At 52.3% G+C, this 230,686-nt stretch carries 212 protein-coding genes and 5 pseudogenes (2 of these 217 only partly in view); 83 read left to right on the top strand and 134 right to left on the bottom strand.

Going from position 1 to position 230,686, the window contains the following annotated elements; translation table 11 throughout:
- The 3 genes in view from fdnG to fdnI are tightly spaced (at most 11 nt apart) and all read left to right on the top strand, a layout consistent with a single transcriptional unit that may run on beyond the window.
- Window positions 1-2,441 carry the 3' portion of a formate dehydrogenase-N subunit alpha gene (fdnG, locus tag I6L74_RS18960; protein ID WP_096759525.1) on the top strand. 607 nt of this gene lie to the left of the window's left edge, so only the last 2,441 of its 3,048 coding nucleotides appear in the window; its start codon lies off the left edge, out of view; its stop codon occupies window positions 2,439-2,441.
- Between the two features lie 11 nt (window positions 2,442-2,452).
- Window positions 2,453-3,337, top strand: a complete 885-nt coding sequence (fdxH, locus tag I6L74_RS18955; protein ID WP_059178953.1) for a formate dehydrogenase subunit beta — start codon at window positions 2,453-2,455, stop codon at window positions 3,335-3,337.
- Window positions 3,330-3,986 carry a formate dehydrogenase-N subunit gamma gene (fdnI, locus tag I6L74_RS18950; protein WP_059178952.1) on the top strand — a complete coding sequence of 219 codons (657 nt, stop codon included), beginning with the start codon at window positions 3,330-3,332 and terminating at the stop codon, window positions 3,984-3,986. The genes fdxH and fdnI overlap by 8 nt, the downstream gene beginning before the upstream one ends.
- 94 nt (window positions 3,987-4,080) lie before the next feature.
- Here the strand turns inward: fdnI and ppk2 are convergent, their stop codons facing one another.
- Window positions 4,081-4,902, bottom strand: coding sequence for a polyphosphate kinase 2 (gene ppk2 / locus I6L74_RS18945; protein ID WP_059178951.1), 822 nt, complete (start codon window positions 4,900-4,902; stop codon window positions 4,081-4,083).
- A gap of 202 nt (window positions 4,903-5,104) precedes the next feature.
- Between ppk2 and araJ the strand changes: the two genes are divergently transcribed.
- Together araJ and I6L74_RS18935 are read left to right on the top strand one after the other, a co-directional pair.
- Entirely contained in the window at window positions 5,105-6,280 is a 1,176-nt protein-coding gene (araJ, locus tag I6L74_RS18940) for an MFS transporter AraJ (RefSeq protein WP_059179136.1), read from the top strand.
- 117 nt (window positions 6,281-6,397) lie between these two features.
- Window positions 6,398-6,997 carry an inorganic diphosphatase gene (locus I6L74_RS18935; protein WP_059178950.1) on the top strand — a complete coding sequence of 200 codons (600 nt, stop codon included), beginning with the start codon at window positions 6,398-6,400 and terminating at the stop codon, window positions 6,995-6,997.
- A 34-nt stretch (window positions 6,998-7,031) separates the two neighbouring features.
- Here I6L74_RS18935 and I6L74_RS18930 read toward each other — a convergent pair whose 3' ends face one another.
- The 6 genes from I6L74_RS18930 to I6L74_RS18905 all read right to left on the bottom strand — a co-directional run bounded on the left by I6L74_RS18930 (window position 7,032) and on the right by I6L74_RS18905 (window position 12,954).
- Window positions 7,032-8,741, bottom strand: a complete 1,710-nt coding sequence (locus I6L74_RS18930; protein ID WP_059178949.1) for an ABC-F family ATP-binding cassette domain-containing protein — start codon at window positions 8,739-8,741, stop codon at window positions 7,032-7,034.
- 341 nt (window positions 8,742-9,082) lie between these two features.
- Window positions 9,083-10,780 carry an NAD-dependent malic enzyme gene (locus tag I6L74_RS18925; protein WP_059178948.1) on the bottom strand — a complete coding sequence of 566 codons (1,698 nt, stop codon included), beginning with the start codon at window positions 10,778-10,780 and terminating at the stop codon, window positions 9,083-9,085.
- A 177-nt stretch (window positions 10,781-10,957) separates the two neighbouring features.
- Window positions 10,958-11,095, bottom strand: coding sequence for a stationary-phase-induced ribosome-associated protein (gene sra / locus I6L74_RS18920; protein ID WP_059178947.1), 138 nt, complete (start codon window positions 11,093-11,095; stop codon window positions 10,958-10,960).
- Window positions 11,096-11,167: 72 nt separating this feature from the next.
- Window positions 11,168-11,386, bottom strand: coding sequence for a biofilm-dependent modulation protein (bdm, locus tag I6L74_RS18915; RefSeq protein ID WP_059178946.1), 219 nt, complete (start codon window positions 11,384-11,386; stop codon window positions 11,168-11,170).
- Window positions 11,387-11,530: 144 nt separating this feature from the next.
- On the bottom strand, window positions 11,531-12,052 hold the full coding sequence (locus I6L74_RS18910) for a VOC family protein (RefSeq protein ID WP_059178945.1): 522 nt from the start codon (window positions 12,050-12,052) through the stop codon (window positions 11,531-11,533).
- Between the two features lie 50 nt (window positions 12,053-12,102).
- Window positions 12,103-12,954, bottom strand: coding sequence for a Vmh family MBL fold metallo-hydrolase (locus I6L74_RS18905; RefSeq protein WP_059178944.1), 852 nt, complete (start codon window positions 12,952-12,954; stop codon window positions 12,103-12,105).
- 112 nt (window positions 12,955-13,066) lie between these two features.
- Here I6L74_RS18905 and I6L74_RS18900 point away from each other — a divergent pair, with 112 nt between their 5' ends.
- Both I6L74_RS18900 and I6L74_RS18895 read left to right on the top strand, forming a co-directional pair.
- Window positions 13,067-13,960 (top strand): LysR family transcriptional regulator, encoded by an 894-nt coding sequence (locus I6L74_RS18900; protein ID WP_059178943.1) that lies wholly within the window; start codon window positions 13,067-13,069, stop codon window positions 13,958-13,960.
- Window positions 13,961-14,035: 75 nt separating this feature from the next.
- Window positions 14,036-14,464, top strand: coding sequence for an OsmC family protein (locus tag I6L74_RS18895; RefSeq protein ID WP_059178942.1), 429 nt, complete (start codon window positions 14,036-14,038; stop codon window positions 14,462-14,464).
- A gap of 60 nt (window positions 14,465-14,524) precedes the next feature.
- Here the strand turns inward: I6L74_RS18895 and I6L74_RS18890 are convergent, their stop codons facing one another.
- Window positions 14,525-15,430: a LysR family transcriptional regulator gene (locus I6L74_RS18890; protein ID WP_059178941.1), complete on the bottom strand. Its 906-nt coding sequence runs from the start codon at window positions 15,428-15,430 to the stop codon at window positions 14,525-14,527.
- A gap of 144 nt (window positions 15,431-15,574) precedes the next feature.
- Between I6L74_RS18890 and I6L74_RS18885 the strand changes: the two genes are divergently transcribed.
- Complete coding sequence (locus tag I6L74_RS18885) at window positions 15,575-16,324, top strand: SDR family NAD(P)-dependent oxidoreductase (RefSeq protein ID WP_059178940.1); 750 nt, start codon at window positions 15,575-15,577, stop codon at window positions 16,322-16,324.
- Here I6L74_RS18885 and I6L74_RS18880 read toward each other — a convergent pair.
- The gene (locus I6L74_RS18880) at window positions 16,321-17,283 is read right to left on the bottom strand and encodes a mannuronate-specific alginate lyase (protein ID WP_059178939.1); all 963 of its coding nucleotides are present in this window, start codon (window positions 17,281-17,283) and stop codon (window positions 16,321-16,323) included. The genes I6L74_RS18885 and I6L74_RS18880 overlap by 4 nt on opposite strands.
- 151 nt (window positions 17,284-17,434) lie before the next feature.
- Between I6L74_RS18880 and I6L74_RS18875 the strand changes: the two genes are divergently transcribed.
- Entirely contained in the window at window positions 17,435-18,952 is a 1,518-nt protein-coding gene (locus I6L74_RS18875) for an alpha/beta hydrolase (RefSeq protein ID WP_059178938.1), read from the top strand.
- Here I6L74_RS18875 and I6L74_RS18870 read toward each other — a convergent pair.
- Window positions 18,885-20,093 carry an MFS transporter gene (locus tag I6L74_RS18870; RefSeq protein WP_059178937.1) on the bottom strand — a complete coding sequence of 403 codons (1,209 nt, stop codon included), beginning with the start codon at window positions 20,091-20,093 and terminating at the stop codon, window positions 18,885-18,887. The two genes, I6L74_RS18875 and I6L74_RS18870, sit on opposite strands and share 68 nt — an antisense overlap.
- A 93-nt stretch (window positions 20,094-20,186) precedes the next feature.
- Here I6L74_RS18870 and I6L74_RS18865 point away from each other — a divergent pair, with 93 nt between their 5' ends.
- From I6L74_RS18865 to dsbG, 5 genes are all read left to right on the top strand, one after another.
- Entirely contained in the window at window positions 20,187-20,651 is a 465-nt protein-coding gene (locus tag I6L74_RS18865; protein ID WP_059178936.1) for a winged helix-turn-helix transcriptional regulator, read from the top strand.
- Between the two features lie 87 nt (window positions 20,652-20,738).
- Complete coding sequence (locus I6L74_RS18860; RefSeq protein ID WP_012017425.1) at window positions 20,739-20,990, top strand: helix-turn-helix domain-containing protein; 252 nt, start codon at window positions 20,739-20,741, stop codon at window positions 20,988-20,990.
- Complete coding sequence (locus I6L74_RS18855; protein ID WP_059178935.1) at window positions 20,991-22,298, top strand: type II toxin-antitoxin system HipA family toxin; 1,308 nt, start codon at window positions 20,991-20,993, stop codon at window positions 22,296-22,298.
- Between the two features lie 140 nt (window positions 22,299-22,438).
- Window positions 22,439-23,659, top strand: coding sequence for a diguanylate phosphodiesterase (locus tag I6L74_RS18850; protein ID WP_059178934.1), 1,221 nt, complete (start codon window positions 22,439-22,441; stop codon window positions 23,657-23,659).
- Window positions 23,660-23,701: 42 nt separating this feature from the next.
- Window positions 23,702-24,463: a thiol:disulfide interchange protein DsbG gene (gene dsbG, locus I6L74_RS18845; RefSeq protein WP_059178933.1), complete on the top strand. Its 762-nt coding sequence runs from the start codon at window positions 23,702-23,704 to the stop codon at window positions 24,461-24,463.
- A 12-nt stretch (window positions 24,464-24,475) separates the two neighbouring features.
- Here the strand turns inward: dsbG and I6L74_RS18840 are convergent, their stop codons facing one another.
- From I6L74_RS18840 to I6L74_RS18820, 5 genes are all read right to left on the bottom strand, one after another.
- Window positions 24,476-25,783, bottom strand: a complete 1,308-nt coding sequence (locus I6L74_RS18840; protein ID WP_174521007.1) for a glycoside hydrolase family 10-like protein — start codon at window positions 25,781-25,783, stop codon at window positions 24,476-24,478.
- 7 nt (window positions 25,784-25,790) lie between these two features.
- Complete coding sequence (locus I6L74_RS18835) at window positions 25,791-26,078, bottom strand: VF530 family protein (RefSeq protein WP_059178932.1); 288 nt, start codon at window positions 26,076-26,078, stop codon at window positions 25,791-25,793.
- A gap of 363 nt (window positions 26,079-26,441) precedes the next feature.
- A complete protein-coding gene (locus I6L74_RS18830) occupies window positions 26,442-26,885 on the bottom strand; it encodes a cyclophilin-like fold protein (RefSeq protein WP_059178931.1) in 444 nt (147 codons plus the stop codon).
- A 52-nt stretch (window positions 26,886-26,937) separates the two neighbouring features.
- On the bottom strand, window positions 26,938-27,966 hold the full coding sequence (locus I6L74_RS18825; protein WP_059178930.1) for an alpha/beta hydrolase: 1,029 nt from the start codon (window positions 27,964-27,966) through the stop codon (window positions 26,938-26,940).
- A 12-nt stretch (window positions 27,967-27,978) separates the two neighbouring features.
- Window positions 27,979-29,175: an MFS transporter gene (locus I6L74_RS18820; protein WP_059178929.1), complete on the bottom strand. Its 1,197-nt coding sequence runs from the start codon at window positions 29,173-29,175 to the stop codon at window positions 27,979-27,981.
- 233 nt (window positions 29,176-29,408) lie between these two features.
- On the opposite strand from I6L74_RS18820, the gene I6L74_RS18815 reads away from it, so the two are divergent.
- Window positions 29,409-30,332: a LysR family transcriptional regulator gene (locus I6L74_RS18815; RefSeq protein ID WP_059178928.1), complete on the top strand. Its 924-nt coding sequence runs from the start codon at window positions 29,409-29,411 to the stop codon at window positions 30,330-30,332.
- A 92-nt stretch (window positions 30,333-30,424) separates the two neighbouring features.
- On the opposite strand, the gene I6L74_RS18810 is transcribed toward I6L74_RS18815, so the two are convergent.
- From I6L74_RS18810 to I6L74_RS18785, 6 genes are all read right to left on the bottom strand, one after another.
- Window positions 30,425-31,381: a PfkB family carbohydrate kinase gene (locus I6L74_RS18810; RefSeq protein WP_059178927.1), complete on the bottom strand. Its 957-nt coding sequence runs from the start codon at window positions 31,379-31,381 to the stop codon at window positions 30,425-30,427.
- A 118-nt stretch (window positions 31,382-31,499) separates the two neighbouring features.
- Window positions 31,500-32,513, bottom strand: a complete 1,014-nt coding sequence (locus I6L74_RS18805) for an OmpG porin family protein (protein ID WP_059178926.1) — start codon at window positions 32,511-32,513, stop codon at window positions 31,500-31,502.
- 12 nt (window positions 32,514-32,525) lie between these two features.
- Window positions 32,526-34,019, bottom strand: coding sequence for a glycoside hydrolase family 32 protein (locus tag I6L74_RS18800; RefSeq protein ID WP_059178925.1), 1,494 nt, complete (start codon window positions 34,017-34,019; stop codon window positions 32,526-32,528).
- Between the two features lie 15 nt (window positions 34,020-34,034).
- Window positions 34,035-35,234 carry an OmpG porin family protein gene (locus I6L74_RS18795; protein WP_243398839.1) on the bottom strand — a complete coding sequence of 400 codons (1,200 nt, stop codon included), beginning with the start codon at window positions 35,232-35,234 and terminating at the stop codon, window positions 34,035-34,037.
- A gap of 167 nt (window positions 35,235-35,401) precedes the next feature.
- The gene (locus I6L74_RS18790) at window positions 35,402-36,838 is read right to left on the bottom strand and encodes a glycoside hydrolase family 32 protein (RefSeq protein WP_059178923.1); all 1,437 of its coding nucleotides are present in this window, start codon (window positions 36,836-36,838) and stop codon (window positions 35,402-35,404) included.
- Window positions 36,839-36,857: 19 nt separating this feature from the next.
- Complete coding sequence (locus I6L74_RS18785) at window positions 36,858-38,096, bottom strand: MFS transporter (protein ID WP_059178922.1); 1,239 nt, start codon at window positions 38,094-38,096, stop codon at window positions 36,858-36,860.
- Window positions 38,097-38,361: 265 nt separating this feature from the next.
- Between I6L74_RS18785 and I6L74_RS18780 the strand changes: the two genes are divergently transcribed.
- On the top strand, window positions 38,362-39,357 hold the full coding sequence (locus I6L74_RS18780) for a LacI family DNA-binding transcriptional regulator (RefSeq protein ID WP_059178921.1): 996 nt from the start codon (window positions 38,362-38,364) through the stop codon (window positions 39,355-39,357).
- 38 nt (window positions 39,358-39,395) lie between these two features.
- Here the strand turns inward: I6L74_RS18780 and I6L74_RS18775 are convergent, their stop codons facing one another.
- Window positions 39,396-40,121 carry an SDR family oxidoreductase gene (locus I6L74_RS18775; RefSeq protein ID WP_059178920.1) on the bottom strand — a complete coding sequence of 242 codons (726 nt, stop codon included), beginning with the start codon at window positions 40,119-40,121 and terminating at the stop codon, window positions 39,396-39,398.
- 99 nt (window positions 40,122-40,220) lie between these two features.
- On the opposite strand from I6L74_RS18775, the gene I6L74_RS18770 reads away from it, so the two are divergent.
- The gene (locus I6L74_RS18770; RefSeq protein WP_059178919.1) at window positions 40,221-41,105 is read left to right on the top strand and encodes a LysR family transcriptional regulator; all 885 of its coding nucleotides are present in this window, start codon (window positions 40,221-40,223) and stop codon (window positions 41,103-41,105) included.
- 160 nt (window positions 41,106-41,265) lie between these two features.
- On the opposite strand, the gene I6L74_RS18765 is transcribed toward I6L74_RS18770, so the two are convergent.
- Window positions 41,266-42,147, bottom strand: coding sequence for a LysR substrate-binding domain-containing protein (locus tag I6L74_RS18765; protein ID WP_059178918.1), 882 nt, complete (start codon window positions 42,145-42,147; stop codon window positions 41,266-41,268).
- Between the two features lie 105 nt (window positions 42,148-42,252).
- On the opposite strand from I6L74_RS18765, the gene budA reads away from it, so the two are divergent.
- The 3 genes from budA to I6L74_RS18750 are packed head-to-tail and all read left to right on the top strand — an operon-like array spanning window position 42,253 to window position 45,516.
- Complete coding sequence (gene budA / locus I6L74_RS18760) at window positions 42,253-43,032, top strand: acetolactate decarboxylase (protein ID WP_096759523.1); 780 nt, start codon at window positions 42,253-42,255, stop codon at window positions 43,030-43,032.
- Window positions 43,033-43,045: 13 nt separating this feature from the next.
- Entirely contained in the window at window positions 43,046-44,725 is a 1,680-nt protein-coding gene (gene alsS, locus I6L74_RS18755; RefSeq protein WP_059178916.1) for an acetolactate synthase AlsS, read from the top strand.
- Between the two features lie 20 nt (window positions 44,726-44,745).
- Window positions 44,746-45,516, top strand: coding sequence for a (S)-acetoin forming diacetyl reductase (locus I6L74_RS18750; protein ID WP_059178915.1), 771 nt, complete (start codon window positions 44,746-44,748; stop codon window positions 45,514-45,516).
- Between the two features lie 147 nt (window positions 45,517-45,663).
- Here the strand turns inward: I6L74_RS18750 and I6L74_RS18745 are convergent, their stop codons facing one another.
- Window positions 45,664-45,993 (bottom strand): helix-turn-helix domain-containing protein, encoded by a 330-nt coding sequence (locus tag I6L74_RS18745; protein ID WP_059178914.1) that lies wholly within the window; start codon window positions 45,991-45,993, stop codon window positions 45,664-45,666.
- A gap of 333 nt (window positions 45,994-46,326) precedes the next feature.
- Here I6L74_RS18745 and oqxA point away from each other — a divergent pair, with 333 nt between their 5' ends.
- Together oqxA and oqxB are read left to right on the top strand one after the other, a co-directional pair.
- Window positions 46,327-47,502, top strand: coding sequence for a multidrug efflux RND transporter periplasmic adaptor subunit OqxA (gene oqxA / locus I6L74_RS18740; RefSeq protein ID WP_059178913.1), 1,176 nt, complete (start codon window positions 46,327-46,329; stop codon window positions 47,500-47,502).
- A gap of 23 nt (window positions 47,503-47,525) precedes the next feature.
- On the top strand, window positions 47,526-50,678 hold the full coding sequence (gene oqxB / locus I6L74_RS18735) for a multidrug efflux RND transporter permease subunit OqxB (RefSeq protein WP_059178912.1): 3,153 nt from the start codon (window positions 47,526-47,528) through the stop codon (window positions 50,676-50,678).
- Between the two features lie 68 nt (window positions 50,679-50,746).
- Here the strand turns inward: oqxB and oqxR are convergent, their stop codons facing one another.
- From oqxR to I6L74_RS18720, 3 genes are all read right to left on the bottom strand, one after another.
- On the bottom strand, window positions 50,747-51,223 hold the full coding sequence (gene oqxR, locus I6L74_RS18730; RefSeq protein WP_059178911.1) for an efflux pump transcriptional repressor OqxR: 477 nt from the start codon (window positions 51,221-51,223) through the stop codon (window positions 50,747-50,749).
- Between the two features lies 1 nt (window position 51,224).
- Window positions 51,225-51,536 (bottom strand): hypothetical protein, encoded by a 312-nt coding sequence (locus I6L74_RS18725; RefSeq protein ID WP_059178910.1) that lies wholly within the window; start codon window positions 51,534-51,536, stop codon window positions 51,225-51,227.
- A 1,325-nt stretch (window positions 51,537-52,861) separates the two neighbouring features.
- Window positions 52,862-53,050 carry a hypothetical protein gene (locus tag I6L74_RS18720; RefSeq protein WP_128131042.1) on the bottom strand — a complete coding sequence of 63 codons (189 nt, stop codon included), beginning with the start codon at window positions 53,048-53,050 and terminating at the stop codon, window positions 52,862-52,864.
- Between the two features lie 398 nt (window positions 53,051-53,448).
- Between I6L74_RS18720 and I6L74_RS18715 the strand changes: the two genes are divergently transcribed.
- The 3 genes from I6L74_RS18715 (at window position 53,449) to I6L74_RS18705 (ending at window position 57,181) form a co-directional block, all read left to right on the top strand.
- Complete coding sequence (locus I6L74_RS18715; protein WP_082691920.1) at window positions 53,449-56,151, top strand: autotransporter outer membrane beta-barrel domain-containing protein; 2,703 nt, start codon at window positions 53,449-53,451, stop codon at window positions 56,149-56,151.
- Window positions 56,152-56,359: 208 nt separating this feature from the next.
- A complete protein-coding gene (locus I6L74_RS18710; RefSeq protein WP_059178907.1) occupies window positions 56,360-56,608 on the top strand; it encodes a helix-turn-helix transcriptional regulator in 249 nt (82 codons plus the stop codon).
- Between the two features lie 75 nt (window positions 56,609-56,683).
- Window positions 56,684-57,181 (top strand): hypothetical protein, encoded by a 498-nt coding sequence (locus I6L74_RS18705; protein WP_128131041.1) that lies wholly within the window; start codon window positions 56,684-56,686, stop codon window positions 57,179-57,181.
- A gap of 367 nt (window positions 57,182-57,548) precedes the next feature.
- On the opposite strand, the pseudogene I6L74_RS21650 reads toward I6L74_RS18705, so the two are convergent.
- From I6L74_RS21650 to cscK, 18 genes and pseudogenes are all read right to left on the bottom strand, one after another.
- Window positions 57,549-57,740 (bottom strand): annotated as a pseudogene (locus I6L74_RS21650) (site-specific integrase); the annotation flags it as partial.
- An 881-nt stretch (window positions 57,741-58,621) separates the two neighbouring features.
- Window positions 58,622-59,620, bottom strand: coding sequence for an HAD family hydrolase (locus I6L74_RS18700; protein WP_059178905.1), 999 nt, complete (start codon window positions 59,618-59,620; stop codon window positions 58,622-58,624).
- Window positions 59,617-60,633 (bottom strand): BatD family protein, encoded by a 1,017-nt coding sequence (locus tag I6L74_RS18695; RefSeq protein ID WP_059178904.1) that lies wholly within the window; start codon window positions 60,631-60,633, stop codon window positions 59,617-59,619. The genes I6L74_RS18700 and I6L74_RS18695 overlap by 4 nt, the downstream gene beginning before the upstream one ends.
- Window positions 60,630-62,156, bottom strand: a complete 1,527-nt coding sequence (locus I6L74_RS18690; protein ID WP_059178903.1) for a vWA domain-containing protein — start codon at window positions 62,154-62,156, stop codon at window positions 60,630-60,632. Before I6L74_RS18690 ends, I6L74_RS18695 begins: the two co-directional genes overlap by 4 nt.
- A complete protein-coding gene (locus I6L74_RS18685) occupies window positions 62,153-63,130 on the bottom strand; it encodes a VWA domain-containing protein (RefSeq protein ID WP_059178902.1) in 978 nt (325 codons plus the stop codon). The genes I6L74_RS18690 and I6L74_RS18685 overlap by 4 nt, the downstream gene beginning before the upstream one ends.
- Complete coding sequence (locus I6L74_RS18680) at window positions 63,123-63,563, bottom strand: DUF4381 family protein (RefSeq protein WP_059178901.1); 441 nt, start codon at window positions 63,561-63,563, stop codon at window positions 63,123-63,125. The genes I6L74_RS18685 and I6L74_RS18680 overlap by 8 nt, the downstream gene beginning before the upstream one ends.
- Entirely contained in the window at window positions 63,564-64,469 is a 906-nt protein-coding gene (locus I6L74_RS18675; RefSeq protein WP_059179134.1) for a DUF58 domain-containing protein, read from the bottom strand. It abuts the gene before it with no gap.
- Complete coding sequence (locus I6L74_RS18670) at window positions 64,469-65,467, bottom strand: AAA family ATPase (RefSeq protein WP_059178900.1); 999 nt, start codon at window positions 65,465-65,467, stop codon at window positions 64,469-64,471. Before I6L74_RS18670 ends, I6L74_RS18675 begins: the two co-directional genes overlap by 1 nt.
- A complete protein-coding gene (locus I6L74_RS18665) occupies window positions 65,464-66,759 on the bottom strand; it encodes an anaerobic sulfatase maturase (RefSeq protein ID WP_059178899.1) in 1,296 nt (431 codons plus the stop codon). Before I6L74_RS18665 ends, I6L74_RS18670 begins: the two co-directional genes overlap by 4 nt.
- A 109-nt stretch (window positions 66,760-66,868) precedes the next feature.
- On the bottom strand, window positions 66,869-68,458 hold the full coding sequence (locus tag I6L74_RS18660) for an arylsulfatase (protein ID WP_059178898.1): 1,590 nt from the start codon (window positions 68,456-68,458) through the stop codon (window positions 66,869-66,871).
- A gap of 56 nt (window positions 68,459-68,514) precedes the next feature.
- Window positions 68,515-68,655 (bottom strand): hypothetical protein, encoded by a 141-nt coding sequence (locus I6L74_RS18655; RefSeq protein ID WP_156421716.1) that lies wholly within the window; start codon window positions 68,653-68,655, stop codon window positions 68,515-68,517.
- 360 nt (window positions 68,656-69,015) lie between these two features.
- Window positions 69,016-70,203, bottom strand: a complete 1,188-nt coding sequence (locus I6L74_RS18650; protein ID WP_059178897.1) for an OmpP1/FadL family transporter — start codon at window positions 70,201-70,203, stop codon at window positions 69,016-69,018.
- A gap of 75 nt (window positions 70,204-70,278) precedes the next feature.
- Window positions 70,279-71,892 carry a mechanosensitive ion channel family protein gene (locus I6L74_RS18645; RefSeq protein WP_059179133.1) on the bottom strand — a complete coding sequence of 538 codons (1,614 nt, stop codon included), beginning with the start codon at window positions 71,890-71,892 and terminating at the stop codon, window positions 70,279-70,281.
- A 397-nt stretch (window positions 71,893-72,289) separates the two neighbouring features.
- On the bottom strand, window positions 72,290-73,306 hold the full coding sequence (locus I6L74_RS18640) for a LacI family DNA-binding transcriptional regulator (RefSeq protein ID WP_059178896.1): 1,017 nt from the start codon (window positions 73,304-73,306) through the stop codon (window positions 72,290-72,292).
- 28 nt (window positions 73,307-73,334) lie between these two features.
- A complete protein-coding gene (locus tag I6L74_RS18635) occupies window positions 73,335-74,744 on the bottom strand; it encodes a sucrose-6-phosphate hydrolase (protein WP_059178895.1) in 1,410 nt (469 codons plus the stop codon).
- The gene (locus I6L74_RS18630) at window positions 74,744-76,114 is read right to left on the bottom strand and encodes a sucrose-specific PTS transporter subunit IIBC (protein WP_059178894.1); all 1,371 of its coding nucleotides are present in this window, start codon (window positions 76,112-76,114) and stop codon (window positions 74,744-74,746) included. Before I6L74_RS18630 ends, I6L74_RS18635 begins: the two co-directional genes overlap by 1 nt.
- A gap of 67 nt (window positions 76,115-76,181) precedes the next feature.
- Complete coding sequence (locus tag I6L74_RS18625) at window positions 76,182-77,699, bottom strand: carbohydrate porin (RefSeq protein WP_059178893.1); 1,518 nt, start codon at window positions 77,697-77,699, stop codon at window positions 76,182-76,184.
- Between the two features lie 170 nt (window positions 77,700-77,869).
- On the bottom strand, window positions 77,870-78,766 hold the full coding sequence (gene cscK / locus I6L74_RS18620) for a fructokinase (RefSeq protein ID WP_059178892.1): 897 nt from the start codon (window positions 78,764-78,766) through the stop codon (window positions 77,870-77,872).
- Between the two features lie 224 nt (window positions 78,767-78,990).
- Between cscK and tam the strand changes: the two genes are divergently transcribed.
- A complete protein-coding gene (tam, locus tag I6L74_RS18615) occupies window positions 78,991-79,749 on the top strand; it encodes a trans-aconitate 2-methyltransferase (protein WP_059178891.1) in 759 nt (252 codons plus the stop codon).
- Window positions 79,750-79,805: 56 nt separating this feature from the next.
- On the opposite strand, the gene I6L74_RS18610 is transcribed toward tam, so the two are convergent.
- Together I6L74_RS18610 and I6L74_RS18605 are read right to left on the bottom strand one after the other, a co-directional pair.
- Window positions 79,806-80,246 carry a GNAT family N-acetyltransferase gene (locus I6L74_RS18610; protein ID WP_059178890.1) on the bottom strand — a complete coding sequence of 147 codons (441 nt, stop codon included), beginning with the start codon at window positions 80,244-80,246 and terminating at the stop codon, window positions 79,806-79,808.
- A 13-nt stretch (window positions 80,247-80,259) separates the two neighbouring features.
- Window positions 80,260-80,730 (bottom strand): GNAT family N-acetyltransferase, encoded by a 471-nt coding sequence (locus I6L74_RS18605; RefSeq protein ID WP_059178889.1) that lies wholly within the window; start codon window positions 80,728-80,730, stop codon window positions 80,260-80,262.
- Between the two features lie 95 nt (window positions 80,731-80,825).
- Here I6L74_RS18605 and I6L74_RS18600 point away from each other — a divergent pair, with 95 nt between their 5' ends.
- Entirely contained in the window at window positions 80,826-81,374 is a 549-nt protein-coding gene (locus I6L74_RS18600; protein ID WP_059178888.1) for a GNAT family N-acetyltransferase, read from the top strand.
- Between the two features lie 7 nt (window positions 81,375-81,381).
- On the opposite strand, the gene I6L74_RS18595 is transcribed toward I6L74_RS18600, so the two are convergent.
- The 10 genes from I6L74_RS18595 to sad form a co-directional block, all read right to left on the bottom strand.
- Complete coding sequence (locus I6L74_RS18595) at window positions 81,382-82,296, bottom strand: bestrophin family protein (RefSeq protein WP_059178887.1); 915 nt, start codon at window positions 82,294-82,296, stop codon at window positions 81,382-81,384.
- 202 nt (window positions 82,297-82,498) lie between these two features.
- Complete coding sequence (locus tag I6L74_RS18590) at window positions 82,499-83,950, bottom strand: tagaturonate reductase (protein ID WP_059178886.1); 1,452 nt, start codon at window positions 83,948-83,950, stop codon at window positions 82,499-82,501.
- Window positions 83,951-84,067: 117 nt separating this feature from the next.
- Window positions 84,068-84,595, bottom strand: coding sequence for a GNAT family N-acetyltransferase (locus I6L74_RS18585; RefSeq protein ID WP_059178885.1), 528 nt, complete (start codon window positions 84,593-84,595; stop codon window positions 84,068-84,070).
- An 83-nt stretch (window positions 84,596-84,678) separates the two neighbouring features.
- The gene (locus I6L74_RS18580) at window positions 84,679-85,644 is read right to left on the bottom strand and encodes a sensor domain-containing diguanylate cyclase (RefSeq protein WP_059178884.1); all 966 of its coding nucleotides are present in this window, start codon (window positions 85,642-85,644) and stop codon (window positions 84,679-84,681) included.
- 52 nt (window positions 85,645-85,696) lie between these two features.
- The gene (locus I6L74_RS18575; RefSeq protein WP_059179132.1) at window positions 85,697-86,689 is read right to left on the bottom strand and encodes a diguanylate cyclase; all 993 of its coding nucleotides are present in this window, start codon (window positions 86,687-86,689) and stop codon (window positions 85,697-85,699) included.
- A 180-nt stretch (window positions 86,690-86,869) separates the two neighbouring features.
- Window positions 86,870-88,318, bottom strand: coding sequence for a GGDEF domain-containing protein (locus I6L74_RS18570; RefSeq protein WP_059178883.1), 1,449 nt, complete (start codon window positions 88,316-88,318; stop codon window positions 86,870-86,872).
- Between the two features lie 109 nt (window positions 88,319-88,427).
- Entirely contained in the window at window positions 88,428-88,790 is a 363-nt protein-coding gene (locus I6L74_RS18565) for a DUF4186 domain-containing protein (RefSeq protein WP_059178882.1), read from the bottom strand.
- A complete protein-coding gene (gene glsB / locus I6L74_RS18560) occupies window positions 88,790-89,716 on the bottom strand; it encodes a glutaminase B (protein ID WP_059178881.1) in 927 nt (308 codons plus the stop codon). The genes I6L74_RS18565 and glsB overlap by 1 nt, the downstream gene beginning before the upstream one ends.
- 63 nt (window positions 89,717-89,779) lie before the next feature.
- The gene (locus I6L74_RS18555) at window positions 89,780-91,369 is read right to left on the bottom strand and encodes a methyl-accepting chemotaxis protein (protein WP_059178880.1); all 1,590 of its coding nucleotides are present in this window, start codon (window positions 91,367-91,369) and stop codon (window positions 89,780-89,782) included.
- 123 nt (window positions 91,370-91,492) lie between these two features.
- Window positions 91,493-92,881: a succinate-semialdehyde dehydrogenase gene (gene sad, locus I6L74_RS18550; RefSeq protein ID WP_059178879.1), complete on the bottom strand. Its 1,389-nt coding sequence runs from the start codon at window positions 92,879-92,881 to the stop codon at window positions 91,493-91,495.
- A gap of 99 nt (window positions 92,882-92,980) precedes the next feature.
- Here sad and ptrR point away from each other — a divergent pair, with 99 nt between their 5' ends.
- A complete protein-coding gene (gene ptrR, locus I6L74_RS18545) occupies window positions 92,981-93,859 on the top strand; it encodes a putrescine utilization regulator PtrR (protein WP_059178878.1) in 879 nt (292 codons plus the stop codon).
- Here ptrR and I6L74_RS18540 read toward each other — a convergent pair.
- Entirely contained in the window at window positions 93,813-94,295 is a 483-nt protein-coding gene (locus I6L74_RS18540) for a GNAT family N-acetyltransferase (protein ID WP_059178877.1), read from the bottom strand. The two genes, ptrR and I6L74_RS18540, sit on opposite strands and share 47 nt — an antisense overlap.
- Before the next feature lie 151 nt (window positions 94,296-94,446).
- Here I6L74_RS18540 and I6L74_RS18535 point away from each other — a divergent pair, with 151 nt between their 5' ends.
- The gene (locus I6L74_RS18535; protein WP_059178876.1) at window positions 94,447-95,391 is read left to right on the top strand and encodes an L-lactate dehydrogenase; all 945 of its coding nucleotides are present in this window, start codon (window positions 94,447-94,449) and stop codon (window positions 95,389-95,391) included.
- On the opposite strand, the gene I6L74_RS18530 is transcribed toward I6L74_RS18535, so the two are convergent.
- The gene (locus I6L74_RS18530) at window positions 95,383-96,192 is read right to left on the bottom strand and encodes a PhzF family phenazine biosynthesis protein (protein WP_059178875.1); all 810 of its coding nucleotides are present in this window, start codon (window positions 96,190-96,192) and stop codon (window positions 95,383-95,385) included. The genes I6L74_RS18535 and I6L74_RS18530 overlap by 9 nt on opposite strands.
- Window positions 96,193-96,367: 175 nt before the next feature.
- Here I6L74_RS18530 and I6L74_RS18525 point away from each other — a divergent pair, with 175 nt between their 5' ends.
- Complete coding sequence (locus I6L74_RS18525; RefSeq protein ID WP_059178874.1) at window positions 96,368-97,564, top strand: sugar transporter; 1,197 nt, start codon at window positions 96,368-96,370, stop codon at window positions 97,562-97,564.
- Between the two features lie 29 nt (window positions 97,565-97,593).
- On the opposite strand, the gene I6L74_RS18520 is transcribed toward I6L74_RS18525, so the two are convergent.
- A complete protein-coding gene (locus tag I6L74_RS18520) occupies window positions 97,594-98,259 on the bottom strand; it encodes a MarC family NAAT transporter (protein WP_059178873.1) in 666 nt (221 codons plus the stop codon).
- A gap of 256 nt (window positions 98,260-98,515) precedes the next feature.
- On the opposite strand from I6L74_RS18520, the gene marR reads away from it, so the two are divergent.
- The 3 genes from marR (at window position 98,516) to marB (ending at window position 99,743) form a co-directional block, all read left to right on the top strand.
- Window positions 98,516-98,950 carry a multiple antibiotic resistance transcriptional regulator MarR gene (marR, locus tag I6L74_RS18515; RefSeq protein ID WP_059178872.1) on the top strand — a complete coding sequence of 145 codons (435 nt, stop codon included), beginning with the start codon at window positions 98,516-98,518 and terminating at the stop codon, window positions 98,948-98,950.
- Window positions 98,951-98,968: 18 nt separating this feature from the next.
- Entirely contained in the window at window positions 98,969-99,352 is a 384-nt protein-coding gene (gene marA / locus I6L74_RS18510) for an MDR efflux pump AcrAB transcriptional activator MarA (RefSeq protein WP_012017388.1), read from the top strand.
- A gap of 178 nt (window positions 99,353-99,530) precedes the next feature.
- Window positions 99,531-99,743, top strand: a complete 213-nt coding sequence (gene marB / locus I6L74_RS18505) for a multiple antibiotic resistance protein MarB (protein ID WP_012017387.1) — start codon at window positions 99,531-99,533, stop codon at window positions 99,741-99,743.
- Between the two features lie 42 nt (window positions 99,744-99,785).
- Here the strand turns inward: marB and eamA are convergent, their stop codons facing one another.
- Window positions 99,786-100,685, bottom strand: a complete 900-nt coding sequence (gene eamA / locus I6L74_RS18500; RefSeq protein ID WP_059178871.1) for an O-acetylserine/cysteine exporter — start codon at window positions 100,683-100,685, stop codon at window positions 99,786-99,788.
- A gap of 193 nt (window positions 100,686-100,878) precedes the next feature.
- Between eamA and ydeE the strand changes: the two genes are divergently transcribed.
- Window positions 100,879-102,072 (top strand): efflux MFS transporter YdeE, encoded by a 1,194-nt coding sequence (ydeE, locus tag I6L74_RS18495; protein WP_059178870.1) that lies wholly within the window; start codon window positions 100,879-100,881, stop codon window positions 102,070-102,072.
- A gap of 34 nt (window positions 102,073-102,106) precedes the next feature.
- Here ydeE and zinT read toward each other — a convergent pair whose 3' ends face one another.
- From zinT to I6L74_RS18455, 8 genes are all read right to left on the bottom strand, one after another.
- Window positions 102,107-102,748 carry a metal-binding protein ZinT gene (gene zinT / locus I6L74_RS18490; RefSeq protein WP_059178869.1) on the bottom strand — a complete coding sequence of 214 codons (642 nt, stop codon included), beginning with the start codon at window positions 102,746-102,748 and terminating at the stop codon, window positions 102,107-102,109.
- A gap of 68 nt (window positions 102,749-102,816) precedes the next feature.
- Window positions 102,817-103,515 (bottom strand): urea ABC transporter ATP-binding subunit UrtE, encoded by a 699-nt coding sequence (gene urtE, locus I6L74_RS18485; protein WP_059178868.1) that lies wholly within the window; start codon window positions 103,513-103,515, stop codon window positions 102,817-102,819.
- A gap of 9 nt (window positions 103,516-103,524) precedes the next feature.
- Window positions 103,525-104,322 (bottom strand): urea ABC transporter ATP-binding protein UrtD, encoded by a 798-nt coding sequence (urtD, locus tag I6L74_RS18480; RefSeq protein WP_059178867.1) that lies wholly within the window; start codon window positions 104,320-104,322, stop codon window positions 103,525-103,527.
- Window positions 104,322-105,395 carry an urea ABC transporter permease subunit UrtC gene (urtC, locus tag I6L74_RS18475; protein WP_059178866.1) on the bottom strand — a complete coding sequence of 358 codons (1,074 nt, stop codon included), beginning with the start codon at window positions 105,393-105,395 and terminating at the stop codon, window positions 104,322-104,324. The genes urtD and urtC overlap by 1 nt, the downstream gene beginning before the upstream one ends.
- Window positions 105,395-106,969: an urea ABC transporter permease subunit UrtB gene (gene urtB / locus I6L74_RS18470; protein WP_059178865.1), complete on the bottom strand. Its 1,575-nt coding sequence runs from the start codon at window positions 106,967-106,969 to the stop codon at window positions 105,395-105,397. The genes urtC and urtB overlap by 1 nt, the downstream gene beginning before the upstream one ends.
- A gap of 21 nt (window positions 106,970-106,990) precedes the next feature.
- Window positions 106,991-108,262 carry an urea ABC transporter substrate-binding protein gene (gene urtA / locus I6L74_RS18465; protein WP_059178864.1) on the bottom strand — a complete coding sequence of 424 codons (1,272 nt, stop codon included), beginning with the start codon at window positions 108,260-108,262 and terminating at the stop codon, window positions 106,991-106,993.
- A 247-nt stretch (window positions 108,263-108,509) separates the two neighbouring features.
- Window positions 108,510-109,613 carry a cobalamin-independent methionine synthase II family protein gene (locus tag I6L74_RS18460; RefSeq protein WP_059178863.1) on the bottom strand — a complete coding sequence of 368 codons (1,104 nt, stop codon included), beginning with the start codon at window positions 109,611-109,613 and terminating at the stop codon, window positions 108,510-108,512.
- 144 nt (window positions 109,614-109,757) lie between these two features.
- Complete coding sequence (locus I6L74_RS18455; RefSeq protein ID WP_059178862.1) at window positions 109,758-110,171, bottom strand: rhodanese-like domain-containing protein; 414 nt, start codon at window positions 110,169-110,171, stop codon at window positions 109,758-109,760.
- A 73-nt stretch (window positions 110,172-110,244) separates the two neighbouring features.
- Here I6L74_RS18455 and ftrA point away from each other — a divergent pair, with 73 nt between their 5' ends.
- Window positions 110,245-111,243, top strand: a complete 999-nt coding sequence (gene ftrA / locus I6L74_RS18450; RefSeq protein WP_059179131.1) for a transcriptional regulator FtrA — start codon at window positions 110,245-110,247, stop codon at window positions 111,241-111,243.
- A gap of 193 nt (window positions 111,244-111,436) precedes the next feature.
- On the opposite strand, the gene I6L74_RS18445 is transcribed toward ftrA, so the two are convergent.
- Window positions 111,437-111,814: a hypothetical protein gene (locus I6L74_RS18445; protein WP_059178861.1), complete on the bottom strand. Its 378-nt coding sequence runs from the start codon at window positions 111,812-111,814 to the stop codon at window positions 111,437-111,439.
- Window positions 111,815-112,179: 365 nt separating this feature from the next.
- Between I6L74_RS18445 and I6L74_RS18440 the strand changes: the two genes are divergently transcribed.
- Window positions 112,180-112,410 carry a DUF2554 family protein gene (locus I6L74_RS18440; protein ID WP_059178860.1) on the top strand — a complete coding sequence of 77 codons (231 nt, stop codon included), beginning with the start codon at window positions 112,180-112,182 and terminating at the stop codon, window positions 112,408-112,410.
- On the opposite strand, the gene I6L74_RS18435 is transcribed toward I6L74_RS18440, so the two are convergent.
- Together I6L74_RS18435 and I6L74_RS18430 are read right to left on the bottom strand one after the other, a co-directional pair.
- Complete coding sequence (locus tag I6L74_RS18435; protein ID WP_059178859.1) at window positions 112,411-114,375, bottom strand: peptidase U32 family protein; 1,965 nt, start codon at window positions 114,373-114,375, stop codon at window positions 112,411-112,413.
- An 80-nt stretch (window positions 114,376-114,455) separates the two neighbouring features.
- Window positions 114,456-114,983 (bottom strand): helix-turn-helix domain-containing protein, encoded by a 528-nt coding sequence (locus I6L74_RS18430; RefSeq protein ID WP_059178858.1) that lies wholly within the window; start codon window positions 114,981-114,983, stop codon window positions 114,456-114,458.
- A gap of 71 nt (window positions 114,984-115,054) precedes the next feature.
- Here I6L74_RS18430 and I6L74_RS18425 point away from each other — a divergent pair, with 71 nt between their 5' ends.
- Window positions 115,055-116,242 carry a benzoate/H(+) symporter BenE family transporter gene (locus I6L74_RS18425; protein ID WP_436970142.1) on the top strand — a complete coding sequence of 396 codons (1,188 nt, stop codon included), beginning with the start codon at window positions 115,055-115,057 and terminating at the stop codon, window positions 116,240-116,242.
- Here the strand turns inward: I6L74_RS18425 and I6L74_RS18420 are convergent.
- Window positions 116,222-117,094 (bottom strand): helix-turn-helix domain-containing protein, encoded by an 873-nt coding sequence (locus I6L74_RS18420; protein WP_059179130.1) that lies wholly within the window; start codon window positions 117,092-117,094, stop codon window positions 116,222-116,224. The two genes, I6L74_RS18425 and I6L74_RS18420, sit on opposite strands and share 21 nt — an antisense overlap.
- A 174-nt stretch (window positions 117,095-117,268) precedes the next feature.
- Here I6L74_RS18420 and I6L74_RS18415 point away from each other — a divergent pair, with 174 nt between their 5' ends.
- Window positions 117,269-118,165: a DMT family transporter gene (locus I6L74_RS18415; protein ID WP_059178856.1), complete on the top strand. Its 897-nt coding sequence runs from the start codon at window positions 117,269-117,271 to the stop codon at window positions 118,163-118,165.
- A gap of 42 nt (window positions 118,166-118,207) precedes the next feature.
- Here I6L74_RS18415 and I6L74_RS18410 read toward each other — a convergent pair whose 3' ends face one another.
- Window positions 118,208-118,879 carry a DUF3313 domain-containing protein gene (locus I6L74_RS18410; protein WP_059178855.1) on the bottom strand — a complete coding sequence of 224 codons (672 nt, stop codon included), beginning with the start codon at window positions 118,877-118,879 and terminating at the stop codon, window positions 118,208-118,210.
- 132 nt (window positions 118,880-119,011) lie between these two features.
- Window positions 119,012-120,610 (bottom strand): ABC transporter substrate-binding protein, encoded by a 1,599-nt coding sequence (locus tag I6L74_RS18405; protein ID WP_059178854.1) that lies wholly within the window; start codon window positions 120,608-120,610, stop codon window positions 119,012-119,014.
- A gap of 112 nt (window positions 120,611-120,722) precedes the next feature.
- Here I6L74_RS18405 and pepT point away from each other — a divergent pair, with 112 nt between their 5' ends.
- Window positions 120,723-121,952, top strand: coding sequence for a peptidase T (pepT, locus tag I6L74_RS18400; protein ID WP_059178853.1), 1,230 nt, complete (start codon window positions 120,723-120,725; stop codon window positions 121,950-121,952).
- On the opposite strand, the gene tehB is transcribed toward pepT, so the two are convergent.
- Window positions 121,949-122,545, bottom strand: coding sequence for a tellurite resistance methyltransferase TehB (gene tehB / locus I6L74_RS18395; RefSeq protein WP_059178852.1), 597 nt, complete (start codon window positions 122,543-122,545; stop codon window positions 121,949-121,951). The genes pepT and tehB overlap by 4 nt on opposite strands.
- A complete protein-coding gene (tehA, locus tag I6L74_RS18390; RefSeq protein ID WP_059178851.1) occupies window positions 122,542-123,546 on the bottom strand; it encodes a dicarboxylate transporter/tellurite-resistance protein TehA in 1,005 nt (334 codons plus the stop codon). The genes tehB and tehA overlap by 4 nt, the downstream gene beginning before the upstream one ends.
- A gap of 121 nt (window positions 123,547-123,667) precedes the next feature.
- Here tehA and ydcK point away from each other — a divergent pair, with 121 nt between their 5' ends.
- The gene (ydcK, locus tag I6L74_RS18385) at window positions 123,668-124,648 is read left to right on the top strand and encodes a YdcK family protein (RefSeq protein WP_059178850.1); all 981 of its coding nucleotides are present in this window, start codon (window positions 123,668-123,670) and stop codon (window positions 124,646-124,648) included.
- Here ydcK and rimL read toward each other — a convergent pair.
- The 4 genes from rimL to I6L74_RS18365 form a co-directional block, all read right to left on the bottom strand.
- Window positions 124,631-125,191 (bottom strand): 50S ribosomal protein L7/L12-serine acetyltransferase, encoded by a 561-nt coding sequence (gene rimL / locus I6L74_RS18380; protein WP_072241836.1) that lies wholly within the window; start codon window positions 125,189-125,191, stop codon window positions 124,631-124,633. The genes ydcK and rimL overlap by 18 nt on opposite strands.
- Before the next feature lie 47 nt (window positions 125,192-125,238).
- Window positions 125,239-126,894: a glucan biosynthesis protein D gene (locus tag I6L74_RS18375; RefSeq protein WP_059178849.1), complete on the bottom strand. Its 1,656-nt coding sequence runs from the start codon at window positions 126,892-126,894 to the stop codon at window positions 125,239-125,241.
- 258 nt (window positions 126,895-127,152) lie between these two features.
- Window positions 127,153-127,926: an ABC transporter substrate-binding protein gene (locus I6L74_RS18370; protein WP_059178848.1), complete on the bottom strand. Its 774-nt coding sequence runs from the start codon at window positions 127,924-127,926 to the stop codon at window positions 127,153-127,155.
- A gap of 11 nt (window positions 127,927-127,937) precedes the next feature.
- Complete coding sequence (locus I6L74_RS18365) at window positions 127,938-129,107, bottom strand: pyridoxal phosphate-dependent aminotransferase (protein ID WP_059178847.1); 1,170 nt, start codon at window positions 129,105-129,107, stop codon at window positions 127,938-127,940.
- Between I6L74_RS18365 and I6L74_RS18360 the strand changes: the two genes are divergently transcribed.
- The 3 genes from I6L74_RS18360 to I6L74_RS18350 all read left to right on the top strand — a co-directional run bounded on the left by I6L74_RS18360 (window position 129,101) and on the right by I6L74_RS18350 (window position 131,713).
- Window positions 129,101-129,295, top strand: a complete 195-nt coding sequence (locus tag I6L74_RS18360) for a hypothetical protein (RefSeq protein WP_059178846.1) — start codon at window positions 129,101-129,103, stop codon at window positions 129,293-129,295. The two genes, I6L74_RS18365 and I6L74_RS18360, sit on opposite strands and share 7 nt — an antisense overlap.
- Before the next feature lie 314 nt (window positions 129,296-129,609).
- Window positions 129,610-130,746: a porin OmpC gene (ompC, locus tag I6L74_RS18355; RefSeq protein ID WP_059178845.1), complete on the top strand. Its 1,137-nt coding sequence runs from the start codon at window positions 129,610-129,612 to the stop codon at window positions 130,744-130,746.
- A 109-nt stretch (window positions 130,747-130,855) separates the two neighbouring features.
- Window positions 130,856-131,713, top strand: a complete 858-nt coding sequence (locus tag I6L74_RS18350; RefSeq protein ID WP_059178844.1) for a LysR family transcriptional regulator — start codon at window positions 130,856-130,858, stop codon at window positions 131,711-131,713.
- Here the strand turns inward: I6L74_RS18350 and I6L74_RS18345 are convergent.
- Both I6L74_RS18345 and hglS read right to left on the bottom strand, forming a co-directional pair.
- Window positions 131,685-133,193, bottom strand: a complete 1,509-nt coding sequence (locus tag I6L74_RS18345) for a carboxylesterase/lipase family protein (protein WP_059178843.1) — start codon at window positions 133,191-133,193, stop codon at window positions 131,685-131,687. The genes I6L74_RS18350 and I6L74_RS18345 overlap by 29 nt on opposite strands.
- 42 nt (window positions 133,194-133,235) lie before the next feature.
- Entirely contained in the window at window positions 133,236-134,579 is a 1,344-nt protein-coding gene (gene hglS / locus I6L74_RS18340; protein WP_059178842.1) for a 2-oxoadipate dioxygenase/decarboxylase HglS, read from the bottom strand.
- A 279-nt stretch (window positions 134,580-134,858) separates the two neighbouring features.
- Here hglS and I6L74_RS18335 point away from each other — a divergent pair, with 279 nt between their 5' ends.
- Together I6L74_RS18335 and I6L74_RS18330 are read left to right on the top strand one after the other, a co-directional pair.
- Window positions 134,859-135,782: a LysR substrate-binding domain-containing protein gene (locus I6L74_RS18335; protein ID WP_059178841.1), complete on the top strand. Its 924-nt coding sequence runs from the start codon at window positions 134,859-134,861 to the stop codon at window positions 135,780-135,782.
- Between the two features lie 285 nt (window positions 135,783-136,067).
- A complete protein-coding gene (locus tag I6L74_RS18330) occupies window positions 136,068-138,452 on the top strand; it encodes a glucose/quinate/shikimate family membrane-bound PQQ-dependent dehydrogenase (RefSeq protein ID WP_059178840.1) in 2,385 nt (794 codons plus the stop codon).
- Window positions 138,453-138,501: 49 nt separating this feature from the next.
- On the opposite strand, the gene I6L74_RS18325 is transcribed toward I6L74_RS18330, so the two are convergent.
- From I6L74_RS18325 to I6L74_RS18310, 4 genes are all read right to left on the bottom strand, one after another.
- Window positions 138,502-138,951: an energy transducer TonB gene (locus tag I6L74_RS18325; protein ID WP_133115696.1), complete on the bottom strand. Its 450-nt coding sequence runs from the start codon at window positions 138,949-138,951 to the stop codon at window positions 138,502-138,504.
- Between the two features lie 83 nt (window positions 138,952-139,034).
- Window positions 139,035-140,726 carry a methyl-accepting chemotaxis protein gene (locus I6L74_RS18320; RefSeq protein WP_059178838.1) on the bottom strand — a complete coding sequence of 564 codons (1,692 nt, stop codon included), beginning with the start codon at window positions 140,724-140,726 and terminating at the stop codon, window positions 139,035-139,037.
- A 161-nt stretch (window positions 140,727-140,887) separates the two neighbouring features.
- Window positions 140,888-142,006 (bottom strand): S-(hydroxymethyl)glutathione dehydrogenase/class III alcohol dehydrogenase, encoded by a 1,119-nt coding sequence (locus I6L74_RS18315; RefSeq protein ID WP_012017351.1) that lies wholly within the window; start codon window positions 142,004-142,006, stop codon window positions 140,888-140,890.
- Window positions 142,007-142,035: 29 nt separating this feature from the next.
- Entirely contained in the window at window positions 142,036-142,311 is a 276-nt protein-coding gene (locus I6L74_RS18310; RefSeq protein WP_012017350.1) for a metal/formaldehyde-sensitive transcriptional repressor, read from the bottom strand.
- Between the two features lie 385 nt (window positions 142,312-142,696).
- Between I6L74_RS18310 and I6L74_RS18305 the strand changes: the two genes are divergently transcribed.
- Both I6L74_RS18305 and I6L74_RS18300 read left to right on the top strand, forming a co-directional pair.
- Window positions 142,697-143,146 (top strand): STM2901 family protein, encoded by a 450-nt coding sequence (locus I6L74_RS18305; protein ID WP_059178837.1) that lies wholly within the window; start codon window positions 142,697-142,699, stop codon window positions 143,144-143,146.
- Window positions 143,131-143,481, top strand: coding sequence for a DUF1493 family protein (locus tag I6L74_RS18300; protein ID WP_059178836.1), 351 nt, complete (start codon window positions 143,131-143,133; stop codon window positions 143,479-143,481). The genes I6L74_RS18305 and I6L74_RS18300 overlap by 16 nt, the downstream gene beginning before the upstream one ends.
- 271 nt (window positions 143,482-143,752) lie before the next feature.
- On the opposite strand, the gene I6L74_RS18295 is transcribed toward I6L74_RS18300, so the two are convergent.
- The 3 genes from I6L74_RS18295 to cybB form a co-directional block, all read right to left on the bottom strand.
- Window positions 143,753-145,078: an MFS transporter gene (locus I6L74_RS18295; protein ID WP_059178835.1), complete on the bottom strand. Its 1,326-nt coding sequence runs from the start codon at window positions 145,076-145,078 to the stop codon at window positions 143,753-143,755.
- Entirely contained in the window at window positions 145,075-146,076 is a 1,002-nt protein-coding gene (locus I6L74_RS18290; protein WP_059178834.1) for an NAD-dependent epimerase/dehydratase family protein, read from the bottom strand. The genes I6L74_RS18295 and I6L74_RS18290 overlap by 4 nt, the downstream gene beginning before the upstream one ends.
- Window positions 146,077-146,249: 173 nt before the next feature.
- On the bottom strand, window positions 146,250-146,780 hold the full coding sequence (cybB, locus tag I6L74_RS18285) for a cytochrome b561 (RefSeq protein ID WP_059178833.1): 531 nt from the start codon (window positions 146,778-146,780) through the stop codon (window positions 146,250-146,252).
- A 192-nt stretch (window positions 146,781-146,972) separates the two neighbouring features.
- On the opposite strand from cybB, the gene gap reads away from it, so the two are divergent.
- Window positions 146,973-147,974, top strand: coding sequence for a type I glyceraldehyde-3-phosphate dehydrogenase (gene gap, locus I6L74_RS18280; protein ID WP_059178832.1), 1,002 nt, complete (start codon window positions 146,973-146,975; stop codon window positions 147,972-147,974).
- A 105-nt stretch (window positions 147,975-148,079) separates the two neighbouring features.
- A complete protein-coding gene (locus I6L74_RS18275; protein ID WP_059178831.1) occupies window positions 148,080-149,006 on the top strand; it encodes an alpha/beta hydrolase in 927 nt (308 codons plus the stop codon).
- A gap of 404 nt (window positions 149,007-149,410) precedes the next feature.
- Here the strand turns inward: I6L74_RS18275 and aldA are convergent, their stop codons facing one another.
- Both aldA and I6L74_RS18265 read right to left on the bottom strand, forming a co-directional pair.
- Entirely contained in the window at window positions 149,411-150,850 is a 1,440-nt protein-coding gene (gene aldA, locus I6L74_RS18270) for an aldehyde dehydrogenase (RefSeq protein WP_059178830.1), read from the bottom strand.
- Between the two features lie 197 nt (window positions 150,851-151,047).
- Window positions 151,048-151,842 carry a YdcF family protein gene (locus I6L74_RS18265; protein WP_059178829.1) on the bottom strand — a complete coding sequence of 265 codons (795 nt, stop codon included), beginning with the start codon at window positions 151,840-151,842 and terminating at the stop codon, window positions 151,048-151,050.
- A gap of 211 nt (window positions 151,843-152,053) precedes the next feature.
- Here I6L74_RS18265 and I6L74_RS18260 point away from each other — a divergent pair, with 211 nt between their 5' ends.
- Genes I6L74_RS18260 through I6L74_RS18245 form a run of 4 tightly spaced genes read left to right on the top strand, consistent with a single transcriptional unit; the run spans window position 152,054 to window position 156,885 of the window.
- Complete coding sequence (locus I6L74_RS18260) at window positions 152,054-153,706, top strand: MFS transporter (protein ID WP_059178828.1); 1,653 nt, start codon at window positions 152,054-152,056, stop codon at window positions 153,704-153,706.
- Window positions 153,707-153,752: 46 nt separating this feature from the next.
- Complete coding sequence (locus I6L74_RS18255) at window positions 153,753-154,832, top strand: HlyD family secretion protein (protein ID WP_059178827.1); 1,080 nt, start codon at window positions 153,753-153,755, stop codon at window positions 154,830-154,832.
- The gene (locus tag I6L74_RS18250; RefSeq protein ID WP_059178826.1) at window positions 154,832-156,214 is read left to right on the top strand and encodes an efflux transporter outer membrane subunit; all 1,383 of its coding nucleotides are present in this window, start codon (window positions 154,832-154,834) and stop codon (window positions 156,212-156,214) included. The genes I6L74_RS18255 and I6L74_RS18250 overlap by 1 nt, the downstream gene beginning before the upstream one ends.
- A gap of 11 nt (window positions 156,215-156,225) precedes the next feature.
- Window positions 156,226-156,885, top strand: coding sequence for an O-methyltransferase (locus tag I6L74_RS18245; protein WP_059178825.1), 660 nt, complete (start codon window positions 156,226-156,228; stop codon window positions 156,883-156,885).
- 98 nt (window positions 156,886-156,983) lie between these two features.
- Here the strand turns inward: I6L74_RS18245 and hrpA are convergent, their stop codons facing one another.
- Entirely contained in the window at window positions 156,984-160,886 is a 3,903-nt protein-coding gene (gene hrpA / locus I6L74_RS18240) for an ATP-dependent RNA helicase HrpA (RefSeq protein WP_059178824.1), read from the bottom strand.
- Between the two features lie 203 nt (window positions 160,887-161,089).
- On the opposite strand from hrpA, the gene azoR reads away from it, so the two are divergent.
- Together azoR and I6L74_RS18230 are read left to right on the top strand one after the other, a co-directional pair.
- Window positions 161,090-161,695, top strand: coding sequence for an FMN-dependent NADH-azoreductase (gene azoR / locus I6L74_RS18235; RefSeq protein WP_059178823.1), 606 nt, complete (start codon window positions 161,090-161,092; stop codon window positions 161,693-161,695).
- Between the two features lie 284 nt (window positions 161,696-161,979).
- Entirely contained in the window at window positions 161,980-163,086 is a 1,107-nt protein-coding gene (locus tag I6L74_RS18230; RefSeq protein WP_059178822.1) for a GGDEF domain-containing protein, read from the top strand.
- Window positions 163,087-163,371: 285 nt separating this feature from the next.
- On the opposite strand, the gene I6L74_RS18225 is transcribed toward I6L74_RS18230, so the two are convergent.
- From I6L74_RS18225 to I6L74_RS18215, 3 genes are read right to left on the bottom strand one after another with little or no spacing between them, the layout of a single operon-like run.
- Window positions 163,372-163,692: a YdbL family probable chaperone protein gene (locus tag I6L74_RS18225; protein WP_059178821.1), complete on the bottom strand. Its 321-nt coding sequence runs from the start codon at window positions 163,690-163,692 to the stop codon at window positions 163,372-163,374.
- Between the two features lie 7 nt (window positions 163,693-163,699).
- The gene (locus I6L74_RS18220) at window positions 163,700-163,891 is read right to left on the bottom strand and encodes a YnbE family lipoprotein (RefSeq protein ID WP_059178820.1); all 192 of its coding nucleotides are present in this window, start codon (window positions 163,889-163,891) and stop codon (window positions 163,700-163,702) included.
- Entirely contained in the window at window positions 163,888-166,527 is a 2,640-nt protein-coding gene (locus I6L74_RS18215) for a YdbH family protein (RefSeq protein WP_059178819.1), read from the bottom strand. Before I6L74_RS18215 ends, I6L74_RS18220 begins: the two co-directional genes overlap by 4 nt.
- 452 nt (window positions 166,528-166,979) lie before the next feature.
- Between I6L74_RS18215 and I6L74_RS18210 the strand changes: the two genes are divergently transcribed.
- Window positions 166,980-167,435 carry a hypothetical protein gene (locus I6L74_RS18210; RefSeq protein ID WP_059178818.1) on the top strand — a complete coding sequence of 152 codons (456 nt, stop codon included), beginning with the start codon at window positions 166,980-166,982 and terminating at the stop codon, window positions 167,433-167,435.
- 374 nt (window positions 167,436-167,809) lie between these two features.
- Here the strand turns inward: I6L74_RS18210 and I6L74_RS18205 are convergent, their stop codons facing one another.
- Window positions 167,810-169,783: a putative bifunctional diguanylate cyclase/phosphodiesterase gene (locus I6L74_RS18205; protein WP_059178817.1), complete on the bottom strand. Its 1,974-nt coding sequence runs from the start codon at window positions 169,781-169,783 to the stop codon at window positions 167,810-167,812.
- Between the two features lie 16 nt (window positions 169,784-169,799).
- A complete protein-coding gene (locus tag I6L74_RS18200) occupies window positions 169,800-170,294 on the bottom strand; it encodes a putative pterin-binding protein (RefSeq protein ID WP_059178816.1) in 495 nt (164 codons plus the stop codon).
- Window positions 170,295-171,007: 713 nt separating this feature from the next.
- Here I6L74_RS18200 and catA point away from each other — a divergent pair.
- Both catA and I6L74_RS18190 read left to right on the top strand, forming a co-directional pair.
- A complete protein-coding gene (gene catA, locus I6L74_RS18195) occupies window positions 171,008-171,685 on the top strand; it encodes a type A chloramphenicol O-acetyltransferase (protein ID WP_059178815.1) in 678 nt (225 codons plus the stop codon).
- A 499-nt stretch (window positions 171,686-172,184) separates the two neighbouring features.
- A complete protein-coding gene (locus I6L74_RS18190; RefSeq protein WP_059178814.1) occupies window positions 172,185-173,174 on the top strand; it encodes a 2-hydroxyacid dehydrogenase in 990 nt (329 codons plus the stop codon).
- A gap of 44 nt (window positions 173,175-173,218) precedes the next feature.
- On the opposite strand, the pseudogene I6L74_RS21495 reads toward I6L74_RS18190, so the two are convergent.
- From I6L74_RS21495 to dcp, 5 genes and pseudogenes are all read right to left on the bottom strand, one after another.
- Window positions 173,219-173,417: pseudogene (locus I6L74_RS21495) on the bottom strand (hypothetical protein); the annotation flags it as partial.
- 325 nt (window positions 173,418-173,742) lie between these two features.
- Complete coding sequence (locus I6L74_RS18185; RefSeq protein WP_059178813.1) at window positions 173,743-175,017, bottom strand: DUF2254 domain-containing protein; 1,275 nt, start codon at window positions 175,015-175,017, stop codon at window positions 173,743-173,745.
- A gap of 65 nt (window positions 175,018-175,082) precedes the next feature.
- Complete coding sequence (locus tag I6L74_RS18180) at window positions 175,083-177,080, bottom strand: BCCT family transporter (RefSeq protein WP_059178812.1); 1,998 nt, start codon at window positions 177,078-177,080, stop codon at window positions 175,083-175,085.
- A 107-nt stretch (window positions 177,081-177,187) separates the two neighbouring features.
- Window positions 177,188-177,456, bottom strand: a pseudogene (locus I6L74_RS21720) (hypothetical protein); the annotation flags it as partial.
- Window positions 177,457-177,603: 147 nt separating this feature from the next.
- Window positions 177,604-179,643 carry a peptidyl-dipeptidase Dcp gene (gene dcp / locus I6L74_RS18175; RefSeq protein ID WP_059178811.1) on the bottom strand — a complete coding sequence of 680 codons (2,040 nt, stop codon included), beginning with the start codon at window positions 179,641-179,643 and terminating at the stop codon, window positions 177,604-177,606.
- Window positions 179,644-179,796: 153 nt separating this feature from the next.
- Here dcp and ydfG point away from each other — a divergent pair, with 153 nt between their 5' ends.
- Both ydfG and I6L74_RS18165 read left to right on the top strand, forming a co-directional pair.
- A complete protein-coding gene (gene ydfG / locus I6L74_RS18170; RefSeq protein WP_059178810.1) occupies window positions 179,797-180,543 on the top strand; it encodes a bifunctional NADP-dependent 3-hydroxy acid dehydrogenase/3-hydroxypropionate dehydrogenase YdfG in 747 nt (248 codons plus the stop codon).
- A gap of 91 nt (window positions 180,544-180,634) precedes the next feature.
- Window positions 180,635-181,321 (top strand): GntR family transcriptional regulator, encoded by a 687-nt coding sequence (locus I6L74_RS18165; protein ID WP_059178809.1) that lies wholly within the window; start codon window positions 180,635-180,637, stop codon window positions 181,319-181,321.
- 43 nt (window positions 181,322-181,364) lie between these two features.
- Here the strand turns inward: I6L74_RS18165 and I6L74_RS18160 are convergent, their stop codons facing one another.
- A complete protein-coding gene (locus tag I6L74_RS18160) occupies window positions 181,365-181,796 on the bottom strand; it encodes a universal stress protein (protein WP_059178808.1) in 432 nt (143 codons plus the stop codon).
- A gap of 294 nt (window positions 181,797-182,090) precedes the next feature.
- Between I6L74_RS18160 and ydfZ the strand changes: the two genes are divergently transcribed.
- Window positions 182,091-182,294, top strand: coding sequence for a putative selenium delivery protein YdfZ (gene ydfZ / locus I6L74_RS18155; RefSeq protein ID WP_059178807.1), 204 nt, complete (start codon window positions 182,091-182,093; stop codon window positions 182,292-182,294).
- Window positions 182,295-182,338: 44 nt separating this feature from the next.
- Here the strand turns inward: ydfZ and I6L74_RS18150 are convergent, their stop codons facing one another.
- The 6 genes from I6L74_RS18150 to I6L74_RS18125 all read right to left on the bottom strand — a co-directional run bounded on the left by I6L74_RS18150 (window position 182,339) and on the right by I6L74_RS18125 (window position 189,488).
- Window positions 182,339-183,802 carry a mannitol dehydrogenase family protein gene (locus I6L74_RS18150; RefSeq protein WP_059178806.1) on the bottom strand — a complete coding sequence of 488 codons (1,464 nt, stop codon included), beginning with the start codon at window positions 183,800-183,802 and terminating at the stop codon, window positions 182,339-182,341.
- A 224-nt stretch (window positions 183,803-184,026) separates the two neighbouring features.
- A complete protein-coding gene (locus I6L74_RS18145; RefSeq protein ID WP_059179128.1) occupies window positions 184,027-185,412 on the bottom strand; it encodes an MFS transporter in 1,386 nt (461 codons plus the stop codon).
- Window positions 185,413-185,463: 51 nt separating this feature from the next.
- The gene (locus I6L74_RS18140; RefSeq protein WP_059178805.1) at window positions 185,464-186,483 is read right to left on the bottom strand and encodes a Zn-dependent oxidoreductase; all 1,020 of its coding nucleotides are present in this window, start codon (window positions 186,481-186,483) and stop codon (window positions 185,464-185,466) included.
- Between the two features lie 50 nt (window positions 186,484-186,533).
- The gene (locus tag I6L74_RS18135; RefSeq protein WP_059178804.1) at window positions 186,534-187,817 is read right to left on the bottom strand and encodes an MFS transporter; all 1,284 of its coding nucleotides are present in this window, start codon (window positions 187,815-187,817) and stop codon (window positions 186,534-186,536) included.
- A gap of 19 nt (window positions 187,818-187,836) precedes the next feature.
- A complete protein-coding gene (manD, locus tag I6L74_RS18130; RefSeq protein WP_059178803.1) occupies window positions 187,837-189,051 on the bottom strand; it encodes a D-mannonate dehydratase ManD in 1,215 nt (404 codons plus the stop codon).
- 110 nt (window positions 189,052-189,161) lie between these two features.
- Window positions 189,162-189,488 carry a YnfA family protein gene (locus tag I6L74_RS18125; protein WP_059178802.1) on the bottom strand — a complete coding sequence of 109 codons (327 nt, stop codon included), beginning with the start codon at window positions 189,486-189,488 and terminating at the stop codon, window positions 189,162-189,164.
- A gap of 152 nt (window positions 189,489-189,640) precedes the next feature.
- Here I6L74_RS18125 and I6L74_RS18120 point away from each other — a divergent pair, with 152 nt between their 5' ends.
- Window positions 189,641-189,979, top strand: a complete 339-nt coding sequence (locus I6L74_RS18120; protein WP_059178801.1) for a DUF1283 family protein — start codon at window positions 189,641-189,643, stop codon at window positions 189,977-189,979.
- Window positions 189,980-190,003: 24 nt separating this feature from the next.
- Window positions 190,004-190,564, top strand: a complete 561-nt coding sequence (gene speG, locus I6L74_RS18115; RefSeq protein WP_059178800.1) for a spermidine N1-acetyltransferase — start codon at window positions 190,004-190,006, stop codon at window positions 190,562-190,564.
- A 22-nt stretch (window positions 190,565-190,586) separates the two neighbouring features.
- Here the strand turns inward: speG and I6L74_RS18110 are convergent, their stop codons facing one another.
- Together I6L74_RS18110 and I6L74_RS18105 are read right to left on the bottom strand one after the other, a co-directional pair.
- Window positions 190,587-191,297 carry a YnfC family lipoprotein gene (locus tag I6L74_RS18110; RefSeq protein WP_072241835.1) on the bottom strand — a complete coding sequence of 237 codons (711 nt, stop codon included), beginning with the start codon at window positions 191,295-191,297 and terminating at the stop codon, window positions 190,587-190,589.
- A 130-nt stretch (window positions 191,298-191,427) separates the two neighbouring features.
- Window positions 191,428-192,459: a methyltransferase gene (locus tag I6L74_RS18105; protein WP_059178798.1), complete on the bottom strand. Its 1,032-nt coding sequence runs from the start codon at window positions 192,457-192,459 to the stop codon at window positions 191,428-191,430.
- Window positions 192,460-192,769: 310 nt separating this feature from the next.
- On the opposite strand from I6L74_RS18105, the gene I6L74_RS18100 reads away from it, so the two are divergent.
- The 6 genes from I6L74_RS18100 to osmV all read left to right on the top strand — a co-directional run bounded on the left by I6L74_RS18100 (window position 192,770) and on the right by osmV (window position 197,541).
- Window positions 192,770-193,075, top strand: a complete 306-nt coding sequence (locus I6L74_RS18100; RefSeq protein WP_059178797.1) for a DUF1161 domain-containing protein — start codon at window positions 192,770-192,772, stop codon at window positions 193,073-193,075.
- Window positions 193,076-193,204: 129 nt separating this feature from the next.
- On the top strand, window positions 193,205-193,819 hold the full coding sequence (gene dmsD / locus I6L74_RS18095; protein WP_059178796.1) for a Tat proofreading chaperone DmsD: 615 nt from the start codon (window positions 193,205-193,207) through the stop codon (window positions 193,817-193,819).
- 289 nt (window positions 193,820-194,108) lie between these two features.
- Window positions 194,109-194,822, top strand: a complete 714-nt coding sequence (gene osmY / locus I6L74_RS18090) for an osmoprotectant ABC transporter permease OsmY (RefSeq protein ID WP_059178795.1) — start codon at window positions 194,109-194,111, stop codon at window positions 194,820-194,822.
- A gap of 18 nt (window positions 194,823-194,840) precedes the next feature.
- Complete coding sequence (gene osmX, locus I6L74_RS18085) at window positions 194,841-195,737, top strand: osmoprotectant ABC transporter substrate-binding protein OsmX (RefSeq protein WP_059178794.1); 897 nt, start codon at window positions 194,841-194,843, stop codon at window positions 195,735-195,737.
- An 8-nt stretch (window positions 195,738-195,745) separates the two neighbouring features.
- Window positions 195,746-196,393, top strand: coding sequence for an osmoprotectant ABC transporter permease OsmW (gene osmW, locus I6L74_RS18080; RefSeq protein ID WP_059178793.1), 648 nt, complete (start codon window positions 195,746-195,748; stop codon window positions 196,391-196,393).
- On the top strand, window positions 196,393-197,541 hold the full coding sequence (gene osmV, locus I6L74_RS18075; protein ID WP_059178792.1) for an osmoprotectant ABC transporter ATP-binding protein OsmV: 1,149 nt from the start codon (window positions 196,393-196,395) through the stop codon (window positions 197,539-197,541). Before osmW ends, osmV begins: the two co-directional genes overlap by 1 nt.
- Before the next feature lie 69 nt (window positions 197,542-197,610).
- Here the strand turns inward: osmV and bioD are convergent, their stop codons facing one another.
- The 3 genes from bioD to ynfL all read right to left on the bottom strand — a co-directional run bounded on the left by bioD (window position 197,611) and on the right by ynfL (window position 200,683).
- On the bottom strand, window positions 197,611-198,306 hold the full coding sequence (gene bioD, locus I6L74_RS18070) for a dethiobiotin synthase (RefSeq protein ID WP_059178791.1): 696 nt from the start codon (window positions 198,304-198,306) through the stop codon (window positions 197,611-197,613).
- A 126-nt stretch (window positions 198,307-198,432) separates the two neighbouring features.
- Window positions 198,433-199,656 carry a sugar metabolism global transcriptional regulator Mlc gene (gene mlc / locus I6L74_RS18065; protein WP_059178790.1) on the bottom strand — a complete coding sequence of 408 codons (1,224 nt, stop codon included), beginning with the start codon at window positions 199,654-199,656 and terminating at the stop codon, window positions 198,433-198,435.
- Between the two features lie 133 nt (window positions 199,657-199,789).
- Entirely contained in the window at window positions 199,790-200,683 is an 894-nt protein-coding gene (gene ynfL, locus I6L74_RS18060) for a multidrug efflux transcriptional activator YnfL/SxtR(Kp) (RefSeq protein ID WP_059178789.1), read from the bottom strand.
- A gap of 121 nt (window positions 200,684-200,804) precedes the next feature.
- On the opposite strand from ynfL, the gene ynfM reads away from it, so the two are divergent.
- The 5 genes from ynfM to I6L74_RS18035 all read left to right on the top strand — a co-directional run bounded on the left by ynfM (window position 200,805) and on the right by I6L74_RS18035 (window position 205,259).
- Window positions 200,805-202,058, top strand: a complete 1,254-nt coding sequence (ynfM, locus tag I6L74_RS18055; RefSeq protein WP_059178788.1) for a multidrug efflux MFS transporter YnfM/SxtP(Kp) — start codon at window positions 200,805-200,807, stop codon at window positions 202,056-202,058.
- A gap of 73 nt (window positions 202,059-202,131) precedes the next feature.
- Entirely contained in the window at window positions 202,132-203,616 is a 1,485-nt protein-coding gene (locus I6L74_RS18050; protein WP_059178787.1) for a carboxypeptidase M32, read from the top strand.
- Between the two features lie 149 nt (window positions 203,617-203,765).
- A complete protein-coding gene (gene asr / locus I6L74_RS18045; RefSeq protein WP_059178786.1) occupies window positions 203,766-204,161 on the top strand; it encodes an acid resistance repetitive basic protein Asr in 396 nt (131 codons plus the stop codon).
- A gap of 91 nt (window positions 204,162-204,252) precedes the next feature.
- Window positions 204,253-204,336: a small membrane protein YdgU gene (ydgU, locus tag I6L74_RS18040; RefSeq protein WP_106379807.1), complete on the top strand. Its 84-nt coding sequence runs from the start codon at window positions 204,253-204,255 to the stop codon at window positions 204,334-204,336.
- Window positions 204,337-204,437: 101 nt separating this feature from the next.
- The gene (locus I6L74_RS18035) at window positions 204,438-205,259 is read left to right on the top strand and encodes a trypsin-like serine peptidase (RefSeq protein ID WP_059178785.1); all 822 of its coding nucleotides are present in this window, start codon (window positions 204,438-204,440) and stop codon (window positions 205,257-205,259) included.
- A 1-nt stretch (window position 205,260) separates the two neighbouring features.
- Here the strand turns inward: I6L74_RS18035 and I6L74_RS18030 are convergent, their stop codons facing one another.
- The 4 genes from I6L74_RS18030 to I6L74_RS21715 all read right to left on the bottom strand — a co-directional run bounded on the left by I6L74_RS18030 (window position 205,261) and on the right by I6L74_RS21715 (window position 208,473).
- Window positions 205,261-207,423 (bottom strand): bifunctional diguanylate cyclase/phosphodiesterase, encoded by a 2,163-nt coding sequence (locus tag I6L74_RS18030; RefSeq protein ID WP_059178784.1) that lies wholly within the window; start codon window positions 207,421-207,423, stop codon window positions 205,261-205,263.
- A gap of 83 nt (window positions 207,424-207,506) precedes the next feature.
- Window positions 207,507-207,836, bottom strand: coding sequence for a multidrug/spermidine efflux SMR transporter subunit MdtI (gene mdtI / locus I6L74_RS18025; protein ID WP_059178783.1), 330 nt, complete (start codon window positions 207,834-207,836; stop codon window positions 207,507-207,509).
- A complete protein-coding gene (mdtJ, locus tag I6L74_RS18020) occupies window positions 207,823-208,185 on the bottom strand; it encodes a multidrug/spermidine efflux SMR transporter subunit MdtJ (RefSeq protein ID WP_059178782.1) in 363 nt (120 codons plus the stop codon). Before mdtJ ends, mdtI begins: the two co-directional genes overlap by 14 nt.
- A gap of 117 nt (window positions 208,186-208,302) precedes the next feature.
- The gene (locus I6L74_RS21715) at window positions 208,303-208,473 is read right to left on the bottom strand and encodes a protein YdgV (RefSeq protein ID WP_096759521.1); all 171 of its coding nucleotides are present in this window, start codon (window positions 208,471-208,473) and stop codon (window positions 208,303-208,305) included.
- 133 nt (window positions 208,474-208,606) lie between these two features.
- Between I6L74_RS21715 and I6L74_RS18015 the strand changes: the two genes are divergently transcribed.
- Window positions 208,607-209,641 carry an AI-2E family transporter gene (locus I6L74_RS18015; RefSeq protein WP_059178781.1) on the top strand — a complete coding sequence of 345 codons (1,035 nt, stop codon included), beginning with the start codon at window positions 208,607-208,609 and terminating at the stop codon, window positions 209,639-209,641.
- Window positions 209,642-209,662: 21 nt separating this feature from the next.
- Here the strand turns inward: I6L74_RS18015 and I6L74_RS18010 are convergent, their stop codons facing one another.
- Both I6L74_RS18010 and I6L74_RS18005 read right to left on the bottom strand, forming a co-directional pair.
- Window positions 209,663-210,613, bottom strand: a complete 951-nt coding sequence (locus tag I6L74_RS18010; RefSeq protein WP_059178780.1) for a zinc-dependent alcohol dehydrogenase family protein — start codon at window positions 210,611-210,613, stop codon at window positions 209,663-209,665.
- 62 nt (window positions 210,614-210,675) lie between these two features.
- A pseudogene (locus I6L74_RS18005) lies at window positions 210,676-210,996 on the bottom strand (DUF4113 domain-containing protein); the annotation flags it as partial.
- 119 nt (window positions 210,997-211,115) lie between these two features.
- On the opposite strand from I6L74_RS18005, the gene umuD (I6L74_RS18000) reads away from it, so the two are divergent.
- On the top strand, window positions 211,116-211,550 hold the full coding sequence (gene umuD / locus I6L74_RS18000) for a translesion error-prone DNA polymerase V autoproteolytic subunit (RefSeq protein ID WP_072241833.1): 435 nt from the start codon (window positions 211,116-211,118) through the stop codon (window positions 211,548-211,550).
- The gene (gene umuC, locus I6L74_RS17995) at window positions 211,534-212,796 is read left to right on the top strand and encodes a translesion error-prone DNA polymerase V subunit UmuC (RefSeq protein WP_059178777.1); all 1,263 of its coding nucleotides are present in this window, start codon (window positions 211,534-211,536) and stop codon (window positions 212,794-212,796) included. Before umuD (I6L74_RS18000) ends, umuC begins: the two co-directional genes overlap by 17 nt.
- A gap of 125 nt (window positions 212,797-212,921) precedes the next feature.
- Here the strand turns inward: umuC and I6L74_RS17990 are convergent, their stop codons facing one another.
- From I6L74_RS17990 to I6L74_RS17965, 6 genes are all read right to left on the bottom strand, one after another.
- Window positions 212,922-213,302, bottom strand: coding sequence for a hypothetical protein (locus tag I6L74_RS17990; RefSeq protein ID WP_128131039.1), 381 nt, complete (start codon window positions 213,300-213,302; stop codon window positions 212,922-212,924).
- Between the two features lie 50 nt (window positions 213,303-213,352).
- On the bottom strand, window positions 213,353-213,793 hold the full coding sequence (locus tag I6L74_RS17985; protein ID WP_059178776.1) for a hypothetical protein: 441 nt from the start codon (window positions 213,791-213,793) through the stop codon (window positions 213,353-213,355).
- A 188-nt stretch (window positions 213,794-213,981) separates the two neighbouring features.
- Window positions 213,982-215,178 carry a fimbrial protein gene (locus I6L74_RS17980; RefSeq protein ID WP_164841575.1) on the bottom strand — a complete coding sequence of 399 codons (1,197 nt, stop codon included), beginning with the start codon at window positions 215,176-215,178 and terminating at the stop codon, window positions 213,982-213,984.
- 8 nt (window positions 215,179-215,186) lie between these two features.
- Window positions 215,187-217,760, bottom strand: a complete 2,574-nt coding sequence (locus tag I6L74_RS17975; RefSeq protein ID WP_059178774.1) for a fimbria/pilus outer membrane usher protein — start codon at window positions 217,758-217,760, stop codon at window positions 215,187-215,189.
- Window positions 217,761-217,775: 15 nt separating this feature from the next.
- Complete coding sequence (locus I6L74_RS17970; RefSeq protein ID WP_059178773.1) at window positions 217,776-218,498, bottom strand: fimbria/pilus periplasmic chaperone; 723 nt, start codon at window positions 218,496-218,498, stop codon at window positions 217,776-217,778.
- A 45-nt stretch (window positions 218,499-218,543) separates the two neighbouring features.
- Window positions 218,544-219,122 carry a fimbrial protein gene (locus I6L74_RS17965; RefSeq protein ID WP_059178772.1) on the bottom strand — a complete coding sequence of 193 codons (579 nt, stop codon included), beginning with the start codon at window positions 219,120-219,122 and terminating at the stop codon, window positions 218,544-218,546.
- A 1,007-nt stretch (window positions 219,123-220,129) separates the two neighbouring features.
- Here I6L74_RS17965 and I6L74_RS17960 point away from each other — a divergent pair.
- Window positions 220,130-220,363 carry a helix-turn-helix domain-containing protein gene (locus I6L74_RS17960; RefSeq protein WP_059178770.1) on the top strand — a complete coding sequence of 78 codons (234 nt, stop codon included), beginning with the start codon at window positions 220,130-220,132 and terminating at the stop codon, window positions 220,361-220,363.
- Between the two features lie 239 nt (window positions 220,364-220,602).
- On the opposite strand, the pseudogene I6L74_RS17955 reads toward I6L74_RS17960, so the two are convergent.
- From I6L74_RS17955 to I6L74_RS17945, 3 genes and pseudogenes are all read right to left on the bottom strand, one after another.
- Window positions 220,603-220,761: pseudogene (locus tag I6L74_RS17955) on the bottom strand (Y-family DNA polymerase); the annotation flags it as partial.
- Entirely contained in the window at window positions 220,745-221,179 is a 435-nt protein-coding gene (umuD, locus tag I6L74_RS17950; protein WP_059178769.1) for a translesion error-prone DNA polymerase V autoproteolytic subunit, read from the bottom strand. The pseudogene I6L74_RS17955 and the gene umuD (I6L74_RS17950), both read right to left, overlap by 17 nt.
- 391 nt (window positions 221,180-221,570) lie before the next feature.
- A complete protein-coding gene (locus I6L74_RS17945; RefSeq protein WP_059178768.1) occupies window positions 221,571-222,359 on the bottom strand; it encodes an enhanced serine sensitivity protein SseB C-terminal domain-containing protein in 789 nt (262 codons plus the stop codon).
- A gap of 373 nt (window positions 222,360-222,732) precedes the next feature.
- On the opposite strand from I6L74_RS17945, the gene I6L74_RS17940 reads away from it, so the two are divergent.
- Both I6L74_RS17940 and I6L74_RS17935 read left to right on the top strand, forming a co-directional pair.
- Window positions 222,733-224,145, top strand: a complete 1,413-nt coding sequence (locus I6L74_RS17940) for a hypothetical protein (protein ID WP_059178767.1) — start codon at window positions 222,733-222,735, stop codon at window positions 224,143-224,145.
- A 433-nt stretch (window positions 224,146-224,578) separates the two neighbouring features.
- Window positions 224,579-225,136, top strand: coding sequence for a hypothetical protein (locus tag I6L74_RS17935; RefSeq protein ID WP_138108106.1), 558 nt, complete (start codon window positions 224,579-224,581; stop codon window positions 225,134-225,136).
- 260 nt (window positions 225,137-225,396) lie between these two features.
- Here I6L74_RS17935 and I6L74_RS17930 read toward each other — a convergent pair whose 3' ends face one another.
- Window positions 225,397-225,696, bottom strand: coding sequence for a hypothetical protein (locus tag I6L74_RS17930; protein WP_059178765.1), 300 nt, complete (start codon window positions 225,694-225,696; stop codon window positions 225,397-225,399).
- 254 nt (window positions 225,697-225,950) lie between these two features.
- Here I6L74_RS17930 and I6L74_RS17925 point away from each other — a divergent pair, with 254 nt between their 5' ends.
- Window positions 225,951-226,469, top strand: coding sequence for a DinB family protein (locus I6L74_RS17925; RefSeq protein ID WP_243398840.1), 519 nt, complete (start codon window positions 225,951-225,953; stop codon window positions 226,467-226,469).
- Between the two features lie 143 nt (window positions 226,470-226,612).
- On the opposite strand, the gene I6L74_RS17920 is transcribed toward I6L74_RS17925, so the two are convergent.
- Window positions 226,613-227,065 (bottom strand): GNAT family N-acetyltransferase, encoded by a 453-nt coding sequence (locus I6L74_RS17920; RefSeq protein WP_059178763.1) that lies wholly within the window; start codon window positions 227,063-227,065, stop codon window positions 226,613-226,615.
- A 59-nt stretch (window positions 227,066-227,124) separates the two neighbouring features.
- Window positions 227,125-228,027 (bottom strand): LysR family transcriptional regulator, encoded by a 903-nt coding sequence (locus I6L74_RS17915; protein WP_059178762.1) that lies wholly within the window; start codon window positions 228,025-228,027, stop codon window positions 227,125-227,127.
- A 137-nt stretch (window positions 228,028-228,164) separates the two neighbouring features.
- On the opposite strand from I6L74_RS17915, the gene I6L74_RS17910 reads away from it, so the two are divergent.
- Together I6L74_RS17910 and I6L74_RS17905 are read left to right on the top strand one after the other, a co-directional pair.
- On the top strand, window positions 228,165-228,911 hold the full coding sequence (locus I6L74_RS17910; RefSeq protein ID WP_059178761.1) for an SDR family oxidoreductase: 747 nt from the start codon (window positions 228,165-228,167) through the stop codon (window positions 228,909-228,911).
- 80 nt (window positions 228,912-228,991) lie between these two features.
- Window positions 228,992-229,666 carry a glutathione S-transferase family protein gene (locus I6L74_RS17905; RefSeq protein WP_059178760.1) on the top strand — a complete coding sequence of 225 codons (675 nt, stop codon included), beginning with the start codon at window positions 228,992-228,994 and terminating at the stop codon, window positions 229,664-229,666.
- Window positions 229,667-230,005: 339 nt separating this feature from the next.
- Here I6L74_RS17905 and I6L74_RS17900 read toward each other — a convergent pair whose 3' ends face one another.
- Window positions 230,006-230,686: the 3' portion of a YncE family protein gene (locus I6L74_RS17900; RefSeq protein ID WP_059178759.1), read on the bottom strand. It continues 681 nt past the right edge of the window; the window shows 681 of its 1,362 coding nt (coding positions 682-1,362); its start codon lies beyond the right edge, outside the window; it ends in the stop codon at window positions 230,006-230,008.

Raw genomic sequence — 230,686 nt, 5'->3', positions numbered from 1 at the left:
GTCTTGCTCCAACATTTGGTCGCGGTGCGATGACCAACCACTGGGTTGATATCAAAAACGCAAACGTCGTGATGGTGATGGGCGGTAACGCTGCCGAAGCCCATCCAGTGGGATTCCGCTGGGCGATGGAAGCGAAAAACAATAACGATGCGACGCTGATCGTCGTCGATCCACGCTTCACGCGTACGGCCTCGGTAGCCGATATTTATGCGCCTATTCGTTCCGGTACGGACATTACGTTCCTGTCTGGCGTGCTGCTGTATCTGATCGAAAACAACAAAATCAACGCCGAATATGTCAAACACTACACCAACGCCAATCTGCTGGTGCGGGAAGACTTTGCCTTTGATGACGGCCTGTTCAGCGGCTATGACGCTGAAAAACGGCAGTACGACAAATCGTCCTGGAACTATCAGTTCGACGAAAATGGTTTTGCTAAACGCGATGAAACCCTGACCGATCCGCGCTGCGTATGGAACTTGCTGAAACAGCACGTTTCCCGTTATACGCCAGATGTGGTGGAAAATATCTGCGGTACGCCGAAAGCCGATTTCCTGAAAATCTGTGAAGTGCTCGCGTCCACCAGCGCGGCTAACCGAACTACAACGTTCCTGTATGCGCTCGGCTGGACACAGCATACGGTTGGCGCACAGAACATCCGCACCATGGCGATGATTCAGCTGCTGCTGGGGAATATGGGCATGGCCGGCGGCGGCGTAAATGCCCTGCGCGGACACTCCAATATTCAGGGGTTAACCGATCTCGGTTTGCTGTCCACCAGCCTGTCCGGGTATCTGAGCCTGCCGTCCGATAAGCACGCCGATCTGCAAACCTATCTCACCGCGAATACGCCGAAAGCGACGCTTGCCGATCAGGTGAATTACTGGGGTAACTATCCGAAGTTCTTCGTGAGCCTGATGAAATCGTTTTATGGCGATGCAGCGCAGAAAGAGAACGACTGGGGCTTTGACTGGCTACCAAAATGGGATCAGGCCTACGACGTCATCAAGTATTTCAACATGATGGATAAAGGCAACGTGACGGGCTATATCTGCCAGGGCTTTAACCCCGTCGCGTCGTTCCCGGACAAAAACAAAGTGGTGCGCAGCTTAAGCAAGCTGAAATACATGGTGGTTATCGATCCGCTGGTCACTGAAACGTCGAACTTCTGGCAGAACCACGGCGAGATGAACGATGTGGATACGGCGTCGATTCAGACCGAAGTGTTCCGTCTGCCGTCGACCTGCTTTGCAGAAGAAGACGGCTCGATTGCCAACTCCGGGCGCTGGTTACAGTGGCACTGGAAAGGCCAGGATGCGCCGGGTGAAGCGCGGAACGACGGCGAAATTCTGGCCGGGATTTACCACCGTCTGCGCGAAATGTATCGCACAGAAGGCGGTAAAGGCGTCGAACCGCTGCTGAAGATGAGCTGGAACTATAAGCAGCCGGATCATCCTGAATCGGAAGAGGTGGCGAAAGAGAACAACGGCGTGGCGCTGGCGGATCTCTATGACGCCAACGGTGTTCTGCTGGCGAAAAAAGGGCAGTTGCTGAACAGCTTTGCGCTGCTGCGCGATGACGGTTCAACCGCATCGTCGTGTTGGATCTACGCCGGAAGCTGGACGGAACAGGGCAACCAGATGGCCAACCGCGATAATGCCGATCCGTCGGGTCTCGGCAATACGCTCGGTTGGGCGTGGGCGTGGCCGCTCAACCGTCGCGTGCTGTACAACCGTGCCTCGGCGGATATCAACGGTAAGCCGTGGGATCCTAAACGGATGCTGATTGAATGGAACGGCACGAAGTGGGCAGGTAACGATATTCCTGACTACAACACTGCCGCGCCAGGCAGCGCAACCGGGCCGTTTATCATGCAGCCGGAAGGGCTTGGGCGGCTGTTTGCGCTCGATAAGCTCGCCGAAGGGCCATTCCCGGAACATTACGAGCCGATGGAAACGCCGCTCGGCACCAACCCGCTGCACCCGAACGTGGTTTCAAGCCCGGTCGTTCGCCTGTATGAAGACGACGCACTGCGCCTCGGCAAGAAAGATAAGTTCCCGTACGTCGGGACCACGTATCGCCTGACCGAGCATTTCCACACCTGGACCAAACACGCGCGGCTTAACGCGATCGCGCAGCCGGAACAGTTTGTGGAAATCAGCGAAACGCTGGCGAAAGCGAAGGGGATCGCTAACGGCGATCGCGTCACGGTGAGCAGCAAGCGCGGCTTTATTCGCGCGGTCGCGGTCGTAACGCGCCGTCTGCAAACGTTACAGGTTAACGGTCAGCAGGTGGAAACCGTGGGTATTCCGCTGCATTGGGGCTTTGAAGGGGTGGCGCAGAAGGGCTATATCGCCAATACCCTGACGCCAAACGTCGGCGATGCCAACTCGCAAACGCCGGAATATAAGGCGTTTCTGGTTAACATCGAGAAAGTGTAAGGAGCGATTAAATGGCAATGGAAACACAAGACATTATTAAACGCTCCGCGACCAACCCGATGACGCCCGCGCCTCGTGCGCGGGATTTTAAGGCGGAAGTGGCCAAGCTTATCGATGTCTCCTCCTGTGTGGGCTGCAAAGCCTGTCAGGTGGCCTGTTCAGAGTGGAATGACATTCGCGATGAGGTTGGGCACTGCGTGGGCGTTTACGATAATCCCGCGGATTTGAGCGCCAAATCCTGGACGGTGATGCGCTTTAGCGAAACGGACCAAAACGGCAAGCTGGAGTGGCTGATCCGCAAAGACGGCTGTATGCATTGCGAGGATCCGGGGTGCCTGAAAGCGTGTCCGTCGGCGGGGGCCATTATTCAGTACGCCAATGGTATCGTCGATTTCCAGCAGGATAACTGCATTGGCTGCGGCTACTGCATCGCAGGTTGTCCGTTCAACGTTCCGCGGCTGAACAAAGACGATAACCGGGTATACAAATGCACGCTGTGCGTGGATCGCGTGAGCGTGGGTCAGGAGCCGGCCTGCGTGAAAACCTGTCCAACCGGTGCGATCCATTTTGGTACCAAAAAAGAGATGCTGGATGTGGCGCAGGAGCGGGTCGATAAGCTGAAAGCACGCGGCTATGCGAATGCGGGAATTTACAATCCGCAGGGAGTCGGTGGAACGCACGTCATGTACGTGTTGCACCACAACGATCGGCCGGAGCTTTATCATAATCTGCCGAAAGAGCCCGCAATTGATACCTCCATTAGTCTGTGGAAAGGCGCGTTGAAACCGCTGGCCGCGGCCGGTTTTGTTGCCACCTTTGCCGGGCTGATTTATCACTACATCGGTATCGGGCCAAACAAAGAGGTGGATGATGAGGAGGAAGATCGTCATGAGTAAGTCAAAGATGATCGTGCGCACGAAGTTTATCGACCGCGCCTGTCACTGGACGGTGGTGATCTGTTTCTTCCTGGTGGCCGTGTCGGGAATTTCGTTTTTCTTCCCGACGCTGCAATGGCTCACCGAAACCTTCGGCACGCCGCAGATGGGGCGCATTCTGCATCCGTTCTTTGGCGTGCTGATCTTCGTGGTGCTGATGTTTATGTTCGTGCGTTTTGTGCATCACAACATCCCTGATAAGCAGGATATTCCGTGGGTGAAGGGGATTGTCGAAGTCCTGAAAGGCAACGAGCATAAAGTCGCGAAAGTGGGCAAATACAACGCCGGTCAAAAGATGATGTTCTGGACCATCATGAGCATGATTTTTGTGCTGCTGGTGACGGGGGTGATCATCTGGCGTCCGTATTTTGCGCACTACTTCCCGATCCAGGTGATTCGCTACAGTCTGCTGATCCATGCGACGTCCGCCATTATTTTGATCCACGCCATCCTTATTCATATGTATATGGCGTTCTGGGTGAAAGGGTCGATTAAAGGCATGATCGAAGGCAAGGTCAGCCGCCGCTGGGCGCAAAAACACCATCCGCGCTGGTATCGTGACGTCGAAAGACTGGAAGCTAAAAAAGAGAGTACGGAAGGGATAAAGTAAACCCTTTTCTGTGTCGATAAACCCGCATCGGATAACCGTTCGGTGCGGGTTTTTTATGTCGATGACGGATAACTACACGGAGATTAAAACACGCTTAAAATCGCTCAGAAATATACCGGAACGGATAATCGGTCGGTTTAATCTTGCCAATTTTTCGACGCTTTGGCAGTTTGACCGTCTCAGCGGGCAGTGATTTGTAAGGGATCTGCGAAAGCAGGTGCGAGATAATATTCAGCCGGACGCGTTTTTTATCTTCAGATCGCGCAACGTACCACGGTGCCCAGGCGGTATCGGTCGCGGCAAACATGGCATCGCGCGCTTCGGTGTATTCATCCCAACGGTTGAACGACTTAATGTCCATTGGCGACAGCTTCCAGGTCTTGCGCCCATCGTCAATACGATCGCGCAGGCGGCGTTCCTGCTCTTTTGGCGTCACTTCGAGCCAATATTTGATCAGGATAATGCCTGCATCCACCATCGCGCGCTCAATAATCGGCGCGCCATCCAGAAACTTTTCGACCTGTTCCGGCGTGCAAAATCCCATGACGCGTTCAACGCCTGCGCGGTTGTACCAGCTGCGGTCAAAAATCACGATTTCACCGGCAGAGGGCAGATGCGGCACGTAGCGCTGAAAATAGAGCTGACTTTTTTCTTTGTCGGTCGGCGCGGGGAGGGCAATCACCCGGAAAACGCGGGGACTGACCCGCTCGGTAATAGCCTTAATGGTTCCTCCTTTTCCTGCGCCGTCGCGCCCTTCAAACACGATACATACTTTAAGGCCCTTAGCCACAACCCATTGCTGGAGTTTCACCAGTTCCACATGCAGACGACGCAGTTCTTTTTCGTAATCTTTGGTTTTGAGGGGCGCACGTTTAACGGTTTCAGCAATGACCTTTGTCACTTTCTTATTCGCCATGATTACCGTCCTGTTACGGATTCAGTGAGGAGGATCGGGAGGTCTCTCTGTGAAGTGTAATCGTGGCCTGACAAGTCAGCGTAAAATATTCACAGCCTATCCGAAATAATGGATAGATCGGTCAGAAGGCCGATTGGAACTGGCTCACATCCCGCGTTTAATGAATAATGACTGTTGCAAAATTTTAACAAATGGCTGTGGTATGAAAAAAACCGTTTTCTCGTTAGCACTGGGCACTTTTGGTCTGGGAATGGCCGAATTTGGTATCATGGGCGTGCTAACTGAGCTGGCTCGCGACACCGGCATCACGATCCCTTCCGCCGGGAGCATGATTTCGTATTACGCGTTCGGTGTTGTCATTGGTGCGCCTGTCATTGCGCTGTTTTCTGGCAAGTTCTCGCTAAAAACGATTCTGCTTTTTCTGGTTGCTTTGTGCGTCGTCGGAAATGTGATCTTTACGCTTTCCACCTCCTATCTCTGGCTGGCAATAGGCCGACTGGTATCCGGATTTCCCCACGGTGCATTCTTCGGCGTTGGGGCGATCATCCTGTCTAAAATTGCACCGCCGGGCAAAGTGACCTTAGCCGTAGCCGGGATGATTGCCGGCATGACGGTCGCAAATCTGGTTGGGGTTCCGCTAGGCACCTGGCTTGGGCACGAATACAACTGGCGCTACACCTTTTCACTGATCGCTGCTTTTGATGCGCTGGTGATCCTGTCGATTATTTTCTGGGTTCCCACGCTGTATGACAAATCGGATTCCAGACTGATCGAGCAGTTCCACTTTTTGAAAAAGCCGGAACCCTGGTTAATTTTTGCTGCGACGATGTTTGGCAATGCGGGCGTGTTCGCGTGGTTTAGCTTTGTGAAGCCGTTTATGGTGAATGTTTCCGGTTTTTCGGAAGCCTTCATGACCGTCATCATGATGCTGATGGGCCTGGGGATGGTGTTAGGGAATATGCTGAGCGGCAAATTATCCGGACGCTACAGCCCGCTGCGCATTGCCGCTACCACCGATCTGGTGATCGTCCTGTCGCTGGTGGCGCTCTTTGCCTTTGGTGAGCACAAATCGGCCTCGCTGCTGATGGGCTTTATCTGCTGTGCTGGCCTTTTTGCACTCTCTGCGCCACTGCAAATTCTGTTACTGCAGAATGCGAAAGGGGGAGAATTGCTGGGTGCGGCAGGAGGGCAGGTAGCATTTAACCTCGGCAGCGCCATCGGTGCCTATTTCGGTGGGATGATGATTACGCTTGGCTACAGCTGGAGCTACGTCACACTACCCGCAGCCATTCTGTCGTTCGCGGCCATGTCTTCGTTACTGATGTACGGTTATAAAAAAGGAAAACGGAATCAGGCGAACGACAACGCGCTTGCGTGATCATTACCGAATAGAATCTTACGTGAGCGCCTGATTTTCTGTCATGCAGGCGTCATGGTTCTGTCATCTGCTAAACGTAACGTGTTGTCTTCTCAATAACCGAAGAGTTAAAAGACAATGCATCTGGTTAAAAAAATCATCGCCGTCAGCGTTCTCCTTTCCGCCTCCGTACAGGCGCAAAACATTCTGGAATTCCCGCAGCCAGAAAATAATCCCGAAGAATTCTATGCCGTTACCGAGATCCCGGCGGGCGGCATTATCAAATACGAAACTGACGCCAAAACCGGTTTTATTATTGCCGATCGTTTCCAGTCGATGCCGGTGGCCTATCCGGCTAACTATGGCTCGCTGACCCAGTCTCTGGCGGGGGATGGCGATCCGCTCGACGTTATTTTCTATACGCGTGCGCCTTTGGCGCCGGGGACGCTCATTAAACTGCGCGCGATTGGCGTGCTGAAAATGGTCGATGGCGGTGAGAAAGACGACAAAATCGTCGCCGTTCCGGCAAGCAAAATCGACCCAACGTACGACGACATTAAAGAGCTCAGCGACCTGCCGAAAATCGAAGTGCAGCGCCTGGAAGCTTTTTTCCGCGTCTATAAAGACTTGCCAGAAGGGCGCAAGAAAGTGGAGCTGAGCGGTTTTAATGATGCCGCTACCGCGAAGCAGGAAATTAAGCAGGCATGGGATGCCTGGAAAGAGAAAAAACCGCAATAAAAAATGGCCCGGCGTTTAACCCCCGGGCGCAGATTTACATCTGGGCTTCCAGAATTTTAATCTCCTTTCGCCACTGTTCCTGAAGCTGAGGTTTTTGATGCTTCGGCTTACGCGCCAAATCCTCCGCCAGCAACGATTCGAGCGTCACCAGCCGTTCAAGCAGATCGTCGCATTCCGGCAGGCGATCCTCTTCAACAGATCGCGACGTGGCGATCGGTTTCAGGCCGCTGCTTTCGCGCAGCCGTTCAAAGACCGCGTCGGCATCGTGCCATTCGCTCAGTTTTCCATCCTCGACCAGCCAGAATCGATTACAGCTTTGACGGATTAACTGCCGGTCATGACTCACCAGCAGCACGCCGCCCTCAAACTGTTGCAGCGTGTCGGCCAGCGCCTCTTTACCTTCCATATCCAGGTGGTTGGTCGGCTCGTCAAGCATCAGCAGGCTGTAGTGGGCAAGCGTGAGTCCGACAAACAGCAGACGTGAACGTTCGCCACCGCTGAGCGTTGAGACTTTTTGCTCGTGTCGCGCCCACGGAAAACCTGCGCTAATCAGCGCCATTTTGCGGACCTGCGGATCGGGCGCGAACGGTTCAAGTGCGTCCAGCAGCAGCGCGTCATCCGGCAGCTGATGCAGCGTCTGGTCGTAATACCCCAGCGTGACACGCGGGTGGATTTTCAGCTCATCCGTGTCTTGCCCGGCGGTAAATTGTCGCCAGATAAGCTTCATCAGCGAAGATTTACCGCAGCCATTGCGCCCCATAATCGCGATGCGATCGCCGCTTTTTAGCCGGGCAATGTCAACGTTAAACAGAGGCGTTAACCCAGGCGCAGGTGGAACGGCAAGATGTTGCATCTCCAGCAAGCGATCCGCGCGCAGCGCATCACCTCTGAGCGTGAGCGTCCACGGGCTGCCCACGGTGAGATCGGTCTGACTCTCCTTTAAGCGCTCGACCTGTTTTTCCATCTGTTTGGCTTTGCGGGCCAGATCTTCGTTGTCGTAGACCTTGCCCCAGGTCGCCAGCCGTTTTGCGCTCGCCGCAACACGATCAATCTCCTTTTGCTCCGCTTTATGCCGCAGGGCGTCGCTTTCGTCTCGTTCCGCCAGCGCCTGACGTGCCGCAGTGCAGGGCAGCGCGAAGGCGTGCAGCGTTTTATCGCGCAAAATCCAGCTTCCGTTGGTGACGGCATCAAGCAATTGCCTGTCGTGGGAAACCAGCACGAAGCTACCGGACCAGTTCTGCAAAAACTGCTCCAGCCACAGCATGGTGGGGAGATCAAGGTGATTGCTCGGTTCATCCAATAACAGCAGATCGGGATCGCTAATTAGCGCGCGAGCCAGCAGCAGACGCGTATGTTGTCCGCCGCTTAACGTCGCGGAGTGCAGCGCCATATCGGGCGCAGTGAAACCCATTGTCGCCAGCAGCGTTTCTGCCTTCCAGCGCAGGCTATCGCGCTCAATCGCCGGGAGTTGCGCCAGCACGGCATCGATCATCGTCAGGGAATAAATTGCCTCCGGCAGATGCTGCTCGACGCGCGACATCAGGCAGTGTCCGGCGAGTGCGACTGTGCCGACAGCCGGAGAATCAGTGCCGTCGAGAATTTTCAGCAGGGTACTTTTGCCGCAGCCGTTATCACCCAGCAAACCAATGCGGTCGCCTTTTTTCAGGGTAAAGGAGAGCGAGTCGAAGAGCGTCGTGAACGCGGTATCAACACGTAAAGATTGTGCAGTTAGTAATGTGCTCATTGTTGCTTACTCAAGTGTTACAGGCATGAAAATGCCTCGTCAAACGTCGCTGACGATAACTCAGTAAGCCCGAGAGAAGGGATTCAGTAGAGGGTGTCTTCGCTCAAGCAGAAGTTATCGCAACATGAAGTCGATAACGCTTGAGCTAGTGCGATCACCTAAAGTATGTGAAAAATTGAAAATTTCACAGTACAGCATAATTGGCCTCCTTATATATTCATCAAGTTAATGGATAAAAGGAGTGTAACGGGGTCGGCGGGATTTTGCTAGTCGGGCAAGAAGACGTTGCGAATCAGTGCCTGACCCTCTCCTGCGTAGAGAGGACCAGTTGGGCATCGGGTTTAAATCGAGGTACGACGATAGCTGCGGTATTCCGGCATCCAGAAGTTTTCGTCGATCGCTTGCTGCAACGCATCGGCAGAGGTCTTCACCGCCACGCCCTGCTGCTGCGCCATTTTGCCGACGGCAAAGGCAATGGCTCGCGACACGATGTGAATATCTTTGAGTTCCGGCAGAACCAGTCCTTCACCATTTTTCACCAGCGGTGAGTGCTGCGCCAGCGTTTCGCTTGCCGACATCAGCATCTCATCGGTGATGCGCGACGCGCCGGAGGCAATCACCCCCAGGCCAATACCCGGGAAGATGTAGGAGTTGTTGCACTGAGCGATGGGGTAGAGTTTGTCTTTCCAGATGACCGGGTCAAACGGGCTGCCGGTGGCGACCAGCGCGTTGCCTTCGGTCCAGGCGATAATGTCCTGCGGCGTGGCTTCGACACGCGACGTCGGGTTAGACAGCGGCATCACGATCGGACGCGCGCAGTGCTTGTGCATTTCGCGAATGATTTCTTCGGTGAATAATCCGGTCTGGCCGGACACGCCAATCAGGATATCGGGCTTGACGTTACGCACGACGTCCAGAAGGGAGAGCACCTCATTATCGGTGTCCCAGTTTTTCAGGTTTTCGCGCTTTTGCACCAGTTTGGTCTGGAACGGCAACAGGTTCGGCATGGCATCCGTCAGCAGGCCAAAACGGTCAACCATAAAGACGCGTGAACGCGCCAGCTCTTCGCTTAACCCCTCGCGCTGAGTCTGGGCGATGATCTGCTCTGCAATACCACATCCCGCAGAACCCGCACCGAGGAAGACAATTTTTTGATAGCTCAGCTGGCTGCCCGCCGCGCGGCTGGCGGCGATCAGCGTCCCGGCGGTAACCGCCGCGGTACCCTGAATATCGTCGTTGAACGAGCAAATTTCATCGCGATAGCGGTTGAGCAGCGGCATCGCGTTTTTCTGCGCAAAATCTTCGAACTGCAACAGAACATCCGGCCAGCGATGTTTAACCGCCTGGATGAAATCATCGACGAACTGGTAATACTCGTCGTCCGTTACGCGCGGGTGACGCCAGCCCATATACAGCGGGTCGGTCAGCAGTTGCTGGTTGTTCGTACCGACATCCAGTACGACCGGTAGCGTGTACGCCGGGCTGATGCCACCACAGGCGGTATACAGAGAGAGTTTACCGATTGGAATACCCATCCCGCCGATACCCTGATCGCCGAGACCCAAAATACGTTCGCCATCCGTCACTACGATCACTTTGATGTTGTGGTTTGGCACGTTTTGCAGAATGTCATCCATGTTATGGCGATTCTCGTAAGAGATAAACACGCCGCGCGAGCGACGATAAATCTCGGAGAAACGCTCGCACGCCGCACCGACGGTGGGGGTGTAGATCACCGGCATCATCTCTTCGAGATGATTTTGCACCAGCCGATAGAAGAGGGTTTCATTAGTATCCTGAATGTTTCGCAGGTAAATGTGCTTATCGATTTCGGTTTTGAAACCCTGATACTGGATCCAGGCGCGCTCGGCCTGCTCTTCGATGGTTTCGACCACTTCCGGCAATAAGCCCAGCAGGTTGAAGCTGCTGCGCTCTTCGGCGCTAAACGCGCTCCCTTTGTTCAGCAGGGGAAACTCCAGCAGAACCGGTCCCGCATAGGGAATATAAAGGGAACGATGTTTTTTTGCTTTATTGTCCATGTCACTCACTCGATTTTTTAAATATCCGTCCCTGGCACTGTAGGTTGTCATCTTTCTGGCTTGCTGGGAGGGCTGCGGTCGGATAGTAGTATAAAGGAGCTGAATGTTAATTACTCGTTGCGCACATACAAAAACACCATCGGTTTTGCCGATGGTGTTATCAGTCTGACGGGAATTTTATTTATCTGCGTGACGTTTTCTGCCGGACGCATGGGTGACTACCGTTTCGTTGCTGCCCTCGATCACCACTTTACGTTTGTTGGAGAGCTTGTAGTTCAGTCCCAGAATATGACGTGCCTGACGGTTCGATTTCATGTGTACTCCTCAATTCTGTTGCGAGTTTTGAAGGATACGCTTGCTTGCGCAAACGAAATGTCACCCTTTGGGTTATGACAAGGTTGCGTGCTGACCACTCACGACGTAGTTAATGGTCTGCTGATAAATATCACTGAGGATGTCATTGTCCGCGGCTTCGACCCAACGGGTCAGTTCCATTAAAATGTCATCTTCAGTGACCGCGCCGTGTTCGGCGCGCAGGGCTTGTTCAATGGCGTGAACGAGGTCCGGTTGTGCGGATTGCGTATTTGCTGAGTAATGAGTAAACATGCTGCCTGCCTCCATGTCGTTATCTGTTTAATGCTTCGGCTCGCACTTCGTAATTCACATTCAGAATGGCAAATATTTTTACCGCTGTGGTTCAGATTCATCCTGGAAATAAAAATATCATAATCAACACCTTTTTAACGTGTATTACGGTTTCCAGCGACGTAACGGGATATATTTTTCGTAGGGCATCGGAGAGGGCCAGGAAATTAATTCTATCACGCAGCCCCAGGGCGTTTTTCCGTAGCAAAACGCATTGCCTTCACCGCGCTCATCGGGAAACGTCAGCGGTTTGGGTTCGGTAAACATTTCTCCGCCTGCCGCCGTAAATCGGGCGATAGCCTGCGCAAAATCATCAACATACACGGCAAAGTGCTGAAGGCCGAAATCACTCGGACGCGCGGCTGGCTGCTGTTCCGGACCGTGCATTTCGAACAGTTCAATACCGGGGCCGTTGGGCAGCGCCAGCATACGAATAGCGCGGATTCGCGTGCCGGGAAATAAGCGCAGCGTTTTCTCTTGTGATGCGTTATCGATATTATCGTCCCCGGGCTCTACGGAGCGATAAAGAACCTGAGCACCCAACGCTATTTCAAAAAATAGCGTGGCCTGCTCAATATCCGGAACCGTAATACCGATATGATCAATTCCTCTGACGGTAGATGGCATATTTTTCTCCTGCTATAAAAAAGTCACTATAGCAGGAGAATATTATCGTGTTACCACTTCATTTCGCCGGTATTCACCTTCGCGCTCAGTTCCAGTGAGCTGTCTTCTGCAAGCGTTGGCCACTGTTTTTTCATGGTGGCAATCACGGCTGCAGAATCCTTATGCGCCGTTAACGCTTGCTCAAATTGCTGCAGATAAGTGTGGGTAAAATGGATGGCTTCTGACCCCGCAGGCGGCGTTCCGAGGTAATGACCCGGGATCACACGCGTTGGTTTACGCGCGGCCATTTCGGTAAGCGTATCTTGCCACTGCTGGCGGCTCGCTTTGCTTTGAGTATCCGCCGTCCAGACGTGAATGCCCCAGGACACGCCGGTGCCGCCGAGAATCGCTTTAGCAGAAGGGATCCACACATAGGCGGCGTAGCTGTCCGGCTGTTCGATATCAATCTTCTCGCCGTCAACCATAAACGTCGTGGACGCGATCACCTGCGGAACAATGAGCTCAGACGGCGCGCCGTCTTTCATTTGCGGTCCCCAGAAGGCCAGCTTGGCATCTTTGGTTTCCTTGATGTGATCGACCACTTTTTGCGTGGCGACCACTTTTGCATTCGGGAATGCTTTCACCAGCGGCTGCAGGCCGAAGTAGAAATCGGGATCGCCTGACGTGATCACGATTTTGCTGAGCGTTTTGCCGCTGCGACGAATTTTCTCGACCAGCGCTTCACCATCTTTCACGCTGAATTGGGCGTCAAACAGCACCGCTTCTTTTGGCCCGGATACCAGCGTAGAGGAGACAGCAAAAATACCTTTCTCCTGCGGATTGTACGTGTCCAGCGTCAACGGCGCGGCAAACACGGCAGGTGTAAACAGGGTGCAGAGCAGGGCAAGGCGGTTCAGTTTCATGATGTTGTCTCAATAGGGTCAGAAGTCTCTATTGTACGGATATCTTCATTTGCCAGAATTCCTGAAACAAGACATGCTTAGTTTCATAAATCGAGCAGATGGAGTCATTAAAATGGATCGCGTAATCGCCGCCCAGGTCTATAACCGAATTTGTGAGCTCGGGAGTCTGAGTGCCGCTGCGCGCGCACTGGGTATTTCGCGGCCTATGGTGAGCCGTTATCTGGAGCAGATGGAAAAGTGGGCGGGCACGCGGCTCGTTCACCGCTCGACGCGCAAGCTGACGCTTACACCTGCCGGTGAAAAGGTATTGCTGAAAGTGCGCAATATCATTCAACTGGCGCAGGACATCGAAGATCAATCGGCTAAGGATGTCCCCGCCGGTACGCTACGCGTGGCCTGCGCGCATTTTACGGCGATGCAAATCGTCGCACCGATGCTGCCGGATTTCCTCTCTCGCTATCCGCAGCTGCGCGTGGAGATGGATGTTAATAACCATCCGGTAAGTCTGGTGGGCGAACGCATTGATGTGGCGATCCGCATTACTGATAATCCGGAGCCAGGCATGATTGCACGTCGTCTTGGAGAGTGCCGGTCCGTGCTTTGCGCTTCTCCAGACTATCTTGCGCAGAAGGGGCATCCACAGTCGATTGACGACCTGGCGGAGCATAACTGTCTTCATTACAGTTTTTTTGCCGGGCAATCCTGGAGCCTTGTTAGCGCTGAAGGGGACGTGATGACTGCCGCCGTCAGCGGAAATTTGAGCGCCAGTATCTCGTCATTGCTGATGGAAGCGGCGATCAACCATTGCGGTATCGCTATGCTGCCCGAACTGGAGGCGCAAGCGGCGCTGAAGAGCGGGGCGCTTGTGCCGGTGTTACCGGCGTTTACGCCAAAACCGATTGCGATTTATGGTATCTATCTGTCGCGGGATTATCAGCCCGCCGCGTTACGCGCTTTTCTCGATGCGCTGTCCGATTGTCTGCTGCAAATATGCGCTCCGGCCTAAGACTCGTCTGGCTTCCTCTCGGAACGGAATCAATGTCCTATACTTAACCCTTTGTAAGCCAAAAGGAGAGCATCAATGACGATTCATAAGCACGGTTCAGCACACTGGTCTGGCGACATTAAGCGCGGCAAAGGTACGGTTTCAACGGAAAGCGGCGTTTTGAATCAGCAGCCCTACGGCTTTAATACCCGTTTTGAGGGTGAAAAAGGGACGAACCCGGAAGAGTTGATTGGCGCGGCACACGCGGCCTGTTTCTCGATGGCGCTTTCGCTGATGCTCGGTGAATCAGGGTATACCGCAGATTCCATCGATACCACAGCGGATGTTTCCCTCGACAAAACCGACAGCGGATTTGCCATCAGCAAAATTGCGTTGCAAAGCAAAGTGACGGTTCCAGGCATTGATCCGAAACAGTTTGACGGCATTATCCAGAAAGCCAAGGCGGGATGCCCGGTTTCTCAGGTACTGAAAGCGGAAATCACGCTGGATTACAAACTGAACTAAGCACCATGCAAGAAGCCGGGCGACAGCCCGGCTCATTTCTGCCGCGTTAATTCAGAGGCGCTAACCGCGCAGTGCCGAAGGGAATATCTCGGCAAGCCAGTCGATAAAAACCCGTAGCCGATGCGTCATGTGCCGGTTCTGCGGATAAACGACATGAAAAGGGTAGCTCGCGGGCCGCCATGCCTGCAGGATCTCAACCAACGTACCGTCTTTCAGCGCCTCTTTTGCCGCATAGCAAAAGGTCTGAATAATCCCCATCCCGGCCACGGCCGCCGCCAAATGCGCATTGCTTTCGTTCACACCAATATGATGCTGCATTTTCAATTCCCGCATTTCACCCTCAATGATAAAGCGAAAGGGGAATGCTCTGCCCGTTAGTGGCGATAAATAACTCACCAGCTTGTGCCCGTTTCGTAATTCATCCGGATAGGCAGGCACACCCGCGGCCTTCAGATATCCCGGTGTCGCGCAGGTTACCATCGTCGCATCACCGATATGACGCGCAATCAGCGATGAGTCATCGAGTGGACCACCACGGATCACACAATCCACGTTACCGCTAATCAGATCCACCGGCCGATCGGACACGCCTAAATCGATTTTGATTTCCGGATAGCGCTGTAAAAAATCCGGTAACGCCGGGATCAGCACTTCGCGCGCGGTAGACCCGCCGATATCAATGCGCAGATAGCCTTTCGGCCTGCGCTGGGACGCGCTAAACGCGGTGTCGATCTCCTCGATATCAATGAGCACTCGCGAGGCTTTTTCGTAATAGTCCTGTCCCTCAGGAGTGGCAACGACGCGGCGGGTGGTGCGATGTAGAAGACGCACGCCCAGATGGGCTTCGAGAGATTTCACCAGCTTGCTTAACGTGGCATTTGGCAGGTTCAGCGAGTCCGCAGCCCGCGTAAAATTGCCGGTTTCCACCACCCGCGTAAACGCGCGCATAGCCATTAATTGATCCACGATGTCTTTCTCCGTGAGAGCTGATTATTCACCTGTGGAAAGAGTATTTTCTATTTTTGCCAATTTTTCATTAATTCTTCTCCGACTACAGTGTGTTCACCGGCTGACTGACAGCCCATTCGAAACAGCGTCGAGGAGATTAAAATGAATCAACCACTTTCAGATAAAATTGCACTGGTCACGGGCGGAAGCACGGGCATCGGTCTTGCCACCGCCCAGGAACTGGCGGCACAAGGGGCCAAAGTCTACCTCACCGGACGTCGCCAGCAGGAGCTGGACGAGGCTGTCGCGCGAGTTGGCGCGTCGGCAACGGGTATTCGGGCTGATGCCTCTCGTCTTGACGACCTGGATAAGGTCTACGCGCAGATCGCAGCGGAGTCGGGGCGTCTGGATATTCTGTTTGCAAATGCCGGGGGCGGAGACATGCTGCCGCTGGGAGCCATCACCGAAGAGCATTTTGACAGGATATTCGGGACTAACGTTCGCGGCGTACTGTTCACCGTCCAGAAGGCGTTACCGCTTCTGAGCGTCGGGTCGTCCATCATCCTGACCGCGTCTACCGTTTCGGTAAAAGGTACGGCCAATTTTAGCGTGTATAGCGCCAGTAAGGCCGCAGTAAGAAACTTTGCGCGCTCATGGGCGCTGGATTTGCAGGGGCGTGGCATTCGGGTGAATGTGGTGAGTCCGGGTCCGGTTAAAACACCTGGATTGGGCGGATTGGTTCCTGAGGCGCAGCGTCAGGGTCTTTATGATGCCCTGGCGGCGCAGGTTCCGCTGGGTCGGATTGGTGAGCCGGCGGAAGTCGGTAAAGCCGTTGCGTTTCTGGCCTCCGACGCCGCCAGCTTTATCAATGCCGTTGAACTGTTTGTCGACGGCGGTATGGCCCAGATTTAAGGCTGATACAACGCCGTCAAATCTCCCCCCAGACGGCGGTTTTTCAAGGGACGGCTGGCGTCCCGCAGCGTTAACGTCGCATCGTCACAGTGCGATAACGTACAATACGGCTCCAGCCATTCCAGATGGGTATTATCTTCTCGCAAAACATAGCTCGCCAGCCGCGCCAGCGCACCGTGATTTTCCTGTGTGACATCCACCTGATTCGCCTTTGCAAAGCTTGCGATCATCACCAGTGGTTGAAGGGCGTAATTGTGATACGCCACCGCACGCGCACCGCGTTTTTGTTCGTTGGGCAACTGTCCGTTCTCATCAACCTGATGAGCCGCAATGCGGTACTCTTTGAGCGACCAGTCAAACAGATCCTGACGATTCAGCGCCACTGATGCGGCCATTACCGACCACGCTGCCCAGTAGCTGTGATTATTGGTTTTTTCCAGCGGCAGTCCGTCCCAGTCTTTCACCACCCGATCGGCCAGTTGCGACAGCCAGCGTTCGGGTGCTGTGTTTTTTTGCGGGATATCCAGCTCCAGCCAGCTCGTGGCAAGCGTTGCCAGCGCCCATTTGCGCATCGAACGCCCGGTATGATTGGCGGTGGTAGACATCAGCGCATTCGCGTCAGCCCAGCGGCGGTACCCGTCCAGAATGCAGCTGAGGGTTTTCGGGTCGCCACCGCGTTTATAGCGCCAGACCATTTCCGAGATGCCCCGCTCGAAATCGGTAATGGATTTGGTCTGCTGGCGAAAGGCCTTTTCTGCTTCAGGATTTAACGTTGCACGGGCGCTGTCCGACCCTTCGTATTTACTGCGGAAATCCAGATTATCGGTATACGGCGCGGGCAGAGGGACGCATTTCCCTTTTGCCGTCTGCGGGAGTGACCGGGTAAAACCGGGCGGCGGCACTAGCTGAGCCGCGCAAGCTGAACCGGAAATAAAGAGTAGAACGATAAGTAGGCGCATCAGGTGACTTTACGTCAGCAGTGTATCGCTCGTCTATCCGCTATTCTGTTAACATTTACGTTGTATCCCAAAGACTTTGCGTCGCAGGACAGCCAGCGCACCTGCAACGCGAAAGATGAGGGGAGAGACAAAATTAACGAAAGGGCATCCAATGACTCACCTGCCGCAGTGGATACGAACGCGTTTGTGGGCTGTACTTATAAATGGCGCAAAGGCGTTGGGCATTGTGGTCATTGTGCTTTTAGCCTTCAGGATCTATAAGTCGCAAACCGGTCCTGCACTGCAGCCGTGGCATACATGGACGGCGGATGAGATGTCGGCACGCGAGGTTGATCGGGCCACCTTTACTGATTATCTGGCGCGTGAAACGGCGATTTTCCATGATTTGCAGACCGACGTGACTGACACGTTACAGGGTAACGAAAAGACGCCGCTCAATCGTTACTATCGTAATAGCCCGGTATGGTCGGGCCGTTTTCCTGATGAGGGCAATCGCTCGTTTGTATTAATGCCGGGTGCAAAGCCGAAAGGCGTGGTGGTGTTGCTGCACGGTCTGACGGACTCGCCTTACAGCGTGAAAAGCCTTGCCAGTGACTATCAACAGCAGGGTTTTATCGCGATCGCGCCGCGTCTGCCAGGTCACGGCACCGCGCCGGGTGCACTCACCGACGTGGACTGGCAAGACTGGATGGCGGTCACTCGTCTGGCCGTGCGTGAAGCAACCCGTCTGGCAGGCAAGGATGTGCCTTTGCATCTGGTGGGATATTCCAACGGCGGTGCGCTGGCGATGAAATACGCCCTCGATGCGCTCGACGATCCGCAGCTGCGCCAACCGCAGCAGCTGATTCTGCTGTCGCCGATGATCCGCGTGAATGCGTTTGCCCGTTTCGCCGGCCTGGCAGGATTACCGGCGTTGTTACCGCCGTTCGCCAAAGCGGCCTGGCTTAGCGTACTGCCGGAATATAATCCTTTTAAATACAATTCGTTTCCGGTTAACGCGGCGCGTCAGTCCTGGCTGTTGACGCAGGCATTACAGAAACAGCTCAGTAATGATGCGAAAAGTGGAAAGCTTGCAGCCCTAGCGCCGGTTCTGGCTTTCCAGTCTGTTATGGATTCAACCGTCAGTACCCGCGGCGTAGTGGATTCTCTGTTTAACCTGTTACCGGCAAACGGTAGCGCGCTGGTTCTTTTCGATATAAACCAGGCCGCAACGCTGCGGCCGCTGTTCCGGCCGGGTGCGTATGTGGCCGCGGAATCGTTGTTACCCCTCGCGCCGCGCCGCTTCACGACCACGGTGGTGACTAACGCCTCGGCCCAGAGTTTAGCGATTGTCGCCAGAACGACGCGGGCGGGTGAACGGGATGAAAACGTCCAGCCGCTGGCGATGTCTTATCCGCGCGATCTCTATTCGCTTTCGCATGTCGCGATTCCGTTCCCGCCTGACGACGATCTCTACGGCAGTCAGCCCACCGATCCGCAGCGTTACGGGATCAATCTGGGCAACGTCTCCCTGCGCGGAGAAACCTCGACGCTGGTCGTCGGAATGGACTCGCTGATGCGTGTTACCTCGAACCCGTTTTATAACTATATGGTGGAGCGGATTAATCAGCTCTCTGGCTGTGCCGAATCCTGTCAATCAGCAGCCAGTAAAGCAGCGCCAGCGCGCTAATCGTCGCGCCAAGAAGACACACGCCCGTCCAGCCGAACAGGCTCCAGACGCGGGTGGCGAGCAGGGCACCGAGGGCGCTGCCGACAGAGTAGAAGAACATATAGGCGGCCACCAGTCTGCTGGTGGCGTGCGGTCTTGTTGCAAAAATCATGCTCTGGCTGGTGACGTGAACCGCCTGTACCGCAAAATCCAGCAGAATGATGCCTGCCGTCAGCGCGAACAGCGATGATCCGCCCCATGCCATCACAAGCCAGGAGAGCAACAGCAACATCAGCGCGAACCCGGTGACGCGTTGTCCGTGGCCACGATCGGCCAGCGTTCCGGCTTGTCTTGCCGCCAGTGCCCCAGCAATGCCAGCCAGACCGAACAGGCCAATTTGTGCAGTGGTCAGACTAAACGGCGCATGGCTGAGCGGGAAAACCAGGGATGTCCATAGCACGCTAAAATTCATAAATATCAACAATGCCAGAATGCCGCGAGACCGCAGCGCAGGGATTTCTCGCCACAGAGAAAACACCGACAGCATCAGTTGCCTGTACGAGGGTGAAATCTCTCTTTTAGGTTCATTCGGCGCAGTACGGATGAACAGCAACGCCATCAGGAACATCGCACCGGCCGAAACCATAATCGCGACTCTCCAGCCCGCCCACTGCGCCAGAAAGCCCGAGACCAGTCGCGCGAGCAGAATGCCAATCACTACACCGCTGGTGACAATGCCTGTAACCTGGCCGCGCTTTTCCGGGGCCGACAGACTGGCTGCGAACGCCACGATGATTTGCACGACCACCGCCATCGCGCCCACCAGACAGAGCATGCCGCTTAACCAGTAAAGAGAAGGCGCCACGGAAGCGGCGAGTAACAACCCGCTACTTGCCAGTAGCATGAGCGTGACCAGCCGTTTGCGGTTAATCAGGTCGCCAAGGGGAACCAGCAGCATCAGCCCCAGCGCGTAACCCGATTGTGTCGCGGTGATGATCATGCCCATTCGGGATTCATTCTCGCCGAGCGAGAGGGCGATTTGGTCCAGCAGCGGCTGTGTCATGTAAACGTTCGCCACTGCAAAGGCGCAGAGTGTCGCAAAGAGTAAAATCAGGCGAGACGATAGCGGTGCTGTCGCATCAGGGTAAGCCGTACAGGTCATTTGCATTATCCTTAAAACTGGTTTTAAATAAAAACCAGTCGATCATTATCCATTCTGGTTTTTATTTGCAACTAGATTTTATGAGTATTTGCTATGACGCATGACAAAACGTTTGTCACCACAACCTGTCCGGTGGCGCGCACTGTCGATTTACTGGGCGATCGCTGGATGCTGATGATTATTCGCGATGCTTTCGATGGCATGAGCCGGTTTAGTGATTTCCAAAAAAGCACCGGCGTTGCGAAAAATGTTCTGGCGGCGCGCTTAAAAATCCTGCTTGAGGCGGGCATATTCTCGCAGGCTCCGGCAAATGAAGGCGGGGCATATAAGGCCTATCACCTGACTGAGAAGGGTAAATCGTTGCTTCCCCTGATTGTCACCCTGCGCCAGTGGGGGGAAGAACATCTGTTCCAGGAAGGCGAATCGGTATCGCGCCTGGTGGACGCGTCGCATCAACCTCTCGCCAAACTGCGCGTCACGGATCGTAATGGCAACGTACTGACGCCCGACCAGATTCACCGCGTCAGCGGGATATCCTCTGGCGAGGATAAATCGTAAATATCCCCTTGCGGGTATAATTTGCTTTTATCCCCGCAAGGGGATATTTTTGTTTTACCCGCGATCGGGGATAAAAAGGGGGCGTGAATGAAAATTACCACATCAACCATGCTGGCCAATGCCATGCGAGATCAGCGCAAAGCGCTGGAACTGACTCAAGCAGAAGCCGCCGAACGCGTGGGGATGAAGCAAACCACGGTATCAGGCTTTGAACAAAATCCGGATACCAGCAAGCTGGAAACGCTATTTCGTCTGCTTTCAGCACTGGATTTAGAACTGCACGTTGTGCCCCGGGGCCAGGCGTCAGAAAAGGACAGCGGCTGGACGCAGGAGTGGTAAATGAAAACCAGTAAGCTGACCGTTGCGATGAACGGTACGGTTGTCGGCACGCTGTATCGTAATGGAAAAGGGGCAATGTCCTGGCAATATGCGCAGACATGGCTCGACACGCCGGGCGCGCGCGTGATTTCACAGTCGCTACCGTTAACGCCGCGTCGTCAGGAAGGCGAGGTGGTGTATAACTTCTTTAGTAATTTGCTGCCTGACTCGCAGGCGATTATCTCGCGTATGCAAACGCGCTTTAAAATCCCCACGGATCATCCCTTCGATTTGCTGGCAAGCGTTGGCCGCGACTGTGTTGGGGCAATCCAGCTCTACCCGGAAAACAGTGAAATACCCCCTGTGACGCACATGCAGGCCACGCCGCTTTCCGATAACGAGATTGCGGCACTGCTGGAAGGGTATCGTAATGCGCCATTGGGGATGAATGACGACCAGGATTTCAGGATTTCCATTGCAGGTGCGCAGGAAAAAACGGCACTGCTCTGGCATCAGAACCGCTGGCAACGCCCCAACGGCAGCACGCCCACCAGCCATATTTTCAAACTGCCCATCGGTAAAATTGAGCAGAACAATATCGATCTGAGTGAAAGCTGCGAGAACGAATGGCTGTGTCTGCGCCTTGCCCGTGAATTCGGTTTTTCGGTCGCCGAGGCAACGTTAGCAACCTATGCCGACAAAAAAGTGCTGATTGTTGAGCGTTTTGATCGTAAATGGTCACGAGACGGAAAGTGGCTGATGCGACTCCCGCAAGAAGATATGTGTCAGGCTCTCGGGTATTCACCGGCGCTGAAATATGAATCTCACGGCGGCCCCGGCATCGCCGAAATCATGACCTTGCTGTTGGGATCGCGCCGCTCAAACCAGGATCGCGAAACGTTTTTCCGCACTCAGATATTTTACTGGCTGACAGGCGCGATCGATGGCCACGCAAAAAATTACAGTGTGTTTATCGAACCCGATTCGGCGTACGTTATGACGCCGCTATACGATATTTTGTCAGCCTATCCGGTCTTCGGGCCAAAAGGAATTTCCGCACAAAAAGCGAAAATGGCCATGGCGTTGCAGGGCAAAAACCGGCAATACCACTGGGCTCAGATTCAACCACGCCATTTCCCGGCTACGGCTGAACGCGTTGGTTTTTCAGCTATACGCGCAAAAAAGATGATGATCGAAATGGGAAATGCGACAAATGAGATTATCGAGCGGGTACGTCAGTCGTTACCGATTGATTTCCCGACACATATCAGCGAAGCGATTTTTAACGGGATGGCGAAGCAAGCTGAAAGGCTAATACGTTTAGAATAAGATACTGTATACATTTTCGTAACTTATATAACCACGGGAAATCTGAAAAAGTCACATTCCGGTAATATTATTAGTCCTGGACTATAAATTATGATAAACAATCGCTTAAAAGCGCAATTATCAAAACGGGACATATTACTGTGCTGACTACACTCATTTATCGGAGCCAGTTAAATTCATCCTGTGAACCATTCTCGCTGACGTCACTTGTCGAGGAGGCAAAGCTCCGCAATGCGGGACTGAATATCACCGGCATGTTGCTGTTTAACGGCGTGGACTTTCTGCAGCTCCTCGAAGGAACTGAAGAGAGTGTCGTTAAACTGTTTCATAAAATTCGTGGAGATAAACGGCATCAGTGCGTCGTTGAGCTTCTGCGCGATTATGGGCCAAGAAGACGGTTTGATAACGTCGGCATGGTGTTATTCGATCTCCAGGACGAAAGTCAGCAATCTGTACTGGCGTCGGTGTTGCGCTTTAGCAAACTCGACAGTTATCTGACTTCAGACGATCGGGTGTTTAAATTCATTCGGACCTTTATTACTCAAGGTAAAAAATCGGGAAGCAGAAAAGTTTATTGCCCCAATAACTGGAAGCTTGAACGCGAACACGCGCCCTTTGGTGACGGCATTGATGGTCTGATAAGCAGCCAAATTTGCCAGTTTGCCTTCCAGCCGATTGTCGATCCTTCTGAAGGTAAAATCACATCGCTCGAAGCCCTGATCCGTGGCAACGATGGCGGTAGTCCTGAGCATTTTTTTAACGCCCTGGACCCGGACAGAATTTACGAAATCGACCTGCAAACGAAAGCCTATGCCTTTGCGCTGGCAGAGAAAATCGGTATAGGCGATCATAAAATCGCCATTAATTTACTGCCGATGTCGCTGGTCAATGTACCCGGTGCGGTAGAATTTTTAGTTGAAAGCATCGCAAAATACCAGCTTTTGCCAGAACAGGTTGTGGTCGAAGTTACTGAAAATGAGATGATTTCTGGATTCAACCAGTTCAATAGTGCTATCAAACAGCTCCGTGCTGCGGGAATAGGCCTGGCGATTGATGACTTTGGTTCGGGTTATGCTGGATTATCGCTTCTGACTAAATTCCAACCGGACAAGATTAAAATCGATCGCGAGATTATCACAAATATCCATCGCAGCGGTCCAAAGCAGGCAATTGTGAAATCCATTATCAGCTGTTGTACCGATCTGGAAATTACGCTGGTGGCGGAAGGGATTGAACAAATTGACGAGTGGTGTTGGCTGGAATCTGCCGGAATAAAACGCTTCCAGGGATTTTTATTCGCCCGACCGCAATTAAATGGTGTTGGCGATATTTACTGGCCGCAATTAATCGACGCACATTAATTCTGTTGCCATGCCTATCCCACACATTACCCGGAATTAAAAATGAAACGTTGTCTTTATCTCGCTGCACTGTTTTTACCTACATTGTCCTTCGCTGCCGGGGAGATCCCTGCGGTCGTGAAGCATTTTGGCGAACAGCAGGATATTAAAAATATTAAAGAAATAGATGCGCCCGGTGGTATCAAAAGCTGGATAGGTCAATATCAGGATATGGGCGTCACGCTGTTTCTCACACCAGACGGTAAACATGTGATCTCCGGTTATCTCTATGATGAAAAAGGGAAAAACATTAGCGAGGAATATTTTCAGAAAGAGATTTATATTCCGCTGGGGCAACAGATGTGGGAGAGACTGAATAAGACGCAGCCGTTGAAAGAGGGCGCAGATACTGCCTCGAAAAAGGTGTTTGTCTTTGCCGATCCATTTTGTCCTTACTGTAAGAAATTTTGGTTGGAAGCACAGCCGTGGGTGAAAGCAGGTAAGGTACAATTAAATACGCTGCTGGTGGCTTTTTTGAATCCTAAGAGTGGTCCCCACGCGACGGCAATATTGAATGCTGCCGACCCCGTTGCCGCCTGGAAAGAATACGAATTATCGGGGGGCAAAACACTGCCGAAATATGAGGGCGGCACGTCGAGAGAGACGTTTAATCAGCTTCAGCAACATCAGACGTTGATGGATGATTTGGGCGCCAGTGCGACGCCAGCTATATATTATATGAATGATAAAAACGAGCTTCAGCAGGTGGTTGGCATGCCCGATCAGAAACAGCTTCTGGATATGTTCGGACCAAAACCGGAATAGCCGTTTTATTCTTCACGAGCCCCAGCGCGTTCTCAGGTAATTCACCGCGTCCTGCGCCTGGGGCTGGTTCAGATAATCCTCTCTGAACAAAATCGTTCCATCAATGTGCGGTACTGATTCATTCAAATCGAGCTGTTTTTTCAGCTCAGGCACGCCGCCATTGACGGTCCAGTCTGGCTCATTCTTTGACGATTCACCCACTTTATAAAGTGCGACACCAATATACAGGCGCGTGTTGGTCGGTTTTACAACGTCAGCCCACCATTTTGCCAACACATCGTAGCGGGCCGCTTTGCGAGAAAAGGGCCAGTAAATCTGAGGGGCGATATAATCCAGCAATCCTTTTTGTACCCAGAGACGGGTATCAGCAAAGGCTTCATCGTAGGCCGCCGCTCCGGACGTCTCCGATCCTAACGGATCATGTGAACGATTCCGCCAGACGCCAGCAGGGCTAACACCAAATTCAACGTTAGGGTTTAACTGCTTAATTGTGCGCGAAACCTGTTCGATAAGCTGTTGGGTGTTGTTCCGTCGCCAGTCCGCTTTTGTACTGAATCCGCTGCCATATTTCTGGTAGGTGAGGCTGTCGTTAAGCGTTGAGCCCGGGGTCTCAGCGTAGAAATAGTCATCAAACTGCACGCCGTCTACGGGATAACGCGAGACGACTTCGGCCACAATACTGGTGATCCAGTCTCTGGCTTCTGGAATGCCAGGGTCGAGAACGAAACGATCGCTTGCCGTACGAATCCAGTCGCGATGAAGGACATACACGCTGGCTGGATTGAGTGAAATAGAGCGATTCAGTTCTGCAACCGTTCCGGGTTTGGTATTAACCGTTACGCGATAAGGATTAAACCAGGCGTGAACTTTCATGCCGCGCTTGTGCGCTTCGTCCAACATAAATTGCAGCGGATCGTAGCCGGGGTCTTGCCCCATTTTTCCGGTCAATGTGTCTGACCACGGCAATATTTGCGATGGCCACAACGCAGACCCGTCCGGTTTAATCTGGAAAAACACAGTGTTAATTCCCAGGCTCTGCAATTTATCGAGCTTATCGGTCAGCGCTTTTTTTTGCACAAGGTTGCGGGTGGTCGGATTGCTGATATTGACGGATGACACGGGCGGCCAGTCGAGACGAGAAACGGTTGCAAGCCAAACGCCGCGCATAGGTCCTGAATCTTTGGATGACTTCACCGTCAGCGGATGTTTTGCCACCGGCGGAAGAGGCGTCACTAAAGAGACGGGCGGTTTGGACGAACAGCTGGCAAGCAACAGCGCAACGGCGATGAGCGCGCCGGCACGTTTCACGTTTTTCGGCATTTTCGGCTTAGCTCTTTTTCATTCGACTATTGGCCCAGGGGTCATCGTTGTGATTGTCATCGTCAGTAGATGAAAAATCTTCCCGGGAATCGAGATACAGCGCTTCAACTTCAGCGCGCGCCCAGGGCGTGCGGCGCAGAAACTTCAAACTGGATTTGACGCTAGGGTCACTTTTAAAACAATTAATGTTGACCAGTTTGCCGAGCTTATCCCAGCCGTAATGTGCAACGAGTGCGTTGATTTGCATTTCAAGCGTGATGCCATGCAACGGGTCTTTAGAAAGATGATCGGCCATATGAATCCAGTTGTTGCTGATTGTGGTGATTGAAGTGCAAAGGAAGGGTACAAGAAAGCAGGCCCATCAGCAAATTATCCCTCTATTTATGGTTTGGCTGCGTGAATTCTGGCTTATCTATGTACAGGAGAAATCGCAGAATTCACGTAGCGCAAGCATTATTGGGTTTAATTATTTAAATCATCAAGTTAGGCTGGTGCGTTGATGTTGAAGTCGGTGTCAGGTTCGATAGTTCCAGTATAGATAGGCTATTTCACTGTTCTGGGTGTAATGAATGTACACGGCACTGATAAGAGCCGTCATTATTCATTGCAGCCATCAGGCTCAATATCTGAATGAGCCTATAAACTAAAGATCGCTGATTTAATTGTTATCAAACTCAACCCATAATTTCTTTTTATCCATTACAGCGGAGAGGCTCTCTGGGTTAATAACTTTCCCAATCGGTGTATAGCGATATGAGGATTCAAAGGATGTATAGAACAAAACCAACGTTTTTTTACCGTACAGCATGAGATCGCCCGCCTGAATGGTACCCGGGCGCACCGGGCTGGAAGGCAACGCATGCGGAAGGTCAGCGAACTTTTCATTACCATTCAGCTCATCCATTGAAAGTTGCAAAGGTAAAGCTTCAACAAATGCTTTAGCCGCAGGGTTGTCATTAAGTCTGACATAAAATTGCTGGCCGTTAATGTTCATTTTCACTGTCATTGTGCTTACCTTTAAAGGCAGGGGCGAGGTATCGGCATGGCCCGCAACGGTACTTGCCATAAGCAGGAAATAGATTAAGGCATACAGATATTTCATTGATGACCCTCGCGAAAATGAGTCGCACCCTACAGGATGCGACTTCAGACCATTATTTGAGGTTAGCTTTAAAGAATGATGTCAGCTTAGCAAACGGAATGAGATCGGTACGGTCATACAGATCGACATGGCCTGCGCCTGGCACGATGTACAACTCTTTCGGCTGTCCGGCACGTTTGTAAGCATCTTCGCTAAATTCTTTCGAATGCGCCTGATCGCCTGTGATGAACAACATCGGACGTGGTGAAATGGTGTCGATATCGTTGAACGGATAGAAGTTCATAAACTTTCCAATACTGCTCAACATCGGCTTTGTAGTCAGCTCCTCTTTCTCACCCTGTGGGGTATAACCTCCACGGGGAGTACGGTAGAAATCGAAGAACTCCCGCTGTATCGCTGGCGTTGCGTCATCAAGCTTGTTAACCGTACCTGGGATATAGGCAATTTCGCCACCTTTGAACTCAACAAGTCGTTGTTCTGTTGCAGATTTAATAAACGCTTTGCGTTGTTCAGGCGTAACTGAGTGATGAAGTCCGTTCCGGAAAGCCGACCCCATGTCATACATGCTGACTGTGGCAATGGCCTTCATTCTCGGGTCAATTTTGGCAGCACTGATAACAAAACTCCCGCTCCCACAAATACCCAGCACGCCAATGTTTTCCGGATCAACATAAGGCTGAGTACTCAAATAATCGACTGCGGCACTGAAATCATCTGAATAAATCTCCGGTGAAATCAGATGTCCGGGCTTTCCTTCACTTTCTCCCCAGAAGGAAAGGTCAATCGCCAGCGTTACAAACCCTTGTTCCGCCAGTTTTTGTGCATACAGGTTTGAGCTTTGCTCTTTTACAGCTCCCATTGGGTGGCCAATGACAATTGCCGGTGTTTTAGCGTTCTGATCCATTCCTTCAGGCATAAACAGATTGCCGACTACAGTCATCTGATATTGGTTCTTAAAAGTCACCTTTTTCTGAGTGACCTTATCGCTTTTGTAAAAATTATCAGCGCCGTTAGACATATCGGCTCCTGTGGCAGCAAATGAACTGATTAACAGTCCTAACAGCATGGTAAATATTCTCATCAGGGAATTACCTCATCGGGTGTGGTGGAAATCTTTACGTGACGTCAATAATGCTAAGACAGCCGCTATCACTAATAAGAGGCCGCTCAGGGTAAAAGTGCTTTGATAGCCGCTGTGGTCAAATGCAAATCCGCCGATTGTGGAGCCCAGTGCGATGGACAACTGCACTACGGCAACCATCAGACCACCGCCAGCCTCCGCATCTTCCGGCAAGGTTCTGGCGATCCATGTCCACCAACCGGTAGGCGCAGCAGTGGCGATTAATCCCCATAAGCCAAGCAAGGGTGCAACAATCCAAATGCTGTGACCAAAAGCGATCAGGGCGACGGCGATGACCGCCATCAGGAAAGGGATAGCAATAAGCGTGGAATAAAAGTCGTATTTCAAAAATATGCCAATTACCAGGGTACCCATAAAGCCCGCGATACCGATGGTTAGTAAGGTGAACGACAACGTTGCGATATCCACCTGTGTAACTGTCTCAAGGAATGGACGCAGGTACGTGAACAAAGAAAACTGCCCCATAAAGAACAATCCGCAGGCGGCAAGGCCAACGGCCACAACAGGGTTAGCAAAAAGGCGAAAAACAGTGCCGGTACGTTTTTCTTCTTTATCCGCTGGCATTGTTGGCAAGCTGAACCACTGCCAGACAAAAGCAATTACCGCGACCGGAACGATACAAAAAAATGCACCCCGCCAGCCGATGACGGACCCCAGATAACTCCCCAGCGGTGCGGCTATAACCGTTGCCAGCGCGTTGCCCCCGTTAAAAATAGCCAGTGCGCGAGGAACCTGATGCTGAGGAACCAGTCGAATAGCCGTGGCGGCAGACAGCGACCAGAATCCACCAATCACAATACCGATCAGGGCACGACCTACCATGTAAATCAGATAATTGGGCGCTAACGCGACGATAGCGCCGGAAATCGCCATCAATGCCGTCATGCTCAACAGCAATATCTTGCGATTGATTCCCCCGGCCAGTGTCGATATAGAGAGACTCGTCATCACCGCAAACACGCCGGAAATGGCGATCCCCTGGCCAACCCATCCTTCACTGACGCCTAACTCTCTTGATATAGGCGTCAGCAGGCTGACAGGCATAAATTCCGAAGCGATTAGCGCAAAGACGCATAATGTCATTGCGAATACGCCGCTCCAGTACGCGCGGTCTTTGTGAAGAGATGAGTCTCTCAACGATGTGGACATAAATTGCTGACTCCGAATCCCCCGGCAGTTTTCAGGTAAGCCGGGGCCGGACGCTATTCACAGGAATAACGTCAGAAGATAAAAGGTGAATGACGATGAAAAAGGGTAATGGCATTAATTAACCATTACTTACTCATCTATTGTTGGAAATTTTACACGCAGGGGGCATCATTACTAGCTAATGAATACTTAATAGCTTTATAAGTGATGCTAATTAATGAGGGCTGTACTTGATGAAACGCAACCTGAACGACCTTCTTTATTTTGTCACCGTCGCCCGTGAACGCAGTTTTACCCGCGCCGCTGCACAGTTGGGTGTCACTCAATCCGCTATTAGCCAGGCGATTTCCGCACTTGAAGAGCGTATGCAAATTCGCCTTCTGACGCGAACCACCCGCAGCGTATCGCCGACATCTGCGGGAGAGCGACTGCTGTTGGCGATAGGGAGTCGTATTGATGAAATTGCAGCCGAGCTGGATATTTTGACCGAACTGCGTGATAAACCGGCAGGAACAGTGCGCATCACCTGTGGACCAAATGTTTTGCACAGCACGCTGCTGCCAAAACTGACACCTCTGCTACATGAATATCCGGATATTAATATTGAGTTCGATGCCAACCACGGTTTTCGCGACATTGTGGCAGACCGTTTTGATGCAGGCGTTCGACTGGGTGACACCATTGATAAAGACATGATAGCGGTCCCCATTGGTCCTAAATTGCGTATGGCCGCAGTCGCATCTCCGGATTATTTTTCGAGGTATCCAGTCCCTGATACACCCCATGAGCTGACGCAACATAAATGTATAAATCAACGAATGATCCGCTCAGGCGGGCTGTATGTCTGGGATTTTGATCAGGATGGGGGAGATCTTAACGTGCGCGTCAGCGGACAGCTCATTTTTAATACCTCTGAACATATTGTCGATGCTGCGCTTGCGGGACTCGGGATTGCTTTTTTGCCAGAAGAAGAATTTAAAACTCATATTGAAGACGGTAGGCTGGTTCGCGTCCTTGAGCAATGGTGCAAACCCTTTCCTGGCTACTACTTATATTATCCCAGCAGAAAACAACCCTCTCCGGCATTCTCACTGGTCGTTGATGCGCTGCGGGTAAGTCGAAAACGCGAACCTACTGGCAAGTCAGAGGTCGTGTAGCGTTTCCAAAGATGAGCAAAACCGCCATAAGGCGGTTTTTTAGCGGTAAGTTAACGTTTCTGGCAAATTCGGGTTGCTCATGCTGACCGGAATCAGAGCTGCAAAGGTCTTGTTTCGTATTCCAGCAATGCATTCTGGCGAATAAATGCATCGAGCGTATGGCGATCCGGCAAGGCAGTCAGTGCACCTTTAAGCGTTGTTGCCAGTGCTCCGCAGGCGCTGGCCTGAGTGAGGGCATTTCTTACATGTTCAAGGGTCTGCGGGAGACCGTCGTGGGCAATATAAGCAAGTAAGCCCGCCAGAAAAGCATCTCCAGCACCGGTGGTATCGACACTGTTAACCGTATAGCCATTGAAATGGATAACCTTATCTTCCCAGGTAACCATGGATCCCTGCGCACCATAGGTCACCACCTTCAGGCGACCTGGCAACGTCTTAAGAAACTCCAGCGCTTTGTTAAAATCATGCGTTTCTGCCATCCAGTACCACTCTTCTTCTGATAACTTGAGAATGTCGGCCTGCTGCGCGAAATGGTGCACATAATCGCGCATCTTCTGTTTATCGCTCCACATCTGCTCACGCAAATTCACGTCAAAACTCAGTAATCCACCACGCTGTTTGATGGTCGCAATGGCTGTCGCTAAGGTATTACGACAGGATTCACCGACCAGGGCCAGGGAGCAAAAGTGGAGAATATCGTCCCGAAAGTCGGGAAGGGTATCTGCTGTTAAAAACTGATCGGCAGAAGGGTTAGTCAAAAACGTAAACCCACGTTCCCCGCAATTGCTGAGCGACACCAGTACCGTGCTGGTTCTGTGCTGCTTATCCTCTTGAAGACTCTGAACGATGACACCTTCCGTGCGCAATGTTTCCTTTAAAAAATGACCAAAGTCATCGTCGCCCACTCGCCCAATAAAACCACTCTGACAATTCAAACGCGCCGTTCCCACCGCAACGTTAAAGGGCGCGCCCCCCGCGCAGGCCTGATATTGCATATCGGATAACGGTAAGAGATCGACCACTGCATCGCCAAGCGTCCAAATGTTCATAAAATTGCCTCACATAATAATCAGAAATTCATACTCTGAAGTCACCAGCGGCGGAGGCGGCACTCGCGGTCAAACGATATCCGCTTCCCTCCCGACGCTAATAATCAACCGCGTATTTTTAAAAGTTATAATCCAGCATCAACTTATAGTTGGTGGTGATCGCATCGCCATTCGTGACCCAGCTTCCGCTTTGGTTATTCAGAGAACCTGTTACTTCTCCGGATAGCGTAAAACGAGAGGTCAGGGGGTAATTTGCTGACACTTTGAGGAAGCGACTGCGCGTATTCTGGAAGACTTCGCCATCCTCTTTCTGGGCATTTTTCTTCGTATAATGACCATATCCGCCGCTGAGTGTGGTTGATAATTTCCCCCAGTTACGCCAGACCCCGATAGAGGTCATCCAGCTTTTATCATCAATATCTCCCCATTGCTCCCTGTCTAAAATGGCGGAGGCAAATTGCTGGCGAAGCCAGACGCCGGTGGTGTTGTTGATAATATATTGGACGCCAGGTTCGATTTTAAAAGAACGGACGTCACGGTCGTTTTGAGCCCCTCCGCTGCGGCGATGATCGATCTGCTGATACAGATAATTGAAAAAGGAAAAACTGTCCGTTAAACGCAAATCGGAGAAGAATTTCACGCGCGCCTGCCAGCGATCATCCACTGACGCACTTCCGCCCATAACGTCCCAGCCGTAGCGCAGACGTTTATAGACGTATTCGTGACCAACAATAAGTTGCGTCCATTGATTCTGGTTGAGGTAAGTCTGGTTATCCCAAGTACCGTTATAATTTGTGGTTCTGCCTTCAGAAAATGCCAGATACCATCCGGGTAAACTGTCGTGGCGCATAACACCCTGCACGAAAGTCAGAGAATCAGAGCCGTTGTGGAAATGGCTATTTCGCCAGTTATTATCCTCAATGGCATATTTCATTTTAAGCTGACCGTGAACGCGACCGCCTGCTGGATTAGAGGAGCGGGTTGACGTCCACATAACCTCCTCATCCAGATACGACCATGGATCAACGGCAACGACCTTTCCGGATAAATCTTTCATGAGACTCATGCTTGCATTTGAAAATGTCGGAAGCATCAGCGTAAAAATAAGCGCCAGGGCGTGTTGTTTGTTCATCATAATATCCCGTCAGATCATTTCTTTTATTTTCAACGTAGCGTGAAAACTATCGTGTTGAGGCAGGCTGATACTCCATGGCTTTTCCGGCATGGAATACATGCGGGTACTGAATGCCGCTTTGTTATTAATGTAAAAGACGGCAATAGAATCCTGTATCAGCACACGTAATTCGACTTGTTCACCTAAGGGGACATCAATCCATGACTCAGCATTGTGCTGATTAATGGTCTCCAGAGGGGAATTAAAGAAATAGACTTTCCCTTTGCTTTTATTAAATACAACGTTAAGCGTTGCCTTACTTACGTTATCGTCATTAAGACCAAAACTCATGACCATACCGGAAGAGGGTATATTCACCGTGGCGACCAGCTCTCCCTTTGACGGCAGCGGAGGGTAGAGGGCCGACTGCAGAGGCGCAAATTGCGTTGCTGTTTGCATCGTCTTAACTGGCGTTAAGGTGTGAACCGGGCCAGGGTTATCATGAATGACAGCCTGAAGCTCCTGCGGGATAAGGCTGCTGAGTTCCCCGTTAGCATCTGCGGCGAGTTCATGACCCACCAGATTTCCGGCCCAGTCTATGCTTGCGTTGTCGCTGTTGCCTGCTTTAGTCGGGATCCAGCCGAAGACAAATAAGCGGTCATCTTTAATGGTCAGTTTACCGGCATAAAAGCCAGAACCATCCACAACATAATTATCCAGCTTTCGCCACGGCCCTTCTGGGTTATCTGCAACGCGGTATTGCGTCAGGCGCAGCGGCCATTGATCGCTGAAGCTCAGATACCAGCGTCCATTGAAGAAAACAAGCGTCGGACATTCAAGATTTGCATTACTGGTGATGGTGTCATTATCAAAAAAGACGCCCCGATCGTGCCAGTTCTTTAAGTCCGTTGAGCTGTAGCGCGCGATGATCCCCCGGCCGTTGCTGCGGGTAGTAATTAACATCCAGTATTCTTTCTTCTCTTCAACCCAGACGACATGAGGATCGCGAAAATCGTTGCCGCGATAGTTGTCTCCGGGCAGAAGCGTGTCCTGAGGATGTTTAACCCAGTGCACCCGATCTTTGCTGGTGGCATGCATGACCGACTCAACCGGAAAGACATTTTCATTATGGGCGGTGTACCAGGCATGCCAGGTATCACCCACTTTAATAATGGAGCCCGTACCCAAAAGCAGCTCAGGATCGTTCACATCATTAACGTAAGGAATGACTTCCGACTGGTTCTGATAGTGATACAAGTTTGCGCTGGAGAGCAGATGAATCGCATGTACGCCTAAATCACTGCCACCCCGCACGTCATTCAGGTAAAAAATATTAAAAAGGCCATCTGCGTAAACTGGCATGGGATCGCCCACAAAAGAACCCTCCACCCGTGGGAAAAAGGCGTCAACCTGGGTAATACTTTTATTTTGCTGTGTTTCTTTCGACAAAGGTGATGACGCGAGTACATTACCTGTAGCCAGCACCAGCAGAGCGATAAGAACCGCTGAAGTTATTTTTTTCATGCTATCCCTTGGGTATCAGAAGTTATACGTCACGCCAACGACGGTGAACGGGTTCCACGAATGGCCGGTAACGGTCCAGAGTCCTGATTCTTTCGTAAAGGACGCTTTAAATTCGCCATAAAGACGGACTTCGCCAAAAACGGGATAGCTCAGAGTGCCGCCAATAAACTTATAACGTCCGTCGTAAAAGACTTCATTGGCGTTACTGGCATTCTCAATTTTGTCCTGTCCGATACCGATATACATTGACGTTAATAATGGGAACCAGTTTCGCCAGAGTCCGGCGGTCACTTTCCATTCCTGCTCAACAATATCGCCCCAGCTTTCCCGCACCTGTCTGTTGTAATAATAATAAGGACGCAAATACAGACCTAGATCGGGGTTAACGCGATACTGAATTGCCGGTTCCGTTTCAAAAATAACCTGTTCCAGATCGCCATTTCCGGGTTGATTACCCTGGGGTTGGTATTCGCCATAGGTATAACCGGCAATACTCCATTTACTCGACAACCGTAAGTCCTGCCAGATTTTAAAGCGACTCTTCCAGCGTTTTGTCGCCGTCTCAGAACCGACCATGACTTCTGTACCGATATTCCCGCGCCATGTTTCAAAAATATGCCCGACAAAGAGTTCATTGATTGTATTGGTGCCTTTATAGTCCTGGTTACTGAATTGCCCTTTATAGCTGTCCTCGCGGGCATTCCAGAAACCAAAGTACCAGTTAGGCAGTTCATCATGTCTTAAAAAAGCCTGAATCGTGGCCAGTTTGAATTTTCCACTATTATTATTTTTGTTTTTCCAGCGGACATCATCAATTTCAATCTGACTGCCGATGTTTCCATGCAGGCCACCGGCTTCCATGTTGCGACCGATACTGTCCCAGTGCACCGGCGGGGCTTCCTGCCTCAGGCGTAAAAGGCTTACGTCATCGGGATCATCAGCTACAACGCTATGCTCTTGCGCAGTCGAAGCCTGTCCGATCGCAGCAGAAGAGGACGGAGACGTTTGACTGCTTACCGGGCTGTTGGCAGCAGAAGACGAAGGCACGCGTACGGCTGAGCGCGGGCTACCACGTTTAATGGATGAAGGTCGAGGTTGCTGAGCATCGTCCTCGTCATGAAAATAGCTTTGATAATTTCCTGTATAATTCTCCGATAATGCTGTTCCTTTTTCCGCGAAGGCAGGGCAAATAACACATGACAAAAGCAGAGCCACTGTTTTATTCCTGCCGGGTAATTTTATTCTATTTAGAGGTATATAATGATGATGCGTTAATCTCTCATCCATTTTTTCTATCTCGTGATTTTAGACAATATAATGCCAGCCAGAGACTGGCAGTAATAAAAACGCACACTTTAAAATTAAGATGATAGTGGCCTGATTTATCTATCCAGAGACCAGTATCCGGCTTCCTTTAACGCCGCCGTTCCACTATTTGCAAATAACATAATATCGCGCTGTCCTGGCTGCGGATAAATCCGACTGCTTAAGCAAGCTTCACCGTCATTGACAAATACTTCGACGGATGAACGGTCGATGAAAATACGCAATGAAAGTGAATCGCCCTCTGCAAGGGCAATGCTGCGCGTTCCTGTTAACGCGCAATCAGGACCTGAGCGTTCTAACACCAGGCGCTGAGACTGGTTATCGACGTAAATACGCAACCCATTTCCCATCACAATGCCAAATTGTTCTGCCGGTGAAGCGATACGATCCCATTCCAGACATAACTCCACCGCGTCGGCATCCGCTGCGACAAGTAACCGCTGATTGGTCAGGCAGTGAGCCGGTACGGGGAAATAGCTGCCTCGCAGGGCTGTGACCTCTGCTGCGGGCTTCATCAGCAGGCGATTGCTGTCATCCAAACTCAATTCACGTGGCAGTGAGAGCATGCCTGCCCAACCATCCTGCTGCTCTGGCATCGGTGATTCCCACATAGCTAACCAGCCCATAACGATGCGGCGACCATCCGGGCTCAGGAAGCTTTGTGGGGCATAAAAATCATGACCGCTATCCATCTCAATAAACTGGCCGTTATGAACAAACGCCTCACCGGGCTGCCATTCTCCGAGCAAATATCCGCTCTGGAAAAGATTACGTTTTTCATAACCTTCTGCAGCCATACCCTGTGGAGAGAACATCAGCACGCGCTTTCCATCCAGGGTAAAGAAATCAGGGCACTCCCACATGTAGCCCATTCCTGGTTCAGCTTCGGCAAGAATGCCCTCGTCATGCCAGTTGCGAAGGTCGCTCGAACGGTACAGGCGTACCTGACCAGTATTGTCAACGCGCGCGCCAACCACCATGTACCACGCATTGCCTTCGCGCCAGACTTTCGGATCGCGGAAATGATGCAAGCCGGGCGGCGTATCAATCACCATCCCCTGGCGCTCAAAGTGAATACCATCACGGCTAGTGGCCAGGCATTGCACCTGATAAAGATTGTCATCGGTGTCGGCCGAACCGTGGAATTTATGTCCGGTATAAATGAGTGCCAGCGTATCGCCGTCCACAACCGCAGAGCCGGAAAAACATCCCTCTTTATCTTCGGGACCTTCCGGGGCCAGGGCGACGGGGAGATGTTCCCAATGGACTAAATCCTGGCTACGCGCATGCCCCCAGTGCATCGGCCCCCATTTTGTCGAATAGGGATGATGTTGATAAAAGGCATGATACCAGCCGTCAAACCACACCAGCCCATTTGGATCGTTCATCCAGCCCGCACGTGCGGCAAGATGATAGCGTGGATACCAGCGAGGGTTTATTTCGGCCTGCATTTTTTCAAGTCTTTCTTCAGCCTGTTTTAATAAGTTTGTCATTAAATTTTCTCCCGTTTAATTACACAGCACCAGACTGTAAAAAAGATTTTTCAGTGGTGGGTTTATTCGAACGTAAAAGGAAAATGGAAATAAACGTGGTGAAGAACACCATAATCCCCATAATCAGATAAGACTGAGCAAAGCCAAATTTTTCATAGCTGAAGCCTGCCAGTGGCGATAATACGGTGCCGATCACTGAACTCGTGCAGGCAAAGCCCACCAGATAAATTGTGGAAGACAAACGTTTATCGAAGTTGAGGCTGTTATATTTAAAAATTGCCACCAGCAGCACCGGTAATTCGAGGGCATGCAGCAGTTTAGTGATTGAAATGAGCAGGGGGCCCTCAACCAGGCCTGAGGCAATCATGCGCAGCGCCATCACCATACCCGCGAAAATAAGACCATTTTTAGCGCCCATCCGGTTTACCAGCCACGGCGCACAGAACATGCCAGCGGCCTCAAGGAAAACCTGGAAAGAATTGAGATAGCCAAACATCGCGTTTCCTTCACGCAAGGTAGGAAACTGCGAAGAGAAATAAACCGGGAATTGTTGGTCGTAAACGCCGTAAATACAGGTGCCAATCACAAAGAAGATCAGTGCCCAGAAATGCGGTAAGGTGAGCAGCCTCAAGGCATCTTCGAGGGAGACCTTTTTAGCCCCAATCTCCAGTTTCTCCATACCTGCCGGTGCCGCGACTTTTAAGCGAAGCAGCAGGCAGAAAAAGACCAGTCCAGAGCATGACGCCACCAGAAAATTAAGATCAGGATTGATATTAAATAACAGGCCAGCAAAGAACGTGGCAACAGCCCAACCTAATGAGCCCCACATGCGCGCCCGGCCAAATTCAAAGGTACTTTGACGCGCTACGCGTTCGGTATAAGATTCCAGCACCCCTATACCGCCGTTAAAGGTTAGCCCTATAAACAGGCCACCAAAAATACTCCCCAGCAGAATATTCAGGCTGAGCAAATAACTAAAAAATAGATAAGCTGGACCAGAAAGGATCAGCAGGGCGGTGATAAACCACAGCAGGTTTTTACGCAGACCGAGCCGATCCTGAATAAAACCGTAGAACACCTGAGCGAAAAGGGCAGAGACCGATAAAACGGAAAAAATAATGCCCGTCTCTGATGCTTTTAACCCTAATTCCTGATGTAACCAGATTGAAAGCAGTGAACTGGACGAAGACCAGGTGACAAAGAAAAAGAACAGCAATGCGCTGAGCAGAAAGTAGCTACCTGAAGGCCTTATTTTCATCTGAGTAATCTCATGGAAGGATATATGCAGTTATGGTAACGTTAACATTGTCCGCTCTCATTCGTTTTTGGAGTAATACACGATGTTAATCACAAAAGTTAACGTTAACATTGGTAGATTGAGATCTACATCATATTTTGGTTTCAAACTCACTCAATCAGCCGCGCAATACATACAATAAGGGCTTGGTATTCCGGGATAATCTTGATTGCAGGGAACCACTACGCAACAAGGATCGTGTCATATTTTTGCTGAACGGAAGGTTATGGCGTCTTTAAAAGATGTGGCCAGAATGGCCAATGTATCGTTAATGACAGTTTCGCGGGCGCTGAACAGCCCTGAACGTGTAAAGGCAGATACGCTTGCACGCGTACAGGAAGCGATTCTGCATCTTAACTATGTCCCTGATTTATCTGCAAAACAGATTCGCAGTGTCGGCACTAAAAATAAAACGATTGGTGTACTGGCGCTGGATACGGTCACCACGCCGTTTTCCGTTGAAATCACGCTGTCTATAGAGGAAACCGCCCGGGCCCACGGCTGGAATAGCTTCGTGGTGAACATGTTTTCTGATGATAATCCGGACGACATTGTTGATTTGCTCCTTGCTCACCGGCCCGGCGGAATTATCTTTACCACCATGGGCCTGCGAGAAGTACATGTTCCGCCAAAGTTGTTGACACACCCTTGTGTGCTGGCAAATTGTGAGAATAAAGGCGAGCCCGTAGCCTGTTATATCCCTAATGACGAGCAGGGGCAGTATCAGGCGGTACAGGCCTTACTGGCGGCAGGTTACCGTCGGCCTATCTGCCTGCATCTACCGGTTAACCACCTGGCGACGTCCCGCCGACGCAAAGGGCTTGAGCGGGCATGCCGCGAGGCCGGCATCGATCCCGATACGCTTGAACATAGCCATATGCAGCTCGGCGATGAACATTACCGGGACATTCCTGACATTCTGTTGGCGCATATCCATCAGGGAATACCGCAGTTTGACTCGGTGATTTGCGGTAATGACCGTATTGCCTTTATGGTGTATCAGACACTGTTAGCTAACGGTATACGTATTCCTCAGGATATTGCAGTGCTTGGGTACGACAATCTCGTGGGGATTGGTAATCTGTTTTTACCGCCTCTTTCTACGGTTCAATTGCCGCATTATGAAATTGGTCGTCTGAGTACCTTACACATCATTAACGGCGATAACAGCAAGGAGAGGGTGCTGGTAGAGAGCCCCTGGCTGTCTCGTTCGTCGGTATGAATCAATAAACGGCCTGTCGGGCAGACCGTTTTCTTGATTTACGCCGTGGTACGCGTCGGTCTAACCACAATCTCATTCACATCGACATCATCGGGCTGCTCAATAGCGTAACGAACCGCCCGGCCAATCGCGTCGGGTTGCAGGGCAATCGCCCGGTAGCTTTTCATCGCTCTAGCGGCAGTGGGGTCCGTTATCGTGCCTGCCAGTTCACTTTCCACCACGCCGGGATGAATACAGGTCACGCGCAGCTGGCTGTTCTCCTGACGCAGACCTTCGGAAATCGCCCGCACCGCAAATTTGGTTGCGCAGTAGACCGCCGCGGTGGGTGATACCGCCAGCGCACCAATCGAGGCGATATTAATGACATGCCCCGATTTCCGCGCCAGCATCGACGGCAGGACCGCGGCGATGCCATACAGCACGCCCTTGATATTCACATCCACCATCTGCTCCCACTCGTCCACCTTCAGCGAGGCCATCGGCGACAGTGGCATAATGCCTGCGTTATTCACGATCGCATCAATGCGATTCCATTTTTCCAGTGCGAAGGCGGCAAACGCCTCCACGGATCGACGATCGGTCACGTCCAGTTGTTTAACTGCCACCTCAGCACCGTTAAAACGTAGCTCGTCCGCCAGCGCGGCGAGGCGATCTTCGCGTCGTGCCCCCAACAGCAAAACTGCATCAGTTTTCGCCAGTTCGCGCGCAATGCCTGCACCAATGCCGCTGGATGCGCCGGTAATTAAGATCACTTTGTTTGTCATGGGTCTTCTCCTGTTCGGTTTGCACTGGTGATCTTACGCTCGACGTACTATAAAGATAATCCGCTCATTTCTTACCGGACTGGTAACAGTGGCTAACCAATGACAATAGATAAAAATGCGCTTGAAGTGTTCGTTATGGTGGCGCAGACACGTAATTTTCGCCTTGCGGCGGAGCGGCTGGGCGTGACGCGTCCGGCGATCAGCCAGACGTTGCGGCGGCTGGAAGACCGTCTGAACACCACCCTGATGCATCGCACCACGCGCAGTATCAACCTCACCGAGGCGGGGAAACGACTGTATGCCGAGATAGCCCCTGCGATGGAACAACTTAACAGTGCGGTCACCGATATTGCCGATCAACTGGCGGAGCCGCGCGGTCAGCTGCGTCTGGCGATTTCATCCATTGCCGAACGCATTATTGACGGCAGAATGCTGGCGTCCTTTATCACGGCGTACCCGCATGTTGAGCTGGACATTACCATCACCGACGAGGCATTTGACATTGTGGAGCAGGGGTTTGATGCGGGCGTGCAGCTGGGAGAGGTCATCGCGAAAGATATGATCGCGGTGCCAGTGTCCACCCTGCAGCGGCAAATCGCCGTCGCATCACCGACCTATCTTGCGCGCTACGGGGTACCGACGCATCCGCAGGATTTGCTTCAGCATCGTTGTATCGGCTGGCGAAAATCCCCCGGCGTGTCGCCGTATCGCTGGGAGTTTGCCGAGCAGGGCAGCGAATTTGACGTGGACGTTAAACCCCAACTGACCACCAACGATATGGGGGTCATGATCCGTACCGTGTGCGCCGGGGGCGGGATCAGTTTTGGTATGGAAGAGACCTACGCGCCTTATATCGCTCGGGGTGAGCTGGTGACGCTATTAGATGAATGGCTGCCGACGTTCCCGGGCTTTTATCTCTACTTTTCCAGCAGAAAGCATATGCCACCGCGCCTGAGAGCTTTTATTGATCATGTGAGGATGTGAGGGGCGTCGCCGATAGGAAATGTGCCCTGGTGCATTAACGTGCCGCTATTTGCTTACTGTCGTTTTGTGCCAGAAGCGCCAGCCCCTATGGGTATCTTATGCATGAAGCCACCTGGGCTCGAAAGAGCCCGCAGCGCCTCAGGGCATTATCGCTCTGACTTCACTCCTCACTGAAAATTTTCAAAAACCGTTTCACCGTCCGCGAACGTTCAAAACGCCGCCAGCAGAGCGCGATATCGGTACTGAGCGCCGGGGAGATCAACGAATGATAAGTGACACTCGGCGGAGAGATAGCCGCCATTGACTGCGGTACCAGGGCGAACCCAGCGCCGGCGGCCACCATACTCAGAGAAGACGATAGCTGCGAGGATTGCTGCGTGTGCTGCATATCAATTCCCGCCCGTTCGCAACAGCCGTAAACGCGATCGTACAGCCCCGGCGCAACCTCCTGCGGGAACAGAATCACCGGTGTGTCCCGAAGCTGCTCTAATCTCAGAGCATCACTTTGCGCAAGAGGGTGGCTGCTGTGCAACGCCACCACCATCGGCTCGCGGTCAAGAATTTTCAGATCAAACGCCTTGCTGCTCTCGCACGGCAGTCGCACAAAGGCGATGTCCAGTTCACCCTCCGTCAGCATCGTCATCAGCGACGACATATTGGCCTCCACCTGATGTACTCTCACCGCCATATTCTGTACCTGAAACTGGCGAATAAGCGCAAAGATTTTGGGATGGAAAGCGTCTGAACTGGTGATCCCTATCGACAGGCTACCATTCAGCCCGCGCGCAATGCCCCGGGCTTTCTCCAGCGCGGCATCGCTCATCGCCAGGATCTGGCAGGCATCCTCATAGAAGGCTTCTCCTGCTTCGGTCAATTCCACGCCCCGCGTCAGGCGTCTGAACAGCGGCGTACCCACTTCTTCCTCAAGCCGTTTTATCTGCTGACTCAGAGGAGGCTGCGAAATACCCAGCGCTTTAGCCGCTTTGGTGAAGTGCCGCTCGCGTGCAACCGCGACAAAATACCGCAGATAACGAAGTTCCATATCTAAAACGTCTCAAACCAGCATGGATTCTATATTGGAACTCTACGCTGAATCGGGTCAACATTTATTTAACCTTTATAAATAAAGTTGAAGAGGACGAGCATGATGGTGCATTCATCTGCATGCGACTGTGAGGCCAGTTTGTGCGAGACCCTGCGTGGGTTTTCTGCCCAGCATCCTGACAGCGTGATTTATCAAACATCGCTAATGAGCGCGCTGCTAAGCGGCGTGTATGAAGGGGAGACCACCATCGCCGATCTGCTTGCGCATGGCGATTTTGGTCTGGGGACGTTTAACGAGCTGGACGGCGAAATGATTGCGTTCAGCAGTCATGTGTACCAGCTGCGTGCGGACGGCAGCGCCCGTGCCGCGAAGCCGGAGCAAAAAACGCCATTCGCGGTGATGACCTGGTTCCAGCCGCAATACCGCAAAACCTTTGACAGTCCGGTCAGCCGTCAGCAGGTACACGACGCGATCGACCAGCAAATCCCCTCCGATAACCTGTTCTGCGCGTTACGCATCGACGGTCATTTCCGTCACGCTCACACCCGGACCGTTCCTCGTCAAACGCCGCCATACCGCGCGATGACCGACGTGCTGGACGACCAGCCCGTGTTTCGCTTTAACCAGCGCAAGGGGGTGCTGGTCGGGTTCCGTACACCTCAGCATATGCAAGGCATTAACGTAGCGGGCTATCACGAACATTTCATTACCGACGACCGGCACGGCGGCGGCCATTTGCTCGACTATCAGCTGGAAAACGGGGTGCTAACGTTTGGTGAAATTCACAAGCTGATGATTGACCTGCCTGCCGACAGCGCGTTTTTACAGGCCAACCTTCACCCCAGCAATCTTGATGCAGCGATCCGTTCCGTCGAAAACTAACAGGAGAACCACCGTGAACAGTGATAAACAGGCACGTCAGTGGGCACATGGCGCGGATATGGTCGTCGGCCAGCTGGAAGCGCAGGGCGTGAAGCAGGTTTTCGGTATCCCAGGCGCGAAAATCGACAAGGTTTTTGACTCTCTTCTGGACTCTTCTATCGAGATTATTCCCGTGCGCCACGAGGCAAACGCGGCGTTTATGGCGGCGGCGGTAGGGCGGCTGACCGGCAAAGCGGGGGTTGCCCTCGTCACCTCGGGGCCGGGCTGTTCGAATTTGATCACCGGTATTGCTACCGCCAACAGCGAGGGTGACCCGGTGGTCGCGCTGGGCGGCGCCGTGAAGCGGGCAGATAAAGCGAAGCTTGTGCATCAGAGCATGGACACGGTCGCCATGTTCAGCCCGGTGACAAAATATGCTGTGGAGGTCAACTCACCGGACGCGATTGCGGAAGTGGTATCGAACGCTTTCCGTGCCGCTGAGCAGGGCAGACCGGGTGGCGCGTTTGTCAGCCTGCCGCAGGATATTGTCGACCAGCCTGTCACCGGGGCGATTTTGCCCGCCAGCACCGCAGCACTGATGGGACCCGCGCCGGAATCGGCTATCAACGACGTGGCGACGCTTATCGACAACGCTAAAAATCCGGTCATTCTTCTCGGTCTGATGGCCAGCCAGCCTGCCAACAGTGACGCGCTGCACAAGCTGCTGGAAAAAAGCCGTATACCGGTCACCAGCACCTATCAGGCCGCAGGGGCCGTCAACCAGGCGCATTTCACTCGCTTTGCCGGACGCGTCGGCCTGTTTAACAACCAGGCGGGTGACCGGCTGCTGCATCTGGCTGACCTGATTATCTGCATTGGTTACAGCCCGGTGGAATACGAACCGTCGATGTGGAACAGCGGCAACGCTACGCTGGTGCACATTGACGTGCTGCCCGCCTATGAAGAACGTAACTATGTGCCTGACCTCGAACTGGTGGGGGATATTGCCGAAACGCTGAATCTGCTCGCCGGTCGGATCACACACAAGCTGGAGCTCAGCATCCGCGCGTCAGAAATTCTTGTCGATCGTCAGCATCAGCGGGATCTGCTCGACCGCCGTGGGGCCTCGCTTAACCAGTTTGCCTTGCATCCGCTGCGTATCGTGCGCGCCATGCAGGACATCGTTAATAGCGACGTCACGCTCACCGTTGATATGGGCAGCTTCCACATCTGGATTGCCCGCTATCTCTACAGCTTCCGTGCACGTCAGGTGATGATTTCAAACGGTCAGCAGACCATGGGCGTTGCGCTGCCGTGGGCGATTGGCGCGTGGCTGGTCAATCCGGGCCGCAAGGTAGTCTCGGTCTCCGGTGACGGCGGCTTTCTGCAGTCCAGCATGGAACTGGAAACCGCCGTGCGTCTCAAGGCTAACGTGTTGCACATCATCTGGGTGGATAACGCCTACAACATGGTGGCGATCCAGGAGGAGAAAAAATACCAGCGTCTTTCCGGCGTGGAATTCGGGCCGGTCGATTTCAAAGCCTATGCCGATGCCTTTGGCGCGAAAGGCTTTGCCGTCGAGAGCGCGGATGCGCTGGAGCCTACGCTGCGTGCGGCAATGGATGTCGATGGTCCGGCCGTGGTCGCCATTCCCGTCGACTATAGCGATAACCCGCTGCTGATGGGTCAGCTCCATCTCAGCCAAATTTTGTGAATCACTATAAGGACAGAAAAATGCAAAAAGTTGCTCTCGTCACTGGCTCAGGCCAGGGGATTGGCAAAGCGATTGCGCTTCGCCTGGTAAAAGATGGCTTTGCTGTCGCCATTGCAGATTACAACGAAGAGACGGCGAAAGCCGTTGTCGATGAGATCACCCGTAAGGGGGGGAAAGCCATCGCCGTGAAGGTGGATGTGTCCAACCACGAGCAGGTGTTCGCGGCGGTTGAAAAAGCCCGCACCGCGCTGGGCGGTTTCAACGTGATTGTCAACAATGCCGGGATCGCGCCTTCCACGCCCATTGAGTCGATCACGCCGGAAATTGTCGATAAAGTTTACAATATCAACGTGAAAGGGGTGATCTGGGGTATTCAGGCTGCGATTGACGCGTTTCGTAAAGAGGGACACGGCGGCAAGATCATCAACGCCTGTTCCCAGGCGGGCCATACCGGCAATCCGGAACTGGCGGTGTACAGCTCCAGCAAGTTCGCGGTACGTGGATTAACCCAGACCGCTGCACGCGATCTCGCCCCGCAGGGGATCACCGTTAACGCGTATTGCCCGGGTATCGTCAAAACGCCGATGTGGGCGGAAATCGACCGTCAGGTGTCCGAGGCAGCAGGTAAACCGCTCGGCTACGGCACCGAAACCTTTGCCAAACGCATCACGCTTGGCAGATTGTCCGAACCGGAAGATGTGGCCGCCTGCGTCTCTTACCTCGCAGGACCCGATTCCGACTATATGACCGGTCAGTCGCTGCTGATTGATGGGGGGATGGTCTTCAACTAAATACGCATCAGCGCTGACACGCGTTTTATTCTGACGCCAAAAGTTGGACACAATCAACGAGACTTAAGAGAAAGAGCCCATTCATCGATGGGCTCTTTTATGTTTATGGACATGCCAGATCGCCTTGCGCAGTCACATTACTCAGCGTTACGAGAGGGTACTGCGCCGCCATGCGCCGGGCGCCTGACCATACTGACGCTTAAAGCTGCGGTTGAAGGACTGCTGGGAGTCAAATCCCAACGCGATCGCCACGTTCAGAATCGGTTCATCGCTATGGGTTAAGCGTTCAACTGATTTTTGCAGCTTTTGCGCACGAATATACTCGCCGAGTGGATAACCCGTATGTTCCTTGAACATCCGCTGGAGGTGCCATTTCGAGTAGCCGGCACGCCGGGAAACGGTGTTAATGTCCAGGCGGTTTTCAAGGTTGTTATCGATCCAGACGAGCAGATCGTGAATAAATGCGTCAGTGTTCATGGTGCTCTCCCACGCCGCGTCTTAAAAAGCATCTTTGTCTGTTGCATTTAAAGATGACGCGCACGTGCATTAAATGCAAGTTTTATTGTTGCATTTAATTCCTTGCCGAAAACGCGCCTTTTTTCCCTGACTCAAATAGCACATAAAGTGTATCAATTATTCTTGCACTTAATTTAGCGCCTTCCTACAATCGCCGCGATAGTGTATTCGCAACTGTTACAGTTTTGTGGCGATGAACGACACAAATAGCCTCAAGCCAGTTCGGACAAAGGAAGTGGCGCGGCGTCTCCCGCTGCGTCTTGTTCGGCGGCTACCATAACCGGAATAAAAATAATGAGCCTGCAAAAAACCTGGGTTAACGTTCATCTGACTGCACTGGGAGCGATGTTCCTCTCCGTGCTGCTTGTCGGATGCGATGACGGTGTTGCACAAAACGCCGTCCCACAAGCGCCCGCGGTGAGCGCCGCCAACGTGGTAGTGAAATCCATCAGTCAGTGGGATAGCTTTAACGGCCGAATTGAAGCGGTGGAAAGCGTTCAGCTACGACCTCGCGTCTCCGGCTACATCGATAAAGTGAATTACACCGACGGCCAGGAAGTGAAAAAGGGCGAGGTGCTGTTCACTATCGATGACAGAACCTATCGCGCGGAGCTGGAGCAGGCGCAGGCCTCGTTGGCGAGAGCCAAAACGCAGGCCAGCCTGGCGCGAAGTGAGGCTAACCGTACCGATAAACTCGTCAATACCAACGTCGTGTCGCGTGAAGAGTGGGAGCAACGCCGTTCGGCCGCTACCCAGGCGCAGGCCGACATTCGCGCCGCGCAGGCGGCAGTTGACGCCGCGCAACTTAACCTGGATTTCACTAAAGTGACCGCGCCTATAGAGGGCCGTGCCAGCCGGGCATTGATCACCAGCGGTAATCTGGTCACTGCGGGTGACAGTGCCAGCGTTCTCACCACGCTGGTCTCCCTGAAGACGGTTTACGTCTACTTTGACGTGGATGAAGCGACGTATTTGCACTATCAAAACCTCGCCCGCAGCGGGCAGGGCGCGTCCAGCAATCACCTCGCGCTCCCGGTAGAAATTGGCCTGGTTGACGAAGAAGGCTATCCCCATCAGGGCAAAGTGGATTTTCTTGATAATCAGTTAACGCCGAGTACCGGCACCATCCGTATGCGCGCGCTGCTGGATAACGCGCAGCGTCAGTTCACGCCGGGGCTGTTTGCCCGCGTACGCCTGCCGGGCAGCGCAGAATTCAACGCCACGCTTATCGACGACAAAGCGGTGCTGACCGATCAGGATCGCAAATACGTTTATATCGTTGATAAAGAAGGTAAAGCGCAGCGCCGCGATATCACTCAGGGACGTTTGGCCGCCGGTTTACGTATCGTGCAGCAGGGGCTGAACCCGGGCGATAAAGTCATTATCGACGGGTTACAAAAAGTGTTTATGCCGGGTATGCCGGTTAACGCAAAAACCGTTCCTATGACCGCCAGCGCCACGCTTAACTGATCCCTTACCCGAGAATCCGACACATGGACTTTTCCCGCTTTTTTATCGACAGGCCGATTTTTGCCGCAGTGCTGTCGATTCTGATTTTCATCACAGGATTAATCGCTATCCCGCTGTTGCCGGTCAGCGAATATCCTGACGTCGTACCGCCAAGCGTGCAGGTGCGCGCGGAGTATCCGGGTGCCAACCCGAAAGTGATTGCTGAAACCGTGGCCACGCCGTTGGAAGAAGCCATCAACGGCGTTGAAAACATGATGTACATGAAATCCGTTGCAGGCTCTGACGGCGTGCTGGTGACCACCGTGACGTTCCGCCCGGGTACCGATCCGGATCAGGCGCAGGTTCAGGTGCAAAACCGCGTCTCACAGGCCGAAGCGCGTCTACCGGAAGATGTACGGCGTCTGGGCATTACCACCCAGAAACAATCACCGACCCTGACGCTGGTAGTGCATCTGTTTTCACCGGGCGGTAAGTACGATTCACTGTATATGCGTAACTACGCCACGCTAAAAGTGAAGGACGAACTGGCGCGTCTGCCTGGCGTGGGTCAGATTCAGATTTTTGGCTCTGGCGAATACGCGATGCGCATCTGGCTTGATCCCGCTAAGGTGGCGGCGCGAGGGCTGACGGCCTCCGATGTGGTGACGGCGATGCAGGAGCAAAACGTACAGGTTTCCGCCGGGCAGCTTGGCGCTGAGCCGCTGCCGAAAGAGAGCGATTTCCTGATCTCCATTAATGCCCAGGGGCGTCTGCACACAGAAGAAGAGTTTGGCAATATTATTCTGAAAACGGCACAAGACGGCTCGCTGGTACGCCTGCGCGATGTGGCGCGGATTGAAATGGGTTCTGGCAGCTATGCGCTGCGTTCTCAGCTCAACAATAAAGACGCGGTCGGGATTGGTATCTTCCAGTCCCCGGGCGCGAACGCCATCGATTTGTCTAACGCCGTGCGGGCGAAAATGGACGAACTGGCTACGCGTTTCCCGGAAGATATGAAGTGGGCAGCGCCGTACGACCCGACGGTGTTCGTACGCGACTCCATTCATGCGGTCGTGCAAACCCTGCTGGAAGCGGTGGCGCTGGTTGTACTGGTGGTGATTCTGTTTCTGCAGACCTGGCGCGCGTCGATTATTCCGCTGATCGCGGTGCCGGTATCGATCGTGGGAACGTTCAGCATTCTCTACCTGCTTGGCTTTTCGCTCAATACCCTGAGTTTGTTCGGGCTGGTACTGGCTATCGGTATCGTCGTGGATGACGCCATCGTGGTAGTGGAAAACGTTGAGCGAAATATCGAAGAGGGGCTTTCTCCGCTTCAGGCGGCGCATCAGGCGATGCGTGAAGTGTCCGGACCGATTATCGCGATTGCGCTGGTGCTGTGCGCGGTGTTTGTCCCGATGGCATTTCTCTCTGGGGTAACCGGCCAGTTCTACAAACAGTTTGCGGTGACGATCGCGATTTCAACGGTGATTTCCGCCATCAACTCGCTGACTCTCTCGCCGGCGCTGGCGGCTCTGCTGTTAAAACCGCACGGCGCACCAAAAGACTTCCCGACCCGGATTATCGATCGTCTGTTCGGATGGCTGTTCCGTCCATTTAACCGCTTTTTCCAGCGTAGCTCGAACGGTTATCAGGGGCTGGTTGGCAAAACGCTCGGACGACGCGGCGCGGTGTTTGTCGTTTATGTGCTGCTGCTCTGTGCGGCGGGCGTCATGTTTAAAGCGGTACCGGGCGGGTTTATACCAACCCAGGATAAACTGTATTTAATTGGCGGCGTGAAAATGCCGGAAGGCTCTTCGCTGGCCCGCACCGATGCGGTGATCCGCAAAATGAGCGAAATCGGGATGAGTACCGAAGGCGTGGATTATGCGGTCGCGTTTCCTGGGCTGAATGCGCTGCAATTCACCAATACGCCGAATACCGGGACGGTCTTCTTTGGCCTGAAACCGTTCGATCAGCGTAAACATTCTGCGGCGGAAATTAACGCTGAGATCAATGCAAAAATCGCGCAAATCCAGCAGGGCTTTGGCTTCTCCATTTTGCCGCCGCCGATTTTAGGGCTGGGGCAGGGGTCGGGCTATTCGCTGTACATCCAGGATCGCGGTGGTTTGGGTTATGGCGCATTGCAGAATGCGGTGAACACGATGTCTGGTGCGATTATGCAGACGCCGGGGATGCATTTCCCTATCTCAACCTACCAGGCTAACGTTCCGCAGCTGGATGTGCAGGTCGATCGTGATAAGGCGAAAGCGCAGGGCGTGTCGCTGACCGACCTTTTCGGTACGCTGCAAACCTATCTGGGATCGTCTTATGTGAACGATTTTAACCAGTTCGGGCGTACCTGGCGCGTGATGGCACAGGCCGACGGGCCGTTCCGCGACAGCGTGGAAGATATTGCTAATTTGCGCACCCGCAATAATCAGGGCGAAATGGTGCCGATCGGCAGCATGGTGAATATCAGCACCACCTACGGGCCGGACCCGGTAATTCGCTACAACGGTTATCCGGCGGCGGATCTGATTGGCGATGCCGATCCGCGCATTCTCTCTTCCGCGCAGGCGATGGCGCAACTGGACGGGATGTCTAAGCAAATTCTGCCGAACGGGATGAATATTGAATGGACGGATCTGAGCTTCCAACAGGCCACACAAGGCAATACGGCGCTGATCGTCTTCCCGGTCGCGGTGCTGCTGGCCTTCCTGGTGCTGGCCGCGCTATATGAGAGCTGGACGCTGCCGCTGGCGGTGATTCTGATTGTCCCAATGACGATGCTGTCCGCACTGTTTGGCGTCTGGCTGACCGGTGGCGATAACAACGTTTTCGTGCAGGTGGGGCTGGTCGTACTCATGGGGCTGGCATGTAAAAACGCGATTCTGATTGTTGAGTTTGCTCGCGAGCTGGAGATCCAGGGCAAAGGGATCATGGAAGCGGCGCTGGAAGCTTGCCGCCTGCGTTTACGCCCGATTGTGATGACCTCCATCGCCTTTATTGCCGGGACAATTCCGCTGATCCTCGGCCACGGCGCGGGTGCAGAAGTGCGCGGCGTCACCGGGATCACGGTCTTCTCCGGTATGCTGGGCGTGACGCTGTTTGGTCTGTTCCTGACGCCGGTGTTTTACGTGACGCTGCGTAAATTCGTTACGCGCGACAAACCGGTCAAAGACGTTTTACCTGCGTAAGTTTTGCAGGGCACAAAAAAACCGCCTTAACGAGAAGGCGGTTTTTTTTCGTATCTGAAAGGTCATGACTACGCTTTTTTGTGCAAACCATCCATTTCAGGCACCGGATCGCATCCGCTGGTATCCGCTTTTTTGACCTTTTCCAGCGCGCTTGCCACGGTATGCTGAGCCAAAACCGCTAGCGAGGCCTGTTCTGCTTCATCGGCGATAGATTTGAAGTACCAGCACGCGTTGGCGCTGACGACGCAGCGAGCCGGTACGTCAGGACGCGACGCCCACAGCTTTTTATCTTCTATAACAGAAACATAGATATCGCGCAGGGTGATAGTTTCCGCCGGGCGACCAAGATGAATAGACCCGTTGCGGCCAAGGGTTGAGACGATAATGCCGTCACGCGTGAGCGGAACCATTAACTTGCGGATAAAGCTCGGGTTTGCTTCCAGTCCGTAGGCCAGAATCGCACTCGTCGAACGTTCACCCGATTGCTCCGCCATCGCTACGCTGAGAACCATCTGCAAAGCTGTCGGGAAGCGGTAATCTAACATTTCATTGTCCTGGGTTGCGGTGAATCTTGTTCTTTTTGGCACCGCAGAGGTGAATAATCAGTAAGTAACAATATAACAAATACGGCAATTTTTTTGTAGCAGACAATGCTTGACCTGGCCCGTAAAACGAGAATGTCAGTCGTGCTTTATTTCCTCCATTCATAAGCTGACTTTCCTTGCGCCTTTGAAACCAGTAAAGACAAAGTGTCTTTTTAGGCGCATAAATCACGCTGTCGGGGGTGAAGGCCGCTTTCGATGTCATGGTGATTTGAGCACCGATGACAAAATCAACACTCAAAATGACGCATGTCATTGGTGTCCCTAAGTTAGATTGGCGAAAATGTGGCCTTACAGTCTATAGGATGATCTCTTTTAAGGATGTAAAAAATGGCGGTACTACCAACGATGCCAGCAAAAGGCACGTGGTTAATTGACGCAAACATGCGAGAGTGATGGTGTGGCCCATGCCCATTATCAGCATGACTGCAAATGGCGTGCGCTAACGGCGGTCAATAGAGATGTGCATTAACCTACAACAGACGTTCTCGACCCGGCAACCGCGCCGGTTTTTTTATGCCCATAGCAAACGAAACGCACGTGAAAAGGGGCAGGGTCGCTCGCCTTGATGTGATATTTGTAGCTGAAATATAATCCGGTTTGAGAAGTGGACAAGAAGTCAGAGCCTTGCAACAACGCCTTAAAACGCGTCGTGCCGCCTGAATTTGTACACCCATGATCAATTTAACTTATGTTGGGCAAGAATTTAGTTCATAAGACATAATCATCAATATGATACTGTTTTAAATTAATATTTAAATTGAAAACTCTGCTGGCTACTTAGATGACTTCATGAACTGACCTACCCCAGAATCAGGTAAACCTTCAATTATTCATATCGTTAATTTTTCTTCATATTCTCCGTTTCGCCAGTCATTAATCGTTTTCCTTGTATGAACTCTATCGCTAAACCAGTGCACGTTCATGCGCTCATCTCTAAATTGTCCACAAAACTCTCATGTCCAGACCGCTTATAAGTACTATGTACTTATAAGCGGTCATGAGTAACTGTTTGTTATCTGCATGTTAGTGATCTGAGATAAATGAGACAAAATCAGGATTGCGCTTACATAACCTCTCATAATTAGATTTTTGGATACTACAGAGTGATCGATGAAATTATCTATATATCAATTCTGCGGCGACATCTATGTTCATACCCAGAACAGATTTTTATATTATGGTGTTGAACAACTTTTCAGGCGTATGTCCGTTCACTGTGCAGTCCACTTTATTAGTGTGGGAAATTCGAAGTTCGTACTCAAAGAGAGTGATAGTGACAGAGGCATTCATATAACCGACTCAGAAACAGATGCCGTGGTGAAACTACTGAGCATGACCGGAGATATGCGTGTGATAATCTCAAGTAGGGAACTCGTAAAATTCTTGTCAGACAGAAGAACACTACTTCGTAAAGCTAAACCCGTAAAGTTTACAAAGAATCAGCTCAATTTTCTTAATAAAATGGCAATTACTGAACGTGTCAATCTTGAGATTTACTTTCCAGAAAGGAGCGTAAAAACAGTCAGTCACTATAAACGATTGCTAATGAGAGAAATTGGACTCCGGTCTGATATGGCATTATTTAACGCCCTGCGCCAGTGGCGGCAGGTCCGCTGACACTTTTGGTGGTAAGAGGCTTGACAGCAGGTTGATGGGCGTATCTTTCTCACAGACTATCAGGTGGTCGCCAGAACGGAAGTTAACATTCACCGCCAATGCCGGCGCAGAAGCCCTTACCATAACAACGCACGGCGGAGCGAGTTTCATGACTTTTCCGTGCTATAGCGCGGGAGCGAAACAGGCAGAATGGTAAAGCCCTCAACTGCGTGCTGCAAAATTGCACAGCGATAAACTACTAACAACCTCACCTTTAAAAAATTACATTAACACATAAACGTTAACATTTAAGGGTGAATAGGTCATTTCCCTGTGTGCTTTTTCTTCCTGTATTACGATTAACAGCGATGCAGTAACTGATTTCATTTTTTACGCAGATTAATTTTCGGCTATCTAATATATCTCATGCATAAACATGCAAAATTTCAGCGCGAGGATATAAAGACTGCATATTTTGTTTTTCGAATTTAGTCTATAGCTGAAACAATCGCAAAATAATCCTTTGTGAGAAAGCTAAATCTGCAGGTCGCAGTGAGTCGTGTCGACTGATGAAATCAAAAATGCCATGCGATATATATTCGTATCAGTGTGGTTTTCCGATTTTATTTATCACTTTTAAAGGTAATCAAGTGTCACCGATTCTTAAGAAAAAATTTCGGCTATCTGTCCTCTCCAGAGTGATTCTGTGCAGTCTGGCCACACCGGCGGTGTTCGCTGCTGATTATGTTATTAATGAAGGCGAAGCAGTGCTCCAACTGGAGGCTGGCAGTCCTATGAGATACGATAGTTTTACGGTTTCGAACGCTGCCGGAGGAACTGCCGCCCTCACCATCAACGGTACCGGCAATCCCGGGGATGAAGACCGAGGAAAACTGAGTGTCGATGCTATTCGCGTCGGCAATGGCACGATAACCGTGGACAACGGGGCATCCGTTACTGCTTACGTTATTTACGTCGGCAACGACTACGGCACTACTGGCACTGGCATTGGCACAATGACCGTGGACAACGGGGCATCCGTAACTGCTGACGATATTCTCGTCGGCTACGCCTACGGCTCCAACTACGACTACAGCACTGGCACTGGCACAATGACCGTGGACAACGGGGCATCCGTTACTGCTCACGATATTTACGCCGGCTACGGCAACGGCTACGACAGCGTTGCTCACGTTGGCGCTGGGACAATGACCGTGGACAACGGGGCATCCGTTACTGCTGACTATATTCTCGTCGGCTACGGCGAAACCAACGGCACTGGCACTGGCACGATGACCGTGGACAACGGGGCTTCTGTGAATACAGAGGAGGCTATTTTGGTTGGCCACAGCGAAGATAGAGGCTCATCCTATGGAACTGTTACTGTCAGCCGTGATGCCCGTCTGGAGGCCGACAAAATTGGACTCTATAACGGCATCCTGACCATCGGGAGTGACGTCAGGTCTGATGCTTTACCGGTTGCTGCAGGTAACGTTACCACGAACAATGTTATTCTTGCTTCGAATGCAGAGAACAATACCGCCGGTCAGATTAACTTCAACCACTCTAATGACGACTACGTCTTCAACCCTTCTGTCACCGGAACGGGCTTTGTCAGCGTCTTCAGCGGCACCACCACTCTGGACGGAACTAACACCTACGCGGGTGACACCATAATCCGGGGCGGGACCCTGCGTGCCGGCAGTGACAGCGCCTTCAGCGCCAGCTCCGATTTCCACATGACTCAGGCCGGCGCGCTCGACCTGAACGGCATCAGCCAGACCGTCGGCTCTCTCAGTAGTTCCGGAACCACATATTTTAACCAGAAGGGCGATACCGCCGGGACGGTGCTCACCGTTAACGGGGACTATCACGGCTCCGGTGGCACCCTGGTGTTCAACTCCGTGCTCGGGGTCGATGACTCTGTCACCGATGCCCTGCACGTGAAGGGTAATGCCGACGGCGGCACCAACGTGAAGGTCAACAACCTCGGGGGTATGGGCTCTCGGACCGTGGAAGGTATTAAGCTTATCTCCGTGGACGGCAACGTCGCAGAGGGAACAGAGTTCCGCCAGAACGGTCGTATCGTGGCCGGCGCCTATGACTACAGCCTGGCGCAGCGCGGCAATAACTGGTACCTCACCAGCGAGGCTTCCCCACTGCCACCGGTGGTGCCGGGGCCTCTTCCGGTTGACCCTGTGGACCCGACAGATCCGATTAAGCCGGTTGACCCGACCCTTCCTGTGCCGCCGGCGCCACCCGTTGTCCCTGAGACTCCGGCGCCACCTGTTGGACCGGGCAAGGGAACGAGCATCAGCCGTCCGGAGGCGGGCAGCTACATTGCGAACCAGGCGGCGTCAGAGATGTTCTTCACCCGCCTGGAAGACCGCGGTCGTGAGCATATCTACACCGACGTCATTACCGGCGAGAAAAAGCAGACCAGCATGTGGCTGCGTTCCGAAGGGCGTCACCTGGACAGCAACGACAGCAGCGGCCAGCTCTCCACCCGCGAGAACCGCTATGCCATTCAGATGGGCGGAGACGTGACCGGTGGCAGCTTCACCGGTACCGACAGCTGGCGCCTGGGCGTGATGGCCGGCTACGGTAACAGCCACAGCAACACCCGCTCAGACATCACGGGCTACCAGTCAAAAGGTGATGCAGACGGTTACACCATGGGCCTGTACGGCACCTGGTTTGAGAATGCCGACCGCCGCAGCGGAGCCTGGGTGGACACCTGGCTGCAGTACGCATGGTTCAGCAACAGCGTACAGGGTGAAGGACTGGCAAAAGAGAAGTACAACGCCGGCGGCCTGCAGGCGTCGGTGGAAAGCGGGTATGCCTTCGTGGTGCCGGGCGGAAAGAACCTGGACTACATCATTGAGCCGCAGGCACAGGCCATCTGGAACGGGGTGAAGGCGGATGAGTTCCGCGAGAGCAACGGGACGGTGGTGAAGAGTGAAGGCACCGGTAACGTGCACACCCGTCTGGGTGTGAAGGGGTCGCTGGATATCCGCAGCGGGGATAAGTCAGGGGCGTCCTGGAAGCCTTATATGGCGGTGAACTGGCACCATAACACGAAGGAGTACGGCGTGAAGATGGATGACGTGAGCCTGTCGGTGTCAGGTGCGAAGGACACGGTGGAGCTGAAGGCGGGCGTGGAAGGCCAGCTGACGGAGAAGCTGAGCGTGTGGGGCGGGGTGAGCGGCCAGGCGGGTTCGGATAGCTACCGTGACGCGGGCGGGTTCCTGGGCGTGCACTACGCTTTTTGAGTGCTGATGTAGTGCGCTGAACTGAAACACTCTGGTCCTGAGGATATGTCATTGCCTGCGGACCAGAGAAAGAACACTGCTTAACTAACCCACAAGATTATGTGCGGCTGATAAAGATAAATCACGCTACGTTATAAACGTGCACCAGATTTGTTTAAGGAAGGCTAGTATAAGCAGATGCGTGTGGCGTACGTAAAGGGAATCCGAAATGAAAGAATCTGATGTTGAATTTTCCAGAACTGTGTTTGACTCAGTCATTGAGTATATAAACAAGAAAAGCCCCGGCAATATCGAAATGTCTGAACTTGAGGGGCATTCAGGTTACACAAGAAGGCACCTTGCAAGGCTGTTCTCCAGATTTATGGGGCTTAGTCCAACGGAATACATAAAAAAAATTCAGGTGTACCGTGTATATCTGGAACTAAAGTTCACTACCGCATCACTTGAGCAAATATGAAAAAAATATAACATCAGGGATTCCAGAAACCTTGAAATAAAACTGAAACGGATCGCAGGAACTGATATTGGATTGGTGAAAACAAAAGCAGAATTAAATTTCAGTGATTTTATAAAAACACATAAGGTCAAAACACCCAGAACCATTCTGTCCTGTTCGTTCATTAGCCTGTATGATTATGAGGTAAAGGCTAAAGGTATTATGCACAAGCTTATTCGTCCAATAAGTGACATACTGACAACAAATTATCCTTTCGTTGAAAGCGTTCTCGATGAATTTTGCAATACTTATAATCTCGAAAGAAATAATGTCTGGGCCTGTGCCCAATTCAGTGCTTATGATGATGTTAGCTATGAATTTGCATTAATGACCTGCGTGCTGTCAAAAGCTGCAGAATTTCCTGGCTGCGAGCCTGTTTCTTTGCAGGGGGATTATTTACGTTTTACCTGGGTAGGTGAACCGAAAGACACGTTCCCGGAAATAAAAAGTATCTATGATGCACTATTTTTAAGATATGGCATTATTCGCAGGAAAGGATTTGACATGTTGAGAAGAAAAAAATTGAAGGCGTAAGCAATTATTATGTTTACATATATCATATACCGGTCATCCTGAATGAATCAATTTCTTCTGTCGTGGAAAATTTCATTAGTACATAAAACAGTGATACTAACCGCCAGTAGATTCAGTATCCCAGCCTAAAAGGTGATGCGCCAATCAGTGACAACGCACTGACGTAGCGAAATGAATTTCTTTTGTTATACTGCATTACACTATTGATGTTAGGGAGAGAGCAGTGTGAAACTTAAAACTAATGTAATCCCCGTGACGTGTGCCTTAAGCTTTTCAATCCCTGCATTTACATCCGTTGCAAGTATCACAGGTGAGGGCGTATTTATTTATGATCATAATAATATCCGCATTGGTGATGGAAACTACGCATACCGTCTGAAATGGTGATAAGTTCATCAACTTCTTTTTTGACGCACTCAAGTACAGCCTGATGGTTACCGTCCGTAAAAGGGCGATAATACAGACAACCATAACAACAACACACTTCGCTGAACGGGCATTTACTACTGCTCCTGGAGCAGCCACCAATTTTGTCATGTAACTCGTCGCCAACCAGTCCTGCTAAAGGATGGCCTTTCGTTTTGCATACAGATCAGGCAGTTGACTAGTCGGGCTCCATCCTCCCATCAGCCGTAGCTCATCTTTTGCTTCTTCCATGACTCCTGTGAGGGAAGGGGCTCCAGCAACAAAGTGTGTCTTGTTTAGCTGATTTCTCAAATATTTTGAATGCCATATTCTTTGTATTGTCAAAAAGGCCCAAGTATGTCGGGTTGTATGTGGTGTCAATCGTTGCAACGAATCAGAGTACAAGGGCGATTTGTACTAGAATTCGTAAAAAAACTTCACAGACTGAAGTGAAGCTGACTGCGTGGACAATGAGCGGTAAGCCAAATGGTCAATGTGGTACCTGAGGGGATACAGCAGCGGCAGAGAGGTTTCCATGTCCATCAAGATCCATCGCCGTTTGCAGCCCTAGATAACCAACTGGTTTAGTGAATATTATCATTGTATTTCATTTAACATAATATACATTATGCGTACCTAGGTGGCGTTAGACAGAATCCGGCGTTTCGTGGGCACGTTGGGCCTGGTTGCGTATGGCCTTTGAAAGCGGCTCTTCAAACGCCGAAACCATCACGCTGGCCATTTTATAGGATGAGGAGTTTTATCTGACGCCGGAATGATTAATATCGCTATTAGACATTTTTAGCGAGCTCTGGCAAATCACACAATGCCTTTCCTTATTCCAGTAGTCATAAAATGGCATTGCGAAAATATTGTTAGTTTCTGGCACAACGCTGCCTGAAGATGCCGCTCGGTTTTGAAGCGACACGCGGCAATATCGTTAAATAGGGTAAATCCATAACCCTTAACAACGATAAAGCCAGCGTATTCAGATTCAATAATAAACACGTCACCACAGGTCCAGGTGAAACCTCATTACCCCTTAGCAGGACAGAGTTCAGGATCGAAAACGGTTTTCCAGTCGTGCTGCATATCCACCACAGTCCAGCCTTTCGCCCTCGCCTCTTTCAACCCCTCAATCAGTTTTCCACTGGCCGGAGGATGGCTGTCATAAGCGTATTCTCTCTTCGCATCGGTGTGATGGACAATCAGCCCAAATGTTTTATAGGCTTGATTGGCCGCGGTATATTGCAGCATCTGTAAGTCGCCATCGCTGTTGCCAAAGGCACCCACCGGGCGCTGTCCTATGAAGAGATGAATTGCCACAGGTTTGTTGGCGGCATCGTCTTTAAACGCCCCCTGCATGGTCTTGCGAATCTGGGTGCCATCATCGGTCAACTCAAATTCGTTCAGGGCGAATGAGCCGATCACCTGGTCCGGCGGAATGTCATACATCTTTTTCGACATCATGCGCATAAAATCGATACCGCCTCCCGACACAATCCAGGTTTTAAAACCATTCTCGCGCAGATAATCCAGTAGCTGGCGCATGGGTTGATAACCCATGCTATCGTAGCGGCAGCCAAAGCGTTTATCCTGATGGGTTTCCAGCCAGGTTGCGACACGCTGGTTAAAAGCCTCTGTCGTCATATCACTGTGCGTCAGGGTGAGCAGTTTTATGATCCCCTTCTCACCGCCCGCCGCCACGGTTTTCATGTCCTTATTGATGACGGCGTTGATCAGAGGATCCTGTTTCCATTCGGGGTGTTCCGGGGCTAATCGCGCGATTTCGTCTATTACAAACTGCAGCTGAAAAGTGAGCGGTGCTTCCGGCCACAGGGTACCGTCATTATCGAAAACCACATACCGCTGCTCGGGCGGTATCCAGGTGGGACTATTCGGTTTCACCGCATTTTGCACCCATGTCTCAATAGCCTGTCTGGCAGGCGTGTCGTTCCATGAAGACAAGGTCTCAGCATGCGCACTCCAGCTCAGTGCAAGTAAAAGGGCGAGGTTTAGCGTCGTTTTCTTCATCCTGTTTTCCTTTTTGAAGGAGCGAGACCGGGCAGCGCAACGGGAGCCCAGAAATGATGCCAGCGTTTATGGAGCCATTGCATACCACGACCAAGCGCGGCGCGGGTAAACCAGCACACCACCATGGTCAGGATAACGAACAAGATCAGCGCCACCGTCGGCCAAAGTTCGGTACTGGCTTTACCACGTAACTTTGATTCGTCACCAGCCTCCCGGGCGCTCGAGACTTTCACCGTTTTGCCCTCAAGCACTGCTACCTGCCAGCGTTGACTTTGGGTATCCCACCATCGGAGCTTCACCGGAGGAAGCGTCAGCGTGCCGGCTTTCACCGGCAGGTAACGAATCCGCTCTTCGCGTATGGCCCCAGAGATCTCGCCTCGCCCACTCCTGGCGAAGCGATTAACGGGGGCCAGCCGCTGGCTGCTCTCCCCTGGAATGGCATAGAGAATCTGCGGTATCTGCTCGGGTAGCACATTTTTGGCCTTAACCGTCACGCTGCGCTCAAGTGCGTCCCCTACTCGCAGTACCTCGTCCTGGCCGGCATAAAATTCCTGAATGTGCTGCTCAAGCGTAAGATCCTGGGCGGGTAAAAAGCGGTCAGGCTGATGGACATCCGGCGGCCACTGGATCGTCTGCATGAGCGCAGGAAGATGGACTGTCACCGGGGCTTGTCCCGATGAAGTCAGGGTGATATCCGTCGCCGGCAGGTTGAGCATCCCTTCCGTCCAGCCAATAATCTGTCGTTCGAGGCGCACCCCGCTCCAGCTCACCCCAGCTTTCTGTCGAGTCACCAGCTGATTGGGCAACGGCGTCGTCATCAGGGCACCGTTTTGCAGCGGAAATGCAGGCCATTGCGGCGGCGGGTTAAACCAGCTGTCGGTCCAGAACGTCACGGACACCGTAACGGGTTGGCCTGGCGCGACGATTTTCGGCGCTTCCAGCTCACGGGTAATATCCATAGCCGCCAGCACAGGCCATGAGGCGACAAACAGCAGCACGGCAGGCAGTTTCATGGTGTCTGCTCCTGTGGGTTCGCTGCAGTATTGCGGTATAAACTTTCGAGCAAACCGGCAGGCGAAACCTGCAAATTGTCATACCACTGGTTGAGCTGCGGGGTGCCGCCCGCCACCTCGCCAATATCCTTCTGCTTCACGCCCTGATCCTTTTGCAGATCGTTGACGACTTTGTCCGGACCGTCGTCCATGTCATCCCCCTGCTCTTGCTCACGTTCGCGCTCTTTTTGCCTGAGCTGCATGACGATACCGGCTATTTTTTCTCGGTTTTGCTGCGCCATTTTCCAGTCCGGGCGCAGACTTAGCGCCTGGTCATAACTCCCGAGCGCCTCCTGCCATTGCTTCTGTTGCGCAAGCGCGTTTCCGGTCCATAGCAGCGTTTCAGGGGTCTGGGGTGCGCGGCGAAATGCCCCGACGGCGGCGGTAAAATCCCCGGCCCGATACCAGGCAATACCCTGCCAGAGCGGATCGGTAAAATGTTCTGCCGCCTCGCGAAAGTGACCTGCCGCAAACGCCTGTTGCCCCTGGACATCCGGACGTATCCAGGCATCAAGCCATGCGGCTTCGCTGGAAGGAGACCAGCAGAGCACAGGGAGCACCAGGGTTACGCAAATAATCTGACGTCGCCAGAAAAAGAGCAGGAACAGCATGGGAATGACAAATAACCACCCGCTGTTTCGCCAGTGCAGATCCTCACGGGCATTGTTTTGCTGGGTAACAGATTGCTGTATGTGACTCTGGATAACAGCCAGGTCGCTGTTATCTCCTGCCGCCAGCGTCACAGGTCGTCCGGCGTCACGAATCTCGCTGAAGTTTTTGACATTCAAACGGGTATCAATGCCGCGATCGGCATAGTTTTCCGGCAACGAACCACCGCTCGCCGTGCCGGGTACCCAGAGTTGCATTGGGGCATCCACCTCCTTTAGGTATGCAACGTCTGCCTCCGTGAGGGTGTCCGCAACCAGAATCACGCTGCGTGGTGAGGACGGCAAATTTTGTAGCGCCAGTTCCACGGCGTGTTTTAATCCTGCCCCCTCGCCTTCAGGTAATAGCGCGGGGGTCTGCGCATGCAGAAATAACGAGAAAAATTGGGGGTCTTGTGTCAAGGGGGTGGTCAGGAATGCCTGGGCGTTATAGACCACCAGACCGTAGCGCGTCCCTGGGGTACTTTTCATTAATTCGCTCAGCTTACTCTGCATTCGCGCCTGGCGACTGGGTGCCATGTCCTGGGCGTACATCGCCAGATCCTGTTGCAGTATCACCATAACATTACTCTGTGGCGTAAGAGTGGCAGGGAGTTCACGTTGCCAACTGGGGCCAGCCAGAGCCACGACGCCAAGGGCAAAAAGCCAGGGCGCAACCCGAGTCAGGCGATGCGTTTTGCCAATGACAAGGGCCCGGGCGAAAGGTTTATCCATGATCTGTTGCCAGGCGCTGACGCTGGCAACCGGCACTGCCCATAGCGCCAGGCACAGAAGCAACCCGAGCAGCCGCCAGGGGTAAAGAAAGTGGAAATCACTCATGCAGTTTTCTCCCTGAAGGCGCGTACCAGGGCGAGGAGAAGGATTACCCCCATCGCAATCACCAGCGGCCAGGCAAATAAGGGAACATGCCAGGACCAGCCGATACTTTTAACCTGCACAGGGGTGATCGCATCTATCTCTTGCCAGACGCTATCCAGTGCGGCTCCTGAGTTGGCTGCCGTCCAGGATTTTCCATGGGTGGTCCGGGCAATCTCCTGTAAAAGAGGAAGATCCACCTTGTCGTCACCGCTGCTATCCGGATCGCCAAAGGCGATAGTATGGACGACTACCTGATGCGACGCCGCCAGTTTGGCCGCCAGCGCAGGAGAGAGTTGAGATGCGGTGTCGTTGCCATCCGTTAACAAGATCGCGAGCTTGCTGGCCGTCTCATCCGTCCCGGCTTCCAGCAGCTTTACCGCAACACCTACTCCATCACCGATGGCCGTTTGCTGACCGACCATACCTGGCGTGAGTTGATTAATGCGTATCTTCAGCGCTTGCTTGTCTTCGCTCACCGGCGCGAAAGGCCAGGCGCTGCTGGCAAAAATGACCATACCGATGCGATCGGATTTACGCGCGTCGACAAATTTCTGCACCGAATTTTGCACCGCTTTCAGGCGCGTTATCCCCCCTTCCACATCCGTTTTTGACATAGAACCGGACACATCCAGAATCAGGACCATATCGCGCATTGGCTTCTGGATAATCTGTGGAGGCGAAAGATATTCAGGCCTTGCCAGCGCGCAAACCAGCAAAAACCAGAGCAGCCAGAACAGGAGACGACGCAGGAGACTCTCATGTACAGGCTGAGCATCCAGGTTAACCTGCTCGATTAAAGCGGGTAAAAATGGTACGCGGACGCTCTCGTTTTGGCGATTTTCTTGCGGCATTAAAAACCGACTCAGCAGCGGTAGCAAAAGCAGTAGCCAGGCCCATGGCCAGGCAAAATCGAGGCGGGAAAGCAGTTCAGACATTGGGCAGTTCTCCCAGCCAACGGCTTAGCTGAAGGCGTAGCCGCTGCACATCGCGTGCTTCCAGTCGATTATCCGGCTGACAATACTTATCACAGAGCGCCTGACGCAGGTCCTCATCCAGTGGAACCGACTGCAACAACACCGAGGGCGACACCTGCGTACTGATCTGTTTTCGCGGCTGGTGAACCAGCCGTATTTGTTTGATCAGACCCAGTGCCCGATCGACGGTCTCGGTGGCGTCGATGGCCGACTGTGCCTGGCGACGCCATTGGTTTCGCCTCCAGCGAGCAACGCGAAACAGAACAACGATCAACAGTAACAAAACCAGAACCGCGCCGAGCACGCTCCACCCCACCGGCAGTGGAAACCAGGAGATGGCCTCCGGAAGTGGAGGCTGAAGAAGATCGGGAACGGTGAATCCTTTTTCGAGCATTCAGACACCTTTTTGCAACTGCTTGATGAGATCCTGCGAGACCACCAGATGATTCACCCGAATGCCGAGGCGAGTGAGACGATTTTGCTGAGCGGCCAGCCGCGCGGTAATGCTCTCTTCAATGGCCTCTTTTAACCGCGATGAAAGCGTGAATGCCGCCTCCTGTCCTTGATAGCGGGCTGCAAGCGTCCCGGACGAGGGCAGCCGTAAATGGAGATCGTCAAGGACAACAAAAGCGCTGACTTCGCAACGGCGGCGCAATCCGGCCAGTAAGGCATCACACTCGGTATTCAGATCGTGAAAATCGCTGAGTACTGCGACCCACGCCCCACTGGGAATGACCTGGCTGGCCCGTTCGAGCGCGCTGGCCAGCGTCACGGTTGCCAGCGTTTCCTGCGGGTAACGTTCAGGCAGGCGCTGGTTATAATCCAGCAGATCGTCAAGCAGCGGATTGAGGTTTAGCCGAGGGGGACGGCATTTGTGCAGGGATAGCGAGGCATCGTCAAAGATAACGCTACCCACTCGATCGCCATCGTGCCAGCTTCGCCAGGCCAGCAGCGCTGCGGTTTTAGCCGCCATGACTGACTTCATTTCTCCTCGGGTGGCAAAAAACATGTCCAGCCGCTGATCAACAATCAAAAAGACGGGGCGCTCGCGCTCTTCGTTGTACAGTCGAATCCAGGGCGTACGCAGACGGGCTGTTGCCTGCCAGTCGATCAGGCGAACGTCGTCTCCCGGCTGATAACGGCGCAGGCTGTCAAAGTTGAGTCCTCGCCCCTGCTGGCGCGACGTGCGTTCACCCGCCAGCGCCCCCGGTGGGATTTGCCCCGGCGGGTTATCGATGAGGCGGGCTTCGTTGCCCAGGGCTACCAGCGTGGCACGATCAAGAGTAAGCGGGTGTGCCATCATGCCACCACGGCATCCAGCAGCAGGGCCACAATGTCATCGGCGGTGCGGTTATCCGCACTGGCCTGATAGCTGAGCATCAGGCGATGACGAATCACAGCCGGAGCGATACGGCGCACGTCTTCAGGCAGCACCGCATCGCGACCTTCAAGCCAGGCCTGCGCGCGACCGCAGCGCTCCAGAGCCAGGGTGCCGCGCGGGCTGACGCCAATATTGATATAGCTGGCAAGCTGGTCACTCACGCTTTGCGGTTGCCGGGTCGCGGCAATCAGATTGACGATATATCGCTCAATGGTTTCTGCTACGTGAATTGATGCGATGGCTTGCCAGCTTTCGGCGATTTCGGTCTGCGAGAGCATCAAAGGCGCAGTGTCGGACTTTCGCTCATCATTGTTCATGATTTGATATTTTTTTAACTGCTCCTCTCTGACCAGACGCATGATCTGCTGCTCCTGATCGCCGGAAGGATAGCCCACCATTATCTTCATCAGAAAACGGTCAAGCTGGGCCTCAGGTAATGGCCAGGTCCCTTCCTGATCGACCGGGTTCTGAGTCGCCAGCACCATAAACACGCCCGGTAACGGCCAGGTTTTGCCCGCCACCGTGACGTGGCGCTCCTCCATCGCTTCCAGGAGAGCAGACTGTACCCGCGCCGACGCGCGGTTAATCTCATCGGCAAGAATGATGTTGCCAAAGACAGGGCCGGGACGAAAACGGAACTGGTCCTCCTCCCGGGTCGCATTTTGTTGGTAAATTTCGCTCCCCGTGATGTCCGAAGGCAGAAGATCTGGGGTGAACTGAATACGGCGAAATTCGCCTTCAACATGCGCGGCCAACTCCCGCACTGCACGCGTTTTGGCGAGTCCGGGTAAGCCTTCCAGCAGCACATGTCCATCGCACAGCAAAGCGATAATCAGCATACGCACCAGCTCTTCTTGTCCCAGAATCTGCGTATTCATTTTTTGCTCAAGCTCGAGCAGTTTTTCTCTGGTATTCATTTCGGTACCCCCGCAAAGTCACGCTTAAGCAAGGTGGCGATCCCGACCAGAATCGGTTCGGCATAGTTAAAGAACGCTTTGATGCCCGGGCAAAGATAGTTGAGACCCAGTTCCCCTTCAGGGGTCCGCACAATGCGATTTTTCGGGCACTCTCCCCAGCAGAGATTGAGATAAGGACAGGTTTTGCAATATTTGGGCAGTGTGTCGCGTTTACCCATACCAAACGCCTGTTGCCGTTCAGAAAAGGCGAGGTGCGCCAGTTTGGTGTTCTCAATATTGCCAATCTGGTACTCAGGATAGACATAGTGATCGCAGGAGTAGATATCGCCATTCTTTTCGATCGCCAATCCTTTTCCGCAAAATTCTGAGGCCGTGCAAATCTGCGCGGGCATGCCCATCGTCTGGGCAACGGCGGTCTCAAACAGGTTGACCTGCACCCGCCCCAAATCGTTATTTACCCACTCTTCAAACACTGCAATCAGGAACGATCCCCAGTCGTCGGGATCCACTGACCAGTCGGTAACAATGGAGTCCAGATCCCCCGGATGCGCACGACGTGTGCCGGTCACAGGAATGGTATTGTCTTGCCAGAACTGGGGGGCTGTCTTTTTAAAGTCGACCGGCTCCACGCAGGGATTGAACTGCACATAGGTGGCACCCAGTTCACGGGTAACGAAGCGGTAGACCTCAAGCGGGAAGCGGGCGTTGGTACGATTGACGGTGACCAGGGCATTAAAAGGTACGCCATGGCGTTTCAGCGCTTCCACGCCTTCCATGACTTTATCGAAAGTCGGTTTGCCGCTGCGGGTCACGCGGTAGCGGTCGTGCAGTTCGCGGGGACCATCGATAGACAACCCCACCAGGAAACGATGTTCTTTGAGAAACGCTGCCCATTTATCGTTGATTAATACGCCGTTAGTCTGCAGATCGTTCTCAATACGTTGATGTGGTTTTTTATAGTGTTTCTGGAATTTGACAACTTTATGGAAGAACTCAAGCCCCATCAACGTAGGCTCGCCCCCTTGCCATGAGAAGACCACCTGATCGCCATCCTGACCCTCAATATACTGTCGGATAAAATTCTCCAGTACCTCATCACTCATACCGGTATGACGATCCTGATGAAGCAGATCCTCTTTATGCAGATAAAAGCAGTACGAACAATCAAGATTACAGGTAGAGCCTGAGGGTTTAGCCATCACATGAAATCGACGCTTATATTCAGGACCTTTACCGTTGTATTTTTCAGCCGACGGCAACGCCTTTACTGGTAACGTAGTGCTGTACTTCATAGCAGACCCCTGTCACCCCGTCTGGGGAAGCGCACATTCATGATAATCCGGTGAATAAGCGGACTGCAGATGCAGCCCGCCTGTGGTTCGCACGTTTTTTGTTAAAGGATTACTTGTTGATACCCGATCCCTGCTCAAGCATGGCTGACGCATCAGAGATGGTGAACGAACCCGGTTTTTGACGCGGTGGGAAGTCCTTAAATGAGGCCAGCATTTCTTTCGCGTATTTCTGCGCGCCGCCCATCAGGAATAGACGATCGTAGAACCACGCGTTGTAACCCATGCCATCGCTGCCTTTTTCAAGCGGGTCGATCTCCAGATCGAAGATCAGCGGCGTACGCAGTTTTGTAAATGGATACTTCCAGAGATCCAGACCGGTGTGCTCCTGAATCATAAAGTGCACTTTCCAGCGACCGTAGCGCATGGCCAGCAGATCGCCGTCGTCGCTCCAGTAGAAGAACTCTTGACGCTGGTTTTCACCATTGCCTTTCAGGAAGTCGAGCTGGTTATACCCATCAAGATGCACTTTGTAAGTCATTGAAGAGGTTTTATAACCTTTCAACAGTTCATCTTTGATATTCGGATCGCCCGCTGCGGCTACCAGCGTCGGGAACCAGTCGTTACTGCCGAAGATACTGTCAATAATGGTGCCTGGCTGAATATGACCCGGCCAACGGATCATTGCTGGGACGCGGAATCCCCCTTCCCAACCGGTGTTCTTCTCACCGCGGAAAGGTGTTTCGCCCGCATCTGGCCATGTAGCCGTCATTGGCCCGTTATCCGTGGTGTAAACAACAATGGTGTTGTCTTCGATGCCGAGATCTTTAATTTTCTTCAGCACGTCACCAATCATTTTATCGTGTTCAACCATGCCGTCGGCATAGGTCCCCAGACCCGTTGCACCAATACTGCCGTCTTTCAGGTGGGTCTTGTTATGCATACGGGTGGTGTTAAACCAGGTAAAGAACGGTTTATTTGCTTTCACCTGCCGTTCCATAAAGTCATTGTTAGCAGCAAGCGTCTCTTCATCTACCGTACCCATACGCTTAACCGTAAGAGGTCCGGTATCTTCAATCTTGCCGTCAGCCGTACTTTTAATAACACCACGCGGACCGAACTCTTTGCGGAAGGCAGGATCTTTCGGATAATCCGGGTTCTCAGGCTCTTCCTCCGCATTCAGGTGGTAGAGGTTACCCATAAACTCGTCAAAACCGTGCGCGGTTGGCAGGAATTCATCCCTGTCTCCCAGGTGGTTTTTACCAAACTGCCCCGTCGCATACCCGAGCTGTTTAAGAATACTGGCGATGGTCGGGTCTTCTTTCTGCAAACCCTGAGGAGCACCAGGCATCCCTACCTTACTCATCCCTGTACGGAATGGCATCTGGCCGGTAATGAAGGACGAGCGCCCTGCGGTAGAGCTCTGCTCTGCATAATAGGAAGTAAATTTCGCGCCCTGCGCCGCAATACTGTCGATATTAGGCGTTTTGTAACCCATGGTTCCCTGGTTATAAGTACTTAAATTCCAGTAACCTATATCATCACCAAAAATGACCACGATATTGGGCTTTGATTTATCTTGTTCTGGAGCAGTAGCTGGGGGAGACGTTGCGGGGGCTGCGTATGCAGCACTGATGGCACCTGATGCAAGAGTAAGCATACTGGCCAACAACGTCCGCTTGAACGGGACAGTTTTGAGCATGGTGAAACTCCTTTTGTAGTAGGCAAAAGAAGTATAGGTAATGATTTGAAATACAGTTAAATTGCTTCCCGAAAATCGTCCCCCTGAATATCAAAAAACGTGCCCTCACGCACCGCAATACAGTAGTTCCCGATAAATTCCCACAGGCCAATAAATATTAAAATAAGTTTTAAAATCAGCAGGATAAACATATTCATACTAATAAATCCCCTTGGAGGTGAACGTCATCCTTGTTGCTCTATCCGTAGGGCATTTTCATTACATTTCTCAATAGTGACTTCGTAGGAATGTGGTATTCCTAAATAATAATCACTGTGTTTTCATCGGTCTAATTCAGAGTCGAATCACACGCTGGATTATTTTCTCAATATGACGCATTGAAAATTCGAGTTGGCTAAAAACAAATATGAAAATATATTATTGCTAATGCATTGCTATTGAAAAGTATAAACTGCGTAAGCAGCCCATTAATTTCATTAAGAAAAACGTTCGAATATATTATATTATTTCGCAGGTTATCAGGCCGCGCTTCCCACGGAAAGAAACGACCTGTCTCCTCAGAACTGGTAGCTGTAGTTCAGGCTTGCAAACCAAAGATAAGGATCGTCATAACGGCCTGAGAGTTGCTGCGGCGACTGCACCCGGGAAGACTGCATATGCAAATAAGAGACGGCGAAGCCAATATTGCTTTGGGGCGTTACCTGATATTGCGCCCCTGTGGCGAAACGCCACTCATCCCCGGTCGGCAATGAGAGAGAAACATCATCCTGCGACTTATAAATTGAGCTGTCGTAGGCCACACCCGCATTCAGACGCCACTGCTCTGTGGGACGATACTGCACACCCAGTGCTGTATGCCAGGTATCCTGCAGGCGGTTATCCTTGTTCACCTCCCGACCGGCGATTTGAATTTGCGGGCTGCCAAACTGGCTCCAGTCTTGCCAGCCGAGATCTCCCATTAGCGACCACTCTTTGTTCAGATCGTGCACCAGGCTTAACATAATCTGCTGGGGGGCGCGAACCTGCGCCGATACCGGAAGGTCATACTCCACGTTAGGGAGGTTCGGGAAGCGCGCCTTCGCGTCAATATTAAAATCGTAATCCGTTTTACTGGTCCAGGTGATACCCGCCCGGGTCTGGTCGGTCAACGCCATTAGCATGCCCAGACGATAGCTGACAACCCAGTCATGATCTTTCTCTTTAACGTCATTATCATCCACGTTACGGGTGATGGAGAGCAGTCCATAGTTCACGTTGACCGAGGCCCCCAGGGACAGCCTCTCGCTGAGCTTATAGGCCATCGACGGACTGAGCGTCATCGCCACCATGGTACTTTTTTTAATCAGCCGATCCCCTGCCCAGTCACCAAAATCGATGCCCAGGCCATAGTTCCCGTATAACCCGATACCGGCGTAGAGTTGGTCATTCATTTTTTGTGAATAGAACCCGCTGGCGTTTGGAAAGATGCTCATCACATTGCCCGGGCTGCCGCCCCTCGATTCGTCATCCAGTTGGAAGGAGATATCGCCATCCATGACCTGGAACCCGCCGGTGAACATGGCATCCGGCAGACGGGTCATTCCCGCCGGATTTGTCATGATGGTAGAGGCGTCCTGCGCCCTCGCCGCTTGTCCCGCTCCGGCCAGCGCGGTGTCTTCTGTACCAATTTCGTAAAAATAGAGGCCACTGGCCCAGGTCGAGGGGGTGAGAAATATGCCGAGAGATATGAGTGTGATCTTATTCATTTGCCACCTGCATTTTATTAAAATATAGAAAATTTGATGCAATTCTGCGTATCGCCGCCGAAGGGATAAACAGCATTAATTATCTCTGTCAGGCGGGGTTACCGGGGCCGGATACCAGTTTTCAGGGGGAACCATGACTGCACCTTTGGGTTGCATCACAAAGTTTGGCGACATGATCTGAACGTTGAACTCATTAAAGACATCCTGGATATTGGCGTGCAGTTCGTTGCGGGCGGCAGCCAGTGACTGACCCACATGCAGGCGAACCTGCAGCTCATAGGCGATATACCAATCCATCAGGCTTAACTGACGCACCAGCGGGGCGTGGTGCTGGTCGACGCAGGTGGATCGTTTCGCCGCCAGCTCGAGCATAGCGTGGACCTGCCGCCAGGGGGTGTCATAGCCGATGGTAACGCTGACCGTAAGGTTGAGCCCACCGTCTTGCGCTTGCGCACTGAGGTTAGTAATTTTTCCGCTTACCACCACCGCATTGGGCACTGTGACGACGTAATTCTCCCGCGTGATAATCTTGGTCGCCAGCATGCCGATTTCGCTTACCAGCCCTTCATTATCCGCCACGCGGATGACGTCCCCTTTGCGTAGCGCGCGGGAGTAAATCAGCACCAGTCCGCTCATGGCATGGTTCATCACCCCCGCAGAGCCCAGCGTAAGCATTAACCCGAAGAAGACGCTAATGCCTTTGAAAGCCAGCGAGTTTGCCCCAGGCAAAAACGGATAGGCCGCCGAAAGCGCAAATAGCCAGATGCCCACCGAGATGAGCTTGCGGGTGGCGCCCACCGTCTCAGGATGGATACCGGGCAACTGCAGGCGACCGGCTTCGACCTGGTTCAGCACCACCTTCAGCAGCTTGAGAATGAAGGCGGTGATCAGAAAGATGATCAGCACTATCAGCAACCCCGGCAATGCGGAGATAATCGCGAGGGCGATCTCGCGAATCACACGCACGGCCCAGTCTCCCAGCGACGTCCCCCAGACTCGCGTCCAGGGAAAGAGGCTGAATACCCAGCTCAACCACAGGTAAAGGGCGACAATGCTGAGTACCAGCATCAGTAGCGCGTAGAGTCGTGTTTCGATAGCGCCGATAAATCGCCGCCAGCGGTGGGGGATCCAACTGCGGTTTTCCAGTATGCGCTGGTGGTAGAACCGTCTTACTGAACGCCATGAGCGATAAACGAGATACCAGAACAGGATCAGCACCGCCAGCGACGCAGCGGTTTTCACTGCCGATAAGGCCAGCCAGCCTCTGTCATACTGGTCCCGCAGGGCGGTGCGCTGCGTCTCCATGCGCGCCAGCACACGCTGCGCCGCCTGATCCAGCGTGAGATCGTCTCCTTCATCCAGGTCGCCGGCAGTCAGGAGCATCACCGGTTTTCCATTCATCACAATCAGTCTGCCCTGCTGGTTATAACGGTTGACCGGCACGATTTTTAAAGGTGCGTTAACATCTTCCTGAGTGAAGTTGCGTAACGTATTGCGAATGCGCAGTACCCGCTCTTCAGGCGTGGTGAGGCCGAATTTGGCCTGCAGCATGACGATAGGCTGATGGAAGATATAAACGGTGCGGGCGCGTTCCTGATTGGTCGGTGCCTGCCGGGGTTCTGCCGCATGGGAGGTTAAAGCCAGAGCTAAGAGAAAACAGGTTAAAACAGCGAGCCGTATCCTTTTCATTTCCGCCACCCGAAACACCGTAATTATCGTTGTTTTTAATGAACCCAAAGCAAAGGCCGGACTTTACATTTTCAGCATAGTCCAGCCTTTAACTAACGCAACGTGACTCAGAAACGAATCTTTATTCACTGCGACGCCAAAATATCGGCATTGAGACGGGTTACATAGGGGGGCAGCTTCAACTGCGCAGGTGAGGAGCGACTTGGTACCGGTTTGTCCTGTGATTGATGGCCTTTGAAAGCGCGTTTTCCAGCGTTGATCTCATCAGGTTGGCCATATCATTGATGAACGCAGCCAGAGAATGTCAAAACGCGCCATTATTGAATGACGGTTTCAGGGCTCCAGTGCCGAATATGACATCACCACTATAAATACTTTTGAGAAGAAAACAGCAGGATCACCCTGCCGTTTTATACCGCCGCTGGAGCGTTGCATTGAGCTTGCGTTGTAGCGGATCCGGCGTTTCCCCTTCAATCAACTTGCCTATTAAATCAAAGCAATGCCACGCCAGTTGGCGATTATCCTGACGTATTGTGTCAATCGAGATGGCCAGAGAATCGTAAAGATAGTGATCGTCAAAACTTGCCAGTCGCATATCGCTTTGCAACAGATTGTGCTGGCCCATATAGCGCAACACCCCTTCAAGTAATCCACAGGCGGCTGTGAAAACAGCCTTCGGTGGACGACCCAACTGTGCGCACAGCGCGGCAAACATCTCATAGCCGGAACTTGGATGATAGTTTCCGTGAATGATCCATTCCGGGCGCAATGTGACACCAGCCTGAGCTAAGCCCTGTTTAAATCCTTCTAAACGATCTCGGGTGGGCGAAAGCCGCGGCTGCCCACCGAGAAAATAGATTTCATCGGGATGCTGCCGGGCGATGTCGGCGACGAGTTCACGGGTCGGAGTGATGGAGTCGGTAATCACCTGCGGTAATGAGCTGTCATTCATATGCCGGTCAAACAGCACGATTGGCAGCTGTTCACTGAGCTTTTGGTAGTCGGTATCATTCAACATGCTCGAGGCCACAATCAGGCCATCGACCTGGCGGGAAACCATATTGTTGACCACCACGGTTTCTTGCCCCGGGTTTTCATCCGAACAGGAGATAAGCAACTGGACACCGGCTTCGCGGCACAGCGTCTCCAGCTCATGAGAAAAATCAGCAAAGCCGTAGTTGGTGATTTCTGGCACCACCAGTCCAATGGTATGGCTACGATTATCCCGCAGCGATCGCGCATGAATACTGGGCTGATAGTGATGCTGCTTTGCAATGGCTAGCACGCGATCGCGGGTTTCTTCCGCGACACGTAATTCTTTGCTGCGACCATTCAAAACCAGACTGGCGGTCGCTTTCGATACGCCCGCCAGTTCCGCTACGTCTTTGATGGTGATGCGTTTTGTTTTTCTCACAACGACTTAGACCCGGCTGCCAAAACCCTTATTCTATCATGCTAGCGCGAAGCGACCAGTAGCGTAATGTGATGGCAGACGCACCTTCGAAGCGTACTTGCGCCGGATTTCCCGGGAAATAGCGGCTGCTCATGACGCCCTCGCCTTCGTTAATGAAAATTTCGACGCTGGAGCTGTCGCATAAAACGCGCAGAGAGGTGACCTTTCCATCCCAGTAACGTGTCAATATTTCATCATGTTGAAGGCTTTTTCGTTCCAGCCTAATCCCCTTTTCGTCCAGGGTGAGCCACAGCGTGTTGGCGAAATTCACTTTTACCGGTGCGTCCGTTTTAAGCTCGAACTCAAGACGTCCGGCGTCCAGCGCGGGTGCTGCGTCTGCGCTTCCCTGCCAGTTTTGTTCTTCCTCGCGCAGCTGTTGCAGTTCCCGAATCGGTGTTTGCCACAGCTTCCCATCGCGGAAATGCAGCTCGCGCGGACACGTCATCTGATGGACCCAGCCGTGTTCGAGGGTTGGCTGTAGCATCTCTTCACCATCCGGGACGCCCATCCAGCCAATCAGGATCCGACGGCCATCTGCCGCTAATGTCGTTTGCGGTGCATAAAATTCAAACCCGGCATCCAGTTCGTGCAGCGCGCCATGGCCAAACTTTGCATCGTCATAGTGAAAATCACCGCTCATCCAGGTGGAGGGATAGGTATTGCGATAGCGATGCGGCTCGCGCGCCAGTCCCTGCGGGCAGCAGATCAATACGTGGGTACCGTCCAACTCGAATAAGTCCGGGCACTCCCACATATAACCGGCATCAGCCAGGCCGTTCACCCCGTGGCCTGCGATTTCGCCGCAGGGCTGCCAGCTGTGCAAATCAGCAGACTGATACAGCAGAACTTTGCCGCGCTTTTGTACATCCTGCGCGCCCAGCACCATGTACCATTTGCCCTCGTGCTGCCATACTTTTGGGTCGCGCACATGGCCGGTATAGCCTTCCGGCAGCGGCAAAACTGGACCCAGTTTATCGAAACTACCGGCTTCATTTTGCACTGCCAGGCATTGCCATGCGGTACGACTGCCGTCATCAAATTTGACGTTGCCGGTGTAGCACAACGTCAAAACGCCCTGATTATCCACGGCGCTACCGGAGTAGCAGCCGTTACGGTCGTATTCTTCATCCGGCATCAGCGCCATCGGTTCATGCTGCCATTGCACTAAATCAGCAGAACTCCAGTGACCCCAGCATTTATAACGATGATCGCAGCCCAGCGGGTTCCACTGATAGAACAGATGGTAACGTCCGGCAAACCAGATAAAACCGTTGGGGTCGTTCATCAATCCCGTTACCGGCGCGAGATGCCAGTGAGGATAATGATCGTCAGTTAACGCCTGCGGTTGGCCTTTCATGACGGCCTGCAGTACCGCAGGCCAGCGAGAAGGAGTCGTCATTATTCAGAGTCCGTTTTGTATTTCAGCAGTAAAGACAGCGCAAAGGCGACGCCAAAGGCAATGACCATACCGATGATATAGTTCAGCAGCGAGTTCGCCTGCACAATCGCCATGCCTGGAATAGCCGTCAGGCCTACGGCCGTCATATAAACATGTACCGAAACCACCCACGCACCGCCCGCTGCACCACCAATTAATGCTGCAATAAACGGCTTCACAAAGCGAAGGTTAATCCCGAAGATAGCTGCCTCGGTGATCCCCAGCATGGCGGAAAATGCGGACGGTAAGGTAATCGCTTTGATCTTCGCGTCCTTGGTTTTAAACCACACCGCCAGACACGCCCCGCCTTGCGCCACGTTCGCCATCGCCCAAATTGGCAGCAGGAAATTAACGCCAATCGACGGATTGCCAAGCAATCCCGCTTCGATAGCGTGGAAACTGTGGTGGATGCCGGTGATGACAATCACCGAGTACAGACCACCAAATAACAGCCCTGCCAGCCAACCGGCATGTTCAATCAGCGTGCTCAGTACGAACGAGATACCGTCACCCAGTGCGCGCCCCGCCGGACCAATAATCAGCAATGCAATAAAGCCGGAAATAATGACGGTGAAAAATGGCGTGAGGATTAAATCCAGTGCGTCCGGGATCACGCGGCGCAGCTGTTTTTCGACATGGCTCATAAACCACACGGCTAACAGCACCGGGAATACCGTGCCCTGATAACCGATCATGGCAATCTCGAGGCCAAAAAAGTCCATGGTATGGAAACCCGACGCCACACCCCAGGCGTTGGTCAACGCCGGATGCGTCAGAATACCGCCGAGGGTCGCGCCCAAATACGGGTTACCGCCAAATTCACGGGCGGCGGTAAAACCAATCAGGATCGGTAAAATGATAAACGCCGCCGAACTGCACATGTCCAGCATGATGTAGATCGCGTTATCGGCATTCACCCAACCGTAGGTTTTTACCATCCCCAGCAAGCCCATCAACAGACCCGATGCGACGATAGCAGGAATGATCGGCACGAAAATATTCGACAGCAGACGTGCGATACGCTGGAACGGATTCAGCTTACGCGCCGCGATATCGGCGGCTTCAGACTTTGTGGATTCGCCTATGCCCGCGGCCTGAATGAAAGCCGCGTAGACTTTATTGACCACGCCGGTGCCGAAAATAATCTGCATTTGCCCCGCGTTGCGAAAACACCCTTTGACCCCTTCAACTTTGCCGATCGCCTGCTGGTCGGCCAGCGCATCATCAACCAGTACCAGCCGTAAACGCGTGGCACAGTGCGCCGCGCTGGCAATGTTCTCTTTTCCGCCGAGCAGCGGAATCAGCGCGCGGGCAATATTATCGAAATCCATAGACACCTCTAACTGAACGTATTTTTATGATGTAAGTGACGCCCCCGCCAGGCGGGAGCGTGAAGGGTTAAAACCAGGTTTCCATCTGTACCCCAAAGTTCCATTCCCCACCTGCGTTGAAACCGCTGCTGCCAAAGGCGTCATCGCTGGCGTAGTTATCCAGTTTGCTGCTCCAGTCCATCCAGGTTGCGTACAACCGTAATTCAGGACGGCTGAAGAAATCGCCGATCTTGCCCGCTTTTAACGTCGGCGCGAAGGTCAGTTTGTAGAAGCTCCCGTTCACCGCATTGCGGTCCTTGTAGCCTTCCGGATTCAAATCCATGTATTGATAGCTGCCCTCAAAGGCGAGTGCGAAGTTCTGCGTCACTTCCTTGATAAGCCGCGTGTTGAGCGTGACCCATTCGTAACTGTCGCCTTTGACGTAACGATCTTTACTGCTCTGCGCAAGCAGCGCTGGCGCGATATGCCAACCGCCGCCGAGAGGCGTGACACCGTAACTTGCAAAGCGCCAGGTATCCGCTTCAGACAGCAAAGCCCCGTCCGAACCGATACTTTTCACTTCGGCGCCCAGGCCGTGACCGTACAGCACTGCCGTTTTGGCAGACCCTTCACGCAGGCCGTAGAAGCTGTCGTTATGCAACCCGACCAACGCATGAACCCCTTTATTCGCGGCATCGGTTTTGATCGGGTCGCCGTTGGCATCCTGACGGTCGTCGTTGTCCTTGGCGCGCATCCCGCTCACCATCACCTGCAGCGGACCCACAAAGTGATTCATGCTCAGAATGTAGTTTTGAACGTTGTTGTCGATCTCTTCTTCGCTGCCAAAGTTACGCCCGTAAATGGCGAAATTGCTGCGGAAATTGTCATCCCATTTGACGTCATAGACCCCGCCGCCGGTCCCGGCGAGGAACACCACGTCGGAATCGAGCCAGTGGATATCAAAGTTATCGCGGTCAAAACGCTTACCAGCCCAGAAGGTACTGCTCTTCAGCGGCCCGCTGAAATCCGGCAAGCTGCCCAGCTCAGCAAACGCCTGACGAATATTCAAATCGCTGGAGTCGGCTGACCAGTCGTTATAAGTTTTTTGACCATCCGCGAGCATCGCCTTAAAGCGCGTTGTCGCCCCGCTTTCTAGCGTCTGCTTGTGTTCGACATTCAGCTCGACGTAGGTGTCCGCCTCGTTACCCAGACGTCCTACTGCTCCGCCCGTTTCACCGGCGGGAGTCAGATATGGACCGCTTTTACTGCTGGATGCCGCGTCGTTCATCAGCAAGCCTGAGCGAGCGTAACCGTGAAATTCAAATCCACTGGTTAGGTCTGATTTTTTCTCTAACGCAGCGGTGCGCTGCGCAACATCCTGAGTGCTGGTTTGCGTTTGCTGTTGAACAGCCACGAGTTGTTGCGTTTTTTGTTCTGCAACGGCAGCGCGTTTTTCCGCCGCCGTTGCGCGTCCTTCGGCCTCCTGAAGCCGTTGTTCAAGCGCGGCAAGACGCTGTTCAATACTGTTCATGTCCGTCTGAGCATAGACAGAGGCGCTTCCGGCCAGCATGCCAATCATCACGGCAAGTCTGCGTTTTTTATACATTTTGTCGCATCCCTAAAAGAGGTTATTAAAAGTTGCTAAATTGCTAAACCGGTTTAGTCTGGAGATACTAAACCGCTCAATTTTGCTTCGGCAACTTTTTTTGCTAAACCGTTTTAGTAAATGTGACCAGGGCGACAATTCAGTGCGAGAGGCAGAGGCGGAATACGCTTTTAATCCAGATCGCGTCGGTACGGTAACGCGGTCATCGCGCCTTTGGCCGTCGTGGCAAGCGCACCGCAGCGCTGTGCCAGCGCAATGATGGTCGGGAAATCGGATATTCCGCTCGCCAGGCCATACAGCATCCCGGCGACAAAGGCATCGCCCGCACCGGTGGTATCCACGCTGTTGACCACTGGCGCGTTGTAAGTCGTGAGGTGGCCGTTGTGCCAGGCGACAACGCCCTCTTTACCCAAGGTGACCAGTACCATTGGCACCGCATAGTGATCCACTAATAACCTCAGGCCCTCATCGACCGCGAGCTGCCCGGTGAGAAACGTTAACTCTTCTCGCGACAGCTTAACCATGTCAGCTTTGCGTAACGCCTGATCAAGGCACTCTCGTAAAACGTGGGCGTCCTGCCAGAGATCGGCTCGGATATTGGGATCGAAACTGACGAGTCCTCCCGCCTCCTTAACGGCATCCATCGCCTGAAAAGTGGTGGTGCGACTGGGTTCGGCGCTGAGTGCAATGGAACAGGCGTGCAGCCACTCCCCCTGATGGAAAGCAGGTAAATCCTGGGGTGACAAAAACAGGTCGGCACTCGGGCGAACCATAAAGGTGAACGAGCGCTCGCCGTCGGGTTGCAATTCAACCACGACTGTTGAAGTACGGTGCTGCGCATCCAAAGACAGAGAATCCACGTTCACGTTTTCGGCGATCAGCGTTTGTCGCATAAAGCGCCCAAACGGGTCGTCGCCCACTCGGCCAATAAAGCCGCTCTCTCCACCTAAACGCGCAACGCCAACCGCCACGTTGGCGGGCGCTCCGCCTGGACATTGCAGCAATCGTCCTTCGCCAGCGGGCAACAAATCGACAACCGCATCGCCCAGGACCCATATTTTCTTCATAATGCTCACCTTTAGCTAAATTTGTTAAACCGGTTTAGCTATTTAAGCACAACATCTGAAAACGGGAAATAGTGGTGAGAAAATGATGAGAATCAGAAAAGCATTTGCTGCCACAATCATAAGAAGAATTGTTGCGCCGATGATAGGGTTGAGTTGAGCGTCGAAACAGACCAAAAATAGCGGATCATCTACACTTTTTGTACACGCAACCAGGAGATGTGCGCATGGCTGACTGGAATCCCTCTTTATATCTGCAATATGGCGCGGAACGAACGCGTCCGGCTGCGGAATTACTCGCACGCATTGCGCTAGACGATGTGTCAGATGTGCTCGACTTAGGCTGCGGCCCCGGCAACAGCACCGCCCTTTTACATCAACGCTGGCCGTTGGCCCGGATTATGGGTGTCGATAATTCGCCTGCGATGCTGGAACAGGCGCGCGTTGCGGTGCCTGAATGTCGCTTCATTGAGGCTGACGTCCGGCAGTTTAAGCCAGAACACGCTGTCGACCTTATTTACGCTAACGCTTCCCTGCAGTGGATTCCGGATCATTACGTGTTGCTCCCGCACCTCATTTCCCTGCTCAAACTCAATGGCGTTCTGGCGGTGCAAATGCCCGATAACACCGACGAACCGAGCCATGTTCTGATGCGAGAAGTCGCTTACGAACAGGGCTATCCAAATCGTGCCCGCGAGCCGCTGCCGGGTATTCATGCTTATTATGATATTTTGACGGAAGCCGGTTGCGATGTGGACATCTGGCGAACCACGTACTACCACAAAATGAGCTCCCACCAGGCCATTATTGACTGGGTCAGTGCGACGGGTTTACGTCCGTGGATGCAGGAGTTAAGCGAAAATGAACAGCTGAAGTTTCTGGAGCGGTATCATGAACTGCTGGTTCAGCAGTATCCAATTCAGGAAAATGGACAGATATTACTGGCCTTTCCGCGACTGTTTTTCGTTGCCAGACGAGAGCCTTAGACAAAAAACTTTTCATCACACTGTCGGCAATATGGCAGTCAGTGTGACGTTAATGCTCAAAGCGGCACACGGTAACGTACAAAATCATCCACCCCGGCATAACGGTCATAGAGCCGCCGCGCGGGGTTTTCCTGCCGCGTCATCCAGTAAAGCATCGACCATCCCTCTCGTTTTCCTTCGGACTGGAGCGCATCAAGCAGGGCTTTACCCGCGCCCATGCCTCTGGCGTCGGCATCGACATACAGATCCTCCAGATAGCAAATGGGTGCCGTGGTCCATGTCCCTTCATGCAGCACGCAGAGGGCAAAACCGATCGCTTTCCCCTCTGTTTCGGCTACCCGGCATAAAAGAGCTGAATCAGGGTTAAGCGCCCTTTCCCAGGTGAATTTCGTGACCGATTCATCCAGGTGATGATTATAGAAACTGACATATCCATCCCAGAGCAATCGCCATTGCGCATAATCTTCCGGACGTAACTCTCTCACCTTTATGGTCATTGATAACCTCTTTTCAGACGTCGATTGCCATATCGACACAGCGTAGTTCGGCTCCTGCAAGTTTTGAAACATACAGGTTCTCGCCGAGCGTGCTAAACCCTTGCTTCAGATAAAATGCGTGCGCATTGGGCGTGGATGAGAGCGTGATCCGCGTTATTCCCCGTTGGCGCGCCTCCGCTTTTATGGCCGCGATAATCGCCCCGGCCAGTCCTTTACCCGTCGCGTTCGGCGCAGTAAACACGGCCTCCACGCTGTTCATCGCCAGATCGAGATAGCCTGTGGCGATCGGTTCGCCGTTTTCATCAACGGCGACGAAAAAGGGATTGTCGATAACGACCTGACGATAGCTCTCCGGCATGAGATCGGGCGTCCAGCGATCGATAACCTCGGCGTCATAACTGCTCTGGCAGCCTGCGCGAATCGCCAGATTGCGAATTTGCCAGAGTTTTTCTGCTTCCTCAGGTACTGCACGTCTTAAGGTCATTTATTCCTCTGCTGTTCAGGCTTTTTAGAATGTGATACTCATGAAAATAGCAGAAGGCAAACAAAAACATAACGACTAAAACGGGAGATCCTGACATGGCCACGCCAACGCTCACCACGGAACGTCTGTTACTGAAGCCGTTAGAAAAAACGGATGCGGAGCAAATTCAGAAGCGTTATCCGCGCTGGGAGATTGTTCGTTATATGGTCGCCAGCGTGCCCTGGCCCTACCCGGAAAATGGGGCAGAATATTACGTCAATAACGTTGCGCTGCCGGATATCGAAAAAGGTATCGCCTGGTTTTGGACGATTCGCCGGCATGACGATCCCGACCAATTGATAGGACTAATCTGCCTGTACGACGAGGAAGATAACAATCGTGGATTCTGGCTTGCGCCGGAATGGCAGGGTCAGGGATTGATGCGAGAAGCCAGCATTGCCGCCACAGATTATTGGTTTAACACGCTAAACAGACCTCTTCTTCGCGCGCCGAAAGCCGCTATCAACGACCGTTCACAGCGGATTTCCGTCAGCAGCGGCATGCGTCTGGTGAAAACCGAAAAGAAAGCCTACGTCTGCGGCGAACTGGATTCCGAGCTTTGGGAAATTTCACGCGAAGAGTGGAACGCCCTGAAGCGTTCCTGAGGGTTCATCACGTCAGCTGATAGCGTCTGTCGGGTAACAGTCGTGCGGGGATTTCTGGCTCATCGTTCATTTGCAGCAGATCGATTTCCATCGCATTGCAGATTGCATCGAGCGGCAAATCATTGTTTTCAATACCAAACGGCTCTTCCAGCTCTTCTGCCAGCGCATCGAGTGCAATGAAGGTATAAGAGACCAGAACGGAGATGAACGGCGTCATGTAATGCAGATCGCCAACCAGCGCAAACGGCAGCATGATGCAGAACAAATAGACGGTGCGATGCAAAATCAACGTGTACGCAAACGGGACGGGCGTATTGGCGATACGCTCGCAACCCGCCAGCACGACCGACATATCATTCAGGCGATTATTCAAACTGTGGAAAAGAATATCCGACAGCTGCCCTTCTCTGCGGCGAATGGCCAGCCACTCGCCCATGATGAGCAGGATACGGTTAGCCGGAGATTGAGAATCCATCGCCGCCCGCAGGTGGTCTGCACTGAGATAGCGTGCCAGCCTTTCGGCCTGCGGCTGTCGGCGCAACGTCATGCGTAAACAATGGGCGAAAGCAATTTGCAGGCGCACAAACTCACCCAGATGCGGATCGTCCGGTAAGGTGTTTTTCACCTCGCGAAACAACGAGCGTGACGCTATCATCAACTGCCCCCACAGCTGGCGAGCTTCAACGTAGCGCGAATAACAGGCGTTATTGCGAAAACCGAGGAAAATAGCGATCGCCACGCCAAGAATACTGAATGGCGCAACGGTCAGCTTGAAACCCAGCGACGAGTACCAGGGCAGCGCCAAAACGACGGCAATTGATAACAAAAAGTTGAGAAACAGCCGGGTAAAAATTTTAGACAGGACGGAACCGTGCCAGACAAAAATCAGGCGCAGCCAGTGCTGTTGAGGACGAACAATCATAGTCAGCTTCAGGCAAAATAAAGAGCGTGACTATTAAACGTGATCGCCGTCACCGTTGCAAGCTTGTTACCAGGATATTGCATTTCTACCCTATCAGACAAAGAGTGGCACGATGCTGAAGTGTGTTTTTAAAAAGCCCGGTAAATAGTATGTTGTAACTAATGCACTGTTTTAAAAAACCCGGCCGCAGCCGGGGCAATGATTAGCAGAGCTGTTTCACCGCGGTGCGCATTCCCTGAAGCAAAATCGCATCAAGGTCGAGCGTAACTTGTTCTACCAATCCGCTGACTTTCGTCAGGTCTTGTTCCCAATGCTCGCTCACGCTCAGAACGGTTTTCACCAGTTCGCTGGTGCTGATCTGTTTGTCATGATGCTGGGTCCACAGCTGCTGATAGCGATCAAGCCAGTGCTGGTCATCTTGTACCGGATAACGTTCCCCGTTGCGCTCCCCGCGATAGAACGCAATCAGCGCGGCAAGGGCAAACGTCAGGCGAGCCGGTAATTTGCCGGTTGCTTTCTGCCCTGCCAGCAGTTGAGGCAAGATGCGGGTACGGTATTTTGTCATGCCGTTCAACGCAATCGACAACAGCTGATGCTTAATGTACGGGTTACGGAAACGCCCTGTCACCGCACTGGCGAAGGATTCCAGCTCATCTTTCGGCAAATCGAGTACCGGAATAATTTCCTGATAAATGGCTTTTTCAACAAACGCACAAACCTCTGCGTCGTTCATGGCTTCGCCGACGGTGTCCAGACCAGCCTGGAAAGCAACGGGAACCAGCGCGGTATGCGCCCCGTTCAGGATCGCGACTTTACGTTCTTTATACGGCTTGATGTCGTCGACAATCAGCACATTCAGCGAAAGTTTGTCCAGACGCAATTCGCTGGCGAGGGATTTCGGTCCCTGGATGACAAACAGATAGAAGTGCTCAGCGGTATCCAGGAAGCTGTCGTGATAGCCCAGCTCTGTTTCAAGTGCGGCAACTTCGTCACGCGGATAACCCGTTACAATACGGTCAACCAGCGTTGAGCAGAAGGCGTTAGCATCATTCAACCATTGCGTAAATTCTGCAGGCAAGGCCCACTCTTGCGCATAACGAAGCACCAGTTCACGCAGGGCATCGCCGTTATAATCAATCAGTTCGCAAGGAATGATGACCCAACCTTTATCAGCCGCACCGTTGAAATGGCTGAAGCGCTCGAACAGCAAACGGGTGAGTTTGGCGGGATAACTGACGGCAGGCGCATCGTCAAATTTGTCTTCGGCGTGGTAGCTGATGCCCGCTTCCGTGGTGTTGGAGAAAACAAAGCGCATGTCAGGATTGTGCGCAAGCTTAAGGAATTCGTCGTACTGGCTGTAAACACTGATTTCGCGGTTAACGGAGCGGATAAGACGCGCATCGCTCACCGCTTCGCCCTGCTCATTCAGACCACGAATGATTGTGGTGTACAAACCGTCCTGGGTGCTCAGTGAAGGCGGAAAATCGCTCTGGATTGGGCGGACAATCACCACGCCCGAATTCAGATCCGTATGTTCGTTTAACAGATCGATCTGCCAGTCGATGAACGCACGCAGAAAGTTACCTTCACCAAACTGAATGATACGTTCAGGATAGAGCGCACCGGGGAAATCGCGACGGTTGAGTGTGTTCACAATAGGGTTCCTTTTTTAAGTAGTCATACAGCCCGACAAGATTGGTCCAATAACTTATCAAACTTTTCGACCATGAAACCCTGTTTTGATCAATTCATGCAGCAATTGTGAAATAAATTATAAAAACTTATAGAACACGGTCGTCGCCGTCATTTCGCCGTCTGGCATCAGCGCGTAATCCGGGATTTCGCCCACTCTGATCCAACCACCACGCACATAGAAGCTTTCTGCCCCGCTACCGCTTGCGGTATCCAGCACCAGAACGGTTTTGCCTTGCTCTCTGGCGGCAGCTTCAAGCGCTTCCATTAATGCCATGGCCACACCACGGCGGCGCGCTTTTTCATGGACCAACAGTTTGGCGACATCGGCGCGATGCGGCTGATTTTCGGGTTGATCGGTCAGGAGTTGTACAGTGCCTAAAAGCTCGCCGTGCGGGTCGCGACACACCATCACGGTACGCTCCTGGCGTTCGACGCTTTCGGCGACGCCGCGCCAGAATGCGCACGCATCTTGATGAGAAAAAGGCGCCATGAAACTGACTGATGCCCCGCCGTTTACGCAGTTGGCGAGAATATCGGCCAGGGCATCAATATTGGAGAGGATTTCATCCCGAGAGAGCGAATGAACGGACATTGACGGGGTCATAGGATTTCCTTGTAAAGTGACCCCAACACATTGCTATTAATAATGATTTATCGCAAGTTGACCCGCCATAGGTCTTTGTGATGTTAAGGACCGACAGCGTACTGCTGCTTCATGGCGGAAATTTTTTCATCGGCAGTTTGCAGCCAGCGCTGAAGATCGTTTTGCTGATGGTCAAACTCACACACGCCCCAGGAGAATGTCAGGCTCCAGGGGTGCAGGCCGCGCTGATTGTACTTCGCCACCTGTTCGTTTAAATATTGCATTGCTATCCACGCCCCCTGCTCATCGGTGTCCGCAAACAGCACCGCGAATTCATCGCCGCCGTAACGCACCAGCAGGTCAGCCTCACGGAATGCGCCACGCATCAGTTCCGTCATCGCTTTTAGTGCAACATCACCCTCGGCGTGCCCGTAACGTTCGTTAATCTGCCTGAAGCGGTCCAAATCCATCCAGGCGAGCGTTAACGGTTCCGCGCGTCGTCTGGCACCGGAAAGCGCGAATGCCGCAAACTGGTTAAATCCACGGCGGTTAAACAATCCCGTCAATTCATCGGTCGTTGCCGCACAGGCTGCGGCAAATTCATCTTCTACCAGCGCGGCGAGATCGTTAAGCGCCGTCAGATCTGAAGGGCTCATTTCACGGGGAACATAATCCATCAGGCATAACGTTCCGACAATTGCCCCGTTCGGCAAAGAGAGCGGTACCCCTGCATAAAAGCGCACACCCGGCGTCCCCGTGACCAGCGGATTATCGCGGAAACGGGCGTCGTGATGCGTATCAGGGACCACCAGCGGAGCGTTATCCAGAATGGTGTGCCCGCAAAAAGAGAGGTTTCGCGGCAGCCCGGATGTCTTAGCACCTTCTGTCGACATGGCGACTTGCACGCGCTCATCCATCAAATTAACCGTCGCCACGGGCACATTAAACAGGCGTTTCGCCAGACGACTGATCCGGTCATAGGGCTGAAGATGATTCGATTCCAGAAGCCCGGATTCGCGCAGGGCGAGCAGACGTTCAGATTCATTGGCAGGAATTGCAGGCGCTTTCATAATGTCTCCTGACACTCAGCTTTTTAATAGCTTAGCCTAAACAAGCGACTTGTCAGTGCGCGTAAATTCGATTTTTACCGCCGCGTTTGGCCTGATAAAGTGCGGTATCAGCGGCCTGTAGCCAATCGGTGACATTTTCCATATCACGAGTTGCCCCCGCAATACCGATACTTAACGTACAATTTATCGCTTCTTCCGCCACGTCGTCCATGACCGCGGCGGCCTCCATAATTCGCGACGCCACCACATGTGCCTCTTCAATTGAGGTGTTCGGCAGCAGGATGACAAATTCATCCCCGCCCAGCCGCGCCGGGGTATCCGTCTGTCGGGTAGCCAGATGCAGAATCTCTGACACCGTCGCCAGCATCGTATCCCCAACTTTATGGCCAAAACGATCGTTCACCTCTTTAAAATTATCGATATCGATAAACATCAGCGCCGATTCGCGACTGTCATGCTGGAGCTTTTTAAGCTCTTTTTCGATGCGTTTTTCCAGTAGGCGTCGGTTAGCAATGTCCAGCAACGGATCCATCATCGCGATCCGTTCAAGCTCGCGAGATTTCACGCGCAAGCGGATAGCAATGCTGTCGGTCAGCACGCTCAGGGCAATAATATAGATGGCAATTAACGGCAGCGTCGCAAACATGGTTTGCTGAGAAACGAAGATATCGATGTGCATGCCTTGCGTCAGCCAGGCCGCGAGAAACACCACCAGCATCGCAACAGCGGCTTTTCTCATCAGGACAAAACCGCCGGCGGAGAGCCGATCCGCCAACAGGATGGTGGCAATCACCACCGAGGGCAGCGGATTCACCGCCATCATCGCTATCCAGAACCCGCCCGCCGCGGCGTCCACAACCAGATTGTGATGCTCGGTCACCAGCGGCGTTGAAGATCGGCTGGCGTGTTGCCACGCCACGGTTGGCCAGACAAAGGCATTCAGTGCGAGTAAAAGCATTAGCCATTCTGAACGTTGCTGTTCAATCAAAACGGTAAGAATAGGAATAAAACAGAGAAATGTGCCAAGGATACGCATCAAAAACATACGTTTGACAAACCGGTTCCCTGGTAAGCGATGCTGTTTACTCAGTTTGTCCATTCCGTTCATGCTGCGTTTTTTCCGATGTGAAATCTCGGGTATCTTATTGAGCTTAAAAATACCTGGCAACAATTATATCCGCATATTGATAACATCTGTGCCGCATTCTGCCTGGGATGGTGACGGTTACACGCGTTCGGGATTTTTTCCCTCGCCTACCGCTGGCCGATCGTTCGGTTGACGCGCACTGGTACGATTTCGCCCTGCTTTTTTCGAACGATAGAGATAATCGTCGGCTTCGGCCAAAAGCGTGTTAAACACATCCGTCAGCTGCCAGGATTCAGCTTTTGCACTGCCGAGGCCAATACTGACTGTCAAAAAAAGCGTTTGCTGACGCCAGCTAAACGGGTGTGATGCAATAGTTTCTCTAATTCGTTCAGCAAGCTCGACGCCCTGACGTACATCGCCCGAATTCACCACGACCACAAATTCTTCGCCCCCCATTCGCGCAACGATCCCGTCTTCGCCCACGACCTGCTGCACTTTCCCAGCAAATGCGGCCAGCACGCTATCGCCACATTCATGACCATAGTTGTCGTTGATGCTTTTGAAGTAATCAATATCCAGAAGCATGACCGTTAAAAAACGGGGATGCCGATGAGACTCTTCATGCTTCAGCGCCTCATACAAGCCTGAACGCGAATACACACGCGTGAGAAAATCGTAATCGGCTCGCAGAGAAACCTGATAAATAAGCGAATTGATCGCCGCCACGCTCACGGAAACCATGATGGGACAAATGGCCATTGTGGCAATGCCAAGGCGCGCAGAGAACATCATCGGCGTAGACAGCGGCGTGGCGACGGCAATATCGATAATGGAATTGGCCACCAGGATAATTTCGATTCCCCCGGTCAGGAACGTCAGCAGACAGGTCGCCGGGAGGGAATACCGGACGGCACACCAGATAAGCGCCGGCAACGGAAATGCCAGACTGCCCGCGCCGCCAATAGCCACAGAGGCGATCACCGACACCACCAGCGCCAGCACAGGCAAGAAATGCCCCACCTGCACCGAACGATTCATCTCCGGCACTTTGATCGTCAGCAGGCACGGTAAAATGAGCACACCCGTTGAAAACTGCTCGCTAAACCAGTCGGCATACAGCGGCCAGAAGGTTTGACTGTCAATGCCAACAGAGCCGATCGCCCCCACCAGCGCACACAGCAACGCAGCAATCAGACAATAGTTAAACAGCCGCAGCGCATTGATAGGCTCAGGCGTTTGGCGTCCCATTTGTTTGTCCCGCGTGACCAGCTGAGCCACCGTGACGATGAAGACCATATTGGAGAGATTAATCACCACGGAGGCAATGCCCCAGTTGGTCGTCACCGCGTCATACATCAGCATAGCGACATAGGACACCGCGTAGTAACGCAGTCGATTGAGATACGCATAGCGGGCGAACACCCCTGCCATGACGCCGTTCAGCGGCCAGAAGAGTGAGAGCGCTTCCACGAGACGCAGTTCTGCACCAATAAGATAAAACAGCGTGGTGAGCGCGAAAATGCTGAGTGAATTCCGCAGAACGTTGTCGGGCCGGAACGGCATAAATGAGAGCAAGGAAGAGGGCATTAAATATCAATCCATATAATCGCTTAACGCAATCATTTAGCGGTCATCAGCAGGAATAATCAAAGATTAGCATGTATGTGTAACATGCATAACCCGGCAAGATAAGCCCTCAATGTTTGGCGTTCATTTGCAGGACCAGCCAATGGTGAATAACGGTCACGACATAAGCCTGTTGATCGCCATCTAACGCTTGTCCTTGGGGAATCTGGTGCCACTTCTCCAGACAGCCGCGACAGCACGTTGCGGTAGCGTGCTGGGCAATAAACACCGGATGACCGCGCATGGGGGTCTGTTTCCCATCGTTAACCGGCTGTACGGGAGCCAGCCGACGAGCGATAAAATCCGCCGCATGCTGGTCGATAATGTCCGCGCCTTTGTCCCAACAATATTGTCGCTCTTTGGTGCCCAGCCGAAAGCGCGAGCGGAACGTCGACCGCGCCAGACGGGCGAAAAGCGGATCGAGCGTATTCATCAGTAAACGGAGCGTCCCAGGCGCTGGGTCAGCTTTTCGAGTACCGCGACGCCCGCGAGGGAATTCCCGGTATCATCCAGTTCCGGGCTCCAGACGGCAATCGCCATCTCATGCGGCACAATCGCGACGACCCCGCCGCCGACGCCCGATTTTGCAGGCAGCCCGACGCGCCACGCAAATTCACCGGCATTCTGATACATCCCGCTGGTCGCCATAAGCGCATTCACCTGCCGCGCCTGCATTGGCGTCACTACCGCCTGCGCATGATGCGAAGAATAGCCCCGATCGGCCAGGAACAGAAACGTGCGCGCCAGCTCCACGCAGCTCATTTTCAGCGCGCAGTAGTGGAAATAGTTTTGCAGCACCGTCGCGACATCGTTATGAAAATTACCGAAGGATTTCATCAGCCAGGCAATCGCAGCATTTCGCGCTGAATGTTCAAATTCAGAGCGCGCAACGTTTGCGTCGTAGCTCAGATCGGAAACGCCACTCAGCTGGCGCACAATTTCCAGCATGCGCTGGCGCGGTGCGCTAAGACGGCTTTGCAGCATATCGCACACCACCAGCGCCCCGGCATTAATAAACGGATTACGGGGTTTCCCCTGTTCGATTTCCAGCTGCAGTAACGAGTTAAACGGCTGACCAGACGGATCCTTACCGACACGTTGCCAAATCTCATCTTCCTCGTACTGACGCATCGCCGCGACCAGGCTTAATACTTTGGAGATGGACTGAATGGAGAAGCGCTCGGTGGCATCACCGGCGTGATAAAGCTGCCCTTCCACGGTACAAATGGCAATCGCCAGTTTGTTTCCGCTCACCGAGGCGAGCGCAGGAATATAATCGGCGACCTTTCCCTGCCCCAGTAACGGACGCACTTGCGCCAGAATATCGTCCAGCATCTCATTATCAATGACCGCAGCCACAGTCTGCTCCTTGCCCACAGGCCAAAATCGGCCTGTGAGTATATCAGAGGCGGATATAGCGCGTCAGGCTGGAAGACGAAAGCGCGAAACGGCCTGCATCAGCAGATAAGATTCATCGTGCAATCGACGCGAGGATTCTGACGCGGTGGTCACCAGCGCGTCGGTCTGGCGAGAAACCTGGTTGAGCGCCTGAAGCTGACGCGTCATCTGATGGATGCTCTCCCCCTGACTCAGCGTCGCCGCCGAAATATCCTCCAGCAAACTGCTTAAATTGGCGACCAGCCCGGTGACCTGCTGCAGATTGTTTTCGAGTCTAACCACCGCCTTTGACCCCTCTTCGATGCCGTGCAACGAGTGATTGATCAGCGCCTGGATGGTCTGTGTAGAATGGCTGCTCTTTCTTGCCAGCAGTCCCACTTCCCGCGCCACCACGGCAAACCCACGGCCTTCGTTGCCCGCATGCGCGGCTTCGATCGCCGCATTAAGTGCCAAGATGTTGGTCTGGAACGCGACGCTATCGATGAGGGTGACGATCCCACGCATCTCCGACGATCGTTCGACAATCGCCTGCATTGACGCATTCACCGTAGACATCATCACATCCCCACCCGCTGCCGTCTGTCGCGCTTCGTTCGCGCGGCTGCTCGCCAGCTTCGCGTAGCCGGAATTGCCCTCAACGTGCGTTTCCAGCGCGGCGATGTGCGCGGTGACGTCATTAAGCTCTTGCGCCTGGCGCGCAGACTGCTGATACAGCTTCTGATTCCCGTCGGCCAGCGAGCCAATATTCTCGACCATCGACAGCGTTGCGTCGCTGACTTCCGTCACCAGCTGCTGTAAGCCATTTTGCATGGTGGTGATACTGGCGTTAAGCTGCCCTATCTCACGGTTAAAGCATTTTACGCCCGGAGGCATTCCCGACAGATCGCCTGCGGCCAGCCTGTCGATATGCGCAATAAGCTTACGCAGCGGGGTAATGACCCAGCGCGACATCCCAAACCACACCAGGATCGCAATCATAAGCAACACCACGGGGGCGAGCAGGAACAGCGACTGGAGGTTTGATAACCGGTCCATTAACGACTGTCGGCCCACGCCTGCGCGCGCCTCGCTGGCGAGCTGATAGCGGGCGAAGTTATCGTTAAAATCGGTCTGGAAGGCCTGAGCCGGCACGGCAAAAAAACTGTCAATCGAGTTGGTTTTCACCAGCCCTTCCGCCTGCTCGTTGATGGCCCCAAAGAAGAGTTGATAGCTGTTAACCAGCGCCTCGTCTTTTGGCGGATTGAGCGCCAGCCAGGCATTCCAGGCCTGCTGTGAGGCGCTAAGGGCTTTCTGGGCTTCATCCATCAGGCTGTGCCAGCTCCCGTCAGAGCCGGTCTCTTTATCCTGCATGAAATAGACACCAGAGCGATTAAGCAGATCGCTTGCTGCTAATAGCGAAACGCGCGCCAGATCCAGTTTGCTCTGCTGCTGTTGCGTCAGCTGATTCTGTTGTTCATTACGCTGTGCGTCGCGCAGTGAGGCCGTCAGCAGTATCGACGAGGAGAGTTGCAGTGCGGAAAAGAGTCCGATAATACAAAAGATGCCTGCCAGCAGACCAAACTGACGCGGTATCCTGCGCTTCGTACTCTGGCGGAAAATTTGCGTTAGGTTCATAATATTCTTCTGTAACAATACGTTAGACGCGTGCGAGTCTACGAAACGTAAATGACAGAACCATGACACAAAAATGACAAAGGCCTTCATGATGAAGGCCTTTATGACGGTGACGAAAAGGCGTTACACGCGATCTTTCCACACTGTCTGGATATTACAGAACTCATGCAGGCCGAAGTGGGACAGTTCGCGGCCAAAACCGCTTTTCTTCACACCGCCAAACGCGACGCGCGGATCGCTGGCGCTAAAGCCATTAATAAACACGCCGCCGCACTCAAGATCACGGGCAAATGACGCAGCGCGTTGCTCATCGGCGGTAAAGACCGTCGCCGACAGGCCAAAGTCGCTGTCATTTGCCAGCGTCAGCGCATGTTCAGCATCCTTTGCAACGGTGATGGTCGCCACCGGGCCAAACAGTTCCTGGCGGAATGCGGTCATGTCTGGCGTGACATTTCCCAGCACCGTCGTGGCATAGTAGTTGCCTGCACCTGCGATTTTCTCGCCACCCAGTAGCAGGGTTGCCCCTTCATCAAGCGTAGCCAGAACTTGCTGGTGCAATTCATCACGCAGATCGGCACGCGCCATCGGTCCTAAATAGTGATCTTCTATGTCCGGTGCACCCATTTTCAGCGCCGCTGCCGCCGCAACAAAGCGTTCCGTAAACTGCGCGGCAATGCCCTCTTCAATGATAAACCGTTTGGCCGCTGCGCAAACCTGTCCGGTATTCTGGTAGCGCCCCGTTACCGCGGCTTTCACCGCCAGATCCAAATCGGCATCATTCAGTACGATAAACGGATCGGAACCGCCTAGCTCCAGCACGCATTTTTTCAACGCCGCCGCAGCCTGTGCGCCAATCGCCGCGCCTGCACGCACGCTACCGGTTACGGTAACTGCAGCAATGCGTTTGTCGTTAATCGCCAGGCTTACGCCGTCATTGGTGGCATTGACCCAACCGAACACACCTTTTGGGAAACCGGCGTCAATGAAAATCTGACCGATCAGATCGGCCGATCCAAGTACATTGGGCGCATGCTTGAGCAGGTAGCTGTTACCCGCCAGCAGAATAGGCACCGCGCCGCGCAGCACCTGCCACAGCGGGAAATTCCACGGCATCACCGCCAGAATCGCGCCGAGCGGTCGATAGGCAATGACCGCTTTTTGATTTTCGACAAGCGTAGGTTCAGCATTCAGCATCGCCGGACCGTGCTGGGCGTACCAGTCGCAAAGCGCGGCGGTTTTGGTCACTTCGGCCCGCGCCTGCACAATCGGCTTGCCCATTTCGCGGGACATCATTTGCGCCATCTCTTCAGCGCGCGCCCGTATTGCTTCGCCAAGGTCGCGCAGCTTTTGCGCGCGATGAGCCACGCTTTCCTGGCGCCACTGGCGAAAGCCTGCGTCAGCGAGTGCGATTGCCCGATCAACGTCGTGTTGCGTCGCCCACGGGTATGCCGCCAGGGTTTCACCATTCGCCGGGTTAACAGACACGGCGTGAGTTGCAGATGAATACGTCATGAGGATCTCCACGGAATAAAAGTTGATTCATTGTGGTCGACTCTGCTATTTCTTAAAACTGAATAATATTAACCCACTTATTCACGAATCGAGAACGGCATGGATTTAACTCAGCTTGAAATGTTTAACGCCGTGGCCCAAACCGGGAGCATCACCCAGGCCGCGCAAAAGGTGCATCGCGTACCGTCAAATCTGACGACGCGTATTCGTCAGCTCGAGGCCGACCTGGGCGTTGAGCTGTTTATCCGCGAGAATCAACGCCTGCGGCTCTCTCCGGCCGGACATAATTTTCTGCGTTACAGCAAACAGATTCTGGCGCTGGTGGATGAAGCACGGATGGTCGTTTCCGGTGATGAGCCGCAGGGTTTGTTTTCGCTGGGCTCGCTGGAGAGCACCGCAGCTGTGCGCATTCCTGAATCGCTGGCGCAGTTCAATCAGCGCTATCCGCGTATCCAGTTTGCCCTGTCAACCGGCCCGTCCGGCACGATGATCGATGGTGTGCTGGAAGGTACATTAAGCGCCGCGTTTGTCGATGGCCCGCTGTCCCACCCGGAACTTGACGGAATGCCGGTGTATCAGGAAGAGATGATGCTGGTGGCCGCTGCCGGACACGCAGAGGTATCGTGCGCCACGCAGGTGAGCGGCTGTGATGTGTATGCCTTTCGCGCCAACTGCTCATATCGACGTCATCTGGAAAGCTGGTTTCATGCCGACCGGGCAATGCCTGGCCGGATTCATGAGATGGAGTCTTATCACGGGATGCTCGCCTGCGTCATTGCCGGAGCGGGTATTGCGCTGATGCCCCGCTCGATGCTGCAAAGCATGCCAGGGCATCATCAGGTTGAGGCCTGGCCGCTGGCGGAAAACTGGCGCTGGCTGACGACCTGGCTGGTGTGGCGACGCGGGGCGATGACGCGCCCGCTTGAGGCGTTTATAGCACTGCTAAACGAACGTCAGCCACCAGCGCCTTCTCCATAAACAGGCTAAGCGGGTCAGCAACGTAAGGGGCAAACGCCTCGCGCAAACCATACCCGTGGTTTTCATACAGTCGCACTGCGGCGTGCTGCTTGATGCCGGTTTCCAGGCGTAGCGTATGGCATCCGCGAGATAGCGCTTCGTCTTCCAGCGCGGCCAGCAGTTTTTCACCTAACTGTTGTCCGCGATGGGTGGGATCGATATAGACGCGCTTCATCTCTCCGGTGCCGTCGCCGTTCAGGACGATAGCGCCGCATCCCACCGCCTTAAGCTGGCGATCGCGGATCACCATCATGATCAGGCTGTCCGTCGAGAGTTGAGTCAGATCGAGCAGATGGTTACTTTCAGCGGGATAGAGTTCGCTCTGATACGCATCAAGCGCGGCGATGAGCGAGACAATGTCCGGATGGGCGGCAGATTCAGAGGTAATGGAATACATGGCAGGCTCCTTTGTTGTTTTTATTCCAGGATAGCGCCCCGCCTTTATAAGCGCTTCATAGTATTAACTTATGATGACGTTCATCAGTTGCACGAACGCGGGAGACAGCAGTAATTTTGTTATAGCCGCCGTGAAACTGAATGGACAACACATGAATACCAAAGCCCGTAAAGTGATGATCATTGGAGCAGGCAATGTGGGTGCGTCTGCCGCCTATGCCCTGCTCAATCAGAATATCTGTGAAGAACTCATTCTGGTGGACCTCAACCGGGATCGCGCCGAAGGGCACGCACAGGATCTGGCGGATGCCGCCGCGTATATGCCGGGCATGATGAGCATTTCGACGCGCGACGCGCGCGACTGCGCGGATGTGGATATCGCCGTAATCACCGTGTCGGGCGGTGCGCTCAAGCCCGGGCAAACCCGTCTTGATGAGCTGACTAACACTGCGCGGATTGTAAAAGGCCTGGTCCCGCAGATGATGGAAAACGGCTTTAACGGCATCTTTCTGATCGCCACCAATCCCTGCGACATCATCACCTGGCAGGTGTGGACACTGTCAGGTCTGCCGCGCAGCCAGGTGATCGGCACGGGCGTTTGGCTGGATACAACGCGATTACGTCGTACACTCGCGCAGGCACTGGATATTGGTGCGCAAAGCATCGACGCTTTTATTCTCGGCGAGCACGGCGACACCCAGTTCCCGGTTTGGTCGCACTCCTCGGTTTACGGCTCGCCGATCGGCGAAGTCTATCAGCGCCACACCGGTGAAACGCTTGATCGTCAGCAGCTCGCAGAGAATGTTCGCCGTCAGGGCTTCGACATCTATAACCGCAAAGGCTGCACCGAATACGGCATTGCCGGAACGATTGCTGAGATTTGCCGCAATATTTTCACCGGCAGTCACCGCGCGCTGGCGATTTCCTGCGTGCTGGAGGGGGAATATGGAATGGAGGGGCTGGCGATTGGGGTGCCCGCCGTGCTGGCGCAAAGCGGCGTCCAGCAAATTATTGAGCTGCAACTGGCGGAAGATGAACAGGTCAAATTCCGCCACTCTGCCGAGGTAATTAAGGCCAATATCGCCCGATTACCCTAGAACGGACGCCTGACGCAGGAAGATTTTGCCTTTCATATACAGCGTGGCCTGACCGGCAATCAGCACGCGGTCACCCTGTAATTCACAGCGCAGATCCCCGCCACGAGCAGAGACCTGGCGTGCGCGCATCTGCGTTTTGCCCAGTTTCGCACTCCAGTAGGGGATCAGCATGCTGTGCGTTGACCCGGTGACGGGATCTTCCGGCACGCCTTCTCCCGGACAGAAAAAGCGGCTGACAAAATCATACTCATCGCCGGGTGCTGTCACGCAGACCATTTTCTCCAGCGGGAGCATCGCCGCGATATCGGGCGTTAAAGACTCTACCTGCTGTTGGTTCTCCAGCACGACCATGTAATCGCGACCCGCGCGGACCTCTTTTGCGCTGGAAATACCGAGCGCGCTGAAGAGCAGTGCGGGCGGATTCTCCACCGTCTCGCTTTCCCACGCCGGGAAATTCAGCGTCAGCCAGTCGCCGTTGCGCTTAACGGTGAGATTGCCGACAAAACGCGTTGAAAAGACGATTTCGGTCTGCGGATAATCGAGATACTCAAAAATCACATGCGCCGCCGCCAGCGTGGCATGTCCGCACAGGTTAATTTCATACTGCGTGGTGAACCAGCGCAGCGCAAAGCCCTCGTCGGTGCGAACAAAAAACGCAGTTTCTGACTGGTTGTGCTGCTGCGCCATCTTCAGCAGCGTCTCGTCAGGCAGCCACTCTTCAAGCGGACAGACCGCTGCCGCATTGCCGCCAAAGGATTTATCGCTGAATGCATCAACCAGATAAAATTCAATTTCCTGCATTGTCTTACCGCCTGTTCTTGTTGTGTTGTCCTCATCTTCTGTGAAAACAACGATCTGCGCTACCTTTTCGATAACGTAAATTTTGAGATCTGCGTCACATAATGGTTGTCTTTTAGCCAGTTTACGCTTTAAGATCGCCCTCTCTTCTTATCTGCAACGAATGCGTTTTATTCCTATGACAACAAACACGGTTTCCCGCAAGGTCGCGTGGCTACGTGTGGTCACGCTGGCCATTGCCGCCTTTATTTTTAATACCACTGAATTTGTCCCGGTTGGCCTGCTGTCTGACATTGCCCACAGTTTCCAGATGGAAACGGCGCAGGTTGGCATCATGCTGACGATTTACGCGTGGGTCGTGGCGCTGATGTCATTGCCCTTTATGCTGCTGACCAGCCAGATGGAACGCCGCAAACTGCTGATCGGGCTGTTTATGTTGTTTATCGCCAGCCACGTGCTTTCCTTCCTGGCGTGGAACTTTACCGTGCTGGTGATAAGCCGCATTGGCATTGCCTTTGCGCACGCGATTTTCTGGTCGATTACCGCCTCGCTCGCCATACGTCTGGCGCCTGCCGGTAAACGTGCACAGGCGCTCAGTCTGCTGGCGACCGGTACGGCGCTGGCGATGGTGTTGGGTCTGCCGTTGGGTCGAATCGTCGGGCAATATTTTGGCTGGCGCACCACGTTCTTCGCGATCGGCCTGGGCGCGCTGATCACCCTGCTGTGTTTGATCAAGCTGCTGCCAAAACTGCCGAGTGAACATTCTGGCTCGTTGAAAAGTCTGCCGCTGCTGTTCCGTCGCCCGGCGCTGATGAGCATTTATCTGCTGACCGTGGTAGTCGTGACCGCCCATTACACGGCCTACAGCTACATCGAACCCTTTGTGCAGGTGGTGGCAGGCTTTAGCGCTAACGTCGCCACGGTATTGCTGTTGATTCTGGGCGGCGCGGGGATTATCGGCAGCGTGCTGTTCGGGAAACTCGGGAATAAACACGCTTCTCTGCTGGTCAGCAGCGCCATTGGCCTGCTGCTGGCGTGCCTGTTGCTGTTGATGCCCGCCGCGCAAAGCGAAAGCCATCTGGCCATCCTGAGCATTTTCTGGGGCGTGGCGATCATGATTATCGGCCTGGGTATGCAGGTCAAAGTGCTGGCGCTGGCACCTGATGCAACGGATGTGGCGATGTCACTCTTTTCGGGGATATTCAATATTGGTATCGGCGCAGGCGCGCTCGTCGGAAATCAAATCAGCCTTCACCTGTCGATGTCGGCGATTGGATATTTGGGTGCCATTCCTGCCCTGGCGGCGTTTATCTGGTCGATTCTGATATTCCGCAAATGGCCAGTGGCGCTCGAAGAGCAGCCGCATCACGGATAAAAAAGAGGTGGCTGAGGCCACCTTTTTTATTAATGGTAGTTTTTAATAATTTCCAGCACGCCGTTAATAATAAACTGCACACCCATGCAGACCAGCAGGAAGCCCATCAAACGCGAAATCGCTTCGATGCCCCCTTTGCCAACCCAGCGCATGATCGCGCCTGAGCTGCGTAAACTGCCCCACAGAATGACGCCAATCAGCGCGAAAATGAGCGGCGGTGCAACCATTACTACCCACTCGGAGAACGTCGAGCCATCACGCACCGTTGAGGCGGAGCTGATGATCATCGCTATCGTTCCCGGCCCTGCCGTGCTGGGCATCGCTAAAGGCACAAACGCGATATTGGCCGAAGGCTCATCTTCCAACTGTTCCGACTTGCTTTTGGCTTCAGGTGATTCATGCGGTTTATGAGGCGGGAAAAGCATCCGGAAACCGATAAACGCGACGATAAGCCCCCCCGCAATTCGCAGCCCAGGAATCGAAATGCCAAACGTATTCATCACCAGCTGTCCGGCGTAATAAGCCACCATCATGATGATAAAAACGTACACCGAGGCCATCAGCGCCTGATGATTACGTTCGGCACTGTTCATGTTACCCGCAAGACCTAAAAACAGCGCGACGGTCGTTAACGGGTTCGCCAGCGGCAACAACACCACCAGCCCAAGACCTATTGCCTGAATTAATTCCACCATTTCGCGTCGTTATCCTTATCCATAATTAACATCCCATTATACGGTGAAAATTCCCCGTTGAGCCACGAGCACAACGTAAGCAGTGTTTTCCACTGCGCAATCACAGCCGGTCGGTATGTTTATGATTTAAAACGCCCCGAAAAAAGTTCATGAAACGTTTTAGCAAAATGTGGCATCGGCGGATACATTCGGTTGACTTATACTTGCCTGAGCAATAATATCTGCCGTGATTAAACTACTTGCCAGGGCAACCATTGTGAAAAGCACCAGTGATCTCTTCAACGAAATTATTCCACTGGGCCGTCTTATTCATATGGTTAACCAGAAAAAAGATCGCCTGCTCAACGACTATCTGTCTCCGATGGATATCACCGCGACACAATTCAAAGTGTTGTGCTCCATTCGCTGCGAGGTGTGTATCACGCCTGTTGAGCTGAAAAAAGTGCTCTCGGTCGATCTGGGTGCGCTGACGCGCATGCTCGATCGTCTCGTCTGCAAGGGATGGATTGAAAGGCGACCGAACCCAAATGACAAGCGCGGCGTGCTGGTGCAACTCACCTGCGAAGGCGCGGCCGTGTGCGAAAAATGTCATGAGCTAGTAGGACAAACACTGCATCAGGAACTAACAAAAAACTTAACGGCGGATGAAGTGCTGACGCTTGAACATTTGCTCAAGAAAATCCTGCCGTAAACAGAAAGAGGTATGACGATGTCCAGACGCAATAATGACGCCATCACTATTCATAGCATTTTGGACTGGATTGAAGATAACCTGGAATCGCCGCTCTCACTGGAAAAGGTGTCCGAGCGTTCAGGTTACTCAAAATGGCACCTGCAACGGATGTTCAAAAAAGAGACCGGTCATTCATTAGGTCAATACATTCGCAGCCGCAAGCTGACGGAAATTGCTCAGAAACTGAAAGAGAGCAACGAACCGATCCTGTATCTGGCGGAACGCTATGGTTTTGAATCGCAACAGACCCTGACCCGCACGTTCAAGAACTATTTCGACGTGCCACCGCACAAGTATCGCATCACCAGTATGCCTGGTGAGTCCCGATACCTGCTACCGCTAACGAACTGTCATTGCTAATCGCCTGATTAAGGGCCTGTTTCATTAGGTATAGCCTGTTGCCGACAGTATGGATCTGGAAAGCGCGCAGTAACCGAAGCGTACGCAGAGTACGTGAGGTTGATGCGCACTACCCGAGTCCAGAATGGCAAACACAATAACCTAATGCGCCAGGCGCTAAGACGTAACCGAGGAAATCATGAAAACTATCGCCTCCGCCGCCCTCACCTTACTGGTGCTGGTCTCCGGCCAGACTTTTGCGGAGCAAACCACTCACGCTAACCAGCAGAACAGTCGCACAGCGATAGTTCTGCCAACCGCACACGAACAATCGCCTTTTGATTTTAATCATATGGGTGCGGGTAGCGACAAATCCGACGAATTAGGCGTGCCGTATTACAACCAGCGCTAACGTTAAGTCGTTTTGGCCCTGCTTCGGCAGGGCTTTTTTCTTTCATCCCTTGATTCGCGTCGCACGGCGCAACCGCAAACCAAACACATTGATATACAACCCTGCCATGATCAGCGCGGCACCCAGCAGCTGTAACACCGTGAGTTTCTCGTCCAGCAGAACAGCCGCGCTTGCCAGCCCGACGACCGGAACCAGCAGAGACAACGGCGCGACGCGCCAGGTTTCGTAGCGTCCCAGCAAGGTTCCCCAGATCCCGTACCCCACAATCGTGGCGACGAACGCCAGATAAACCAGCGACAAAATCGTCGTGAGATCGATCTCAACCAGACTTTTGAGCATGACCGCAGCGCCGTCAAAAATGAGTGAGGCGATCATAAACGGGACAACCGGAATCAACGCGCTCCAGACCACCAGCGACATCACCGCCGGACGCGCGTCATGCTGCATGATGAGTTTGTTGAAGATATTCCCACATGCCCAGCTCAGTCCCGCCGCCAGCGTCAGCATAAAACCCAGCAGCGCGACGTGTTGCCCATTCAGACTGGCCTCCGCCAAAATCAGCACGCCAAACACCGCGACGGTGATCCCCGCCAGCTGTTTGCCCTGCAGGCGCTCACCAAAGACAAACGCGCCAAGAATGATGGTGAAAAACGCCTGAGCCTGGAGAACCAGTGATGCCAGCCCCGCAGGCATGCCAAATTTAATGGCGCAAAACAGAAAGGCGAACTGCCCAAAGCTGATGGTCAGACCGTAACCGAGCAGCAGGCGAAACGGGATTTTAGGCCGCGCAACGAAGAATAATGCGGGAACTGCGACCAGCAAAAAGCGTAAACCGGCCAGCATCAGCGGAGGCATGTTATGCAAACCTAACTTAATGACCACAAAATTCAGGCCCCATACCACGACCACCAGCAACGCCAGCAGCCCGTCTTTACGCGTCATACATCGCCTCTGATTATTAAATTTTTGTAAACAGATTCAAGGTAACGAAAAAAGCCCGCCAGGAAAAGATCATTAATTCTGGCAGTCAGGCGAAGCACTTAGGGATAAATTAGGTGCTATACAAGCCCCTTATGTCGTGATACTCCTGATAAAACACAACAAAAAAAATCGTAAGCATTTGTCGGGCAGAACTATGAAACCATCTCTCAGGCGCTCAACCGCAGCGCTGCTGGCGTCGTCATTATTATTAACAATCGGTCGTGGTGCGACGCTCCCGTTTATGACCATCTACCTCACCCGTGTCTACAACATGAGCGTTGAGAATATCGGTTATGCCCTGACGATCGCGCTGACTATTGGCGTGGTTTTCAGCATGGGGTTTGGCATCCTCGCGGATAAGTTTGATAAAAAACGCTATATGCTGATATCGATTCTGGCGTTTATCGCCGGGTTTGTGGCTATTCCGCTGGTGCATAACGTCACGCTGGTCGTCGTGTTCTTTGCCCTGATTAACTGTGCCTATTCCGTGTTCTCCACGGTGCTAAAAGCCTGGTTCTCCGATGTGCTCACGTCGTCCGAGAAAGCGCGCGTATTTTCGCTTAACTACAGTTTCCTGAATATTGGCTGGACGATTGGTCCGCCGATAGGCACGTTGCTGGTGATGTACAGCTTGCAATTACCGTTCTGGCTGGCGGCGTTCTGTGCCGCGCTGCCGCTGGTATTTATTCAGTTCTATGTGCAAAAGAGCGTCGCTGCCGATGCCGAACACGCCCCTGTACCGTGGCAACCGTCGGTACTTCTGCGTGACAAAGCGTTGTTCTGGTATACGCTCTCCGGGCTTCTGGCCTCTTACGTCGGGGGATCTTTCGCCAGCTGTATTTCCCAGTACGTCCTCGCAGCCGATTACGACAGTGATTTTGCGCAAAACGTGGTTGCCGTTGTGCTCCCGGTGAATGCCGCCGTGGTGGTGTCACTGCAATACCTCATTGGACGCAGAATCACGGCCAGCAATATTCGCCCTTTGATGGCGCTCGGCACGCTGTTTTTTGTGCTGGGACTGGGCGGATTTATGCTCTCCGGCAGCAATTTGATCTACTGGGGAATAGCCGCCGCGGTCTTTACCGTGGGGGAAATTATCTATGCACCGGGCGAATACATGCTGATCGATAACATCGCCCCGCCGGGGATGAAAGCCAGCTATTTTTCCGCGCAAGCGCTGGGGTGGCTCGGTGCCGCAGCGAACCCAATGATCACCGGTATTATTCTGACTCATTTGCCGCACTGGTCATTATTTGCGGTGATGATGGCGGCGATTGTGATTGCGTGGCTGATGATTTTGCGTGGAATGCGCGTGAAAGCGTGGCAGGAAGAGCCGAAAACAGCGTAAAAAGAAAGGCGAGAATCTCTCGCCTTTTTTGTTTTTAGTGGTGCAGCATTTCGTCCACAACCTGATTTTTATACATCTCATTGGGGTAATACGTCGGCCAGTTATCCATCTCTTTCAGCAACGCCTCGTGCGAGGTGTTGCCCATAAAGAGATGGAAGTGCGAAGACTGACGCGGGCTAATTGTATGGTCGCTGAACTGCACGAATTTTGGTGCTTTAGAGCCGGCGTCTTTACATTCAAACAGATAGCGCACGCCTTTTTTGCCTGACGCGTACGTCAGAATTTTATATCCGCTGTAATCGTAGCGGCAGCTCGCTACCGTTTTGCCGGTATGGAATTCCATCACATTATTTTCAATCCCAATGGTTTCCACATCCGTGGCGTATCCCTTGCGGTAATACGCTTTCACCTCGGCAAACGTTTTGCTGGGATCGCTTTCTGCTTTCTTTTTGAAAACCGGATCCAGCGAGCCATCAAGCAGGAAAGGATAAACCGACTGCCAGACGCCGTCCCAGTCGGATAATTTACGGTCTTTAACGTCTTTATCCTCAAAAACACCGTTCGCGGCTTTCTCTTCCGCCTCGGTCATTTGATGCCCGTGCGAATGGGCAAACAGTTGCCCGCTCACCAGTAGCGCCCCCAGCGTCATTGCAATTTTTCCAATCTGTGCAGCCAAAATATCATCCTCGTTCCGTTCAAGAAAACAAGAATGTTATAGTATAACATTTCAGAAAACAATCACCCTTAGATCGCCACCAGCCCGCGAACGCCCTCTTGCTCCATATCTTCACCGCGGCCACGCTGAATAATGCTCCCGCGCGACATGAGCAAATAGTTATCCGCCAGGTCCGCAGCAAAATCATAAAACTGTTCCACAAGCAAAATCGCCATATCACCCCGGCTGGCGAGCTGACGGATAACCACGCCAATCTCTTTTATCACCGAGGGCTGGATCCCTTCCGTCGGCTCATCCAGGATTAACAGCTGCGGACGACTCGCCAGCGCGCGGCCAATCGCCAGCTGTTGCTGCTGCCCACCCGAAAGATCGCCGCCACGGCGGTGCTTCATCTCTTTTAAAACAGGAAACAGTTGCCAGATATCCTCCGGCACGCTTTTCGCCTCGCGAGCAGGAAAGCGCGACAGTCCCAAGAGCAGATTTTCTTCGACCGTCAGACGCGGAAAAATCTCGCGCCCCTGCGGCACATACGCCACACCGGACTGCACGCGATGATGCGGTTTAGCGTAGGTAATTTTTTTGCCCTGCCAGATGATCTCCCCGCTGCGCGCAGGCACTAACCCCATCAGGCATTTTAACAGCGTCGTTTTTCCCACGCCGTTGCGCCCCAGCAGACATGTCACCTCACCGTTTGGGGCTTCAAAGCTCACACCGCGCAAAATATGGCTGCCGCTGTAATACTGATTCAGTTCGTTAACCTGTAGCATTCCCGCTCCTTACCGTCCCAGATAGACTTCGATAACCTGTTCGTTGGCCTGCACTTCACGCAAAGATCCCTCCGCCAGCACGCGCCCCTGATGCAGAACGGTGACGTGATCGGCGATGGTTTCAACAAATCCCATATCGTGTTCCACCACCATCAGCGAATGTTTGCCCGCCAGGGTGCGAAAAAGCTCTGCCGAATACTCCGTTTCAGCGTCCGTCATGCCGGCTGCGGGTTCATCGAGCAATAACAAATGGGGGTCCTGCACCAGCAGCATGCCGATTTCCAGGAACTGTTTTTGCCCGTGAGACAGTAATCCCGCGCTGCGATCCCGCTCGGAGCTCAGGCGCAGCAGCGTAAGCATGTCGTTGATGCGGTCGCTCTGCTCTGAGGTGAGCCTGGCGCGCAGGCTGGCCCACACGGATTTGTCGCCTTTCATTGCCAGCTCAAGATTTTCCCAGACCGTCAGCGCTTCAAATACCGTCGGTTTCTGGAACTTACGCCCAATGCCCTGTCGCGCAATCGCGGCGGGATCGAGTCCGGTTAAATCAATCGACTGATCGTAAATCGCCCGCCCACTCTGCGGGCGCGTTTTACCGGTGATCACGTCCATCAGCGTGGTTTTTCCGGCACCATTAGGGCCAATCACGCAGCGTAATTCCCCCACGCCGATGTTTAGCGACAGATCGGTCAACGCCTGGAAACCGTCAAAATTGACGTTTATCGACTCAAGCTGCAGCACAGGATCGGTTTGCTCACGAAAGCGGTCGCCCGGGAGTTGACGGGTAAAAAGTTCGTCGGTTGGCTGCATTATTTCTCTCCCTTACGCAATAATCCGTAGACACCACGCGGTAAGAACAGCGTGACGGCGATAAAAATCCCGCCCAAAAACAGCTGCCAGTATTCCGGCATGGCAACGGTAAAATAGCTTTTCGCGCCGTTAACCAGCGCCGCGCCAATCACCGGCCCAACTAACGTCCCGCGCCCGCCAAGTGCCACCCAAATTGCGGCCTCAATGGAATTGGTTGGCGACATTTCACCCGGGTTGATGATGCCGACCTGCGGGACGTACAGCGCCCCCGCCAACCCGCACAGCACCGCGGAAAGCGTCCAGACCAGCAGCTTAAAACCACGGGGATCGTAGCCACAAAATGTCAGACGGTTTTCCGCATCGCGCACGGCGGTAAGAATGCGGCCAAATTTGCTTTTCGCCAGCCAGAATCCGATAGCCAGCGAGGCTGCCAGCAGCGCGACCGTCGCCAGAAACAGCGCAATCCGCGTGGTCGTTGCCGTCACCGGGAATCCCAGCAGCGTGGTAAAACCGGTGAAACCGTTGTTCCCGCCAAATCCGGTTTCATTACGAAAGAACAGCAGCATCCCCGCGTAGGTCAGCGCCTGAGTCATGATCGAGAAATAGACCCCTTTGATTTTTGAGCGAAACGCAAACCAGCCAAAAATCAGCGCCAGCAGGCCGGGGATCATCACAATGAGCACCAGTGCCCAGGCAAAATGCTGGGTTCCCCACCAGAACCACGGCAGTTCGCTCCAGGAAAGGAACGACATAAACGCCGGTAATCCCTCGCCTGACGCCTGACGCATCAGATACATGCCCATCGCGTAGCCGCCCAGGGCAAAGAAAATCCCGTGTCCCAGCGACAGCATTCCGGCGTAGCCCCAGACCAGATCAAGCGCCACGGCGACGATGGCATAGCAGAGGATTTTGCCGACCAGCGTCAGCATCCAGGTGGACAGGGCCAGCGGATGGCTGCTGGGTAACAGCGCCAGAAACGGCAGCACCAGCAGAATGGCGAGAATCAAGCTGCCAACAAGTTGTGTTATTCGCGGCGCTTTACGCGCCAGCGTTAAGGTCAGTGGCTGGCTCATCAGTCTGTCACCCTCCCTTTAAGCGCAAACAATCCCTGCGGACGTTTCTGAATGAACAGAATAATCGCCACCAGAATCACGATTTTCCCCAGTACCGCACCCATTTGCGGTTCGAGAATTTTGTTGAAAATGCCCAGACCAAACGCCGCGGCTACGCTGCCTGCCAGTTGCCCGACGCCGCCGAGCACCACCACCAGGAAGGAGTCAATAATATAGCCTTGTCCCAGCTCCGGCCCGACGTTGCCGAGCTGCGAGAGCGCTACGCCACCCAAACCAGCAATGCCCGATCCGAGGCCGAACGCCAGCATATCGACACGCCCTGTCGGCACGCCGCAGCACGCGGCCATATTGCGGTTTTGCGTCACCCCCCGCACGTTCAGCCCCAGTCGGGTTTTGTTCAGAATCAACCAGGTAAAGAACAGCACCAGCAGGACAAAAACCAGCACCGCAATTCGGTTCCACGGCAGGATCAGGTTGGCAAAAACCTGCACACCGCCGGACAGCCAGGCCGGGTTCGCTACTTCCAGGTTTTGCGCGCCAAAGGTCATCCGCACCAGTTGGATAATCATCAGGCTGATCCCCCAGGTGGCGAGCAACGTCTCCAGCGGACGGCCATACAGATGGCGGATCACGCTGCGCTCCAGCGCCATGCCAACGCCCGCAGTCACTAAAAACGCTACCGGCAGTGCGACGATCGGGTACAGCGCCAGCCACTGAGGCGCGAATTGCGCCATCGCCTGCTGAACCATCCAGGTACAATATGCGCCGAGCATCAGCATCTCGCCGTGCGCCATATTGATGACGCCCAGCAATCCGTAGGTGATCGCCAGCCCGAGCGCCGCCAGCAGCAGCACCGATCCGAGTGACAACCCCATAAACGCCTGCCCCAACAGATCGCCAATCAGTAAACGGTGCTGAATCTGACGCAAACTGTCCGCAGCGGCCTCACGCACGCGGGCATCCGGTTCCGTTTGGGTTTGCGTAAAGGGCGTTAAACGTGCCTGCGTTTCGGGATCGGTCGAATGCCCCAGCAGCGCAACGGCCTGCAAACGCACCTCGGCCTGCGGACTGGCGAGAAGCAGATTCGCCAGCGCCGCTTCCAGCGCGGCACGAACCTTGTCGTCTTGTTCCGCCTGCAGACGCTGCTGTAATAAATTCAGCATCGCCGGCGTGGCATCGCGCTGCAGTTGTATCGCTGCGTTCAACCTTTCCGTGACGTTGTCACTGACGAGCTGATGCGTGGCCAGTGCAGTGGAGGAGAGATTGCGCAGGCGATTGGTAAGACGGACCGCCTTCGGTTCGCCCTCTGCCTGGGCGCTTTCCCCAAGGGCGGAAAGTTGCCCCTTCACGCGCGTAAACGCGTGCTTTTGTGTATCAACAAAGAGATTTTCTTTCTGCAGCGCCTGCAACAGCGGCAAACGCGACGAATCCGGGCTGACGGCCCATTGCTCAAGTAGCGTGGTTTGCTGGCTGCGGCTCGCGGCGACAAAGGTGTCCGCATCCGACGCCTGCGCCATCCCTGGCAGCAGACCGGCAAGCCATACTATTGCGACGAACATACGCATAACGCTCATGGCTTTTCTCCGTGACCGGGTTTAGTTGCTGGCGGTTTTCATCGGTTGTTCTGACTTTTTATCGTTACCGGGAATGTACGGACTCCAGGGCTGAGCACGGACCGTTGCATCGGTCTGCCAGACGACGTTGAACTGGCCGTTACCTTCGATTTCACCAATCATCACCGGCTTATGCAGATGGTGATTGGTTGCGTCCATGGTCAGCGTAAAGCCTGACGGCGCTTTGAAGGATTGTCCGGCCATGGCGGCACGCACTTTATCCACGTCCGTCGTTCCTGCTTTCTCAACGGCCTGCGCCCACATATGGATCCCCACGTAGGTCGCTTCCATCGGATCATTGGTCACCACGGTGTCGGCGTTCGGCAAGTTATGGGCTTTGGCATAGGCTTTATAGGCTGCAACAAACGCCTGGTTGGTTGGATTATCAACCGACTCAAAGTAGTTCCATGCCGCGAGGTTCCCCACCAGCGGTTTGGTGTCGATGCCGCGAAGCTCTTCTTCACCCACCGAGAACGCCACCACCGGCACGTCGGTCGCTTTTACGCCCTGGTTTGCCAGCTCTTTGTAAAAGGGAACATTGGAATCACCGTTGATGGTTGATACCACCGCCGTTTTTCCGCCCGCCGAAAATTTCTTGATATTGGCGACAATAGTTTGGTAATCGCTGTGACCAAACGGGGTGTAAACCTCTTCAATATCTTTGTCCTGCACGCCTTTCGAATGCAGGAACGCACGCAGAATTTTGTTGGTGGTACGCGGATAAACATAATCAGTGCCCAGCAGGAAGAAGCGTTTGGCGCTCCCGCCGTCTTCACCCATCAGATATTCCACCGCCGGAATGGCCTGCTGATTTGGCGCAGCACCGGTGTAGAAGACGTTTGGCGACATCTCTTCCCCCTCATACTGCACCGGGTAGAACAGCAGTCCGTTCACCTCTTCAAACACCGGCAGCACCGATTTACGAGAAACTGACGTCCAGCAGCCAAAGACTGCCGCCACTTTGTCCTGGCTTAATAACTGACGGGCTTTTTCTGCAAACAGAGGCCAGTTTGACGCGGGATCAACCACCACCGGCTCCAGCTTCTTACCCAGCACGCCGCCTTTGGCGTTAATTTCATCGATCGTCATCAACGCGACGTCTTTGAGGGGCGTTTCAGAGATCGCCATCGTGCCCGAGAGCGAATGCATGATCCCAATTTTGATGGTGTCAGCGGCTTGCACACCAAAACTCATTCCCATAGCCGCCACGGAAGCCGACAGCGCAAAAGCTTTTAACAAGGTACGACGATGCATATTTTCACTCCTGAAAAGAAAGCTGTGCGAATGCGTCCGTTACGGCGTGGACGCAGAAAAAGCAAAACGTCTTTGACAGGATCAAGCACAGCAAAAAGAGTGCCAGAACAGAAAATAATCGGTTTTTTAGTGTATTAGCGTGAATCAATCAGCAGCAGAAAGGATTGTGGGGCGGGAGGAACAGCAGCGGAACGACTCAGAATGGCACAGCGTTGCATTATAAAAGTGCAACGCTGTGCGGGATGGATTACCAGACTTCGTCAGCGATTTGCGTCACCAGACGCACTTTGTCCCACTGCTGGGTTTCGCTCAGGCTGTTGCCCTCTTCCGTGGAGGCAAAACCGCACTGCGGGCTCAGGCAAATCTGGTCTTTCGCCACATACTGCGCGGCCTCTTCCAGACGCGCTTTGACGCCCTGCGGATTTTCCAGCTCGCCATTTTTAGTGGTGATCAGCCCCAGAACGACCTGCTGTTTACCCGGACGGACAAAACGTAACGGCGCAAAATCACCGCTGCGATCGTTGTCGTACTCAAGGAAAAAGGCATCGACATTCACCGTCCCAAAGAGAATTTCAGCCACGGGCTCGTATCCGCCTTCGGAAATCCAGGTCGAGCGGAAATTACCGCGACACACATGTAAGCCAATGGTCAGATCGTCGGGTTTGCCTTCCAGCGCTTTGTTCAATACGCGGGCATAGGTCAGCGCCAGCTGGTCTGCATCGTCCCCGCGTTCGCGGATCTGGCGGCGCTGGTCGTCGGAACACAGGTACGCCCAGACGGTGTCATCGAGCTGTAAATAACGGCAACCCGCGTCGTAGAACGCCTGAATCGCATCGCGCCAGGTGGTAGCCAGATCATCAAAATAAACGTTCAGGTCCGGATAAACGGTCGCATCAATATCTTTACGCCCACCGCGGAAATGCAGCACGCTCGGACTGGGAATGGTCATTTTCGGCTGGGCGTTACCGCTGATGCTTTTCAGATAGCGGAAATCCTCAAGCATTGGATGATCGCCGAAACCCAGTTTACCGGTCACGCGCACGCCGTGTGCTTTGGTCTGCACGCCGTTAAACTGGATGCCCTGATTCGAATCGTAGCGCTCAACGCCCTGCAACCCATCGAAGAAGTCGAAGTGCCACCACGCACGGCGGAACTCACCGTCAGTCACCACATGCAGGCCGCAGGCGCACTGCTGCTCAACAACGTGGCGAATCGCGTCATTTTCAATATTTCGCAGCGCGCCGGCATCGATTTCACCGCTGGCAAATTTGAGTCGCGCCTGTTTAATCGCATCAGGACGTAAAAAGCTGCCTACTACATCGGCACGGTACGGGGCGTGTTGTCGTTGCATGGTTTTCTCCTTAGCTGCCCGCAATTGATTGCAGACAGTGATAATTCATCAATTGAAGATTTAGACTTCTGGATGGCTATATGTCCAAAAGATGTCATATCACTGCCGTGACGGCAAACGAGAAAAATTCATGGCAGATGAATTTTATTCATCTTGAGCAGGCTCAGCGGAGGCAAACGCAAACTGTTCATCTTCCCAGCCCGTGATGCCTCCGATCATGATTTTGACCGGCAGACCGAGCCGGGACAGTTTCAGCGCCGCTCTGTCCGCGCCGTTGCAGTGCGGCCCCGCGCAGTAGACCACGAACAGCGTACCCTCTGGCCAGTGCGCCATCGTCTCGGCATCCATTGCAGAACGCGGCAAATGAATTGCCCCCGGTAAATGGCGACGCGCAAACTGCTCAGGCGTCCCCACAACGTGGAGTAACACAAAGTGCTGATCCTGCTGCGTCAGGGCGTGATGCACATCGGCACAGTCGGTTTCGACGCTCAGGCGGCGCAGAAAATGGGCGGCAGACTCCTGCGGGTCTGCGGCGGGAAATTCGGTTACGTAACTCATGGCGCTTTCTCCTGTTGGGCGTTTGTGTTAACAGTACTTTATCCAGAAATTCAGCCAGTGAATGCCAGCGGTCATGCCAGAAAACAGCAAGAAGATGACAAATTTACGACATCCCCCTTCACCGCGCGTGGTAGTCCTGGCCTATGACGGCCTTTGTACCTTCGAATTTGGGGTTGCGGTGGAGATCTTCGGCCTGCCGCGCCCTGAAATGGGCGATGACTGGTATCGTTTTTCCGTCGCAGCGATCGATAAGGGCGAACTGCGGGCGACGGGTGGCATTCGGGTGCTCGCGGATGGCGATCTGACGTTGCTCAATGCCGCCGATCTGGTGGTGATCCCCGGCTGGCGCGGCGTTGACAAGACCGTTCCCGCAGAACTTTGCGATGCTCTGCGTCACGCCCACGCGCGAGGCTGCCAGCTCCTGTCGATTTGCTCGGGCGTTTTTGTGCTTGCGGCGTCGGGATTGCTGAACGGGCGCCACGCCACCACGCACTGGCGTTATACCGAGACGCTCAAGGCGCGGTTCCCTGACATTACCGTGGTCGAAGATGTGCTGTATCAGGATGAGGGAGATATTTTGACGTCAGCGGGCAGTGCGGCGGGGATCGACCTCTGTTTACATGTGGTACGTCGCGATTATGGGATGGAAGCCGCCAATCATGTGGCGCGCCGCCTGGTGATTCCTCCGCATCGCGATGGCACTCAAACGCAGCTGATGAGTCGTCCGGTCGCCCAATTAAGGGAAAGTGAGCGGCTCGGGCAGCTTTTTGATTTCCTGCACCAGCATCTGACCGTCAGCCATAGCGTCAGTTCATTAGCCGCGCGCGTCGGTATGAGTCAGCGCACTTTTTTACGTCGTTTTGCCGACGCTACGGGGACGACGCCAGCGCGCTGGATGCTCAACGAACGCCTGCTGCGGGCCAGAGATTTCCTCGAAACAAGTCGACTGAGTATAGACAGCATCGCGGCGCAGACAGGGTTCGGCCATGCCGCCTCCCTGCGACACCATTTTCGTCAACATTTCGCCCTCTCGCCCGCACAATACCGGAAGCAATTTCACGTCACGCGCTAATGGCATAACGGCAAATTTAAGGCAAAAAAAACCGCCATTTTCTGGCGGTAAATGCTTGCATGGATAGAGTTGTATTTTGATATCTACTTTCCCGGTATTCCCTACCAGGTAGAAGATCGTAATAAACGTAGCACTTATATCTTCAACAACGGTTAAACAACGTTGCGGTCTGACGTTGTTACAGGAAAGGTTTTCAGGAGGCAGAGTTGGACCCTTTACTCTTAATTTGCAGATATTGCATCAATCCCTGATTTGCGCTTTGTTCAGCATGATCGTTCATCGCCTCAATATAATAAGGACGTGCAACGCTATAAGGCGCGCGCTCCGCCGGGTAAATCATAAACTCAAATTTCGTGCCCTTCGCCGAAGAGAGACAGTTCATTGCCCACGCATTATCGTTTATTTTTTGGCTTTGACATAATACCCGGCCATAGCTGCTGGTCAGGTAAGAGCTCACTCTCTCCTCCGCAGCTTTCAGGTAGTCTGGCTTGTTGCTATAGAGACTAAAGGCAGTAGTGGCGACAGCAATGGCGGCAATCCCAGGGATAACAGTGGCAAATAGTCTGTTCATTTAAATGGGTAATCCATAATCAATACATAATTAATACAAATAAAATACATCGCCTGGCTATTATTACCACTTAAACTGGAAAAGCAAATATTTATTTGGCATCTGTTTTTTTCAAGACTTTTATATATGACACATGCCTATAAATAGATGTTGCCATCATCTATTTAAAATAATCAATAGTGTTTATTTTGTTATTATTTGAAGCGTTCATTTATTGAATTTATAAATTACGCCACCTGTTTCCCTCCCGAATTTGAATCGTAAGGCTATGTTGACAAATTATTTGCGATAAATTTCACTTCCGAATAGTAACTCAAGGTAACTATTGGCATGATGACCGCAAAATGTGATGCGGTGATGAGACAATGGTTAAAAAAATGTTATCGATAATACTGCTAACCTGTGCGCTATTTTCAGGTCAGTTGATGGCAGGACATAACGGGCATGAATTTTTATGGGTAAAGAACGTTGATCATCAGCTCCGTCACGAAGCGGATAGCGATGAACTCAGATGTGTTGCAGAGGAGTCAGCGGATGGTTTACGCGAACATCACCACTGGCAGAAGTCGCGCAAACCCGATACTCACTTTCTTTGATTAAACGCCCTTGCGCTTCGGCAGGGTTTTCATCAACTCTTCAGGACTGACAGAGGCCACAACGCTTCCCGGTTGTGGCATTTTAACGATGTGATTTTTCATTTTACCAATGACGTGCATTTCGCAGGGACGGCAGTCAAATTTCAGCGTTAACACTTCATCACCGTTCACCAGCTGCATCGGCGTGGCTTTCCAGCTTTTGATATTGCCCTTGGCTTGTTTCGGACACAGGTTGAAAGCGAAGCGCAGACAGTGTTTGGTGATCATCACCGGCACATCGCCCTTCTCTTCATGCGCCTCATATGCCGCATCAATGAGTTGCACGCCGTAACGATGATAAAACGCGCGCGCTTTGTGGTTATACACGTTCGCCAGGAATGACAAATGGGAATCCGGATAGACCGGCGCAGGGACGGATACCGCTTTGCGACTCCCGCGCGGATAATTGGCCAGACGTGCTTCATCAAGCTTTTCGGCGGTTTCGCGGCGGAACTGGTTAAGCTGGCCGTTCGGAACGAACAGTGCATCCGGCAGCGTAAGCGTAATGTCGCGCGCGTAGTAGATCGTTTGCCCCAGCTTCGCCACGCCGTCTTTCAGGCTATTCATCGCCTTTTCTGCGTTATTCGCCACCTCAAACTGACCCTCGAGGGTATGCGTCACGCTCACGCCATCTTCGCTGGTCATGGTCAGGATCAGCTGTTCTTCCCAGCCGCCGAGCTCAATATCCACCGCAATACGGCGTTCACTGGACGTTTTCAGCAACGCCTGCTGCCAGTTATGGTCAAGGTTACGGTTAAGCGCAGCATTCGGGCGGGCTTTGTACAGATCCGCCGGCATCTCGTTCGGCCAGACGCGATACTGATTGTCACCCGTTTTCTCAACGGTGTTGGCGCGGAAGCCGACGATTTCGCGTTTGATCATCACGTTTAGCCCGTCACCGTTGGCCAGGGTTTCCGTCACTTTCACATCGATGTGATCTTTCGATACTTTTAAAACTTCACCCACCGGCAGGCCGATAAACTTAGGCGAATCAAACGCACCGATATCGTCTTTACGGGCATTCACAAAATAGTCGGTGCTGCCACGGTGGAACGTTTTATCCGTGGACGGAATAAAGAAATGCTCGGTGCGCCCGGCAGAAGAGCGCGCCAGGTCGCCGCGATCTTCAATGATGGCGTCAAGCATCTGACGATAATGCGCAGTGATATTCTTCACGTAGCTCATGTCTTTGTAGCGCCCTTCAATTTTGAAGGAGCGCACGCCAGCGTCGATGAGCGCCGCCAGGTTTGCCGTCTGATCGTTGTCTTTCATCGACAGCAGATGTTTTTCGAACGCCACGACGCGGCCCTGATCGTCTTTCAGGGTATACGGCAAACGACACGCCTGCGAGCAGTCACCACGGTTGGCGCTGCGCCCGGTCTGCGCGTGGGAAATATTGCACTGGCCGGAATAGGCCACACACAGCGCACCGTGGATGAAGAATTCAATGTTGGCGTCAGTCGCCTGGTGGATGTCGCGGATTTGATTGAGATTCAGCTCGCGCGCCAGCACGATCTGGGTAAAACCTACGTCAGAAAGAAACTTCGCTTTTTCAACGGTGCGAATATCGCACTGGGTACTGGCGTGCAGTTCAATCGGCGGAATATCCAGCTCAAGCACGCCCATATCCTGAACGATCAGCGCGTCGACGCCCGTCTGATACAGATCGGTAATCAGACGTTGGGCAGGTTCCAGTTCATCATCATGAAGAATGGTGTTCAGAGTCACGAACACTTTTGCACCAAAACGGTGGGCAAACGGCACCAGCTCCGCAATATCCTGCAGGCTGTTGCTGGCGTTATGGCGAGCGCCAAAGCCAGGGCCGCCGATATAAACCGCATCCGCACCGTGAAGAATCGCTTCACGGGCGATGGAGGCGTCTCGAGCCGGGCTTAAAAGTTCAAGATGATGGGATTGCAGGCGCATACGTCGTCGTTATCCGTTATGGTCAAAATGGCGGCTATTGTAGTCAGAAGTATGCGACAGCGAAACAGTTTTGCGTAGGGTTAGCGGGGATAGTGGATCAAAGAGTGAAAATGCACCGTCTGGCTACTGCTGTTGCGGTACGCGTGGGGTTTATCGCCGGCAAAACGCACGCCCGAATCCGCTACAATTGTGCGCCAGTGGCCGTCGATACACATTTCCAGCTCACCGCTTATCACCACCACATGTTCAACAACGCCCGCTTCATGCGGCGTTGACTCACTGAGGGCCCCCGGCGCGAGCGTGATCGAAAAATGGTCAAACTTCAGCGTGTCGTCCCACGGGAATAACGGTTTAACCACCATCGCCTGCTGCTGCGGATCAAACACCGGCTGTGGCTGTTCTTCTGGAGTGATAAACGCTGAAAAAGGCACGTTCAGGCCCGTGGCGATTTTCCACAGCGTCGACACCGTCGGACTGGACTCATTACGCTCGATTTGTCCGAGCATGGCTTTGGATACGCCCGTCTCGTCGGCCAGTTTTGATAAACTCCAGCCCCGCGCCAGACGCTCTGTCTTTAAGGTTGTCGCAAGATGTTGAGTGATAGTCATAATGCCTCCCGTTGTGGCCAAGTGTACCACTTGTACGCTATAGCGCACAGTGCTACATTATTTCGGACGCTATAACGCACAACGGAGCCCTGATGCGTAATTCCTCCTCTCTGTTTCCTGCCGTGTTGGCCGGTTTCGTCGCCGTGCTGGTCGGCTATGCCAGTTCCGCAGCCATCGTCTGGCAAGCGGCAGCATCGGCAGGTGCAAGTTCACAGCAAATCGCAGGCTGGATGACCGCACTAGGTCTGGGAATGGGCGTGAGCACGCTTGCACTTTCACTCTGGTATCGCGCACCGGTTTTAACCGCGTGGTCCACACCCGGCGCGGCGCTGCTCGCCACCAGCCTGCAGGGCGTGACGCTCAGTGAAACCATCGGCGTGTTTATTTTCGCCAATGCCCTCATTCTGCTGTGCGGGCTGACGGGTCTATTCGCCCGGTTGATGAAGATTATTCCCCACACTCTCGCGGCGGCCATGCTCGCGGGTGTCTTGCTGCGATTCGGGTTGCAGGCATTCAGTAATCTGCAAGATCACTTTCTGCTGTGCGGCAGCATGCTGCTGGCGTGGCTCATCGCGAAAGCCATCATGCCGCGCTATGCGATTGTCGCCACGCTGGTGGTGGGCGGGTTGGTGGCCTGGCTGGGAGGTGACATTGTCACCGATAAACTTATGTTCTCGGTGGTGATGCCAGCGTTTATTGCCCCCACATTCACTTTCACCACTCTGATGAGTATCGGGCTGCCCTTCTTCCTGGTGACGATGGCCTCTCAAAATGCGCCCGGTTTCGCCACCATGAAAGCCTCTGGCTATGCGGTCGCGGTTTCCCCCTTAATGATTTTTACGGGCGGATTGGCCCTGCTGTTCTCGCCGTTCGGCGTGTATTCGATCTGCATCGCTGCAATTACGGCTGCAATTTGCCAAAGCCCCGACGCCCATCCGGAGGCCAACAAGCGCTGGTTAGCCGCCGCTGCCGCCGGTGTATTTTATCTGCTCGCCGGGATTTTTGGCGGCTCGATCACCGCGCTGATGGCCGCTCTGCCCCTGAGCTGGATCCAGACGCTGGCCGGGCTGGCCCTGCTGGGCACGATGGGTGGCAGTTTGTCTCAGGCGCTCCAGCACGAAAGCGAGCGCGACGCGGCGCTGGTTACGTTTCTGGTGACCGCCAGCGGTGTAACGCTCTTGGGGATTGGTTCGGCTTTTTGGGGGTTAATCGCGGGTGGCATCTGTTATGCCGTATTTTCACACTTTCGCCGCGCGTAGCTGCGACGGTGTTCGCCCGGTCGTGGCTTTAAAACGGTTGCTGAAATGACTCGCCGAACTGAAGCCGCAGGCCATCGCGATATCCGTCAACGGCTGCTGGGTGAACTGGACCAGCGCTTTTGCCTTTTCCATTCTCTGATGCATAACGTATTGATGCGGTGCCATCTTCATCGACTGGCGGAACATGCGCGCGAAATGGTATTCACTTAACGACGCCACCGCCGCCAGTTCCGCCAGCGTCAAAGGCTGCGACAGATGGTTATCGATATACTCAATCACCGCTCTGAGCACGAAGGGCGAGAGCCCGCCGGTGACTATCGGCAACTTCCACTGCACGCTGGAATAGTGCTGGATCAGATGGGTCAGGAGTAACGTGCTGGCGGTGCTCAAGGTCAGCTGATTGGCGGCCTGCTGCCAGTCACAACCCAGCAAAAACTGACGATACAGCATGGCGATTTTAGGATCGCTGGCGAACGTTTTTTCATCGAGCGCAATCGACGCCGGACTTTTGTCCCAGATCTGTTCGCCAATCCCGCGCAAATGTTCATCGGTACAATAAAGATGCACAAACGATAAATCATCGCGGATATCCCAGCTCGATTCGCTCTGCTCCGGCATGAGACAAAAACGGTCCGGCCCGCCGCCGTTTTTCCAGCCGCTGGCGGTTTTATGATAGCTCTCATAACCGTCAGCGACATACAGGCTCAGGGTGTGGTGGTTGCTTTTGACCGTGACGGTGTCGTGCTTGTTAAACCACGCCGCCAGCTGGATGCCCGAGTTAAGCGCGACCGTTTCCCGCAGCACGGCATTTTGTTGGCGAAGCGTTTCGAAAGTGTCGTAGGCGCGGGACATAACCGTCATAAGCTGGCAATTAAACAGATCGTTAGTCTATGAAGTGTTGCCCTTTGATGCCAGCGCTGGCGCAATAAAAAAGCGCAAGATTTTGCAAGTCAGTCGCAAGATGCTGAAAGCGCGCCAGCCCAGTCCAGGCGACACTTCGCCTTTGCCGTTTGAGAAGAGATAAAAATGAACGCACTGTTATATGGCCTGGTCGTACTTATCTGGGGAACCACCTGGATTGCCATTTTCCTGCAGCAGGGGCCGGTGGCCGCACCGGTTTCGATTTTCTGGCGCTTTGCCGTAGCCAGCGCCACCATCATGATAGTTCTCCTGGCACTGGGTCGCCTGCGTAAAATGGTCTTGCGCGATCACCTGTTCTGTATGGTTCAGGGGTGCTGCGTGTTCTGCTTCAACTTTTGGTGTTTTTACACTGCGGCGGCCTATATCAACACCGGGCTGGAGTCCGTGATTTTCTCCATGGCCGTGCTGTATAACGCGATCAACTGCTTTATTTTCTTTGGACAGCGCCCGCCTGCGCGCTTCGGGATCGCCGCCGTTCTGGGCATGTTGGGCATCATCACTCTGTTCTGGGACGATCTGCTCGCGAGCGGTTGGAGCCAGGAACTGTTGCTCGGTATCGGTCTGTCAGCATTGGGAACGTACGGGTTTTCATTGGGAAACATGATCAGCCTGCGCCATCAGCGCAACGGGCTGGAAACGATGACCACCAATGCATGGGCCATGACCTACGGTACGCTGGTGATGGGGGCCATCGCGCTGATTCGCGGCGATAACTTTACGCCTGAATGGACGGTGAGCTATATGGGAGCCCTACTGTATCTGGCCATTTTCGGTTCGGTGATCGCATTTGGGGCTTACTTTACGCTGGTCGGGCGGATTGGTGCCGGTAAAGCAGCGTACAGCACATTATTATTCCCGCTGGTCGCCTTATCCATCTCGACAATTTACGAAGGATACGTCTGGCATATGAACGGCATTGCCGGAATAGTGCTGATACTTACCGGAAATATGGTGATGTTTACGAAACCAGAAACCTGGTTCAAACGGTTACGTTTGGCGTAACGCGTAAAGATATCCGGCCTGTTTTACAGGCCGGATCGGGATTTACTTCGTATTCTTAACGTCAAACATGGTGGCATCGGTCGCCATGTCATCCACAACTTTCTTCAGCGTTGCCAGGGTCATTGGTGAGTTTTCGTTATTCAACTCACTGCCTTCGCCTTTACGAACCACTTTGATAACCGGTTTGCCGGTCGCCGCGTCAATAAGCTCACCTTCAAAATAGAGATGCGTGTCCATGGTACGGTGGCCTGATGCCATCTGCGTCCCGGCAATCACCAGTGCAACAGGCACCACTTCATAGAATTGCAGGCCTTCTTTCTTCGAGCTCACCCCGGTCACTGCGCCACGGAAAATCAAGCTGCGAGGGCCAGGCGTTGCCACAATTGGCTTATGCTGCCCAAGGGCGGTTTTCATTTTGGTATTGATATAAGCCAGCAGGTCATCAAGTAATTTCTGACCAATTTGAGTCGTTGGCTTAGGGACCGGATAATAGGTAATCGGGTTATAAACAATGCTGTCGTATTTTGATGGATTATAAGAAGGATCAACCCACCGCAACGTCGGTTTACCCGTTGCGGATGTTGTCTCTTTTAAGCCGGAGTAATCTTTTAAAAAACCCGAATATTGGTCGGGCTGCGCCACTTTAGACGCACAGCCCGCTAACGCCAGCAAGCCAGAGAGCACTGCAACTTTAAAAAAAGTGTGAGTACGCATGATGGTAAATCCCAGTTATATGCAGATATGCCCTGGAGTTATAGCAAAATAAAAGCGGGTGTGTAGTGACAAAAGATGGGGAATACAGCACAAATTGAGAAAATATCGCCCGGCGAGAGGCCGGGCAATAATTTATGGTGATTTAATATCCACTTGCCAGAACAGATGTTTACCAAACGGGTCAATTTCATAACCCGTGACTTCTTTTCTCACCGGTTCAAAAATAGTGGAGTGCGCAATCATTACCGCAGGCATTTGGTCGTGCATCATCTGTTGCGCCTCTTTGTAAAGTGCCGCACGTTTATCCTGATCGGTTATTGATTTAGCTTCAGCGATGATTTTATCAAACGGTTGATAGCACCATTTCGCCGAATTTGAACCGCCATTCGCAGAAGTACAGGTAAACAGCGGGCCGAAGAAGTTATCCGGATCGCCCGTTGCCGTCGTCCAGCCCATCAGAGCCGCCTGGTGTTCACCGCCCTTCACGCGCTTGAGATATTCACCCCACTCATAGGTGACGATTTTAGTTTGCACGCCGATCTTCGCCCAATCGGCCTGGATCATTTCGGCCATGCGTTTTGCGTTCGGGTTATACGGACGTTGCACCGGCATTGCCCATAAATCTACGGTTACACCGTTGGCAAATCCGGCCTCTTTCAGCAACGCTTTGGCTTTTTCAGGATCGTATTCGTAATCTTTCAGCTCGCTGTCGGCGCTCCATACGCCCGGCGGCAGCAGGTTCTTCGCCGCCGTTCCGGTGCCGTGGAAGACTGCATCAATGATCGCCGGTTTGTTTATCGCCATCGCCAGCGCCTGGCGCACCTTCACATTATCCAGCGGTGGTTTTTGCGTGTTGAAGGCGAGAAAGCCTGTGTTTAACCCGGCTTTACTCATCAGGTTAATGTCTTTGTTGGCTTTCATGCGCGGCAAGTCGGCAGGATTTGGGAACGGCATCACCTGACACTCATTCTTCTCCACTTTGGCGAAACGCACCGACGCGTCCGGGGTGATGCTAAAGACCAGACGATCCAGCTTTGAGTTGCCCTGCCAATATTCCGGGAACGCGGTGAAGAGAATACGTGAATCTTTCTGATACTGCGTCAGCTTGAATGGCCCGGTGCCGATGGGGTCCATGTCCACTTTTTCTGGCGTACCGGCTTTCAGCATCGCATCGGCGTATTCGGAAGAAAGAATCGAGGCGAAATACCACGCCAGGTCGGCGACGAACGGCGCTTCAGGGTGAGCCAGCGTGAAGCGCACCGTGTGATCGTCAACCTTGTCGATGGCGGTGATCAGGCTGCCAAACTCCAGACTTTCAAAGTTGGAATAGCTGCCGTTCGAGACGTTATGATACGGATGATTCACGTCTTTCTGACGCATAAACGAAAAAATCACATCGTCGGCGTTAAAGTCGCGCGTCGGTTTGTAGAATTTATTACTCTGGAATTTTACGCCTTTACGCAGATGGAAGGTGTACACCTTTCCGTCGTCGCTCACGTCCCAGCGTTCTGCCAGGCTCGGCACCAGCTCGGTTGTGCCCGGTTTAAAATCCACCAGACGGTTATAAACCGGCACGGCGCTGGCATCCACGCTGGTGCCAGAGGTATACAGCTGAGGATTAAAGTTCTCCGGCGATCCTTCGGAACAATACACCAGCGTTTTGGCCGCCACGGTGGAACTGACCGTCAGTGCGGCTAAGGCCAGGGCTAAAGTTGTCAGTTTGCTATTCATTGTGTTTTCCTGTCTTTTTAATTCGACGGCTAATTAATTCTTTTGCCAATTCATAAATACCATTAAAGTAACAATGCAAACACCTGATAATACAAATTAAGAAGGATTCACTGTGGCTTCACAACTCTCCAGTCAATTAACCCAACGGTTTTTTCGCTATTTATCCATCACCAGCCAAAGCGATCCAAAAGTTAAAACACTGCCCTCCACACAAGGTCAGCATGAGATGGCACGTGAATTAGCTAATGAGCTGAAATCACTGGGTTTAACCGATATTGTGATCGATGAATTCGCCACCGTCACTGCCGTGAAAAAAGGCAATGTCGCGGGTGCGCCGCGCATCGGTTTTATTACCCATATTGATACGGTAGACGTCGGATTATCACCGGATATTCATCCGCAAATATTAACATTTGCAGGAGAAGACCTCTGCCTGAATAAGGAAAAGCAGATCTGGTTACGCATTAATGAACATCCCGAAATTCAGGCATATGCCAATGAAGAGATTATTTTCAGCGACGGGACCAGTGTATTAGGCGCCGATAATAAAGCGGCCGTCACGGTGGTGATGACGGTGCTGGAAAACCTGACGGCTGAGCATCAGCACGGCGATATCGTGGTGGCGTTTGTGCCTGACGAAGAGATCGGTTTATGCGGGGCAAAGGCGCTTGATCTGAAACGCTTTGATGTCGATTTTGCCTGGACTATCGACTGCTGCGAACGGGGTGAAATTGTTTATGAAAACTTCAACGCGGCGGCGGCGGAAATTCGCTTTACCGGCGTGACGGCACATCCCATGTCCGCAAAAGGAGTCTTGGTCAATCCGCTGCTAATGGCGATGGATTACATCAGCCATTTTGACCGTCAGCAAACGCCGGAATGCACGGAAGGCCGCGAAGGTTATATCTGGTTTAACGGGATTCAGGCCGGGCAAAACGAAGCCGTATTGAAAGCCAATATCCGTGATTTCGATCGCGACAATTTTGCTGCACGTAAACAGCAGATTGCCGATGTTGTCGACAAGATTACGGCTCAGCACCCCACTGCGAAAGTGGACTACCGTATCGAAGATACCTACAGCAACATCAGCAATGCGATTGGCGAAGATCGCCGTGCGATCGATCTGATGTTTGAGGCGATGGAATCACTTGGCATCACGCCAAAACCGACGCCGATGCGCGGCGGAACCGACGGCGCGGCGCTTTCAGCAAAAGGCCTGCTGACCCCGAACTTCTTCACCGGCGCGCATAACTTCCACTCGAAGTTTGAGTTTTTACCGCTGTCGTCGTTCGAGGCCTCATACAAAACGGCCCTGCAGATTTGTCTGCTGGCTGCGCGTTAAGCCGGTTTACGGGCCAGTAGCGTGGCGAAACGCAGTTTGATGCGATTGCCGTTGGCGTCGGTGCGATGTAATTCACCGACGTCTTCGTTATATTTCAGTGTTACCCAGCCTTCATAATAGCGGCTCAATTCGCCGCTTTTGAACGCGAACGGGAAACCGACGTTGCACGGATAATCGTCGGTATCCATCGCCGCAACAATCAGGTTATAACCGCCCGGTTTAGTGCAACGTTGCATATTGGCAATCAGTCCCGGAATGGTTTTCGTTTCCAGGAACATCATCACCACGGTCGACAGAATAAAATCATACTCGCCTTCAAAGCTCAGGCTGTTCAGATCTTTGATCGACGTATGCAGGTTGGTAATCCCCTCTTCCGCTTTGATGCGCTCGAGATTCTCGATGCTCATCGGATTTTTGTCCCATGCGGTGACGTCATAGCCGTTCGCCGCCAGATACAGGCTGTTACGGCCATTGCCACAGCCCAGATCCAACGTTTTGCCCGGTTTTACGATCCCTGCGCTGTACACTACCTCGGAGTGAGTCCGGGTCATGCCATATTTTTCGGTAAAGTAATTGTCATCAACAAGAGTCATTCTTTTTCCTCAGCTTGCATAAGCGTTGCTTTATCTGAACGAACCAATAGTTTTCCCTGCATCAGCAAAATAAAGGTGCGCACGAGCAGCAGCGCAATGATGCAGTTAGTGAAAATAAACAGCGGCACTGCAAGGGCAGCAAAAAAACCTGACGAACTGCTGTGCCCCAGATGCAACCCGGTCGTCGCCAGCGCGGAGACGCCGAACGAGAAGCTCCAGAAAGATGCGTTAAACGGCTGCGAGAGATACCACGGCATCAGGCGCAGCATAAACAGCAACTGCAGCAGACCGTAACCAAAGAGCATTTTGGCAAAGGTGTCGGCTTCGCCACCGTTCACGCTCAGCCACGCGCTACAGGCCACCAGCGCAGGTGCCAGCTGGATGCCCAGCGAAGTCCGCAATGGCGACGGCAATTCTCCGCTACTGCGTAATCGCTGCAAAATAACCGGCTCAAGGCTAAGCCATGAAAAAACGCCCGCGCCCAAAAAAACCAGCCCGGCATCATGATAGCCCAGCGCACCGCAGGCCATCGCGCTAATAAAGTTGTTGGCAACCGTCGGCAGATACAGTCCCGGCGTGGTCGCCTCTTCAGGGTGTTTCCCCCGCCACAGCCCGGCGCTTTGCCAGGCGGAATAGCCAAGTTGAATCACCACGCCTGTCCCGAATAACGCCAGCGAAATGGGGCGACACCACGGGACAAATCCAATCGCCACCAGCATCGTGGTGGCCGGAAACAGGCTGACAAAACTGCTCATCACCGGATGACGCATTTCCGCCAGCACGCTGTGCGGAAAACGCACCGCGCGGGTGATAAATGCCACGGTGAGGAAAGACCATATCAGCACCGCCAGCGCAACTAACATCTCGCCCGGCCAGCGTGATACAGACCAGATTGTGCTGGCATAGCGCCACGCGAAGCCCATACCAATGGTTCCTAAAACCATCCCAAAATAACCGGACGGTAAGTTAAGAACCTGTTGGGATTTGTTACGTTTATGCATTAATTTTAAACTATAAATTATATTTGAAATGCTAGTTTAAGGGGTTTGCGATTCCGTTACCAGCACTTCGCAAGTCGTAAAGTTTGCTACGTTTAGTAAGACGCCCAGCAGAGATAACGCAATGAAAAAATACCGACTCAGTGACGAAACTCGCCTTTATCATTCGCATGACGGAGAAACGAAATCGACCGTCACGCTGAGGCAAATCATTGCCCTGCGCGATTTTCACGATGTGACGGCCGGAACCCAGGGCGGATGGCTGGACGACGAAAGCGCCCTTTCTCACGACGGGAGCTGCTGGATCTACGATGAAAACAGCGTCGTATACGCGGGGGCGCAAATTCAGGGCAACGCCCGAATCACGCAATCCTGTGTAATTAGCCATGCCGCACAGATCGGCGATAACTGCTGGATAGACGCCGCTAACATCAGCCACGGCGCACGGCTTAGTGATGCCGTCACGGTGCAATGTTCTGAAGTGCGCGGCGAATGCCATCTGTACGGTAATGCTCGCGTTCTTCACAACAGTACGATCGTTGCCGCGATTGGACTCACGCCGGATCGAGAGCAGATCTTACAGATCTTCGATAACGCCACCGTCAGCCAGTCGCGGGTGGTGCACCAGGCGCAGATTTACGGCGATGCGATGGTGAATTTTGCTTTTATTGAACATCGCGCTGAGGTGTTCGATAACGCGCTTATTGAAGGCAACGATCTTAATAATGTGTGGGTGTGTGATTGCGCCAAAGTCTATGGCAACGCGAAGCTGATCGCGGGTACAGAAGAGGATGCCATTCCAACCCTTCGTTATAGCTCGCAGGTGGCAGAAAACGCCGTCGTGGAAGGCAACTGCGTGATAAAACATCACGTGCTAATCGGCGGTCAGGCGTGGTTGCGCGGCGGCCCTATCCTGATTGACGACCGGGTCGTGATTCAGGGGCGCGCGCGCATCAGTGGCGATGTGCTGATCGAGCATCGAATCACTATCAATGATGACGCAGTGATTGAAGCTCTAAGCGGGGAAAATATTCACCTGCGCGGCGAAAAAGTCATTAACGGAAACCAGCGTATCACCCGCACGCCGCTATTGGGCGCACTGTGAGCGGATAATTTTGGCGTAACTGTTCACATCCTCGAACTCACCGTTCAAATATTCGGCTTCCTTCATGCACCCTTCCAGCGCAAACCCGTTGCGAACTGCGACATGATTACTCTGCGCGTTCGCCACCCGGCATTTAATGACGAAGCGGCGGATTTCGCCCCGCTCAACGTAATAACGCATAAAGGCCTGTAAAGACTGCGAAAGAATACCCTGACCCTGGCTGGCTTTATCCAGCCAATAGCCGATGTAGCCCGTCTTATTGGTCGGTTCGATAGCATTAAACGAGAGTACGCCTTTCAATGATTCATCCTGAAAAATCAGGAACATCTTCGCGTAACCGCGCTGGTGCAGCATCTGATTACTTTGCACATTTCTGCGCGTATCGTCTTCGCTGCCCACGTGCTGCGCCCAGTCAAATGCCGTCTGTAGCCAGGTTTTATTCTTGATAACCAGCTTGTGCAGTTCGGTGGTGTAGCGTTCATCAACCGCCCGCAGCTCGATGCGGTCTGTCACGGTGATGGTTTCGGATGGAATGTCGGTCATTGCCCTCACCTTATTCCTCTCCCAAACGGGAGAGGAAAAGAGAAACGTTAGCGCATGACGCGGTCATCAACATAGACACGTTTGTCAGGCGCGGGTGGGAAATACTGATACAGCCAGGTTTCGCTGATCGCATCGCCCTGGCAGCGCAGGAACATACGCATATCGACCGGGTCGGTTGAATCGTTTGTTGGATACCAGTCGAACAAAATGCGATAGCCGTCGAACGGTTCAACATAGAGGATTTCGACCTGTCGCGCTTCACCGTTTGAGAGCGTAATGACCGGCTCGATACCTTTCGGCGCAGCGGCTTTTAAATCACCGCCAACGAAATCAATGGCGAAGCGACGTGCCCAGGTTTTCGGGTAGTTTTCGCCCGGCGCCCAGCCTTCCGGGAAGCCGCCCATCCCCGTGCGCGTGGCATACACATTTGCCAGCGGAGAACGTACCGGTGGCTGCGCGCTCCAGTACAGGCGATATTTGAAGTCCAGCTCGTCGCCCGCTTTAACCGATTTTTCGGGCTGCCAGAAGCACACGACGTTATCCAGCGTTTCACCCGTGGTCGGGATCTCCATCAGGCCTACGCTACCTTTGCCCCACTGGTTGCGCGGTTCAACCCACAGGCTTGGACGCTTGTTGTACCAACCCATGATGTCCTGATAGTGCGAAAAATCGCGGTCAAGCTGGAGAAGACCAAAGCCTTTCGGGTTTTTGTCCTGGTAGGCGTTGAACTGTAATTTCTGCGGATTATTCAGTGGACGGCAGATCCATTCGCCGTTCCCACGCCACATCGCCAGACGATCGGAGTCGTGGATTTGTGGGTGAATGGTATCGCACATGCGACGTTCGTTATTTCCGCAGCTAAACATGCTGGTCATCGGGGAGATGCCAAGCTGTTTGATATCTTTACGTGCATACAGGTGGTTATCCACCTCCATGATCACCTGGCTCTTCTCGCAATGAATCACGAACTTATAAGCGCCAGTGATACTTGGGCTGTCGAGCAGCGTGTAGACGGTAAAGGTGGTGTCGCCCGGTTTAACGGTTTCAAACCAGAACGAGGTGAAATCAGGGAACTCTTCTGGCGTATCCGTAAAGGTATCAATCGCCAGGCCGCGCGCGGAAAGACCGTATTGATACGTGTCATCTACCGCGCGGAAATAGCTCGCGCCAAGGAAAGAGACAATATCGCGACGCGCTAGTTCAGGCGCTTTGAACGCGCGGAATCCGGCAAATCCTAAGTCGCTTTGCCCTTCGAGTTGTTTCGTATCCACACCCGCATCGTTGTAGTTAAACAGTTCAGGACGGAAATGAATTTCACGCGCCTGAGACGAGGCGGAATCCAGCGAGAACATCCGTACACGGCGGCGGAAACCCATCCCCATATGGAAGAATTGCACGTCCAGCTGACGGTCTTCAATATTGTTCCACAGCGACTGTTTCGCATCGTATTGAATGGCGTTATATGCCTGCGGCGTCATGGTCGCCAGCGTGTTTGGCAATGGACGCGGCGCACCACCCCACGGGGTTTGCGCCAGATCGTGCGCCATGGATTGCAGTACGGAGAAGTCAAAGCGACGACTCTGGCCGTCGGCAATATCGGAATCTGCGGCAAATGCCGCGCGGGAAAAGAGCGTTGAGAGTCCGGTTGTACCGCTCAGCGCGGCCATTGCCAGCGAGCCCTGTAAAAAACGTCTGCGATTCATGCCTGAGAAAACGTCCTTATGGTCGTGAGAATGAGTTTCGCGCGTGGCGAAACGACGGCAAGAAAGAACGCACAGCCTAAACAAAAACGGTTAAAAATCCAATTGTTGAGCGGTGATTATCTGAACAAAGCGAGAAATATATTCTGTCGAGGGGAATGAACTGAAATGAGCGTAAAGTTAAGTATAAATTTGGGCGTGGGAGAAATAAAAAAGCCCCTGATGGACATCGTCATCAGGGGCTAATCAGGCGCACTATTATTATTTTACGCTGACATCGATACCTGGAAAATATTTCTGCGCCAGTTTATCGATCGTTCCGTCAGCCCGGACTTTTTCAATGGCCGCATCGAGCTGTTTCTTGGTGGCTTCGTCACCTTTGCGTAGCCCAAAGCCGATCCCGCTGCCGAGGATCGTGTCGTCAGACACCGGTTTGCCGATAAATCCAAACCCTTTACCCTGCGGTTTGCTCAGGAAACCTGCCTGACCGGCCGCTGACATCACGAGAGAAGCATCAATACGGCCATTCAGCAGATCGCCCCATGCCATATTCTGATCTTTATAAGACACCACGGTGACACCGTGCTTTTCCCAATGCTCTTTTGCATAGGTTTCCTGAATAGAACCCTGCAATACGCCGATGCTTTTGCCTTTCAAGCCTTCAGGCGTCGCTTCAATACCGGTACCTGCTTTACCCACCAGCTGCGAAGGGATGCGGTAAATCGGCTGGGTGAAGTCGATGCTCTGCCGACGCTGATCGGTGATGTTCATCGCGGAGTTAATGGCGTCGAATTTTTTTGCCATTAATCCTGGAATCAATGCATCAAAAGAGGTTTCGACCCAGCTGCATTTCAGTTCAGCGGCTTTGCAAATCGCTTTGCCGAGATCGATGTCGAACCCTTCCAGTTCGCCCGAGGCATTGCGGCTTTCAAACGGAGGATATTCGGCTTCAAGGCCGTAGCGAAGTTCAGTTGCTGCCAGCGTCGAAAACGAACACAGCAATCCCATGCCGACAACTAACGCGTTAAATTTCATCTCAAAACTCCTTAGCGTGGTTTAACCCGACACAGGGCCTGCGCACCTGCCCGTAATGTCGCCTCATCTTTCGCAAAAGAGAGGCGAATCAATTTGTTATCTGTGCCATCAGCGTAAAACGCCGACAGCGGAATCGTCGCCACGCCACATTCAGTAATCAGGCGTTTGACCATCTCGCTGTCGCTCTCGTCGCTGAAATGGCTGTAATCGGCCAGCAGGAAGAACGAACCTGCGCTGGGCAGTAATTTAAACGGCGAGTCCGACAGTAAATTTTGCAACAGATCGCGCTTACGCTGATAAAACGCGGAGAGCGAAAGCCAGGTTTGCGGATCGGCCATATGTTCAGCAAAGGCGTATTGCATAGGGGTATCGGCCGAAAACATCAAAAATTGATGCACTTTGCAAATTTCATCCATCAGTTCTGCCGGAGCAACACAATACCCCACGCGCCAGCCGGTGACATGATAGGTTTTTCCGAATGATGAAATGATCACGCTTCGTTCCGCCAGCTGCGGGTGCGTTGCCATTCCATGATGTGGTTTTTCGTCAAACACGACGTGTTCGTACACTTCGTCAGACAAAATAATAATGTCGGTGTTTTGGGTGATCGCCGCCAGCTGTTGTAAATCCTCAGCAGAGAAAACCTGCCCGCTGGGGTTGTGCGGCGTATTAATGATAATCATCCGGGTGCGGCTGGTGACCGCCGCACGAACTTCATCCCAGTCTACGGCAAACGCCGGAACCGTCAGCTTGATCGCGACCGGTGTAGCACCTTGCAACCGCACGATGGGCGCGTAGCTATCGAAAGACGGTTCAAAATAGATAACTTCATCGCCGGGATGCACCAGTCCGCTGATCGCGGAGTACAGCCCTTCGCTGGCGCTGGCGGTGATCAGCACTTCAGAGCTGGCGTCATATCGCGTGCCGTAAAGGGTCGCGATTTTATCGACGATACGCTCTTTAAGGGGAGGCAAGCCGGTCATCGCCGCATATTGATTATGACCCGCTTCCATCGCACGCGTTACGCCGGCGATCAGATTAGGGTCACAAGAAAAGTTAGGCGCGCCTTGAGAAAGATTGATGGCATTGTGCTGGGCAGATAGCTGGCCAATCACGGTAAAAATCGTCGTGCCCACATCAGGCAGTTTAGAACGGGTATGCACAGGGGTACGTAATGTCATCATCAATCCTTTCTCGTGGATATTGCATAACTATTCAACAAGAAGGTGATGAAGACGACAACCGAATTGTTGTCATAGTCGCCATGATCAAAACGCATAGCTCGCCTAATACTCAACTGCCGGAAGATATCGTTAAGAGGGTTTTGCGATGGGTGAACGTGCTCTTTGCATCCGAGCGGGATGATTAAAATGGGATCACATAATCGTGTTGCAAACCCAGGGTTCAGTCGCAAAATAAAAAAATCTCCGCCATGATTTTAATTATTTAATTTACTCCCTAAAACTGTTTCCCATAAATCAATATTTATTGTGAATTTTTATCACCTCATTAATTCATGGAACTGATTTACATTTCATTCAGTTACTCACGCAGCAAATATTAACATTTAAAAAAACTATAGTATTTGCCGAAATAATTAAAAGGATATTAGGATTCATTCGATTCATGATATGGACGAAAGTTCACTCACGTCATAATAAAAATCGTTTAAAGGATCGAAAAATGAAAAGAAAAGTTCTGGCAATTGTCATCCCCGCTCTCATGGCTGCAGGCGCTGCTCACGCGGCAGAGATTTATAATAAAGACGGCAACAAACTCGATCTGTACGGTAAAGTCGATGGGCTGCACTATTTTTCTGACAACACGTCCGCAGACGGTGACCAATCCTATGTTCGTCTGGGGTTCAAAGGTGAAACCCAAATCAGCGACCAGCTGACGGGCTTTGGCCAGTGGGAATACAACGTTCAGGCCAATAACACCGAAGGTTCTGAGAACCAGTCATGGACGCGTCTTGGTTTCGCGGGTCTGAAGTTCGGCGACTACGGCTCATTTGATTATGGCCGTAACTATGGCGTGCTGTATGACGTGGAAGGCTGGACCGATATGCTGCCTGAGTTCGGCGGCGATACGTATTCCCAGTCCGACATCTACATGACCAGCCGCGCTAACGGCGTTGCCACCTATCGCAACACCAACTTCTACGGACTGGTGGATGGCCTGAGCTTTGCCCTGCAGTATCAGGGTAACAACGAAGACTCAGGCAACGGTAACGAAGGCACTAATAATGGCCGCGACGTCCGTCATGAGAATGGCGACGGCTTTGGTATTTCCACCACGTATGATTTAGGGATGGGGATCAGCGCAGGCGCGGCCTATGCTTCTTCTGATCGCACCAACGCGCAACAAAACGACAGCAGCGCCTATATGGCTCAGGGTGAAAAAGCCGATGCCTGGACTGCGGGTCTGAAATACGACGCCAATAATATTTATCTGGCAACAATGTATTCCGAAACCCGTAACATGACGTCGTACGGTACTTTTGACGATACCCACGCGGGCGGCGTTGCAAATAAAACCCAGAACATTGAAATCACCGCGCAATATCAGTTCGATTTCGGCCTGCGCCCGGCCATCTCTTATTTGCAGGCAAAAGGCAAGGATCTGACCTATAACGGATTTAACGCTGATAAAGACCTGGTTAAATATGCCGACGTAGGCGCGACCTACTATTTCAACAAAAACATGTCCACCTACGTTGATTATAAAATCAACCTACTGGATAGCGACGATCAATTCTATAAAGATGCAGGTATTGCAACGGATGACGTTGTCGCGTTAGGTCTGGTTTACCAGTTCTAATTGCTGACAAAAAAAGCCTGCCATCTGGCGGGCTTTTTTCATTTATTGACACATTCGGCAAGCTAATGTGTGATGGACGACATGATAAAAACGCATGCCTGGAGTGTTTATGTCGCGCCGTACCTTTCCCCACAATGCTGTAGACGCATTTCTGATCACCGCGCGTCACCTGAATCTCACTCACGCCGCCAAAGAACTGTGCCTGACCCAGGGCGCTGTCAGTCGTAAAATCGCGACGCTGGAATCCTGGTTCGGCTTTCCGCTGTTTGAGCGCCATGCTCGCGGACTGCGGCTTTCCCCTCAGGGCAGCGCTCTGCTTCCTGACTTACAGTCAGCCTTTGAGCACTTACTCACCGTGGCCGAACAAGCGCGCGCGCAACAAACCGTCGTGCGCCTGAAAGTGCCGACATGTGCAATGCGCTGGCTGATCCCTCGGCTGATTCAGGTCGAACGAGAGCAGCCAGAACTACAAATCGCCCTCACCACCACGACCGATCATACGGTGAATTTTAAAACCGAATCCTACGATGCCGCGATCGTGTTTGGTACGCATTTGAGCGCTGGCGATCTGCTTTTTGAAGAAGCCCTGACGCCAGTGATGAGTCCGCAGCGAATGGATTCGGCTCTGGATACGCTGACGTTTCTTCATCCGACCCGTGACAAAACAGACTGGTCACTCTGGCTGTCCAGACAAGAAAACGTCGCGCTGGTGATGCACAAAAACCAACACTTCGACACAATGGACCTGGCAATCACCGCCGCGATGCAAGGCCTTGGCGTGGCGATTGCTGACGAAACGCTGGTAGAAGAAGATATTCGCGCCGGACGGCTGGCGCGCCCGTTTAACACCAGCGTTAAAACCGGCGCAAGCTATCGGCTGCTGTTACGCGATTCGCATGGAAAGACTGCTGGGCTGGCTGCTTTTCGCGCCTGCTTACTCAATCCAGACTCACATGGTGCTTCATAACGCGTTTAAACAGGCTCATCCGGGCGCGCATAAATCGGTATTCCAGCTTGAAAACTGCATGTTTATTCACACCGAGATGCAAGAGCACATCGCGCCCTTTTCGGGCAGCGGGCCATCGGACCGGGCCATGAAGGGCATCACAGGTTCGGCTGGCGTGACGCGCGAAGTTGACCCAGTAATCGGCCACGTGGCCAGAAAACGCCAGATCGCGCTCGTTCACATACTGCCGCGACGGCTCAATCTGATTTAACGTATCAAACACATACGGAATTTCATTGCCGTGCCACGCGCCGTTTGAATAGGTTGCGTGTTCCGCCTCGGCAACGTAATCAAACCAGTAGCGCCAGCACGGTTCGCCCACCCGCTGTTGCGCCTGCATCACGACAAAACCCATGGTCGTGAACGCCATGTCGCGACACACCTGTCGGCCCAGCTCTGCATCCCCTTTCACGCCAGGATAAAGTAACTTGATTAACCCAAGACCAAACCGGCGCTCACGCCGTAACTTTTGGATTTGCCCGGCCAGGTCTATCCCGAAAACGGCCATCACGCTCGCTTCATCACTGTTTGAGCCAATCATCACCGGAACAGGATGCTGGCGCGCAGCAAAAAAAAGATCCAGCATCGGTTCGGGTAACACGCAGTCGCCCACAATCGGGGTCGGTGCCACATTCAGCGGAGCCTCCAGCGACCAGAATGCGTGCGCGGGAATGGCACGCAGCTGTTCCGCCGTCGCGTTTTGCAGGCCGAAATGCCCCGCCAGCGTTTCACCTTTTTGCAGCGCATCCCCACGCGGGGTATCAGGCAAGGTATAACCACTCTGCACGATCGCTTTGTGAAACAGCCCTTTCGCCAGCGGCGAAGTCAGCAATGACAGCACGCTGCGGCCCCCAGCGGATTCCCCAAAAAGCGTAATATTGCTTGGATCGCCACCAAACGCTGCAATGTTGTCACGCACCCACTCAAGGGCGGCCATTTGATCGAGCAGCGCAAAGTTATGCACAATGCGATCTTCGTCGTCGCAAAGCGCGGGATGGGCAAAGAACCCCAAATGCCCCAGACGATAGTTCAGCGTCACAACCACCACGTCCCGACGCGCCAGCGCCTTTCCGTTATAGGGAGGCAACCCGCCGGCGCCAATCGTGAAACCGCCGCCGTGCAGCCAGACCATCACCGGCAGCGGCGCTTCGCGTTTCACCGGCGACCAGACATTCAGATACAGGCAGTCTTCAGAGAATTCACCGGGGTCTCCGCCGCCGAGCTCCCGGCAGTACTCGCTGTTTTGCCAGCTTGACGCTGAAAATGCGTTGGCCTGACGAATGCCATGCCAGGCCGCAGGTGGCTGCGGTGAGCGCCAGCGCAACTCACCAACGGGTGGCGCAGCATAGGGAATACCGCACCACACATGGACATTTTCATCGGTTAAACCGACTAAACGGCCCTGACACGTCTCAACCACCGGGAAAGATGAATTTTCCATACCAACCTTTATTTTCCATCACAGCCCAGCAGAGTAACGTTTTCAGAGCAAACCACAACGACGTTTACTGCGCTCTTCCGCCTGCTGATACAGCGTAAATTCATCGTTGACTGCACATCCCAGCGCGGTTTCAAACGCCGCCTGGCTGGAATTACCATGGCTTCGCGCCTGGGTTTCATTGCCAAGATTCGACTGGAAAATACCTGCAGCGCTTACCGGAAGAAAATCTTCATAAACGATTGGCTGCGCCACGACCCACCCTCGCTCAATCAGCGGTTGCGGATCGTCACCGGGGCGAAATGCCTGGCGGTGTGACTCGCCCGCAGGCGTCAGACGGTAGCGAAAATAGGCTAATTCCTGTCGGCGCAGGAACATTTCACTGTCCGGGAAGGCCTGAAACACGTCACGTAAATGGAGCTGATGCGTCAGATTGTCCTTACCGGTTCCCGCTTCACCCAGTAGACGGTCATAAAGCTCGCGGCCTTTCGGCGTTAACGCCACGCCACGCTGTTCGATCTCACCAAAACGGGCGGTATGCGTTCCACGATGTTCGCCGGCAAAAAGCACCGGCTCTTCCAACGCTTTGAAACTGGTTTGGCGCAATAGGACCGGCACGTCGCGTCGCGGCGGCCCTTCAATCACAATTTTCGGTTCAATACCGTATTTCGGCATCAACTCCTGCACCCGATCGATATCCAGCGTGCGCGGCGTCAGGTGGTTAATATGGCATCCGGGGAAACAAACCACATCGGCGATAAGACGATGCTCATTGTGCAGAGCCAGATACGTTTCCTGGTCGACAAGCGCGTGGCTGTGCCAGCGGAACGTTTCCAGCGCTTCCTGAACAAACTCGCGCGCCTGAGATTCCGTAAAGTGGCCTTCAGACTCATGCAGATCGATCAGTTCCAGACAGCGCGGGGTAAAAATAGAGCGTCGGGCCAAAATATCCGCGGCACGTTCACGCAGCGCCACGTTTTCAATAAGCTCCAGCCGGAGCAATGAGGTGAAGACACGGAAAGGATTTCTCGACAGCGCAGCATCATCGATGGGCCGAAACGCCGTCGAGTGTACCGGCACGCCCGCCTGTGAGAGATCGTAATAGCTGACGGGGTGCATCCCCATAATCGCAAACATCCGGCGTAACGTGGACAGTTCTTTTGCACTGCCTACGCGGATTGCGCCATGACGCTCGACATTCAGACGCGCGAGTTCATCCGCATTCGCGAGTTGTTCATGTAAGTGCGGATTATTTTCCAGTACCGCCAGATTCACATCTGCAACCAGTTCCAGCAATGTGCCGTATTGTGGAACTTCCTGCTGGTACATCGCTGACATAGCCTGCGAAAAGTGTTCCCGAATATCATCAGCCGTGATGGTGTTCGCCATGATGTCATGCTCCCAGTGAATAATACCTGGAGTGTAGAGAAGGCTTTCCGCCTTCGGGGGGAAGAATTTCCAATCTGTGATCCTGATAGCCGAGTGGTTATTCCCTGCGCTTAGACAGCGCTCCCCCACCTTTGTGTCAGCGCCTGCGACTTATTAGCCTCAGTAAGAAAATCTTGTTGTAACTCAATTACATCAAATGTTAATAATATTTTGCTATCAGGTTATCAAAATTAAACATCTTCCCTTGTCTCTTACCTCGCTCTATTCATAACATCGGCTATGGAAAAAAATGGTTTGTTTAGTCAGCGCATACGTTTGCGCCATTTGCACACTTTTGTGGCCGTCGCTCAACAGGGAACGCTGGGGCGTGCGGCTGAAACTCTTAATCTTAGCCAGCCTGCGCTCTCAAAAACACTGAATGAACTGGAACAGCTGACCGGCACACGTTTGTTCAATCGTGGCCGTCTTGGCGCACAGCTGACGCTGGTCGGTGAGCAGTTTTTAACGCATGCCGTAAAAGTACTCGACGCGCTGAACACAGCGGGTCAGGCGCTGAACCGCAAAGACAGCCAGGACACCGACGTGGTCCGCGTGGGAGCGTTACCCACGGCTGCGCTCGGCATTCTGCCCGCCGCTATCGGCCAGTTTCACAAGCAGCAAAAAAATACCACGCTACAAGTGGCTACCATGAATAACACCATGCTGCTGTCAGGGCTGAAATCGGGAGAACTGGATCTGGGGATTGGCCGCATGTCTGACCCGGAACTGATGGTCGGTCTTAATTATGAACTTTTGTTCCTGGAATCACTGAAACTGGTCGTGCGCCCTGGACACCCTTTATTACGTGACACTGTCACACTAAGCCGGGTCATGGAATGGCCGGTAGTCGTTTCCCCGAAAGGCACCGCGCCGCGCCACAACGCCGAAGTCATGCTCCAGATGCAGGGCTGCACATTACCGTCAGGCTGTATCGAAACGCTTTCAGCTTCGCTTTCTCGCCAGTTGACGGTGGACTATGACTACGTGTGGTTCGTCCCCTCCGGCGCGGTGAAAGAGGATTTACGTCAGGGCTGTTTGTCGGCGCTCCCGGTGGCATCACCAGGCGCCGGTGAACCTATCGGCATCCTGACGCGCGTGGATATCCCGCTTTCTTCCGGTGCGCAGTCGCTTCTCAGCGCCATCCGCAAATCCATGCCTATCTGATTCACCCCCTTATGCTTCTCCGACCCGTCACGCTGACGGGTTTTTTGTTTCTGTTATTCAAATAATGCGAAATCTTTCATTAACAATTGCGCAAAACAATTTAACAGTTTTATCATAGCCGCGAATTCACCAAATGGTTCATTCGAACTTTATTCACGTGCGTTCGAAAGCCGTACAAACGGTATATTTTCAATAAATCATTATTAAATCCGAACTCAATTACCCATATGGTACATGCGCAGCGTGGCGTTACGGGGAAAATACGAGGTCTTTAAGGAGACAGAAATGGCATTTGGCAGCGCGCCGCGCGGGATAGCAAAATTCCTGCAGTGGCTCCTGGTGGGGCTGATGACAATCATCGGCCTGGCAATTGGCGGCTTGGGCTTGAAGCTCGCTACCGTCGGGGGAACCTGGTACTTCCTCATCGTTGGCGTAGTGATGTTGATCTCCGCCTTTTTAATTTTCACCCGTCGAATCAGCGGGATCATTCTTTACGCTGTCGCCTTTATTGCATCGATCTTTTGGGCAGTGAATGATGCTGGCTGGGATTTCTGGCCGCTGTTCTCGCGCCTGTTTACCCTCGCCGTCCTCGCCTTTCTATGTGCCCTGGTTTGGCCCTTCCTGCGTGCGGCGAACCGCAACGTACCCGTGAATAAAAAACCGGCTTTCATGCTAGCGGCTATTCTCGCGCTGGCGATGCTGGTGAGCGTTGGCTGGATGTTCAAACCGCAAACGCTCGTTGCCGCGAATGAGCCCGTTCCGGTAAAACCGGTTGCGCCTGGCGAGCAGCAAAAAAACTGGGAACATTGGGGGAACACCACACACGGTGACCGCTTTGCCGCGCTGGATCAGATCAACAAGCAAAACATCAGTACCTTGAAAGTGGCGTGGACCGCGCATACGGGTGACATTCCGCAGAGCAACGGCTCCGGCGCTGAAGATCAGAACACTCCTTTGCAGATAGGCGACACGCTGTTTGTCTGCACACCGTACAGCAAAGTGCTGGCGCTGGATGTGGATTCTGGTAAAGAAAAATGGCGTTACGATTCCAAGGCCACCGCGCCAAACTGGCAGCGCTGTCGTGGTTTGGGTTATTTTGAAGACACTCAATCTGTGACAACGTCACAAGTAAACACTCAGCCAGCAGCCTGCCCGCGTCGCCTGTTCCTGCCGACGACGGATGCCCGCCTGATTGCGATCAATGCCGATACCGGCAAGCTCTGCGAAGACTTTGGCGATCGTGGCATCGTCGATCTCAGCGTTGGTATGGGCGAAATCAAACCCGGTTATTACCAGCAGACCTCAACGCCGCTGGTGGCCGGGAATGTGGTCGTCGTCGGAGGCCGTGTCGCCGATAACTTCTCCACCGGTGAACCGCCGGGCGTGGTGCGTGCGTATGACGTTCGTACCGGTAAACTGGCATGGGCATGGGATCCGGGAAATCCTGCTATCACCGGCCTGCCGCCAGAAGGTCAGACCTATACGCGCGGTACGCCAAACGTCTGGTCGGCCATGTCTTATGACGCAAAGCTGAACCTGATTTATCTCCCGACCGGAAACGCGACGCCTGATTTTTACGCGGGTGAACGTACCGCCCTGGACGACAAATACAGTTCATCCATTGTGGCCGTTGATGCAACGACCGGTCAGGTGCGCTGGCATTATCAAACCACTCACCACGACCTGTGGGACTTTGACCTGCCGTCACAACCGCTGCTGTACGACTTGCCGGACGATAAAGGCGGCACGACCCCGGTTCTGGTGCAAACCAGCAAACAGGGCATGATTTTTATGCTCAACCGCGAAACCGGTGAGCCGGTAGCGAAAGTCGAGGAACGTCCTGTCCCTGCGGGCACGATTCAGGGCGAACGCTATTCTCCGACGCAGCCGTATTCTGTCGGTATGCCGATGATTGGCAACCAGACGCTGACCGAATCCGACATGTGGGGGGCGACGCCGGTCGATCTGCTGCTGTGCCGTATTCAGTTTAAAGAGATGCGTCATCAGGGCGTCTTTACGCCGCCAGGCCTTGATCGTTCCCTGCAGTTCCCGGGCTCACTCGGCGGCATGAACTGGGGCAGCGTTTCGGTGGACCCGAATAACGGCCTGATGTTTGTCAATGATATGCGTCTGGGGCTGGCAAACTATATGGTGCCGCGTGCGAACGTCGCCAAAAATGCCAGCGGCATTGAGATGGGAATTGTGCCGATGGACGGCACGCCGTTTGGCGCAATGCGCGAGCGTTTCTTGTCGCCGCTGGGCATTCCCTGCCAGAAACCGCCATTCGGGACGATGTCCGCCGTGGATCTGAAAAGCGGCAAGCTGGTGTGGCAGGTTCCGGTAGGGACCGTTGAAGATACCGGTCCGCTGGGCATTCGTATGCACATGCCTATCCCAATCGGGATGCCAACGCTGGGTGCATCGCTGTCCACGCAGTCAGGGCTGCTGTTCTTTGCAGGGACGCAGGATTTCTACCTGCGCGCGTTTGATACGGCGACCGGGAAAGAGATCTGGAAAGACCGTCTGCCAGTGGGCAGCCAGTCGGGACCGATGACCTACGTCTCACCGAAAACTGGCAAACAGTACATCATCATTAACGCGGGTGGCGCACGCCAGTCGCCGGATCGTGGTGATTACATCATTGCCTACGCGTTGCCTGATAAACCGTAACCGGGTAACACGTTCTACGGCCCGCCGCGTAATGTGACGGGCCGTTTTTTTACGGTGCGACAGGCGCTAGCGTCACGGGTTTATGCAGGGTAAATTCCACCTCAAAATCCCGACTCACGCTTGGTGACCAGCAGCTGCGGGAGACCGCTTTCCACGTTTCGGCAAAGAAGGCTTTATCGCCTTTTGCACTGTAATTCGTTGCCCGTCCATTCGGTTTCACATCAAATTTCACCGCGACTTTTCCTTCAAATTCCTGCGCTGCCGCCTGCGCTGGGTAGATCGGCTGCACCTGATACACCTCGCCGTTGCAGTCAGGCTGTTGGGAATCCGTAGCGTTGTCTTTGGTCGAGGCGGAGCCCCCTATCGGAAAGGACAATCCCGCGCCCACTCCTACGCCGTTGCTTCCTCCGCCGATGCCGAAACCACCCACGCCCACCGAGCAACCGGTCAACAGGCTGGAAAGCGCGATCAGGACGGTCATACGTTTTGCTGGATTCATTTCGTTATCACCATAAAAAAAGGGTTCATGCCAGAACATGAACCCTTTTTACACAGGTTGGTGAGACAGTCAATCCAGAGGGATTAGAAGGTTTCCCAGTTATCGCCGCCGTCAGCCACTGCATGACGCAACGGGGTAGACTGCGGAGCAGCCGATGGTTTTGCACTGCGAGACGGCGCAACGCCGTTCAGACGGAATGCCCCTACCGCCTCGGTCAGACGCGCACCCTGCTCTTCCAGCGATGCCGCTGCTGCGGAGGCTTCCTCCACCAGCGAGGCGTTCTGCTGGGTCACTTTGTCCATCTCAGAAATCGCCTGGCTGACCTGAACAATGCCACGACTCTGTTCGTCGGACGCCGCTGCGATTTCGAGCATAATATCGGTGACGCGTTTAACGGCTTCAACGATATCATTCATGGTATTACCCGCCGCGACCACTTCGCCAGACCCCTGATCGATAAGGGTGACCGACTCATTAATCAGCCCTTCAATTTCTTTCGCGGCGTTCGCACTGCGGCTCGCCAGCGTACGCACTTCACTCGCCACAACCGCGAATCCACGGCCCTGCTCGCCCGCACGCGCGGCCTCAACGGCCGCGTTCAGCGCCAGAATGTTGGTCTGGAAAGCGATGCTGTTAATGACTGCGGTGATTTCAGAAATTTTCTTCGAACTGGTGGAGATATTGCTCATGGTTTTCACCACGCCGGACACCATCTGGCCGCCGCGGCTGGCTTTCCCGGAGGCATCTTCTGCCAGTTTGCTCGCGTGATGGGCGTTATCGGCGTTCTGTTTCACCGTCGCCGTCAACTCTTCCATGCTGGCTGCTGTTTGTTCAATCGCGGCCGCCTGCTCTTCGGTACGAGACGAAAGGTCGGTGTTACCGGCAGAGATTTCGCTGGTTCCTCGATAAATCTCTTCCGCACCCTGACGAACGGTACCAACCGTGTTCACCAGCGAGTGCTGCATGGTTTGCAGATCGTGGGTTAAACGTCCGATTTCACTGCGACCGGTCAAATCGTCCGCCATCGTCAAATCCCCTTTCGCAATCAGTTCAATGCGGCGGGCAGCGCGTTGCAGCGGATTAATAACGGTACGGCGGAGAACCACAAAAGTCATCGCCGTCAGGACCAGGGCCAGCGCAAACGCGCCAACCATAAACATCAGGCCCTGTTGTGTGCGCTTGTGCGCTGCAGAAGTGAGTAAGTTCGCGCGATCGGTACGGATCTTAATCGCTTTCAGCAACACCTCGTTATACGCATCGTCCAGTGGACGAGCGGATTCATTTTCGTGGTTAATAATGGCTTCAAACATGCCGTTTTTGGCGTATTTCAGCATAGGCTGAAGCCCGGTGATGTAAGCGTCAAAACGCGTTTTCAGATCTTTATCCAGGGCTTCGTCCGCAGGAGTACGAACCGAACGATTCATATACATCGCAAAGCTTGCCTGGGACTGCTTAATGCGCGTCTCAGCTTCGGCGATGTTTTGTTTCATCGCATCCATTTCAGCAATACGGCTTGCCGCGCCCGCATGAATCATGTTGATTCGCGCAGTGCGTAAATGGTTTGAACTGTTAGACAAACCCGTTCGGACCTGAATTTCTTGCGTGACATCTTGCTGATCGTTATCGGCTTGCAGCAGGAAATACCCCGCCAACACCGAGCTCAACGCAAATAACAAAATGATGCCACCGAGAATTGAGGAAAACAGCGGAACCAGCCGGATGTGATGCAGGAAGCTCAGCGTTTGCGGGCTTCGCATCTTTTTTGTGTTGTCCATGACCGTCGACTCTCTTATATGGATGAAGTGCGTATAATTACGCCTGTGAATAAATCATCGGCAAATCAGAGAATTTGATTATGGTTAAAAGCGCCAGGTGGGTCACACTTTAGAGAAGATTATTAAAGAAATGCCAGCGGCGGAAACCGCTGGCAAAATAATTAGTTGCTGCCGAAATGTATGACGGTACGGATGGATTTCCCTTCATGCATCAGATCGAAGGCTTCGTTGATTTGATCAAGCGGCAAACGGTGCGTGATGAACGGGTCGAGATCGATTTTACCGACCATGGCATCTTCAACCATACCCGGCAATTGGGTACGCCCTTTTACGCCACCAAATGCGGAGCCACGCCATACGCGGCCAGTGACCAGTTGGAATGGACGGGTTTTGATTTCCTGACCTGCACCGGCCACGCCAATGATGATGCTTTCGCCCCATCCCTTGTGGCAGCACTCGAGTGCTGAACGCATGACATTCACGTTACCAATACATTCGAAGCTGAAATCGACACCCCCATCGGTCAGTTCAACAATCACATCCTGAACCGGTTTGTCGTAATCTTTCGGGTTAATGAAATCGGTCGCGCCCATTTCACCGGCTAATTTGAATTTCTCCGGATTTGTGTCAACTGCCAGAATGCGTCCGGCTTTCGCCTGTACCGCGCCCTGGATCACCGCCAGACCAATTCCCCCGAGACCAAACACGGCCACCGTATCGCCTTCTTTTACTTTCGCGGTGTTGTGAACCGCGCCAATACCGGTCGTGACGCCACAGCCCAGCAGGCAGACTTTATCCAGTGGCGCTTGCGGGTTAACTTTTGCCAGCGAGATTTCTGCACACACGGTGTATTCGCTGAACGTGCTGGTCCCCATATAGTGATAAATCGGCTCGCCGTTGTAAGAGAAGCGCGTGGTGCCATCTGGCATCAAACCTTTACCCTGGGTGGCGCGAACGGCCTGACACAGGTTCGTTTTGCCGGATTTACAGAATTTGCACTCGCCACACTCTGCGGTGTACAGCGGAATAACGTGATCGCCTGGCTGCAGGCTGGTGACGCCTTCGCCCACTTCAACCACCACACCACCGCCTTCATGCCCTAAAACCGCCGGGAAAACGCCTTCTGGATCGTCGCCAGACAGCGTGAATGCATCCGTATGGCACACGCCAGTGTGAGTGATTTTAACCAGAACTTCGCCTTTCTTAGGCGGCGCGACATCTATTTCGACAATCTTCAGCGGCTGGCCTGGGCCAAATGCGACGGCTGCACGTGATTTCATAATGTTTTCCTTTCGGGGATGACAGAGTTTTATTTTAGATAAGAGCGTAGCAAATGACCGACTTCTGCCATGCGAACCGCACGCTGATCGACCGTTGTCTCACCGGTGACCAGCTCATCTTTGAGGTGAATTTCGACCATCTCGCCCATCAAACCGTTCGCGGCACCGCGTACGGCCGCAATTTGTTGCAGGATAGCAAGACAAGGTTCGCCGGACTCCAGCGCACGTTCCAGGGCATCAACCTGCCCCCGGATGCGACGCACGCGCGTCAGAACACGTTTTTTGTCTTCGGGTGAATGTGGCATACGCCCTCCAGATACTGTAGGGGGGTATGGTACCTTTTTTAATATATTCGTGTAAACATTATGTTTTCAGTGGTATTCACCACTTAGCGGATTAATGCAAAAGCCGCTGTCGGACATAACCAGATTTTTTGATGCCCCAAACACGCCCGCAGGCGCATTTTGCCCCCAGATCTGCCCCCAAAACACGCTTTTGCGCAGCGTTTTACACACCGCAATTTGTAGAATTTGAAAATTCAACATTCGTATTATTTATTTGATCTATATGATTTATATATTTTTCGCATAACACTAAATGCCTAACCGCATTGAAAATCCAGGCGTTTATTACTGGCTCCGAGATTTATTTTAAAAGAACGAGCGACAGACCGCTTAATAAGGTGAGTGTATGGATACAACGGAAGAACAAAATGGAACGTATTTTTATCACGGACAAGTCAACCTGACGGCTGGTGAACTGTTTGACGTGATATTCCTCGAACAGTTTTGTGATGAATTAGGTATTGGCATTACATCAGGTGCAACTATTCTTGCTGGTCAACCATGGCTTGAGACGAGAACGAAACCAGGAACAGCAATCAAAGGTACAAGCATTGTTTCAAAATATGCGCGAATGCTGCTGAAAAATACGAAAGTCCCGTTTGGCCTGAGAATTAAAACGCCCGTAGGTATCAGGATGAGGACAACAAACAGCCTTGCTGCTGTCATTGCTCGTTATGTCCCGTGGCTCGGTTGGTTTGAGTTGATCAACTCGCTATATCAGGTATCACGCAAGACTCAGAATAAATTTAATCTGATAGCCAGACCTGAAGACCGTATTCAATGGACATCTTTCTGATGAGCGATATTCGATGTGATGTGTTGGAAATGTTCAGGGATGAAATTTCCCGTGAGCTTAACATTAACGGGAAGGAAATCCTGCTTGAACTCGAATCGGATTTGTTCGATGCGCCTGGGGACGACCTTCACAGCGCCTTAGATCGGTACGAAAAAGAGTTCAACGTTGACCTGTCTGTTGTCAACTGGAGCCGCTATTTTCCTTGGCAGAATACTCCTCGAATGACACGTTGGTTCGGTAACGCTAAACGAGAGGATATTGAAGCTACGCGATTACCATTAACAGTGAGAATGTTTGCGGAATCCGCTGTTGCTGGAAAATGGTTATATGAATGATTAAAACAGTGGGACTATGTTCCACTGTTTAAGTATTGGGTTTGAATCGGCGTGAATGGGCACATTGTTCACGAAAATCCGGGGCCTGCCGACATCGGTCAGACCCCGTAAACACACAGCAGAATGGTTTATATTCGCCCTCTCCCTGGCAGACTGCGCATTTATATTCGTTTACTTCGCGTTTGTCATGGATATATTCATCGTTGAAATACAACAGACTTAATCAAAATCAGACCGTTAAAGCTCCACTTAAGGACGAATGTTTATCTACTTAACGACGAAGTGGCTGTCCTGCTGTTTCTTTCGCGCGTAACACCGTCAGGAACGTGATCAGCGCCGCTCCCATCACATAGTAAGCCGGAGAGAACGGGTTGCCTGTTGCCGTCATCAGATACGCCGAAAACCATGGCGTGATCCCGCCAAAGAATGCCACAGCGACATTGTACGCAATGGCCATTCCGCCATAGCGAATGCTGGTTGGGAACAGTTCTGCCATCGCCGCGCTGCATGCGCCGTCAAAGGCGGCAATAAACGCCCCCAGAAGCAACATCGCCAGTACGGCAGACAGCATATCGCCGCGCGCCATCACCATCATGGCGGGATAGGTGAACAAGATAAAACCCGCGCAGCCCGCAAGCATCAACGGTTTACGACCAAATTTATCCGACAAATACCCCATAAACGGCACCATTACCGCAATCGCGAACAGACCAACGGTGGTGATAGCGTAAGAGTCGAGTTTTGAATAATGGAGTTCGGTGGATAAATAGCTCGGCATAAAGGTCTGCAATGTCCAGTGCCCTACCGCCTTGATCACCACAAAACCCACACAAAACAGCAGCGCGCCCCAGGCCGTGGTGACGGCAGTCCGTAGCGGCGACGCTTCCGTTTTGCCGCTCTTAACCATCTCCAGAAACTCAGGCGTGTCTTCGAGATGTTTTCGCAGATACAACCCGACCAGACCCAGCGGTCCGGCAATCAGGAAGGGAATGCGCCAGCCCCAGTCGCTCATCGTCGCTTCGCCAAGCGTAGCGGTCAGCAGAAACACCAGACCGGAGCCCGCGACAAAGGCCATAAATCCGAAGTTATCGATCCAGCAGGTGAAATACCCGCGCCGAGCGGTTGGCGCATATTCGGCCAGGAACGTCGTTGCCCCTGAGCTTTCGCCACCGGCGGCAAAGCCCTGAATCAGACGGGTGATAACCAGCAGGACCGTCGCGGCGATACCGATTTGTGAAAACGTCGGCAGCAGCCCCATCACGAACGTCGCACCTGACGTCAGCAGGATCACCGTCGCCAACACTTTTTGACGCCCAATGCGATCGCCCAGCGATCCGAAATAGAGTCCGCCCAGCGGACGCATAATGAAACCGGCACCAAAAACGGCAAAGGAAGACAGTAACGCAACTGCCGGACTTTCGGCCTGGAAGAACTGCACACCGATAATCGCCGCCAGCGTCCCGTAAAGGCCAAAATCAAACCATTCGACAAAATGGCCGATTCCGGTCGCCAGCAAGACTTTACGTAATTTTCGCACGACCGGGATCTCGCGGTCAGACGTCGCCGTTTCGAGTGATTGCTGCGCTGAATTGTTCATACACTCTCCTTTGCATTATGTCTGTTAGCGGTAAGTCGTGCGGCTTGCGCAATCATGTCAGGAAAGGTGAAACGCGGCTGGTAGCCCAGTTCGCGTTTAATTTTTTGGTTACTGGTTTTAAATCGCACGGCCTTGCCTGGCATCGCGATATCAATCAGCGGCAAGCCAGTTGCCTGCGCCATCAACGGCAGCATATCTTCAAATGCGACGGGCTCATCAGTGCCAAGATTATAAATGCCGTTCGCCGCCTGCGGATGCGACATCGCAAGAATGACGCCGTCCGCCGTATCGCGCACATCAGCGATATGCATCTGGTACGGCAGGTTATCGTCTTCGCCGTACTGGACAATCATCGCCGGTCCCCCCTGTCGATCGCGCACGGTTTGCAGTTTGTCGGCCACGAGATCATTGCCAAACGAACGCATCTGGCGAATTTTACCGTCCAGGAAAAAGCGCGGTCCCGAAAAGAAGCTCTCAGGATCAAGCAGTTCATCAATGGATTGTGTGTGCGGAAAACGCAAAATCACCGTTTCCAGTCCCTGCTGCTGATAGAACAACACCAGATCCTCCGCCAGCTTTTTGGTCAGGCCATAGAACGAAACCGGGTTACGTGGATGATCTTCGGTCACGGGCTGAAACTGCGCGCGCACTTCTGGATACACTTCGCCACTGCTGGCGAAAACAAAGCGCTTCACGCCTGCGGCTCTGGCGGCATCCAACAGCCATTGTGTAGCGGTCACATTGGCGTGGAACATCGCGGCATTGTCTTTAGGCTGCCACGACATCATCGCACCAATGTGTAGCAGAACGTCTGCGCCCTTCACCGCATCGCCCAGCGTCTCTGCCTGCTCAAACCGGCATTGCACATGGTGATAATGCGCATGCTCTATTCTTGCGGGCGTAAGGTCAATTCCGGTTATCTGGTGCCCATCCACCAGCAACTGAACAGCAATTGTGTGACCAATTCGTCCGGCGGAACCTGTGAGTACAATTTTCATCGCCACCTCGTGAGTGTTTCTATTATAGATATAGTATTTATATCCATTGAATGAATAACACACAGGAAACGATAGAAAAATGTGATGCCGCGCGGTTTTACGCTGCCAAAAGAAATCGACGATCACAAAAAAACCCGCTGACAGGCAGCGGGTTCGAGGAGAAAAAGAGGCGATCAGGAGCGTTTTTTCGGCATCATGCGCAGGAGCGTGTTGTCTTTCCAGTAATAGTGATGCAGCAGGGCCGCAAAGGCATGCAAACCAATCAAGAAATAGCCCAGGTTCGCCAGCGTCTCGTGCCAGAATTTCATCGTATCCACCAGATCAAAATTGGCCTCCGCTGCGTGAGGCATCACCATTCCGAAAGCAAACCAGTCGTTGCCTCGGTTGTAAATCATCACCAGGCCGATAATCGGTAGCGCAATAAACAGCAGATAGACCATCAGATGCCCCAGATGCGACATGCCGGTGATCATCGCTTTAGGTTTTGGCTGAATCGGCGGCGCAGGGAACTTCAAACGCACCAGCAGGCGGGCGCACATCAACACCAGAATAGAAATCCCGCAAGAGACATGAATCATGTTGATTAACGGGCGAGCGCTGCGCGGGAAAAAGCCGCGAAACTCCATGGCACAGTAGGCAACGATCACCAAAAGAAACACCAGCCAGTGGATGCCAATTTGCAGGCCAGTATATTTATTGCGCATATGAATTCCTGAAACGGTACAAACAAAGCGTCAACATAGCGAGCTTTCCTTAAAAATTCATTAAGTTTTCTTTATGATTTTTCAAAAGCTTCCCCTGCGCATGAATCATCTTCAATTGCCTCACGCGCTGACATGGACTATGCCTGGATGAGTTCAAACTGTCGCATCGTTCAGTTCATACAGGAGTGACCCATGAGTAAAATTGGCATTAACGGATTCGGTCGCATCGGACGCCTGGTTTTACGTCGTTTGCTTGAAACGCAGGACAGCAATACCGTCGTCGCAATTAACGACCTCACCTCACCCAAAGTGCTGGCCTATCTGTTAAAACACGATTCCAACTACGGCCCTTTCCCCTGGAGCGTCGATTTCACCGAAGATTCACTGATTGTCGATGGTCAGTCGATCGCGGTTTACGCCGAGAAAGAGGCCAAACATATTCCGTGGACATCGGCAGGCGTTGACCTCGTTGTCGAATGTACCGGTTTTTATACCTCAGAGGAAAAATCAAAAGCCCATCTGGACGCCGGCGCGAAGAAAGTGCTGATTTCAGCGCCAGCCGGTGACATGAAAACGATCGTCTTCAACGTGAATGACGACACGATTGACGCCAGCGATACCATTATTTCTGTCGCATCCTGTACCACCAACTGCCTGGCTCCGCTGGCAAAAGCGCTGCAGGACAGTTTTGGTATTAAGGTGGGTACTATGACCACCATTCACGCCTATACCGGCACCCAGGCGCTGGTGGATGGTCCTCGGGGCAAAGATCTTCGCGCATCGCGAGCGGCGGCTGAAAATATCATCCCACACACTACAGGTGCGGCAAAGGCCATTGGGCTGGTCATCCCGGCACTGGTCGGCAAGCTGAAGGGCCATGCTCAGCGCGTGCCCGTCAAAACCGGTTCCGTCACCGAGTTAGTGACAATTCTTGAGAAAAAAGTCAGCGTGGATGACATTCACAACGCTCTTAAAAAAGCGACGGAGAATAACGAATCCTTTGGCTATACCGACGAAGAAATTGTGTCGTCAGACGTGATTGGATCGCATTTTGGTTCGATATTCGACGCCACCCAGACCGAAGTGACAGAGGCGGGTGATGTCCAGCTGGTGAAAACCGTTGCCTGGTACGACAACGAATATGGGTTTGTCACACAGCTGGTGCGCACGCTCGATAAGTTTGCCGCGCTGTAATTCGCACAGCGGGCAGCCTGGCTGTCCGCTGGTTGTGAATCCCTTCCGGTTTTCAATGAGTTAACTGTGCTATAACCTTCGGTTTCCAGTTAAGGGAGTGTTTCGATGGAAACTCTGAGCCGTGCAGCGTTAGAAAAGATGATGGCCCACGCCGTCGCCCACTCAGCAACGTTTACCGTCTGGCCTCATGGTGAAGCGCCTGGTGCCATAGGCAGCGACGCGGTTTTCACGCCAGAACCCCGCTATACCGGCACCTCTGATTATGATCGTTCCGCCACCGGCATTCGCGCCCCCGAAATTACCGTCTACGCACCCGATAAGCCCAACGGCGTCGGTATTCTGGTGACTCCCGGCGGGTCTTATCGTCGCGTCGTGCTTGATAAAGAAGGCAGCGCGCTGGCCCCCTTCTTCAATGCACGCGGCTACACCTTGTTTGTGATGACGTACCGCATGCCGGGCGACGGGCATCAGGAAGGCGCTGACGCCCCGCTCGCCGACGTCCAGCGTGCGATGCGTATTGTCCGTGCGAATGCGCAGGAGTGGAAACTCGATCCTGAGCGTATCGGCGTACTGGGATTTTCCGCAGGTGGTCACGTCGCCGCCAGCCTCGGCACGCGGTTTAACGAGCAGGTTTATCATCCCATAGATGCCGCCGATGAACTGAGCGCACGCCCCGCGTTTATGGCGCTGGTCTATCCGGTGATCACCATGCACGCCGATATCGATCATCCCGGTTCGCGTCATGAACTGATTGGCGATAACCCAACACCGGTGCAAATACACCGCTATTCGCTGGAGGACAGAGCGGAAAGAGAGACCCCGCCGACTTTCCTGCTCCATGCTATCGACGATCCAGCGGTTAAAGTTGAAAACAGCCTGGAGATGTTCACCGCCCTACGACGTCTGGATGTTCCCGTTGAAATGCACCTGTTTGAGCGCGGGAAACACGGGTTTGGTATCCGCGATGCGCAGGGCCTGCCGGTCGCCATATGGCCAGAACTGATGATGAACTGGATCACCACCAAAGTGTGAAATGAGGGCTATATCAATTTACAGCCACTCAATCAAAAGCAGTGAAGCCCTATCCATAAAACCCGTTGCGACAGCGATGCCCTGTTCAGGCTTTAAATCGTCGACGCGTTTACGTCAGGCCGGGGCGACGGACAAGGAAACGCAGAGGGGGTGCGGCCTGCAAGGATGCAGGATCGCACCCGACCCGAAAGGCTGGCGGAAAAACGGAGAGTACCGCGAAGCGGTGATTTTCTTGCCGGGAGTCCGGGTCGCCTGGGCGGCGGCGACTGAGCCGCCCTGGCACGTTCACAGGTTAAATAGTTACAGAGAAACTACACTCGCAAAGTGGACGGAACAGCTAACCTGGCCGCATATTCACGAGAAGACATACCCAACACCGCCATATACCGTTCAATGCAATCCCATCACGACTGCAAATAGACCACCTGCGTCTGCAAATACTCATTCAAACCGTGTTTACCGTCCGCACCACCGATCCCTGATTTCCGCCAGCCCGCATGGAATCCCTGCATCGCTTCGAAGTTCTCACGGTTGATGTACGTCTCACCGAATTTCAGTCCTTTGATCGCTTTCATCGCCACGTTCAAATTCTGGGTATAAATCGATGATGTCAGACCATATTCGCTGTCGTTAGCCATGGTCAGCGCGTCGTCAAGCGTATCAAATGCCACCACAGGTAGCACCGGACCGAAGGTTTCTTCGTGCATAATGGTCATCTCCTGACGTACATCCAGCAGCAGCGTTGGCGGATAGTAATAGCCTTTGCCTTCAACAGCCTGACCCCCTAGGACCACTTTTGCCCCTTCCTGCACCGCGCGCGCCACTTTCTGTTCGACACGTTCAAGCGCAGCAGCGTTGATCAGCGGCCCCATCGCGATATCATTGCGTTCCGCCGGATTGCCAAACTGCACCGCTTTCATCGCCTCACCCAAACGATTTACAAACTGGTCGTAAATGCCTTTTTGCACATACACGCGTTCCGCGCAGTTACACACCTGTCCGGTATTGATGACGCGAGAATCAACAATCGCTTTGACCGCCAAATCCAGATCGGCATCGTCCATCACGATAGCCGGTGCTTTGCCCCCCAGCTCAAGACACACTTTGGTGATATTTTTCGACGCGGCGGCCATGATTTTTTCACCCGCCGTCACGCTGCCGGTCATGCTGACCATGGCGACTTTCGGGTTGCCCGCCAGCGCCTGGCCGACAGTTTCACCCCGCCCCAGCACCAGGTTAAACACGCCTTTTGGCAGGCCAATGTCATCCACAATTTTGGCAAAGGCGATGGCGTTATTGGGCGTGAATTCGCTCGGTTTGATAACGATGGTATTGCCGGTCAGCAGCGCGGGTGCGAGCTTACGGGCAATCAGGAAGAACGGGAAGTTCCACGGCAGAATGCCGGTCGTCACGCCCAGCGCGCGTTTAAACACCAGAATATTTTCGCCAGGGCGATCGCTTTGCAGGATTTCGCCCTCATAACGACGCGCCCATTCCGCCATATAATCGATGTAGTCCGCAGTGAAATTCACTTCCACGTCGGCCAGTTGCTGAATTTTGCCGCCCTCGGCGACGATCAGCGCGCTGATTTCGCTGGCCCGCTCGCGGATCCCCGCTGAGATTTTGCGTAACCAGTTTGCGCGTTCAATGGCCGGGAGCGCTTCCCAGGCAGGTTGGGCACGATCGGCCGCGTCGATCGCTTTGCGGGCGTCGTCGGCGTGACCATCGGGAATTCGGGAAATGACCTCTTCGGTGGCCGGATTGATCACATCAATCCAGGCTTCACCTTGCCAGGCAACAAACTGTCCATCGATATACATAGGATGTTGTACGGGTACCGTCATGACCTGCTCCTGTAATTGTACTGTTTTTAACAAGTAAACTTATTGTTAAAAACTACAAGCAAGAAGCGATATTCCTACTCTATCGCGCTGTTTTTGTGAGATATCTCATAAAAGAAACGGGTCAGCAGAATAATTAAGTTACAACCAGGCAACATAAAGTGCCCGTTTGCGTGAAAGGGTACGCAAACGGGCACATGTCACAGCAGCGAGCGGCTGATCAGCGCATCGGTCAGCGTCATATCGTGGCGTAGAATCTGCCATGCGGACTCCACCTCGACAGGAATATCCACATGAGCGATAAAATCGCGGCCCGTCGGTCCGTAACCGTCAACGTCATCGCGCAGGCGCGGCAACTCACCGAGCACCAGCGATAAATAGCGCTCAATCGGCCACAGTCCGTCACCTCCCTCGCAAAATACCAGGCCGTTTTCACTATTTTGCAGACGCGGGATAACCCCCGGATGGCTTATCCACTGTGGGACAACAGCGTCGTCGCGAGAAACCCGGGCAAACGTCGCCATGGTGCGCCGCTGCATCGTGGGATCTTGCACTACCAGCACCCGCTCAGGCAGGGGTTGATGCTGGTGTAAAATGTCCCGGCTAAAGCGGGCGTTTTCACCGCAGTTGGTTGACTGATCCTCGACCTGCAAACGCTCATCCGGAATGTTCCAGAACTGACGCGCGATATCCGCCAGAATCGCGGCTTCTGCGCGTCCGGTCGTCGGCACGGTGTTGTAGCGCGGGTGACGTGCCGTTGCGGCATAGAGAAAGGTTGTCGAGTGGCCAATGCCCCCGCTGATCAACAGCGGAATGCCCTGCTCTGAAGCCACCCGGCAGGCGGCATCAATCGTCGGAATCACCGCATTCCCCGCCAGAATGACTCCCTCGACGGGTTCTCCCGGCTGATAATCATCCTGCGCGAGCCATTCACCAACCGTATTAATCGCCGCCAGCGTCGGCTCGGGTAAGCACGGAAAAAGTGTCATCGTCATCTCTACCTCCTTGCATTACTTTCCCTAAGGGTAACGCCTGCATGATGTCAAAACAGGGGATCTCTCCGAAAGCCGCCTGCCTCATAGCGCCATAACGCTGTAAACATATTTGATTTAAAGACATTATTCATATTCACTTGAATTATGATTTGCGTCAGACGTAGAATCATTAGCCCACTAATTATTAGAACTTTGCAAAGGTAATCCGGTTATGCGCCTGCCCCAACGCGATCCTTATGCTCCTCGCGAGTGGCAGCCTCACGAAAAACCCGCCCTGCTGGGTTCGCCTTCAACGCCGCTACATAGTACACCTAAACGTTTCGCCTACGGGATCGTGGGTTTGCTGGTCTGCCTGACGGGCGCGCTGGGTAACGCCATGGTGGCCGCCAATCTGCAAAATTTGCAGGGCACGTTTGCCGTCTGGTCGACGGAAATCGCGTGGCTCCCTGCCGTCTACGTCATGACCAACGTGTCGATCAACCTGCTGCTGGTCAAATTCCGCCAGCAGTATGGGCTGCGGGCGTTTACCGAAGGCTTTCTGGTGCTGTATGTGCTGGTGACGTTTTTCCACCTGTTCGTCAACGATCTCAGTTCAGCCCTGATGGTCCGCGCCGCGCACGGCATGGTGGCGGCCGCGCTGAGCTCGCTCGGCATTTACTATCAGATTCAGGCGTGGCCGGCGAAGCATCGCCTGAAAGCATTAACCATTGGGATCACCGGTTCGTCACTGGCGATCCCGATTGCGCGCCTGTTTTCGACTGAACTGTTGCAGCTCGACGAATGGCGCGGGCTGTACTTCTTTGAACTGGGTCTGGCGCTGGTGTCGCTTGCCTGCGTGATCGCGCTAAAACTGCCGCCTGGCGATCGGCGTAAAGTCTTTGAGAAAAAGGATTTCATCACCTTCTTTTTACTGGCCCCGGGCATGGCACTGCTGTGCGCCGTGCTGTCGCTCGGGCGGCTGGACTGGTGGTTTGAAGCGCCGTGGATCGGCTGGTCACTGGCGCTTTCACTGGTGCTGATTGTGTCAGCCATCGTCTTTGAGCATAACCGCAGCAACCCGCTGCTCAATACTCGCTGGCTCTCCAGCGGCAGTATTTTGCGTCTGGGACTGATCATGCTGCTGATCCGCATCGTGCTGGCGGAGCAAAACACTGGCGTCATCGGCTGGCTGCAATATGTCGGTTTGCAGAACGAACAGATGACCTATCTGGCGTGGTCAATCTTTGCCGGCATTGCCTGCGGAATAGTCGCCAGTTGCCTGACCATCAAGCCGACAAAACTCGCCTGGCCGATTGTCACGTCGTTGGTGCTGATGATTGTCGCCTCGCTGCTCGATAGCCAGTCCAATAACCTTACCCGTCCGGATCAGCTGATGCTGAGCCAGTTTTTACTCGGCTTTGGTAGCGCGTTTTTCCTCGCGCCCGCGATGCTGGCAGGCATCGGTGGCGTGATTGCCGATCCACGCAATCTGGTCAGTTTTTCGGTGCTTTTTGGTATGAGCCAGAACATTGGCGGACTGTTGGGTTCCGCTATTCTCGGCACCTTTCAAACCTGGCGCGAAAAATACCATTCCAGCATGCTGGCCGATCAGCTCTCTACGCTGAATCCGCTGGTGAATGAGCGTCTGCAAATTTACACCCAACTGTACAAAAGCCTGATTGGTGACAGCGCGCTGCTCAACACGCAGGCCGTGACGCAGCTGCAAACCGTCACCACGCTTGAGGCCAACATTCTCGCTTACAATGATACATATCTGCTGACGGCGGGTATCGCCACCGCCACGCTGTTGTGGATTTTGTGGCGTTTGCTGCGCCTGCGACTCACTGCGCGGTTGGCGCTAAAAAAATCGACCGGCACCCAATAAAGGAAAGAACCATTACCATGTTTATCGCGTTACCACAGGAGACGTTATGAGTCAGCAGGATGCCGCTAACGTACAGGCCAATACCCGCAATAATTTGCGTGTGGTGTCTATTTTTACCGCTGCGGCGATTGGCATTGTCGGTGTACTGGTGATTCTGTATGCCTGGCAACTGCCGCCGTTCACCCGCCATACGCAATTTACCGATAACGCCTACGTGCGTGGCCAGACCACATTTATTAGTCCGCAGGTCAACGGCTATATCACGGACGTCAACGTGCAGGACTTTGTGCAGGTCAAGAAAGGCGATCTGCTGCTACAAATCGACGACAGGATCTATCGCCAGCGCGTGCATCAGGCCGAGGCGCAGTTAGCGATGAAAATTGCCGCGCTCAACAATAACCTCCAGCAGCGTAAAAGCGCCGAAGCGGTGATTGCCCGCAACGATGCGGCGTTGAAAAATGCCCGCGCACAAAGCCTGAAAACTCAGGCCGATCTCAGGCGGGTGAACGATCTGACGGCGGATGGATCGCTGTCCATTCGTGAACGTGATGCCGCCCTTGCAAGTGCCGCGCAAGGCAGTGCGGATATCGATCAGGCAAAAGCCACGCTCGAGATGTCCCGTCAGGATTTGCAAACCGTGATTGTGAATCGCGGCGCGCTGGAGGCCGATGTCGAAAGCGCCAAAGCTGCGCTTGAACTGGCGCAAATCGATTTGCAGAACACCCGCATCATCGCCCCGCGCGACGGCCAGCTTGGGCAAATTGCCGTGCGTCTGGGCGCCTATGTCACCGCAGGAACGCATCTCACCACGCTGGTGCCGCCGCAGCACTGGGTGATCGCCAATATCAAAGAGACACAGCTTGCCGATCTGCGGGTGGGACAGCCTGTGAAATTCACCGTCGACGCGTTAAACGGCAAAGCCTATCAAGGCCGTGTTGAGAGTATTTCCCCTGCTACCGGCGTGGAGTTCAGCGCCATTACGCCAGACAACGCCACGGGGAATTTTGTCAAAATCGCTCAGCGCATTCCGGTGCGCATTGAAGTGCTCGGCAAACCCGAGGCGTCTGCGCTGTTGCGCCCGGGTATGTCGGTGCAGGTCAGTATCGATACGCGGGAGGAGAAGTAATGACTTTTCGCCCCGTTGCTGGTTTGATCGTCGCGGCGCTGCTGGCTGGGTGTCAGTCCGCAGACATCGCCCCGGCGAAACCGACATTGCAGATCCCGGCGCAGTGGCGCGAAACCAGCGGCCCTGCCAGCCCGGCGGAACAAGTCTGGTGGCGTAATTTTCACGATAATCATCTGAATCGCTACGTCAGCCAGGCGTTGCAAAATAACAGCGATGTGCTGATCGCCCGCGAGCGCGTGAACGAATACCAGGCGCGGGTTTATGCCGCTGACGGGAGCCTTTTCCCGACGCTAGACGCGGGTATCAGCGGGACGCGGGCGCGTTCACAGTCGGCCGCCAGCGGATTACCGGTTTACGGCTCGCTGTATAAAGGCAGTCTGACCGCCAGCTATGACGTGGATATCTGGGGCGTCAATCGCAGCACCTCGCAGGCAGCACTTGCGTCGCTTGAGGCGCAGAAAGCGGCCGCCGCGGCCGCCGATTTAACCGTCGCCGCGTCGGTGGCGTCCGGTTACATCACGTTGTTATCCCTGGATGAACAGCTGCGGGTCACACAATCGACGCTTAAATCCCGCGAAGAAGCCTGGAAACTGGCAAAACGTCAGTTCGACACGGGCTACAGCTCGCGCCTGGAGCTGATGCAGTCAGACTCCGAACTGCGCGCCACGCGCGCGCAGATCCCGCAGGTGCAGCATCAGATCGCGCAGCAGGAAAATGCGCTCAGCATCCTGTCAGGAAACAACCCCGGCACCGTCGTTCGCAGCGATAGCTTTGAGACGCTCACGCCGCTGCAGATTCCGTCGCAACTGCCCTCTTCGCTACTGAATCGCCGTCCGGACATCGTGCAAGCCGAACGCCAGCTTATCGCGACGGATGCCACGCTTGCCGCCTCTCGTGCCAGCCTGTTGCCGTCAATCAATCTGACGGCGAGCGGATCGATACAGGATCGTACGCTGTCCGGCCTGCTGGATAATCCGCTGCAGCTCTGGAGTGTTGGCGGAAGTATTCTTGCGCCGCTGCTCAACCGACAGGCCCTGAATGCACAGGTGGATATTTCGCAGTCGCAGCGCAATCAGGCGCTCTACAGCTATGAAAAAACCGTGCGCAATGCGTTCCGGGAAGTGAACGACAGCCTGGATGCTATCACGCGCAATCAGGAGCAGTTGACGGAGTTAATGGCGCAGCAGGATGTGGCCCAGGAGACGCTGCGCATCGCGCAAAACCGTTATCGCAACGGCTACTCCTCCTATCTGGACGTGCTGGACGCCCAGCGCACGCTGTTCTCGGTGCAAACGAATGTCGTACAGGTGAAAAATAACCTGCTGCTGGCGCAGATTGATTTGTATAAGGCGCTGGGAGGGGGGTGGTCTGAGAAAAACTAAGGGGTCAGTCTATGCAACAAACGTGGTCTGCAGTAGATAACTATATGATTTCTTCTCTTATTCCCCAGGATACCGTGCTGCAAAGCGTTCTGGAAAATAACAAACGAGCCGGGCTGCCGGAGCATGACGTCGCGGCAAATCAGGGGCAATTGCTGGCTTTATTCGTCCAGATGACGCATGCAAAGCGCATCCTGGAGATCGGCACTCTGGGTGCTTACAGTACAATCTGGATGGCGCGCGCGTTACAGCCTGGCGGCAAAATTATCACCCTTGAGGCCGACCCTGTTCATGCAAAAACCGCCAGGCAGAATATCCGCCTTGCCGGATTGCAGGCGCAGATTGAGCTTATCGAGGGGCCAGGATTGCAATCGCTGAAAGGCTTCGGCGACATCCCCCCTTTTGACCTGATCTTCATCGATGCCGATAAGCCCAATAATCCGGGCTATCTGGAGTGGGCGCTACGCTACTCCCGCCCTGGCACCGTGATCATCGGGGATAACGTGGTGCGTGACGGTGAGGTGATCAATGAGCAAAGCGATGACGAGCGCGTACAGGGCGTACGGCGTTTTATCGATATGATCGGGGAAAACCCTCGCCTCACGGCCACCGCGCTGCAAACCGTGGGGATAAAGGGTTGGGATGGATTTACCCTAGCAATGGTGAATAGCTGAACCGTGTTTGTCGCCCGGTAAGCATTGCGCCACCGGGCGTTAATCACATACGTCTTACGACCCGCCGGGTGGCGGCGATACCTAACCCGGCCTGCAAACTACGCCGTAATCTGATCCATTGCCTGCAAAATACGTTTGTCGGATATCGGATACGGCGTACCAAGCTGTTGCGCAAAGAGGCTGACGCGCAGCTCTTCGATCATCCAGCGGATCTCCTGCACGTCTTCATCGTCGCGACGTCCGGGCGGCAGCTTATTAAACCATTGCTGCCACGCCTGCTGCACGCTTTCGACTTTCAGCATTTGTACGCGATCGCGATGCGGATCAACGGCCAGCTTCTCAAGGCGTTTTTCAATCGCGTTCAGATAACGCAGCGTATCGCCAAGGCGTTTGAAGCCGTTGCCGGTCACAAAGCCGCGATACACCAGGCCGCTCATCTGCGCTTTAACATCCGATAACCCCAGCGCCATGGTCATATCGACGCGCCCTTTCAGACGTTTGTTGATATTAAATACCGCCGTCAGGATCTGCTCGACCTGTTTCGCAATGGTCACTACGGTATCATTCAGCTCCGCACGCACTTTTTCGTGCAGCGTCGCAAAGCCCTCTTCCGTCCAGACCGGACCGCCCGCCTCGTCGATCAGCTTATCCACGCCGCAGGAGATGCAGTCGTCAATCAGATCCAACACTTTGCCGTAAGGGTTAAAGTACAGCCCGAGCTTGGCCTTGTTCGGCAGTTTCTCATGCAAATATTTGATCGGCGAGGGAATATTCAACAGCAGTAAACGGCGTAGACCGCGCCACATCGCCTGCTGCTGTTCCAGCGGATTATCAAACAGCTTGATCGCCACGCTGTCGCGTTCATCCACCAGCGCAGGCCACGCCTTCACTTTATAGTTGCCGCGTTTTTGCTCGTAATGATCCGGCAGATTGCCAAAGCTCCAGATATGCAGCCCACTCTGTTCGATACCGTCGTCCGCCACCGCAGAGAGCGTCTCCTGCACTTTGCCTTTCAGGGCATCTTTCAGTTCGGTCAGCGAACGGCCTTCGTTCAGTTTTTTGTTTTTGTCATCCACCACCCGGAAGGTAATTTTCAGATGGTCGGGTACCTGATCCCAGTGCCAGGATTCGCGGTCAATCGTCACCCCCGTCATACGGCGTAACTCGCGCTCAAGCGCATCCAGCAGCGGCATTTCCAGCGGCGTGACGCGGCCTAAAAACGCCTCGGCGTAGTTCGGCGCGGGAACAAAATTGCGGCGCACCGGTTTAGGCAGGGATTTGATTAGCGCAATCACCAGCTCACGACGCAGGCCAGGAATTTGCCACTCGAACCCACTCTCTTCAACCTGATTGAGCAGCGGCAGCGGAATATGGACCGTGACGCCATCGGCATCCGCACCGGGCTCAAACTGATAGGTCAGCCGCAGCTTGAGATTGCCCTGATGCCAGAAGTTCGGATAGTCAAGTTTACTGACATTCTCTGCCCCCTCTTTAATCAGCATGCTCTTTTCAAAGTTGAGCAAATCAGGCGTCTCTTTACTGGCGTTTTTCCACCAGCTGTCGAAGTGACGGCCCGACACCACATCATGGCTGATGCGCTGATCGTAGAATTCGAATAACGCTTCGTCATCCACCAGGATGTCGCGGCGACGTGATTTGTGCTCAAGCTCTTCGACTTCGGCGCGCAGCTTCAGGTTTTCGCGGAAAAACGCGTGACGCGTTTGCCAGTCGCCTTCGACCAGCGCGTGGCGAATAAACAGCTCACGGGACAGCGCCGGGTCGATCTGGCTGTAATTCACCTTGCGTGCAGCAACGACCGGCAGGCCGTAAACGGTGACCTTTTCGGTCGCCATCACCGCGCCCTGTGCGCGCTCCCAGTGTGGTTCACTGTATGAGCGTTTCAGCAGATGCTGTGCCACCGGTTCAACCCATTCTGGATCGATCCGCGCGGCAATGCGTCCCCACAGGCGGCTGGTTTCAACCAGCTCCGCGACGATGGTCCATTTCGGCGGTTTCTTGAATAAACCGGAACCGGGGAAGATCGCGAAACGGGCATTGCGCGCGCCGGTAAACTCCTGTTTATCGACATCTTTCATACCGATATGCGACAACAGCCCCGTCAGCAACGCGACGTGAATCTCACGGTATTCAGCCGGTTCGCTGTTGACCGGGATCCCCAGCTCTTTGACCACCTGACGCAGCTGGGTATAGATATCCTGCCACTCGCGCACGCGCAGATAGTTCAGATATTCGGTCCGGCACAGACGACGAAACGCATTGGACGTCAGCGCTTTTTGCTGTTCGCCGAGATAATTCCACAGATTCACAAACGCGAGGAAATCCGACTCTTTGTCCTGGAAACGACGGTGCATCTCATCGGAAGCCTGCTTTTTATCCATCGGACGCTCGCGCGGATCCTGAATAGAGAGCGCGGAGGTGATAATCATCGCCTCGCGCACGCAGCCGTGTTTTTGCGCCTCCAGCACCATACGTGCCAGACGCGGATCGACCGGCAACTGGCTTAACTGACGGCCCTGCGGGGTCAGCTTGTAAGCGGTGGCCTGTTCGTCTGTGGTGATAGCGCCTAACTCTTCCAGCAGACGCACGCCGTCCTGAATATTGCGTTTATCCGGCGCTTCAACAAACGGAAACGCGGCGATATCCCCCAGCCCCAGCGCGGTCATCTGCAAAATAACGGAGGCCAGGTTGGTGCGCAGAATTTCCGGATCGGTAAATTCTGGACGCGACAAGAAATCGTCCTCGGAATACAACCGAATACAGATACCTTCGGAGACACGTCCGCAGCGGCCTTTACGCTGGTTAGCCGAGGCTTGCGACACCGGCTCAATCGGCAGGCGCTGCACTTTGGTGCGATAGCTGTAGCGACTGATACGCGCCGTACCCGGATCGATCACATACTTGATGCCGGGAACGGTTAGCGAGGTTTCAGCCACGTTGGTCGCGAGCACAATACGACGACCATGATGCGACTGGAACACGCGGTTTTGCTCGCTGTTCGACAGACGCGCGTAGAGAGGCAAAATCTCGGTATGGCGCAGCTCGCGCTTGCTGAGCGCATCAGCGGTATCACGAATTTCACGCTCGCCGCTCATGAAAATGAGAATATCACCCGGGCTTTCGCGCCCCAGTTCATCAACTGCATCGAAAATAGCCTGCAGCTGATCGCGCTCGGTGTCGTCTGCGTCTTCAACAATTGGGCGATAGCGCACTTCAACCGGATATGTCCGGCCGGAAACTTCGATAATCGGCGCGTTATTGAAGTGGCGCGAGAAGCGTTGCGGATCGATTGTCGCTGACGTGATGATAATTTTCAGATCCGGGCGGCGCGGTAACAGTTCACGCAAATAGCCCAGTAAAAAATCGATGTTCAGACTGCGCTCGTGGGCTTCATCAATGATTATCGTGTCGTATTGCATCAGCAGGCGATCCTGCTGGATTTCGGCCAGCAGAATACCGTCGGTCATCAGCTTGACCATGGTGTTATCGCTAACATGATCGCTGAAACGCACTTTATAACCGATGCAGCCGCCCGGCTCGGTTTGTAACTCTTCGGCAATACGATTCGCTACCGTACGCGCGGCAAGACGACGCGGCTGGGTGTGGCCGATCAAGCCCTTCACACCGCGCCCTAACTCCATGCAGATTTTCGGCAACTGCGTGGTTTTACCTGAACCGGTTTCCCCTGCCACGATCACCACCTGGTGGTCGCGAACGGCTTCGAGAATTTCCTGTTTTTTCTGACTGACGGGCAAGTTTTCCGGATAGGTGATATCCGGACGCGCCGCGTCGCGCAGCACGACTTTCCCTGCCGCCTGTTCAATCTCTTTCGCCATCTCCTGATAAATGGCCTGTTGTGCATCAGGATTTTTAACCTTCTTGACCCCATGCAGGCGGCGCGCAAAGCGCTGTTTATCGCGCAACATCAGCGTATCCAGCTGTTGCATAAGCATCGGGAAGGTGATTTTTTGTTGTTCTGTCATAGCGTTAAGGGGCAGTGCTCTGCCGGGTAAAATCTCTTTTTAATGATTGCTATAGAGTACCACATCAGGGCATCTACCGCCTTATTCAAAAAAACTGAACACTGGGTTCGATATATTGCGCTATCCCTGCGACAGGATTGTGAATAAAGTGTCTGCAAGCAACGGGGCAATCCCCCCAATCAAATACAATTAAGGAATCACCCATGAGCAAAGTATTAGTTCTCAAATCCAGTATTCTGGCAGGGTACTCTCAGTCTGGTCAGCTGTCTGATTATTTCGTTGAGCAGTGGCGTCAGCAGCACAGCGCTGACGAAATCACCGTCCGCGATCTGGCTGCTCAGCCAATTCCTGTTCTGGATGGCGAACTGGTGGGTGCGCTGCGTCCAAGCGATGCACCGTTGACGCCTCGTCAGCAGGACGCGCTGACGCTCTCTGACGAATTGATCGCTGAGCTACAGGCACACGACGTTATCGTGATCAACGCCCCGATGTACAACTTCAACATCCCAACGCAGCTGAAAAACTACTTCGACCTGGTGGCGCGTGCTGGCGTGACTTTCCGCTACACCGAGAACGGTCCGGAAGGCCTGGTGAAAGGTAAACGCGCTATCGTGCTGACCAGCCGTGGCGGTATTCATAAAGATACCCCAACTGACCTGGTTTCACCGTACCTGAGCCTGTTCCTGGGCTTCATCGGCATCACCGACGTGAACTTTGTGTTTGCTGAAGGGATTGCCTACGGTCCAGAAGTGGCAACCAAAGCGCAGACTGACGCGAAAGCCGCAATCGACAGCCTGGTGGCTGCATAAGATTTCCCCCTCTCACCGCCTGGTGAGAGGGTTTTTCCATTCCCGCACTCACGTTCAACTTCTCGCGCCTGCTTGTTCTTCCCCTTCGATTCACGCGCACTCAAAACGGCTATCCTGTTTACACTGGCAAAATTACGCTAACACATTGACCCCAGTAATAATGCTGCCAGACTGATATCAGTATCCCATGATGATATGTGACCCAGTAAGTGACACTGTAACGTATATACATAAACATGTATCCGTTTACGACGGCCCAGACTCTTTCCAGCAGCGATAAATCAATGGAAAAACGACATCATCCGCAACCTGAACTGACGTCCTGGCCGACTCGCGAGGCCATGGTGGCGCGCGGGTTGGCGATGAATATGCCGTGGCTGGCGTTTGTGAACATCAGCTTTGCGCTGGTGATTTGGCTGCGTAACAGTCTGTTCGACAATATCGACGCCTTTTACCAGGTGTCGCCGCACGCCAGCCTGCTGATCAACATCGCGATGGTGGGCATCATTAGCCTCTCGGCGATACTGATTGTAATGGCCTTGCGCCATTATCGGGGGATCGGCGCGGCGCTGCTGGTTATCAGTGCTATTTGGTCCGTGTGTTGTGTCTGGTTCATTGTGTACTGGCAGCTTCCGCATGCCTGGCCGCTGTACGTTATTCTGATCCTCACCGCGATTGCTGCCCTGTATTATTATTTGAGTGGCCTGCTCTGCTACGTGCTGCCGCTGTGGCTCGCGCTTCCCGTGGCCAGCATCATGCTTAATCACGGGGTGAATATCCGCTTCGCAACGCTCTGGGTGGTGTTTACGCTGATTATTATTTTCGGGCGAATTCTTTTATTACGCTGGTTTGACGAAGCCTGGCAGCGCAATCAGCAAAATCAGATGCTGATTGCGCGCCTGGACGCCCTGGCGCACCAGGATGTTCTGACCGAAACGGCCAATCGTCGGGCGATGGAAAGCCTCCTGGAAAACGCCGTCAGCCAGCAGAAATCCTTTTCGCTGATCATGCTCGACGTCGATTATTTCAAGCTCTACAACGATACCTACGGACACCAGGCGGGAGACGAATGCCTGGCTCGCGTTGCGCAGGCGCTGAAACAGTCGGTACGCACACCCGATGATGTAGTGTCGCGCTATGGCGGTGAGGAGTTTGTCGTGATCCTGTTCGAATGTTCGGCAAAAATGGCGGAACAGGTGGCAGCGCGTATTCAGGATACGTTGCGCGTTTTCGCGATTGCGCACAGCGCTTCAAAAGTGAGCAATTGCGTGACGGTGAGCATGGGTATCGCCGGGATGACGCCAGGTATGAGCGCCAGCCAGTTAATCGCTCAGGCTGATGCCGCACTGTATCGCGCCAAAGAGGCTGGACGTGATCGCTGGGCCGTCTGAGCGCGTCGTCTGATGCCCTCACTCCCCCTCACCCCGGGAGAGGGAGAAAACACGAATACTGCAACATCGGAGCGTTAATCGGCAATTTCTTGATCCGCTACGCGCAAAAAATCAACACAGCGGTTAAGAGGTTTTCGCGAAGGATTTGCCGACGTTCCCCCTTTATCAGCGGCGATTACCCTTTCGCATCGGCGTTTAAGGTTCAGCGCCGTTTACGCTGTTAACTCCTTGTCATCGGCGTTTTGGCCGTACTTTGTTGAGCCGGTTTCCAGGCGCGACCGGGGATCACTTTTTCAACCATTTCCCGTTAATGCCTTTTACGTATTCACCCGGCTGCGCCCGGGCAACCAGCTTTTGCCCCGCCATTTTGGCGACTTCATCCACCGGCAGATTGTTGCTGTCCGCCAACTTTTGGTAGCTTTCACTGCGCGCGGCGTTGATTTCGCTCACCAGCGCAAGGGTTTCCTGATCCTGACGGACCGGCGCAATATACCCACTCAGCGTTTCCCCAACGCGCCCCTGCGCACGCGCTTCATTCAGCGTTATCGCCTGCGCCTGAGCGCTCATTGCCAACACCAGAAGGCCGATTGCGAGTCGTTTTTTCATGGCATCCTCAGAACAGATCGCTACGCGATTTCAGCAGCGTTTCGACGTCTTTATCCACTTTGATATAGATTTCGTGTTCGATTTTGACGTTCATATTGATGGTGATCGGCTCTTTGGGGGCTGCCACTTCGATACGCGGCGTACAGCCTGTCAGCATCGAGACAATGACCATACCCAGCGCGCCTGTCAGCGTTTTCATCGTTGTTCCTCACATTCCTTGCCTGTCGGACAGCGGGCTTCAGGTAACGCCGCATGTTGCTCAAGCCATGCCTGTAAATTATCGCCGTAGCGCAGGCTGCGCCACAGGGTGAAAATGTTTTCTTCATGGGTGTAGTTGAGATTCACCGCATTGCTTTTGCCATCGACACGGCTGATACCACTGATTGCGGCCTGCATGGTCAAGACACCTAAATTATCTACATTGATTTTCGTCCACGAGCGAGAAATTTCCATATAACGAAGCCAGTTAATCGCCACGCCCGCCGCCATATTGTCTTTGACGATGGCATCTGCCGTGTCTTTATCAATGCGCAACGTCATGGGGCCAGGATTGGTTAACCAGCCGTCTTTGATTATCCAGTTTTCGTTTTCCAGCCAGAACGGCAGCGCCCCGCTGACCGGGCCGGACATTGTGAATTGTTTCGGATTGACTGCGCTTATTAATTCACTGGAAGAGATATTCTGCACCCGAAGCAGCGCCGGATCGTGCTGGGGCATCCGCAACTGCTGCATTGTGATTTTTCCCCCCAGTACGTCGGTGCTGACGTTGGTCAGCAGGAGCGGATTGTCTTCGCTCCACGGATAATCGCCCTGCAAATCGGCCGTAATATTACGGGCGGTGACCTGGTTGATGACTTCTGCGATGCGTAAGGTCACGGGACCGCGTGTTCCGAGAGACCATGTGCCTGCGCTAAACCGGAACGGCAGGACAAAATCCACACCGTTTACCTGGTTGTCCGGCATCCAGACGCTACCGCTTTTCATTACCCCGTGCCCGCCCGCTTCAAAGCCCTGACCTGCGGCCGCCGAAAACGCCACTTGCGCATAGAGCTCACCCTCGCGCAGGTTCATTTTCCAGTCGGGTGGAACCAACGGCTGGAACACCGTGAGCGATTGTTTAGGCCACCACGCCTGACCGCGCAGGCGTTCACCATCCCAACGACCGTTCACCTGGACCGGGCCAATTTCGCCCGCGTGCAAGTCGCCTTTGAACTGGAAAAACGTCGGATCACGCCCGTCGACGCTAAATTTAAGGGTCGACGGCGGAAGTACGCTTCCGCCAGAAAACGTTGTTTTCTGCGCATCCAGCGATAACGCGCCGCTAAAGTGCGGATCGGTTTCATCACGCTGCCAGCGTACCGGGTGCTCCAGCACCAGCCGGGGGTTGCTCACCAGCATGGTGCCGTATTCAAGCTTATCGAATCCGGTCGACAACGCGGTCAACTCGATAAAACTGTCGCGCCATTCACCTTTCCCGGCGACATCCCAGCGCGCATTCATCGGCGTGAAATGTCCGTCGCCCCAGTAGCGCCAACGCCACAGCCCTTTGTCCGCCAAAAAATCGTGCGCCTGTCCGTCGAGATGCAGCACAAAATCACCCATCTCGTTTTCATGCGCTTTGAGGATCGCCTGCAAACGCCCATCGACGCCTTTTTGCGAGAGCCTAACCCCGGCCAACGGCCAGCGGATTTCGTCGATATTCAGCGAATCAATAATTCGACCGCGCGAGCGCAGCAGAGCGCCCGGTTCAAACGTCAGCTGTGGGTCAACCAGGCTGCCCGTGAACCGGGCCGGAAGAATGGCATACAGAATCAGATCGTTTTGTTTGGCCTCGCCCGTCAACTGGAGCGGCATGGCGCTATTATCCATGCTGAGTTTACCCGGCCCCAGGGTCAGCACCGCATTCCCTTTACCGGCATCACCCTGCGTCAGGATGTTCAGTCGACCGCTGATCGTTGCGGATTCTAGACCCTGCCGCCAGTTTTCAACCTTGACGCCAACGCGCCCGCTCAGCGGTAAACCGGAGAGATCCCAGTGCCAGCGCCCATCACTGATCGTTAACTGCTCTGCGGTGAGCTGCCAGGGTAAATCAAGCAGCGGATCGGGGTTATCCCGCGCCATCACCACCAACTGCCCACGGTTGTTTTCCCAGTCGAGATCGGCATCCACCAGCGACGGAACGTGCGGCACGTTAAACGTTGCCTGCGCGTGGCCCTGTACGGGAGCCCCATCCAGTATTAATGGAAGAGTAAATTCACCGGCCAGCTTGATGGGCTGTTCTGCCTGAGGAAGGTGAAGTTCGAACTCACTGACGGTCAGGCTTTGACCGCGTAATTTGCCGCGTACTTTGACCTGTTCGCCCTGATATGTGATTTCCTGCATTGATGGCGTCAATGATACGTTGAGCTTTCCCTGCCACTGTTGCCATGGCAACAACGTCAAACGATCGATGGTGAGCCAGGTATACGGCAGCATGGATTGCCATTCGGCGAGCGTTTTGGGCGCGGCCTGAGATTGCTCGGCTTGCGGCAATTTATTGAGACAGGCCGTATTGAGATCCAGCGCGCCAACCTCAAGTTTCCAGCGACTGGGGTGCGAAAGCGTGGCGTTCTCGACGCGGGCGATTTCGCAATCGTCGACCAGATAGCGGAGATCGGGAATCACAATGTGGTTACGGGTAAGGCGTGGGCTTTGCTCGAACGCAATTCGCGTTCCGACGGGGAGCCAGATCCCGGCAAGCGTAGGAACCCACTGGGCGAGCGTCATCAGCAGCGTCAGCGGCAACAGTATGATCAGTAACAGGAGCGCTAGTGCAGCTTTGTATTTACCCTTCATGGGCAGTTAATATCCTGATTTTGCGAAAAAAATAAACCTGCATTGCCCCGTATTGTGTCATGTTTAGCCAATCCATTGTAGCCAACGCTTTTGTAAGGATAGACGCTGTAACTCCCTGGAGTAAAATTTTAATCATCCACATTCTTAATAAGTTACATAATATTCATACAATTACATAATCTCCTTACTCGCCACTGGCGGAGAATGACAGCATCTTTTCTGCCCCATTTTATGCCCCTGCAGACCTATCTGCCCCCGAGTTTGCCCCAAAATTTATCGCGTAGAGGGGATCTGTTGAGCTTAACAGCTCATCGTTTTACACCCCGACCCCGACGAAAATTCGCGGCGATCCGGTTGTCAGAAATCACCCGCAAGCACTACTTTTGGGAGCTACATACCTTCGTTCACGTATGTAATGATTGTAGCCATGTTCAATTTATTGAGGTCGAGCTATGGAGCATTTATTCGCACGTTTCCCCGTGGAAATGATAAACGCCGTCATGAGCAAATATCGCTTTAACGCCTTTGAAAGCATCCCAAAAGATGAGGAAGGTTTTTCCTATCCAAAATTCAATGAAATTAAGTTCACCCTTCCCGCAGTGTGCGCTAATGAGGGAGGCTGTATTTTATTCGCGGATGGACTGAAGATCCTTGAGTCGATGGGCGACGAAGCGTTTAACATACACCCGACCCGCTGGCATAAAGTGAAAACATACATAGCCAATGACGTTGTTGAGTATCCCGAAATGACTACACCTTTCACCATCATGGATGGAAGGCATCGGACGTTGGCTTTAATGCAAATCTACCCGAACACCAAAATCCCTGTCATTGTTCCGCATGCTATTTATCAGCGTGTTTTAGAAGAAGGACTTCACAGAAATGCATTAGTGAAGCCAATGCTGTAATAAGGTATTTGTGTTAGCCCATTTGGGTTTTGGCGACACTTCCGGGCATCAGCCGACGCAAGGGTTTTCTGGGTGGACGTTTTACACACGTTCAAACCCGTGAAGAATACCTGGCCGCGAAGGCGATCGCGATGCACAGCTTCAACCTGTGTCAGTGGTTTAACGTGACGTGCGAGAGTGGTGGGATAATCAGCCGTGTTTCATCTACCGTGCAGGTGGCTAACTCATCTTCAGAGCAGCGATCGTCAGCGCGCCGTTACGCGCGCTGCGGGTAATGAGCTGCATCAGGGGTCAGAGCGAATTGAGGCAGTCCGAGGATATGAATCGAGAACAAAAACGCGTCCATTATCAGCGACGAACCAACGTTGCCGAATTCAGCCTCGCGGTGCAATTAACAGAGCAGGAGCATCGTTCGAGAGTAAACCATTTTTGATTTCCCCGGCGATAAAAGGCTGAGGTTTGCTAAACAGATAGCCTTGTACTAAATCGCAGCCCAGTGCCTGAAGACTTTCCAATTGTTCCTGTGTCTCAACCCCTTCTGCGACAGTCTTCATACTGAGGGATTTCGCCATGCTGGTAATAAGCTTGATGATATTAAGGGCGTCTTCCTGTGTAGATATCGAATTTACAAAGGATTTGTCTATTTTAATTTTATCGAAGGCAAGTCGGCTCAGCCGGGAAAGAGAAGAGTATCCCGTACCAAAATCGTCGATGGAGATTTTCACACCCTGCGCTCTAAGCTTATTAAGGGTATTCATCGGCGTAGTGCTCTCAATAAAGAGAGAGGATTCCGTCACTTCCAGTTCCAGACGGTCGGCCGGAAGCCCAGTCTCTTTCAGAATAGAAAGCACAACCCCGGCAAAGGCTTTGCTGCTGAGCTGCACTGGAGAGACATTGACGGAAATTTTAACCGGAACGGCCCAGGAAGCCGCCTCCCGACAGGCCATTTCCAGCACCGATTTCCCCATCTCGTTAATCATTCCTGTTTTTTCAGCAACAGGAATAAAGCTATCTGGCGACAAAAGGCCCTTTAGCGGATGCATCCAACGAATAAGGGCCTCATAGCTGTAAATTTCCCAACTGTACGAATCGACAATCGCCTGATAATAAACCACGAACTCTTTATTCACTATTGCCAGTGCCATGTCGTGCTCAAGGGTTCTGCTTTCCTGCAGCTTGTCTAACATTCGTTGGCGGAAGACTTTAATCTTGCCTGCGCCCTCACTTTTGGCTTCATAAAGGGCCAGATCGGCAAATTTATAGAGATAGTCGGAGCGGCGTTCTTTTTCTGAATTAACAATGCCCACACAGGTGGTTATGTTTACAATCGTGCTATGTATCGTGTAAGGCTGGTTAATGCAATCACATATTTTCTGGGCGAGTGAAATAGCGTGGCTTTCTGTCAGACCCGTTGTGAGTAACGCAAACTCATCGCCACCTAAGCGATAAAGTGTATCTGGAGGAAGACTCATCGAACTCAGGCGATGGGCTATCTGAAGCAATAACATATCACCGGCATCATGCCCATAGGTATCATTGACCTCTTTGAATCTATCTAAATCAAACAACATCACGGTCACAGCGCTGTTATTGCTTTCTGCCATCTGGATGGTTTTATTCAAATTCTCCCAGAAAAACAGTCGGTTACTCATCTTTGTAAGAGGGTCATGGTAAACGTCATATTCCAGTTTTTTATTCTGAATTTGCAGTTTTTCTTTAGATTCCTGAAGCTCTTCAGCAAGGCTTTTAACCTGAAGATGCGCCTTCAGAATATTTCTATTTTGATAAAAAATCAGCACGCCCAGGATCGCACTCAATATTATTAGCAGCACAGAAGTCGCGGAATAAATAGTGTACAACGTTTGAATTTTGCTGTTGGCGTTGTTAATCAGGTTAACATCTTTGTTTAACGCGCCGGATGAAAGACGGCTCAGTGGTGCATCAAGCGCATACATCTCTTTCAGATATGCCTGGAGCTCTGAGCGATTCATTTTCTCAAGATGAACATCCAGATAATTGAGTGTGTTTTCGAGTTTTATCGCCACGTCATGAAGCGATTTATTGCTATCTATATAATGCCCCAAATCCCCTTCTTTCATTAAATCGCTCTGGCTGAGCATAATGTCGAGGTGTAAGCGCACATCATCGAGCGTCATCGTCTCATCGATAGTGTAAAGACCAAGCCATGATTCGAAACGGTAATACTCCGAGACCAGCTGTACAGCAGACCACGAACTGGCGTAGTGCGTCAGTTTCTGTAACTCTTGCTGCCTTTCATGCACAAGAAAAGAGATATATCCGGTGGATATAAAAAGGAAAAATATTATGCCAGCCAGGATTCTGTTCATATTGTTCTTATGAATCCTACTCAATGCTCATTTTGCTGACCTGCCAGGCTGACCTTGAATAAAAGACCTGATTATTCAGTTCAGGTTTGCTGTCATAGGGATACACGATGAATAGCGGACCTTTGTCGCGGACACGCATGTATTCCCCATTGATTTTCAACGCAAGGATGACATTGTATTTTTTGAAATCACTGAGAGGGACAACGGTGGTGTAGTCATTGAGTGCAGTGACCTTAACGACAGTACCTTCCGCCCCGACGTAATCCATCAGCTTTTGCAGTGGAATACCCGTAAAGGTTGTGCGCCCATTATACCAGGGAGAGGCGGTCTGAAAACTTACCATGCCCAGTTTCTCAAGGCTGGCGAGATCGAAAACGGCTTTACCCTCTTCGTTTGTATTTTCAATATGACCGGAGAGTGTTAAGAGCACTTTCCCGACAGGTTTGGGAAGCTCACCCGCCAAAACCTGCAGGGAGACCACAAAGCTCAACAACATCACAATTAACCGCATTCTAACCTGCCTATCTCTCGAATATTAAAGAATTATAATGTAGTTATTATGTTATTTATAGATGCTGCTTGGCTAATAACAATGCATTAAGAGGATTTATAATTTTTTTCTTAAAAATCAAACCATTACACCAAAACCATCTTCAACATTGATTACTTATGGTCTGTACTGGTATTTGCGGTGCACTTTTCTCATCATAATATGTACAAAAAGCACGTTATTTGTTTAGTCGGTGCAAATAAATCCACATAAATGCTAAGACTAATTGGTTTGTGCAGGCTCAGGGCGTGGTGGTTTTGAAATGGATGTTTTTTGCATGAACCGAACTTTTGTCCGGCGGCTGAATAATTAATCCACCTTATGGGGATAAAATAGGTGGTCTGTAGCACAGCAGAGATTCTGAATCACCCCACTCACTGGCTCATAGTAAAGCCTTCGTCGTCGGCCGTTCCGGTACAATCGGGCTGAGCAACAGAACTATTCAGTGGCCTGTCTCACCCTGGGGTATCACCCTCTTTTGGCGCAAAGCGGGCAGATCCTAAGCATTTGCCTTCTGCTATGCGTAGAGCACGGATAGGCTATGACTTTTTCTCAACAGGAAAACCCGTAGATTGAACAATCTGCTACACCAAAAACGTTTGGTCACTGTATGCTTCATTCATGAAAAAATTTAAGCTAACATCTTTATATGATTGCGAATCAAAGGCTAAAAAATGAATACAACAACGCCAAAATATACGTCTGTTGACTTATCTCGTTGGGCAAGGAAGGAGCATTTTGAGGTATTTCAGTCATTTGCTGAATGTACATTTAATCAAACTGTCCAGCTCGATATTACCGTGCTGCTAGAAAATATTAAGGAAGCTGGCTGGAAATTTTACCCAACTATTATTTTCCTCCTTGCCAAAGTAGTAAACCGCCATGCGGAGTTCCGTATGGCTATAAAGAATAATGAGCTTGTCATATGGGATGAAGTTCATCCAAATTATACAATTTTCCATAATGAAACGGAGACCTTTTCATCATTATGGAGTCACTATGATGGCAATATTGATCACTTCCAGGACGCTTATTCAGAAGACGTAGCACGCTACAGTAATAACCTTTCTTATTGGCCAAAGGAGGAGTCTCGAGAAAATATCTTTTTTGTATCGGCTATTCCTTGGGTAAGTTTTACCAGTTTTAACACTAATATTGCTAATATGAAGAACTTTTTTTCTCCTATGTTCACTCTTGGGAAATACTTCCCACAAGATGGAAAAATACTGTTGCCTCTCGCTGTTCTGGTACATCATTCCGTGTGCGATGGTTTCCATGTGGCAAGACTGATCAATGAGTTACAGGAAATGTGTAATGGCTCGCTGCACCATTCAGAGGAAATCAACGGTTGATAAGCCAGAGGCCCTGGCGATCGCCTTTTATATGACGTTGGCAGCCAGGATCTCAGTCATGTCTGCTAAGCGCGGTGAGTTCAACCGTGGGATGCAATAGACAGGTTAAAGCGCTTCGCGGTGATTCGCATCCCAACTTTCCCTATTTTCAATATCTTATAGAAATAAGATGTCCTGGCGATTTCAATGGCGATTTATTTTAGTTCTTCACTGCGGTCATTCTGTACGAATCAGGGGCGAATTTAACCATCCCAGGTCCCCTTTTTAACATCAATATCATCTCCAATTACTGGGCTATTACCATACTGTAAGTTGGCCAACTGTTTTGCTCTCAGAAGTTTACTGCTCCCTCTCTGAATCGGAGGCTCAAACAGGTCCATAACCTCAGTGAGTAAAAGGGATATTTTCTATTGAACTTATTGAAATTAATACTATTTAAGAAATTGTAAGTACATTTTAATCATGCTAACGTGAAGATAAAATCACTGGAGAAAGTCTTATGAAACTCGCGGTATATAGCACGAAACAGTACGATAAAAAGTATCTGCAACATGTTAACGAGTCTTACGGGTTTGAACTTGAATTTTTCGACTTTCTGCTGAACGAAAAGACCGCCAAAACTGCGCATGGCTGCGAAGCCGTCTGTATTTTTGTGAACGATGACGGTAGCCGTCCGGTTCTGGAAGAGTTGAAAAAACATGGCGTGAAATACATCGCTCTGCGCTGTGCGGGTTTCAATAACGTCGATTTGGACGCCGCCAAAGAGCTGGGTCTGAAGGTGGTACGCGTTCCGGCGTATTCGCCAGAAGCGGTAGCTGAACATGCCATCGGGATGATGATGTCGCTTAACCGTCGTATTCACCGCGCTTATCAGCGTACCCGCGATGCGAACTTCTCTCTCGAAGGCCTGACCGGCTTCACGATGTACGGTAAAACCGCCGGGGTAATTGGTACGGGGAAAATTGGGATCGCCGCCCTGCGCATTCTTAAAGGTTTCGGCATGCGCCTGCTGGCGTTTGATCCGTACCCAAGCGCCGCTGCGTTAGAGATGGGCGTAGAGTACGTCGATCTGCAAACGCTGTTCTCCGAGTCGGACGTGATTTCTCTGCACTGTCCGCTGACGCCGGAAAACTATCATCTGCTGAACGAAAGCGCGTTCGAACAGATGAAAGACGGTGTGATGATCATCAACACCAGCCGTGGTGCCCTGATTGATTCTCAGGCGGCCATCGAAGCGCTGAAAACACAAAAAATCGGCGCGCTGGGGATGGACGTTTATGAGAACGAACGCGATTTGTTCTTTGAAGACAAGTCTAACGACGTGATTCAGGACGACGTTTTCCGCCGTCTGTCCGCCTGCCATAACGTGCTGTTTACCGGGCATCAGGCATTTTTAACCGCCGAAGCGCTGATCAGCATTTCGGAAACCACGCTAGGTAACCTGCAGCAGTTAGAAAAAGGCGAAACCAGCCCGAACGAGCTGGCATAATTTAACTAAAAACCGGGCTAACACCCGGTTTTTTTTTGCTTTTGCTACGCGCTCAGTCCACGATTTTTTAGCAACAGTTCACTCATAGGATCGTGTCCGCGCCATTGGCGATAGAGTTCAGCTAAATCAGTACTGTTTCCGCGTGATAAAATCGCCGGAATTTCTGTCTATTTTCATGCCTTTATCCCCTGTTCTGCTTAAACCACACCGATAGCCGCCATCGGCCAGCATTTGCGTCCAAAGAGCGAACGCAACGAACCTCTACGCATTGATCCTATGTTCCGCGATTATGGGACGGGGTGGCGGGATAAACATCCAGCGATAAAAGCTCGCGCCAAGCCTGCGGTCAAACAGTAAAATACGTTAACCCTATTACAATTCATGGTTGGATAATCTGATTTCCCGACTATTCTGTGTTAGCCAACAAAAGTAAATAGCACACGGTCGCTTACTTCTTCGAGGACGTTTAAAATGATGACATTAATTGTGCTCATTAATATCCCCCTTTTAACGGATTAAAGAGTCGGATGTTTTTCATATTTAAACAGTGAGCAGGTTTTCCTGCAATTCAGTTAACTTTATTATAAATCTCAGGGAATAAATTAAAATATACCGCCAGCACGCGTTCCTTATCTGAAGCCGTATAGTTTTCCTTTTCTATATACTCTCTTACCTCACAAGCCAGAACTCGAGCAGCAGTGGCAAATTCCTCAGGCCAGCCATGACTCAACATTGAAAGTCCCTTAATCAGTCTAATTGGTATTTCTCGCATAGCGGCACCGTCACGCGCTATAGGCGAAAAAAAGTCCTCTAGCATGTCACAAACAAAAAGTGGTGCAATATGGACGTAAGGATATTTCACATCTGTCGTATCTACCTTGTTCTGAGCGTATACAGATAACACTCTTACCCCGCGACCAATCACATCAATAGCTGTTCCGGGATCGTTGACCGCTGGCGAAAGGGCGCGACAGGCGATTTCTGCCATGACACAGAGACAGAATCGCGGGTCCTGGGTAAAAGAACGCACATCCGAAACGTGGATCGTCTCAATTAAACTTGCATGAAGAGAGGTCAATTCATTGTTCGTAATATACATCACAGGCTGACTAGGGTGCATGAAACTCCCAGGCCTGGCGACAAGATAAACATGCTCACCGCTATCAAAAAGTAGATTGTTCAATTTGCTTACATCAATATATTCAACATACCCAATACTGTCCGGATACAGGGCCGTCGTTCCCTTTGGCTGTTCTGAATTATCAAGCCAGGGAAAACATCCAAGGTAAGGATTTTTAGCGCGCTCAATAATAGTTTCAATCGCTGCGCGTTCAACTTTCGCCGTCGTTTCCCCTACTCTACCAAGTGACGTTAAATGCTGTATCCAGCGAAGTAGAGTGAAAATAATCAGGGCAATGACAACTAAAGTCACTATAAATAAAATTACCCTGCCCCTTTCCCCATAGGCTCCCATATTTAAAGCAACGATCCCTACCAGGCTAAAAAGGAACGATCCAATAAAAGTCGCCAGCACGTTTTGGGTTGTGACGTCCTCTACAACCAGTCTGGTTGCCCGTGGAGTAACATTTGTCGTCGCTGATCCATACGCCGCTACCATAATACTCAGTGAAAAGGTGGTTACGGCAAGCATACTTGAAGCCAGAATATTAAGTATGTTGTCTACAGCTTCTGCCCCCACTATCCCTGATAACGTCTCAGGGATCATCGACTTGAACAGGATGGACAACAGAGCCGTAAAGACCGCTGCGATGGCGAATAACGTCGCCCTGAACCAGAGTTTTTTAAATACCTGAGCCAGCATCCACTTCCAGCGCGAATTCATAATTAACTCCTTATCCTATTCATTAATTACAAAAAATGCCGCCACAAGGGCGGCACATCGCTGGACTAGCGAACCAGATGCAGGAAGTGAAGATGTTTCTCATACTGATCAAGTATATCGTTGATTAGCTGCTCCTGATTCCAGCCCATCACATCATAATCTTGTCCACCCTCTTTGAGATACACTTCAGCTCGGTAGTAACGGTGTTGCTCAGCCTGGTGCTCATCAGCGTCCATAGCCGCCAGGGCGAACGTGGGAGAGTTATAGCCACGGAGCCTCACTTCATAGATGAAGTTGAGCTCGTTACCTAAATCCACCTCAAAACGAATTCGATCATCTGTTCCATCACCAATGTGGCTTAACGTGCCCTGCTTATTCAGTTCTTCCTGAACCAGGGACATAGCCGGTTTAATGACATCATCCATGAAACGTTTTACGAGCGAGCGTTTTGGCAGGTATGCGATATTACGCAGCCGACGCTGCCATGGAATGGGATTGCGCGCCGCTGTGGGAGCAATCGTGGCCATGCTCAGACTTTCGCGCTTGGTTAAATCGCGACGAAGCGCCTTCAGAAGTCCGTATATAGAGATAAGCAGGATCGCTGAGAACGGTAGTGCACTGGCGATAGTGACAGTTTGTAGCGCGCTCAGCCCTCCCGCCAGAAGTAAGGCTATGGCGACAATGCCCATCAATGATGCCCAGAATATACGCTGCCAGACAGGCGTGTTCGCCACACCACCAGAGGCTAAGGTGTCAACAACCATTGCTCCGGAGTCAGCGGAGGTCACAAAGAAGACAATAACCATCGCCATTGCAATAAACGACAGAATTGAAGAGAACGGAAAGTGCTCAAGGAAATTAAACAGGGCCAGCGCCACATCCTGTTGTACGGTATTTGCGAGGTCAGTTGCGCCCTGGTTCATAATGAGATAAATGGCACTATTACCAAAAACGGTCATCCACAGCAGCGTGAAGCCTGCTGGAACAAATAATACCCCCGTCACAAATTCACGAATTGTTCTTCCGCGCGAAACACGGGCGATAAACATGCCGACAAACGGTGACCATGATAACCACCATCCCCAGTACAATAATGTCCAGCCACCAAGCCAGTTGCTTGATTTAGGCTCATAAGCGTAGAGATTGAACGTTTTACTCACGAGTTCAGAAAGATATCCACCGGTATTTTCCACAAAGGATTTAAGAAGCAACACCGTGGGGCCCAACAACATAACCAGAGCCAGGAGAATAACCGCCAGTCCAAGATTGAGTTCAGAGAGAATACGTATGCCTTTATCAAGGCCTGACACCACTGAAATGGTCGCCAGCCCGGTAATAACGACGATCAGTATGACCTGCACGGTTTCATTGATAGGCACACCAAACAGATGGTTAAGCCCAGCGTTAACCTGCAATACACCGTAACCCAACGATGTTGCGACGCCAAAAACCGTACCGATCACGGCAAAAATATCCACGGCATGGCCTATCGGACCGTATATTTTCTCCCCAATGATGGGATAAAGCGCCGAACGAAGCGTCAATGGGAGACCGTGACGATAGCTGAAAAAGGCCAGAATCAGCGCAACAATGGCATAAATAGCCCAGGCGTGAAGTCCCCAGTGGAAGAACGTCAACCGCATCGCTTCCTTGGCTGCGGCAACGGTTTCGGGAGTGCCTACGGGGGGTGACAAATAGTGCATCACAGGCTCTGCCACGCCAAAGAACATTAAGCCTATCCCCATGCCTGCAGAAAATAACATGGCAAACCAGGAATGGTAGCTAAAGTCAGGCTGGGCATGGTCGGGTCCTAGCTTAATGTCACCATATCGTGACAACCCCAAAAACGTCACACTCAGTAAAATTAGCGCAACGGCCAGGATGTAAAACCAGCTGGCATTGGCAAAGATATTTTGCTGTAAAAGTTTGAAATTTTTATCGGCAACGTCCGGGAAAATCGCGGCAAATGCGACAAGAAGGAATATTAACAAAGCAGAGGTGAAGAAGACTGCTTTGTTAATCTGGCTTTTTGGCTGCTTTGGGATAGTTTCAGTTTCACTCATATTTTTTACATTCCATTTATCGACCCTTTTGGGAGGTGTAACCTCCTACAGGGTAGCAAAATGGGCCTAACCTTGCATTTCTGTTCGATTTACTATTGCTTAGCAAGATCAGAAACTCTGAATCTATAACATAATGTTAACTCGAAACGTACAGTGCTAAACGTACGCCTCCAGGCTGTAACGGTTGCTACCTCGGTTCAAACGCGGGTTTCGCTTTCAGTGCCGGAAGTGCCCTGAATGTATTTTTGCGCCTGAGTATCAGAGCGAAATTTTCCCTCGTTACGCCGCATAAGTTCTGAGAACAACATCCTGCGTTCTCAGGTGCAGTTCCGTCCAGGTAGATATCTTTGCCAGTCAACTGCCCTGCCAGCTCCCCAGGTACGCCTCAAAGGAGAAAATCCCCACAGAAATTTAGAAGAAGTGAAGGATCCATTTGGGGGGGAATTTTGGAGGATTTTGGGGAAGAAAAAAATGGACAAAAACCGGGCATCTCGCCCGGTTCTTTATCCAGCATAAAAAACGCTTAACCGTTCAACCCGCGATTGATCAGCATCGGTTCAAGTTTTGGATCGTGTCCACGCCACTCATGATAAAGTTCAGCTAAATCACTGCTGTTCCCACGCGACAAAATCGCTTCCCGGAATTTCTGCCCGTTCTCACGCGTCAATCCGCCGTGCTCTTCAAACCACTGATAGCCGTCGTCGGCCAGCATTTGCGTCCACAGATAGGCGTAATATCCTGCCGCGTAGCCGCCGCCGAAAATATGGGCAAAATAACTGCTGCGATAACGCGGTGGCACGGCCGACAGATCCAGCCCCTCTTTTTTCAACGCGGCAGATTCGAAGGTGTCGAGACTTTCGATGTTTTCCTGCGCATCGATCGCATGCCAGCTCATATCCAGCAGCGCCGCGCTGAGCAGTTCAGTCATATCGTAGCCTTTGTTGAACTGCGTCGCGTTAAGCATTTTCTCGCGCAGATCATCCGGCATCGGCTCCCCCGTCTGATAGTGCCGGGCAAATCGGGCGAAGACCTGCGGATGGCTGGCCCAATGTTCATTGATTTGTGACGGGAACTCCACGAAATCACGCGGCGTATTGGTCCCCGATAACGTAGCGAAACGCTGGTTGGCAAACAGACCGTGCAGCGTGTGGCCAAATTCATGGAACAGCGTGATCACATCGTCCCAGGAAAGCAGCGCCACCTGGCCGTTAGCCGGTTTTTGATAGTTACAGACGTTATAAATCACAGGACGGGCGGCAAATTCGTGCGATTGCTCAACGAAATTGCCCATCCAGGCGCCGCCGCCTTTGGAATCACGCGCGAAGAAATCGCCGTAAAACAGCGCCATACCTTCACCGTTATGATCGACTATTTCCCATACGCGAACGTCCGGATGATATACGGGAATATCAAAGCGCTCGACAAAACGGATGCCAAAAAGCTGACTGGCAGCCCAAAACACCCCCTCTTCCAGCGCTCTGTTAAGCGCTAAATAAGGTTTGATTTGGGATTCATCCAGCGCGTATTTTTCCAGACGAACGCGTTCGGCGTAATAGGCCCAGTCCCAGGCCTGCACGCTGAATCCGCCCTGTTCGTCATTGATAACGTTTTGGATATCCGCCTGCTCCCGCTCGGCGCGAGCGCGTGCTGCCGGAACGATACCGCGCATAAATGCCAGCGCCGCCTCGGGGGTTTTCGCCATTTGATCGGCGGTGCTCCAGCTGGCGTAATTGTCAAAGCCCAGCAGTTGCGCCTGGCGCGCGCGTAACGCCACCAGCCGACGAACGATGTGCTGCGTATCGTTTTCATCGCCTTTTTGGGTGCGCAACCAACCGGCCTTAAACAGATTTTCGCGCGTTTGTCGATCGCGCAGTGCTGACAGCGCGGGCTGTTGAGTGGTATTCAGCAGGGGAATCAGCCAGCGATCGGCCAGCCCTTTTTCGGCGGCGGCCTGTGCGGCAGACGCGATTTCATCGGGCGATAATCCATCGAGCTGATGAACATCATCCACCACCAGCCCTCCGGCTTTATCAGCAGCCAGTAGACGTTGATTAAACTGGCTGGTCAACGACGCCGACTCGGTATTGAGCGCTTTGAGCTCTGATTTTTGCGCTTCACTGAGCTTTGCGCCCGCCAGGACAAAATGCTGATAGGTCTGCTCGACAAGGCGACGCGATTCGCCGTCCAGCGATTCCCGCTCTTGCCAGACGGCCTCGACGCGGGAAAACAACGCGTCATTCAACCAAATATCATTGGATAATTCCGCCAGTTCAGTCGAAAACGCCTCGTCCAGTTCCTGAAGATAATCGTTGGTATGGGCTGACGTCATCGCGAAAAATACGCTGCTGACGCGGGAAAGCATGACGCCGCTTTTCTCCAGCGCCAGCACGGTATTAGCGAAATCAGGCGCAGCAGACTCTGCAATGATGGCGGCGATATCAGCCCGCTTCTGCCGCGTCGCTTCATCAAACGCCGGGCGATAGTGGCTGTCCTCAATAATATCAAAGCGAGGCGCCTGGTACGGTAACAAGCTGACTTCAAAAAACGGATTGGCAACGGACATTTTTAACTCCTGCGCAGTATCATTTTCCCAGAGTAAGACAGGCCGCTGCGGGCTGCAATCCCTGGCACACGTCGGGTAACAAAAGTTGCCTTAACGCCGTGCCAACGGGCGTGCTATGGTAATACAACACAAAAAGCGTTGAGGAACAGTGAGATGATTATTTTAGTTACCGGGGCAACGGCAGGTTTTGGTGAAAGCATCACGCGTCGTTTCGTCGCCAATGGACACAAAGTGATTGCAACCGGCCGTCGTCAGGAGCGTTTACAGGAGCTGAAAGACGAGTTGGGCGACAGTATTTTGACTGCTCAGCTCGACGTGCGTAATCGCGCTGCAATCGAAGAAATGATGGCGAATCTGCCTGCCGAATGGCGTGCTATCGACGTGCTGGTCAATAACGCCGGTCTGGCGCTAGGCATGGAGCCCGCGCACAAAGCCAGCGTTGAAGACTGGGAAAATATGATCGACACCAACAACAAAGGGCTGGTGTATATGACACGTGCCGTTCTGCCGGGAATGGTCGAGCGCAACCGTGGTCACATTATCAATATCGGCTCCACCGCGGGTAGCTGGCCTTACGCGGGCGGTAACGTCTATGGCGCGACGAAAGCGTTCGTTCGTCAGTTCAGCCTGAATCTGCGTACCGATTTGCATGGCACCGCTATTCGCGTCACGGACATTGAGCCGGGCCTGGTGGGCGGTACCGAGTTCTCTAACGTGCGTTTCAAAGGTGATGATGCGAAAGCAGGCAAAACCTATGAGAACACCGAAGCGCTGAGCGCCGAAGACGTCACCGAAACGGTCTGGTGGGTAGCTACACTGCCAAAACACGTCAATATCAATACGGTCGAAATGATGCCTGTCAGTCAGAGCTTTGCGGGTCTAAACGTGCATCGCGGTTGATAAATTCCTGCCCGGCCCTCGGGTCGGGTATGGGATGCCCGTCAAAAGAATGGTAGTATTCACGGGTTAACTCTCTGAGAAATCACACGCCATGGCCGCTGAATCACAACTGAATCCCACCCAACCTGTTAATCAGCAAATTTATCGCATTTTACGTCGCGACATCGTCCAGTGCCTGATCCCACCAGGTACGCCACTTTCTGAAAAAGAGGTGTCGGTGCGTTTTGACGTGTCTCGCCAGCCGGTGCGTGAAGCGTTTATTAAACTCGCTGAAAACGGTCTGATCCAAATCCGCCCGCAGCGTGGCAGCTATGTGAATAAAATTTCGCTCTCGCAGGTGCGTAACGGCTGTTTCGTTCGACAAGCGATTGAGTGCGCGGTGGCGCGTCGTGCAGCCTCGCTGGTGGACGATCATCAATGCTATTTGCTGGAGCAAAATCTTCATCAGCAGCGTATTGCCATTGAGCGTAAACAGCTCAACGACTTCTTCCAGCTAGACGATGAATTTCATCAGAAGTTAGCGCAGATCGCGGATTGCCAGCTGGCGTGGGACACCATCGAAAATATCAAAGCGACCATTGACCGCGTGCGTTACATGAGCCTGGATCATGTTTCACCGCCGGAAATGCTGTTGCGTCAGCATCACGATATTTTCACTGCACTGGAAAAGCGCGATGGCGATAGCGTTGAAAAAGCGATGACGCTGCATTTGCAGGAAATCGGAGAGTCCGTACAGTTAATTCGCATGGAAAATAGCGACTGGTTCACCGAAGATTAATTTATACCGCATTCGCCAAATAGTGACGGATGCGGCATCTTGTTTAACGCACCACTAATACCGGAATTTTAGCATAGCGGATCACCGATTCCGCATTCGACCCCAGCAGATGCGTTGACAGCCCTGGCGTTTTAGACCCAATCACAATAACGTCGTACTCCTCCTTTGTACTCATCGCGATAATTTCGTCCCGCACGTTGCCAAAACGCACTTCGGTATAAATATTCTCAGGCGCGACAGCAAATAAACGTTTTAATGCATTCATCTTTTTCTCTGATTCAGACACCATAAATGTCTCGAATTTTTTGATGTCAGAGTTGAATCCTCGCAGTAACGAGCGGCTGCTGTTCGGCAGGATGTTCAGCAGCGTGATGGTTGCATTATCGGTTCTTGCCAGGAATTCTGCATGGCGTACCGCCTTATCACTTAAATCCATTTCAAATACATCAACAGGCATCAGTATTTTCTTGTACATAAGCCTTCTCCTTCTCATATAAATAAATTCTGTTCACTAAAGTTAGAGTGACATGCGGAAGTCAAACAAAGGCTAAACAGTCCCTTCCTGAAACTATCGTCAAACGAAAATAAACGTCGGGTTTGTCAGTGCACGTCGTTATTCGTCAGAAGGATGTAAGATAAAAATTAACTAAAATAAATATGATTTTGATCAAAAACAAAAAAATAAGATCTGAACAGGCGTATTTATATTCGCCGTCAGCGGTGCGGAAATGACAGCGTCGCGATGTGTTGAATTTGAGGAGTGATAATTATGATGACCTATGACCGTAACCGTAATGCTATTACGACGGGCAGTCGCGTGATGATTAATGGCACGGGCCGCACGGGGAAAATTACCGCGATCCATACGGATGGACTTACCCCAGCACAAGTACGCCGCGGCAAAACGGTGGAAGTAGAAGGATGTGAAGGTAAATTTGAACCGGTCGAATTGATTCGCCTGGGGATGCACTGATCTTTGCAACGATATGCCGCCGCGAACGGCGGCATAATAGAGCCTTACATTGCCGCAGCGTACTGCGCGACAGTCGCTTGAGCGCCCTTCTCCACTAACGTCAGATACGCTTTCATCACCGCGTCCACAAACGTTTTCTCCAGCGGTAACTCGTTACCAAAAATCGCCTCAATGCCGAGCAAAGCCTGTACGCGGTTTTCCCCTTCGGCACTCCCGTTAACCGCGCTCTGAATCACGGACAGTAAAGGATCGCAGACTTCAATTGCATTTCCACGCTCATCAATACCGCCCACATAACGCATCCAGCCCGCAATCCCCAACGCCAACAGCGGGAAGCTACGCTGATTCACAAGATGCCAGCGCACAGAGTCCAGCATACGCTGCGGGAGTTTTTGGCTGCCATCCATCGCGATTTGCCAGGTACGGTGGCGCAGCGCCGGGTTACTGTAGCGCGCAATCAGCAGATCGGCATAACGCCCTAAATCGACACCTTTCACTTTCAGCGTCGGAGCCTGCTCGTTTAACATCAGCGCGTGTGCGGCGTGACGATAATTTTCGTCTTCCATGCAGTCATTAATGTGCTGGTATCCCGCCAGATAACCCAAATAGGCCAGGAAAGAGTGGCTGCCATTCAGCATACGCAGCTTCATCTCTTCGAACGGCACCACATCAGCCACCAGTTCAGCGCCGGCTTTTTCCCATTGCGGACGACCGGCAACGAAATTGTCTTCAACCACCCACTGGCGAAACGGCTCGCAGGCCACACCGGCAGGGTCACGCACGCCTGTGATGTGCTCAATTTTCACGAGCGTTTCAGCCGTGACCGCGGGAACAATGCGGTCAACCATCGTGGACGGGAACGTCACGTTAGCGTCAATCCAGTCTGCCAGGTCGGCATCCACCGCGCGCGCATACGCGCAGGTCACATTGCGCATCACATGGCCGTTTTCCGGCATGTTATCGCAGGACATCACGCTGAAAGCCGGTAACCCCAGCGCTTTACGACGCGCCAGTGCCTCAACTACCACGCCCGGCGCTGATTTTGGCTGATGCGGGTTTTGCAGGTCTGCGGCGATTAACGGGTGATCGAGCATCAATTGCCCGGTCGCAGGCGCATGACAATAGCCTTTCTCCGTAATGGTGAGAGAAACAATGGCCACCTGCGGCTCACACATCGCGTCTAGCACGGTTTCCAGGCCGTCAACCTGAGCATGAAGCGCCTTTTTCACGACACCCACCACGCGTGCGGTCCAGGCATCAGCAGACATTTCCGCCACGGTATAAAGATTATCCTGAGCAGTGAGATCGGCAATCTGCTGCTCTCCGCCAATCAGGTTGACTTCGCAGTAACCCCAGTCACTGCCATGATCTGCTGCCAGAATATCGGCAAAAACCGCCTGGTGCGCGCGATGAAATGCGCCGAACCCAAGGTGTACAATCCGTGCGTTCAGACTGTCGCGATTGTACTGTGGGAGCGTGGCGTTGGCCTTTAATAACGGGTTTTCCATGATTGTGACTCGTTTAATAAATGAAGCTGAGATTCGCTGTCGCTCCGGAGGAACGACAGCGCCTGCTGACTACACCAACTAGAATGGCAGTTGAGGTAAAAAAAGAACTGCCATTAACCATACTGATACTTCTATTTCAGTTATTGATTTATATTAACTTTTGATCAGGTGGTGTGACATCAATGCCATGTTGTGTGACAAGTCACTCAAGTTATAAACCAACCTTAACGACGAGATGACACCGCTCCATACCCTACCGACGTATTGCGTGGTAATTCAGCAGCATCCTCGGCCAGACTCAAATCACGATCACGTACTTCGGGCATCAGAATGGCGGAAATCAACCCTACAACTGAATAGGCAATCATCATCGCCACGATAGGCCACCATGAACCCGTCATGTTACAGAAGATGCCCGCCAGCACTGGACCGAAACCTACAGCGACCAATCCGCCCGCTTCTTTTGAAATCGCCATCCGAGTGAAGCGATTACGTGAGCCAAACATTTCGGCCATGGTGATATTTTCGAGGGCGAACAACCCCAGTACCGCGAAGTTATGAATCACGATAATGGACATCATAATCACGCTCGGGCTGTAACTCTTGTCCACAATAATCGACAACATCGGGTACGCCAGAATAATGGCTGAGATGTTGAGGAGAATATAAGGCAACCGGCGACCTACCTTATCGGATAGCCAGCCCAGCAGCGGAATGGAGATAAACCCAAGAATGGAGCTGATCATTAATGCATCGGTTGGGATGCTTTTATTAAACAGCAGCGTTTGAACCAGATAGCCCGCCAGGAAGGTCTGGATCAGACCGGAGTTGCCCGCCTGACCAAAACGCAAGCCGGTGGCAAGCCAGAATGATTTACTTTTGAACATCGCCCCGAGTGAGATATCTTCAGCTGTTACGGCCGGTCCCGTTTGCGCGTCGTTCACTTTCTCAAACACCGGACTCTCTTTCAAATTCATTCGCAGCCAGATAGCGAAGATCATCACCACCACGCTTGCGAGGAACGGAATACGCCATCCCCATGCGACCAGCTCTTCACGATCTAACGCGAAGAACATTACCGCCCAGATTGCCGTCGCGCTCAAGGTGCCGCAGTTGGTCCCCATTGCCACCAGCGACGAGATAATGCCTCGTTTCCCTTTCGGAGCATATTCAGCCAGCATAGTGCCTGCACCAGAGATTTCTGCGCCTGCCCCAAGCCCCTGAATGATGCGTAACGTCACCAGCAGGATCGGCGCAAAAATGCCAATTTGCGCGTAGGTCGGTAACACGCCGATAAGCGTGGTGCAGATCCCCATCATCGTGATCGTGATAAACAGCACCCTTTTACGGCCAATGCTGTCGCCCATTTTGCCGAAAATGAACGCGCCAACGATACGCGCAATATAGCCCGCGCCGTAGGTGCCCATCGCCAGAATTAACGCCATGGCGGCGGATTGTTCAGGGAAAAAGATTTCATGGAAGACCAGTGCGGCTCCCAGTGAATAGAGCTGGAAATCCATAAACTCCAGTGCAGTTCCGAGCCAGCCGGACACGGCTGCTTTCACCAGATCGGATGTCGTTCTTTGAGGTTGAAGTTGTGTTTGAATCATCATGGCTATCTCTAAAAAGGTAAGATGCGTACCACTTATCCGCGTTTGTTGTTATTGACCGAACGTGAGCAAGACTTTGCAGCACTGCCGCTGGTCTTTCTCAAACAGTTCGATTGCGTCTGTTACGTGGTGATAGTCAAAGGTATGGGTAACCAGTTTTTCTGGATCGATCAGTCCTTTTTCCAGCCAGTCGATAACGACCGGGAATTTGTTGGCGTTCAGGCGTGTAGAAAAGATCGACAGCTCTTTGCCGGTGATGCCTTCCTGCACAATTTGGCTCGGTTCGCTGGAGAAGCCCATCAGAACAATTCGCGCAGCCGGTGAAGCCAGGGTAATCGCCTCCTGCAGAATCGAAGGATGGCACGCGGCATCGATGATTAAGGTCGGTTTAATGCCTTTCTCGTCGAGCACCGCCAGAAGCGACTGCTCAGCATTATTAATGACCCAGTCAGCCCCGCTGCGCTGCGCCATCGTCAGACGTTCTTCAATACGATCAACGACAATCACCAGCTTCACGCGATAGACGCCTTTCAACGCCTGTACGGTGACCAGCCCCATCGGGCCTGCGCCGTAAATCAGAGCCACATCGTGCTCAGTGGGCTGTGCATGCCCGGTGACATTGGCCGCGATAGTAAAAGGCTCGACCATCACCGCGTGTTTATCTTCAATCGCATCGGGAATGTGCCACGCATTTTTCGCAGGCACGACAGCGTACTCGCTGAATCCTCCATCGCGATGCACCCCCAATACCACCAGCGAAGTGCAGACGTTTGGCTTGCCGACTGAACACGGATAGCAATGCCCGCAGCTAATAACCGGATCAACGGATACACGCTGACCGAGGCGCGACGCATCGACACCTTCGCCCACCGCGTCGATCACGCCGAAAAACTCATGGCCGATCACGCGTGGATATTTTGCAAATGGATTATGGCCGCGATAAATATGGCTATCGGAGCCGCAGATACCGGCGAGTTTGATTTTGACGCGCACGTCGCCTGCTGCAGGAGCCGGTAACGGACGTTCCTCAATCACCAGCTCATTCGGTTTTTGAATGACGATGCTTTTCATGGTTGCTCCTGACCGATCTCTTTCTTACATAACTCATTGTTATAAAGAAATTAATCAATTCTGTGTTTGACAATAAAGAGATAACACATTGCTCCAACAAAGGTGACGCAGGCCGCGACAACCAGGGCGAGATTAAAGGAGTGCGTTTTATCTACGATCCAGCCGGTCACGACTGGGGCGAACGAGGCAAAAACAAAGCTGCCGAAGTTCTGAATGGCGGCAACGGAGGCGACTTTACTTTCAGAGACCATCACCTGCACCAGGCCCCACGCTGAGGTTCCGGCGAAGTGGACGCAAAATAGCGCTAAGGAAATGAAGATGACCGCTTCCGCCGGGGACGACGATTGCACGACCAGCAAAGTGCCTAACGCAGACAGGATCAACCCCACTACAATCGCCGTTTTGCGCGTTTTGGCGAGGTCATAGCCTTTTTTGGCGAGCGCATCGACCAACAGCCCGTTAACCCACATCCCGATGGCGGCGGCCAGGAACGGGATCGCCGAGACCCAGCCGGTCTTCGCAAGGCTAAAGCCCTGCTGTGCCTGCAAATAGCCGGGTAGCCAGGCGATATACAACCAGCCGGTGTAGTTCACGCCAGAGAACCCTAAAATCATTCCCCAGGTGGTGCGGCGTTTGAACAACGCACTCCACTCGCTAAAGCGTAACGTTGGGCGCGGTTTTACCGGCGCGGAAAGATATTCGCGTTCTTCCGGCTGGAAAGCGAACTGCGCGCGGTTGCGATACCAGGCATACCAGCAAACGCCGACCATCACACCCAGGCAGCCGATAATCACGAACATGGCCCGCCAGCCCCACAGGATTTGCATTGTTACCAGGATCGGTGGCGCAATTGCCTGACCCAGGACAGTCGAGGAGTTAAAAATCCCCAGCGCTGTCCCCCGCTCTTTTTGCACATACCAGTCGGTGATAGATTTCACACCGGCAGGCATAAAGGGCGCTTCGCCAATACCTAAGCCAATGCGCAGCAGGATAAAATGGCTAAAGGAGTTCACCATGCCCGTCAGGGCCTGCATCAATGACCAGAAGATCACGCCTGCGCCTAACACCAGTCGTGGGCCGTAGCGATCGAGCAATATGCCGGAAGGCAGTTGCGCCAGTCCGTACGAAAGTGAAAATGCGGAAAGCAAAAAGCCAAATTCTGTTGCCGACAGCCCCATGTCGCCGCGAATGGCTTCACCGGCCACGCTCAGTGAGGAGCGGTCCAAAAAATTGACAATCCCTGCCAGGAATAACAGCACCAGAGTGAGGGTCTGGATTTTTTTAATCCGCGCAGGCTTGGTTAAACGTTCTGTACTGATTGTTTCAGTTGTCATACGCACTCCCGCTCTCAATTTACCAGTTCCACAAGGTGCCATCTTCGAGACGCGCGACCGGTAAATATGCAGGGTCGTACGGATATTTCGCGGCCAGTTTTTCGTCAAACTCAATGCCCAGGCCCGGCTTTTCTCCCGGATGCATATAGCCGTTATCGAAGCTCCAGCTGTGCGGGAAAACTTCCAGCATTTGCTCGGAATACCCCATATATTCCTGTACACCAAAGTTTGGCACCCACAGGTCGAAATGCAGCGCGGCAGCGTGGCAAATCGGCGACAGATCTGACGGGCCGTGTGAGCCAGTCCGCACCTGGTAGAGCGAAGCAAAATCGGCGATGCGGCGCATCCCGGTGATCCCCCCAGCGTGGGTCATCGTGGTACGGATATAGTCGATGAGCTGCTCTTCGATCAGCTGCTTGCAATCCCAGATGCTGTTGAATACCTCACCCACGGCAATCGGCGTGACCGTGTGTTGACGAATTAAACGGAAACACTCCTGGTTCTCTGCGGGCGTTGGGTCTTCCATCCAGAACAGGCGGAACTCTTCGATGCTCTTGCCAAAACGTGCGGCTTCGATAGGCGTCAGGCGGTGATGCATGTCGTGCAAAAGATGCTCGTCGTAGCCAAACTTGCTGCGCACGGCGTCAAACAGTTTTGGCGTGAAATCGAGGTATTTTTCGGTGGACCACAGCTGTTCCTCCGGCCAGTCGCCTTTGGTCGCAGGCTCGTACGCCAGCCCTTTTCCTTTTGACATCCCGTAGGTGGTTTTCATTCCCGGCACGCCGCACTGGACGCGGATCGCCTTGAAGCCCATCTCTTTGTGGCGCGCATAATCTTCCAGCACATCATCAATGGTATGCCCGGTGGTATGGCAATACACCATCACCCCTTCGCGCGATGCGCCACCCAGCAACTGATAAAGCGGCATCCCCGCCGCTTTGGCTTTGATATCCCACAGCGCCATATCCACCGCAGAGATCGCAGACATCGTGACCGGCCCGCGACGCCAGTACGCGCCTTTATAGAAGAACTGCCAGATATCTTCGATGCGGTGTGCATCGCGGCCAATCAGCTGCGGGCAAAGGTGATCTTTCAGGTAAGACGCCACGGAAAGCTCGCGTCCGTTTAAGGTGGCATCACCCAAACCGACGAGCCCATCATCAGTGGTGATTTTGAGGGTGACAAAATTGCGCCCTGGGCAAGTGACAAAAACTTCAGCCCCGACAATCTTCATAATCCGTTTCCTTGCATCGTTCGTTGTGATGAAGGAAATTTACTCAACTGAACTACTACCATACAAGTATTATGATCGAAAAATCATCGCTTGATCACAAAATGCAGGTCTTATGTCCGCCCCCATCCGGCGACGATAATCAACATGCCACACAGCGCAATCAGCGCGCCCGCCCAGTCATAAGCGCTTAATTTCACACCATCAACGACGCGCAACCAAATGAGTGCCGTGCAGACATAAACCCCGCCGTATGCCGCGTAAACGCGACCACTTGCCGCCGGATGCAGCGTTAACAACCAGACGAATAAGGCCAGCGCGATGCCTGCGGGCAACAACAGGAACACCGACGCGCCGCGTTTTAGCCAGAGCCAGGGTAAGAAGCAGCCGATGATTTCGCACAGTGCGGTTGCAAAGAAAAGCAGCGTAGTTTTAATCATTTTTACGGTCGAGTGAGTCAGGGTTTAGACATCATACGCGATAATAAGATTTACTTTTCCATACCCAATGCGCGGGTATGCCGCGATTTTGGTTTAGTGTAGAATTGACTACGGGTAAACCACTTCTCTGCGCCCAACAAAAGGAACACGCAATGACTACATTAAGCAAACGCCTCTATCTGGCGGCCATGCTCTCCCTGACTGCGCTCGCCTTCACCGCCCCGGTTTCTGCTGAAACCAGCAAACTCATTATTGAATCAGGTGATAGCGCCCAAAGTCGTCAGAATGCCGCCATGGACAAGGAACAATGGAATGACACGCGTAATCTTCGCCAGAAGGTGAACAAACGCGCTGAAAAAGAGTGGGATAAAGAAGATGTCGCGTTTGATTCACGCGATAAATGCCAGCAAAGCGCGAACGTGAATGCCTACTGGGAACCGAATACCCTGCGCTGCCTGGATCGCCGAACCGGCCGTACCGTTGCGCCATAAAAACGACTGCCAGAAAGGATGAACATGGCCAGCCCGTTAGCAGTAAAACTCAGACCGCTCGAGCGTGAAGATTTACGTTTTGTGCATCAACTCGACAATAACGCCAGCGTCATGCGTTACTGGTTCGAAGAGCCTTACGAGGCGTTTGTCGAGCTGTCTGACCTCTACGACAAACACATTCACGATCAGAGCGAACGCCGTTTCGTGGTGGAGTGTAATGGCGATAAAGCCGGTTTAGTTGAGCTGGTTGAGATAAACCACATTCACCGCCGGGCAGAGTTTCAAATCATCATTTCGCCGGATTTCCAGGGAAAAGGCCTCGCCACCCGCGCGGCAAAACTGGCAATGGATTACGGGTTTACGGTGTTAAACCTGTATAAGCTCTATTTGATTGTTGATAAAGAAAATGAAAAGGCGATACACATCTATCGCAAGCTTGGCTTTATGGTGGAAGGTGAGCTGATCCACGAGTTCTTTATCAACGGTGAGTACCGCAACACCATCCGTATGTGCATTTTCCAGCATCAGTATTTAGTGGACCATAAAGCACACGGCAGCACGATTTTGAAACCGACCGCGCAGTAGATGCGCGGTTTTTCATGCGAGATCAATAATAATCAATGCTGTTTTTAATCGTAAATTTGTGCTCAACCGCTGGCTTAACGCTTTCATCCTTAATACTCAGCTCGCAGCTCACCGGGTTGTTATGGCGGTCGTATTCACAGCGTTGTTGCACCGTGCCAAGCTGCTTATCATTAAGCAAACTCACCGCGGAATAATCCAGTTTTTTGCGCTTATCTTTTGATGGCGTTGCCGCCACGGAAAGCTGTTGCCCGCCAGACTTTGTGGTTTTTCCCAGCGGATACCCATCAGCATCGTAGCGATAGTTCACTTCCATCTCTTTTCCATGCGCGCTAACAATGAAACCTTTGTCGTCCGTATCCCAGGTGACGCCAGCGGATGGCAATTCAGCCAGCTGGCATTTGCCCTGCAGTTTTATCTTTTGCTGCTGCGTCTCTGCATCGAGATAAAAATTGGCATCCAGTACCAGCGCAACGCCCGTGTTCGCGTCCAGATCGTGCAGCTCGAGTTTGTCGAAACACCCTTCCGCAGACATCGTGCCAGTAACACGTTTGGTCACTTCACCTTTTTCGTCAAACAGCGTCTGGGTGAAATCTTTTACGGGTCCACGTAGCGGATCAAAATCAAATTCATTCGAAAAACTGGCCATCTCTGGCGTGAAAGACAGCGGCGCGGAGGCGTTATCACATCCTGCCAGCACGCTTGTCAGCGCCATCATCACTGCTAATTTCTTCACATTTTCACCAATACGTGGACATTAACTCCATTAATATTAGCAATATACAGAGGTTTACTTCCGGGTAAAACCTCAATTCAGAATAATTATATCCTGCCAGTTCAGAAAGAGCGTCAAGCCACTGAGAAATTTAGGCTAAAACAGCTTCTACAATCGATAAATAAGACGGGGTATGTATCACACGATTGATTTTTAACCCTGAGCCAGCCAGCATATCGGCATATTCTCGCTCAGTCCGTGCACGCCCTCCCTCAAAGCTGGTCAACAGTAAAAGGTCGATCTCATATCTCCCTGGTTCATTATTATTATCTTTAATAACAGGTTCCAGAATTAACAGTCGGGATTCTGCTTTCATCGATTTCCGGCATGTTTGCAATATTTGACTGGCCTGAGCATCTGACCAGTCCATCAGAATATATTTAAGTAAATAAATATCGGCTTGCGGACATTGTTCAAAGAAACTGCCTGCGACGGTGTCCCAACGCGTATCGTCATCTAATAAATGCAGCCGATTTCCCGCAAGCACTTTTTCTTGATCGAATAATATGCCATGTAGTGATGGATTCCTGCGTAAAACGGTTAACAATAAATTCCCAAAACCACCAGCAATATCAATTACCGAGGCCCCTTCTGGAAAATCATAACAGTCGACAAGCTCTTCGTTTTCGACGCTCGACATCGAAGACATGCCTGCATGAAAAACATTCTCCTCGGTTGCCGCGTTATCTTGCCCCCAATACTCATAAAACGACATGCCAAACATACTGTTAAACACGTCTTTCCCGGCAACAATATCACTGATTTCCGCCGCCGGTTGCCAAAAGGTATTATCCGTGAGCATCAGCACCGCTGCGCGCAAGGAGTGTTGATGCTCGGCGCATAAGAACCGGGCAGTCGGGGTGAGTGAAAACAAGCCGTCCGACGATTCATGAAACACATTTCGGGAAGCAAGCATTCGCATAACACGCAGTAAAAACGCGCCATCGACGTGTAATTCACTCCCAAGCTGATCGGCTGTTTTGTCCCCTTCAAGGAGTCGGTCAGCCACACCCAGTTCAGCTACCGCCCGCAATGAGGCTTGCCAGACAAATCCCATGCTCTGCTCTAACAAATACATCGCATCTTTACGTTCCACTTCCGACAAACTTATTTGAGTTAACATTATATTTCCTTATTCGATATGTTTTTATAAAATACCTAAAATGAAACATCCATTAGCAAGCCTAAGCACCAACAATTAAATGCGCAAATATCAAAAACCATAATTAAAAAGTGCAATGGAAAGAAGTCTCTACGCTTTTTTATTTAATGTAAGAAATAATGGCCAATAATTTATTTGAATTTCTTTTGATAAAAACACTTCCGTTACTGAAGAATAATTTCTAAGATTTTTCAGAAAGTTGCCTTACATGACGAAGAGTGAAGCCCTGCCTGCTAAAATGAATGTCATACACAGACAAAAGGAGTGCTTTATGAAACGGTTAACCTGGATTACCACCCTATTGTTGATCGGTGCTTCACCCGCGGCGCTGGCCTCCCCGGATTCTTGCGAGCGCTTAAAGAGCGATATTCAGCAGCGCATCATCAATAACGGCGTTCCTGAATCGGGTTTCACGTTGAATATTGTCCCTAACGATCAGGCCGATCAGCCGGATGCGCAAGTTGTGGGTCATTGCGCCAATGATACGTTCAAGATCCTCTATACGCGCACCAGCAGCGGTAACTCTCCTGCCAGTAGCGCAGGCGCACAAGAAAATGCGCCAACCGAGCCGCAATAAATATCCGCATAATGCGCCCGCCATTGATGGGGATTAATGTTTAATCCCCCTGATTACGCCACACTCTCTCATCATTCTCCCTCCCTATTTTGAAGCGTGAAAACAGTCACGCGAGCAAGGAATGTTGTGATGAAAGAGGTTTCCCACCGCGAGTCGTTTGCCATCATCGCCCGAGCCCTCGGTGCAGTATTTTATTTTCCCCCTGACAGTGAGCAGGCAGCGCCACTGGTTACCGCGTTAACAACGACCGACTGGTATCGTGACTGGCCGCTGGCAGAAGAATCTTTACTGCCCGTCGCGGATAAACTGCGCACAACCACGGATGAAACCCTGCCCGAGGCCTGGCAGCGTTTGTTCATCGGTCCATGGGCGTTGCCTGCTCCGCCGTGGGGCTCCGTCTGGCTGGATCGTGAGTCCGTGCTGTTTGGGGAGTCCACTCTCGCGCTGCGTCAGTGGATGCGCGATAACGGCATTACCTTCGATATGCCGCAAAACGAGCCGGAAGATCATTTCGGGACAATGCTGATGCTGGCTGCGTGGCTAAGTGAAAAGGGTCACGAAGACGCGTGCGATCAGCTGCTGGCATGGCACTTGCTGCCATGGAGTCAGCGTTTCCTGACGGTGTTACGTGAAAATGCTCGCCATCCTTTTTACGTCGGCATCGCTGAACTTGCGCAGATGACGCTGGTTGACTGGCAATCGCGGCTACCGATCCCGGTCATTGAAAAAACGCTTTATCGTTAACCCTTCCCCCGTCCGCACGGCTGAATGCTCTGCCGTGCGCCGCCTCGCTTGTTACGGTGTCACTTTTGGCGCATTACGTTTAGGAGAATTCTGGCGACACGCCTTCAGCCCTTCTCCCGTAAGGCGTAACCCCCTGTTTATGCTGCAAACACCGCTTCAGTAATTTTGCCGCTTCGCTGGAACCCTTCCCATTCGCTTGCTATAGGTCATGTACCCCTGCCGATACATGGCATAACAACAGGCAATCAATGGGTTGCAATAACGCATGCGCACAGGGAGACACATCGCAATGCAATCATCTTTACTGAAACGCACGCTGCTTTTCGCCGGCGCGATAGTTGTGGTCCTCGCTCTGCTGACGTGGGGAATTGGACTGGATACGATAAAAGCGCGTCAGGTGGACCTGCTTTATTTGGGTCAGCAGCACATGATTTTGGTCTTCTCTTCGATGTTTTTTGCCCTCCTGGTCGGGATCCCGAGCGGAATATTACTCAGTCGCCCGGCGGCGCGAGGCGTTGCCGAATACGTGATGCAACTCTTTAACGTCGGTAACACGCTTCCGCCGCTGGCCGTTCTGGCGCTGGCGATGGTGGTGCTGGGCATTGGCGATAAGCCCGCGATCGTCGCGCTATTCCTCGCCTCACTGCTGCCGATTGTGCGTAACACCTATGCCGGTCTGTGCTCAGTGCCAGCGTCTTTGCTCGAAGCTGCGAACGGTATCGGGATGACGAAATGGCAGCGTTTATACCAGGTGGAAATCCCGAACGCGTTACCGGTAATGCTGTCCGGTATCCGTATTGCGACCGCGATTAACGTGGGTACCGCGCCGCTGGCCTTCCTGATTGGCGCCAGCAGCTATGGCGAACTGATTTTCCCGGGCATCTATCTGAACGATTTCCCGACGTTGATTTTGGGCGCGGCAGCGACAGCCCTTTTTGCACTGATTCTGGACACGTTGCTCGCGGCGCTGGGCCGCGTCATGAGCCCGCACATTGCGCGATAACAATAACAAGGAGCCTTTATGAGACTGTCTTCAAGCCTCGCCGCGCTGGCTGCAGCCGCATTCATCGCGACACAGGCGCAGGCCGCACCGTTAGTTTTGGCCACTAAAAGCTTTACCGAACAACATATTCTTTCGGCCATGACCGTGCAGTATCTGCAAAAAAAAGGTTTTGAGGTGCAGCCTAAAACCAATATCGCGACGGTGATTTCGCGTAACGCCATGATCAACAAACAGGTTGATATGACGTGGGAATATACTGGCACCTCGCTGATTATCTTTAACCACATCAATAAACGCATGTCGCCACAGGAATCTTACGACACCGTTAAACGTCTGGACGGCAAGCTCGGTCTGGTGTGGCTGAAACCCGCGAATATGAACAACACCTATGCGTTTGCGATGCAACGTAAACGCGCTGAAGCAGAACACATCAATACCATGTCGGAAATGGTGGCAAAAATCGAACAGGTGCGTAAAACCGATCCGGATAACAACTGGATGCTCGGGTTAGACCTCGAATTCGCCGGACGTAGCGACGGCATGAAACCCTTGCAGGAAGCGTATCAGATGGAACTGGATCGCCCGCAGATTCGCCAGATGGACCCAGGGTTAGTCTATAACGCCGTGCGAGATGGATTTGTGGATGCCGGGCTGGTGTATGCCACCGATGGCCGCGTGAAAGGATTCGACCTCAAAGTACTGGAAGACGATAAAGGCTTTTTCCCGAGCTATGCCGTGACACCTGTGGTGCGTAAAGACACGCTGGAGGCGAACCCGGGTCTGGAAGAGGCGTTGAACACCCTATCCAGCCAGCTGAATAACGACGTTATCACCGAGCTAAATAAGAAGGTAGATATCGACCATCAGTCACCGCAGCAGGTCGCACGTGATTTCCTGCGTAGCAAAGGGCTATAGGAGGCGTTATGGATACGATTCACTACATGCTTGATAACTGGAGTTTTCTGCTCACACTGACGTTTCAGCATCTGTGGCTGGTGGGGTTAGCGGTTGGTCTGGCGATTATTATCGGCGTACCGCTGGGGATCCTGATTGTGCGCCACAAATGGCTGGCAACGCCCGTACTGGGGATTGCGACGATCGTGCTCACCATTCCGTCGATTGCGCTGTTTGGTTTGATGATTCCGCTCTTTTCGCTGATCGGTCAGGGGATTGGTGCCCTGCCCGCCATCACCGCCGTGTTCCTCTATTCACTGTTACCCATTGTGCGTAACACCCACACCGCGCTGGATAGCCTGCCGCCGGGTCTGCGTGAAGCCGGGCGTGGGATTGGCATGACGTTCTGGCAGCGTCTGCGTTGGGTAGAAATCCCGATGGCCTTACCGGTGATTTTTGGCGGGATCCGTACCGCCGTGGTGATGAATATTGGTGTGATGGCCATTGCTGCCGTGATCGGCGCGGGTGGTCTGGGTCTGCTGTTGCTCAACGGTATTGGCGGCAGTGACATCCGCATGTTGATCGCGGGTGCATTGATGATTTGTCTTTTAGCTATTGTGCTCGACTGGCTGCTTCATCGCCTGCAGGTCGTGCTGACTCCGAAGGGGATTCGATAATGATAAAACTGGAAAATCTCACTAAACAATTTTCGCAGAAAAATGGCCAGACGTTTAAGGCCGTCGACAACGTCAACCTCAACGTACCTGAAGGTGAAATGTGCGTTCTGCTTGGCCCGTCCGGCTGCGGGAAAACCACGACGTTGAAGATGATTAATCGCCTGATTGCACCGAGCAGCGGCAACATCCTGATTAACGGCGAAAACACCAACGAAATGGACACGGTGACGCTGCGCCGTAACATCGGCTACGTGATCCAGCAGATTGGTTTGTTCCCTAACATGACCATCGAAGAGAACATTACCGTCGTCCCGCGCATGCTCGGCTGGGATAAGGCGCGCAGTAAAGCGCGTGCCGAAGAGCTGATGGATATGGTGGCGATGGACCCGCATAAATTCCTTCACCGCTACCCACGCGAAATGTCCGGCGGTCAGCAGCAGCGTATTGGCGTGATCCGTGCCCTGGCGGCGGATCCTCCGGTTCTGCTGATGGATGAACCGTTCGGCGCGGTTGACCCGATCAACCGTGAAGTGATCCAGAACCAATTCCTGGAGATGCAGCGCAAGCTGAAAAAGACGGTTATGCTCGTCAGCCACGATATTGACGAAGCGCTCAAGCTGGGTGACCGTATCGCCGTGTTCCGTCAGGGACGGATTGTGCAATGCGCCAGCCCGGATGAACTGCTGGCGAAACCGGCCAATGAATTTGTCGGCTCGTTTGTTGGTCAGGACCGTACGCTGAAGCGCCTGCTTCTGGTGTCGGCGGGTGACGTCACGGATCAGCAGCCGACCATTACGGTGCGCGAATCGACCTCATTACCGGAGGCTTTTGCGACTATGGATGACAATGATATCCGTGCGATTACCGTTGTGGATGGCATGGGTAAGCCGCTGGGCTTTGTGAAACGCCGCGAAGCGCGTCAGGCCACCGGTTTTTGTGCCGATGTGCTGCATCCGTTCAGAATGACGGGCAAAGCGGAAGACAACCTGCGCGTGGTGCTGTCGCGTCTGTATGAGAGCAACACCAGCTGGATGCCTATCGTTGACGAAGACGGCCGCTATAACGGCGAGATTTCGCAGGATTATATTGCAGAGTATTTAAGTTCTGGTCGCACGCGTCGGGCGCTGAATATTCATAGCGACAGTTAAATCCCACGTTCTATAGGCAATAAAAAACCGGGCGCTAAACTGCCCGGTTTTTTGTTTTCTGAGGCGGCGTTACGCCACAACCCGGTCTACCGTTAGGGCATCATTAAACATCGTAAGATCGATGTAATGAGCCAGATCGCGCTGTTCGGCGCGTGGCAGATATGGCAGCTCGCCCACCAGCGGTCCCGGCAGTTTCTTGCTGAGCACCTCGATGATTTCTGCATAATGCGCAAGGCCTGGATTGATGCGATTAGCCACCCAGCCGACCAACGGCAGACCGTCGTTCGCGATGGCCTGAGCCGTCAGCAACGCGTGGTTAATGCACCCTTCCTGAATACCCACCACCATCAGCACCGGCAGTTGTTCCTGCACAACCCATTCGGATAAGGGACGCAGATCGTTCATCAGGCTACGCCAGCCGCCCGTCCCTTCTACCACCACATGATCGGCCATCGCACTCAGCTCAGCCAGACCGTTCGACAGTAAGGAATAATTAATAAGACCACTGTGCGCGACGCTACTTTCGTTTTCACTCAGCGCAATGGGATTGATCGCATGATAAGGCAGTTCAAAACTTGAGACGCTTTGCAGCACCAGCGCATCTTTATTGCGTAGGCCTTCTGGCGTCTCTTTACTGCCTTTCGCGACCGGTTTGTACCCCGCCACACTTTTACCGTCCGCCGCCAGGGCTTGCAGTAAAGCGCGGGAGACCACTGTTTTACCAACAGAGGTATCGGTACCCGTTACAAAGAAACGCTTAAGCATGACTTACTCCACCGTTATGCTTTGAAAATATAAACCAGGTAAATAATTCAGTGGAGTGAGTCTAAGGTATGCGCGCAGAGTCCAGATTGAGATAGCGCAAATTTTATGGCATCAGTGAAAAAACAGTTAACCCTGCAACAACCGGATTAATAGCGAGCCGTTATACATCGCATCTTTCACCAGCGCCGCGCCTGCCATGGTGCCTTGGTTAGAAAACTGGGTGCTTTCTACCACGATATTTTTGCTGTACGCCGGAAGGGATTGCTGACGAATACAGTCGGAAATCGCCGGGAACAGAATATCGGCGGCCTGGCTCAGGGGTGAGCCAATCAGGATTTTTTGCGGATTAAAGAGATTGACCATAATGGCCAAAATGCGCCCGACGTTGTTGCCCACGCCGGTAATAATATCTTTTGCCAGCAGATCGCCCTGCCGCGCCGCGCCGCACAGTGAATCCATGGTTAAGGGTTGACCATGCAAAGACGAGCTCATGGACTGGCTCAGACGTAACTGCGCCAGCTCCATCACGCTTTCGACGCTGGCGATGGTTTCCAGACAGCCATGATTGCCGCAATAGCAGCGCTTGCCGTAGGGGTCGACCTGCGTATGGCCAATCTCCACCAGGCTGCTGCTGCCCGCATGCAGTAAACGCCCGTCGGTAATGACCCCCGCGCCCACGTTGTGATCGATAACCACCTGAATCACATCACGCGCACCGCGGGACGCGCCAAACAGCGCCTCCGCCATCGTCCAGGCGCTGATATCGTGCTGGATATAGACCGGCACGCCGGTATGCGCTTTGAGCACTTCGCCCAGCGGCATGTCTTTCACATCGTCATAAAACGGCATTCGGTGGACAATCCCATTTTCCGTATCAATGATTCCGGGCATAGTGATCGCAATCGCCGTTAAGCGCTCGAGCCTTTGCTGATGACGGATAAAGAATTGATCGATATGAATGACAATACGCTCGAGCAGCGTTTGCTCAGACTGGAGCGGCAGCTCAAGGCGGTCTTCCACCACCATTTTGCTGCTCAGGTCGCGCAGTGCGAGAAACACTTCGCCACGACTGATCCTGATCGACAGGTAATGCCAGGCTTCTGTCTCCACCACCAGGCCTACCGCCGGACGGCCACGGCTGCCGGGTTCCTGAATTTCAGTTTCCTGAACCAGGTGGGCTTCCAGCATTTCTCGTACAATTTTGGTAATACTGGCAGGTGCCAGTTGCGCCAGGCGAGAAAGATCGATACGCGAAACCGGACCAAGCTGATCAATCAGACGGTACACTGCGCCCGCATTGGTCTGCTTAATCTGATCAATATGTCCTGGCTGACTATCAGCAGCAACCACCTCTTACATCCTTATTTTCGCGCTTCGAAATAAACTTTGGGCTATGGTGAAGCACTTGACACGTGGTCGTCAAATATTTACTTAGCCTTGTGATTTACTGCACATTTTTTACGGGCATTATAGCAAAGATTGCTTACCGGGCCCCGTCAATCAGCTGTTTTTTGAAACGCTGTGCCGCATTGCTGAGCTCATGATGTTTTGGCCAAACCAGCCACATTTCCGACACGGCATCCTCTTCAGCTATCGCCACCCAACGCATTTCATTTAGCTGCACGCGCTTAAACGAGGCGGGCAAAATGGACACCCCTAGCCCGGCCGCGACCAGACCGATGATGGTCATGGCTTCACCCACTTCTTGCGTAATCACTGGCGTTAACCCGTAACGACGCATCAACCCTAAAATATCATCGTACAAACCGGTCCCAACATGAGGATCGAAAAAGACAAACGGCTCCTGTGCCAGCTCGGCCAGCGTCACCGACGGCTGCGCCGCCAGCGGATGATCCCGCGGGATCATCGCCATTAACGGTTCCCGTAAAATCACCTCCCACGCCAGCGTGTCGGGCAACTGCGTGTTGCGCATGAGCCCCAAATCCAGCGATCCCTCATTCAGGGGAACAATCTGTTCACGGGTATTAATCTCGCGGGTCTGGATATGCACATCCGGATAATGACGACGAAAGGTAGAAAGCGTATGTGAAACCGCACTGATAAACGGCGCTGATGAGGTAAATCCGAGACGCAGTTCACCCGTTTCGCCCAGATGTAGCCGCTCCGCACGGGCAGCCGCGTCATTCACCAGACTCAGCACCTGACGGCTATCCGCAAGAAACTGTTTGCCCGCTGCCGTCAGGCTGACGCTTCGGTTGGTGCGGGCCAGTAGCCGCGCGCCCACCTGCTGCTCAAGGATCTGAATCTGCTGACTCAGCGGGGGCTGGGAGATATTTAGCCGCGCCGCCGCACGGCCAAAATGCAGCTCCTCGGCCACGGCAATGAAATAGCGTAAATGGCGCAGCTCAATATTCATATGTTTAACGTATCATTTGAGATTATTAATATATTAGACAGAATATTGACAATTTCCTACCCTGATCCTGTGGTCATTCCCATCCCCCGTCATCGCGGGGACGTTTTCGCAAGGATCTTACGTGAGTCGTACAACAACCGTTGATATCGCCCCGGCAAGCGACATTGATGATTTACCTGCAACACCTCAGCCAGCCCAATTTATTAAACGTGGTACAACCCCTTTCATGCGCGTCACGCTGGCGCTCTTCTCAGCAGGACTGGCGACATTTGCCCTGCTGTATTGCGTTCAACCTATTCTTCCCGTGTTGTCTCATGAATTTGGCGTGTCGCCTGCCAGCAGCAGTATTTCGCTCTCAATTTCAACCGGTATGCTGGCGGTCGGTTTACTGTTTACCGGCCCGCTTTCTGATGCTATCGGACGCAAACCGGTGATGGTCACGGCGTTACTGCTGGCCTCTGTGTGCACCCTGCTGTCGACAATGATGACCAGTTGGCACGGGATTCTGGTGATGCGCGCGCTGATTGGGCTATCGTTAAGCGGCGTCGCGGCGGTTGGCATGACCTATTTGAGCGAAGAAATTCATCCCAGTTTTGTCGCCTTTTCGATGGGCTTGTACATTAGCGGGAATTCGATCGGTGGCATGAGCGGCCGCCTGCTCAGCGGTGTTTTCACCGATCTCTTTAACTGGCGCATCGCGCTGGCGGTAATTGGCTGCTTCGCCCTTGCCGCCGCACTGATGTTCTGGCGAATTTTGCCAGAATCGCGTCATTTTCGTCCCACGTCGCTGCGGCCCAAAACGCTGTTGATCAATTTCCGCCTGCACTGGCGCGATAAAGGTTTGCCGCGCCTGTTCCTGACCGGCTTCCTGTTAATGGGATCTTTCGTCACGTTGTTTAACTATATTGGCTATCGCCTGATGCTCTCGCCGTGGCATTTGAGCCAGGCGTTTGTTGGCTTGCTGTCGGTGGCGTATCTCACTGGCACCTGGAGTTCGCCCAAAGCTGGCGCAATGACCGCGCGTTTCGGACGCGGTCCGGTCATGCTGACGTCCATCGGCGTGATGCTGGCGGGATTGCTGATGACGTTGTTCTCATCTTTATGGCTAATTTTCGCCGGAATGCTGCTGTTCTCCGCCGGTTTTTTTGCAGCCCATTCGGTCGCCAGCAGCTGGATTGGCCCGCGCGCCCGTCGCGCTAAAGGCCAGGCCTCCTCGCTGTATCTCTTTAGTTACTATCTGGGTTCAAGCATCGCCGGGACGCTCGGCGGCGTTTTCTGGCACCGCTACGGCTGGAATGGCGTCGGTGGATTTATCGCGTTGATGCTGTGCGCAGCGCTGCTGGTGGGGATGAGCCTGCATAAACGTCTGCATTAACGTTGAATAACCTCGTGTTTCAGTCGGACCGATGCTACTTTTTGTCATTGCCCGATTCAGACACGAGGACTTCATGAACAACAATAACTATCAACAACTCACCCGCACGTTCCAGCGTCTCTCCCGTTTCTCGCATCTTTCCTCCATCGCCAGTTGGGATATGTTCGCCATGATGCCACCAGGCGGCAGCCAGGCCCGAGGTGAAGCCCTGGCCGAAATGAGCGTATTGCAGCATCAGATCCTCACCGATAAGAAAGTCGGTGAATGGCTGGCGTCCGCCGAAAGCGAAGATTTAAACGACGTCGAACAGGCCAACCTGCGTGAGATGACACGACTCTTCCAGCAAGCGTCTTTACTGCCGGAATCGCTGGTTGAAGCCAAATCACTGGCGGGGAGCAAATGTGAACACGCCTGGCGTACGCAGCGCCCGGCCAACGACTGGCAGGGTTTTTCCGCCAATCTCAAAGAGGTCGTCAAACTTAGCCGTGAGGAGGCGCGCCTGCGTGCCGAAGCGAAAGGCTGCACCCCTTATGATGCGCTGCTCGATATCTTTGAACCGGATATGACCAGTGCCCGTCTGGACAACGTGTTTGGTGACTTGAAATCCTGGCTCCCGGATTTGCTCGCCCGCGTGGTGGAAAAGCAGGCGCAACAATCCTTTGTTCCGCCGCAAGGGCCTTTCCCGACCGCCGTGCAGCGTGAGCTCGGCCTGGAAGCCATGCAAATGCTGGGCTTCGATTTTAATGCGGGTCGTCTGGATGTGAGTGCGCATCCGTTCTGCGGCGGCGTCCCTGAAGATGTCCGCATCACTACCCGTTACGACGAAAACGAACTGTTGAGCGCGCTGTTTGGCGTGGTACATGAAACCGGCCACGCGCGTTATGAGCAAAATCTGCCGCGCAACTGGCTCGGACAGCCTGTCGCTCTGGCGCGTTCGACAGCCATTCACGAATCACAAAGTCTGTTCTTTGAGATGCAGCTCGGTCGCAGCAACGCCTTCCTGAAACACCTGCTCCCGGCTGTTCATGCGCGTTTTGGCAGCCAGGCCGCCTTCAGCGAAGAGAACTTTATCGCCTGGAACCAGCGCGTGAAGCCGGGTTACATCCGCGTCGATGCGGACGAGGTGAGCTATCCGGCACACGTCGTGCTGCGCTACGAAATCGAACGCTCGCTGATTAACGGTGAAATCGAAGTGGAAGACATCCCGGCGCTGTGGGATGAAAAAATGCAGTCCTGGCTCGGCCTGTCGACCAAGGACAACTACCGTAACGGCTGTATGCAGGACATCCACTGGACCGACGGCGGCTTTGGTTACTTCCCGTCGTACACGCTGGGCGCGATGTATGCTGCGCAGCTGTTCAGCGCGGCGAAAAACGCGTTACCCGGACTGGAGTCATCGATTGCGAGTGGCGACTTCTCCGCGCTGTTTGACTGGCTACGCCAGAATATCTGGCAGCACGGCAGCCGCTTTACCACCTCGCAGCTCATTGAGCAGGCAACCGGTGAAGATCTGAACAGTCGTTATTTCCGTGAACATCTCACCTCCCGCTATCTGTAATAGCCCGCGCCGGGGCCTGTCCCCGGCGCTGTACATTCCGTTACACGCCGAAACCAATGACTCACGGAAGCCTCAACCTCAAATGGATATAGTTATTTCAACGGCCCCGCAGTGGGGTTAAATGAAAAACCAAATTCGAGGGTATGAGAATGAAAAAAGTATTAGCTCTGGTTGTTGCCGCTGCTATGGGTCTGTCTTCTGCTGCGTTTGCTGCTGAAACTACAGCGTCCGCTGCACCTGCTACCGCAACAGCGACCACCATGAAAGCGGCGCCAGCGAAAACTGTGCACCACAAAAAACACAAAAAAGCGGTTGAGCAGAAAGCTCAGGCTGCTAAAAAACACCACAAAAAAGCAGTGAAAAAACAAGAAGCCGCTCCTGCAACGACCACTGCTCCCGTTGAGCAGAAAGCCCAGGCTGCGAAAAAACACCACAAAGCTGCTGCTAAACCTGCCGTAGCGCAGAAAGCGCAAGCCGCTAAAAAACATCATAAAAAAGCAGTGAAACACGAAGCGGCTAAACCTGCTGCTCAGCCAGCTGCGTAAGCGTTCGAGCTTAATCGCGCCCCTCGGGGCGCGTTGCAGACCGGTGCTGAACCGGAGTCGGATCAGCGCCGTTTTTATTTCCGGAGGCCGTATGCTGCGACGCTATCGGTTTGAGTTCATTCTTATCACGCTTATTTTATGCGCGCTCATCGCCTGTCGGTTTTATCTTTCCTGAATGTAGCACGCTGATTTTACTCCCACTTTCTCGCCGTCCCGTCTATAGTATTTTAATAGGGTTCACGTTTAATAATCATAATTACCCCACCAGAGTGTGATATGCGGAAAATAGTTGTGTGCTTACTGGGAACGTTCTGCCTCTTTTCTGGTTTTAGCCATGCGGATGACGGCGACGATGACGCTGTGAACGCGAAAGAGATCAAAACGCTTTTTTTTGGTCATGATGACCGTACGCGTGTCGCCGATCCGACTGAATCACCCTGGGATGCCATTGGGCAACTGGAAACCGCGAGCGGTAACTTATGCACCGCGACCTTGATCTCTCCTCATCTGGCGCTGACCGCCGGACACTGTCTGCTTATTCCGCCGAAAGGCAAACCGGATAACGTCGTTGCGCTGCGTTTTGTCTCCAAAAAAGGCGTCTGGCGTTATGACATTCATGGCGTGGAAGGTCGCGTCGAACCGTCGCTGGGTAAACGCTTAAAGCCCGACGGCGATGGCTGGATTGTTCCCCCGTCAGCCGCGGAGTGGGATTTTGGTTTAGTGGTGCTGCGCTATCCGCCGTCAGGTATCACGCCGCTGCCGTTATTTGACGGCGATAAAGCCGCATTGACCGAGGCGCTCAAAGCCGCCGATCGCAAAGTCACCCAGTCCGGCTATCCGGTCGATCATCTGGATTCACTCTATACGCACACCGATTGCATCGTCACCGGTTGGGCGCAAACCAGCGTGCTATCGCATCAATGCGATACGCTGCCGGGCGACAGCGGTTCACCGTTGATGTTGAAAACGGATAAAGGCTGGCAATTGATTGGCGTGCAAAGTTCTGCTCCGGCAGCCAAAGATCGCTGGCGCGCGGATAATCGTGCGTTATCGGTGACCGGTTTTCGCGACAAACTGGAAGCGTTGTCGCAGGAATAACTCAGCAGTATCTGACTTTACGCAATTCAATAATCGCCTCGATGGGCATCGGCTGACTGAACCAGAATCCCTGCAGTTGGTCACAGCCCGCGAGGCGCAGTAGTTTCATCTGCTTTTCGTTTTCCACCCCTTCAGCAACCACTGCCATGCCCAATGCGCTCGCTATACGCACCGTTCCGCTGACCAGCGCGATCGCCTGCTCGTCGTTATCCACCAGCCCGGCCAGGGATTTGTCTATTTTGATGGTATCGAAATTAAAGCGGCGCAAATAGCCAATGCTGGAATAACCCGTTCCAAAATCATCCAGCGCGACGGCGGTTCCTAACGCTTTTAAATTGGCGATGGCGGCGCGCGCACGTTCAGGATTTTCCAGAACGTAGGTTTCGGTCACTTCCAGTTGCAGCCGATTTGCCGGGAAACGGGTCATCTCAATGACTTTCGCGACCTTTTCTTCAAACTCGGGATCGCGAAATTGCGCGGGAGAAATATTGACTGACAGTTTCAGATCGCTGAAGGGCTCCAGATCCTGACAGGCGCGGCGCAACACGAACTGACCGAGGCTATAAATCAGCCCGCTGGTTTCAGCGATGCTGATAAATTCATCCGGTTTCAGTTCCCCCGCCGGACGACGCGGCCAACGCACCAGCGCTTCAACGCTGGTCATTTTCTGGCTGCGCGCATCAATAATCGGCTGATACCAGACATCGAATTCATCGCGTTCCATGCCGTCGCGAATTTCGTTTTCTATCGCCAGCTGCCGCTCGCGAGCGCTGTTCAGCTCGGCATCATACTGTGTGATGCGCCCTTTTCCGGTGATTTTGGAGTGGTACATCGCAATGTCTGCCCGGCGGAATAATTCCGAGCTGGTGCATTCGATCAGCGTTCCGCTGGCGAGCCCAATGCTGGCGCTGATATGGATGGTGCGTTCACCAATGCGTACGGGCGCATCCAGGAACGCCAGAACGTCGTTTGCAAAGGTCAGGGCCTGTGCCTGCGAGTCGTCCCCGCCAATGGTCATCGCGAATTCGTCGCCGCCCATTCGGGCCAGCATACCGCCCTGCGGCACCCTCTCGCTGAGCGCCTTTGCCAGCAGAATAATGAGTTCATCGCCCACGTCATGGCCGTAAATATCATTCACATCCTTAAAGCCGTCCAGATCGATAAAGACCACGGTTTTCACGTCAATATCACCGCGCAAACTCACCCGTTCCAGCTCTTCGATCAACGCGCGTCGATTCGGCAGATGACTCAGCCAGTCGGTACGCGCTACGCGTCTGGCCTGATTTTCGCCCCGTGCGAGTTTGTATAGCCCCACGCTGCTCACCAGAATAAACAGCAAAATCAGCGCCGAGGCCAGGATAACGATTTGTGTGATTTGGTTTGAGGCTGCCCTTGCCGCCTGCGCTCCCGGCTGCTGTGGCTGCCAGTTGAGGTAACCCAGGATTTCACCTGCCGAACTTTTTAGCGGAGTACTGTATTCGCTGATGTGATCCCGGGTGAAATGCAGGTTTTCTATCTGGAAGGTATTTCCCAGATCGCTCAGGATCTGAGGGCTGATATGGCGCGTGATCACCAGATAACGGCGGACGTTATTTTTCACCTGCAAGCGCCCCACCATGGGACGAATCAGCCCAATCCCGACAAAGGCGACACCTTGACGCGTGCGGGTGATCCCGGCAAAAATTTTCGTTTCTGCCTGCAATGCCTGCGCATTTTCTCGGATCAACGCTTTCAGGCCGTATCCAAAAAAGTCGAGGTTGGTTTCTTTAAACGGCTGGCTTTGAAGTGAGCCCCACATGACATGGAAATGCTCGTCGAGCACGAATGTGCCGTCGTACAGGTTATTGATTTTAAAGCCTGCACCCCATGTGTTATACAGCCAGTCGGTATTTAACACCGGCGGATAAACTTCCCGCACGGCGTCATCCCAGACGGCATTATCAATCACCAACGACCAGACGCGATTCGTCGACGTCTGGATCGCCCCCTGAACAGACAGCGCAGAGCGGTGTTCATCTATCTCATTGGTTTTACTGCTGATCAGGTGCAGCGAAAGGTAAAGCAGCGCGACCACGGAAACGACCAAACCGATCCCCGCCATAAAAATCATGACAAACAGCGTTTTTGCGGAAGGAATATTGCGCCAGCTTAAGGGGTTATACATTCGCTGCTCTCTTGGAATGACATAATTCTAAGCGTAATACAGCGCGCGAATTTCGCTGCCCGTAAATGCAGGCAGCGATCACATCAGGCCAGTTTTATCATCACCATTCCTGCCAGCAGCAGAATCAGGCCAATCCAGCCTTTACGATTAAGGCGTTGGCCGAACAAGATCCAGCCAGCCGCCAACGTGGCGGCGATACCAAAACCGCCCCACAGCGCGTAGGCGACCGAGAGATCGATCCCTTTTACCGCCTGAGAAAGTGCGCTAAATGCGCCCAAGACCGCGCCGATGGACAGCAAACCGAACCCCTTTCGGCGAAAACCATCAGAGAATTTCAGGAACACGTTTGCCATAATTTCCAGTACGATGGCCAACGCCAGCCAGGCCGCATGAATCCATTCAAACTGTTGCATGGGCCTGCTCCTTTTGCTGTTTCGTCGGTTTGCGTGTCCCTGATTTAATCAGCACAATTCCGATAACAAGCGTAGCCAGACCGGCAATTTTCATCGCTGACAGGGCTTCATCAAATAACATTACGCTAAACAGCGTAATCAACAGAATACCGATCCCCTCCCACAACGCATACGCCACGCCGAGCGCGATTTTTTTTACCGCGAACGACAGGAAAATATACGAAAGGGAAATCATCACCAGCATTAAAATAAAGCCAGTATTATCATCACTAATACTTGCCCATTTCATCGACAAGGTCCCCGTAATTTCAGCCACGATGGCCAGGGCTAATAGTATCCAGTAAAACATGGTCTTCTCCTGCTTGAGAATATAATCCATTGCAGCTTGTCGAAAACGACAAACCCAAAAAAAATGAAATACGTCAGATAGCTAAACGCGTCGCGTCAGCTCAGGCAGAAGGCAGGACTATAGTGCGTTGCGCCAGTGTTGCTCACCGGACAGCAGGAAGAGAGAGGTTGAGAAAATAGCGGTGTTATTTGAAAAGTACGTCCTGAACAGATTGTCCATAATATTACAATTATCCGCGGTATTGCTTCTCGTCATTGCGGATGAAAATTGTCCTCGGTAGTTAAACACGGCTGATTTGTACCATAAGCCAGGAATTAACTCAAAACTTTTTCATTTCTTTACTCTGCTTGTTTAACTTACATTCGCATATTAAAGGCGCATCGCTATTATTATAAAAAAAAGGATTAGAGCAGGAACTCACATGGCTAAGCCCATCATTACCCTGAACGGATTAAAAATCGTCATTATGCTTGGAATGCTGGTGATCATTCTCACCGGTATCCGTTTCGCCGCCGATATTATCGTGCCTTTCATTTTGGCGCTGTTTATCGCGGTGATCCTCAACCCATTGGTGCAGCGAATGGTCCGCTGGCGCATCCCGCGGGTACTGGCGATCTTGCTGCTCATCACCATTATCATCATGGCGATGGCGCTGCTGGTAACCTATCTCGGAACATCGCTGAACGAGCTGGCCCGAACGCTTCCGCAGTACCGTTCAAAACTGGTGATTCCGTTGCAGCAGATGGAACCCTGGCTGCAGCGTGCGGGTATTGAGGTGTCCGTTGAGGAGCTGCTGAAGTATATCGACCCGAATGCGGCGATGACGCTGGTGACGGCGCTTCTGGCGCAGCTTTCCAGCGCCATGACCTCCATTTTCCTGCTGCTGCTGACCGTTGTGTTTATGCTGGTCGAGGTGCCGCAACTGCCGGTCAAACTGCAGCAGATGATGGTGCGACCGGTTGAGGGCATGGGCGCAATCCAACGCGCACTGGATAGCGTGTCGCGCTATCTGGTACTTAAAACCGCGATCAGCATTGTGACGGGGCTGGTGGCATGGGCCATGCTTGCCGTGCTGGATGTGCGTTTTGCATTTGTGTGGGGCTTGCTGGCCTTCGCACTCAACTATATTCCGAATATCGGCTCTGTGCTGGCCGCCATCCCCCCGATTACTCAGGTACTGGTCTTTAGCGGATTTTACGATGCGTTGGTCGTCCTGGCGGGCTATCTGATTATTAATCTGGTCTTCGGTAACATTCTGGAGCCGAGAATGATGGGACGTGGGCTTGGGCTTTCCACGCTGGTGGTCTTTTTATCACTGATTTTCTGGGGATGGTTGCTCGGTCCGGTGGGCATGTTGCTCTCGGTTCCGCTGACGATTATTGTCAAAATTGGTCTGGAACAGACCGCAGGCGGACAGACGATCGCCGTGTTGCTGAGCGATATGAGTCACCGATAAGTTTTCGCGCCAGTCCTCTTCTCACCAGAGGACTGGAACGCGTGAGTCGTGCATCGCGAACATCGGCTTAGCGGGTCGTCCAGCCTGGCGATAATACGCCAGCGCCGCTCGCCACTCTGCCAGCGGGAACAGCGTCACGTCGCCATAGTGACTCGCCAGCAGCTTCGGCCAAATTTCACAAAATTCTGCCTGCCATTGATCACTGCTTAATGCATCCAGATAGTTTCGAATATGGAACCACCGCACCTGCGGCTGCTGCCTGAACGGCGTACCCGAAAGCAACCCATAGCAGACAAAAATCCCTGTCTCCGGCATTGCGTCCAGAATCCCGTCCGCCAGCCTTCCCCCCGTGGCGTCGTACACCCTCTCTGCCTGCGCAGCAATGGCGCTAATGGTCGCCGTATCCTGCTGCAAAACCGGAATGATGCCCATCGCCTGCAACCTTTCGGTATGCGCAGGCGATCGGTGAATCCCATACACCGCGTCAGCACCCGCCTTGATCGCCCACTGCCCGAGCAGCGCGGCACAGTCGGACCCGGCGGCTGTCAGCACGATCCGCTTTCCCTTCGGGGGGTAAAGATTGAGCATCATTTGGGCAGCCAGCGGGTTGATGTACCCGCGAGCCGCGAGCGTTGATTCGATGTCGTCCGGCACGGGAACCGCCAGTGCCATGGGGCAATCCACACTGTTTTGCCAGGTGCCTTGACCGCGTAACGGCAGCACGCGTTTCCCAAGCCAATGTGGTGGCCCTTCCGTTACCACGCCGACTCCTTCGTAACCTGCCACCGCCGGCAGCGGCGTCCGATGACGATAGGCGCCCGTCATCGGAATCAGATCCGAGGCATTCACCGGGGAAAAGAGCATTTTCACCCGGATCTGCCCGGCAGGCAGCGGTGCCGGTGATCTCGACTCGACGTGCAGAACAGACTCAGGCTCGCCAAAGGCGCGATACCCTAAAGCAGAATGATTCATTAACGGATGCCTGACATGTTTCATCAGCAAAGCTTACTGTCTTGTTTCCTGAGCGGAAATGATTATTTCGCCACGGGCAAATCGGCGTATCGCGTCGTATAGGCCGGAGAGAGCATTTCCCGTTTCATCGCCCAGCTTTTTTGAATACCCTGCCCGGCAAACCATATTGTCCCACGCCCGGAGACATTCAGCTTATCAATGGTCTGCATCAATGCCTGGCTGTCGGGTCGCGGCGGGTGTTCATCAAACAAATTGAGTTGCGCGACGCCCTGACTGAAAAAATCACTCAGCATGATGCCCGCTTTCATGTAGCGGAAACCGTCTTTCCAGATCCTGTCCAGCGCCTGGCTGGCGACGCGAATAATATCGCGCGTATCGTTTGCAGTCTTGAATTAAAACTCACCGACTTTCAACCATTTCCAGAAAACGCGCTTAGGGTCTCTTGATCGTTCTGATTGATCACTGATACTGTATATAAACACAGTTAAATGAGTCCTCTATTATGCAGTTCATTTCCTCTCATCAACCCGATTCCACGCTATTGCTTCCGTTGTTTATGGAACGTGTCCCTTGTGGGTTCCCAAGCCCAGCCCAGGACTATGTCGAGGATAGCCTTGATCTGAACAAACTGGTTGTTAAACACCCTAGTGCAACTTATTTTGTTCGAGTCAGTGGTGATTCGATGACAGGCGCTGGCATCAGTCACGGAGACTTGCTGGTTGTAGACCGATCATTATCTGCTGTTCATGGTGATATCGTTATCGCCGCGGTAGGAGGCGAATTCACCGTGAAAGAGCTCCAGACTTATCCACGTCTTCAGCTCATGCCTCGTAATGCAGGCTATGCTCCTGTCGTTTTTGGGGCAGAAGAGGAACTGGAAATTTTCGGCGTCGTCACGTTTACCCTGAAAGACCACAGACATGTTCGCGCTCGTTGATGTCAACAGCTTTTACACCTCCTGCGAGACCGTTTTTCGCCCCGACCTCCAGGGCAAACCCGTCGTCGTCGTTTCAAATACCGATGGCTGTATCATTTCACGTTCAGCAGAGGCAAAAGCATTGGGTATCAGCATGGCGGTTCCTTATTTCCAGTTGAAAGAGGAGCTGAAGCGCCAAAAGGTACAGGTTTTTAGCTCTAATTATGCGCTGTATGCCGATATGAGCCGTCGGGTGATGACCATTCTTGAAGAGATGGCACCCCGAGCGGAAATTTACTCGATTGATGAGGCCTTTCTTGATCTGACTGGCATCAGCAACTGCGTTGGCCTGGAGCAGTTCGGGCAAGAAATTCGCCAGCGCCTGCTTAAGGAAACCGGCCTGACGGTTGGCGTGGGGATTGCCCCCACAAAGACGTTGGCCAAGCTAGCTAACCATGCGGCAAAGACCTGGAAGCAAACGGGTGGCGTGGTGGATTTGTCGAACGTTGATCGCCAGCGCAAGCTGCTGGCGCTGGTTCCCGTTAGCGAGGTCTGGGGCGTCGGGCGTCGGATCAGCAAAAAACTGAATCTGATGGGGATTGAAACTGCCCTGCACCTGGCGGAGTGTTCCAGTTGGGTTCTACGAAAACATTTCAACGTTGTACTGGAAAGAACCTCGCGGGAACTGCGCGGAGAGAAATGTCTGGGGCTGGAGGAGTTCTCTCCAACCAAACAGCAAATCATCTGCAGCCGTTCCTTCGGTAAGCGCATCACTGAATACAATGATATGCACCAGGCCATCTGCACCTACGCCGAACGGGCTGCCGAAAAGCTGAGGCAGGAGAAACAATTTTGTCGCTTTATCAGTGTGTTTATCCGCACCAGTCCTCATGCACAGGATGAAGTTTCCTATGGAAATCAGGCATCCGGTAGGCTGATGACGCCGTCTAACGACACGAGGGACATTATCCGCGTGGCGACAGAAGCACTGAACCAGATTTGGGACAATGGACATCGCTATATGAAGGCGGGTGTGATGTTGAGTGATTTTTTCAGTCAGGGAGTGGCGCAATTAAACCTGTTTGATGAACACCAGCCGCAAGCGAACAGCAGCGCCCTCATGCAGGTCGTGGATCGGCTTAATCGTACGGGTCGCGGTTCAGTCTGGTTTGCCGGTCAGGGTGCGCAAAAAAGCTGGGCAATGAAGCGAGAAATGCTTTCTCCCTGCTACACAACGCGTTATTCAGATCTCCCTGTCGCTAAATAACTCATTCATAGTTAGCGATAACCTCAACCGATGCGCATGCAGGCTCAGGGTTGACGTCACCGTCTGTCCGAACATATCGGACTGCCATCTGGATGGTATTGTCATTGCCGGTAAAGGCATTGCCATCAATGAGTGTGAGCGTTCAATTCACTGACATAAACGGATTGTGAAGTGCCAAAATGTACCGGTTTATCAGGTTCAGTCTCTGCTTGTGACAGATAATCACCCCAGGCAAGTTGGATCCCATAGCCCGTCGCACCGGTTCCGCAGAGAGCGATAATGCCTCTTCTTGTATCAACAATGGCGGTGTAGGGTAAAATAGCCAGTTTCACTCGCCCATTTTGCGGGTTGTTTGGTGACGTCTCTGGGCCAGGGCCAAATGGCGACTGTCCGGCGTTATTCATCGCCGTGACGCCCCCGTAGCCATGGGCATCCGGACAAATTAATCTGAAACTGGCATCTTTCCATGATGAACTTTGGTCATTGACACCCAGATGCTCACCCATGTTAACAACGACATCACTGCCCTGTATTTCACAAGTTCCTGGTTTAAAAATTAACGTGGCATGTAATTTTCGGGAACTCGCAATGTAATATTGTCCATTTGCATAGATCCTGTCGGTGCTGCCATCGGCGCTAATAAAAGTATATGGGGATTGTTCAATACCTGCCCAACAACAGGACCGTTTACCGACAATACCCCGGACTGCATAGGAATATCACCCGGGATTTTCCGGAATTTAATTTTTCCCATTATATATTCACCCGTATGGGCACTAACCCAGCCACTCATGGCTAAGCTGGGAAACACGGGGAGCGAGGTGGCTATATCAGTACTAAAGACAGACATCCCAATACCTGGAATATCTGTCGGATAGATGCGATCGCCAGCGATGGTATTTACTGGCAGCAGCCCCTGATCCAGGATGGTTTCATAGAGATAAATGCTCCTGTCGCAGGTAGCGAGGTCTTGCCCCAGCGTGACGTTATCCTGCATATAGATAACCGTATAATCAGGTATAGCCGAACCCAGGGTGATATTACTCCGGAAGGGGTTAATTCAAGCGTGGAGTTAATACTTGCCTATGGATCATTTGATTGGGTACAGGATATGTCTTTAGAATATGCATCTGGAACCCGCAAGCATAATGCCAGTAAAATGAGGCTACATTTCGTATAAAGAGATCATTCATAGTTCGCTATCACCTGTACCACGGCGTTAGCAGGGCCTGGAGCCGTTTCTCCGGTGGTGCGAATATAACGAGCCGCCATTTTGATCGTATTATCTGTCCCGCTAAAGGCGTTCCCGCCGATGGGCGTATCGCCTGCGCCGAAGCCCGAGTTAAGCGAGTTGGCATCGACATAGCTGTTTAACACGACAGGGTTTACAGGTTCGACGTCGTTTTGGCTACTGAAGTCGCCCCATGCTAACTGAATGCCGTAGCCTTGCGCACCCGTGCCATCGAGGGCAATGATGCCTTTATTGGCGTCAATGACTTCGGTGTAAGGAGCAATACTAATTACGACGCGCCCATTTTTTTTATTATTAGCAGTGGTACTCGCGTTAGGAGAAAGAGAATAAGGGTTGTCATAGGGATCGCTTGATGATGCGCTCCCATTATATCCCATGCCGTCAGGACACACTAATTTAAAACTTGCATCTTTCCAGTCAGAATGACTACCCGCGCCACCATAGTCACCCATATTTACTTTGACATTATCACCTTCAACATTACAGGTTCCTGGTTGAAACATCATTGTCAACTTTAATATTCTGGAACTGCTGATATAAGCCTTTCCGTCATTCGTTATTCTATCCGGTGCAGAACTCGTGAAGTTAGCACCGTTATTCATATATACAATGGCAGCATCGGGACCGGTAACAGTAATAGGCCCTTTGTTCATGGGTATCTCTCCGGGAATTTTCCAAAACTTTATTCTCGCCCAAAAGCCATAGCCTACATCCCCCCGTGTATAGTAAACAACCGATGGGTATACCTTCACAGCACCATTACTAACAGCGGTAGCTTCGATTGATATACCGACACCAGGAACATCAGTACTATAAATAACATCGCTTCCTTGTTGGCCCACTGCTTGAGCTGAACTAAGAAGGGTATAGTACAAGTTATGGTCGCCATCGCAAGTGCTTGCAGACATACCAATGTTTGCCTCGGCAGTATAAAGGATGGTCCAGTCAGGAATGTTTCCACCCAGTGTCATTGTTATGTTAGATGCCTGCAGTTCAAAATCACTATGAATTGCAGACCATTGGTCAAAATGATTTTCCGCTGACGTAGCCGGTTCGCAGTTAGTTGCATTCGCACATTCAGAAAAAAGAGAGAAACAAAAAAGGAAAATAATTAACTTTAAAAAAGACATGATCATACCTATTGGCAAACACTGATAAAACGCTGGATAGTGTTTTTATCCTTTCCAGCGGATGCAGTCGGGTTTAACTGATAAGCCACCTGACATTGGCTCTGTTCGGCCTCACCCCATTTGATGGTCAACGTCCCTTTATCTTTGCTCACTTTGGTATAAATAACCCCACCCTGCGACACCGCACCAATATGGGTATTCTCATCGTCAAAAATATCCGCCCCGAACGGTAAGGGTTCACCTTTCCAGGTTGACGTAATGAGCAGCGGTGTACCGGTATGGGTTTTAAATTCCACTTTTACGACGGAGCCAGCACGTGGAACCACTTCCTGAGCCGTTTTTTCAAATTCCACGCCTAAGTCTGAACCTTCCGGGTTAACGGCCACCCGGTTTTGCTGATAAGGCACGAGGGAGGGAGACAACGCATAGCCTGATGAATCTACAGTGGCGCCCGCATAGCCCGACACTTTGGCCCCTTCGGCGCCTTTGGCTTCAATCAGGGCATAGTTATCGCTGTTGTACGGCGAGAACGTCACCCCGCCTGAGTGTGCAACAACCCCACCAGACATCCCAACGGCAGTGCTGCTATAGCCGTTTCCTGTGCTGTAACTCCCATTGACCGTCGCCTTACTCCCTTCCCAGGAACCACTGACACTGCCGGAGCTACCAGAATAGTTATCGTGTGAACCGCTCACGTTGTAGTTGTACTGATTATCACCGCCAAATGAGCCGGACAGGTTCGCCTGCTCGCCACGGCCGCCATCGCTGTCCTGGTTATAACGCATGCTGACATACGGCGTCGCACCACCATGACCTGGCCACAACGGCATTGACAGGGTCAGATACCAGGTTGTTTGGTCCTGGCCATTGCCCGCTTTGTTCCGACTGGCATTGATACTGTAATTAAGCCATTTGTAGCTGTTGGAGTACCCCACCTGATACTGGGTGTTATAGCCCGTACCGTTATTCCAATAGTCCTGCATGGAAGCACTGACATAAAGATTGCCAAGATTAAGGGGTAATCCCTGATTAAGGCTTATTGAAAACTGATTTTTTGAACGCCATACGGTATTCGGATCGTCATCATGACTGATCGCATCGCGAGTCTGAGTGGCGGTTTGTAAATCCATATAGCCGGAGCTGGAGTAGCGATAGGCTGCAATCGTTATGTTACTATTCGTTTCGTTGATCAGTTTGCTGTAACTTAAACGATAGCTTTGTCCGCTTAATTCCCCGATCTCTCCTCCCAGATGACTTCTTGATTGCGTCACGTCTGCGCTCACGGCCCCAGCCGGCGTTCCAACAGCTAAACCAATCAGCCCGGCCTGATAATTCTGGCTGTATTGCGCACCCGTATAAGCGGTCAGGATATTGGTTAACCCACGCATGAAGGTTGTCTCGTAAAACATCGGTTTTTCGGACGAGCTGTAATCCCGCAGCTTTCCCGCGGTGGCAGTGAACTGCTGTGCTCCCGGACGCAGTGATTGCGCCAGGGAAGAATATGGGATGGTGTATTGCTGAGAGCTGCCATCCGCTTCTTCGATTGTGACCTCCAGATCACCACCGTAACCGGTAGGCCCAAGATCATCGATCAGGAAAGCACCTGGCGAAACAGTAGTCTGATAGAGAATATTCCCCGACTGGCGTACAGTGACCTTAGCGTTTGTTTTGGCGATTCCTCTAATTTCAGGAGCATAACCTCGCTGAGAGGCGGGTAACATACGGTCGTCGCTCGCCAGTTGTGCACCGGTATAGGACACGGAATTAAACATTTGACCTGAGGTGTAATATTGCCCCAGATAAAGATGACCTCGAACAAACTCAGTATCTCTTTGCACATAGGTATTTGTGCTTTGGTAGTCGCCACCCGTAGATTGATCCCAGTTATAAGAGCCACTGTGACGAAAATACCATTTCCCAATATTTAATCCCGCATTGAGGGATGAATAGAAAGTACGAGACGTTTCAGCATCACTGTAACGCGACTCATATCCGTTCATGTAATAACCGAGCATGAGCGCAGGGATGCCGCTGTCCCAAAGCGCCGGGTCTATATTACCTCGTGCGATATGCTGCAAATAAATCTGAGGAACCTCAATACTGAGCTGCTGTTTATCTGCATCAAATTTAACTGTAGCGTCCGGAAGCAGACTAGCGAGATCGGTGCATACAGCCAACTCAGTCAATCCTTTTCGCGCGGAAAAAGGTATTTTTTCAATATTTAGATTAATCAACTTAATCATATCAGGAGTCAAACAGGGGGCGACTCTGTGTCCCTCATCTTCTTTAAATGCTACCTCTTCGTGTGACACCAGATTGTCGTTAACAAGGATGTCAATACGATATTTCCCCGGCGTTGCATTCGAACCATAGGTAAAACGGCTGACATCGATTTGATTCTTTCCTTCCTGCCGTAACAGGCCAGTATCAAATTCTGCAGCACTACCTGTAGATGAGGAATTGGTTTCTTTCTCTGTAGACTTATTTGGCTCATTTGCACTGACTCCGAACGGAGCAGAAACAATAAAAGTTATAAAGCAAGAAAAACAGAAAAAAGAAAAGAAACCGCTTTTTTTAAACATTGTCGCCCCATAACATTAATTTTTCGCTTTATGACTAATGAGTGCTCCATAGTCATTAATGGTATTAAACGATAAACCGTCTATATTCCCAGAGTTCTTTAATGTGAACTGTTTCGACCCACCGGGTGCTATCATTGAGCCCTTTGATTCAGAAGACACGCCGTTGAATTTATACTTAACATCAAAAATCGTAACGTTGTATTTAGAACTGTTTTGCACCGAGACGTTTTGACCATTCAGTCGCCAGTGCAATTCGTCAGGAGCATCATTACTGTTACCCGGTAGTCCCTCAGGACGATAAAACAATTTAATTCTTGTACGAAAAACAACATTCAACTTTTGCTGTGCGTCAGCACTGCTTTTATCTTTCGCAGGAACTTCAAGAACGTTAAGCCAGTACACAGATTCCTTGTCCGCTGGTAAGGCAGGGGTACCCGTATAACTGATACGAATCGTTTGTCCCTGATTTGGGTCGACACGGTTAATCGGCGGCGTCAAAACGAACGGGACCGAGATTTTCTCAGGTGTTGTATTTTCATTGCCAGTATCAATCCAGCTCTGGATTAATACCGGCCTTTGATTCTTATTCGTCAGACTAATAGTGACTTCTTTCTTATCTCCCTGATAAATAACTCTGGTTCCATCCATGACAATACTTGCATAGATTGATTGGCTTGTTACCATGCCAATACTGAGCACGAGGAATATGCCCCCACTCTTTTTACTGAAAAAACTCATATGTAGGATACCTAATATTTGATCAGGGAAATAATTGACGATTTATTATTGATACATCAACTCATAGTCCACAGTACTGGTGACGGCTCCGCCAGTGGCACCACCCAAGGATGAAAAATACTCTACAAAATAGAGCATTTTTGTGTCACCCGCTTCATCAGTGTTGATATCTGTAAATGCGGTCGTACTAGACTGGTTTGGGTCATTAACCTTAATAACCTCACGGCCTGAATCAAGCAGTCTAAATTGCACATTACTTGCAGCGCCTGTAGACGCTGTGTTATTCAGATATCCCTGATTATCACCGTTAGTACTCTTAAAGTTGGCGGCTATTTTTGTTTTAGCAGGTGTCCCCAGGGTACAATTTTTTGCAACGATATAGAATGGTTCTTGCCCGGCTGATGAATTAGCAGCGGTCAGCGTTGTTTTTGACACTTCATCAAGCGTGATTGCCCCGGTACCCGCTGTACCAACTTCAGCACCTTTATATTCAAGTGATACGTCGCATGTCGCGTCTGTAATTTTACCGTTAAAGGTAATAGTGTTTGTTGCCGCCGCATAGGGCATGGTGGCCAAGTTTAAGGTCAAAAACAGTCCAGCGGAAAACACTGTGATTACTTTCATTAAAATCTCCATTACCTTTCTGATGGTTGCAGATATTTACTATTTACTTTCTCAGATAGCGATATTGTTACCTGCGTAAATAATTAAACGGTTTTATTACCAATTTTGGTGGAGTCATTATCACTCGAGTCGATAGCTTCGTCTCTTTTTATTCAGTCCAAATATGTACGGAGTGATGATCATAGCTGCTTCATTTTTGATCTATACTCTTCTTGTATCCACATCGGAAGGTTTAAAAATGTATACTTTTCAGAAAATTAACATTACAGCCCATGGGGCTAACAAAAATGCTATCGTTCTGCGCTCGGATAGGGATTATGAAAAGTGGTATCAGGAATAGTTTGATTTCAGTATCTTTCCAAAAAAAGGTGCAGAGGAGGTGATGGATGAAGAGCGGCCCGAATACTATCCCTGCATCCCTCTGATACTGAAGGGTGGAAATGGAGTGGTTTTTCTGGGAGAAGATCTTGTTCAACTCTGGCTTAGTAAGCTATACACAATAAAAATTGTCCCGCTTTGAAACCATCGAAGCGGTACATTCAATCTGATTAATACTATCTGGGAAAAATCATGAGCAACAATGTAGACATTCAGAGAGCTCATATACATGAGGCCGAACGCCTTGATTCGACCTATCTTACTGAGCTGATGGAGACACTGGCTCCCTTTCTAAACTACAATACTTACCCGGTGGGGAAACGCATCAGTTTCAGTGCGAACAATCAGGCAGACTGTTATTTCATTCTCTAGGGCAGCATAGAGATAAACCGACAACCTGATGATATCCTTATTGAAATTTTTGTAGCTCCGTCGTTAAGAGGGACTGTTCCTGTCCACAAAACCTCTCAGTCCGGGTTTACGATGCGGATACTTGAAACTGCTGAGATAGCCATTATAGACAAAGAGCAGCTGTATTCGCTTCTCACCGAGCATAATCTGTGGAGACCCTATGCCATGCACCTTCAATTAGTCGCTAGTCTAGGATCTGAAGTATTTCTGAAGTATTAATGAAGCTCGTTACCCCTTCTATCTTCGAACGTGTTCGTTATCAACTCTATGAACTGATGAGTAAACCTCAATCGATAAGAAAATCGGTTACAGCGGAAAATTATATTCGTAGTAAAACCCGTCTCTCGCGCTCAGGCATTATGAACGCTCTCTCCGAGTTAAGGAAAGGCGGTTACATCACCATCGAGGATGGACACCTAATTGATATTAAACATATTCCAGCTCGCTTTTAGACTGCACTTGATCACTTTGTATACTTGATGATCAGGCGATAATAATGACATGAAGCTTAAGTAAATGTACCAACTCTATCGCGAACAGGGTCTATTCACTGTGCTTCAATCGCCTCCGGGGCTACATGGCAAAGCCAGTAATGAGAAATGAGGTGGATAGCCCGCTTAACTCCCAATTGATGCTCTAAAAACTGATATGCAATTCGTATAAGCAATCACTGCCAACGATGAGTATCCCCCTTTGCTAGTTTGACTTTTAATTCCACATAATCTTCTGAACGAGAGATAATGCAGCCATCGTTATTCGAAACCACGACCACCGGTTTGCCCTGAAGATGCAGTCTAAATACCGTTTCACAGCTGGTGTAGAAGCTGTTGACATCAACTAGCGCGAACATATTTGTGCGATTTTAGCGTGTGAGTCACCACGCCGAAGATTTGCAGCTCTTCGTCGGCGTCAAAAATGATGGGAGAAAAGCGCGGGTTACGCGGAACAAGCTGCAAAATCGGACGAACGCGCAGCTCTTTCACCGTAAATTCCCCGGCGACGGCGGCCACAACGATGTCGCCGTGTTCAGGCGTTAAAGAGCGATCCACCACCAGCAAATCACCGTCAGTAATTCCTGCCCCAATCATGGATTCCCCGCTGACCCGGATAAAATACGTGGCGCTGGGATGCTTAATCACCAGTTTATTAAGATCGATACGATCTTCTACGTAGTCCTGAGCGGGACTGGGAAAGCCACACGACACGCGCTCCAGGAAGAGAGGTAACTCAATGAAGGTGTTGAGATCGCACGAAAAAAGATGACTCATAATTGCTCATCTGCAGATAACTGTATATAAACACAGTATTATGAATTTTAGGTAGGGATCAAAACACTTTTGGGACGGTAGCCCAAACACGTTGAAGTTTGTGGGAATTTAGTTTGCAGGAATTTAGTTTGCAGAGTGGGACAAGTGACCAGGGTAATGCCCCTCCATCGCTTAACAATGATGCGACGGTGCCTCCTTCCCATTGCCGACGCCAGGGTATTTCCACTCCTCGCTCACAGCGGACCTTCATTTCGGTCAGAAGGTCTGCTGAGTGCGAGAAGCGGAAGTTGCTAAATCAGTCTATGTTAATAAACGGGGAACTAGTCAGAACGGCGAAATGATAACCCAAATCACCATTGCGACAGGAAGGATCATTCTGGCGCGCCTGGCGTTAACGCTCAAACATGGCCAGCAGCCTTTGCTTAATACTGCGGACATAAAACGGTTTAAACTGCGTGGTGATATGCGATTCCAACCCGCCACTGTTCTGACCCAGGCGGAGCAAATCCACCGGTTGCCCGTCCGGCGACGCATCCCCTGCCACTAGGCCTGCACCTCGCATCACCTTTTCCACTTCGCCGGTCAGGTCCACGGCCACCAGGTAGTGAGGCCTTTCATCGACCGCGGGGTCGTGCATCAGCGCCAAGTAAGCGCGCCTGACCCCCGGGTATTTTGCAAAAAAGGCAGAGAGCTCTATCAGCATCCTGTCCGGCATCACCGACGGCTCACCGAGGAATACCTTTGTTTTTTCCTCCACCACCCGGGACTGTGGCATTCGGCCGGTGCCTTCCGCCAGCAGCGATTCTATTTCCTCCGGCACGAACTCCTTGCCGTAGTCGGACCGGGGATTCAGGAACACCCCTTGCCCTTGCGTCATTTTGAAAAAATCTCCCGCCGGCAGTTTCAGGTATTTGCTTTCGACCTCGATGGCACGCTGCAGGGCAACAAGAGAGCTGAACACCGGGATAACTGTTGTGCCGTCCGGCTTTTCCCAGTGATGTATTGATATATGATCTCCCGCTTTCAGATCGACATGGTCATCAACGGCTTCCCCGCCGGAAGTTCCGAGGACATACAGCGATGAGGCCATCAGTGTCCGGTAAAACTCCGGCCGTTCTGCCGGATGGTCGGCCGCCCGTTGCAGGGCGGTTTCTAGTCTTGTTTCCTGTTCATCAGACATTCAGCTGTTACCTTCCGGAAGTGACGCGTAAACGGCAAAAATCTTCCGCAGGTGGAACTGTGTTAACAAAAACGTATTTCTGATGCATTCCTACTTCCCGGGGCAGATAACTACTTGTAAGATTTAACAATACACCAAAATAACTGAGATCTAGATAGTGCATCGCTACGACTTAGCTAGTCATTTGACCGCGATCAACTTCCGCTCCTCGCTCATTGCAGACCGTCGGCTCCATCAGTTGAACTCACAGCCATGAGCGGCCATAACTAATCTCACTCATTGTTTATCTATAAGGTGCATATCAAGACAGACTAACAATTTATGCCTTGATGCCGATAAGTTTATTTCTTAATCAATATATGAAGGAATATATATGTACTGCGTGCGCCCTTTAATGCGCCCACTTTTTTTTCTGTCTCTCTTGCCGTTTTCTTTCGTTCAGGCTGCTGATAAGCCTGCATTGACAGGGGGGGACATTAACCCCTTGTCTGTAACCAGAATCCACGATCGTGTGAATTACATGGTGTCGTTAAACTTAAATAACGGAAAAACAGTTCAGCAATGGCATTCCGTTGATTGTAAACAGGGCAAGGCACAGCTTCTGTACAAGGATTTACTGAATGAGGAGGGGTTTACCAAAGCTCGCTATTACGGCAACAGCTACCTCCGTTATGCGCTTGCACAGGATGATAAGCAGATGACGGCAGAGGATATCCGTACGGTTTGCCAGCTACCGATAAAAGATGCACGGTGGGAAAGAATATCAGCCGCAGATACTGTAGGTATTACCGATCTTGTCGATGTTAATAGCATTCAGCGCATCGGCGATATTTTATCGGTACGCATGGGATATGACTTTGCAGATAGCATCTGGGAACCGCCATACGACGCGCCGCTTGAATTAAAGATTGAGCACTACTTTTATAACTGTAAAACCCAACAGGGTGACGCTGTCGCTTTAATGAACTTCGACAGCGAGGGTCGCGTTACAGACTCACTCATCACTGCTGATATTGTTCGCCGCAAGAGTAGCTTCAAAATTAACACTCAAATGGCACAACGCTTCGAGCAGCTCTGCCAATTACCAGCAGGAAAAAAGTTCACAGCCGAAGGGCACTTTGTACCCGCCGCTAACAAGCCAGCATCAACGTTGATGGGACCATCAATGCCCGATCTGAGTAATAATAATCCGCAGTGGCTGAATAAATTCCCCCTTTCTGCTGCAATTGAGCGCCAGGCGCAGTCATTGATCAAACCATGGGCGCTTCCGCGCTTTAAACAGGTTCGTTATACCGAAGTAAGCGCGCTCGGTAAGGTCAAAATACAGTTGGATGCACAACCGGATGGTTATATACGCAAGCTGGAAGATTATGGTATCTGGACGGTGCAACGTTTAACGCTGGCTAATCAGCTACAGCTGAAGTTCACCATGTCCATCAGTAATGGTTCCTCACTGATCAACAAGTTGCAGACGGATCTGCATTTCCCGTTAGTGACTGGTCAACGATATCAGGCTCAATGGGACAGTATTGATTCCAATAAGAAACTTATTGCCTCAGCGTTACGCTGTGACGTAACGGGAGAGGGGGACGCACGTAGCATTGCACTTGAGTTTAGTGGGAAATATCTATTAGTTGAGTGTCATGCAACTAATGAAGGTCAACTGGGTAGCAGTGACAAACTAGCTTGGTTGCAAGATCTCAACGTCTTCGTCCCGGTCACTCAGCAAGTGGGTGATAAACCTGAAAGTCTGGTGAAACTGGAAAATGTTAGTGTGATACGTTAATAAGCAAGCCGGTTCACCGCTTTAGCCGGTGAGCCTTTTATGACCTGATCCCCGTTGATTAACACACGTCAATGTTAGTAATGCACCCTCGGCGGTGAGAGCAATTCGCTGTTCGCTCAAATCTGCCCGTCAACTTCGTGCTAATAGCGGTGTAAGTATCCCGCCAAACAGGACCATTCACTTTTAGAGATCTTCCGACAGACTGATTATGCCTAAGTGAGGATAACTTCCGTTATTTGCTCAAAGTCGCCTGATGTCCTTTGGACCGTTTAGTGCCAGATGTAGTGAACGCTATGGCTTGTTAGGTCAGATATCTAAAAGCACATGGCCCACCTGGATGGGATAATTACAAATGGTAACTGCAATCTAATAGGCGTTGAGATTGAGACTAACCTGCGCATTTAATAACCAGATTTGAATTTTTGTAACTTATATGGTACGAATCACAAAAATCAACATTGGAAAATATAATAAGGGATTAGATATGGTTAGGGCCTTGTTAGTTAGTGTTCTTTGCTTAAATTTAGTAGGATGCGGATTGCCTAAATCCCATTCGAAAACTGATCATGAATTTCTGATTACCCCTGGTATCGGTATAAAAAATTTATCTTTAAATGATTCCATTCAGCACGCCAAAACCCAATTTTCCAGAGAATTTGTAGCAAAGGATGGTTACTTATTCCTTCCCGCTAAGGGATTAGATGCTTCATATGGAGAGGATGGAAGAATAAGAACGATCTTCCTCTACTACAAGCTACCTAGATATGTGACTTTTGACGGTATAACCGACAAAGGTATAGGAAAAGAGAGTTCAATAAAAGACGTTCTTAAGGCTTATGGACCACCTACTCGTGAAGGAGATAGTATAATCTCGGAGTTCGGTTCAGTTCCTGGCGCTCATGAACACACTATCACTTATGTCCATCAAGGAATCGAATTCACTTTTTGGGATGACAAACTCGCAGACATAAGAGTGATTACTCCTAAATAAACATGCCCCAGGTGGTATTTATCAAGCCACAAATATCGCCTTGACTAATGCCCGCATTGAGCGGGCATATTTGTACCTGTCGAAAAATAAATTCCCTTCAAAATCATTCGACTTAATACACTTCACATGCAGCCGGTGTCAGCCATCTTGTTTACTATTCGTCCGGAAAAGGGCCAATGCGAACATCCGCTCCTCGCTCATAACAGACTATAAGAGTTGATTGTGTGTTGCACTGGGAGATCAAATCAAAACCAATACTTTCAGGTATCTTCCCACAGCGGTGCCCATTCAACAGGCAACTGTTCCTTATCAAATCCCTCAAACCAGTAAACTGTACCTTTTGGCCCAACAATCGGCACTTCTCCCCAACCCTGATGAAACAATGCGCGACTCCAGTCCGGCTTGAGACGGCCACGCCGTTTAAGGCGCTCACCATTACAAGCAGTTACTCGTATTGAGGGAAAGTTAATAAAGAAACTTAACGGCATTTCCTCTTTTTGCGCACGTTGCAATTGCCTTGATATCCAGTCTTGGTTACGTTTGCGAAGTTTTTGTTTCATTGGCTACTGTTCTGATTCGACTCACTTATCAATTAATGATCTCACTGTAATCCGACGCCATGCTTTGTACAAGAATGTCCGCCCCTCGCTCAGAATAGACCTGCACACCCACTCTTCGGTCGTCCTCGTGCCAGGAACGGACATTACTGAGTCCGCACAGCGTTGACTAAAAGGGAACGGGTCAACGTATCTTTATTGCGTGGCTAAATGCGCAACTATAATTAAAACAGTTGTTCATTTAAATGGATGAAATTATGAGTTCACTCAACATGCATTTCAACATTCTAGCCGGCTACAACGCTTGGGCGAATGAACGGTTATATTCCAGCGTTGGAAAGATTGGAGAAGATGCTTACCGTAAAAACTGCGGCGCTTTTTTTGGGTCTATCGAGGCGACGTTGAATCACCTGCTAGTGACGGACAGGATATGGAGACATCGTTTAAACGCATTACCTGAAACAGGGCATCGACTGGACCAGATACTGTTCGACAATGATTTTCCCGGTCTGGAAAGGGCGCGAAGAGAAGAAGATAAAAAGATCGTAGATTTTATCATGGGATTATCAGAAACCGATTTAGCTGGCATAGTCTCCTACCGGCGGGCTTCGACACCAGAACTTAAGCAGCAGGTCATCTGGTCTGCTCTGGCTCACTGGTTTAATCATCAAACCCATCACAGAGGGCAGGTCCATGCAATGTTGACCCGGGTATCCCAGGAGGCACCCGAACTGGACTTGCTGATATATCAAAGGCAGCTAAACGATAAATATTAGTTTGGCGATTGCCCTGCTCCCTGCCGAGCAGTATACCGTGATGGTAGTATTGTTTTGCCAACTTACGCTCTTCGCTCACACCGGACCTGGCTGTCTTGCTTCTGTCTGCTCCGTGCTGTGAGTCCAACCGATGGATACAACAATTAGCGCAATGCTTTTGATAAACAGACGGCCTCTGTCCGACCTATGTATGGGCCATAATTCTCAATACGGACATACCCATTTTGTTCGTAAAAATTGACGGCTCGAATATTGATATGTCGTGTTTCCAGCCTAAGTTCGTTATATCCCATCTCTATTGCTGATGTTTCCAGATAAGCGAGTAATGCTTTGCCAATGCCTGGCACGCTACGGTCTGAAAACATCCTTTTTAGCTCAGCTATATTTTGCGTTAATGGCCTTATAGCACCACATCCTATTACTTCGCCATGCGTATTTTTTGCCAATACCCACAATGCGTTGTCATTATTCATTGCATCAACGTTGAAATTGCTTTTGCCGTTATCACCCGTAATAGCGGCAAGCTCCGCTGACAGCATTTCGATTAAGCGATGGGAATCTGAAGAAAATGGATCTGATTTCTCTATTGTGATCATGGCTATATCCTATTCGCTGTATTAATTATTGGGAAGCATGTCGGTTCGTTATTTCAGGCTCATTTCATTGCGTTGTAAACTTTGAAGCCGGGATTTTTTTCAAAAATATCAGCAACAAAATCCATGAATACAATCGCCCGTTTTGGTAAAAGGCGATTAGCAACATAAACGGCTTGAATGGGAACAGGTGATGCCGTGTAGTCAGTCAGTAATAATTGTAAGTTGCCATTTTCCAGCCCCTCTTCGAACAGCCATTCTGGGCCTTGCGCGATCCCAATCCCTGCATTGACAAATTTCTGTACTGCTTCGGGTGAATTGACCCTGAGCCGACCAGAAACAGGAACATTGATATCCTGAAATCTCCAGGTCGCGCCCGTTGTTAGCAAGGTATAGATCAAACAATCATGTTTTTTCAAATCCTCTGGTGTATTAGGGGTTCCGTGTTTAGCTAAGTACTTGTTACTGGCAACACAAACTCGCTCATACATGCCAAGTCTGCGGGCACGCATAGCACTGTCCTCCAGGTGTCCAATGCGGATTGCCAGCTCAGCCCCTTCATCAATAAGATTGATATAGCGGTCATTAATCTGAAGATCGAGTGTTAGCTCAGGGTAGCGTTCTAAAAAATCGGGGATGTGCGGGACTAAGAATGTGTGTGCCAATGCTGTGGGGCAAGCAACGCGTAATAGCCCTGTGGGTGTTACATTTTCCCTGAAAGAAGACTCGGACTCTTCGACGGCTTCAAGAATACGTCTTGCTTCCAGATAATAACGTTCTCCTTCAGGCGTCAGTGAAAGCTTGCGGGTTGTTCTGTGAAGTAACCGAGTCTGCAAATGCTCTTCGAGGGCTGCAACATGACGGCTCACGTTCGGTTGCCCTAAGCCCAAACCCCTGCCGGCAGCCGAAAAGCTGCCAGTTTCAGCGGTACGGACAAAGCATGTCATCAAAAGTAATCTATCCATCCTAAGACCCATTTATGCTTTTAATGCATGAAAGATATTTAAAAATACAATCTTATCACTATCCGGGCATGAGCATACAGTGGCTTTCAAATCGGCCATTCGCCGATCAGTTGTTAAAACTAACAGGAGATTTTTATATGGCTAGATTACAAGGTAAACGCGCACTGATCACGGGAGGTACAAGTGGTATTGGTCTTGAAACGGCGAAGCTGTTTGTTGCGGAAGGTGCACGCGTAATTGTTACGGGTGTTAACCCTGATTCTGTCGCAAAAGCTAAAGTAGAACTGGGTAATGATGTGTTAGTCGTGCGTGCTGATTCCGCTGATGTGAGCGCACAAAAAGCTCTGGCTCAGACAGTTCAGGAACACTTTGGACAACTGGATATCGCTTTCCTGAATGCGGGTATATCACTGTATATGCCAATTGAGGCATGGACAGAAGAGCAGTTCGATCGCATTTATGATATCAACGTTAAAGGTCCTTACTTCCTCATGCAGGCGCTTCTGCCAGTGTTCGCAAGCTCTGCATCAGTGGTCTTTAATACCTCTATAAATGCTCACACGGGACCCGTGAACTCTTCAGTTTATGGCTCAACCAAAGCAGCGTTACTGAACATGTCGAAAACACTTTCTAACGAGTTACTTTCTCGTGGGATCCGTATCAACGCAGTAAGTCCTGGCCCTGTTGATACACCGCTTTACGATAAGGCGGGGATCCCAGTGGAATATCACGATCAAGTGATGAAAAATATCGTTGCAACCATTCCAGCAGGTCGTTTTGGTAAGCCTCAGGAAGTTGCACAAGCCGTACTTTACTTTGCATCTGATGCATCTGCCTGGACCGTGGGTTCAGAAATCATCATCGACGGCGGCGTTTCAATCTAAGCCACCAAAATAAGATTTACCCTTCATCAAGCCCGCCACCTTTTTATAGCGGCGGGCTATCATTTTATCTGGAGTTTGAGATGTCTACCCATGGTCTGACGCTGATTAGCCACCCACTATGTCCCTTTGTGCAGCGCTCAGCGATAGTTCTGCTTGAGAAAAATGTGCCATTTGAACGCGTAAATGTAGACTTATCGGCGAAACCGGACTGGTTTCTTGCTCTGTCACCCACTGGCAAGGTGCCGCTGCTTAAAGTGCATCAGGCGAATGGCGAAGATGCGCTTATTTTCGAGAGCATGGTGATCTGCGAGTACCTGAATGAAACGCAAGACGGTGATTCGATGTATGCTGACGATGCATTAGTAAGAGCCAGACAGCGCGCATGGATCGCGTTTTCTACCTCAATGCTAGGAAATGCATGGCAATTTTTAAATGCGGCCGATCAGGCCATTGCCGACAGCAAACGCGCGTTGTTCCGTGTGCAGCTTGAACGTATCGAAGCTGAATTGAGTGTGGGACCTTATTTCTCTGGTGCCGAATTCAGTATGGTTGATGCGGTCTACGCCCCTATTTTCCGTTACTTCTCCATTATCGATGCATCAGTCTCTGAGGCGATTTTTGATGGACTTCCGCGTACTTCCTTATGGAAAGCTGCACTGGAAAAAAGGGAAAGCGTGAAAGCCGCTGTATCATCAGATTATGCAGAACTTTTCCAACATCATCTTCGTCAGCATTCTGCAATTCTCGCTGCTTGACGATATTCACTGGGAAATGGTGCCCTATTCCCCGCCGATTAAAACACGGCAATGTTCGCAATTCCTCTACCAACTGAGAGAACCATTTTGAACTTCCGCTCTTCGCTCACAGCAGCGCCTGGAAACTGGCGTACGGGCGGCATCGTGCAACAGACCTAGCAACGCGGCGTATTTATTGAAAATGGGTGTTGATTGATCGCTATGGACGTCAGGCTGTTTCGAGTAGGAGGATGTGAATACCGGTCAGATATGCCGAGAAAATACCCCCATCCCATAGGCGGCTGGGGGTTAAGAATGCCGGGCAGACCTGCCCGCGAATAACGTAGCGGACTAAAGCCGTTATTTTTTCGGGGTGATTTTCGTCACTGAACCTGTTTGCGTTTTATCCCCGGTAGTTCCATACATAGACACGAGATAAACGGCACCATCAGGCGTAGCGGTCAGGTGGTTTGGCGTATCATCCATCGGGATATTCGCGACCAGTTTACCGTCCTTGTTCAGAACAGCAACAGTTCCGCCTGCACGTGTGGCGGCGAAAACTTGCGACGTCACAGGATCCCAAACGACAGATACGCCCCCGGCACCAATGTAAGTATCCGCGAGAACCTTGCCGTCCGCATCAAGAACCACAACATTGTTTGTCTCCTGGGAAACGACGTAAAGACGGCCGGTCTTCGGATCGCGTGCGATGTCGGTTGCGCCTTGCGCCTGAGGTATTTTCACCGTTGTACTCTTGCCCGTTTTGAGATCAATCCAGCCCACCCAAGGCGTATCGCGGCTGACGCCGTAGAGTTTTCCACCGGCGCTATCCAGGGCAAGATCTGTGCTGTAAAACGGGTCGCGGCCACGGTTCGTCACGAATTCCATCTGACCGATATGTTCCAGCGTTTTGGTATCATACACCTCGATAAAACCGGTCAGCGCTGCGCTGACATAAGCCCGATTGTGGGCTTCATCAATAATCACATCGCGTGGATGTACGACCGACCCCTCCGGGAAAACTTTTACAACGGAAAGGTT

It is taken from the genome of Lelliottia amnigena (assembly GCF_019047465.1).
Lineage (GTDB): Bacteria > Pseudomonadota > Gammaproteobacteria > Enterobacterales > Enterobacteriaceae > Enterobacter > Enterobacter amnigenus.
Note: the sequence above shows the minus strand (reverse complement) of the source record. Positions and strands in the feature narration are given on the sequence as shown.

Coding starts and splice junctions, on each gene's coding strand:
- fdxH (WP_059178953.1), top strand. CDS start 2,453: ATGGCAATGGAAACACAAGACATTATTAAACGCTCCGCGACCAACCCG.
- fdnI (WP_059178952.1), top strand. CDS start 3,330: ATGAGTAAGTCAAAGATGATCGTGCGCACGAAGTTTATCGACCGCGCC.
- ppk2 (WP_059178951.1), bottom strand. CDS start 4,902: ATGGCGAATAAGAAAGTGACAAAGGTCATTGCTGAAACCGTTAAACGT.
- araJ (WP_059179136.1), top strand. CDS start 5,105: ATGAAAAAAACCGTTTTCTCGTTAGCACTGGGCACTTTTGGTCTGGGA.
- I6L74_RS18935 (WP_059178950.1), top strand. CDS start 6,398: ATGCATCTGGTTAAAAAAATCATCGCCGTCAGCGTTCTCCTTTCCGCC.
- I6L74_RS18930 (WP_059178949.1), bottom strand. CDS start 8,741: ATGAGCACATTACTAACTGCACAATCTTTACGTGTTGATACCGCGTTC.
- I6L74_RS18925 (WP_059178948.1), bottom strand. CDS start 10,780: ATGGACAATAAAGCAAAAAAACATCGTTCCCTTTATATTCCCTATGCG.
- sra (WP_059178947.1), bottom strand. CDS start 11,095: ATGAAATCGAACCGTCAGGCACGTCATATTCTGGGACTGAACTACAAG.
- bdm (WP_059178946.1), bottom strand. CDS start 11,386: ATGTTTACTCATTACTCAGCAAATACGCAATCCGCACAACCGGACCTC.
- I6L74_RS18910 (WP_059178945.1), bottom strand. CDS start 12,052: ATGCCATCTACCGTCAGAGGAATTGATCATATCGGTATTACGGTTCCG.
- I6L74_RS18905 (WP_059178944.1), bottom strand. CDS start 12,954: ATGAAACTGAACCGCCTTGCCCTGCTCTGCACCCTGTTTACACCTGCC.
- I6L74_RS18900 (WP_059178943.1), top strand. CDS start 13,067: ATGGATCGCGTAATCGCCGCCCAGGTCTATAACCGAATTTGTGAGCTC.
- I6L74_RS18895 (WP_059178942.1), top strand. CDS start 14,036: ATGACGATTCATAAGCACGGTTCAGCACACTGGTCTGGCGACATTAAG.
- I6L74_RS18885 (WP_059178940.1), top strand. CDS start 15,575: ATGAATCAACCACTTTCAGATAAAATTGCACTGGTCACGGGCGGAAGC.
- I6L74_RS18880 (WP_059178939.1), bottom strand. CDS start 17,283: ATGCGCCTACTTATCGTTCTACTCTTTATTTCCGGTTCAGCTTGCGCG.
- I6L74_RS18875 (WP_059178938.1), top strand. CDS start 17,435: ATGACTCACCTGCCGCAGTGGATACGAACGCGTTTGTGGGCTGTACTT.
- I6L74_RS18870 (WP_059178937.1), bottom strand. CDS start 20,093: ATGACCTGTACGGCTTACCCTGATGCGACAGCACCGCTATCGTCTCGC.
- I6L74_RS18865 (WP_059178936.1), top strand. CDS start 20,187: ATGACGCATGACAAAACGTTTGTCACCACAACCTGTCCGGTGGCGCGC.
- I6L74_RS18860 (WP_012017425.1), top strand. CDS start 20,739: ATGAAAATTACCACATCAACCATGCTGGCCAATGCCATGCGAGATCAG.
- I6L74_RS18855 (WP_059178935.1), top strand. CDS start 20,991: ATGAAAACCAGTAAGCTGACCGTTGCGATGAACGGTACGGTTGTCGGC.
- dsbG (WP_059178933.1), top strand. CDS start 23,702: ATGAAACGTTGTCTTTATCTCGCTGCACTGTTTTTACCTACATTGTCC.
- I6L74_RS18840 (WP_174521007.1), bottom strand. CDS start 25,783: ATGCCGAAAAACGTGAAACGTGCCGGCGCGCTCATCGCCGTTGCGCTG.
- I6L74_RS18835 (WP_059178932.1), bottom strand. CDS start 26,078: ATGGCCGATCATCTTTCTAAAGACCCGTTGCATGGCATCACGCTTGAA.
- I6L74_RS18830 (WP_059178931.1), bottom strand. CDS start 26,885: ATGAAATATCTGTATGCCTTAATCTATTTCCTGCTTATGGCAAGTACC.
- I6L74_RS18825 (WP_059178930.1), bottom strand. CDS start 27,966: ATGAGAATATTTACCATGCTGTTAGGACTGTTAATCAGTTCATTTGCT.
- I6L74_RS18820 (WP_059178929.1), bottom strand. CDS start 29,175: ATGTCCACATCGTTGAGAGACTCATCTCTTCACAAAGACCGCGCGTAC.
- I6L74_RS18815 (WP_059178928.1), top strand. CDS start 29,409: ATGAAACGCAACCTGAACGACCTTCTTTATTTTGTCACCGTCGCCCGT.
- I6L74_RS18810 (WP_059178927.1), bottom strand. CDS start 31,381: ATGAACATTTGGACGCTTGGCGATGCAGTGGTCGATCTCTTACCGTTA.
- I6L74_RS18805 (WP_059178926.1), bottom strand. CDS start 32,513: ATGAACAAACAACACGCCCTGGCGCTTATTTTTACGCTGATGCTTCCG.
- I6L74_RS18800 (WP_059178925.1), bottom strand. CDS start 34,019: ATGAAAAAAATAACTTCAGCGGTTCTTATCGCTCTGCTGGTGCTGGCT.
- I6L74_RS18790 (WP_059178923.1), bottom strand. CDS start 36,838: ATGACAAACTTATTAAAACAGGCTGAAGAAAGACTTGAAAAAATGCAG.
- I6L74_RS18785 (WP_059178922.1), bottom strand. CDS start 38,096: ATGAAAATAAGGCCTTCAGGTAGCTACTTTCTGCTCAGCGCATTGCTG.
- I6L74_RS18780 (WP_059178921.1), top strand. CDS start 38,362: ATGGCGTCTTTAAAAGATGTGGCCAGAATGGCCAATGTATCGTTAATG.
- I6L74_RS18775 (WP_059178920.1), bottom strand. CDS start 40,121: ATGACAAACAAAGTGATCTTAATTACCGGCGCATCCAGCGGCATTGGT.
- I6L74_RS18770 (WP_059178919.1), top strand. CDS start 40,221: ATGACAATAGATAAAAATGCGCTTGAAGTGTTCGTTATGGTGGCGCAG.
- I6L74_RS18765 (WP_059178918.1), bottom strand. CDS start 42,147: ATGGAACTTCGTTATCTGCGGTATTTTGTCGCGGTTGCACGCGAGCGG.
- budA (WP_096759523.1), top strand. CDS start 42,253: ATGGTGCATTCATCTGCATGCGACTGTGAGGCCAGTTTGTGCGAGACC.
- I6L74_RS18750 (WP_059178915.1), top strand. CDS start 44,746: ATGCAAAAAGTTGCTCTCGTCACTGGCTCAGGCCAGGGGATTGGCAAA.
- I6L74_RS18745 (WP_059178914.1), bottom strand. CDS start 45,993: ATGAACACTGACGCATTTATTCACGATCTGCTCGTCTGGATCGATAAC.
- oqxA (WP_059178913.1), top strand. CDS start 46,327: ATGAGCCTGCAAAAAACCTGGGTTAACGTTCATCTGACTGCACTGGGA.
- oqxB (WP_059178912.1), top strand. CDS start 47,526: ATGGACTTTTCCCGCTTTTTTATCGACAGGCCGATTTTTGCCGCAGTG.
- oqxR (WP_059178911.1), bottom strand. CDS start 51,223: ATGTTAGATTACCGCTTCCCGACAGCTTTGCAGATGGTTCTCAGCGTA.
- I6L74_RS18725 (WP_059178910.1), bottom strand. CDS start 51,536: ATGACATGCGTCATTTTGAGTGTTGATTTTGTCATCGGTGCTCAAATC.
- I6L74_RS18720 (WP_128131042.1), bottom strand. CDS start 53,050: ATGAAACTCGCTCCGCCGTGCGTTGTTATGGTAAGGGCTTCTGCGCCG.
- I6L74_RS18715 (WP_082691920.1), top strand. CDS start 53,449: ATGAAATCAAAAATGCCATGCGATATATATTCGTATCAGTGTGGTTTT.
- I6L74_RS18710 (WP_059178907.1), top strand. CDS start 56,360: ATGAAAGAATCTGATGTTGAATTTTCCAGAACTGTGTTTGACTCAGTC.
- I6L74_RS18700 (WP_059178905.1), bottom strand. CDS start 59,620: ATGAAGAAAACGACGCTAAACCTCGCCCTTTTACTTGCACTGAGCTGG.
- I6L74_RS18695 (WP_059178904.1), bottom strand. CDS start 60,633: ATGAAACTGCCTGCCGTGCTGCTGTTTGTCGCCTCATGGCCTGTGCTG.
- I6L74_RS18690 (WP_059178903.1), bottom strand. CDS start 62,156: ATGAGTGATTTCCACTTTCTTTACCCCTGGCGGCTGCTCGGGTTGCTT.
- I6L74_RS18685 (WP_059178902.1), bottom strand. CDS start 63,130: ATGTCTGAACTGCTTTCCCGCCTCGATTTTGCCTGGCCATGGGCCTGG.
- I6L74_RS18680 (WP_059178901.1), bottom strand. CDS start 63,563: ATGCTCGAAAAAGGATTCACCGTTCCCGATCTTCTTCAGCCTCCACTT.
- I6L74_RS18675 (WP_059179134.1), bottom strand. CDS start 64,469: ATGGCACACCCGCTTACTCTTGATCGTGCCACGCTGGTAGCCCTGGGC.
- I6L74_RS18670 (WP_059178900.1), bottom strand. CDS start 65,467: ATGAATACCAGAGAAAAACTGCTCGAGCTTGAGCAAAAAATGAATACG.
- I6L74_RS18665 (WP_059178899.1), bottom strand. CDS start 66,759: ATGAAGTACAGCACTACGTTACCAGTAAAGGCGTTGCCGTCGGCTGAA.
- I6L74_RS18660 (WP_059178898.1), bottom strand. CDS start 68,458: ATGCTCAAAACTGTCCCGTTCAAGCGGACGTTGTTGGCCAGTATGCTT.
- I6L74_RS18655 (WP_156421716.1), bottom strand. CDS start 68,655: ATGAATATGTTTATCCTGCTGATTTTAAAACTTATTTTAATATTTATT.
- I6L74_RS18650 (WP_059178897.1), bottom strand. CDS start 70,203: ATGAATAAGATCACACTCATATCTCTCGGCATATTTCTCACCCCCTCG.
- I6L74_RS18645 (WP_059179133.1), bottom strand. CDS start 71,892: ATGAAAAGGATACGGCTCGCTGTTTTAACCTGTTTTCTCTTAGCTCTG.
- I6L74_RS18635 (WP_059178895.1), bottom strand. CDS start 74,744: ATGACGACTCCTTCTCGCTGGCCTGCGGTACTGCAGGCCGTCATGAAA.
- I6L74_RS18630 (WP_059178894.1), bottom strand. CDS start 76,114: ATGGATTTCGATAATATTGCCCGCGCGCTGATTCCGCTGCTCGGCGGA.
- I6L74_RS18625 (WP_059178893.1), bottom strand. CDS start 77,699: ATGTATAAAAAACGCAGACTTGCCGTGATGATTGGCATGCTGGCCGGA.
- cscK (WP_059178892.1), bottom strand. CDS start 78,766: ATGAAGAAAATATGGGTCCTGGGCGATGCGGTTGTCGATTTGTTGCCC.
- tam (WP_059178891.1), top strand. CDS start 78,991: ATGGCTGACTGGAATCCCTCTTTATATCTGCAATATGGCGCGGAACGA.
- I6L74_RS18610 (WP_059178890.1), bottom strand. CDS start 80,246: ATGACCATAAAGGTGAGAGAGTTACGTCCGGAAGATTATGCGCAATGG.
- I6L74_RS18605 (WP_059178889.1), bottom strand. CDS start 80,730: ATGACCTTAAGACGTGCAGTACCTGAGGAAGCAGAAAAACTCTGGCAA.
- I6L74_RS18600 (WP_059178888.1), top strand. CDS start 80,826: ATGGCCACGCCAACGCTCACCACGGAACGTCTGTTACTGAAGCCGTTA.
- I6L74_RS18595 (WP_059178887.1), bottom strand. CDS start 82,296: ATGATTGTTCGTCCTCAACAGCACTGGCTGCGCCTGATTTTTGTCTGG.
- I6L74_RS18585 (WP_059178885.1), bottom strand. CDS start 84,595: ATGACCCCGTCAATGTCCGTTCATTCGCTCTCTCGGGATGAAATCCTC.
- I6L74_RS18580 (WP_059178884.1), bottom strand. CDS start 85,644: ATGAAAGCGCCTGCAATTCCTGCCAATGAATCTGAACGTCTGCTCGCC.
- I6L74_RS18575 (WP_059179132.1), bottom strand. CDS start 86,689: ATGTTTTTGATGCGTATCCTTGGCACATTTCTCTGTTTTATTCCTATT.
- I6L74_RS18570 (WP_059178883.1), bottom strand. CDS start 88,318: ATGCCCTCTTCCTTGCTCTCATTTATGCCGTTCCGGCCCGACAACGTT.
- I6L74_RS18565 (WP_059178882.1), bottom strand. CDS start 88,790: ATGAATACGCTCGATCCGCTTTTCGCCCGTCTGGCGCGGTCGACGTTC.
- I6L74_RS18555 (WP_059178880.1), bottom strand. CDS start 91,369: ATGAACCTAACGCAAATTTTCCGCCAGAGTACGAAGCGCAGGATACCG.
- sad (WP_059178879.1), bottom strand. CDS start 92,881: ATGACGTATTCATCTGCAACTCACGCCGTGTCTGTTAACCCGGCGAAT.
- ptrR (WP_059178878.1), top strand. CDS start 92,981: ATGGATTTAACTCAGCTTGAAATGTTTAACGCCGTGGCCCAAACCGGG.
- I6L74_RS18540 (WP_059178877.1), bottom strand. CDS start 94,295: ATGTATTCCATTACCTCTGAATCTGCCGCCCATCCGGACATTGTCTCG.
- I6L74_RS18535 (WP_059178876.1), top strand. CDS start 94,447: ATGAATACCAAAGCCCGTAAAGTGATGATCATTGGAGCAGGCAATGTG.
- I6L74_RS18530 (WP_059178875.1), bottom strand. CDS start 96,192: ATGCAGGAAATTGAATTTTATCTGGTTGATGCATTCAGCGATAAATCC.
- I6L74_RS18525 (WP_059178874.1), top strand. CDS start 96,368: ATGACAACAAACACGGTTTCCCGCAAGGTCGCGTGGCTACGTGTGGTC.
- I6L74_RS18520 (WP_059178873.1), bottom strand. CDS start 98,259: ATGGTGGAATTAATTCAGGCAATAGGTCTTGGGCTGGTGGTGTTGTTG.
- marA (WP_012017388.1), top strand. CDS start 98,969: ATGTCCAGACGCAATAATGACGCCATCACTATTCATAGCATTTTGGAC.
- marB (WP_012017387.1), top strand. CDS start 99,531: ATGAAAACTATCGCCTCCGCCGCCCTCACCTTACTGGTGCTGGTCTCC.
- eamA (WP_059178871.1), bottom strand. CDS start 100,685: ATGACGCGTAAAGACGGGCTGCTGGCGTTGCTGGTGGTCGTGGTATGG.
- ydeE (WP_059178870.1), top strand. CDS start 100,879: ATGAAACCATCTCTCAGGCGCTCAACCGCAGCGCTGCTGGCGTCGTCA.
- urtE (WP_059178868.1), bottom strand. CDS start 103,515: ATGCTACAGGTTAACGAACTGAATCAGTATTACAGCGGCAGCCATATT.
- urtD (WP_059178867.1), bottom strand. CDS start 104,322: ATGCAGCCAACCGACGAACTTTTTACCCGTCAACTCCCGGGCGACCGC.
- urtC (WP_059178866.1), bottom strand. CDS start 105,395: ATGAGCCAGCCACTGACCTTAACGCTGGCGCGTAAAGCGCCGCGAATA.
- urtB (WP_059178865.1), bottom strand. CDS start 106,969: ATGAGCGTTATGCGTATGTTCGTCGCAATAGTATGGCTTGCCGGTCTG.
- urtA (WP_059178864.1), bottom strand. CDS start 108,262: ATGCATCGTCGTACCTTGTTAAAAGCTTTTGCGCTGTCGGCTTCCGTG.
- I6L74_RS18460 (WP_059178863.1), bottom strand. CDS start 109,613: ATGCAACGACAACACGCCCCGTACCGTGCCGATGTAGTAGGCAGCTTT.
- I6L74_RS18455 (WP_059178862.1), bottom strand. CDS start 110,171: ATGAGTTACGTAACCGAATTTCCCGCCGCAGACCCGCAGGAGTCTGCC.
- ftrA (WP_059179131.1), top strand. CDS start 110,245: ATGCCAGAAAACAGCAAGAAGATGACAAATTTACGACATCCCCCTTCA.
- I6L74_RS18445 (WP_059178861.1), bottom strand. CDS start 111,814: ATGAACAGACTATTTGCCACTGTTATCCCTGGGATTGCCGCCATTGCT.
- I6L74_RS18440 (WP_059178860.1), top strand. CDS start 112,180: ATGGTTAAAAAAATGTTATCGATAATACTGCTAACCTGTGCGCTATTT.
- I6L74_RS18435 (WP_059178859.1), bottom strand. CDS start 114,375: ATGCGCCTGCAATCCCATCATCTTGAACTTTTAAGCCCGGCTCGAGAC.
- I6L74_RS18430 (WP_059178858.1), bottom strand. CDS start 114,983: ATGACTATCACTCAACATCTTGCGACAACCTTAAAGACAGAGCGTCTG.
- I6L74_RS18420 (WP_059179130.1), bottom strand. CDS start 117,094: ATGTCCCGCGCCTACGACACTTTCGAAACGCTTCGCCAACAAAATGCC.
- I6L74_RS18415 (WP_059178856.1), top strand. CDS start 117,269: ATGAACGCACTGTTATATGGCCTGGTCGTACTTATCTGGGGAACCACC.
- I6L74_RS18410 (WP_059178855.1), bottom strand. CDS start 118,879: ATGCGTACTCACACTTTTTTTAAAGTTGCAGTGCTCTCTGGCTTGCTG.
- I6L74_RS18405 (WP_059178854.1), bottom strand. CDS start 120,610: ATGAATAGCAAACTGACAACTTTAGCCCTGGCCTTAGCCGCACTGACG.
- tehB (WP_059178852.1), bottom strand. CDS start 122,545: ATGACTCTTGTTGATGACAATTACTTTACCGAAAAATATGGCATGACC.
- tehA (WP_059178851.1), bottom strand. CDS start 123,546: ATGCATAAACGTAACAAATCCCAACAGGTTCTTAACTTACCGTCCGGT.
- ydcK (WP_059178850.1), top strand. CDS start 123,668: ATGAAAAAATACCGACTCAGTGACGAAACTCGCCTTTATCATTCGCAT.
- rimL (WP_072241836.1), bottom strand. CDS start 125,191: ATGACCGACATTCCATCCGAAACCATCACCGTGACAGACCGCATCGAG.
- I6L74_RS18375 (WP_059178849.1), bottom strand. CDS start 126,894: ATGAATCGCAGACGTTTTTTACAGGGCTCGCTGGCAATGGCCGCGCTG.
- I6L74_RS18370 (WP_059178848.1), bottom strand. CDS start 127,926: ATGAAATTTAACGCGTTAGTTGTCGGCATGGGATTGCTGTGTTCGTTT.
- I6L74_RS18360 (WP_059178846.1), top strand. CDS start 129,101: ATGTCATCATCAATCCTTTCTCGTGGATATTGCATAACTATTCAACAA.
- I6L74_RS18365 (WP_059178847.1), bottom strand. CDS start 129,107: ATGACATTACGTACCCCTGTGCATACCCGTTCTAAACTGCCTGATGTG.
- ompC (WP_059178845.1), top strand. CDS start 129,610: ATGAAAAGAAAAGTTCTGGCAATTGTCATCCCCGCTCTCATGGCTGCA.
- I6L74_RS18350 (WP_059178844.1), top strand. CDS start 130,856: ATGTCGCGCCGTACCTTTCCCCACAATGCTGTAGACGCATTTCTGATC.
- I6L74_RS18345 (WP_059178843.1), bottom strand. CDS start 133,193: ATGGAAAATTCATCTTTCCCGGTGGTTGAGACGTGTCAGGGCCGTTTA.
- hglS (WP_059178842.1), bottom strand. CDS start 134,579: ATGGCGAACACCATCACGGCTGATGATATTCGGGAACACTTTTCGCAG.
- I6L74_RS18335 (WP_059178841.1), top strand. CDS start 134,859: ATGGAAAAAAATGGTTTGTTTAGTCAGCGCATACGTTTGCGCCATTTG.
- I6L74_RS18330 (WP_059178840.1), top strand. CDS start 136,068: ATGGCATTTGGCAGCGCGCCGCGCGGGATAGCAAAATTCCTGCAGTGG.
- I6L74_RS18325 (WP_133115696.1), bottom strand. CDS start 138,951: ATGAATCCAGCAAAACGTATGACCGTCCTGATCGCGCTTTCCAGCCTG.
- I6L74_RS18320 (WP_059178838.1), bottom strand. CDS start 140,726: ATGGACAACACAAAAAAGATGCGAAGCCCGCAAACGCTGAGCTTCCTG.
- I6L74_RS18315 (WP_012017351.1), bottom strand. CDS start 142,006: ATGAAATCACGTGCAGCCGTCGCATTTGGCCCAGGCCAGCCGCTGAAG.
- I6L74_RS18310 (WP_012017350.1), bottom strand. CDS start 142,311: ATGCCACATTCACCCGAAGACAAAAAACGTGTTCTGACGCGCGTGCGT.
- I6L74_RS18305 (WP_059178837.1), top strand. CDS start 142,697: ATGGATACAACGGAAGAACAAAATGGAACGTATTTTTATCACGGACAA.
- I6L74_RS18300 (WP_059178836.1), top strand. CDS start 143,131: ATGGACATCTTTCTGATGAGCGATATTCGATGTGATGTGTTGGAAATG.
- I6L74_RS18295 (WP_059178835.1), bottom strand. CDS start 145,078: ATGAACAATTCAGCGCAGCAATCACTCGAAACGGCGACGTCTGACCGC.
- I6L74_RS18290 (WP_059178834.1), bottom strand. CDS start 146,076: ATGAAAATTGTACTCACAGGTTCCGCCGGACGAATTGGTCACACAATT.
- cybB (WP_059178833.1), bottom strand. CDS start 146,780: ATGCGCAATAAATATACTGGCCTGCAAATTGGCATCCACTGGCTGGTG.
- gap (WP_059178832.1), top strand. CDS start 146,973: ATGAGTAAAATTGGCATTAACGGATTCGGTCGCATCGGACGCCTGGTT.
- I6L74_RS18275 (WP_059178831.1), top strand. CDS start 148,080: ATGGAAACTCTGAGCCGTGCAGCGTTAGAAAAGATGATGGCCCACGCC.
- aldA (WP_059178830.1), bottom strand. CDS start 150,850: ATGACGGTACCCGTACAACATCCTATGTATATCGATGGACAGTTTGTT.
- I6L74_RS18265 (WP_059178829.1), bottom strand. CDS start 151,842: ATGACGATGACACTTTTTCCGTGCTTACCCGAGCCGACGCTGGCGGCG.
- I6L74_RS18260 (WP_059178828.1), top strand. CDS start 152,054: ATGCGCCTGCCCCAACGCGATCCTTATGCTCCTCGCGAGTGGCAGCCT.
- I6L74_RS18255 (WP_059178827.1), top strand. CDS start 153,753: ATGAGTCAGCAGGATGCCGCTAACGTACAGGCCAATACCCGCAATAAT.
- I6L74_RS18250 (WP_059178826.1), top strand. CDS start 154,832: ATGACTTTTCGCCCCGTTGCTGGTTTGATCGTCGCGGCGCTGCTGGCT.
- I6L74_RS18245 (WP_059178825.1), top strand. CDS start 156,226: ATGCAACAAACGTGGTCTGCAGTAGATAACTATATGATTTCTTCTCTT.
- hrpA (WP_059178824.1), bottom strand. CDS start 160,886: ATGACAGAACAACAAAAAATCACCTTCCCGATGCTTATGCAACAGCTG.
- azoR (WP_059178823.1), top strand. CDS start 161,090: ATGAGCAAAGTATTAGTTCTCAAATCCAGTATTCTGGCAGGGTACTCT.
- I6L74_RS18230 (WP_059178822.1), top strand. CDS start 161,980: ATGGAAAAACGACATCATCCGCAACCTGAACTGACGTCCTGGCCGACT.
- I6L74_RS18225 (WP_059178821.1), bottom strand. CDS start 163,692: ATGAAAAAACGACTCGCAATCGGCCTTCTGGTGTTGGCAATGAGCGCT.
- I6L74_RS18220 (WP_059178820.1), bottom strand. CDS start 163,891: ATGAAAACGCTGACAGGCGCGCTGGGTATGGTCATTGTCTCGATGCTG.
- I6L74_RS18215 (WP_059178819.1), bottom strand. CDS start 166,527: ATGAAGGGTAAATACAAAGCTGCACTAGCGCTCCTGTTACTGATCATA.
- I6L74_RS18210 (WP_059178818.1), top strand. CDS start 166,980: ATGGAGCATTTATTCGCACGTTTCCCCGTGGAAATGATAAACGCCGTC.
- I6L74_RS18205 (WP_059178817.1), bottom strand. CDS start 169,783: ATGAACAGAATCCTGGCTGGCATAATATTTTTCCTTTTTATATCCACC.
- I6L74_RS18200 (WP_059178816.1), bottom strand. CDS start 170,294: ATGCGGTTAATTGTGATGTTGTTGAGCTTTGTGGTCTCCCTGCAGGTT.
- catA (WP_059178815.1), top strand. CDS start 171,008: ATGAATACAACAACGCCAAAATATACGTCTGTTGACTTATCTCGTTGG.
- I6L74_RS18190 (WP_059178814.1), top strand. CDS start 172,185: ATGAAACTCGCGGTATATAGCACGAAACAGTACGATAAAAAGTATCTG.
- I6L74_RS18185 (WP_059178813.1), bottom strand. CDS start 175,017: ATGAATTCGCGCTGGAAGTGGATGCTGGCTCAGGTATTTAAAAAACTC.
- I6L74_RS18180 (WP_059178812.1), bottom strand. CDS start 177,080: ATGAGTGAAACTGAAACTATCCCAAAGCAGCCAAAAAGCCAGATTAAC.
- dcp (WP_059178811.1), bottom strand. CDS start 179,643: ATGTCCGTTGCCAATCCGTTTTTTGAAGTCAGCTTGTTACCGTACCAG.
- ydfG (WP_059178810.1), top strand. CDS start 179,797: ATGATTATTTTAGTTACCGGGGCAACGGCAGGTTTTGGTGAAAGCATC.
- I6L74_RS18165 (WP_059178809.1), top strand. CDS start 180,635: ATGGCCGCTGAATCACAACTGAATCCCACCCAACCTGTTAATCAGCAA.
- I6L74_RS18160 (WP_059178808.1), bottom strand. CDS start 181,796: ATGTACAAGAAAATACTGATGCCTGTTGATGTATTTGAAATGGATTTA.
- ydfZ (WP_059178807.1), top strand. CDS start 182,091: ATGATGACCTATGACCGTAACCGTAATGCTATTACGACGGGCAGTCGC.
- I6L74_RS18150 (WP_059178806.1), bottom strand. CDS start 183,802: ATGGAAAACCCGTTATTAAAGGCCAACGCCACGCTCCCACAGTACAAT.
- I6L74_RS18145 (WP_059179128.1), bottom strand. CDS start 185,412: ATGATTCAAACACAACTTCAACCTCAAAGAACGACATCCGATCTGGTG.
- I6L74_RS18140 (WP_059178805.1), bottom strand. CDS start 186,483: ATGAAAAGCATCGTCATTCAAAAACCGAATGAGCTGGTGATTGAGGAA.
- I6L74_RS18135 (WP_059178804.1), bottom strand. CDS start 187,817: ATGACAACTGAAACAATCAGTACAGAACGTTTAACCAAGCCTGCGCGG.
- manD (WP_059178803.1), bottom strand. CDS start 189,051: ATGAAGATTGTCGGGGCTGAAGTTTTTGTCACTTGCCCAGGGCGCAAT.
- I6L74_RS18125 (WP_059178802.1), bottom strand. CDS start 189,488: ATGATTAAAACTACGCTGCTTTTCTTTGCAACCGCACTGTGCGAAATC.
- I6L74_RS18120 (WP_059178801.1), top strand. CDS start 189,641: ATGACTACATTAAGCAAACGCCTCTATCTGGCGGCCATGCTCTCCCTG.
- speG (WP_059178800.1), top strand. CDS start 190,004: ATGGCCAGCCCGTTAGCAGTAAAACTCAGACCGCTCGAGCGTGAAGAT.
- I6L74_RS18105 (WP_059178798.1), bottom strand. CDS start 192,459: ATGTTAACTCAAATAAGTTTGTCGGAAGTGGAACGTAAAGATGCGATG.
- I6L74_RS18100 (WP_059178797.1), top strand. CDS start 192,770: ATGAAACGGTTAACCTGGATTACCACCCTATTGTTGATCGGTGCTTCA.
- dmsD (WP_059178796.1), top strand. CDS start 193,205: ATGAAAGAGGTTTCCCACCGCGAGTCGTTTGCCATCATCGCCCGAGCC.
- osmY (WP_059178795.1), top strand. CDS start 194,109: ATGCAATCATCTTTACTGAAACGCACGCTGCTTTTCGCCGGCGCGATA.
- osmX (WP_059178794.1), top strand. CDS start 194,841: ATGAGACTGTCTTCAAGCCTCGCCGCGCTGGCTGCAGCCGCATTCATC.
- osmW (WP_059178793.1), top strand. CDS start 195,746: ATGGATACGATTCACTACATGCTTGATAACTGGAGTTTTCTGCTCACA.
- osmV (WP_059178792.1), top strand. CDS start 196,393: ATGATAAAACTGGAAAATCTCACTAAACAATTTTCGCAGAAAAATGGC.
- bioD (WP_059178791.1), bottom strand. CDS start 198,306: ATGCTTAAGCGTTTCTTTGTAACGGGTACCGATACCTCTGTTGGTAAA.
- ynfL (WP_059178789.1), bottom strand. CDS start 200,683: ATGAATATTGAGCTGCGCCATTTACGCTATTTCATTGCCGTGGCCGAG.
- I6L74_RS18050 (WP_059178787.1), top strand. CDS start 202,132: ATGAACAACAATAACTATCAACAACTCACCCGCACGTTCCAGCGTCTC.
- asr (WP_059178786.1), top strand. CDS start 203,766: ATGAAAAAAGTATTAGCTCTGGTTGTTGCCGCTGCTATGGGTCTGTCT.
- ydgU (WP_106379807.1), top strand. CDS start 204,253: ATGCTGCGACGCTATCGGTTTGAGTTCATTCTTATCACGCTTATTTTA.
- I6L74_RS18035 (WP_059178785.1), top strand. CDS start 204,438: ATGCGGAAAATAGTTGTGTGCTTACTGGGAACGTTCTGCCTCTTTTCT.
- I6L74_RS18030 (WP_059178784.1), bottom strand. CDS start 207,423: ATGTATAACCCCTTAAGCTGGCGCAATATTCCTTCCGCAAAAACGCTG.
- mdtI (WP_059178783.1), bottom strand. CDS start 207,836: ATGCAACAGTTTGAATGGATTCATGCGGCCTGGCTGGCGTTGGCCATC.
- mdtJ (WP_059178782.1), bottom strand. CDS start 208,185: ATGTTTTACTGGATACTATTAGCCCTGGCCATCGTGGCTGAAATTACG.
- I6L74_RS18015 (WP_059178781.1), top strand. CDS start 208,607: ATGGCTAAGCCCATCATTACCCTGAACGGATTAAAAATCGTCATTATG.
- I6L74_RS18010 (WP_059178780.1), bottom strand. CDS start 210,613: ATGAATCATTCTGCTTTAGGGTATCGCGCCTTTGGCGAGCCTGAGTCT.
- umuD (WP_072241833.1), top strand. CDS start 211,116: ATGCAGTTCATTTCCTCTCATCAACCCGATTCCACGCTATTGCTTCCG.
- umuC (WP_059178777.1), top strand. CDS start 211,534: ATGTTCGCGCTCGTTGATGTCAACAGCTTTTACACCTCCTGCGAGACC.
- I6L74_RS17990 (WP_128131039.1), bottom strand. CDS start 213,302: ATGGGTGAGCATCTGGGTGTCAATGACCAAAGTTCATCATGGAAAGAT.
- I6L74_RS17985 (WP_059178776.1), bottom strand. CDS start 213,793: ATGCAGGATAACGTCACGCTGGGGCAAGACCTCGCTACCTGCGACAGG.
- I6L74_RS17980 (WP_164841575.1), bottom strand. CDS start 215,178: ATGTCTTTTTTAAAGTTAATTATTTTCCTTTTTTGTTTCTCTCTTTTT.
- I6L74_RS17975 (WP_059178774.1), bottom strand. CDS start 217,760: ATGTTTAAAAAAAGCGGTTTCTTTTCTTTTTTCTGTTTTTCTTGCTTT.
- I6L74_RS17970 (WP_059178773.1), bottom strand. CDS start 218,498: ATGAGTTTTTTCAGTAAAAAGAGTGGGGGCATATTCCTCGTGCTCAGT.
- I6L74_RS17965 (WP_059178772.1), bottom strand. CDS start 219,122: ATGAAAGTAATCACAGTGTTTTCCGCTGGACTGTTTTTGACCTTAAAC.
- I6L74_RS17960 (WP_059178770.1), top strand. CDS start 220,130: ATGAAGCTCGTTACCCCTTCTATCTTCGAACGTGTTCGTTATCAACTC.
- umuD (WP_059178769.1), bottom strand. CDS start 221,179: ATGAGTCATCTTTTTTCGTGCGATCTCAACACCTTCATTGAGTTACCT.
- I6L74_RS17945 (WP_059178768.1), bottom strand. CDS start 222,359: ATGTCTGATGAACAGGAAACAAGACTAGAAACCGCCCTGCAACGGGCG.
- I6L74_RS17940 (WP_059178767.1), top strand. CDS start 222,733: ATGTACTGCGTGCGCCCTTTAATGCGCCCACTTTTTTTTCTGTCTCTC.
- I6L74_RS17935 (WP_138108106.1), top strand. CDS start 224,579: ATGGTACGAATCACAAAAATCAACATTGGAAAATATAATAAGGGATTA.
- I6L74_RS17930 (WP_059178765.1), bottom strand. CDS start 225,696: ATGAAACAAAAACTTCGCAAACGTAACCAAGACTGGATATCAAGGCAA.
- I6L74_RS17925 (WP_243398840.1), top strand. CDS start 225,951: ATGAGTTCACTCAACATGCATTTCAACATTCTAGCCGGCTACAACGCT.
- I6L74_RS17920 (WP_059178763.1), bottom strand. CDS start 227,065: ATGATCACAATAGAGAAATCAGATCCATTTTCTTCAGATTCCCATCGC.
- I6L74_RS17915 (WP_059178762.1), bottom strand. CDS start 228,027: ATGGATAGATTACTTTTGATGACATGCTTTGTCCGTACCGCTGAAACT.
- I6L74_RS17910 (WP_059178761.1), top strand. CDS start 228,165: ATGGCTAGATTACAAGGTAAACGCGCACTGATCACGGGAGGTACAAGT.
- I6L74_RS17905 (WP_059178760.1), top strand. CDS start 228,992: ATGTCTACCCATGGTCTGACGCTGATTAGCCACCCACTATGTCCCTTT.